Source organism: Devosia rhizoryzae (assembly GCF_016698665.1).
Classification (GTDB): Bacteria; Pseudomonadota; Alphaproteobacteria; order Rhizobiales; family Devosiaceae; genus Devosia; species Devosia rhizoryzae.
Genome location: NZ_CP068046.1, coordinates 2302926 through 2531815 on the forward strand (window position 1 = coordinate 2302926; position 228890 = coordinate 2531815).

Sequence of the window (228890 nt, forward strand, 5' to 3'; positions counted from 1 at the left end):
GAAACACTTCTTCATTCGCCCGCTTCATCTCTGCGATCGAGAGGCCGGAGGCGTCCGCCATATCGAGCATGCTCTTGCCGTGGTGAAAGGGGAACGGCACATTGGCGGGATCGGCCTTCGGCGCGGCTCCCATGGCGCGCATCTCGTCCTCGCTCAAGACAAAGCCGCCGCCGATCGAAAAATAGGTCTGCCGGTAGACAGCCTGCCCAGCATTGTCGAAGGCGGCAAACCGCATGCCGTTGGGATGCTGGCTGAGCGGCGTCTTGCGGTCAAAGACCAGATCGATCGATGGCCGGAACCGATAGGCGGGGTGACCCTCGGGCCGCACCATGCCCTCGCTTTCGACTTGGGCGATCGTCTTGTCCATGATGTCGGGGTCGATCGTATCGGGACGATAGCCACTCAGACCGAGAATGACCGCCCTGCCCGTGCCGTGCCCGACGCCGGTAAAGGCCAGCGAGCCATGAAGCGACGCGCTCAGTGCCACCGGCTTGGCGCCCGCCGCACGAGGCCGATCGAGGCGCAAGAGTTCATCGAGAAACCGCGCTGCCGCGCTCATTGGTCCCATCGTGTGCGAGCTCGATGGCCCGACGCCGATCTTGAAGATGTCGAAGATGGACAAGAACATGGTTGAGCGACCCGGTCTTCCTTTGCTCCGACGCTATTCTTTGCCGCTCAGTCTTGCGACAAGATTTGCAGCCAAGTGGCAACTTCGTCGAACAAGACCCATTCGCGCCTTATGCCATAGGGTCCGAGTTCTGCATGCGCCGCCCCCATGACATAGATCGGCTTGCCCGTCGGCGGCCCGAAATAGCCATGGCCCTCATGCGCTCCCTCCAGTGCGAAGAACAGCGCTGCACGAGGTGCCTGGCCCGGGTCGGCGCGGCCGATACATTGGTGGATGGTGAAGTGCGCCGAAGGAAAGCTCGAGCGCAACGCCAGCCAGAACTGCTCGGCAAAAGACCGGCCATGGCCTGAACTGCCGCCCGGATAATGCGCCTCCACCGCGCGATCATAGCGGCTGCCGATCACGTCGAAATGGGCGTCCATGATCTCGGTCAGGGTTTCGGCGTAGCGCTTGCCGAAAGCATCGTCATTGCCGCCGCGTGCCGCCGGGCCGGGTCGATCCATGGCCGAAACGAAAGGTTTTGGCTTTTCGCCGCGATCAAGTTTCGATTGGGCAAAGTCTCTCGGCGCCTGCCCCGTCTGGCGCACGATGGCGCCGGTGTCGCGGATCAGCCATTCGTCGTCGATCTTGTTGTCGATGGCGTGGCAATTGGCGATGGCGCGATAGGTAAGGCTCTTGCCGGAGGCTTTCCCAAAGACGCCGTCGCCGAGATGGGTCGCGGTGGACAGAATGCGGTGCGACGACAGCATTCCCGTTTCGGGCGTGCCGGACCAGATCACATCCTCGCCCAGCAGCACGCGGTCGGGGAATTCCGAAAGGGTCTGCATGGTCGCGGCGATCACGCCGGCATTGCCGGTGGAAATTCCCTGCGGCGTGCGAACGACGATGTCCTCGCTGTAATATTGCTGCAGGCTGCCGATGCGGCGCTGCTCCCAGATTTCCTCGGTGATCTTGAGGATGTAATCGGGAAAGTCTGCAAAGCGCGGCTCGAAGCCCTTCATGTGTCGGCCTTTTCGAAAGCGCCCGTCGACGATCGGGCAACAAGGGTGTTGGGCACAACGATGCTGGTCGTGACCTCGGTCTGCTCTTCGATCATTTCGAGCAGCATGGAGACTGCGCGGCTCACCATCTTGCCGGTCGCCTGGCGAACCGTGCTGAGGTCGTATGAAGGCCAGGCCGACATGGCGATGTCGCCAAAGCCGATGACCGAGACGTCGTGCGGCACGTGCAGGCCCAGCTTGTGGCGCAGCACATCCATGGCCGCAAAGGCCATGAAGTCATTGGCGACAAAGACGGCGCTAGGACGGTCGGGCGTGTCGAACATGGCGAGCGCGGCTTTTTCGGCATCTTCACGCATGAAGTTGCCGACGCCGCGCGCCGCAAGCTCGATGCCCTGCTTGCCCAGTTCTTCCCGAAAGCCGCTCTCGCGGTCGCGCTGGGTCGAGGCGTCTTCCCAGCCGGCGATATAGCCGATGCAGCGGTGACCAAGGGACAGGAGGTGCCGTGCCGCCAGCCGTCCACCGCGCAGGTTGTCCGAAGTGACCGAGGGAAAGGTGCCGTGGTCCTCGACACGGTTGAAAAGAAGGATCGGCACGCCCGCCTCGGTGCAACGTTCCGCAAGCTGCGACGACATCACGACCGAGGCGACGATCAGGCCGTCGACCCGGTAGCGCAAAAGATCCTCGACGACGGACTCGATGGCCGACGCCGTCTTGGGCAGGACGAAGACGAGGACGCGATAGTTCTCGGCCTGGAAGGCCAGGGAAATCTGTTCCAGCACCTCGGCATAGTACTGATTGTAGAGATAGGGCACGATCAGGCCGATCATCCGTGTCCTGCCAAGGCTTAGGGAGCGCGCCAGAAGATTGGGGCTGTAACCCAGTTCCTCGGCAGCGCGGGTGACCTTGTCCGCCAGCATGGGCGACACCGATCGGCCCGGATTGAACACCCGCGACACAGCCGCTTTACTGACGCCGGCATGGGCGGCGACCTGAGCTGCGGTCACCTTGTAATTTGCCATAGTGGCGCTCCTGACCGACTAAAATGCCGGCACTCCGCAATGAATGTCGCGTCCGCCCCGACTCTAGGGCGAACGCCGATGATCGAAGAATTATTGCAGATAACCGGCCTGTCGTGCAGCGGCTGTATAGGCGGCTTCCGCATCGGCCAGCGCTTCTTCCGCGCTTTTGCTGCCCTGGAAAAATTGCGGCAGTTCGGCACCGAGCGCGGTGTGCAAAAGGCTCATCTGCGGCAGCATGGGATAGGCGACGGCGCCGGCATTGGCTGAAGCCTTGGTGCCGATCGAGGCGTCTGTCTCCGTCGCGCCGGGAATGAGCCAGGTCGCCGCTTCCGCATTGGCATTGGCCATGTCGGCCGAGAGTGCGTGCATCATGGCGCGGAACGACGCCTCGGCATCTTCGTCCGAGACATTCTTGGCAATGGTGAAGCCGTCCCAGAACAGGGTCGTTGCCGGCGCCGTGCCGCCCGCCGTGGGTGCCGCCGCAAGGCGCGTGTTTTCGACCAGGCCCTCTGCTGCGCCAGTGTCATTGAGGATGCCCGCGGCGCGCGAGCCCCATAGCACCATCATCGCCGTCCTGCCCGCTTCCCAGTCCGCCTGCACCGTATTGGCATCGGTCGAAAGGTATTCGGGGATCATGAAGGGTGTCAGCGCCTTGAGCTGTTCGAGCGCCGCGACACCGGTCTCGTTGTTCACCGAGGCCGTTGCCGAGCCGCTGTCGAACAGGCCGCCGCCCATGCCCAGATACATGTTAATGAATTCCTGGCCCAGGTCGTAACCAGCGCCGAACGTGCCGGCCCACTGGATTTCGGATAGGCCGGCATCCTTGATCGCCTGCGCCGCTGCGACAACTTCCTCATAGGACGTCGGCGGCTCGACACCCGCTTCCTCGAGCAGATCGGCGCGGTAATAAAGGTGCTGGGCATTGGCCATGAAGGCCACGGCCATGATGTTTCCATCGATGGTGATCAGCTGGCTCGGATCGAGATCTTGCCCATATTGCTCGACCAGGTCATTGAGCGGGCGCACGAGCCCTTCGTTGAGCAGTGGCACGATTGAGCCATTGGCGACGATGGCTACGCTATATTCGGCCGGATTGGTGGTCAGCGCTGGCACTTGAAGGTTCTTGTGTTCGGTCGTCGCATTGGCGGTGACGGTGACGCTGTCACTGGCGCATTCGGCGGCTGCCGCTTCCACTGCCCGAAGCGCCGGAAAATCGTTCGAGAGGATGCGAACGAAACCGCTTTCGATCCCGCACTCCGCAAAGGCTTGGCCGGTGAGGCAAAGGCTAAACCCTACCAGAGCAAACATCTTCAGGCGCATTTTATCCCTCCAAGGATCACACGGCCCCAACCCATCTTGAAACCGGTTTCAAAAGGCTAGGCGAAACGACTTGCATCGCGCAAGCAAATTGTGAAACCGGTTACAAGGTCCGGGAAGGCCGCATGGACGTCTCGCGCCCGAGAATGTCGAGCCCCTGCATGTTGAGGAAATGTAGGATGTCGATGAAGATCCAGTTCTCCCGGAGCTTGTCGCCATCGCGCCGGTAAATATCGACCACGCGCATGTCGGCAGTCGAAAGGCCGTTGGCCGGCAGGCCGAGATAACCGCCGGTCGGCGTCAGCGTGAGATTGGGCCAGCCGAAAAAGCCGCCGTAATTGCCTTCGGCAAGTTTGGCAATGTGGCCGTTGAAGGTGCGGTTTGCCAAGTTCTGGCGGAACGGGCGCTGGTGCTGTTCGATATAGCGGTCGATCGTATAGGTGGCGCCGATCCCGTCCGGCCCCCACCAGATCATGTCGTCGTGCCAACAGCGCGCCAGCTCCTCTTGCGGCGTTGCATCCCGCGGCGCCGCTAGCTCAGGCGTATTGGAATTGGCCGCGATGTCGCCGATCATGCGGTTGATCAGCGCCAGCGTCGCTGCGCCTTCGGTCTCCGGAACCGAGCCGAACTGCAGGCCATCATGGGTCGCTGGACCCGGCTGCACCAGATGCGCGCCGGTTTGCGGCGGTAGCGGCCGCAGCCCTGCCTGGTGCATCAGGTGCAACAGATCGCAGAAGAATGCGGTCTCCTGTATCTGGCCATTCTCGACGCGGTTGAACTCCGCATAGCGCAGCATGACGATCTTGTTGGTCGGCGGAATGCCGAGGAACGGCTGGTCGAACAGCGCCATCAGGTGACCCATCGACACAGTCCAGACAGACTGAAAACCATCAATCTGGTTGCGCCCGGCAAAGAAGATGTCCTGTCGCCGCTGCACATGGGTCATCGCGGAGAGAAACGGAATCCAGAACGTCTCGGCGACCGCCGTGGCCCCGCTCTGCTCATGGAACGGGTGCATGCCGCGCCATGACCAGTCATCGCTGACATAGTCGCGCAGCACGCTTTCGATCGAAGAAGCCGTTGCCTTGCCTATTGCCGCATAGGCCGAAGTCACCAGTTTCTTTTCTGCCTGGAAGTCCATTTCGCGCTCCTGAAACCGGTTTCAATAGATTCGATTTTTAGGGAGCTGGCAAGCGCCTTCGCTCAACGCCATGGTGATGCAAAAGTCCGCTTACAACTATCAAGCCAATTAGCAGCCTCTTGGCCGAGCAAGCATGATGCTGAGGCTGAGCCTTGCATCGAGACCTTAGGTATCTGCCGGACCCTGGAGCCCCGGCGGCGGCACACCGTCCTTGTCCGGATTTCTTCCTTGGGCGCGGTCGAGCCAACGCATCACGGGGGTAACCGTTAGCCCATGCATGACCACCGACATGATCACGACAAGGGACAAGATCGTCCACAGTTGATCGGCATTGTCGAACTGACCGTGATTCAGGCCATAGGCGAGATAATAAAATGATCCGACGCCGCGGATGCCGAAAAAGGCGATGGTGAGCTTTTCGCTTCGTGTAGCCGGAGCGCCGATCATGCCAATAAGGCCGGTGATCGGTCGCACGACGAAGAGGATCAGCACAGCCGCCAGGATTTCCGCCCATCCAATCGGCGCGGGCAGACCGGTAATCAGGGAACCACCGAACGCGATAAGCAGAACCATCATGGCGATGCGTTCCACCTGTTCGGTGATGTCGTGCATGTCACGCTGGAACTCGTGATTGCGGTGGGCACTCCGCAAGGTGATGGCGGTGACGAAAACGGCGAAGAACCCGTAGCAGTGGACCAGCTCTGAAACGCCATAGGAGATGAAGGTCGCAGCTATGGCGATTAGACCATCACCGGTTTTCGCCAAAGTATCACCGGGCATCTTGAACGTCAGCCAACCAAACAACCGACCAATGAGCCAGCCGCAACCTATGCCGGCGACGATCTCCCAGATGACATTGTAAGTGATCCATTCAAGAAACCAGTCCTGCCCCGTGGTTGAAGCAAGGCTGATGGCAATTGCCAAGTGAACGAATGGAAAGGCAAAGCCATCGTTTAAGCCTGCTTCCGATGTCAGGGCAAAACGAACCGTGTCCTCACCACCCTCTGTTGGTCCACCCACCTGGACATCGGCAGCGAGCACGGGATCGGTCGGGGCGAGGCTGGCAGCAAGAAGCAGCGCCGCCACGGCACCAAAGCCAAGAACCCAGTGAGCCACACAAATGATGGCAACGATACTCAGCGGCATCGTCACCAGCAGTAGCCGCCACGCCATGCCCCAATACTTGAAGGAGAAGACGCGGTCGATCTTGAGGCCCGCACCCATCAGAGCGATGATGACGACGAATTCGGTTAGTCGCTCGGTGACATACGGATGAGCACTGGGTGACGGATCAATGCCGGTGTACCGCGTGCCGAAGAGGAGCCCGCCAATAGCGATGCAGACGATCGGCAAGGAGATGGGTAGTCGCCTGAGGGCAAGCGGCAACCAGGCAACCAAGGCAATGAGGACGCCTGCCCCGGTCAACAGAACGATGTAAGGATCCGGCGACCAGTCGATCATGTGCGGCCTTTCTCGGCTCAGCACTTAACGCGTTCCGTCGGTGACACGCTCCACGCGAAGGTTCGATTACCCGGTCGGACCAACGACTACGCTTGCGATGATGCAGCCCCAATTGAGCTAGGCTACCGCAAGGTTGGTCAGCCGCGGCTTAGTGACCTGCACTGCCATGGGTAACCTTAACTGCTGACCAATGGCGAAGTAACTGCAGTCGCACCTGTTTCAAACGTGAGCAGCGTGCGCCAGGAGACAATGGCATGAACATTCAGGCGCGGAAGATACGGCGACGGCAGATCATTTGGATGCTGATTATTATCGCTCTTCCGCAATCCTTATGCTGCCGAACGTGACCCATTCATTACCCTGACCATGTTAAGAAGTGATCAGCTCGATAACGAGATGGTAACCACAGCCGGGCACGGTTCAAGCACGAGAACCGCTCAACCATGACCAGCTTGCAGCTTCGAAACACGCAATCCACAATGTATCCGATCATCAAGGAACAGGCAGTCCATCCTATGTGGGCCGCCGACGAAGACGAACGTCGCGCCGCTTTTATCCGCAGAGCAGCAGAAGGCGCTCGAACGGCCTTGCTGGATAGGTAAATTCGCTCCTATGAGCTGCTGGGTCCTTCGTAGTAGTCAGAATTCATATGCCCACCAAAGACCACATGCTCCAGAGGCATGAAGCGCATGTTGATCGCCTCGAATACGAACTTGGTCTGTTTTCCAGCTCAACGTTCTTTACCGACCCACCACATCTGAGAGACGACTTGGCGAAGCATGTCCGCGACGCCCTTACAGGTGAGCGAGAGATCGTGAACTTGCTCAAGCGGTTGGAGAGCACATCGTCTAGCATTGGTGGACAGGACGAACTGGAATAGTCGACTGACCAACCGCCTATCGGTTTTCACGACCAAAGACATGATCTGGAAGATCGCACTAGCGCTTGTCGGCTGCATTGCCGTCGGTCTCATTTACGAAGAGGTCATCAGCGGCTTGCTTGGCTGGATGATCTGCGGCGCCGTTTTGGCCGGCACCTGCTACCCGTTGTTCAAGACGCTGTTTGAGCGCCGCGGAATGAAGTTGTGACGCTAAGCCACCAGCTCCATCAACTTGCACCAAGCTGGGTTCCAGAGCTCTTCGTCCGCGATGCGGATCACGATGCTTAGTTTGGCAGCTAAGCTGGACCCATGCCCTCAAGACCCTGATCGACACGTAGTTCAGCTATGCTGTCCCGACCTCTGCGGGTGACATCCGAGCTCAAAGAAGTCCGCTCTTAGGATGACTGCCTCTGTGCCGAAAGGTTTGAATCGGGTCGGCTGGTCTTGCAGCAGCCCCTTTCACGATACGCCCGCTTTGCCACCTCAGACCTGGACCATGCTCGACAGGGGGTCGCTCGAGTGTTCTGCGATCACCGCTTGCGACCACAGCGGAAGGCGAAGCAAATCCGGGCGTGGCAGAACATGGCTCGCCACCAGCTGGCGTAGGCGAACATCGGGCGGCATCCATCACCAGGCCTGCCTCTAATATGCAGCCGCGCTGCAATATAGCGCGAACGCAGGGCGTTAAATACGGCGATGCTCGACAAGGGTGGCAATCGCGACATGATCTCGGGCCGATGGAGACTGGGGCCCTTATAAGAAATCGGCAAGCTCACGACAAATCGTATCGAGATGGTGGAAACATCGGGCATGCTCCGCGAGCTTCCTGAGTGAGAAGTGTCAGCCGCCCCCCGACCAAAATTTTTGTTGCCGCAAAGTGGCAGTCAAAGTTGCGTTCATAAGCAATAGGGGCCTCCGGTGACGTGTGGTTGAGACATTCCCAAGAGCGAGGTCAGCTTCGTGTCAGCTGGACCGTGGTAACCCGTATGGCTGGCACGCAGAAACGTGGCCGATCTATGAGGTGCTGAATGTCGATTATCAAGAACATGCCACCTGAGGTCGCTCACGAGATGGCTGACGCGGAGCGGATGCTGATACGCACGTGGGACTTGCAGCGACGTGGCCGAACTGCGCCGGATGCTAAGCCGGTTACATATGACCAGGCTCACCAGGCAGCGGCTGTGCTCGAAGAAGTCGTTGAGCACCTCCCCCCGGAGGAGCGCGAGGACGTGGCCCATTTGAATAAGATCGTGAGGACCCGGCTTGAACTCCGGGCCGAGTCGGCCGTGACCTAACCTGAACTCATGTCCTTCGTGGGTAATTAACCTCGCGTTCAGTGGCTTTCGGCAAGTTAGTCAGGCGCGATAAGTACCGTGTGCGCGCACCGTAGTCAGAAAGCCTCAGCCATGCACAGGCTGGGGCTTTTTTAGAAGGACCAGCAAACGCCGAGCGCAGTGTCATTAGCTCCATCCCTCATGGAGCGGGAGCAAGGCAGTCAACGTCAGTACCGGTCGAACAGGGTGCAAACGCGTGCGATTCCGCCCTCCAGCCTTACGTGGCAGTTCGCGAAAAATGTTCGCTCAGGATCCTGTCGGCGACATCAGCGTGGCTGAGATTCGCTCAGCAGCGTTATCGATCATCCCGAGCTTCTGAGGTGTTTCCCGGTGCGCTATGCGCAGTTTCCAGGATCAAACGGGAAAGGCTTCAGGGTCCCGGCAGCAGCGTCAGCGCTCATCAAACAAGGCGAACAGGACCAGGGTAACGAGCAACGATGGCATCTGCCGTCATCAATTCGATGCCGGAAACCATGGCCTGTGCAATCAGCATACGGTCAAATGGATCCTTGTGGATCGGGGGAAGATCCATGACCGCGGCTGCATGTTCGCTGGCAATCCCCAACTCGACATAGCCGTTCTCCAGCAGCCCACGCCGCAACAATCGCGGCTCAACCCGGAAATCTTCACGGCCCAGGCCGCGCTTGATCGCAACCTCCCAGATGCTGGCGGCGCTGAAGACCGGGGTGATGCCGTCATCTTCGAGTACCATGCGCGTTGCAGCAGGCAAGCGATCCGGATCACCTGCCGCCCAGAGAAGAAGATGGGTGTCGAGCAGTATCTTCATTCCCGGGAGCCGAACAGCAGATCGATCTCCGCTGCTCCCATTTGATCGAAATCCTCAGGTACGCTGAACTTGTCCTTCATGAAGCCGATGCGCCGCTGCCTGTCAGCAGATGGGTGGTCAAGCGGAACAACCTTGACCATCGGCTTGCCTGCCTTCGCAATGACGAATGGCTCACCCTTGGCGGCCTGTTCGATCAAGCGGGATAAATGAGTTTTGGCCTCGTGGATATTGACGGTCCGCATCTAATACCTGTGTACTTAGTCCGGTGAACTTAGTTCATCGTCACGGCTTGGGCAAGTGCCTCATACTACCGCACCAAGGTGTGGCCGAAGCTTTGGCTGTGCATCATCGCCATTGATCACCGAACTTTGTCGCGCCCCATCCCGCCTCTGCAGCTTGGCGCGGTCTGTTGCTACAAATGGTTGCCTCTGGGACCCTATGAGCGAGATGAAAATGCCGTTTCGCTCACAGGCGTTATCGATCATTCCTTAACTCTTTCAGGCCGTTGCTGGGTCAATTTCCTTCAGCATCGTTTTGTTGTCCTTTCGGCACTTGGATGCTGGTATGATGCTTAAGCGTTATGGAGCGCAACAGCGGCACGCGCAGGCAACTAAGTTTCCTTTTGTTCTTACCTGCTACCGAAACCGCCGGTCCAGGAGACGCGCCGCTCTGCGGCGCAGCGGCGGCGGCCACTGGTTGGATACTGGTTCTAAACCTCCGTAAATGCCAGCAACTACCGGTAAGCCGCATTCTCGGCATCGATTTAACTAGACCATCGGGCGCACGCCGCGCATATGGAGCAATATTTTCCAAAGCGTCCTTGAAGGTATGGACAGATACTATTCCGCGAGCGGTTTTAGCCAGAAAGCGCTGCGAATGCGGTTCACCTTGGCAACTTGTGCAGGGTCGGCGCTCGCCTTCCGAAGGCCCTCCCGGAGGAATGCAAGGATCAGCAAGAAAAATCCAACGCCGAGAACCACTGCAAGTACCGGCAATAAAAGACCTCGCGAAGTGGCGACCGGTTCGGTCGGTGGTTGTACTACATCCTCAGGCTGCACAGTTCCATTGATTGCCAGCTCAAGACGGAAGAGTTCAGCGCGGCGATGCTCAATACTGGAAACGATCGCGACAATGGAAGCCCCGAGTTCCCCGTTACTGATCCCTATAACCTCATCTGTATTTGCTAGAATTGAATTAACCTTGGCAAGACCAGTCTCCAGCTCTTCCAGAGACGCCGAAGCTTGTTCGATCTCCCGATTGATACGATCGAGTTGAACCGAGTCGGGGACAGAGTTCGAAATCAAAGCGTCTATGATAGCACCGAGCAGCTCCTCGGCATTGAGCGGATCGTAGCCGCGCACACGAAGACGGTAGAACTCCGAATCGGCCTCTTTAGAGACTGTAAGGCTGTTCTGCAGCAACTCCCGACGCGCCTCGCTCAACGAACCAGTATAGCCAGCGAAGGAGGAGCTGTCAGCTATTGCCTTGTCGAGCACAGGAGCGGCCCGCACCAAGGCCGCTTCGCGTTCATCAATGGCAAGCAGCGCTTCGGTCTCATAAACTCTCGGGGTAGTTGTAGAGATGACCCCGAAGCTAATTACACCAGCGAGCAGTGGAACGAGGATTAACAGCAGCCAGTTTTCGGCAACTACAACAGCGATATCGAGGAGGCGAATCTCGCCGTCTACCTGGTTTTCCACAAGGGTCTCCGCAAATGCATGGTGAGAAGTCCTACGCTAACAATCGGCTAGCCTTAGCCTCTCTAGTCCTAATAAGGGCCACCACCCGCCTTTCGTTGGCATGGCACGTCGCGTGGGCGAAGCTGTGCTTCTTTCTATTCACTCGTGCACATGTTCGAGCAAAATGGCCGAAAGTGCGGCAGTCCGCGCACATCCCCGAGCGAGGGGCGGCAAGTTCGTTAGTCCCCCTCTTGCGCACGTTCCCAAGAAACGCCCGCCATGTTCCGGTCACCCTTCGCGTACCTTATTCAAGCTCGCGCGACACGCAAGCCCTTACCCGGGGTGCCCGCCACTCGAGGAGTATCGCCGATCGGCCCTCCACAAAGAACTACTTCCAGCGATCCGGGTGTCTACACACTGGCTGATCGGTTCTGAGGAAGTCCCGGCCAAAACGAGCACGATTGCCAACAGTGAGGCCGGAACGCTTAGACATATGGTACACCAGCGCCCGCAGCGTCCCGAACTCGTCGTCGGCGCCGCCCGCCCTCGATACCGCCACACCGTCACTCCCGACCGGCGGGGATTCTGACCAATGCTATAAGTCTGCCCGCCGCAGTGGGTTCGTAATTGATCCTAGCTGGCTGCGACCCCGACGGGTCCCGCTAGACCGGAACTTGCAAGAAGCGGGAGCAGATAGAGTCAGTTCAGGAACACGCTATGGTCAGATTCAAAATTGAATAGGAAAGCTGCCAATAAATAGGAAAGCTGCCAATTATGGCCCGGCTCATGAACCGTGTCATCGCCATGTTGCGTCTACCTGGCTATCTCACAGAGCCGACGTGGATCCAATCGTGTGACCCTAACACAGCATTTAACATAATGATGAGACTTATCACCAGCTTTTCGACATTCATTAAAGTCGGTTTGTACGCACAGGCAGCGGACGTAGGCCTTCCATATTCGGAACGGATTGATGCATAAGTTCACTTGACCATACTTGACCGTCAAAGCGTTTCGTGGAACGGCAACTGCACCGTTCCATCGCTGATTTCTGGCTGGTCCCTATGCTCTCTGCCTTACGCAAGCGTGTCCTGTCCCTGCCGCGCACGTGGAAACGAGTCATCCTCGTCGGTTTTGACTTCGCTGCCTTGGCGTTTGTTCTTTGGGCCGCCTTCTCGCTCAGGTATGATCGTTGGGAGCTGCCGAATTCCATCGATGAGTGGGCGATCGTCTTCTCGGCCCCACTAGTCGCTGTTCCAGTTTTCGTGCGCATGGGCCTCTACCGTGCCGTGGTGCGGTATCTCCCGGAGCGCGCGATCTGGACAATCGTGCAGGCAATGGCTTTAGCCGCTATTCTATGGGTGCTGCTGGCATTTCTCACGGCAATGACTGGCCGTGGATTTGTTCCACGGTCTGTTCCGATCGTCTATTGGGCTTTTGGAACGCTGGGCATTACGGGTAGTCGCCTTGCCGCCAAATGGCTCTTTTGGCCGTCCAGCCGAAAAGCTCTGCTCCAGCGTCCTGTGGTCGTTATTTATGGCGCGGGAGAGGCGGGAAGCCAGCTGGCAAGCTCCCTGAGGAACAGTCATTTTATCGCCGGGTTCCTTGATGATGATCAGACCTTGCATCGCCGCGAAGTGGTCGGAATCAAGGTGTTCGCGCCTTCACACCTACCAAGTCTCGTGCGCGATTTCGGCGTCAAGCAAGTGATCTTGTCAATTCCCTCCCTTTCCCTAACGCGTAGAAAAGAAATCGTTCACGAAGTCAGCCACCACGGCGTAAAAGTCGAGTCCTTGCCTGCCATAACGGATCTCGTCACCGGAAAATATCTCGTCAGCCAAATCCGTGAAATCGAGATAGACGAACTCCTGGGGAGATCTTCTATACCGCCCGATCCCGATCTCATCCGCGAGATGATCGTCGGGCGAATCATCATGGTGACGGGCGCAGGTGGTTCGATTGGATCCGAGTTGTGCAGAAAGATCGCACAGTGGCGACCGCAAAAGCTGGTGCTTTTCGAGGCGAACGAGTTCGCCCTCTACAATATCGAGATGGAGCTAGCGGCGGCAAAGGACGTCTCGGCAGTACCGGTGCTTGGCTCAGTCACCAATGCGCAGCGGGTTATTGGTGCTATCAAGGAGCATGGCGTTCAGGTCGTTTTTCACGCGGCGGCCCATAAGCATGTTCCCTTGGTGGAGGCCAACGCATTAGAGGGCATTTATAACAATGTGTTCGGCACCAAAATTGTCGCTGATGCGGCGTTCGAGCACGGGGTGAAGGACTTCGTGTTAATTTCAACCGATAAGGCTGTCCGCCCCACCAACGTGATGGGTGCGACTAAACGGTGGGCTGAGCTAATCGTGCGCGAAAAGGCTGCTCAGGCTGTGGAGCAGCAGTCGAAACAGCGCTTCTGCGCCGTACGGTTTGGTAATGTTCTTGGTTCGAATGGTTCTGTCGTTCCTCTGTTCAAGAAGCAGATCGCGATGGGTGGACCGCTTACCCTGACCGACCGAGCGATGACGCGCTATTTCATGTCGATTCAGGAGGCCGCTGAATTGATCGTCCAAGCTGGCGCATTGTCGGGAGGCGGAGATGTGTTCCTACTCGATATGGGTGAGCCGATCCTCATATCGGAATTAGCGGAGAATATGGTGAGGCTAGCTGGCCTGACCGTGCGGTCAGAAGACAACCCTAAGGGGGACATTGAAATCGTAGCCGTCGGCAAGCGGCCCGGAGAAAAGATGTTTGAGGAACTGTTCTATGACTCAAGCAGCGCGGTGCCCACCCGTCATTTGAAGATTCTGCGCGGTGTTGGACAGCTAGCACAACCTGTTAAGTTAGGGCCTCGCCTTGACGAACTCCGCATAGCGCTTTCAATCGAGGACGAGAAAGCAGCACGCGCTCTTCTTTTCAGCCTCATAGCGGATCGCGAAGCGGGCGAGATGTCGCACTAAATGGATTCATCGGATCGAAACGCAAAACCAGTAATAATGGTTACCGGAGCCACCGGCAGATTGGGACAACAGCTAGTGCCTCACCTTGAGTCACGGGGTGCGCTGGTCATTGTGGTAGGCCGAAACGTCGCGAAGTTGCGGAGCATTTTTCCGGGCCGTAGAGCTTGCACATACGAGGAATTGCAATCATCAGCTACAGGCGCCCACCTCGTTGTTCATCTCGCCGTTCTCAACAATGATGTGGATGCGCCCCTCTCCGAATTCGAACGCATAAATGTCGGTTTGGCGATGCAGGTGGCCGAAGCCGCTAAGAGCGCTCAGGTGGGCCGAATGATAAACGTCTCCAGCACACACGCGCTGGATGAGAAGAACCAATCCAAGTATGCTCGGACTAAGCGCGAAGCAGTCGAGAAACTCGGACGCATACCAAGCCTTGCAGTAACCAATTTCTTTTTACCCGCGGTGATCAGCAGCGAACTAAGCGGGAAACTCTCAGCGTTGAACAACCTCCCCCCTGGCCTGAGGTTGCATGCTCTCATGGCCGTCTCGGCCTTGAAGCCGACGGTTCGTGTGGCTACGATAGCAGACCAGGTACTAAGTATATTGTCGTTCGAGGACCCTGACGATCGCATCGTGAGCGAGGGGCAACAGCGAAACCCCTATTATCATCTCGGCAAACGAGTGATTGACTTAACATTTGCAGTCGGAGTTTTGGTTTGCTTGTGGTGGTTACTCGTCGCCTTGTGGGTAGCGATCGCCCTGCAGTCCAAGGGACCGGCAATCTTTGCTCAAGTGCGTGTCGGGCGAGGAGGCAGAATGTTCACCTGCTATAAGTTTCGGACAATGCATCAGGGCACGCCTAACGTAGGGACGCATGATGCCCCCCAAAACGCCGTTACCCCTATCGGCCGCTTCCTGAGGTCATCAAAGCTGGATGAGCTACCTCAGATCTTCAATATCCTATTGAATCAGGTGAGCCTGATTGGTCCACGGCCCTGCTTGCCGTCGCAAACCGTGCTTATAGCAGAGCGTGCGCGTCGTGGTGTTCTGGAGGTCAAGCCCGGCATCAGCGGATACTCGCAGGTTCAAGGAGTTGACATGAGCGAGCCAGAGCGGCTCGCCATTTGGGATGAAAAGTACCTCCGGCTTCAGTCTCTACTCCTGGACATCAACATCATCCTTTCCACGGCCCGCGGCGGCGGCCAAGGAGACCGGACGAAGAAGCATTCGTAATGGGAATGCTGACCACTCTGCATCTAGCTGGTGACGTTGCCCCCAACTTCTATCCAGCGTGATGAAGACTCTGGCGATTGTCATGGCCGATCTGGCCGGGGTGAGCGACGGGTGCTGCCGCGGAGCCTGCAATTGAGCGCAGCGGTAGGTCCCGGCGCGGGTTGAAGGTGTTGGTGTACTCGTTTGGGGTCATCCAACTGAGCCGCGAGTGAGGTCGGTTGAGGTTGTAGTCCGTGCGCCAGCCTGCAACCGCAGCCCTGGCATAGGAGAGCGAGGGGAAGAGCGTCTCGTTCAGGAGTTCGTCCCTGAGCCGACCATTGAAGCTTTCGATGAAGGCGTTCTGCATAGGCTTGCCGGGCGCGATATAGTGCCAGTCAATGTGGTTGCGATCCGCAAAGCCCAGGATCGCGTTGGAGGTGAACTCCGTCCCATTATCGCTGACGATCATCTTTGGCCGGCCACGGCTAGTGATGAGCGTCTCCAGTTCGCGGGCGACCCTGAGCCCCGACAGAGATGTGTCCACCACCAAGGCGAGGCACTCGCGGGTGCAGTCATCAACCACGGTCAGCACCCGGAAGCGCCGGCCGTCGGTAAGCTGATCGGAGACGAAGTCGAGGGACCAGCGCTCGTTTGGCGCCACCGATATCAGTATGGGCGATCTGGTGCCCATGGCACGTTTACGGCCACCGCGGCGACGAACTGTCAGCTTCTCCTCGCGATAAATGCGGAAGAGCCGCTTGTGGTTGACCTCATAGCCTTCCCGCCGGAGCAACACATGCAGCCGTCGATAGCCGAACCTGCGACGCTCATGAGCGATAGCCTTCATCCGCTCGCGCAACGCCACATCATCGGTGCGAAGCGCTTGGTAGCGCATCGTCATCCGGCAACACCCCAGCACTCGGCACGCCCGCCGTTCGCTCATTCCATACTTGCTCTGGAGATGAGCGACAGCCTCCCGCTCCACGGCGGGCGCTACCATTTTTTCCTAGAAGATCTTTCAAGGCGGGATTGTCGAGCATGCTGTCGGCCAGCAGCTTCTTGAGGCGCGTGTTCTCGTCCTCAAGGGCCTTCAGCCTTTTGGCCTCGCTGACGTCCATCCCGCCATACTTAGCCTTCCACTTGTAAATGCTGGCGCTGCTTACGCCATGCTTGCGGCACAGATTGAATAGCCCCGCGTTCTGTAGACACCTTCGGGTTAGGTTTGGTGTCGTCGTTCGAACTCGACGGGCGATAGCATTCCGTTGCGGACGTGCTTGCGGGTCGGGTTGTAGAACATCTCGATGTAATCGAACACATCCTGCCTGGCTTCGTCCCGAGTTCGATAGGTCCGTCGCCTGATCCGCTCGCGCTTGAGCAAGTTGAAGAAGCTTTCGACCACGGCGTTGTCGTGGCAGTTGCCGCGCCGGCTCATGGAGTGAACCAGATTGTGGTGCCGCAGGAAGCTGGCCCAGTCCATGCTGGTGAACTGGGAGCCCTGGTCAGAGTGGACCAGCACCGTGTTCTGCGGCTTGCGGCGCCAGACCGCCATGTGAAGAGCCTGCAGAACGACCTCGCTGGTCTGCCGGCTCTGCAGTGACCAACCGATGACACGACGCGAGAACAGGTCAATGACCACGGCAAGATAGGCAAAGCCCTCCATGGTTTTGATATAAGTGATATCGGTCACCCAGGCGGTGTCCGGCGCATCGACGTCGAACTGCCGGGCCAGGGTGTTGTCGACCACCACCGATGGCTTGCCGCCATAGCTGCCAGGCCGGCGCCGGTAGCCGATCTGGGCCTTGATCCCGGCCAGCCTAGTTAATCGGGCAATACGGTTGGCACAACTGGTCTCGCCCTGGTCCAGCAGATCGTCATGCAGCTTGCGGTAGCCATAGACCTTGCCGCTCTGCTTCCAGGCTTCCTCGATCAGCCGCGTCTGGCGGATGTCTTGCTGGGCCCGTTTGCTCAATGGGTTCTTGAGCCACGCATAAAAGCCGCTGGGATGGATGCGCAGGCACCGACACATGGTGCGCACCGAAAACTGCTCGCGATGCTCGGCGACAAACGCGTACCTCACTTTGCATCCTTGGCGAAGTACGCGGCCGCTTTTTTTGGGATGTCGCGCTCCTCGGTGACCCGCACCAGTTCGCGCTTGAGCCGCCGGATCTCCTCGGACTGTTCATCGCCCTTGTTGATCGCCCCGGCATACTTCTTCCGCCACCCGTGAAGCGAATGCGCACTCACGCCAAGACGCTGCGATACCTCCGCCACGGGATAGCCCCGCTCGGTGATCTGACGCACCGCGTCGCGCTTGAACTCATCTGTAAAACTGGCTTTGCCCATAAAGGCCTCCTTGCCTCAAAATTAGGAAGGAAGGCGTCTACAAATCTAGGGGCTAATCAGACTGACTGGCTTTCCCGGCGCAATGTAGCCTCCCAGGAACAATGGTGCACGCAACCGGATGCGACTTTCATGGCCAGAAACGGTCGAACGCCTCGCTTGCGTCGAGCACCCACCACAAGGACGTTGTTCACCAAGCGTTTGAGCAAAGATGCTAAGCTCTGCTTTCGTTGGCCATTTCTTCATCCATAAGGCCGATCACTCAGGCTTTGTTTGCCAGTCAACTGACTCCTTCAACACCCTGCTAATTCTCTCCTCCATAGCAGGGAGTAGGATAATGAGATCAGTTGTGTATTCCTCGAGTGCCCGCCAACGCTGACATCCCTAAAGTCTCTGATCTAGGTTCGCCGCGGCATCCTTATGCGTTGTCAAAAAGCCGGGTTCGACCAGCGCCAACAACGCCTTCAGTCTATCCTTGCTCAAGACACCTGCCGAAACGTCATTCACAAGCATTTCTGTCTCGCGCAGCATTGCCTCGATTGCCACACGGTCGGCTGCCAAATAGTCAACAACGCGAAGGTTTGGAAGTCCCATCTCGCGCGACCGCTCTCGGTCCGTCATGAATTCCTCGTACGGCTTTTCGCCTGATGTATCGAGCACCGTCAGAATCAATGGCCAGAAACCGCGTTGTGCCTCGATACGTGCGGCTGCGCAGGCTTCGCGCTCGTCCGCGTAGTGCGCCGGTTCATAGCCATGATGGCGCAGGAAACTTTCGGCGATCTCTTGTAACGTCACGAGGTGCTTTTCAGGATCGAGACGGGGAATGACGATGGTGTGGTCCGGCGCCAGCGCGGCCGCAAGCACGCACAATTCGCCGGACTCTTGCAGCGAGACGAAGTAGCGACGGGTGTCGCGCGGCGCGGCCAACGGCTCGATGCGGGCGAGACGGTTCTCAAACCCCTGAAGCAGCGACCCATTAGAAAATGCCACGTTTGCAAAGCGCGCTGAGGTCTTGATGCCCGGCAGCGCTGCCGCCGCGGAGGAATTGAATAGAACGTGCTCCATCGCGCGCTTCGACGCGCCCATCATCGAGGAGGGGTTGGCCGCCTTGTCGGTCGAAACGGTGAAGAAGCGCCCGGCAAAGCCGGTGCCAGCCAGCCAGCCCATAAAGCGTTCCTGCTTCAGAAGGTTCGTGTCGAACATCTGCAGCGTCGAAAAGGGGTCCTTTTCAGACCGCACATGCTTCAGCGCGGCGAAGTTCAGCACGAGGTCGTAGGGAGTCTGCGACGCCAGAAGATGGCGCATTGCCGCCGAGCCGTAGTCGAGCGGCAGGGTCTGGAAGTCGCGAACTGACCAGATGTCGGGCTGGGAGCGTAATCGCCGCACGAGCTCAGCAAGGCCGTTCTCGTTCTGGTCGACGACGTGGAGCGTGTCGGGCTGCCGCATCGCGATCTGCAACACTGTGGATGAACCGATCGAGCCCGCGCCGCCGATCGCCAGCACGCGCTTTCCCGTGATGGCTGCGCGCAGCGCGTCTTCTGATTGTGCAATATCGGACTCGAAAAGCGAGCCGGCGCGGCCGGTCGCGATCTGGTGGAGAGGTTGCTTCATTTCATCGGTCCAAGATTAGGAATGCTCTGCGCGATCCGCGCGGACTGAAATCGCAGCATTAGCGCCTCGGCCCAGACGAAATCCGTCTCGTCGTCGATGTCAACACTGCGGTGCGGTGGCATTACGTAGCCAAAAGCGTCCGGGGACATGACCGCGCGGCGCTCACGAAAGCTCTTTGGTCGGATCACGTAGACTGCGCCGTTGACATGGAAGAGCGGTTCCATGTCCTGCCCGCGGCGATAACCCCCGACAGGCGGTAGGAAATGGCGCGCGCTGCCGTCATCGGCAAGCCGGTACATGAGTTCTGGATGGATCGCGACTGGCGAGACGGAGAACGCACTGTCGCCGCCTCGGTCAGTGACCAGCGCTGCGGTGCCGTCGATGTCAGCGCCAGTACGTAACGGCGAGGTCGGCTGCAGCAGGCACAGAAAGTCCGGCAACGCACCCTCGTCAGCTTCGATCCAGTCGAGCGCATGGGCGACTACGTCATAATGCGAGGAGGTGTCGCCTGAAAGCTCAGCAGGCCGCATAAAGGGCACTTCTGCGCCAGCAACCCGGGCAGCGGCGGCAATTTCGGCGCTGTCGGTAGAAACGATTGTGCGGCGCACCGCGCTCGCGACGCCTGCGGCCTCGCAGCTCCAGTGAATGAGTGGGCGGCCGGCAAAGGGCATGACGTTCTTGCCCGGCAGGCGCTTGGAGCCACCGCGCGCGGTGATAAGGGCAATACATTTCAAGCGGGTCAGTCTCCAATCCAGCCGCTTCTAGAATTTTTCGGTTTCTTAAGGAAGCCATTCTTCGCAGCGAACACGCCGTGCGCACCTTGATTCTTCCCGCGCCCCCGCGTAGTAGCCACTAACAGCAAGAAGGTCGCTTCATGTTCTCAGGTAAAGTTTTGCTGATCACCGGTGGGACCGGCTCGTTCGGTCGCGCGACCGTGCGCCGGTTCCTCGACACGGACATCGCGGAAATCCGGGTATTCAGCCGTGACGAGAAGAAGCAGGACGACATGCGCAAGCATTTCGACAATGCGAAGCTCAAATTCTACCTCGGCGACGTGCGCGACCGCCACAGCGTCGAGCGCGCCATGCGCGGCGTCGACTATTGCTTCCATGCCGCCGCGCTCAAGCAGGTGCCGTCCTGCGAGTTCCATCCGATGGAGGCCGTGCGCACCAATGTGCTCGGCACGGAGAACGTGCTGGAAGCCGCGATCGCCTCGGGCCTGAAGCGCGTCGTGTGCCTGTCGACGGACAAGGCCGTCTACCCCATCAACGCCATGGGCATCTCCAAGGCTTTAATGGAGAAGGTCATGGTCGCCGCCTCGCGCAATCTCGATCCCGCCCGCACCGTCATCTGCGGCACGCGCTACGGCAACGTCATGGCCTCGCGCGGCTCGGTCATCCCGCTCTTCGTCGACCAGATCGCCGCCGGCGATCCGATTACGCTGACCGACCCGGCGATGACGCGTTTCATGATGACGCTGGAAGACGCAGTCGAACTGGTCCTCTACGCCTTCCAAAACGGGCGCAACGGCGACATCTTCGTTCAGAAGGCGCCGGCGGCGACCGTCGCCGTACTGGCCGAGGCGGTCAGGTTGGTGCTCGGAAAGAGCGACCATCCTGTCCGCGAGATCGGCACGCGCCACGGCGAAAAGCTGTTCGAGGCGCTGCTCAGCCGCGAGGAGCTGGCGACGGCCGTCGACGAGGGCGGCTATTTCCGCGTTCCCGCAGACGCGCGCGACCTCAACTACTCCAAGTTCGTCGAAGAGGGCGAAAAGCGGCTCAACCGCACGGAAGACTATAACTCCCACAACACCGAGCGCCTTGACGTCGAGGGCATGAAGGCGCTCCTGATGAAGGTCGACTATGTGCGCCGCGCCGTCAGCGGCGAGCCCGCCGGTCCGGAGGACTGACGCCATGACGATCGCGATCACCGGCGCGGACGGCTTTATCGGACGCAATCTGGCGGTCCGTCTCGCCGAGGCGAGCCATGCCGACATCGTACGGATCACACGCGACACACCGCGCAGCGGGCTCTCCGACCGGCTCGCCGGCGTTGACCTCGTTTTCCATCTCGCCGGCGTCAACCGGCCTAGCGACCCGGCCGAGTTCGCAACGGGCAATGCCGATTTCACCGAAGAGCTGTGCGACGCGCTTGCAGCCCTTCCGACGTCGCCGCGCCTCGTCCTCTCCTCTTCGACGCAGGCTGCGCTCGAAAATCCCTACGGGGCAAGCAAACGGCGCGCCGAGGAGATCGTCGAAGCCTATGGTGCGGGCACGGGCGCGAAGATCCATGTCTTCCGGCTCCCCAATGTTTTCGGCAAATGGTCGCGCCCGAACTACAATTCGGCCGTCGCCACCTTCTGCCACAACGTCGCGCGCGGTCTGCCGATCACCGTCAACGATCCCGCCGCACCGCTACGGCTCGTCTATGTCGACGACGTCGTCGAGACGTTCCTGGCTCTCGCCCGCGATCCCGAGGTCCCCGGCGGAATTGCAGAAGTCGAACCGGTCTACGACACGACGGTCGGCGCGATCGCCGACCTGATCCGGTCCTTTCCGGAGAGCCGGGAGAACCTGACGACGCCGCCCGTCGGCACCGGCCTCGTCCGCGCTCTCCATGCGACCTATCTGAGCTTCCTCGAACCTGCCGCCTTCACCTACACGGTGCCGGTCCACAGCGATCCGCGCGGCAGTTTCGTGGAGATGCTGAAGACGCGCGACAGCGGGCAGTTCTCCTATTTCACCGCGCATCCGGGGATCACGCGCGGCGAGCACTACCACCATTCGAAGACGGAGAAGTTTCTCGTCATCAAGGGAACGGCCAGCTTCGGATTCCGTCAGATCGTCACCGGCGAGACGTTCGAACTCGTCACCCGCGGCGGCGAGGCTACCATCGTCGAGACCATTCCGGGCTGGGCGCATAACGTGACCAATATCGGCGACGACGAACTCGTCGTCATACTGTGGGCGAACGAGATTTTCGATCGCGGGCGGCCCGATACGATCGCAGCTAAGGTGAAGCCGTGAAAAAGCTCAAGGTCATGACCGTCGTCGGCACGCGCCCTGAGATTATCCGGCTGTCGCGCGTGATGGCCGAACTCGACGCGCATTGCGACCACGTGCTGGTCCATACAGGGCAGAACTACGACTACGAGCTTAACCAGGTCTTCTTCGACGATCTAGGCGTCAAGAAGCCCGACCATTTCCTCAATGCCGCAGGCGCCGGCGCGGCCGAGACGATCGGCAACATCATCGGCGCCGCCGACAAGGTGCTGGCCGAGGAAAAGCCCGAGGCGATGCTAGTGCTCGGCGACACCAATTCGTGCCTCTCGGTCATTCCGGCCAAGCGGCGCAAGGTGCCCGTGTTCCACATGGAGGCGGGCAATCGCTGCTACGACCAGCGCGTGCCCGAAGAGATCAACCGGCGGATCGTCGACCACACGGCCGACATCAACCTGACCTACAGTTCGATCGCCCGCGAATATCTGCTGCGCGAGGGCTTGCCGCCGGACATGGTCATCAAGACCGGCAGCCCGATGTTCGAGGTGCTGACCCACTATGCGCAGCGCATCGACGCTTCCGACGCGCTCCAGCGGCTTGGGCTGGAGGAGAACGGCTATTTCGTCGTTAGCGCGCATCGCGAGGAGAACATCGACTCCGCTCGCAATTTCGGCCGACTCGTCGCCATCTTGAACCGCGTGGCTGAGGATCACGGCCTGCCCGTCATCGTCTCCACCCACCCGCGCACGATGAAGCGCGTGGAGGCGACCGGGTCGACGTTCCACGACCTCGTGCGGCTATTGAAGCCGCTCGGCTTCCACGATTATGTCCGGCTGCAGAAGTCGGCCCGTGCCGTGCTGTCGGACAGCGGGACGATCAACGAGGAATCCTCGATCCTCAACTTCCCCGCCCTCAACCTGCGCGAGGCGCACGAACGTCCGGAAGGCATGGAGGAAGCCGCCGTCATGATGGTCGGGCTGTCGGAAGACCGCGTGCGGCAGGGGCTCGAAATCCTCGCGACCCAGCCCCGCGGCGCCGAGCGCGGCCTGCGCCTCGTCGCAGACTATTCGATGCCAAACGTGTCGGAAAAGGTCGTACGGATCATCCATAGCTACACCGACTACGTGAACCGCGTCGTCTGGCGCCGCTACGACTGAGGCCGCGTTGCGCATACTGATCCTGTCGCAGTATTTCTGGCCCGAGAACTTCCGGGTCAACGATTTGGCGTCCGACCTCATCGCGCGCGGCCATCAGGTGACGATCCTCACCGGACTGCCGAACTATCCTTCGGGCAAGGTGTTCGAGGAATACCGCGCGGACCCGGAGAAATTCGCGCATTTCGAAGGCGCCGAGGTGATCCGCGTGCCCATGCTGCCGCGCGGCTCGGGCAGCCTGCGGCTGATGGCGAACTATGCCAGCTTTGTCCTCTCCGGTCTGACGGTCGGCGCCTGGAAGCTACGCGGGCGCCGGTTCGATTCCATCCTCGTCTTCATGATCTCGCCGATCACGGCCGTCCTCCCCGCGATCCTCCAGCGCCGGCTGAAGCGCGCGCCGCTCTTCGTGTGGATCCTCGATCTGTGGCCGGAGACGCTGGAGGCGGTGGGCGTCGTCAAGTCGCCGCGCCTGCTCGCTATCGTCGGCAATCTAGTCAGCTACATTTACAAACGCACCGACCACATCCTCGTCCAGTCGCGCGCCTTCATGGACAATGTGCGCACCTATGCCGGTCCGAATGCCACCGTCAGCTATTTTCCCGGCTGGGCCGAGCCGATCTTTCAACAGGGTCTCGAAGCCGCGCCGAAAGCGGCCGAAATTACCCGGTTTTCAGACAGTTTCAACGTGGCTTTCGCTGGAAATGTTGGTGAAGCACAGGATTTTCCGGCGATACTGGACGCCGCCGACGCGCTGCGAAAAGATATCCCCGTGCGAATGTTCGTCATCGGCGACGGCCGCATGTTCCCTTGGGTGGAGAAGGAAGTCGCGCTGCGCGGGTTGTCCGACCGGGTCATCCTGCTCGGCCGTTTCCCGCTCGAAAGAATGCCCTCCTTCTTCAAGGCCGCCGACGCGCTCCTCGTCTCGCTCAAGCGCGACAAGATTTTCGCGATGACTATTCCGGGCAAGGTGCAGAGCTATCTAGCCGCCGGCGTGCCGCTCCTCGGCATGCTCGACGGCGAAGGGGGCCGCATCATCCGGGAAGCTGGCGCCGGCCTCGTCAGCCCCTCGGGCGACGGCGCCGCGCTCGCCCGCAACATCGAAGCCCTCGCTGGCATGACACCCCAAGAACGCACCGCTATGGGCGCCAACGCCAAGGCCTACGGCCTCGCCGAATTCGACCGTACCCGCCTTCTAGGCGGGCTCGAGGCCAAGCTGCGCGATGCGGCGGAGCGGAATAGCTCATGAAGCCGTTGGAGTGGACCCCGGTTCACCGGACAGTCGGCTGTTGGGTTTAGGCACTGAGGCGCAGGAACTCGCGTGGTGAGCGGAACTTGAGCCCGGAGTGCGGGTGGACCTCACAGTAATCGTCGATCCATTCGGGCAGCAAGGCCATGATAGTCTCGGCTTCCGAAGGATGACGGTAGAGGCGTAAGCCCTTTTCAGGGTTTTGCCTAAGGCCTCGGACATGCCGCTGCTTTGCGGCTTCTGACCGGTGTAAAAGGTAGGTCAATCCCTAGTGCCGCGGCCACCTGCGCGGTCTCTCGGGCGATATAGGCGCTGCCGTTGTATGACAGCCATTTGAGCCGATGTGGGACCTTGAGTGTGCGGAAGCGGCGCTCGACCGCAGCGATCATCAGATCACAGACCATCTCGCCCGAGATGCCAGCATTGGCAACGGCTGACCAGGCGATGATCTCGCCATCACAGGCGTCGATGATGAAGACGATGCGGACTACTTCGCCATTGCGAGCATGGATCACCCGGTGATCGGAGCACCAGCGGATGTTGGAGCGCAAGGCAACGACGACGCCGTCGTGGGTGCGGATGGGCCGGAGGGCTGTATGCTTTTGAATGGTGAGCCAGTTGCTGCATAATCCTGAGGACCCGTTTGGTGTTGACGACGGGCTTGCCTTCCTTAACCCGCTGCCGGTTCAGCAATGCCGTCACGCGACGATAGCCATAGGTGGGGCGCTGGTCGATGATCGGGCGCAGTTCGGCAAGAAGGGTAACATCCTCGGCTTGCGATAGGAACCTCTGACCCTTGAGGGCTTGCTGCGCGCTCGATGAGGTTGGACCTAGAGACACCTAGAGTGCGAGCAATGGCGCTCATTGGGTATCGTCCTCGGGATTGCTCCACGACAGCAAGGGCGAGGTCCGTTTTTTTTGGGCAGGCGAGATCAAGGGCTTCCCTGAGGATCTCGGCCTCCATGGTCTTCCTGCCCCGCATGCGCTCGAGATCACGCACCCGCTTCTCCAGATCGCGGACCTGGGAGGCGCCAACAACATCTTCATCGGCCTGAACCGCCGCATGGCCGCCTTCTAGCATCCGACGCTTCCAAGCGAAGAGCTGGGAAGGAGAAATGCCAGCTTGGCGAGCCACATAGGGAACGCTCATACCCGGCTGCATGGCTTGCTCAATAAGTCGCACCTTCTCAGCGACAGACCAGCGCCGGCGGCGCTGCACAGAGGTGATGACTTCGGCCTGTCGAAACGGCTCGTCGGTACTCTTGGATATAGTCGGTACTCATAGGCGCATGCCTATGCCTTATCGGCTATGCAGACTGTCCGGTCAAAATTGGGTGCGCTCCAGCCGTGCCGAAGCGCCGTAGGTTTCTATGGCGATATCGTTGGGCTGCTAAGCGTGACCTCAAAACCGACCGCCGAGGTTGAAGGATGCGCGGAAATGTGTCTATAGGGTGGCGTTACGGTCCGGCCCTGACCTTGATCTGGAGAACTAACAGTTTGCTTCGTCAGAGGATCAGTCGGTTACAACTCGCGGCAATCTATCTGCGCGCGCTGCGCAATGAGATCGAGGTGGATATCGATGGCTATAAGGCCGTCGGCGCTCGTCCAGAGGATTTCGGGTTCCTTCCTCGCCTGTCTGGCATCTGGCCGCGACTGAAGGGGGCTCCTCGCCTATCATCATCGGGTGCGCGACTGCTGCGAGGCATCTGGAAGCTCGGGCTCTTCATCCCTTTCTTCATCCGGCAATATCTGTCGCTGGTACGCAATGCAGCGTCGTCCGAACCGGCCGCTGCCGGACCGTCTATTCATATCCTCCTTTCAGCGCTGGCACCGCAACTCATTGCAAATGCACAGGGGACGACCGCAACCGCCTTCACGGTGCCATGGCAGCGATATCCGAACGGCGTCCCCCATTCATACCGGATCACGATCGGGGACGTCCTCACGCGCCGTGACCTTCTCAACTGTCTCCTCGACGCGATCGCCATCGCGCGACGGATCGCCGACCGCAAGGGCATGTTCGCCGATTGGCACCTGCAAACCTACACTCTCTTTCGATGGATTTGCGTCGCCCGCGCGCTTGAGAAGATTCAGTGCAACCGCATGGTAATGGCGAACCATTACGACCGCTGGGCGATCCTGATCGACCGGCTTGCCCGACAAACAGGGCGTAGCGTAGCGATTGCGCAGCATGGAATCGAAGCTTGGCGGCGTCTGCCGACCAAGCTGCGCTCCGTCGATACGCTCCACGTTTACAATCGACAAGAAGCGGCATTATTCAAACAGTTCATTCTGTCACCAGAAGCTGTGGAGGCAGTCGAAGTCTTCTTTCTCGACAACTCTATCAGATTAGCCGGCGCGAAGGCTGGCAACGGTCCTACAAGGGTGGTCATCGTCGGCCATCCCGAACACGACGTCAACCAGCTGCGGTTCCTCCATGCCGCGCGAAAGGCGCGCCCCGACGTGCAGTTCATATACAAACCGCATCCAACCGCGCGCAGCGTGAACGCAGATATTGAGGCTGTAACGCTGGTGTGGGATGAACCCGGCGTCTTCCCGAGATGCGAGTTCGTATTTTCGTATCAATCAACCCTAGGCCTGCAGTATCGGGACGCCGGGATTCCAACGTTCATCCACGACAGGGACATGTCGGACAGTCAAGTCAATGTGGCTGTCGGTTCGATACCCGAAGCAGTTCAACCACTGCGACCGACCAACGCATGACACTCCTTACCTGACTCAAGGTCGCTATGACGAGCCAAAAGAGAGCTTCAAATTCGCGCTCACTGAAGCGCTGGTATTCGCGAAGGAGCGTCGGAGACGGGTTCTAGACGTTGGATGTGCGGCACGAGATTTTGCTCACTACCTAAGCCGCGAGGTGCTAGATACGGAGATCATCGGCCTCGACATCATGCCGGAGCTGCTCGAAAGGTAAGGGCCAACGTCCCAAGCGCGCGCTTCTGCACCGGTGCGAGCCGGGTGCGACGGTCGTTGTTTTCGGGATTATTAACACTCACTCGGTCGGTATGTTCGTCTTGGTGCGTCCGGTGGGAGCCACTTACAGCCGTCTGGAACCGGGATGGAATCAGATTAGCTGTGCGACTTTCCAGCGGCGCCTGTAGCAGATACCGCCAGTCGCCAAGTTCTCGTTTGATCGACATAGACATCGCTTCCATGCCGACGACGTGCTTCGCTCATGGACAGAACTGAGAGGGATGCCTCGCCCTATATCGTCAACGGGACCGGAATCGTTCTCGATTTCAAGGTCTTGTGTATCCTTAATTCAGCAATCGAACGGTAGTATCGCGTTCATCGAGCACATGCGTTCCGCGCGCTCAATCCTCCAGGGAGCGCCGTCTCAGCCTGCCGAGTAAGGGTGCCTACATGAAACCAGAACATGTAAGCCAGCGGAAACAGATACGGGATATTCGTCGTAAGGGATGCTAATGCAAAGATGGCCCATAGCGGACTTCTCAGGCGCTCTCGAAAGCTACAAAATGTCAAGGCGCCTGCATATACAGCAACGGCCGGCAGTCCGAGTTCTATCCAAATCTGGATGAATGCATTGTCGGCGTAATAGCCTCGTCCATCCAGAAACGGAAAGACGACATTATCTACGTTCGTCAGAAACTCGGTGTACTGGCGGATTCGATCCCATGTACTGGCTAGCGGTACGGCGACGATTCCAAGGGCAACCAAGCCCGCCGCAGCGGCAAGTATCGGCAGCCCGAAGACGACCATGCGCAACAGATTGTCTTTGGCCACAAGCAACACGACGAGCGCGACTAGGATGGCCATACCCGTCTTGGAGCCAGAATACATCACCAATGTCGCGCATAATGCCAACGACAGCCACCGCACAGGCCCGCGGTACACTGAAATGACGTAGGCGGTCAGCACGGTTGCCGCAATTCCCAGATTGTTCGGATTGATAAAGATCGAAACACCACGGTAAGACGTCGGATGAAAACGCGCGAAACCGCCCAAAATGAAATACTCGTACACTGCGCCAACAGCAGTCAACAGAAGTATCGGCAATGCTAAACGACCGGCTCGCGCCTGAAACGACGGCGGCGCGAGCAAAGCGGCGATAGGAATAAGATACAACAGCGCGCGCTCAAGTTCGGCGCCTGCCATCACTCCAATCAAGACGGCAACCACCCACGCCAAACCGATCAGGATCGACTTGATCGAAAAAATCCCGTTGGTCGCGATATAGATAGCCAGAAAGCCGAGCAGAACCAAATAGAGAACGTACTTGACCAGCACCCCCCATCCCGATGGATTGTAGTGTTGATCAGGAAAAAAAAGGTACAGGACGCCCGAAATCAGAAAAATAAATAATACCGACTGCGAAATCCAGGATATGTGTCGCTGCAATGACCTAAAGGACGCAAAGTTCATTCAGCCCCCCTGTCGAACAAATCTACTTGCTGGATACATCTAGTATACGGAAAACCATATCCAAGTGTCAGAATATCTCAACTAGCAACCATGCTGTCGACATATCTTTCCCTCGCTCATGAGACAACCGTAGCCCACAATACAATTGAAACGAGCAGACATGTCGCCGAGGCAACGAACACGACTGCGAACTCGCTGCGAAATTGGTTATCGCCGATGCCTTGCTCGCTGAGAAATGCAACAGCATGAACTCTGATCGCCATCATGTAGTATACCCAAACCAACATCGTTCCGATTGCTGCTCCCATCGCAGAGAGAAAATGGACCAAAGGGACGATCGCCAGCGCATACATGGCGCAGGCCTTCAAGGTCTGGGTCGTGACCAATCCCGTCCGGCCGGCTGCAAACAGAAACGGGACGTAGAAATGGTACGCGCCGGTAAATACGAAACCTGCGCCGACGATACCCAGAATAAGAAACATCTCGGGATTTTGGTAACGCAAAAAGTTGGTCACCGAGTAATCGAACGCGTAGGCCAACATCAGGACGGTAAATGACACGACATAAACGACCGCGTACCAACGCTGAAATCGAAGCCGAAACAAAGGATCACCCCAGCGTGACACGTTTTTCATGATCGCGTGCGGCAGGTAAAGTGCCATTCCGCTGATGATGACGAACATGATCGAGGCCAAAGAGTAGGCCAGACTGTAGAACGCCAGCGTTTCCCCGTCAGTCATTTGGCCGAGTATTATGCGGTCCGCGCTGCTCATCACCCATTGCGCGAGCGAATGAAATACCATCGGGACGGACAAGATCACGGCAGCGCGAAAATGGCCTGCCACGCCGGGCTGTCCACCCTCTCGTGTGCCGGATGCTATCAGGAACACGAAGCTGACCGCAGCGTAAACGGCAAGTTGGAACCAGAGAACCAACTCGATCGGTAGGTCGGCGCGGCCTTTTTGAACCGCAAAGACATAGGCGAGAAGCCCAATCGGCCAAGCAAACGCCTTTAGCGTCGAGGTCGCCAGAAAGAGGCTCTCGCGTTCCTGCGCACGAATGACAAGCTGATAAAGCTGCTGGTGGGCCTCCAAGGCCGAAATCAGTGCGATAAGCCCGGCCAGAAGCCCGAACCGGTGCTGACTTGTCACTCCGGCAACAAAAAACAGTCCAGCAAGCGCTGCCGCGACCAGCGAGAAGCGAACCGCAAGAGAGCGAGCATTATTGATGTCATCCGCGCCGGCCTTGGCAACTGCGACGGAACCGCCGAGCGAAAGCATTTGACACAGAAGCTGTATGAAGGCGACGCAGATCGCGTAATAGCCCAGTTCCTCCAGCGACAGCGCCTGAGCGGCGATAGGAACCGCGAGGATCCCCCCTGCGCGACTGACAGCGGCTGCTAACCCAAAAATCGCCGGTTGCCGGACCCGCTCCAGGCGCTCACGGATGAACATATTTCGTTTGGAGCCGCCCGTGGAGGTTTGCCCTCTCACGTCGGCACCCCCGTCTCGCCTTTGCCAAACTCGTCTATCGCGCGGTTTAGGTCGTCGGGTTTGCCGACGTCGAGCCAGTATTCGTGCAAGGGGAAGGCGACGCGGCGGTCAGGGTGAACCTGGTCGAAGAGCGAGGGCATGTCGAAGAAGCGGTCCGGCGGGATCAGGTCCAGCATTTCGGGACTGATGACGTAGATGCCAGCATTCACGAAGAAATCGAACACCGGCTTTTCCGAGAAGCCTGTGATGTGGTGGTTCCTGACGTCGACCACGCCGTAGGGCACTTGGTACTGGTAGCGGTTGAGGCCCATAGTAGCCAGCGCGGCGCTTTCATAGTGGAAGGCCAGCATCTGGCCGAAATTGATCGAGGTCAGGATGTCGCCGTTCATGACGATCAGCGGCTTTTCCGACCGCTCGCTGAGCAGCGACAGCGCGCCCGCCGTGCCCATGCGCTTGGTCTCGCGGACGTAGTCGATCTCAACGCCAAAGGCCGCGCCGTCGCCGAAATGCTTTTCGATAATCTCGGCCAGATGATTGACGCAGAGCGAGATCTTGCGGAAGCCCTGCTCACGAAAACGCTCCAAGATGCGTTCCAGGATCGGGCGGCCGCCGACCTCGATCATCGGCTTGGGCACCGTCTCGGTGATCGGGCGCAGGCGCGTGCCGAGCCCGCCCGCCATAATGACGACGCGGTGTGCTGCGGGATCGGCAAGCTCGATTTCGTCAGCCAGATGCAGGCCGACCACGACGCCCTCGGCGTCCACCACCGGCATCTGGAAGATCATCTCGCGTTTCAGGATCGCGGCGATCTCGGCCAGCGGCGTGCCGCGCGGTACGGAGCGTGGGTGGCGGTGCATGACGTCGCCGGCGGTCGAATCCAGCGTCGCGCCGCGCAGGATCGCGCGGCGGATGTCACCATCGGTGATCGTGCCGACCAGCCGGAACCCTTCGTCGACGACCAGTGCGATCTGGCCGCCGCTCGCCTCGATACAGGCGACCGCGTCGGCGAGCTTGTGCGTCTCGATAAGAGTGATCGATTTCAGCGTATTACTATCCATTTCATTCCCGGCTTGTAACGCCATCGCGCTCAGCGAGCCGGCGTTCCCATGACTGTAGCTCCGGCGCCCACGCTGCGAACAACCGTCGCACCGCCGGCGACAGTCGCGCCTTGCCCAACGCGCAGACTCTGCAGGACCACGGCGCCCGCGCCCACATGACAGCCATTCTCGAGCGAAACCCCGCCCGACAGCACAGCACCGGGAGCTACATGGACATGATCGCCAATCAGGCAATCGTGGTCGATGGACGCCCGCGTATTGACAATGACGTTGCGACCAATTTTCGTGCGCGGCTGAACTACTACGCCTGCCATGATGACGCTTCCGCCTCCGATTAGGGCTGAACCGGCCACGAGAGCAGAAGGGTGTATCGCCGTAAAAGGCTCGAGACCGGCGGCCTCTCCAGCAGCGAATAGTCGTGCACGCAGGACGCTGCCGCCGCTGATCGATCCGACCGCTACCATGAAGTGGGTGAGCCGCATGGCATGCACGAGGCGCGACAGGGCCGCGTCAGTGCCGATGCACGGTACGCCTAGAATGGGTTGCGCCGAGTACGTCGGGTCAGTAAAGCCGGCAATCTCGAAATCTGCGCCCGAGCTTTCTGCGATAGTTCGTAAAGTGTCGATCACAACTACCGCGTGCCCGCCTCCTCCGATGCAGATAATCCGCTGGCTCATAGGGCGAGGAACCGCTCGAGGATTTTTTGGCCCGCCCGGCTGCTGCGCTCTGGGTGGAACTGTAGGCCGGTAATATTGTCGCGCCGGATCGCGGCGGTGACTTCAAGCCCCTCATAGTCGATGTGGGCGATGCGCTCTTCGGCATTGGCGGGTCGGCAGTGATACGAGTGGACGAAGTACACCGAATCAGCGGGATAGTCCGCGCCGTCAAGCACTGTACCCTTCCAACGCTGCTCCGAGCCCTGAGACGGGGCAAGCGGAGCCCAGCCGATGTGGGGTACGCGCAAGGGCTGTCCAAACGGGCTCTCTGAAGCTATGCGCTCCACAGTACCACGCACAAAGCCGAGCCCCTCGGTGTCGCCGAACTCGCTCGATCGGTCCATGAGTACCTGCATGCCGATGCAGATGCCCAGAAACGGTCGCCCGGTTTGCACAAAATCGCGCAGCGCATCTGAGATGCCTTTGTCGTGCAGCGCTGCCATTGCGCGAGCGAAAGCGCCGACCCCAGGGAGGATGACACGGTCTGCCTTGCGAATGGCTGTAATGTCGTCCGTCAGTTCCGCCTCGCAACCGATGGCTCGAAGGGCGTTGCAAACTGAGAAGACGTTGCCGATCCCATAGTCGACGACTATGGTGCCGCTCATGCCCCTTGCTCCCCCTTAACGCGCCGCGTCATAATGCCGGCGTCATGGCAGGCGGTCCGGAAATCTGCCAATGTGTACTTGTCAAGATGTAGGTCGCGTGCGATCGCAATCGCGCTGACGTCAGGGTTCTTAAGCACGTCGACCACGTGGCGCGTGCTGCCGACCCCGCCTGATGCGATGACCGGAATATCAACCTCTCGCGCGACCGCGGAGATTAGGGCGACATCCATTCCGCGCCCGGTCCCGTCCTGATCGATCGAGGTAACCAGCAGTTCGCCCGCACCTAGCCTCTGCCCCTCCGCGGCCCATTCGATGGCGTTGCGGCCTGAATGATTGCGGCCATTGTCGGTCATGGCTTCCCAGCCGCCGGCGGCAAGCTTTTTAGCTTCAATGGACAGGACAGTGGCTTGTGAACCGTAGGTATCCGAAATGGCCCGAAGGATGTCAGGATCTTGCGTGGCGGCGGTGTTTATAGCCACCTTGTCAGCACCCGCCGAAAGCATCTCGCGCACTGCTTCTAGACTGCGGATGCCACCTCCAACTGTGATTGGAATGAAAACTTCTGAAGCGACCTCACGCACTATGCCAGACAGGTTGTTGCGACCATAAAGGCTCGCCACGACGTCCATGTAGAGAAGCTCATCGGCCCCCTGCTCGTAGTAGAGCTTGGCACGTCCTTTAGGATCGCCTACTTTGCGCCAGCCCTCGAGGTGGATGCCCTTGATCAGGTGTTCCATCTTCACGTCAAGCCGCGCGATAAGCCGCCTGTTCATATAATCATCTCAGTTTTCTTGAAAGACTGTACGGCGCAGTCGCCATTCACCGTTGTCATAACTCCAAAGATGCGGTGAGCGGAATCGGTTGGCGAGCGCGTCGAAGTAGTCACGATCCATGATCGGGTCCTCGAACTGGGCGGATGCTTCCGGAAATATCTCGGACGGCAGGCTGAGGTACTCTAACAATTCCTCGGCGAAACGCTCGGGGAACTCACCGTCATAGCGCTTGACCAACGCTACACCTTCGTCACGCTCGATGTCACCGGAGCGGATTTCCTGTGCCGCGTCGTAGCTGGCACGGCCAATGCCGAACTTCACGTATGTTGTGTAGTAGTGCAAATCATCAATGCGGTCATCGATAGAGTTGTACTTGGAATAGGTACCCGGCGTGCGCTCAGGGGAGGCTTCAAAGCCTCCATTCTCGACCGCGAAGTAGTAAGCCGCCTGCGGGTGCCATTTGAGATAGTACCCAAGATAGTGGACCTCGATGCCTTTTTCTTCAAGCAGCCGCGGGTCGGACGGCATGTAGGCCGAGAGGTCCGCCTTACGCACACCGTACCTCGACTGCAGATCGGCAACGGATACGCCCCCCAAATAGGTCTCCTCGTCAGACGCCATCGAGAAATACTCGAAGTCGCGCCTAGCACTCTGATTATCGGCAATGGGGTTGCCGTATTCCGCCTCGTTTTCACCGTAGAAGATCAACGGAATTCCCATCTTGGCGGCGAAGGCTGGGGCAAAGCCCTTTTGGCCGATGATGAACGGCTGGAAGGGATGGAATAGGTTTTCCACGGCCAGCCGTGTCATCAAGCGCTTTATACGGCCGTTGGGGGTTAGCAGATAGTTGTCGAACCCGGCATGAATCCAGCGGTTGAAGTTGCGCCAACCCCAGTCGGTGTAGATGTGGGGGGCCCATGTGCAGGTCAAAGGATTCATGCCGAATTCATATTTCAGCACCCAAGCCTGGTAGAACGAATCCTTGCCGCCGGAGCCAGGAACAAGGCAATCATAGGAGCCGTTGCGCGAGCGGTACTTGTCGCACAGAGCGACGAGTTCGGCACGACGGCGGTCCCAATCGATAGAGGCCTGCTTGCGCTCCGCATTGCGGCAGGCGTCGCATACCCCTTCTTCATCGAATGCAATAACGGTCTTCTTGCTTTGGGCCGTGTGCTTGTACTCAACCGCAGAATTGGGTCGCTGATTGGAGATGACGCATTTGCGGCAGAACTGAACGTGCTGTGGCAGACCGTATTTGGCCTGGCTGGGCGTGGCGTTCGGGCCGTAGAGCGACATGTCGATCGCTTCTTTGCGTGGATCGGCATTGATCATTCGAGGAGCTTTCGAATTCTTAAGATGGTAATTGCGCTACTTCGCTGAACGATCGATGTCAATCGAGCATTGTCCAATCGAGCGGGTCGCCGGCTTTAACTGAGCGCTTAAGGCGCTTGCCGGGCAGCAGCGTGAAGTCAGCAGGGGAAATGCCCGTGGCTGGCCGCAAGAGTACGCAGTCGTGCTCGCCCAGCACCGTACCGACATCCAGGTCCCGGGCAGCCTTGACCCCGCGTCGGACAAGTGAGCGGGCCTCCAACTCGGCAGGCCGGGGCTCCTTTCGGCCATCGCCGACTATCGCCTCCACCCTTGCAATGGACTCAATCATCGACTTCAGTTCGCCCGGCTCCAGCGAGGCACCATGATCCGGGCCGGCCATGGTTCGGTCCAGGGTAATGTGCTTCTCAATCACCAGAGCGCCGGAGGCAACGGCGATCGGCGGCACGATGATGCCCTGCGTATGATCGGAATAGCCCACCGCTACACCAAATTCGGCAGCCATCGTCTTCATGGCACCGAGGTTTACATCCTCAAGCGCAGTAGGGTAGGCACTAGTGCAGTGTAGGACCACGAGAGGTGGTAACCCGGCCGAGTCGTGGGAAAATGTTGTCGGCATCTCGGATTTCAGGATGTCGATAGCGACGCGCACTTCGCCGAGATCGGCCATACCTGTGGACAATATGATCGGCAGACCACGCCGCGCACAGTCCTTCAGGTAAGGTATATTGGTTACCTCGCCTGATGGCACTTTAATACGGCGGATACCGATAGCGCAAAGCAGATCGAGAGACTTTGCGTCGAAGGCTGTCGACATAAACTCCACACCGCGCGCCGCACAGTGTGCCGCGACTTTGCGATGGTCTTCGTCGCTCAATTCTAGCTTCTTTAGCATGGCATGCTGGTCGTCGCCGCCGGCGCTCTTCTGGTAGGTAACCGTCGCCGTGTTACGTGCAGTGATAGCATCGGCTTTGAAGGTTTGAAACTTGGCTGCTTGAGCGCCTGCCTGGGCGGCGGCATCCACGAGCTTGAGAGCAAGGTCAAGGCTCCCGTTGTGATTGACACCGATCTCAGCAATTGTGAATGTCTTCATTGCTATAATGCTGCTCCTCGCAGGCGCTGTTGTGCAGGAAAGGTGTTACAAGCAGCACCTGGAAGAGGCAAGGCGCTCCACACCACCTTGGAGGACATCAGTCTGATAGACTGCAAGCCGACAAGAGTCGCCTTCAAAATCAGACTTCGCGTTCAGATCAGCCACAACCAGACGCATTCTCGGACGGTGCTGTGCCTGCTTTCGGAGTAGAGCTAGGCAGCGGCAGTACCATGCGACGCAGTACATCGCCAACCTCTGGGAAAATCTAATCGTCGAGGGTGTCACCAATACCGGCATGATCCTCGCCCTGGTACAACCACTTCAATGGCGGCACCTCAGAGGCGAACGGCGGGTTCGGCGTCTACATGTCGGCCAGAGTCGAAGTCCAACAACTTCAGCTGTCGGAAACATCTTGATAGGGGTGGGTGTCATCACCGGCGCTGCGTCGTTAGTAGGCGGCGGGACGAACACCATCGTCGTTAGATGCGGCGACGCATCCACTGGTGCGGCTATCTCTGGAAGAATGACCTGCACGCCCTCGTTCGGGGGCACGGACGATGATGGCAATCTGATTTACTCGGCGCGGAGCGATTCCTGTTCCCTTTTCGGAAGGGCGGGTGAAGGCTTCAGCCGGACACAATTGCGGAAGCGCCGACAGGCGGGCTGGTCATTAAAGGGTTGCCCCAAGAAGCCGCCGCGATTTCTGCTGTTTCTGTGGGGCTCGTCCTCACCACCGCGCTGCTGGCGGGCAAGACTCAGTTCTCCGGCTACATCCTCGAGGGAACCAGCGAAATCTGGCTATACGGACTGAGGACGGGGCTGGCACAGGAATAGACCCGGCCACTTTGAGCGGTCTCTGCGTGATCAGTGGGCCTTACCAGTCGAAGGCTGGGCACTGGCGAAGTATCTTTCCCCCAGCAGTTCACCGAACCGAGCATTCCCCTGCGTGTTAAAATGGATGATATCGTAGAAGGAGCCCATTCCCAGTTGCCCCGACATGTTAAAGCATAGAACCTGCGGATCGGCGGCTTTGCACTCTTCGGTCAAGCCGGCGCTGTCTGCTGCATAGCGCGGGATATCGTAGCCGTAGGCATCGAATGCCTCCGAATTGTTAGGGGCTACAAACACCACCGAGCGACTGGCGGTATCCGCCACCGCCTGCACAACCGACCGGACCACAGGGCCATCAATGGTCAGGTCGTAGCGGTCGGCGGGCAGGTCGGCGGCTGAATATGTCTCAGGGATAGATCCCGCTCCTGGGATGCTTAGGGGCGTCATTGCCAAGAAACGCCGCATTTCGGAAACGCATCTCAGGAACTCAAATGGCGTCTCTTCAACAGAGGGCACGTTCCGATGCTGAGCGCCAACAAAGTGAGACTGATTGAGGCCATACACAGAAATCTCCACCTCCCCTGGTACCTGTCGCGCTATAAACTCTGCGTCCCCCGGCCTTCCGTCGATAACGGCAAGGTTAATCACCTGAAGCTCGGGTGCCACACGGTTTTTAAAATGTTCACTCCATGTGTTTTCCTTAGGCACCCCCATTGCGACGGACTGGCTGTCACCGAAAACGAGCATGGATGGTCGGTCCCAATCCTGAAGCGAGAGGAACTTCCGGATAAAAGGGCCTCGGCACTCCTCAGTCACTTCGCGGATGTTAGGCAAGCGCTGAACATCGTTGTCGAGCCAAGTCGTGGCCGACGAGTAGGCCGGGACGATGTATCTCGCGCTGCTCAAACCGAAGGCTGCTAGAAAAACCATAAGGACTGCGGCTGATCGCATCGACGTACCTTCAGAAATCGAAATAGATGAACTCAACGGCCGAACCTGCTTGCAGGAACATCCCATAGGCCATCAACAACGCGGCGAAGATCGCCATGATTGCCCTGGCGCCGAAATCGGCGCCCATGAGGGATGAGTACCATCCCATTAGTTCTTGGGTTCTCACCCCTAAGGCGAGAACGTAGGCGGCAACCAAGAATGTAATGCCTCCCGCGATGACGTCCAGCGAACTTGTAGTTGGGAGCATGAAATGGTCCCCGAACGCGGCCAAATAGACCGATGCAGCATCAACATCCCAGGTCGTGAGCAAGGACATTATCATGTTCGACGCTCCATCGAATGTCGGGGAGCGGAAGAATATCCAAGCGAAAGCGACAAGGATGTTGGTTGCCAGAACTCCAAGCCAATAGGGGAGTGAGATCACGTTTGCTTGGCGGAGCAAGTGGTTTGCCACCAGAAAGCACCCGTGCAGTCCGCCCCAGATTATAAAGTTCCAACTTGCCCCATGCCACAATCCGCCGATCAACATAGTGGCCATCAGATTGTAATGCCTTCGGAACGGTCCAACGCGGCTACCTCCAAGGGATATGTAAAGGTAGTCCCGAAGTAACGTGCTTAAAGTTATGTGCCAGCGCCTCCAAAAATCGATCAGGGAAGCTGCCGCATAGGGTGTAGCAAAGTTCCACGGAAGCTGGATGCCGACCATCAGCCCTAGACCCACCGCCATTTCGGAATAGCCGCTAAAATCGAAATATATCTGGAGCGTAAAGGCCACGACGCCGATGATGGCAGAAAGTCCATCCACGACACCGACCTCGGTTGCCGCGAAGATAGGGTTCGCCACTAGGGCAAGTGGGTCAGCTATAAAGACCTTTTTGAAAAAACCGACGAGGAAGACGGCTAAGCCGATTTCCATTGTGCCGGCGGAGATATGGTAAGCGCGTTGTTCGAGCGGCTTCAGCAACTCATTGGAGCGAGTGATTGGACCGGCAATCAGGTGGGGAAAGAATGAAACAAAGGCCGCGTAGTCGACCAGGCTGGGCGTTTTCTCATCGGCGTCTTCGTGGCGGTGAATGTCGACCAGATATGCAATCTGCTGAAACGTAAAAAACGAAATGGCCAGCGGCAGGTGCTGCGAAGCGGTCAAAGGATCGCAAAGGTTCACCCCTAAGATGGATGCGAAGAAGCATTGGTACTTAAACCAACCCAACAAGATTAGGTTGAACAGTACCCCGCCAGCGACGATGAGTGGGGTTCTACGTCTGCGCTTCAACGCCGCCACAAAGGCGAAATTTACTACAATGGACGCCACGATTATTGGCAGAAATGCCACGTCCCAGAAGCCGTAGAACGCAAGCGAGACAGCAAGTATTAGTAGGTTCGTCCACTTCTTGGCCCAGGCCGAGAAGGCCGAAAACAAAATCAGCCATATGGGCAGAAACAAAAAGATAAAGGCATCGGAGCTGAAAATCATTGCTGCGATACTTCGGAGCTCTTTCGCATATTTTCGCCGCCCTCAACAACCGCGGGAGTGACAAGCACGGAGATAACTTGCTGATTTGGTACTTGCTCGCGACCCACTCGGACGTGGCGCTTGCTGGACAAATATTGGAGACACCGTTGCGTCCCTTTGCATAGAGCACCGGCCATCCAGCGCCGGCCGGCGGGCGTTCGTTCCATTGAGTCCACTCTGAAATTCCCTACCGCGGAACGGTGCGTCATTTCGCATGTCAAAGGCTAGCGTGCAACTCTGACGCCCCAAGTAGGCACCCTCACCAACACCACCCAATCCAACACATAGAGGTATGACGATGAACCGCAAGTCCCGCGGGCGCTTCAGCTCGTGCTGTAATATGGGGTGGTTGTGTGGACGCCCGCTAGATCCTGGAGGCGCCACGAACCTTGGCATCACGATCGGCAGACCGTCTGACTGACTCGGGCGTTTGCCAAAAAGGCAGACATGAAAGCGATCAATGTCTCCGATGTCGCGCCGATCCACCGCCGTCGCTACTGGGATGTGATCAAGGGTGATGAACTGGCGAAAGGCCACACATGACGGCAATCTAACAACGTCGGGAGGGCAGAAGATCGAGCTCGGCGCCTGCAGTCTTCTTCAGCATGCTCCTAATGCTTAAGTTGAAAACGCCAGGCAGAGCGATGCGGGCGAAAACATGCAGGTGCGCGTGGGCTACGCTCTGACCCCCAGCGCGCCCTACATTCCAGCCGATGGTGTATCCATCAGGCCGCCACTTGGACAAATGAGCTTTTGCGCTCTCCAGCATATTGGGGAGTGCCAGCCATTCTTCAGAGTTCAGCTCGAAAGGAGTTTCAATGTGTCGATGCGTGATGATCATGACACCGTGCGGTGTTTCCGGATCGATGCTGGCCAGGAGGAAGAAGGACGCATTTTCGGCAAGAGCGCCGTCACTGAGCAGCCCGTTGCTCCGGCAAAATCGGCATTCAGGTTTTTGCATTGGCGATTAACCTAGTTGCAGAGGCGTTTGCGCGAGAGCGGCTATGTAATCTTCGTATTGGGTGTTCGACCAGCTTGATTGAAGCGTAAGCACGTCGGAAGTCAGGCACTTTGCTCGATGCTTGCGATAGCGCGCTCGAGTAGAGATGTCGGGTGTTATCTGGTACGAGTAGCCGCCAGCTTGGCGCAGCATAATGATAAAGCTGGCTGAGCAGAGCTCCGCAGATAGTGTGCAGTCGCGCTTATCGCTAGTCATGACCACTTGGCCGAAGTGAAGGGTGAATTTTGTAGCTGTACATGCTGATCTCGTTCGATCCGGCGCTATCACTCGCGGCTGAAAGCTTCGCTATCCTCTGTTGATAAGTGGCATGCTAACGACTTGCTTAACGCTCACCGCGAGATCGTCTGATCAAGGAAGTGAACACCGCGACTAGATTCCTAATCTATTTGTAACTGCAGCCTCACAACCTTACCTCAGGACACAAGGGCTGACCCGAGTTGATCCGCCCAAACCATGGGCACTTTGCCGCGTTGCGCCAACGATACCGTCTGCGACGTGAGGACGAGTCTAGACAGCAGTAGACGAAAGGCGCCGCTCAAACGCTTTACGATAAGGCGCATTTCCCCCGATGTATAAACTGCCTGCGGGTTAGCTGTTTTGTGGCGCTTGGTTTTCCGTCAGCGTAATGCTGTTCCCGTGCTAATTCCGCACACATCATGCGTGGCGCGTGCGATAAGTTACGGAGAGACGATATGCGCAGATTTGTGATCGCCACGGCCGGCCGTTCCGACTACGGGATTTACAGGCCAATTCTCGACAAAATCGAGGTTGAACCGGGGTTGGGCTATGAGCTGCTCGTCACCGGCCAGCATTTGTCAGCTGACGGTGGGGCAACCGTGCAGGAAATCGAAGCAGATGGTCGTCCTATCGCGACCCGAGTTGCGTTACCGGATGCAACGTCGAGCCGCGCTGCGGTAGCCGAGGCAATGGCGGCGGCGCTTTCCGGCACCGGTGCTTTGCTAGCCAAGGGAGGCTTCGACATGGTGGTGGTGCTTGGTGATCGGTTCGAAATGTTTGCGATTACCGCGGCGTGCGTACCGTTCAACATCCCCATCGTACATATTCACGGTGGTGAGGTTTCCTTGGGCGCGATCGACGAGAGGTTCCGCCATGCGATCACTAAGATGGCGCACCTACATTTCGCTGCAACAGAAGACTATGCGCGCCGCATCCGTCAGCTTGGTGAAGAGGATTGGCGCGTCACAGTCTCCGGAGCCCCGGCGCTCGATACTATCTTGAAGGCGCGATTGCCAGATCGCGCAACGCTTTCAGCGCGCTTCGGATTGCCACTTGACCAGCCACCGCTATTGGTCACCTTCCATCCCGTCACTAACCAATTTGGAGAAGCTGAACAGCAGACCCGCTCACTTCTTGCCGCGCTTGAAGCGCTGGACCTTCCGGTCGTTCTGACGGCACCCAATGCTGACGTCGAGAGCGACGTGATCCGCGACCTCTTCGCCGATTTTCTCTCACCGCGGACCGGACGGGCTTGGCTGGTAGAAAGTTTTGGCTCGCTCAATTACCTGGCCATGCTGCGCGAGGCGCGAGCGGTCATAGGGAACTCCTCTAGCGGGTTGATTGAAACGCCTGGATTTAGAGTGCCCGCAGTCAATATCGGCGATCGCCAGATGGGCCGCACTCGCGCTGCCAACGTTATCGACTGCCCGGCCAACGCAGCATCCATAGAGGCCGCAGTCAAGAAAGCAATTGATCCCGCATTCCGCGCATCACTCATCGGGATGACAAATCCCTATGGTGACGGGAACGCCGCCGAAAGGATCGTCACCAGGCTACGTGACGTTCCTATCGACTCGCGGCTCACCGTGAAGATGTTCGCAGACCGTTAATGCTTACCGTGGAACCAATTGAGGACGGTCTCAATGACCTTGTCCTGTTCGGCCTCTGCTAAATGCGTGGAACAAGGGAGCGTCACAACGCCCGGCCAGAGCCGGTCAGTTACGGGCATCGGACTGCGAGGCGCATCGAAATAGGGCTTCTGGTTGTGCATTGGCTTCCAGAAAGGTCGCGCGTCAATGCCTTCCTCACGCAGATGCGCCCTCAGCGCGTAGCTTCTTTCGCCCGCATCATCGTCATGGAAAGCGAAGCCTGAGAACCAGGCTGCACTTCCCGCCCAATCCGGTTCAGGAAAATTATTTATACCCTCAATGTTCCAAAAGGCATCCTCGTATCGTGCCGCAATGCGGCGCTTGGCAGCGACGAAATCATCCAACCGCTCCATCTGGGCGCAGCCGACCGCTGCCTGTAGGTTGGTCATACGGTAGTTGAAAGCGGCAACGTCATGGTCATAGTCGGCACCGACCCGGCCGGTGGTCGTCAGATGGCGGAAACGGGTAAGCAGTGCCTCGTCATCACCCGCCACCGCTCCGCCCCCACCGGCTGTAACCGTCTTGTTGCCGTTGAAGGAGTACATGGTCAGGTCTGCGCCGAGCGCGCCGGACATATTGCCCTTGTAGATCGCTCCGAGTGCCGCGGCGCCGTCCACCACGACCTTCAGTCCATAATCACGCGCGATCCCGATGATTGCATCCATGTCCGCGGGAATACCGAGCGTGAAAACGGGTAGAATAGCGGATATTCGCCGGCCAGTTTCAATATGGATAAGCTCGCCGCCGCGCCGTTCAGTGCCGTTTGCCAGCTCATGTGCTACGACTATCGGATCAATGGTCCAGCTCGACCAGTCGACGTCGAACAACCAGGGCGTCGCGCCTGCATGCGAGATCGCGTTGGCCGATGCGATGAACGTCAGAGCCGGGCAAATGACAATGTCGTCGCGTTTGACACCCACAGCAACAAGCGCCGCGTGGAGCGCAGTTGTTCCTGCCGACGTTGCGACGGCGCCGCGAGATCCAGCAGCTTCGGCAACCATTTTTTCGAAGCGTGTCACGAAGGGGCCAATCGTAGATACGAAGGTCGAAGTGACGCATTCGGCCAGATACTTCCCCTCGTTTCCGGAGATGTTGGGTACACAAAGTGGTATCATGTGGTGTTTTGAGACTCCAATAGCTGCCGCTTCACAGCATAAATTTGTCGAAGGTAGTCCATCTGATCTGAACGCCGCGGCAGACGCACTTTGCGCAGTGATGCAGAAAAAGACAGCGTTCCAATCCTCGAAACCAGCGTCTATATCACCTGCGTCAGCGCACGCAGACAGCACCACAAAGGTGAAGGCGAAAAAATTATAGCCAGACAAACAGATTTGTTTGCAGCGCCCAGGCCGGCCGTAGATTGTTGCTAAGCATATGGCTTCGGACAAAAGATGGCTGAGCGCGGACTGTGCATTGCGGCCCTCCCTATGCGCGCTAAGTTCCCCCGTTCAAATGGTACGCCTTTTTTGTTATATCAGTGAAGACGACGTGAACTTGGTATAGTCGCGACACCCAATAGACTAATGACCGTGCGGCTCACGTCAGAAACGCTGATTAGGTCGACGCTGAAGAGGCCGAAGCTGTCGGCGACCTTGGTATGCATACGGTCCTTCATTATTCCTTCCTGGTCGTTAACACGTCCAAACATACAGATCCTTGTTCTCGAGAGCTACAACGTTCATCGACCCCCAATACCCGCCCAGTAATTTGCAGGCTGCCTCTTCCATACAGTTGAGCTGACCATCAGCAAGAACCTACTGCCCAACAGCACCTCTCGAGCAAAAAGCACGAGAAGCTTCGTAGCCGCGCATACCCCCTAAAGCCAAATGTCACGCGTGATGCGTGAATACTCCCGTCATTCACCAGGAGCAGCCTTCTACCCACTCTCAGGGCAGAAGTTGAAATTCCGCTGCTTCAGAGGTTTAAAGATCTTTTCGCACCGAACCAGTTACTGAATTCCCCTGACGAGGCGCTCTTTGCTTAGCACAAAAGCGGTGTCAGTCGTCATGACTGCTAGATAACATTATCGATCATCGTCAAACTTGCCTTTGATAGTTTTTAAGAATACCAGATCAACAAACCTTGACCGCAAATCATCACTAAGGTGGATTAATTTGGCATCAATTCAGCGAAACTTGATCTCGGAGCAAAAATTCTTGTAACCGACGAAATACCATTAGTGAGGTCTAGCTCCAGACATCAAGGTCGACATGTTCTACATATCGGGCCACAACACTCATCGAGCGCCACCCGCCTGCCCTCATGACCTGCAAGATACCGCGGCCGTTCATCACCAGTTCTTGGGCCGCTCCCACGCGGAGCGAATGGCCGGACACCCTACATTGTCCTTCGGTTTGAATGTAAGCCTGCTTCGAAAGTTTCTTGAGTACGCGACCGACGGTAACAGGTTCGAGGTAGAGAGCTAACGCCCGGCTGCCGTATACCGGGCGCAGCAATGGCCCACTGGCCGCACCTGTGGCAGCCAGCCATTGGTCGACCAATTCGCTGCTGCGCGTCGAAAGTTGCGCGGTCCGGCCGGCACCCTCGGGATCATTTTTTGCTCTGCGGATGAGTACGCTGTAACGGCCATCATCTCGTTTAGTGAAGTCGGTGACTGCCAGCGCAACAATTTCGCCGCGGCGACATAGAGTGTCGAACCCCACTGCGACCAACACCATGTCACGCAGGCCGATAAGATCGTCACTGCATTGGGCCAGCAGGCGATCTCGCTTTTCTGCCGTGATGCCAAGCGCCTGCTGGGGACGTGACGGCTTGCTCCGGCAGGCCCGACGCATGGCGAGATCGACTTCGGCGTCGCTGGTGGGATCGGCCTCGTTTGCCAGAAAGTGCAACTTACGAATGGCGGCGAGACGCCGCTTCAGCGTGCCCGGCTTGAGGCGCGTTCGTTCAGCTTCGATATGGGCCGCAACCGTGTCGCTGCTAGCCGGAAGGAAAGGCACCCTATGTGAGCGACACCAGGCCGCAAACATTGCAAAATCGCTCTTGTAGGATCGGAGCGTGTGATCGGAGTAAGCTCCATCGAGCCGATCGATATGTTTGAACCAATGGGCTGTCATTTGGCAGCCCCCTGCATACTGCTCGAAGCCCTGGACGGTTTGCGGGTCGAAAGGCTGCCATTGGGTTTCGCAGCAGCCCCGCCGGTCATTTTCTGGTTTAAGATTTGCCTGACCGCCTCGCCCTTGAGGAAGCGCTGGGCCTGCAACTCGCTCGCGAGCACCAAAACCTGCTGGCGATTTTGCGTGACCAGTTTCAGCGCGCGATGCAGCAGCCGCTTGACGGCTTCGTCCGCGAAGTCGAAGGCCGCTTCGCTAGAGGGGTCGAGCTGTCCAAGCGTGTCATAGAGACCCCAGTCGCACAGGCCACGCATCAAAAGACTGCTAGCCTGCCGGATATCGAGCGCGGCGCCCGAATGAGCGCCATGTGCCCCAAGCAGAAGGTCGGCAGCTCGACCGGCCATGAGGACCGTGACGATATTCTCTAAATGCTCGCGATTGAGCATTTGCCCGTGTGGGACCGTGCGGGTTACGCCGCCGCTGTCCCCTCGGGCAATGATCGAGACATGCTTGACCTCGATGCCTAGCGTCGTGGCGACAAAGGCATGGCCGGCTTCGTGGATAGCGACTGCCCGGATTTCATCGGGTTGTCGGTCGTCCGGCGGGGCTACGGCGTCGATGACATCCTCGACCGTTAGATCACTTTGAAAATGGTGGGCAGAGGATCGCGCTTCTTTGCACCAGCTCTCGATCTGGGCCGGTGACGCGCCGTGGGCAAGGCTAGCAACAACACCCAGTTCGCTGGCCGGGATGTCTGGGGCCAAGTAATAGGCAAAGATCGCTCGGAGCTCGTCCTCGCTCTCGGGAACCGGTACATGAACGCGCTGCTCCATGCGCAAAGGCCGCAATAAAGCGCCATCGAGTCGTTCGACATAATTTGTTGCGCCGATGATCATGACCGACTTTCCCGAGCTACGCACCCGGTCGATCTGTTTGAGGAAAAGCGTAACGATCGGCACCCACCATTGCCGATCTCTGGCATCGAGTGATGCGCGGTCCGGCAAAGCGTCCAGTTCATCAATGAAGCCCACGGAATAATCGTGTTCCAACACGCGGTCAAAAAAGGCGACGATGGCCTTGCTTACACCGCCGAGATTCCCGTCGCTGTCGTTGAACCATCCGCCCATTGTTGCCGGAACTAAACGCCACCCCGCAGAGCGCGCGAGGCTTTCCCCGATCATTGTCTTGCCTGTTCCCGGCGGCCCTTCGAGTACCGCAAAACGTAGCTGCTGCGGGTCAAGCCTGCCTGCGCTGACCTGGCTGAGTTCATCAAGACAGCCCAAAGCCCAGCCACGAACTGCGGCGGGCAGCGGCAAGTCCTCGAGGCGCGGCCCCCTAGCCTTCATCCCCTCGATGTTTTGAGACCGCTGGTTTTCGGCAAGGGCCCTGATGCGTCTGACACAGTCGCGCGCCGTGCTGTTGGGACGCATGGCGAAAATCAAATCGAGGAAATCAAGCCGCTCGATATCCGCCGACACGAGACCACTCGCCCGCTGGCCGCAAAAGCCGCGAATGGCGCGGTTGACACCGGCGACATCGATCGGCGGCAGCTCGAGCCGCAGATCGATTGCACCATGAACCTTGGAGGGGAGAAGGCCGGGCGCTGCCGGGGTGGACAGGATGATGTGCAGGCCTTCGCTCAAGTCGGTCTGCACCTGGCTGACGATCCACTCGTTCCGGTCCTTACGCACGTCGGTCACGGTCAAGGTCCGCACCTGGGCGTTGCTGCGCTTGATCGCTCGGCTGATGGCATGGGCCCAGCCGGCGCTGGGGGAAACCAGGTGGATGACCTGAGGCGTGGTCGAGCGCAAGGCCGCACGGACCGCGGCGGTCCTGCCTTTCAGCAGCGCCTCGACGAGCAGACGTTCGGGCCGCAACGGCTTATCGTCCACCTCGGTTTCGACAGGGTCGGCGGTGTCGAAATCGTTGTCTTCGACGGCGAGCGAAATAGCTTCAAATTTGGGCATGACGGTTCCTTGGCGGTCGCGCCTGGCGCGCCGCAACATGATTGGAAAAGGAGGGATGCGGGTGGCCTGTGCCACCCGTCGGATCGAAGGCTTAGGGCCTTGGACCTATGCCAGCTGGATGCGCCAAGGGACGCCAGATCGTCGGTTTGACGCGGGAGCCAGCCACGAAATTTCCAGCCCCGGCTAACGTGTCGAACGCCAGATCAACGGTCAAAACCAGATGATCGTCTTCTGGGATGAGACCGCCGTCGTGAAGAAGATCTTGGCGATCCGTGAGCGCGGCTCTGCCAGCAGAAGGCACCGGATCGCGCCGCACCTGACTATCGGCCAGAACCCAGAACTTGCCATCCTCGATCCGGGCGTTGGCGGTAACGCCACAGCTTTCCATGGTGAAGAGTTGGCCCGCCCCGTGCCCCTCGGGCGCAGGTTCGATCTCGTCGGTTTCGATCAATGTGGTATTGCTTGTGGTTCGGAACCCCTGAACGGAACCAATAGTGAGCAGCCCTGCCCGCTCGATGCGCTGGAAGAAAGCCGTGACGAAGCGGTCCGTGGCCTCGTAGCGATCCGGTGCGAGCCGTTCCCCGGCCGGGAGGGCGTTGAGCAGCGTCAGGTCGGGGTGCTTGATGACCATGCGGGCCGCGAGCCGCTCGGCGGTGCGGGTCTGAGCCTCATCGAGCGCTTGGTGCTTGTCCACCGCAGCGATGATGCGATCAGGCAGGCCGTTACGGCGCAAATGCGCGCCCCAGGCAAGGCGACAGGCCGTATCGCCGGACCGGCCCACATAGACGGCATTGCCATAGAGCGCGAGGTAAATGCCGCGCTGCCGCAAGCGCGGCTCCCGGGCGAAATAGCCGCGGTCGATGCCCGTGGCAAAGAAGATATCGGGCTCGGGCGCGACTACTTTGAGGTGCTGCACACCCTTGTTTTGTGTCTGCGGTGAAGGCGCCGCGGCTTTCCGCGGAGGCGGAGTGACACGGCGCGCCACCTGGCTATGGGCGTCCAGAAGACCAGTGGTGGTGACGATCAGAGCGCCTTCGCGGATCAGCGCCTGGATAGCCTGGCCAGGGCTGGGATGATCTCCGAGCAGGGCCATGAGATCGCCGAGGTGGGCGGAGCCGGTCTCGTCGATGGCGGCGAGGATGGCGATCTGGCTGTCGAGATCGAGATGCGGGTCGGCCACGAGGCCATCAATGACCGGAACCGGTGTGACGGTGGGGAAATCGTTCGAAGCAAGGTTGTGGGCGGGACGATCCGCGCCCAGAATAGCGCAAGCCATTGGGTGTCTCCTGTGGAAGCAGTGAGTGCCCTTGGTTAGGCTGGCAAGGTGTTAGCGCACCTTGTCAGCCGCCTCTGGTTCGAGTGGTCGAACCAGCATCTCGTGAGGAGACGCGGCCTAGGGTGTGGCTCTTAATTGAGCCACGCTGATCATGAGAACGGAAAGCCTATGGGCTGTCAACGGCTATGTTTGCGCTTTGTTCTCATGGTTAACGCGCCTCGAGGATGGGCTTCGAGTTGCCGGAGACGGGCTGGATTTCGCGCGGTTTCGGCCTGGTGAGAGGCTCGAGTTTCCGGCGAATGTTCGATAACGCGGCTCTTCCTGCGGATGTCATTAACGCAGCAGTTCTGAGCGAAGTTTCCGCGCCAGCGGCCTGCGGAGAGGCGCGCCCTTCCGGCGAATGACCGATAACGGGCTGAACTCGACATCCTCCAGGGCTACCGAGCTGCAAATACATAAACCGTAAAAGATGGGCAAACCGCGTCAATGACGACCACAAATGCCCGAGGCGATCTGATTCTGATGGATTTTGGTCTCAATCTCCCGCGCCAATAGCAACAAACCTGCAGCAAGTGCCTAGTACAATTCAGCCGCTTCACGCTGAAAATCTGGATGATGATGCCCGTAGATTTCGACAAGCGTTTGTTCAGTCATGCCGAGGAAACCCGAGAGTTCCCACGTCTTGGCACCCGCTTGCATGCCCCAGGTTGCACGAGTATGGCGCAGAACATGCGGTGACACGTCGCTCAGACCCGCCAAATCACACGCCGCCGCAAAGCTTTTCTTTGGATCAAATATCGGACTGCCGTTCTCATGGATTACATAGGTCGCACTTGGAGCGCGCAAGCGGGCGCGACGAAGATGTCCGAGCAGCTTACGCGGAATTCGGATGCGCGGGCGACGCTTCTTGGTGCGCTTCCTACCTTGCGGCTGCCAGTCTATCAGGCCCGCGACTAGATCAATCTGGTCCCAACGCAGCGCTGTTATCGAGGATTTTCGTGCTCCGGTATGCAGCCCTATCAAGATGAAAAGCGGCAGATAACTACGCGCTCTGGGCGCCTGCCTGGCAGCAATCAGCAGACGAGCTGCTTCGTTCTTGCTGAGCCATCGCTCCTTGGGCTCCGGCCGAGCGGGCAAGTGAATGACAAGTTTGCGGGATAAGCGTCCTTCGGCATGTGCATGATTGATGGAAGCGCGAAGTACTCCAAGCTCACGCCTAACCGTACCATCGGCGCGGCTGCGCCACTTGCCATAAGCCTCACAGCTTTGGCGTGTAACAGCAGCCGCCGTCCGGCCTGCCCAAAACTTTACCAGAGGCACTAGGGCAAACCTTATCCGCTCACCGGCCATAACCTTGTCAGCTCGTTCACTATTACAAATCTCGAGCAGATCGGTGATTAGGACGTCGCCCAGATCAACGGGCGGCAGAAATTCCTTGCTTGAAACGGGCGCGAAAGCACGATCTGTGCTAACAGATGAACTAGCCATAGGGTTCTCCTGGAACGCTTTGGTCAGGGCCGGCAGGAGGTGCGAACTCTTGCACGGCCCGTTTTTTCAGGTATACGCGAAGCCACTGCGATAAGTCAATATCGTATATACGATATATTTTTTGGAGTTGTCGTTTGGGTAGGCCGCAGCAGTTCCCGAACAAAATCCTGATAGGTTTCACGGAAAGTCAGCTAAAATCCGTGGATGACTGGCGGCGCCAGCAGGACGATATTCCCAACCGGTCCGAGTCTATTCGGAGACTGGTCGAAATTGCGCTTGCCGACGCAAAGCGGGATGAAGGTTGAACGGCTGAACCGTGCGGGCATGCAGGCTCATAGCATTCGCCGCAGGCCTGGCGGTCCCGGCTGCAAACTCACTTCTTTCCACGAATAATAGTTGGACCGAATAGCCCCAGGTGCCGACACGCGCGGATGGTAAGGGCCAGGATGGTCAGGTTCGTGCCTGATACGCCTGCGCCGGCAAAGAAACGTTTATAGGGAATGGCCGAGACATGCCGACCGCGCTTATCGGCGCGGCACAACTGTGGCCAAGGCGTGCGGGGACCAACACTAACTACCCTAATGCACAACGAAGAGTACGGAATCGAACGAAGGTGCCGATCTCTGTGCCCTACTGAGGAGCTATTCTCGTCATCGGCACATTCCGATGCGCGGCTTATTAGGCATAATCGCCGTCGTGCCTACGGATGAAGGGCGCTGGACGTCTCGCGTGCCTGGCCCTTTTGGCGGCAATCTTTATGTCAAATATCTGATCGCCGGCTCGACGCCGTATTTGCCGACCTTTCACGAGGCGCACTGTTTTCGGTCGGCAATGGGCACTCAGGCCCAAGGTGACAGCGAAAATCAACATCGCCGCAGCCGAAACCTCTATGTCCGGCCGCCTTCGCCTTTCCGTCCAACGCGGCCGGAGCACCCTACGGGCCACATCACCATCGGAATGCACGAAGACCTGCGTGAAGCCACTTCCCGGCGTTCGCGACGGAGCGGACACCGGCAGCCTTTTGGCTGTAGTGCGCCCCATCCCGGCCGTTCAAGCTCGTTACGCAAATTCCCGAAAGCCGTCACTCGCGCTTTGTATCAACCAGGCCGGCTTGAGAGGTCCAATATGGACTGACCAAAACCGCTCGGGTGTTCGAAAAACAGCTACCGAACTCCTAAACCTTATCTAAGCCTTTTTAGTGACCAGGCCTCGAAAATACGCACTGATGACGCGGCCCGGGTCTGCGGCGGCCCTGCTGTTTGTCAGTCTGTCAAAGATCAGGTCATCGACTAAAGCAACCAGATCCTGGGCATGGAGCTGCGGCTCCGGCACACCGACGCCCCTTAAGGTCGCGGTGCCGGCGGCAAGCAAACGTTGTCGGATCGGCGACTCGTCGGTGATGAGCTTGTGCAGATCGGGCTCTTTGACGAGATCGATCCGCAGGGCATAGCGCGCCAGATGATCGAGGGGCCGGCTTTCCGTCATGGAGACGACGAGCGCGGCAATCGCCTTTGCCGCCACGTCCGCATCACGGGGCGCCGGTGCCGACGCTTCTTGCCCGAGTTCATCGAAGGTCCTCGTGCTCAGCCGGCTGACGACCGCCTCGATCAGGGCTTGCCGTGTGCGCAGATAATAGGAGGTCGAGCCGGCCGGATAGCCGAGCCGCCCATCGATCGCACGGTGTGTCAGCGCCCGCAGGCCTTCTGTCGCAATAATTTCAATGGCTGCATCAGCAATGGCGTCACGGCGGTTGTCGGTCATTGAGAGCTCCTTCTCGCCACCTTCATAACCCCACTTGCCAAAATCCTCAACAAGTGTAGAGTATCTACAGATGTAGAGGATTGGATATGCGGATCGCAGTCATCGGCGCAGGTATCGGCGGGCTCAGCGCCGCCATCGGATTGAGACGTGTGGGCGCTGGCGTCACCCTGTTCGAGCGCGCAGCAGACCTGCGTGCCGCCGGATCTGGACTGTCGATTTTCGGAAACGGCGCCCGAGCCTTGGAAGCCCTGGGCCTCGGCGAGCAATTTCGCGCCGAGGCGAATTCGGCCGGAATTTTCGTTGGCGGCCAGCGGCGCCCCGATGGGCGCTGGCTGAGCCGGACACCCCAGGCAGCGCTGTCACAGCTGCGGGTGATCGACCGCCAGCACCTGCACGACATGCTCCAGGCGGCAACGGCAGGGATTGCGGTACAAACCGGCGTTCTCGCCAGCGCCGACACTGGCGGCACCGTGTGCTGGACAAGCGACGGAATCGACACTGCCGAACAGTTCGACCTCGTCGTTGCGGCCGATGGCATTCACAGCAGGATCAGGCAGGACGTCTGGGGTGATGTCACCCCATTGCGCTATGCGGGCTACTCCGCCTGGCGCGGCATTACCGCCGAACCGGTAGACCTGCGCGGGGAGGCCGGCGAGACCTGGGGACATGGGGAACGCTTCGGCATAGCGCCCCTTGCCGACGGCCGGATATACTGGTTCGCCGTGGCGAGTATGCCCGCAGGCACCTCATTCGCGGACGAATTTGCCGAGGTCAGGCGCCGTTTTGTCCATTGGCACGATCCGATCGGCAGCATCATCGAGAGGACCCGCCCCGCGGACGTTTTCCGGCGGGACATCTACGATCTGTCTCAACCTCTGCGCAGCTTCGTCAACGATAAGGTCGTGCTGCTTGGCGACGCCGCCCATGCCATGACGCCAGATCTCGGACAAGGCGGCAATCAGGCCATGGAGGATGCGGCGACACTCGCAGCGCTCCTCGCCCCGCTCGCGGCCAGGCCCGCACCACAACCCGACGCGCTGCGGCACGCACTGGCCCGATATGACCAGTTGCGGCGCTCCCGGACACAGGCCATTGCGCGAGACGCGCGCCGGCTTGGGGCCTTCGCTCATGTCAAAGGCACACTCGGCGTCTGGGGTCGCGACCTCATGATGCGGCTGATCCCGCCGCGCGTCATGGCCGGCCGTTTGGTGGCCCTGCAGGATTGGCAGCCGCCGGCCGCCACGCCCTGGAGCGGCTGAAGCCCAACCCTGAAGCTCCGACCCGTCGCAAGCTTCCTTCGAACACGGCTCCCTGCGGGCCGCGCACCCTGCCGACCCGCCTCCGGGTCGGGAGCAATACCGCCCGTCTCCATGAAAGGTACTCAAAATGACAGACACCCAAGCCTATCACCTCCTCGGCAACATCATCCGCTTCCAGGCCGATGGCGCTCGGACCAACGGAGCCTACTCTCTAGCCGAAATCACCACTGCGCCGGGCGCCGGCACGCCGCCGCACCGGCAGAAGGACGACGACGAGGCCTTCTACGTTCTCGAAGGAACCTACGAGTTCATGCACAATGGCAAGAACGTGACCGCCGGACCGGGCCAGTTCCTGTTCGTCGCCAAGGGCGAGACGCATGCCTTCCGCAATGCCGGCTCTGCCGCCGCCAGGATGCTGGTCATCAATTCGCCCGCCGGATTGCACGAAAACTTCTTCCGCGAGGCCGGCGATCCAATTGGCGCCGATCAGCCCATGCCCGCCCCCTCGGCTCCCGATATGCCGCGGCTCGGCGCTGCCGCCGCCCGCTATGGCATCGAGTTCCTGCCGCCCCGCTAAGGCTTGGGGCCGGGCACCCGAGCCCGGCCCAACTCCCCTCAGATAAAAAAGAGATTGAGATGGAAGACACACTTACGGTTCCGCCCATCAGCGCCGCCATGGTCCTCGAAGATTTCGGCGGCGCGGACAAACTGCATATGGCAGAGGTGCCAACACCCCTTCCCGCACACTCCGGCGAAATGCTGGTGCGCGTCCATGCCACCAGCATCAACCCGATCGAGTGGAAGATGCGCGAGGGTTTTGGCCTGCCCCGCTTCGCCTGGCGCCGCGCGCTAGGCGCAAAGCCGATCCTCGGCCTCGATTTTGCCGGCACTGTTGTCGATGCTCGAGGCACAAGCTTTGCCCGTGGCGATGCCGTCATGGGGGCATTGCCGCTCCACGGCGCCTATGCGGAATATGTCGTGGTGCAGCCGGCCGATCCTCGAACAGGTGTAGCGCGAAAGCCGGCCGAGATTTCCTTCGAAGAGGCCGCGCTTATGCCATTTGCCGGCCTCGTCGCCTATGCTGGGCTTGTCACCCACGGCCGTATGAGTGCCAGCGCCCCAGGGGCGCGGGTCCTGATCGTCGGCGCATCGGGCGGCGTTGGCCATCTCGCCGTTCAAATGGCGCGCCATGCCCTCGGCGCCGCCCTGGTCGTCGGCGTCTGCAGCAGCCGCAATGCCGAATTTGCCAAAGCCTGTGGCGCCCATGAGGTCATTGCGCATGACACAGAGAGCGTCGCCGACATTGCTGAACGCTATCCGCAATGGGCCAATTCATTCGATCTGATCTTCGACACCATCGGCATCGACACCTATTATTCAAAACTGGCGCGGCGCCTGCTCAGGCCCGATGGCCGCTTCGTCACCGCCGCCCTGCCTCAGTCCGTCGATGGCCGGCCGGGCGAAGATGTCAACCTGCTGGGCGGACTTGTCATGGGAGCGAAGCTGCTTTGGCGCCATGCCACCGGACGCTATCGCCTCATCACTGGCCTGTTGGGCGGCCTGCCTAGTCACGAAGGCGTTCCGGCCATGGCGCAATGGCTAAAGGCGGGAAAACTGCGTCCGCATCAATCCGCCTCTTTCCCTCTTTCCCAGATTGCCGAGGCCCATCGGCTCAGCGAAACTGGCAAGACGGTCGGCAAGATCTCCATCCGTATCCAATAGCCCTGCCACCTTGACACACGCAATGAGACCGCCATGCCCTCTTCTCCATCGCCGAGCCTGCTGTCGGCTGCGGAAGCGGGCGCGGCGGCCTACGTGCACCGACTCTCTTTCGACACCCGTTTTCCGTGACTCGCCGGCCTCCACACGCCGGATGAGGATGCCCGGTTCTACATGGACCACGTGTTCGGCACCTGCGCCGTCTGGGGCATCCACCATGGAACCGAGCTGGCCGGCTTCATCGCCTACCTCCCTATGTACGGCTCTATGCTCAGATGACCGGGCGCCCTCCTGCTTTATGCGGCCAATTGACAGGAAGCAGAAATACTCCGGTTGCTGGTCGCACGAGCGGGTGATCGACTAAATATCCAACAAAACGAGGAGCCGGGTGCCGGGTCAAACAGGCAGCCGATATTTCAATTCATCCGTGAAGTAGCGCCCCAAGTACAAGCGGCAGCCATCTGGACGCTGGGATGAGATCTTGACCGACAATGTCGGGCGGCACGCCGATATCTTCAAGGCCACGCTGGTCTAGCCGCCGCAGGGCACGAAGGTCCGCTTTCGTGAACCGTTGAGTCGATGAGCGTTTGCTTTCCATTTCTTCCTCCATTTTCTCACGCAATGCGCGACAAGGAGAGGACATCACAGGCAGCGGCTCCCGGTCCTTAAGGCGGCGCTAAAAGAGATTAATAAAGGCTAAGACAAGTGCGCGCTAGGCAGGCCAGCTTGTCGCAATCCATCCAAGATGAGCTTCTGCCGTTCGGGAAAACGCATGGCAGCAACGCTGATTCGAGCATTCAGGTTGGGGCTAAGGGCAAGAGCAATACGCCCATGCTCCCTTGCCTTCTCAAATTTGTCCAACTTGACGCAGATCGCCGCCATCCAAGTGTGCGCAAAAACAAAGCCGGAATTAGCGTCAACAGCCCTCTGGGCCCATGTGAAAGCTTCCTCGCAGCGCCCATTGAGGCAGAGAGCCCCAGATAAGTTGGTATAGGCGATGTAGTTGTCCGGTGCCCCCGGGCTCAGCTGCACAACTGCCGTGTAGCAGTTTATTGCCTCATCGAGATCGCCGGCGAACATGTGAGCCACTCCCGCAAATTCCAGCACTATCCTGCTGTTGGGATTCAGGACGACCGCGTGTGAGCACAAGGCCAGCCCCGAATAGTCACGGAGGAACAGGATCTGCAGCCAACCCAGCAGCGATAACGCCATCGCGTCATCAGTATCGGCAGCAACAGCCATTTCCGAAAGTCGTAGGCTTTGCTGGACGTCGTCCTTGTACAGGGACGTGTCAAAACTGTATGTCTTACGCTTCTCGTGTGCCCATGCGGCAAGAGCGAGCGCCGGAGCATAGTTGGGGCTGAGAGTTATGGCCCGATCAAGGAGTTCGAGAGCCTGATCATAAGAAGAAAGATGAGCTGAATAAACGAAGGGGAGAGCCCGGATATACAGCTCCCAGGAGTCGAAATGCTCGGGGCGTTTGCTATGAGACCTTTCAATCTCGGCTTTCCGGATCTGAGGCTCAATGTGCCCTATAACTGAGCGGGTGATGATATCCTGAACATCAAAAATATCGCTGACTGCTCTGTCAAATCGCTCGCCCCAAAGCTGTTGTCCGGTTTCGCCCTCGATCAGTCTTGTGGAGACGCGGATCCGATCACCGCTCTGACGGACACTCCCTTCCAGCAAATACCGCACCCCAAGGTTACGAGCGACCTCCCGGGCATCGATGTCACGGTGTTTATAGACGAAGACCGAATTTCGGGCGACCACGGCGAAGGTCTTGAACCTGCTAAAGGCTGTGATGAGGTCTTCTACGACACCATCTGCAAAATGTTCCTGCTCCAAGCTGCCGTCGAGGTTAACAAAAGGCAGCACCGCAATGGTCGGCCTGCGCTCAGCCAAGGCCGCTGCTGGCCTTGGCTGATCCAAGATCATTCGATAACCAACCCGGGCAACGGTGGCGATCCAATCACGCCCATCTGGCTCGGATCGCAGTATTTTGCGCAGGGCTGTGACTTGAACCGCGAGGTTACCCTCTTCCACGAAGGTATTTGGCCATGCCGCTTCGATTAGGGCGCTTTTGGTGACGATCGCACCTTCAGCATCGATTAGGGCCCGGAGAATTTTCATGCCGCGACCGCCGATCGGCAGCAGTTCTCCGTCCCGGCTCAAGGTGGATGTGGCGGGATCAAAAACGAATGGACCAAATGCTCGACGCGTGTCGTTCATGAGAGAAGATAACGCGACCTCTTGGAATGAGGAAGTGCAAGTAGTGCCTTCGCAACCTGTAGAAAGAGGCCGACCTGCAATGCGCCCAATTTCGGTCGTTCACGCCCTAGCACTGCGTCACCGGATGCGGACATGCACATTGTGACAATTACCAGGTCGCTGTGAGTTGAGGTTATGTGCCAAATGGGATGCCATACCGGCTCAATACCCTATCAGCGCTTAGGCTCTTCCAAGAACCCACAATCGCCAAGAATATGAGCGATGCACGATGGCGGCGATCACAGGGAGGCAACAATGTTCGTGAAAACCGTGGAGCCGGCCGCGGCCGAAGGGGAAATCGCCTCAATCTATGCCAGTGAGATAGCATCGATGGGACGCGTGATGCAGGCAACCCAGTGCTGGTCGGCCAGGCCCGACATCCTTCCACCAGTCGAGCATCTCTTGCATCAGATCAGGGATGGGTTCTCCCTCGGCCTGATCAACTTCCGGCTCATCACCTTGATCGCGGCCAGATCCGTACCCTCGAGTTACTGCTCCCACGTGTATTTCAAGACACTATCGGAAATGATCGGGCGCGAACAAACGCTGGCGGTGTATCGTGACTATCGCAATGCTAGCCTGACGGAACAGCAGGTGGCCATGTTGGCTTACGCCGAGCAGATAACGATCGACGCCTCGCGCATAAAACAGGTCGATATTGACCGTCTGCGAACCGTCGGACTAACCGACGTCAACATTGCCGATATAGCTTTGGCGGCTTCATTCCGAAACTTTCTAAGCCGCTACTTCGATGCTGTCGGCGCCGAGGTCGAAGCCGACTTTCTGGACAGTGATCGCAGCGTTCGTGACGAACTTTCCGTTGGCAGCCGCTAAGCGCAGCACGTCTGTGTTGCGCCCCGTTCCAGCCATTCAGATTGCTAAATCGATCTCCCTAAAGCTGCCATTTTTATTGCTGCCTAGCTTCCTCGACATTGAGGTGAGGCGTGGGAAGTCTGCGTCTCAACTTGCGAAGTTGGAAGCAGAAATCTCCCTTCTGCCCCGACGCAAATTGCTAAGTTGAAGACGTCGCCATTCGCCGCTGTATTTCCGGGTCGCGGACATCAATCTCTTTTCCCGAGAGGTCTTCTGGGCGCTCGCTGAAAAGCCACGCGACCGCTGCCGCCGGAACATCGGGATGCAGCAGCGTTTCGCGCTTGAGCTGGCTGACGGGATTGAGGCCCGAGGCGCGGATCTGGCCCTGCATACCGGTATCGACCACACCTGGACGCAGCCCATAGGACAGTATGCCCTGTTGCCCATATTCATGGGAGACGGACTGGGTCAGCATCGCCAGCGCGGCCTTGGAGGCGCAATAGGCGCTCCAGCCTTCCATCGGGTGGCTCGCGGCCCCACTGCTGATGTTGACGATGGCGCCGCCCGCTGCGAGGCGGGGCACGACGGCGCGGATGCCATGATAGGCGCCGGTGAGGTTGACCGCAACGAGCCTTGCCCAGTCGGCGGGATCGGTTTCGCCAAGCCGGGCAATCGGGTCGATTACCCCGGCATTGTTCACGAGGCCTGCAATCGTGCCGCGCCAGTCCACCATCGCGCCCACCGCCTGTTCGACCTGCGCGAAGTTGGTGACGTCAATCGCCAGCGGAAGCGCGACGCCGCCCTCCCCGGCAATGTTCGCGGCGACGGCTTGGGCATCGTCCAGGCTGCGGCAGCCGACGCCGACAGCAAAGCCGGCCCGGCTGAGCGCGTGAGCGATGGCGTGGCCGAGGCCTCGGCTGGCGCCCAGCACGAGGATGGCGCGATTTTCGATGCTCATAAAACTATCCTCAGGTGATGCCGGCGAGAACGCCACCGGTGGCAAACAAGGTCGAACCAGTCACGTAGCCGGACTGGCGGCTGAGCAGGTAGAGACAGGCATCTGCGACCTCCTGGCTGGTGCCGGCCCGACCGAGGGGAATGGGGGCCGCGCGCTCTGCCTCTATCGCTGCGATGCTGATATTGCGGCGCTGCGCAAGTTCGGCATTGAGGCCTGCGGTCAGCGGCGTATCGATCAATCCGGGCGCGACGACGTTGACGCGAATATCGTTTGGCTGGAGCAGCAGTGCCATCGATGCGGCCAGATTGCGCAGGCCCGCTTTGCTGGCAGCATAGAGAGGCGTCGCCGGAGATCCGCGCAATCCCGCGATGGAGCCTACGATCACAATTGAGGCGCCGGCCAAAAGCGGCAACAGGGCTCGGGTCAGGAACAATGGCGCGGTCAGATTGACCGCGAGCAACTCAGCCGCGGCATCCTCGTCAATGGTCTGCCAATCGGCGGTATCGAGAATGCCGGCGGCAAACACCAGCCCGCCGATAGGGTGGTTGAGCCTGGCGACGATGGCATCGCGACCACTCTTGCTGCCGATATCGGCTGTCAACCAGTGCTGGCCTCGCCAATGCGGCGGAGCTGGATGCCGATCGGTGCCGATGACCTCGCTACCGGATGCAACGAGTTTGTCGACCAACGCGCCGCCGATGCCGCCTGCAGCGCCTGAAACGAGAACGGAGCGCGGCAGGTCGAGAGTGAAGCCGCCCATCAGTGCTCCGCCTTCTTGGCAACGATGATCGCGAGGTCCGAACCAGCAAGTTGGATGTGGCGGCGAGCGGCGAGACGCGCTGCGTCAGCATCGCCGTCGCGGATAGCAGCGATGATTGCATCATGCTCGATGATGGTCTGCTGGGCGCGCCCGGGGATCAGCTGATAGCCCGAGCGATAGCGGGCGGAGCTGGTCCAGTGATCCTCGAGGACGCGTGTCAACTGAGCGCTCCCGGCAGCCTGCAGCATCCGGCGGTGCAGCATCCAGTTCGCCGAGCCCATGGCGGTAAAATCGTGCCGCCCATAGGCGTCGGCAAAATCGCCATTGATGGACAGCAGGTCATCCACAAGTTCTGTATCGCCCGAGGTCGCTGCGCGGAAAGCCGAAAGGCCTTCAAGTTCGCAACGGATCTCGAACAGCTCTTCTGCATCCTTGAGCGACAGCGAGACGACCCGCATGCCTTTGTGCGGTTCGCTGGCCAGCAGCCCTTCGCGTTCCAGCCGCAGTAGGGCCTCACGCACCGGCATATGCGAAAGTCCCAGTTCCTGCGAGAGATCGGCCAGCGTCATGCGCTGCCCTGGCGCATAGGTGCCGTTGATGATCTGTTCGCGCAGATATTCATAGACCAGGTCGGCCTTCTTACGATGTAGGATCGGCGTTGGCTGCTTTAGGGTTTCCTCGGTCATACTGCCTCAAAACTGCTGTGCCAGAGATCGCGCCGCAGGGGCGTCGGATCGGGATCGTGAATCGGGATGATAGAATCGGCGCAACTAGCCAGCCGACGCATCATTCCATGCCAGCCGGCCGCATGTTCCGCAGCCCCCAGGGCAGTGCCATCTATCACATTGCGCCGGATAAACACCGGGTCAGCAATAGCAACGCGGCCAGCCTCTGTTTCGACCACTATGGCTGCGGATGCGGGGTGGTGGACGCCGGTCTCGATAAGCTTCAGTCCAGGGAATGGGGCGCTTTCGCCATTAAAGGGCACGGCCTCTGCCAAGACATGTCTTGCCGCTGCGGGAATGGGGTGCAGGAGAGCGGGTTCCTCTGGCATCGCAAGATCGGCCAATCCGCGCGCCGAGGCGTGGACGGGAACACGCGGAAACTCCGCCAGACCCCCGACCGCATAGGGCCCAAAGCTCGTCAGCACGATGGCATGTGGCGCAATGGCACGCTCAACCAGCCGGCTACCCGACTGGTGGAAACCGGCGCGTGGTCCCTTGCGACTGCGAATGGCGGCATTGAGTGCGGTGTAGTCGGCTGGCAAACCGGTATCGACCAGCACCGTCACGCCCTCGCGACGGAGGACGAAAGCGTAGATGACCATGTCGATCATTTCGCCAAAGCCACGCTGGAACAGCACTTCTGGCCCTGGCGCCACGAAGCTGTGGAGCGGCAGTGGTTCGATGGTCCAATGGGTCATGAGTGAGCCAAGACGCGCTCCCGCCAATCTGCCAGCCCCGTTTCCAGCGTGAAGCGGGGCGTCCAGCCGAAATCGGCGTGGGCCCGATCGAGCCGCGCGGCACCACGCAGGTGGCGCGCCGGGTCTATCCCACTCGCCTGCGTGATCTCTGCACCCGGCACCAGTGCCCGAACCGCTGCCGCCAATTCATCGCGCCGGCGCAGGACGCCGCCGGTGACATTGTAGACGGTGTTGGGCAAGGTGGGCGCAAGCGCGGCCGCCAGCAGGGCTTCGGCAAGGTCGACGACATAGGTGAAATCGCACGGATGGCCTCCGCCCGCCGGCTCGTGCACTGCTTCTCCAGCCATGGCCCGGGGCAGCAGATATTCGCCGATCTGGTTGCCCCTCCCATAGACGAACCCGGTGCGGAACGAGGCCACATCACTGCCATAAGTCCGCCGGTGGGCAGCACACCAAGTCTCCCCCATCAACTTGGTGCCATCGTATACGGTCAGGGGATCGGCGGGATCGGTCTCATCGAGCGGCGCCAGGTCGGGCCGGTTACCATAAAGCGTTGCCGTACTCACATTGACCAGCCGGGCGCCGGTGGCGAAAGCGGCCTCAAGCAGATTCGCGGTACCGGTGACATTGACATCGAGCGTGAACAGCGGATCGACCTTGGAGCGAACCGGTCCGACGACTGCTGCACAATGGACGATGGCCGCGCAGTCGCGGCTGCTGTCAATGCAGGCGGTTTTGTCGCGGATGTCGAAACTGGCGCGATCGGCGAGCCGCACCCACATCCGATCTTCGGGCCAACTGACGTCGGCAAGGCAGACGTCGTGGCCTTGGCCAATGGCCGCCTCGGCGACATGTTGGGCCACCATGCCGCTGCCGCCGGTGATCAGTAGGCGGACCATCAGCTGTCGAGCTCCACCGAGGTGATCGGCTCGTCGCCGGTGGGGTGCACGATATTGAGGAAGATCAGCGGGATATCTCCGGTATTGGTCAGGCCGTGGGGAACAGTGGGGGGCGTCAAAACGATGTCCCCTTCAACGACCGGGATGGATTCCTCGCCGATGCGGACCACGCCCGACCCGGCGATGATAACCCAGTTTTCCGCCTTGCCGGTATGGACATGCAGCGAGACGGACTTGCCTGGGGCAACGCGATAGCGCGAAATCACCGTGGGCGGGATCGGCGCATTCACCCAGCGGATCGGCAGACGTTCGGCGCCGCCATGCATGATGGGAGACTGGCTGGGCTTGGTCATAGCAGAGATGGTCCATAGACGAGGTCGGGCAGCCACAGCACCAGCTGGGGCATGAGGGTGATCACCAGCAGGATGACAAGGAAGCCGACGATGAAGGGAATGCATTCGCGCGCCACGTCCATCACCGGCGTCTTGGCGATGTTGGCGACGATATAAAGAGCCATGCCAACGGGCGGCGTGATCATGCCGACCATCATGTTGACGATCATGACCATGCCGAAATGCACGGGGTCGACACCGACGGCGACCAAAGCCGGCACCATCACCGGCGTCACAAGGATGAGGATGGCCGAGGCATCGAGGATCATCCCTAGCAGCAGCAGGATGAGGTTCACCATCAGCAGCAGAAAGATGGGCGAGAGATTCATCTCGACCACTGCGGCGGTGATGTCCTGCGGGATCTGTTCGCGCGCTAGAATCCAGGCAAAGACATTGGCACTGGCGACGATCAGCATAATGCCACCGGTCGATAGGGCCGTCTCGCGAAAGGCGGCCAGCATCTCGTTGCCCTTGGTGTCCTTGTAGTAGATCGCGGCGAGAAACAGCGCATAGAGCACGCCGACCGCCGCCACTTCGGTGGCCGTGAAGATGCCCGTGCGCATGCCGCCGATAAGGCCGATCGGCACCAACAAAGCCGGGAAGGCCTTCCAGGTCGCCTTGCCGCGCTCGGCCCAGGTGGATTTGACGTGGACCGGCAGGTCGAGCGACTTACCGCGCCAGTAGACCGTGACCATAAGGGTGAACACCATCATCAGCCCCGGGACCACGCCGGCCAGGAACATGCGACCGATCGAAACATCGGCGATGAAGGCGTAGAGCACCGCGATGGTAGACGGCGGGATCACCGGGCCGATCGTCGCCGAGGCGGCAGTGATGGCCGCCGAGAACTGGGGCGAGTAGCCCTTAAGGGTCATGGCCCGGATTTCGACGGTTCCGAGGCCGGCCGCGTCGGCCAGGGCCGAGCCGGACATGCCCGAGAAAATCAGCGAGCCGATGATGTTCACCTGCGCCAGCCCGGCCCGCCAGTGTCCGACCATGGCCACCGAGAAATCAAAGATGCGCTGGGTGACCCCGCTGGCATTCATCAGGTTGCCCATCAGCAGGAACATGGGAATGGCGATCAGCGTAAAACTGTCGATGCCGAAGGCGAGGCGTTGTCCGATGATCGAGACCGGCACACCGGCGACGAGGACGCCGCCGATGCCCACGATCATAAGGCTTGCGGCAACCGGAATGCCGGCCGCCAGAAGCAGCAGCAGGACGACAATATAGAGAAGGCTCATGTCAGGGTCTTTGGAACGAGGTGTTGGTCGACCGACACGGGCACGGCGATGTGCATCACCAGCCGCAGCGCGCAATGAAACACGGTGAGAACGCCGCCCAGCACGACAGGCCATGCCAGTAGGGCCGTGGGCAGGCCGGTCGCCACCAGCGGCATTCCGGCGACGGCGTTGGCCAGCGCAAAACCCTGCAGGGCTACGAAACCGAACAGCACGATCATCACCGTGTCGCGCAGGATCAGGAAGGCCCGCCTGGGACCGTACGGCATCATCTCGATGAAGGTATCGACGGCAAGGTCCCCGGCGCGACGGGTCAGGGCCGCCGCGCCGATAAAGGTTGTCCAGACCAGCAGAAGGCGCGATATCTCTTCGGGCCAGATGAAGGGCGCGTGAAACAGGTACCGCGAGAAGATCTGCAGGTTGACGACGATCGCCAGCGCCGCGACGGCGGCCATACCCAGCCACTCTTCGGCATGTCCGATGCCGGCTTCGATGGATTTGAGGACACGCAGGGCGTTGGGCATGACCGCTCCGTTTACTTAACGTCGCGAATGCGCTCGTAGAGCGCGGCGTCACCACCCCAGCTTTCGGCAAGGGTCGGAATGGCCTTGGCTGCAGCGTCCTTCCACAGCTCGATATCGGTCGGCTCGACTAGCGTCATCCCAAGGCCCGTAAGCTGGGTCTTGACGTCGGACTCGCCGCTGGTGAACGCGTCGGTGACGAAGGTGGAGCCTTGGCGGATACCGGCAACCAGCGCTGCCTGATCCTCCGCCGAAAGCTGGGACCAGGCGGTGTCTGAAATCAGGATCGGCCCGGGCGCAGCAAACGACCACGCGATCAGGTTGACGAACTTCGAGACCTCGAACAGCTTCTGGCTGAGGATGGTGTCGAGCGGCACGTCGGCGCCATCGACGATGCCGGATTCAAGCGCCTGGTACATTTCGGCGAAGGCGATCGGGGTCGGCACGGCGCCAAAGCCTTGGAAGACCTGGGGGTAGGGCGGCAGATCGGCCACGCGGATCTTTTCCCCCTGAATGGCGGCCAGGATGTCATAAGGCTTGCTGCGCGAGATGACGTGGCGAGTGCCGCGATGGAACCAGCCAACGATGCGGACGCCAGCCGTGTCCAGAATGCGCTTGTTCCAGTCCTCGCCGATCTCGCCATAGACCACGGCTTCCCAGTGGGCATTGTCGCGGAACAGGTAAGGCGCATCGAGAATCGCCAGTTCTTTGAGGTGGACACTCGCGCCACCTGGCGAAGCAAGCAGCATGTCGATGCCGCCGGTGCGGATGGCGACATTCATGTCGCGCTCGGTGCCGAGCTGGGACGACGGGAAAATTTCCAGCTTCACCCGATCGCCGGTCGCCTCCGCGATGGATTTGGCCGCCAACTCGAAGCCGAGATGGAACTGGTGCGTGGGCGCCAGCACATGGCCGACGCGGAGTGTCGTCGCCTGGGCAAAAGCACGCGTGGACATCATCAGGCTCGAGGTCGCGAGCGCGGATGCGCCCAGAACCATGGCCTGTCGGCGGGTCAGTCTCGTCATCGATTTCCTCCGGGCTAGTTCATCGACAAGTCGTTGATTATTGATATTTGATCAAATCATGAGAAACGGGCGCTGACAAGCCCCTTAATGCCGGGAGGGTCGCATGACGAGACGCGTCGTGGTGACAGACTACAACTTTGCCGATCTCCAGTTCGAACGGGCAGCCGCCGCCGCGGAAGGCGCAGATTTTGTGGTTGCACAGTGCCGGGACGCCGGAGCCGTAGGTACCCAGCTTGCCGGAGCCGATGTCGCGGTCGTGCAGTTCGCTCCTGTCGATGCGGAGGCAGTTGCCGGGATGGCGCCGGGCGGTAGGCTGATCCGCTATGGCGTCGGCTACAACAATATCGACGTGGCTGCGGCGCGTGCATCGGGCCGCGAGGTTGCCTATGTCCCCGACTACTGCACCGATGAAGTTGCCGATCACACCGCGACACTGGCGCTGATGCTGCTCCGCCGCATCGGCCAACTCGATGAGAGTTTGCGGGCCGGCCGCTGGAACGTGCTTGAAACCGCCCCTAGCATTCGCGCACCACGCGACCTGCTGATTGGCCTTCTGGGCCTCGGTCGGATCGGGCGGGCAACCCTGGCCCGGCTGGCGCCATTCGGCTTTAGCTTTGCCGTGTGTGACCCGATGCTGTCGCCATCAGACGCTGAGGCGCTGGGTGTGACACTACTGGATCGCGCCGAACTGATCGGCAGTGCCGACCTCATCAGCCTGCACCTGCCGCTTACGGCTGAAACGAGACACGTGCTCGACGCCACCGCGCTGGCGGGGATGAAGCCGGGCAGCATGGTGGTCAACACGGCACGCGGTGGCCTGATTGATGAAGCCGCCCTGGCTGCCGCGCTCGCATCGGGTCATCTGGGCGGCGCTGCCCTCGACGTATTCGAGACTGAACCCCTGCCCGATAATTCGCCACTGCGCCAGGCGCCGGGGATTATCCTGACACCACATGCCGCCTGGTATTCTGCGACGGCCCTGAGCCGTCTCCAGTCTCTGGTCGCCGACGAAATCAGCCGAGCGCTCACCGGCCAGGCGGCGCGTCGCCCAGTCCCTCATTCAACGGAGCCATCATGACGAAGATCAACTCGGCCGCCACTGGCGCCTTCGTGCTCAAGGTCAAGCCCGGCATGGCCGATGAATATCGGCGGCGCCATGATTCGCTCTGGCCGGAAATGCGCCAGGCGCTGCTCGACCAGGGGATTATCTACTATGAAATATACTTCCACGGGGATTCGGGACTGTTGTTTGCCCATACGATCCGCTCGGGCCCCTATGACGCCAAAGAGTCCGAAGCGCCGGCCATAACGCGCTGGCGAGCACATATGCGGGATATCATGGAACTGGAAGACGACGGCCCGGCATATCGGCGCGTCCTCGAGCGCATATTCCTGCTCGATGCCCAAGAATAGAGGTCCTGTGCGCCAAATTTACAAGGCAGCAACTCCTTCGAATAGGGCTGACATGCCTTCGCCTCCCGCAGAGCGGCAGCCTTTCTGTGACAGCATCAAAACTAGGATGGTATTGTAGCTTGAGGCCACAGTGCGCCCCATTCCAGCCGTCTGGTCCACCTTACGACTTCCCCAAAAGCAGACGTTAAAGAAGTCGAAGTTCCCTCAACGGCAAGCCGGTATTTCGCGCCTGCAGGGAAAGCTCTCACGAGCTCCCGCCGCGCACTGACGGTTCCGTCTCCAGTTCGCGGCTCAAGCATTCTTCCTGATTGCTCAAACCTGCTCCGCGAGACCTTCCAGCAGCCTCGACAGATCGACAGGCAGATCGTTCTCGCTGTCGAAATCTCTGCCATAGAGAGCCGAAAGAAGTGCAAGGCCTGCCCGGTGCAGCGCCATGTCCACGCCCGCGGCATCGCCCAGCCGGATCAGCGATGCGAGACCGAAGGGAGCGTCTTCGAGGACATAGCGGCTCTGTTCGGTCGTCGGCCCCAATTGCCCGGCCCCCTCGGTGCGGATTTCCGCAGCCATGGCTTCGAGGGACGCAATCGTAAAGCCATAGGTGCGGTGGTAATGATCGGCCATGGAGCGCACCGAAACACCCAGTTTCCGCGCCAGGGCAAGGCGTTCGCCATCGAGGGATTCAAGGAAGCGCGCCACGCCCGAGGTGAGGTTTTCGCTCTGGCCCCAGGTTTCGCCGCGCTCCATTCGGGTGAAGTTGGTGAGGGCCAAGGCAAGGTGCGCCTGCGGGTTGATATTGGAGAGCGAGATCGCCAGCATGTCGGGGCGAACGTCGAACTTGTCACCAAAGGCCGTTCGGCAGACGGCGACCGCTGCATCTGCCTTGCTGGGCAGGGAAGCAATATCGACCGACTTGCGGATCGTGTTGATGCGAACGCCTGACGCCCCGACCTGCCGCGATCGCAGCAGTGTGGTACCCCAGGCAAGAATGGCATTGTCCTTGCCGGCCGCGTACAGGCGATTCTGAAGCGCGAAGGCGCCAAGGACAGGCTGGGCGCTGATGACTATGATCTGACCCGGAGACGCGTGCTGGGCGATCTGTTCGTAGACCATGCGATGGCCATTGGCCGGCATGGCCACCATGATGAGCTCGGCGCCCTCCATGGCCGCTTCAGCGCTGTCAGCAATGGCTAGCTTGAACGCGCCGGCGATCTGGCCTTCGACGGCCAGTGACCCATCGCGGAACGCCGCAGCGCTCTTGCCCGACGGCGACCAGATGACCGGCTCATGGCCGCGGGTAAGAAGATAGGCCGCGCTCGCGCGTGCGACGGCGCCGGCACCCAGAATGGCAATCCGCATCGATCTTTCCTCTAGAAGAAGCGCGAGAGCCGGAACTCGGCAAATTCCGGCACACTGCGGCCATGGACCAGTTCTGCCGTGACCCCCTCGCCGATGAAGGCGGCCAGGGTCACGCCGCTATGGGTGACGGTGACATAGTAATTCGAGAGCGCCGGATGCGGGCCGATGGCGGAATAACCATCCTTCGGAATGGGACGAATGGCCGTGCGCACCGCCTCAACATGGACGCGTTCGAGCGTGGGCATCAGCTTTTTGACGCGCTGGAGCAATTGCTGCGCCGCAGGATGCGAAGGCACGGGATCCGAGTCAGCGGGCACGGTCTTATCGATATCATTGGCGCGCAGCAGGATGCGCCCTGCCCCGTCTGGGCGGCAATTGACGAGAGGCGTGCGCAGACCGTGCCGCAGGCTGGTGTCGCAACTGACCGTATAGGCGATGAGCCCCACGGTCGGCGCCAGCGGCAGTTCATAATCGTCATTGCCGACTGCCTCGTTGGCCCAGCGACCGGAACTGTTGACGACGACATCGGCTTCAATGGTTTCGCCGCTTGCAAGCTGCACGCCCACGGCAGCGCCATTGCGGGTGAGAAGCTCGGTTACCTTACCTTGAACAAGTTTAAGGCCGAACCGGCGGCGGGCGGCAAGCACCATGGCGCCAGCATAGACCGGGCCATCGAGCCAGCCATCCTCGGGGTAATAGAGTGCGCCCTCTTCGCTGAAGGTGTCGAGATCGACATCGGGTTCGAGTTCGCCCAGGGTCTGGCGGTCGATACGCTCGGCCGGGTATCCCCATTCGGTCAGGCGTTCGAACTTGTCGAAGTCGCCCTCGTCGAAGCCGGCGGCCTCGGCCCCGGCGTCCTGCCACTGCACGACGCCCGGCCGATGCAGCCAATTGGCGCCCTCGAATTCCTCGGCGAGGCGCCGGTGGCTTCTGACGCCGGCCCAGTTGAGCTCGAAATAGGCGCGCGAGGTCAGCTTTTCGCAGGCATTGACCCAGGCATAGCTGGTGGACGACGTCCCGCCGCCGACGCGGCCGGCTTCGACGAGGGTAACATCCGCGCCCGCTTCCGACATGCGATAGGCGATCGATGCGCCAATGACACCGCCTCCGATAACGATGGCTTTCATCACTTCGATCCTTCTACTTGCTCTCGTCACAGACACGGCCCAATTCAGTCAGCATCAGCGGCCAGCAGACCACACCTTCCTTGATACTGTTGATGGCGTAGGATTCATTGGGCGCATGCACGCCATCGGCCGGCAGGCTGAAGCCGAACATCAGCGTATCGATGCCCAGCAATTCGCGAATGGTGGAGGTGATGGGCGAGGTGCCGCCGCTGCGCACGCGCACCGGCGTCTGGCCGGTGATATCACGCAGGATACGATCGGCAGCGACCACCAGCGGGCTCTCTTCGCTCAGGCTATAGGCCGGGGCGCCGCCACGATCGGACTGGATGGAGATGCTGGTGCCCTTGGGTGCGTTCGCCTCGAGATGGCGGATGACCGCCGCGGCCGTTTCCTTGGGGTCCTGCCCGGCCACGAGGCGGATGGTGATCTTGGCATGGGCTTCGTTGGGAATGACGGTTTTCGATCCCGGCCCGGTATAGCCGCCCCACATGCCGTTGATTTCGAGCGTCGGCATCAGCGTCAGGCGCTCGATGGCGGAATATTCGGGATAGCCATGGGCAATCCCGCCAAAGCTCGCAAAGAAGGTCGGCTCGTCCATATTGAGTTCGGCAGCATGCTGACGCTGCTGCGGCGTCGGCCTGGCAGCCTCGGGCAGGAAACCAGCAACGCTGACCCGGCCCTCTTCGTCATGCAGCGTCGTCAGGAGCCTCGCCATGTCATGGAGGGCATTGCGCGTCGTGCCGCCATAGCGGCCGGAGTGGAGGTCGCGAACGGAAGAGGTTCTCAGCGTCACTTCCAGCGCGTTGACGCCGCGGCAGCCGACATTGATCGCCGGCCAGAAGCCGTTGCGCCCACCATCGGCCGACAGCACCAGGTCAGCTTTCAGCAGATCGGCGTAACGCTCGAAGATCGCCGGCAGCGAGACGGCGCCCACCTCTTCCTCACCTTCGAAGAGGCAACGGATATTGAACGGAAAACCACCTTCGATGGCGAGATAGGCGGCAAGGCTTTCGATGGCTATTGTCGATGAGCCTTTATTGTCGGAAGCGCCACGGCCATAGAGGCGGTCGCCCTTGCGCGTCAGCACGAAGGGTTCGGTGTCCCAGGCTTTCAGCGGATCGGGTGGCTGAACATCGTAGTGGCCATAGACCAATAGGGTCGGCTTGCCCGGCGCATGCAGCCAGTCGGCATAGACGGCCTTGTGTCCGCCGCCATCGAGCAGTTGCACGTTGTCGAGGCCGATTTCGGTGAACCGCCGGATCAGAAAGTCACGCGCTGCCTGCATGCCTGGCTCGAATTTCGGATCGGCGCTGACGCTTGCGCAGGCAACATACTGCCCGAGCCGGTCGATGATGGCGTCCAACTGCCCGCCGAGATGGTCGGCTACACGCTGTGACATAGGAAACTCCTCAATAAATCAGTTGTCGCGCGGATCGAGTGCGTCGCGCAGGCCGTCGCCAAGCAGATTGAAGCCCATCACGACCAGGAAAATGGCGCCGCCCGGAAAAATCGACAGCCAGGGCGCCTGCGTCATGAAATTCTTGGCGGTGTTCAGCATCGAGCCCCAGGAGGGGTTTGGCGGCTGCTGGCCAAGGCCAAGGAAGGACAGACTCGCCTCGGCAATGATGGCCGTCGCAATGGTGATAGTGGCCTGGACCACGACCGGCGAAAGCACATTGGGCAGGATATAGCGCAGGATGATCAGCACATGCGGCAGGCCGATCGCCCGCGCGCCCTCGACATAGTCCTCTGTCTTGATCGCCAGCACCTGTCCGCGCGTCAGGCGCACGAAGATCGGCGTTGCCGCAACACCAATGGCCAACGTCGCATTCATCAGGCTCGGCCCCAGGGTCGCAGCGAGGGCAATGGCCAGGATCAGCGAGGGAATAGCCAGTAGCGCCTCGATAAAGCGGGAAATGGTGCCGTCGATCAGGTGACCGAAATAGCCGGCGACCAGTCCGAGCGGCACGCCAATGAGGAGTGCAATGGCGACCGAAACGACACCGGCCATGAGCGAGGCGCGCGCGCCATAGAGCAGCCGGCTGAAGATATCTCGGCCGATTTCATCGGTGCCGAGCCAGAACTCTGCCGATGGCGGCTTTCGAACATTGGTGAACGAGGAAGCGAAAGGATCGTGCGTGGCAATCAGTGGAGCGAACACCGCCAGCACCACGAAGAACAGCACGATGGCGCCACCGAACAGGGCGCCGCGATTGCGGGCCAGTTTTCTGAGGCCGCGGAAGCGGCGGCGGGGAGCGACGATCTCGGTCTGCGAGGCAAGGGTCATTGCGGATGCCTCAAGCGCGGATTGATGACGATGTAGAGTACGTCGGCGAGGATGTTCATGGCGATGAAGCCGATGGCGGTGAACAGCACGACGCCCTGCACCACCGCATAGTCACGGGTGAAGACGGCATCGACGATCAGCTTCCCGAAACCGGGAATGACGAAAATCTGTTCGGTCAGCACGGCACCGGCCAGAAGGTCGCCGAACAGCAATGTGGCCAGCGTGACGATCGGCATAAGCGCATTGCGCAAGGCGTGGCGAATGATGACCGCATTGCTGAGCAGCCCCTTGGCGCGCGCAGTGCGGATGTAGTCGGAACTCAGGACGCTGAGCATGGCGCTCCGCGTATGGCGCATCAGATAGGCGGCCACCGCCGTGGACAGCACGAAGGCAGGCATTAGCATTGACTTGATGGAGAGCCAGAAATCCTGAGTGATCGGCACATAGCCCGAGGCTGGCAGGATCTTCCAGCTGACCGCAAAGACCATGATGAGGATGATGCCGAGCCAGAAATTGGGCACCGACATGCCCGACAGGGCAACCGCATTGGCGGTGTAGTCGATGGCGCTGTTCTTGTGCACGGCGGCCAGGATACCGGCCGGAATGCCGATGAGCAGGGCCATGATCATGGCCATGGTCGCCAGCTGCACCGTGATGGGCAGCTTTTGCAGGATCATCTCGGTGACGGGAATGCCGGTGCGCAGGGAACTTCCGAAATCACCCTGGAGAACATTGCCCACCCAGGCGAGATATTGCATCGGCAAAGGATCATTGAGTCGATATTTTTCGCGCAGAAACTCCACGACCTGCGGATCGGATTCCTCTGCCATCATCGTCTGGATGGGATCGCCGGGCAGCATGCGCTGCAGACCGAAGATGATCATCGACAGGATGATCAGAGTCGGCAGGGCGACGATGATGCGTCGGAGGATAAGTTTGAGCACTTCGTCGGGGCCTTTGCAAAGCGGCAGGCGGCGGAGAGATCCGTCGCCTGCCAGAGTTCACTTACTGCTTGGGCTTGAGGCCGGCGAGGCGCAGCACGCCATCGGCATAGGCCACGAAGCCGTCGAGTTTGGCGCTATAGGCCCAGGTGCGCGGGGTGTAGTAGAAATACAGCGCCGGCAGGTCCTCGGCTGCAATCTGCTGGGCCTGGTCGTAGAGGGCCTTGCGCTCTTCGACATCGTTGATCACGCGCGCCTTGTTAAGCAGGTCGGTGAGTTCGTCATTGCAGTAATTGCCAACATTGCCGGCGCTGCCGCAGGCGAGATAGCGATGGAAATTGCCATCAGGATCGATGCGGCCCGAGGCGCCGAACTGGCTCACTTCAAAATTGCCGGCTTCGCGTTCGTCGACATAGGCGGCGAACTCGGTCGGGCGCAGCGTGATGTTGAAGCCCGCCTCGCTGGCCATAGCCTGCACCAGCTCGAACAGCGACTGCATGGCGCTGTTGTTGGCATAGAGTATTTCGAACGACACTGTTTCGTGCCCCGCTTCGGCCATCAGGGCCTTGGCGCGTTCGATGTCGCGCTCACCGCCATCGAATTCGGGATTGTAGGCCCAGGACGCGGTCGAGAACGGCTGGTAGGCGGGCGGATAGGTGCCCATCCCCAGTACGTCGTTGAGCACATCACGATCGATGGTCAGGTTGAGCGCCTCGCGCAGGCGCTTGTCCTGGTTGATGGGCGACTGCGAGCGTTCGCCGTTGCCGAGGTTGAAGTTGACACCATAGAAGCCGAGGCCGGTGACGATGTCGAAGACCAGGTTGCTGTCACCCTGGATGGTCGCCATGTCATTCGGAGCCGGACGCTCGATGATGTCGAGATCGCCAGACTGCAGGTTGGCGAGGCGCACCGTGGTGTCCGGGATCGGACGATAGATCACCTGATCGAAGTGGTAGTTGTCGGCGTCCCAGTGGTCGGCAAACTTTTCCATAACGATGCGGTCGTTCTGGATACGCTCGACAAACTTGTAGGGGCCGGCGCAGACGAGGCCGCCTTCACCGGCGGTTTCGAAGCTCGCCGGGGACACCATCATGCCGGCGCGATCGGTAAGATTGGCCAGGAAGGCCGCGTCGGGTGCCTTGAGGGTGATGGCGACCTGGGTGTCGCTAAGCACTTCTATGGACTCGATCGAGGCGAGTTCGGCCTTGCGATTGCTTTCCGGCAAATTGAGTGCGCGCTCGAGATTGGCCTTGACCGCTTCGCCATTCACCGGCGTGCCGTCGTGGAACAGCGCGTCGGGACGAAGGTTCATGGTCAGGACCGTGTCGCCCTCGGACCAGGCCCAGTCGGCCACGAGGCGCGGCACGATGTTGAGCGAGGTGTCGATGTCGAACAGCGCATCGCACAGCGGGCCGAACACCATGCGGCCGACAAAAGTATTGCCGCGATGGGGATCGAGAATATCGGGATCGTCCTGCAGGGCAACGTTGAGGTCAGCCGCCGAAACAGCGGTCGCCCCCATCAAGCCTGCGAGCATGGCGCTCAGTACCAGTTTCTTCATCGTCGTTCTCTCCAGTTTCTCTGTTTCTCCGGCCGGCTCTGCGGCCTCCCCTTCGAAGTCATCTGGGCGAACCGGCCCCTACCGGTCCACCTGTCTTCTTTCCTCTTGCCTCGTGCGATATAGCCCGAGACGCATTTCCAGCGCCGAACGTCGCGCCGTCGCGGCAGGCACGCTGACGCCGGCCGATTGGATTTCGCGCCAGAAATGGCATGCGACGAAACGGCCGTCGCCCACGGGCTCGAGCGCGAGATGATCCTGGCTGCAACGAGGCCTCGCATGCGGGCAACGGGTGTGGAACCGGCAGCCGGAAGGCGGGGCCGTCGGGCTCGGCAGGTCGCCCTGGAGCAACTGCCGCTGGCCGCGTGCCGTCGGATCAGACACCGGGATCGCCTGCAGCAGTGCCGAGGTATAGGGGTGAAGCGGCGCCTCATAGATGTCGTCGGCCGCGGCCAGCTCGACCACTTGGCCCAGATACATGACCGCGACACGATCGCTCATGTGCCGGATGACGGCGAGATCATGGGCGACGATGACCAGTGTCAGGCCGAAATCCCGCTTCAGCTCGCCCAGGAGATTGACCACCTGCGCCTGGATCGACACATCGAGCGCCGAGACCGGCTCGTCGCCGATCACCAGCTTGGGGTCGACCGCCAGGGCCCGCGCGATACCGATACGCTGGCGTTGACCGCCAGAAAATTCATGCACATAGCGATCGCTCCAATCGGCCCGCAGTCCAACCGTGCGCATCAACTGGTCGACCCTGTCATCGACGTCCTTGCCGGAGGCTAGGCGATGAAGGCGGATGGGTTCGCCCAGGATCTGCCGCACCGTCATCCGCGGGTTGAGGGAGGCGAACGGATCCTGGAAGATGATCTGCAGTTCCCTGCGCAGCCGGCGCATGTCTCGCTGCCTCAACGCGGTGATCTCCTGCCCCTCATAGACCACGCTGCCCGAGGTCGGCTCGATCAGCCGCAGCAGCAGGCGACCCAGGGTCGACTTGCCGCAACCCGATTCGCCGACAATGGCCAGGGTCTCGCCACGCCGCACCGACAGCGACACCGCCGTGACGGCATGGACCAGGCTCGACTGGCGCATGAAATTGGCGGGATGGCCGAAACGCTTGGTGACCTCGCGGGCTTCGAGGATGATATCCTGGCGCGCGCTCATGCTGCCCTCACGTGATTTTCGAGGGGCGCATACCAGCAGGCCACGCGATGCCCGTCCTTGGGTTCGTAATTCGGCGGCGCCCGTTCAAAACAGCGCTGGTCGGCAAAGGGACAGCGGGTCGCGAAGCGACAGCCCGGCGGCATGCGCTCAAGCAGCGGCACCGAACCTTCGATGGTCGCGAGGGTGCCGCTGCGCCGCCCAATGGACGGCACCGAGCCGAAAAGCCCGAGCGTGTAGGGATGCTGGGGATCGGAAAAAATATCGTCGACCGAACCAACCTCGACGATGCGGCCGGCATACATGACCGCGACATGGTCGGCCACTTCCGCCACGACGCTGAGATCGTGGGTGATGAGGATCATGGCCGTGCCGGTCTCTGCCTGCAGCCGGCTGACCAGCGCCAGGATCTGAGCCTGAATAGTCACGTCGAGAGCCGTGGTCGGCTCGTCGGCAATCAGCAGCTTGGGCGAATTGGCGAGAGCCATGGCGATCATGGCGCGCTGCCGCATGCCGCCGGAGAGCTGGTGCGGATAGGCATGGAAGCGCTTTTCCGGCGCGGGAATACGCACCAGGCTTAGCATTTCGAGCGCGCGCGCCTCGGCCGCTTCCTTCGACACGGCTTTGTGGCGGCGGACACCCTCGACGATCTGGTGACCAATGGTCATCGAGGGATTGAGTGAGGTCATCGGCTCCTGAAAGATCATCGCTATGTCATTGCCGCGCAGGTCGGCGCGACGGCGCTCCGGCAGCGCGAAAAGATCCTCTCCGGCGAACCTGGCCTTGCCGCCGGTGATCCGCGCCGCCCCTTTGGCTAAAAGACCCATCAGCGCCAGCGAGGTGACACTCTTGCCGCAGCCGGATTCACCCACGAGACACAGGGTCTTGCCCGGCTCGACGGAGAAGGAGATGTCATCGATGAGATTGGTGCTGCTGGCTCCAAAGCTGAGCGAAAAATGCTCGACGCTGAGGAGCGGTTCTGGCTTGGTCATGCAGCCGCCTTGAAGAAACGGTCGGGACGATAGGGCGCATATTCCGGCGCCGGGCGGCCTTCGAGGATCTCGTCCCGGAGTGCGATACCGATGAGGGCGCTGGTATTGATGCCGCCATGGGTGACGGCAACCCAGTAGTTGTCTAGCCCGGGAAGCGTGCCGACGCAGGGCAGCCCGCCCTGTGGAATGGGTCGCGTTGCAATCCGCGCGGCTTCGGCATGGATACCGACAAGCGCGGGAACCAGCTCGCCCAGCCGGCGAGCGAGTTCGATCGCCGCAGGATGATCCGGCCTTGCCACATCATCGGCGGCAAGGGTCTCGTCGAGGTCGTTGGCGCGCAGGAGCAGTCGCCCACCGCCATCGGCGCGGACATTGAGATAAGGCGTGCGCAATACCTTGCGAATGGCAGTGCCCACAGAAGACGTATAGGCAATGAGGCCCAGGGTAGGCGTCAGCGGAATGGTGAGATCCGGGCTGCCGACAACCTCATTGGCCCAGCGGCCGGCGCAATTGATTACAACGTCGGCAGAGAGCGTTTCCCCGCTCGCGGTTTCGACGCCCGTCGCGCGACCATTGTCGGTGATCAACCGGCGCACCGCGGTCTGCGTACGCAGTTCCATACCGAAACGCACGATGGCAGCCTCGATCAGCGCGCCAATCATCACCGGCGCCTCGACGTATCCGTCTTCGGGGTAGTGAATAGCCTCTTCACCGATACCGAGCGCTGCAGGGCACAGGCGCGGCTCGAGCCGCGCAAGATCGCCGGCACCGATGCGTTCGGCCGGATAACCGAGCGCCGCGAGCCTGTCGAGCTTCTGGAAAAGCGGACTTTCGGCAAGCGCCATGCCTTCGTAGCCGGCGCCCAGCCACTGAATGACACCGGGACGATGATACCAGTTGCCTGCAGCACCGAACTCGGCAACGAGATCGAGATGCGCCGCCACGGCTGCCAGGCTTAGGCGGTAATAGCTGTCGGAATTGATCTTCTCGCAGGCACTAACCCAGGCAAAGCTGGTCATGGACGTGCCCTCGGCGATGCGACCGGCCTCAATCAGGGTGACGCTCGTTCCGGCTTCGGCAAGGCGAAAAGCCACAGCCGCACCGATCACCCCTCCCCCTATTACGATCGCCTTCATCATCCTCACCCGAATGCATTAATTAACACAGAATGCCTGATTATGAATTCAACTCAAGGGGAAATCAGGAAACTGAATGCAATTTCTGACGCATGACTGGGCAATTGGCCGCTATAGTCCATTTTTCAGGCAGGTCTATCTCTGATCGCCGGCGTCGGACGGATGGTCATCAAGGTAGCGCAGGGCCGCCGCGCGCTTGTTCTGAAGATGACGGAATAGAATATCGCTCAATTCGAGGCCGGCACGACGCTGCAGCGCATCCAGAATTTGCTCATGCTCGCGCATGGCCTCGCCCCACCGATCCTTGTGGTTTTCGCGATTGGCATTGTAGCGCACGCGCTGCAGGCGACTGGCAAAATTTGAGTAAGTTGTTGTCAGAACGGAATTTCTGGCAGCAGCCACAATCGCCAAGTGGATTTTCTGGTTGAGCGCGAAATAGGTTGGCAGGTCGCGGCGCATATAGCTGGCATACATGTCGTAGTGTAGCTGCTCGACGCCTGCGACCTCGACGTCGGTAATATGCTCGCAGGCAAGGCGCCCCGCCAAGGCCTCAAGACCGCCCATCACCTCGAACAGCTCGCGGATGTCATTTTTCGTGAAGGCCCGTACACGCGCACCGCGATTGGGAAGCAGCTCAACAAGCCCTTCTGAAGCAAGGACTTTCAAAGCCTCGCGCAGGGGCGTGCGTGAGACACCCATCGTTGCGCACAGCAGGCGCTCTGGAATTCGCGCCCCGTCTGGAAGACTGCCCTCGATCAGGTAACGGCGCAGCCCTGCAAGAATCTCATCGTGCAGAGATCCACTTGCGCCCAACACTGGCGCAAGAAGCAACACTCCACCACCCTCTTCTACCTCATCCGCAATGGCCATTCAATCCTCGTGATTTGCCCTATCTAGTCATAGCAGTGGACATATCGAATTCAAAATTCTTGTTGTGCGAGAAAAATGAATGCAAAATGGCAGCAAGATCGAAACCAGACCGCAAGGCGTATGATGACTCAGATGTTCGGCCAGCACTTTCTGCAAATCCCAGGCCCCAGCGCCGTTCCTGATCGGGTTCTGCGCGCGATCAGCATGCCGGTCATTGATCACCGCGGCCCGGAATTTGCCGAGCTGGCAAAGACCGTCCTCGGCGGCATCAAGCGCATTTTTCGCACCGTGCACCCAGTGCTGATCTTTCCGGGCTCAGGCACCGGCGCCTGGGAATCGGCTGTCGTCAACCTGCTTGCCCCGGGCGACAGAGTATTGATGGTCGAGACCGGCCATTTCGCGACCCAGTGGCGCAAGCTAACGGAAAAGTGGGGGATCGAAATCGACTTTATCCCCGGCAACTGGCGCGACTGGGCCGATCCGCAGGTCATAAGCGAGCGCCTTGCAGCCGACACCGAGCACAAGATCAAGGCCGTGATGGTCGTCCACAACGAAACCTCGACCGGCGTCGTCAGCCCGATCAAGGCCATTCGCGACGCCATTGACGCCTTGGGGCACCCTGCCCTGCTGCTGGTCGACGCGATTTCCTCGCTCGGCTCGCTCCGCTACGAGCACGACGCCTGGGGCGCCGACGTGACCGTGACCTGCTCCCAGAAGGGCCTGATGCTGCCGCCGGGCCTCGCTTTCGTCGCGCTGTCGCCGCGGGCCATCGAAGCCGCGCGCACCGGAGGCTCCCGGCGCTCCTATTGGGACTGGTCGGAAATGATGGCCCTCAACCAGACCGGATTTTTTCCCTATACGCCTGCGACCAACCTCCTTTATGGCCTCAAGGAAGCCATTGCTCTGCTCGAAGAAGAAGGTCTCGACAATGTATTCGCGAGGCACGATCGCCTGGCGGCGGCAGCCCGCGCCGCGGTCGAGGGCTGGGGGCTGGAAGTCCTCTGCGAGAACGCAGAGGCGCATTCGTCGGTTCTGACCGCTGTGGTTATGCCAGAAGGACACGACTCCGACACCTTCCGCCACCACGTCCTTGAGAAATACAACCTGTCGCTTGGCCAGGGCCTCACCCGTCTCAAGGGCAAGATCTTCCGCATCGGCCATCTCGGCCAGTGCAATGAACTGACCCTCATGGGGACACTGTCGGGGATCGAAATGGGCCTGAGAGACCTGCAGGTCCCCTTCTCCGCCAGAGGCGTCCAGGCGGCGATGCAGTGCCTGTAAGGGAACCCAGTAGCACTAGGCGTGCCGAACTCAAAGGGCTGTTGTCCTCATCTACCGCAGTAGTCGGCGAGGCCCAACTGTGGCCATTGATCGCTCAAAGCATTGAAGGCCATTGTAGGTCCATGCGGGAGCGAGAGCGGTATCCTGAAAATCGTGATTGGACGCAAACCGAATAGGCTAAAATCTACGGCAAGCAAACATGATCTAAAACGTCTGGGGATCTAGTGAGATCGCACGAGCGCTATTAGGATCACCATCGCTGGCTGCCATAAATGGGTTCGACAGCGGTTTGGCAGCGACGCGCCCCATTCCGGCCATTAAACTAGCCCTCCCAAAAGCCTAAAAGCAGACATGGGCATCGCGTAGACGTCCACCGGCACTACACCGAACGTCGCCGGCCGGCGGTCTATCTATTCGCGTCGCACGGAAAATCCTTTGCTGCCATTGGCCGTCATGGCCAGCAGGGGCGCGACCAAGCACACCAGACCACAGATGAGCAGAACCGCCTGGATGCCGATCCATTCGACAGCGGAGTAAGGCCGGCGTGATCGCGGTTTATGACAGTTCCGGATACATCGTTGACGAAGACGGCATAGACCTGGCGCTTTTGAATGTGACCAGGCCATACCCTCCGCCACACAGCTAAAGCCCCTAACAATCATACAAGGAGCACTTCAGCGAAGTGCTTTGAGTAGCGTTGAGCCTTGCGGATGTAGGTTTCTGCCGAGCGCGACAAGCCGGCAATCGCGTCATTATCGAGCATTCGGATGACCCGGGCCGGGGAGCCAACGACCAAAGATCCGTCGGGGATTTTTTTGCCCTCGGTGACAAGGGCGCCAGCCCCGATCAGGCAATTCCGGCCAACTCGTGCGCCATTGAGGATTATGGCGCCCATGCCAACCAAGGTATTTTCGCCAATTGTACAGCCGTGCAAGATAGCGCCGTGGCCTATGGTACAGCCTTGTCCTATGTCCAACGGGAAGCCGATGTCAGTATGGAGGACGACGTTTTCCTGAACGTTGCTTCGTGCGGCAATGGTGATCTGCTCGTTGTCACCGCGCGCGACAACGCCAAACCAAACACTGCACTGAGCACGCACGATGACATCACCGATTAGCGTTGCCGTGGGCGCGATCCAGGCAATGGCGGGGTCGATAGCGGGCGCGGCGTTTTCTAAAGAATAAAGCATCGACACAGTCGGATTTTCAGGAGACAGTAAGAAGGGAAGGTGACCGCTAGCTCAGACCCGCTCAAGGCCGATCGCGATACCCTGGCCGACGCCGATGCACATCGTGGCCAAGGCCCGGCGTTTGCCAGTCAGGGCCAGTTCAAGCGCAGCCGAACCGGTGATGCGGGTGCCACTCGTGCCGAGGGGATGGCCCAGCGCAATGGCGCCGCCATTGGGGTTCACGGGCCCATCGTCCTCGGCAATGCCAAGATCGCGCAACACGGCAATGCCCTGGCTGGCAAAAGCCTCGTTCAGTTCGATAACATCGAAATCGGCGGCACCCAGGCCAAGCCGCGCGAACAGCTTCTTGGCGGCCGGGGCCGGCCCCATGCCCATGATGCGCGGGGGCACACCTGCTGTCGCGCCGCCCAGAATGCGCGCGATGGGCTCGAGGCCATGCTTTTTCGCGGCGGCCTCGGAAGCGATAATCAGCGCCGCCGCGCCATCATTGACGCCAGAGGCATTGCCGGCAGTCACAGTACCATTGGGGAAAAGCGGGCGGAGCTTTGCGAGGGCTTCGGCGGTCGTACCGGCGCGCGGATGCTCGTCGGTATCGACGACAACAGGATCGCCCTTCTTCTGCGGGATGGTGACCGGGACGAGTTCCTTGCCGAGACGGCCATTTTTCTGGGCGGCGACGGCCTTGTCTTGGCTGCGCACGGCAAAGGCGTCCTGCGCATCGCGGCTGACGCCGAATTCCTGGGCAACGTTCTCGCCGGTCTCGGGCATGGAATCGACGCCATATTGCGCCTTCATGGCCGGGTTGACGAAGCGCCAGCCTATGGTCGTGTCATAAATCTCGGCATTGCGCGAAAAAGCCGTGTCGGCCTTGGGCAGTACGAAGGGGGCGCGGCTCATGCTTTCGGTGCCGCCGGCTATGACCAGTTCCGCCTCGCCCGACTTGATGGCGCGTGCGGCAGCGATGACCGCATCCATGCCTGAGCCGCAGAGGCGGTTGATCGTCGTGCCGGTGACGCCGACCGGCAGGCCGGCCAGCAACAGGCTCATGCGCGCCACGTTGCGGTTGTCCTCGCCAGCCTGGTTGGCATTGCCGAAGATGACGTCATCGACGGCGTCCCAATCGACGCCGGCCTGTTCTGCCATCAGCGCCTTGAGCGGAATGGCGCCCAGATCGTCGGGTCGCACCGATGACAGCGATCCGCCGAAGCGACCGATGGGGGTGCGCCTATAGGCGCAGATGAAGGCCTCGGTCATCTCAAAGCTCCGGGGCGACGAGGTCGCCGATGGTCTCGGGCAGTACCATTTCGGCGCCGGTCACCGCCTGCAACTCATCCACACTCATCGAAGGCAGCTTTTCGCGTAGCACGAAGCGGCCGCCTTCGATGTCGAGTACGGCAAGGCTGGTATAAACGCGCGTCACGCAGCCGACGCCGGTCAGCGGCAATGCGCCTTTCTTCACCAGCTTGGGCTTGCCGCCCTTGGTCACGTGGTCGGTGATGACGGCGACGCGCTTGGCGCCATGGACCAGGTCCATGGCTCCGCCCACCGCCGGCACGCCCTTGGGGCCGGTCGACCAATTGGCGAGGTCGCCGTTTTCCGCCACTTCATAGGTCCCGAGGATCGCCACATCGAGATGGCCGCCGCGCACCATGCCGAAACTGTCGGCGTGGTGGAAGAAGGCCGCGCCGGGCTTCAAGGTGATCGCCTTCTTGCCGGCATTGATGAGGTCCCAGTCCTCCTCGCCTTCGGCCGGCGCCTCGCCAAAGTTTAGCACGCCATTCTCAGTGTGGGAAATGGCCTGTTTTCCGGGCGGCTGAAACTTGGCGACCATCTCTGGAAAGCCGATGCCAAGATTGACATAGGCGCCATCCTCGATGTCCTGCGCGGCGCGCCAGGCAATCTGGGCGTTGGAAAGCTTGCTGATCATGCGTATGCCACTCCGTCGCGCATCAGGGCTTCCTCCTGTTTCGGATCGGAAACCTCGACCACGCGATTGACGAAAATACCTGCTGTGACGACCTGCTCGGGGTCGATCTCGCCGGGCTGAACGATGCGCGTCGCCTGAACGATGGTGACCTTGGCGGCGGCGGCCATTAGGGGCGAGAAATTGCGCGCCGCCTTGCGATAGGTGAGATTGCCCAGGGTGTCGGCCAGTTCGGCCTTGATCAGCGCCGCATCGGCTTTCAGCCAGCGCTCCTGCACATAATGCTTGCCGTCGAACTCAGCCACCGGCTTACCCTTGGCAACATCGGTGCCATAGCTGGCAGGCGTGTAAAAGGCCGGAATGCCGGCGCCAGCGGCCCGGATACGCTCAGCCAAAGTGCCCTGCGGAACCAGTTCGAGCGCGATTTCGCCGGCCAGGTATTTTTCGGTGAAGGCGCGCGGATCGGCCGAGCGCGGGAACGAGCAGATCATTTTGGCGACCATGCCCGCGTCGATCATCGCGGCAATGCCGATGCGGCCATTGCCGGCATTGTTGTTGACCACGGTGAGGTTCTTCGGGCTGCCGGTCGCCTTGAACCGGTCGATCAGCGCATGGATCAGCTCGATCGGCGCGCCAGAGCCGCCAAAGCCGCCCACCATCAGCACCATGCCATTCTCGATGCGTGCCAATGCCGTGGCCAGGTCCGGAACCGTCTTGTCCATGGTATTCCTTCGATTTTTGCCCGTCCGGCCAAGCGACCTGTTGCGACGGGGAAGCCCCTACGCCAGATTTCTCTGATCAAACGCAATGCCTGTTCATCAGAGAGATACCGCCCCATCGAAGGGGCGTTATCGACCAACTGGCAGAGCGAAACGGGTCAGGTGGGCAGGACGAGGCCGGCCTCGACCAACGGCCGTATGGCCTCGATCTCGTAGTGCACGGTCTCGGCCATGGCTTCGGGCGAATTCAGCACTGCGACAACGCCAAGCGACGTCAGCAAGGCCTGCGATTCAGGCAGCAGTGCCCAGGCGCGCAGGGTGTCGTTGATTTTGGCGACGATGTCGGCAGGCATGCCCTTGGGGCCGACAATGCCGAACCACAGGGTCTGATTGTAGCCGGGAAGCCCCTGCTCGGCGACCGTCGGCACGTCAGGCAACTCCGGGATGCGGGATGCCGACGTCACCGCCAGGGCGACGATGTTGCCATCCTTGATGTGCTGGATGTAATTGGCAGGCGCGTCGGCCGAGAAGTCGATATGGCCGCCCAAAATGTCGGCTGCCAGCGGCGGCGAGCCCTTGTACGGGACGTGATTGAACTCGATCCCCATCTGCTGTCCGATGAGGGCTGCACAGATATGTCCCTTGGTGCCGGCTCCCGGATTGCCGATATTGACCATACCCGGGTTGGCCTTGGCATAGTCGAACAGTTCAGTCAGCGTCTTGGCCGGCGCGTTCTTGCTGGCGGTGATCAGCGCGCCGCTTTCGGCAAACACGGTGATCGGCTCGAAATCGGCTTGCGGATCGTAGGCCAGGTTGGACTGCACCACCTTGTTGGCCGCCAGCGGCGCGCTGCCGCTGACCAGGATCGTGTAGCCATCCGGCGCCGAACGGGCGAGTTGACCACCGGCCAAGGCCCCAGCGGCGCCCGCCACGTTTTCGAGCACGAACTGCTGCCCGAATTCCTTGGTGAGAATGTCAGCGACAAGTCGCGCCAGGATGTCGCTGGTGCCGCCCGGCGGGTAGGCCGAGATGACGGTTACGGGCTTGGTGGGCCAGGCATCCTGACCAAACGACATTCCAGTGGACGCCAGCAATCCTGCTGTGCTCCCAAGAACGATGAATTCGCGTCTTTTCATGTTTTCCTCCTGCCACCCGTTCCCTGCCGGGTCTTGGCTGTAGTGACATCTAGCGCACTGGTGCCTACCTCGATATTCAACACCGATGGCATTTCACCTCACGAAACGCCACCCTCGCCGCCGAGCCAGCGCTCCTCCCTGGCATGGAACTGGGCGAGTTCGTCAGGACGATCGTCACCGAGCAGATCCTGGTTGACCATCACGCCGCGGCTGCGCTGGATATAGGTCAGGAACTTATAGGACGGGCGCATCGTATCGAGCAGCGCAGGGTCGACCGGCAGCGCGTCGGATGCGAGTGTCGGCATCATGATGTCGCGTTCGAAGAACACGTGGAAGCTCGCGAGTTTCCAGTCGCCGGCCACCCGCACGGCGCGTGAGAAGAACCGGCAGTATACCTGGAAGTCGATCTCAATGCCTTCGAGCCTGGCCCGGTTGAAAATCATGGCCGGGCTCTCGACTGTTGCCCGATCCCCGCGGATCTGTGCAAAGGCGGGAAAAACCCAGTGCTTGGAATTGCCGGTATTGCTCATCCATTTCCGGGTGGCCGCCACATAGGCATCGCCGCCGGTGCCGTCGTACCAGCTGGTGCGGACGTAGGCTTCAGGGTGAAAGCACGCTGCCATGACGTCGAACCGCCGCTGGTCGCGCGCGAAGCGTTCGCGGCGCACCAGGTCGAAGAGTTCGGTGCGATCGAATTGGTCCTGCAGCCGTGCGTCGCTACTGGTTTGCATAGCTCGTCCTCATCTTGGCAAAAAGGGTCAGTCGACTTCCTGGAGGCCTTCCTGGCGCAGCTTGCGAAAGCCCGGGAGCAGGATGGAAACCAGCAGCACAGCGGCAATCAGCAGCGTGCCCATGCTGACCGGGCTACTGAAGAACACGCCGGCATTTCCGTGGGAGATCAGCATCGAGCGGCGCAGGTATTCCTCGGCCATCGGCCCCAGGATCAGGGCCAGGATGAGCGGGGCGGGCTCGGCGCCGGCTTTGCGGAACACGTATCCCAGCACGCCGAACAGCGCCATGAGATAGACGTCGAAGGCGCTGTTGCGAATGCTGTACACACCGATGGCAGTGAAGACGCAGATCAGCGGGAAGAGATATTTGTAGGGCACGGAAATCAGCTTGGCCCACATGCCCACCAGGGGCAGGTTGAGGATAAGCAACATCAGATTGCCCATCCACATCGAAACCACCAGGCCCCAGAACAGGGCCGGCTGTTCGCTCAGAATATTAGGCCCGGGCTGGACGCCCTGGACAACGAGTGCACCGATCATCAGGGCCATTGTGGCAGTGCCCGGCAGACCAAGTGTCAGCATGGGAATGAAGGCCGTCTGTGCGGCGGCGTTATTGGCGGCCTCCGGCGCCGCAACACCCTCGATAGCGCCCTTGCCGAACATTTCGGGATGCTTCGATATCTTCTTTTCGAGCGCATAGGCGGAGAAGGAGGAGAGCAGCAGGCCCGCACCGGGGAGCACGCCGAGCAGGACGCCGATGCCGGTGCCGCGCGCGATCGGCGCCGACATGCGTTTCCAGTCCTCGCGAGTGGGAAACAGCGAGCTGACCTTGGCGACAGTAGCAGAGCGGGAGCGCTCGTTTTCGAGGTTGGCAAGGACGTCGCCCAAGCCAAAGATGCCGGTGGCGATGACCACGAAGTTGAGACCGTCGAGAAGATCCGGAGAGCCGAATGTGTAGCGCGCGGCACCAGAATTGACGTCGGTGCCGATCATGCCAAGGAGCATGCCGAGCAGGACCATGCCGAAGCCGGTGAGCAGCGAGCCGGACGTCAGTACCATGGAGGTAACAAGGCCAAGCACGATCAGCGAAAAATATTCGGTGGGACCGAAGCTCAGGGCCATGCTGGAGAGAACCGGCGCGGCAATGACGATAAACAGCGTGCCGATGGTCCCGGCAAAGAAACTGCCGATCGCGGCGGCGGCCAAAGCCCTCCCGGCCTTGCCCTGCTTGGCCATTTCGTGGCCGTCGAGCGTGGTCACGACCGAAGAAGCTTCGCCGGGAAGGTTCATCAGGATGGCAGTGGTCGAGCCGCCATATTGGGAGCCGTAGAAAATACCCGCCAGCATGATCAATGCCGTGTCGACCGGCAGCCCGAACGTGAACGGCAGAAGCATCGAGATGGTGGCAATTGGACCGAGGCCCGGCAACACGCCCACCGCGGTGCCCAGCAGCACGCCCGCAAAGCAGTAGGCGAAGTTGGTGAGGGTACTCGCGGTCTGAAAGCCGAGCAGGAGCCCGCTGAAAATGTCCATGTCGACCTCGATGCCTTAGCGGACGGCCAGGACCTGCAGCCAAGACCCAACGAGGGGAATGGGCAGGCCGAGCAGTGTTACGAACAAGAGCCCGCATGCGGCCGAGAAGGCCACGGCGCCGGCAACGGCTTTCCAGTTGAGCGCAAAGGTGATGCTGGCCGTGCCCGCCCCGATGCACAGCAGCAGCACGGAGACAGGCAGTCCCAGCTTGTCGAGCAGGAAGCCAAAGACGATGATTGCGACGGTAACGATCGCGATGGGCCACCAGCGAGACATGGCGATCACTTCGGATTTGCCGAGCCGCCCCCGCATCAGGATGGCAATGCCGGTCAGCAGCAGCAGCGCCGAGATGACGACCGGGAAAAATCCCGGTCCCATGCGGTTGGGCGTGCCCAGGGGAAATTGCAGCGCCATCACAAGAGCAACCAGGCCGATGATGGAAAAGAGCGCGCCCTGCACCAAATCCTGCGTAATCTTCACCTGCATTCTCCTCCTCTGAAGCGCCTCAACCCGGATAGCCGAGCACGGCCTTGACCTCGAGATATTCGCGAAAGCCGTAGATGCCGAACTCTCGCCCATTGCCCGACTGTTTGTAGCCGCCAAAGGGCAGGCTGCGGTCGAATGGCGCGCCGTTGAGATAGACCCGCCCTGCCCTGATGCGCTTGGCGAGCTTGAGTGCGTGATCGGGATCGCCGGACTGGATGAAACCGGCAAGGCCGAAGGGTGTGTCGTTGGCGATGTCGATGGCCTCGTCCTCGGTGTCGTAAGCGAGGATGGAAAGGACAGGCCCGAATATCTCTTCGCGCGCGATCGTCATCTGCCGCGTGACGTCACCGAACACCGTGGGGTGGACATAGTAGCCGCGGTTGATCTCGGCCGGACGGCCCAAACCACCTGCGACCAGGGTCGCACCTTCGTCGATCCCGGACTGGATGAGCTTTTGCACCTTGTCAAACTGGCCCTGGCTGACCAGCGGCCCAAGCGTGGTTTCAGGCTGCATCGGGTCACCCAGCCGGATCGTCGCCACGGCGGCGCGCGCGGCATCGAAAGCGGCTTCGCGCTGCGACACATGCACTAGCATGCGGGTCGGCGACTGGCAGTTCTGGCCAGCATTGGTGTAGCACGCATGTACTCCCGCCATCACCGAAGCGCGGATATCGGCATCTTGCAGGATGATGTTGGCGGACTTGCCGCCGAGTTCCTGCGCCACCCGCTTGACGGTCGGCGCTGCAAGCGTTGCAACGCGGATGCCGGCGCCGGTCGAACCGGTGAAGGAAACGAGGTCTATTTCGGGGTGCGAGGCCAGTGCTTCGCCTACCGTGGGGCCGTCGCCATTGACGAGGTTGAACACACCAGCCGGCAGGCCGGAGTCATGGATGATCTCGGCCAGGATCATGGCGCTTAGCGGCGCGATTTCGCTGGGCTTGAGAACCACGGTGCAGCCGGTCGACATTGCCGGCGCGACTTTCGAGGCGACCTGATTAAGTGGCCAATTCCAGGGCGTAATCAGGCCACAGACGCCAATCGGTTCGTGCCGGACAATGCCGGGCCCCATCCGTTCCTCGAACGGAAAACCGGCCAGCACACGCGCCGCCTCCTCGAAGTGAAACAGCGCAACCGTTGCCTGACGTTCCGTCGAGAAGGTGATCGGGGCGCCCATTTCCAGCGTCATTGTGCGCGCCAGTTCCGGCAGGCGCGCACGGAAGCCATCAATGATGCCACGCAGCCAGCCCAGCCGCTGTTCGACGCTCGTCGCGGAATAGCTCGCAAAGGCGCGGCGGGCAGCCCTGGCGGCCCGATCGACATCGGCGGCGGACCCCAAACTGATGCGGCCCACGGTTTCTTCGGTCGCCGGGTTGGTGACGCCGGCGGTCGCAGCACCGGCCGGTTCGACCCATGCGCCGTCGATATAGAACTTCAACTTGTCCATTGCTGCCTGCTTGAGCGCCCTGAGGGGAGATATTGCGCGATACTAGATCATAGCCTTGCGCGAGCAACCTGCGAGACGATGCGTTCCGTCAGGTGATCGCGACACGGCTTCACAGGTGGCGCCCTTCGTCCACCGGTACGACGATGCCGGTCGAACTGGTGAGATTGACAATGCAGGCGACCACCGCGCGCGCCACGTCGTCGGGCGTCGTGACATGGGCCAGCGGCAGACGCTCGGCGGTCTTTTCCAACTGTTCACGCGAGCGCCCCGGCACAAACCCGGTGTCAACGCCAGCCGGCGAAATCGAGAAAACCCGCACTTTGGGGGCCAGCACCTTGGCCAGTGCGATGGTCAGCGCGTCGACCCCGGCTTTGGCGGCAAGATAGGCCAGGCTGCTGCCGATGCCGGTGCGGGCGGCAATGGACGATACATTGACGATGGAGGCGCTCTGCCCTTTTTCGAGCAGGGGACGGAAGGCCCGCATCACCGCAAAGGGACCGCGCAGGTTGACCATCACGGTGCGATCGAAGATGTCGTCGGTGAGGGCATCGAGGTCTGCGGCGGGAACCGGCGTCGTTGCGCCACCGGAATTGATCAGTGCATCGAGACTGCCGAAGCGGCGTTCGATGAAGGCCGCGGCTTCGGTCATGGAGGCCGAATCCTCCATCGAGATGCGCATGGCCGTGTGGCCACTGCCCGCGAGACCCGCAATCACCGCGTCGGCGGCTTCGGCCCGGCTATTATAGCCCACGATCACCGTCGTGCCCAAGGCGGCCAGCCGCGCAGCGGTGGCCATGCCGATCCCGCTGCTGCCGCCTGTCACCAAGGCCCTACGTGGCGCATTCAGCGCCGGAATTTCTAGTCCGGCCATTTTCGACCTCCCCAAGTTCTGGCGCCTTAGTGGCTGAATTCCTTCAGTGCAGCACTGGCAGCGTTACGGATAAAGCCATGGTCGCTGGAAATCACCATCGCCGTTGCGCCCAGCGATTCAACAAAGGCCAGATCGGCCTTCGTGCTGGGCAGCATCATCAGCGGCTTGTCGGCGTCCCTGGTGGACGCTGCAACGCGCCGGCTGATCTCGGCCACTTTTGTGGCCGCATCGGGGTCATCGCGAAACGAAGCCGTGAGATCGCCACGCCCGATAAACAGGGCATCGATACCGTCGACGCGGGCAATATCACCCGCAACGTCAATGGCCTGCTGATCCTCGATCATGGGGATCACCGCAATCTGGCTGTCCTGCAACTGCATGTGATGCACCGGGCCGGCACTGCCCCAGTTGCTGGCGCGCGAAAGGCCGACAAAGCCACGGCTGCCGCCAGTATAGTGGGCAGCGCGGGCAATTGCGGCGGCTCTCTCGGCCGAAGCAACATGGGGCACCATGATGCCCATCGCGCCGGAGTCGAGCACGGTCAGCACGTTGGACTCTGTGAACTCCGGAATGCGTACGATCGGCGCCATGTTGGACGCGCGCGCCGCAAGGATCATCAGATCGGTGGTGGTTCGGTCGAGGGGCGCATGCTCCTGGTCGATAATGATGAAATCATAGCCAATCTGGCCCAGCATTTCGATGACCTGCGTCGTGGGCAATTTGACAAAGGTGCCGAACATGCGCTGCCGCGCATGAAGGCGATCGCGAAAGGTCGAAAAATGCGGCCGCTGTTCGGTCATGGTCATCTCCTCGATGGCGCACCTTCTACACGCCGAAGTCTGCCCTATTCGATGCGGAACGATCTGCGTTTCTCTCAGCGAAACGCTGCGGGGTCGTTTCTGTAAGCGAAACGCGTGCCAAATGCCGTTGCGGACCAAAGGAGGTGAATGGGACTTAGCCACGAGATCAAGCTGCGACGCGGCATTTCCAAGGACCAGAACTGTGGCCAATCCTACCATTCTTACCTGCGCGGTGACGGGCAACATTACCACGTTGGAGCAGACGCCCTACCTACCCATAACGCCCGAGCAGATCGCCAATGCCGGGCTTGAGGCCGTGCGGGCCGGCGCGGCAATCATCCACGTGCACGTGCGCCACGACAATGGCCGGCCCAGTATGGAACTGCACCACTATCGCGAGGTGGTCGAGCGGCTGCGGGCCGCCGACGAAGATGTGGTGATCAATCTTACCACCGGCCCCGGTCAGCGGTTCATACCCAGCGACGACAATCCCAGCGTTGCGGCGCCAGGAACCACGCTGATGCGGCCCGAGCCGCGCGTGACCCATATCGAGGCCCTGCGGCCCGAACTCTGCAGCCTCGATTTCAACACCATGTATTCGGGCACGTCGGTGGTGATCAACACGCCGACCAATCTCGGTATCATGGCTGAGCGGATTCGGGCGGCCGGTGTGCGGCCCGAGGTCGAGGTCTTTGACAGCGGCGACATCCAACTGCTCAACGACATGGTGCGGCAGGGCACGATCGAGGCTCCAGTGTTCTGCCAGATCGTGCTGGGGGTCCGCTATGGCGCCATCGCCACGCCGGAGACGCTGGCCTATCTCAAGAGCATCCTGCCGCCCGGTTGCAACTGGGGCGGCGCCGGGGTCGGCCGCTTCGAATATCCCATTCTGGCGCAAGCCTGGCTCCTGGGCGGACACATCCGCGTCGGGCTCGAGGACAACATCTACATCGAAAAGGGCGTGCTGGCCCAAAGCAATGCACAAATGGTCGAGAAGGCCGGCCGCATCGTTCGCGAACTGGGTGGCCGGCTCGCGACCCCCGGTGAAGCGCGCGAAATCCTGGGACTGAAAAAGCAGGCGCCGCTGGCCGCCTGACCCGAGCCGCAGACATCTTGAAAGGAATCGACATGTATAATGCGAGCGATCCGCGATCCGCTTTGGCTGGAGGACAGAAGGGGTCAGATACCCGGGTACACAAGAGCTTCTTCGGTTCGCAACTGGCCCTGTTCTACGACACGGCGCCGCAGCTCAGCGACGCCAATGGCCAAACCTGGATCGGCCGCGGCCAGAACTTCGTCATCGTATACCGCAAGGCCCACAAGGACGGCACCTTCGAGCGCGTCGACCAGCCGGACGAATATGCGATGATCATCCCGGATGCAGAGACGCGCGTCGAGATCACCACCGATGCCGGTACCGAGGAGGTGCCCGGCTATTCGGTCGTGTTCGTGCCGCCCGGCAGGAGCACGGTGCGCATGCTGACGGCCGGGACCATCGTGCAGCTCTTCACGCCCAGATCGACCGATCTTGCCGGGGCGGCATCCAATGCAGCCGCCTTTTCCGGGACGCATCCCAACGTGCCACCGTTCGAGGCATGGCCGGAGCCCCCCGGCGGCCTCAAGCTCAAATGGTACACGCTGGACGTGCCCGACGATCCCGCGCGCTTCGGGCGCATCTATCGCTGCACCACGTTCATGGTGAACTTCCTGTCCCCCCGTGTCGGGCCGCGGGCGCGCGACAATGTCTCGCCCCATCACCATGACGATTTCGAACAGTGTTCACTGGCCCTGACCGGCGCCTTCACGCATCACCTGCGCTGGCCCTGGACCACCGACATGAATGAGTGGCGCGAGGACGAGCATCTTTATTGCAAGTCGCCATCGATCTGCGTGATCCCGCCGCCATCCATCCACACCACAACTGCCGAGGGGCCGGAGGTCAACCAGTTGGTCGACATCTTCTCGCCGCCGCGCATGGACTTTTCGAGCAAGCCCGGCTGGGTCCTCAATGCCGATGACTATCCCCTGCGCGAAGCCTGAACGCTTGCCGAATGCATGAAAAAGCCGGGGTGGCGAGACCACCCCGGCTTCTTGCTGCCTGCCAGCGTCTGGCTCAGTTGGCCAGACCGACCAGCCGAGCCGGGTTGTCGACGACCATGGTGCGCACTTCAGCTTCGCTGTAGCCCAGTGCCAGGCACAGCTTTACGGCCTGCCGCATGCCTTCGACCGGGGTGGGATTGTCGACCTGACCCAAATCCGAGCCGATGGAAGAATTGGCAACGCCCGCCGCATCGATATGCTCCTTGAGCTCCTTCGGCGAATAGACGTTGAAACGGGAGTCGACATACATGGCGGCCGACTGCTCGACGATGACGCCCAGCTTGGCGAATTCGGCGATGTCTTCATAGGTAAAGTGCAGGCCATACATCGGGTGATTGATCAGCAGGCGCTTGACGCCGCGGCTGCGCGCTTCGTCGAACAGCTTCCAGATTTCCCAGACATGCAAATGCCCCGACGACAGGATCACTTCCGCCTCGGCAATCTGATCGAGGATCTGCTTGACCACGTCGAGGACGTTGCCGAGTTCATCGACTACGCTGAGCAGCGGCGAGTCCAGCAGCTTCACGTTGGAAACGAGCCGCGACTTGCGATGCGAGCTGCGGATATGGTTGGCCGACTGCGCGGTGGGCATCCAGATCAGCTTGGCGCCCATCTTGATCTGCGCATCGACCACGTAGGGATTGAACCCGCCGGTGGAATTGTTGAGCACCAGGCCCGAATACATCGCGAAGTCAGGCTTATCGATCAGCCGCTCCATCATGGGGATGATGGGCGCCGATGAATAGTGATGGTCCTTGAACAGGACGCCGCGCATGCCGGCCGCGATAGCCTCTTCCGCGGCTTGCATGTGGTCGAGTTGCCGGGGCATGGTGGATGGACCGGAATGGACATGGAGGTCGAGGGCACCCTTCAGGACGCGAGCCGCTGCTGCCTCGTCCACGCCTGCCATCAAGCCGCGCGCCTGTTCCCGATTTTCCTGACTTGTGCCCATGATAACTCTCCGCATGATCCAGTGTCGGCATAGTGGTTGACGCGCGCGATCCTCAACTTATAGTCCTCCCTGTTTCGCGCAGCGAAACGAAAGTCGTAGTTCGGAGGAGGACAAGCGATGTCGATTCGATCCATCGAGCGGTGTCTCAACGTGTTGCTGGAGCTCAACCAGCAGCCCATCAACACCATCGCCCAGCTCCATGCCCGCACCCGCCTGCCCAAGCCGACGCTGGTCCGCATCCTCAAGACGCTCGAAGAAGCCGGCTATGTCGAAAACGACTCCCGGCAGGGCGGATATCAGGTCAGCGCCCTGGTGACCTCGCTCAGTTCGGGCTACCACAAGAGCCCGCTGGTCGTTGAAGCAGGCCGCGCCTGGGCTCTCGCCATTACCCGCAAGCACAAATGGCCCATCGCCATAGCCCTCCCCGACTATACCAGCATGGTGGTACGGTTCAGCACGGTGCCGGATAGTCCGGTCTCGCCATTTCACAGCACCGTCAACCGGCGCCTGCAGATGCTGACGCGTGGCATGGGCCTGGCCTATCTGGCCTTTATCGAAAGCGAGGAGCGCGACCTGATCCTCGAAGCGCTGGCCAAGTCGGAGGACCCCGAGGACGGCCTCAGCCACCATCCGCAGGAGGTCAAACGCCTGCTGGCCCAGGTGCACAAGGCAGGCTATGCAACGCGCGCTTCCTTTGTCGAGCCGCGCAATTCCAACACCATTGCCGTGCCGATCATCAGCCAGGAGGGCCGTGTGCTGGCAAGCCTGGGGCTGACCTACTTCAAGTCGGCCTTTGCCTCGGAACAGGAAGCCTGCGAGCGCTTCGTTCCCGTGCTTCAGTCAGCGGCAGTGGCCATCTCGGACGACCTTGGCCGCCTGTCCAGGAACATGTCGGTAGACGTGTCGGAACTGGGAGCGATCTAGGGTCGCTCGGCAGCCTGTGCTTGGTCCATGACCAGCACGACCTTCCCAAGCTGTTCATTGGCATCGAGCAAAGCGTGGGCCTCGCGGACTTCATCGAGCGCGAAGACGGCGTGGACGCGCGTGACTATTTTTCCGGACTCCAGTAATGGCCAGACCTCCTCCACCAGGGCTGTTGCGATACTGCCCTTGTAGGCGGAGCTGCGTGGTCGCAGCGTCGATCCGGTCAACGTCAGTCGGCGGCGAACAAGATCGCGGATGTTGACTTCTGCAGTCTCGCCCTGATGGCTGGCGATGAAGACAATACGGCCATCCATTGCCATGAGATCAAGCTGCTGCTGGACATAAGGCCCAGCCTGGGCGTCAAGCGCGACGTCGAGGCAGTGTTCGCCGGCATGCGCCCGGATGGCGCTTGCCCAATCCTCGCGATAGTCGAATACCGCATCGGCACCCAATTCGAGACACGCTGCGCGTTTCTCGGCACTGCTGGCGGTAGCGAAGACGCGGGCGTTGCGGAGCAGCTTCGCCATCTGAATGCCCGCCATGCCGACGCCGCTTGTGCCGCCCTGCACCAGCAGCGTTTCGCCCTCGCCCAGTCGCCCCAGCCAGATGATGTTGTTCCAGGCGGTGAAGAACGCTTCGGGCAGGGACGCCGCTTCAATAAAACTCAAGCCGGCCGGGACCGGCATGCATTGGATCGCGGGGACGACGAGAAAATCTGCGTAGGCACCGCCATTGGCGAGGGCGCAGACCGCGTCCCCGACCCTAGGCCTCGCGACACCTTCGCCGACCGCAACAACTCTTCCCGCAGCATCTAGGCCTGGAACATCGGTTACGCCTGGCGGCGGTGGATAAAGCCCACGCCGCTGCTGGATATCAGGACGATTGACGCTTGCCGCGAGCACCTGCACCAGCACCTCTCCTGGTCCCGGCTGAGGCAGCAGACGTTCTACAATCTCGAGAACCTCAGGGCCACCTGCCCTCATTATCTCGACGACACGCATTGCCATATCCTCTGCTGCTGCGGCCGTCCGGTTCCATCTTTTGCACCCAGGCAAATCCGCTTTTGATCTACCTGCGCCATAGGATGCAGCGTTTCAACAGACGAAACTTGAACCCTTGCGGGTGTGAATTGGCACTGCCCCTAAGCGGCGTAGATCCGTACATTAGCGAGCACCTGTTCTGTCCTGATCGCCCGACTGGCTCAGCCAACATTTTTTAAGCCAAGCCGCCGGCTGAAGTCATCGGCAACGATACGCTCGACCTATCGCCCATCTCCGGCAGTATAGGAACCACGTAATTATAAGATTGACCGGGATTCCTAGGAAAATGGAGGTTCTCTTGAAGACATCGCCATCAAAACAGACAATATTGTAGCTGCCCATACTTGAAGTTTTTCACGCATAATGGCTACCTGACCTGATTGATGTTCTGCCTACCAAATTAGACGACGGATCGCCACTGTTGTCGGCGCTCTCTTTTGATGTGTTTCGTAAAGCGGAATGTTGGTCGATGCCCCCATCAACTGGCGCGAGCACAGTTTTTGTGACTAAGACCGGTTCGCACCATTAATCCATACTCGGCAAGTTCACAAAAGGTGATCGTGGTTCCAACCACTGTGAAGTCTGCAACGCGCCCCATTCCGGCCGTTCGCAGCCGACTTCTAGCGTTCCAAAGGCGGACATCGTACAAATTCAAACGGAAGGCTAGCTCACCGACTGCAGGCTGTCAGTCCGCCTTTCACAGAAACAACTTACGACGAAGTCGCAGGAGCGCTTCAACAAAGTGCTCTTTCCTCTAGATCCTGATTTCTTTGCCGCTGCCTGTCAGGCGCATCAACAGGAAAAGTGAGGCCATAGTCAGAACAAGCAAGATGGTTGAGAGCGCTGCGGCCGTCCCCAATTGTCCGCGGATAACCTGGGCATAGATGCCGAGGGACAGGGTCTGGGTGGACGTATTGTAGAGAAACAGCGTGGTGCTGAGTTCGGTGATGATGGTGACCCAACTGAGCACGGCACCCGAGACGATGCCTGGCAGGAGCGCTGGAACGATGACCTGCCGCAGGGTGCGGAACTTGGATGCACCAAGGCTTACCGCCGCTTCCTCGATACTGGGACTGAACTGATACATCAGCGCTGTGGTAGAGCGCACCGAATAGGGCAACCGGCGAATGGCAAATGCCAGTACCATGACAGCAAATGTTCCGGTCAGCACCATTGGAGGTTGGCTAAATGCTGTGATCAGCGCGATGCCGATGATTAGTCCGGGCACGACATAGGGCACCATGGTCATGGTATCGAGTGCGCCAGTCAGCACGCCCTTGCGGCGAACCGTCAGGTAGGACACCAGAACGGCAATGATCACCAACAGAACCAGCGCCGTCAGTCCGATGCTGAAGGTGTTGGTGATGTAGCGGAAGATGTCGCGCTGGGCCGTGACATAGTTGCGGGTGGAAAAGCCTTCCACAAACTGCCCGTAAAGGGTGTTGCGGAACGAGCTGATGACCACCACCACGAGCGGGGCCAGTGCCAAGATTAGGAAGCCATAAACATAAGCGTAGACGCCCCACCCCTTCCAGCCGGAAAGCCGCGTGGATTCGATCGAGCGAATGGCGGTCATGGAAAAGGTGCGGCGATCGACAATGAACTTCTGGATCAAGAATACCGCGAGGGTCACGGCAATGACGATCACGGCAACGGCAGCAGCAAAGCTCCGGTCGACGCTGACCTCACCGACAAAAGAGCTATAGATCAGCACCGGTATGGTACGGAAACCTTGCCCGATCAACATCGGGGTGCCGAAATCGGCAAAGGCGCGAACGAAGACGAGGAGACTTCCGCCCAAAATGGTGGGCAGCAGCAGGGGCGTGATGACCATGATGGCGCGGCGCCAGCCAGTCATGCCCATGCTTTCGGCAGCTTCAAGCAAGGACACGTCAATCGTGCGCCAGGCACCCATGAGATAGGTAAAGATCAGCGGCACGAGCTGCAGGGTCAACACCAGAACGATGCCGGTGAAGCCGTAGATGCTGGGGACTTCAAGGCCCATATCCTTGAACCAGCGGGTGATGAGGCCATTGTTGCCGAGCAGCAGGATCCAGGAATAGGCACCGATAAAGGGCGGGGACATCATCGAGGCCAGGATCAGCACCTGAATGGCGCGATTGCCCGGAATGCGGAACATGGTCATGAAATAGGCGAGAGGAAAGGCGATCAGGATAGCGAGGACCGTTACACAAACCGTGACCATCAGGCTGTTGAGCAGCGTGCCGTAATAAAGGCGCGAGGAGAAAAACGTCGCAAACCCATCGAGCGAAAAACCATCGCCATTGGTGATGCTGGCAAAGAGCACGGTGAGAAGCGGCCATACGACCATAAAAAGATAGCCGCCGGTTAGCAGTAGTGCGACCGAGGTCCAGCCATCCAGTGTTTTGCCCCCGACCTTCAAACCGCTGCTCCCTTCATGATCGAGGCGCCGCTGGTGCCGTCGAAGAAAGTCAGCAGATCAGTATCTACGTCGAGGAAGACGTGTTCGCCAGGTTGCCACAAGGCAGCGCGGTGGGAAAATTCGAGAAATTCGATGATTTCGCCGGTTTCGATCCTGGCTCGCACCTGCGAATGGGAACCAAGGAAGGTCTCGTCGACGACTTCGGCGGCAAGGCCGGCATCGGCAGCCTTGACGGCTTCTGGACGCACTGAAATTTGCACGCGGCCCTTGGTTGCGGCTTCCACGAGGCTTGTGACATCAGTGATCACGTTGGTGCCCAACTCGACCAAGACTCTGCCGTCTTGGTGGATCAGGTCGCGTTCCAGAAGGTTGGTCTTGCCGATGAACTCGGCGACGAAGCGATTGGCCGGGTGGCGGTAGATTTCTGCCGGTGTGCCCACCTGCTGGACGACGCCCAAGTTCATCACCGCTATCCGGTCGGAGACGGCCATGGCCTCTTCCTGGTCGTGGGTGACGTAGACCGTTGTTATCCCCGCATCGCGCTGTGCCTGGCGGATGGTGTCGCGCATTTCGACGCGCAGCTTGGCGTCAAGGTTGGACAGTGGTTCGTCCATCAGCAGCAAGGCCGGCTGAATCACCAGCGCCCTTGCCAGGGCAACGCGCTGCTGCTGTCCACCAGACATCTGGCCCGGCAAACGGTCTCCCAGATGCGCCATACGCACCGACTCGAGGGCCGCTGCGACACGACGGTCGATTTCGGCGCGCCCCACTTTTCGGGTTTGAAGGCCGAAGGCGACGTTCTTTGCGGCGGTCATCTGCGGGAACAGCGCATAGTTCTGGAAAACCATGCCGATATTTCGCTCCGATGCCGGGCGATCATTAATTACCGTGCCGTCGAACGAGATTGTCCCCGCTTCGATCGAGTTGAATCCGGCGATCATGCGGAGCAACGTAGTCTTGCCGCAGCCCGAAGGCCCGAGCAGGGTAAAAAACTCACCATCGGCAATCTCGAGATTGAGATCGGGAATGGCGACCTGCCCGGCGTATTCCTTGCGGAGCGCCTGAAGCGCTATAAGGGTCATAGCGCTTCTCCAGTTCGAAACATCATCACGATCAGGAACGGGCCTCAAGAATCGAGCGGTACTTGCCGACGATTTCTTCGCGGTGTTCGGCAACATAGGGACCGTCTTCCTGAACGGTCGGAATGTCGGCCAAGGCCGGCAGGCCAGGCTTTTCGACGCCTTCGCGCAGCGGACGTCCGGCTGTTTCTTGGGCGATGATGGTCTGGCCCTCTTCGGAAATAACGAAGTCGATGAAAGCCTCTGCTGCCGGCTGGTTGGGTCCACCCTTGATGATCTCGACCGTGGCAGGCAGGAAGGCTGCGCCCTCGGATGGGTAGACGATCTCAACCGGCGCGCCGCTCAGCACAAAATTCAGCGACAGCGGCTCATAGGTCAGGCCAACGATATATTCGCCATTGGCTACGTCGGCGGCAACCTGGCTCGACGATCCGATTGAAATGCCATCGAGTTGATCGATCAGCGCGGTTACGTATTCCCAGCCAGCTTGAGCTTCATAATCGCCGCCAACGGCCTTGAGCATGTTGGTCAGTTGGGCAAAAGCCGAAGACGACGCGGTGGGGTCGCCATAAGCGATCTTGCCCTTCAGTTCGGGCTGCAGTAGGTCGGCATAGCTGGTGATTTCGACACCGGCTGCCGCAGCAGCCTCGGTATTGACCAAAAGGTTGGAGCCGTCTGCCTGATAGGGCGTGAAGGCGCCGGTGGCATTTTTGCCGGCTTCAACCATCGCCGTGTCTTCGGGCGATACATAGTCCTGCCAGAGCTCGGAATTGACCGCAGCCTGCGCAGCGCCGCCACCAAACATCACGTCGCCCTGCGGATTACCAGCTTCGCTGCGAATGCGGGAGTAAAGTTCACCAGTGCCTGCGGTGATCAGCTGCACGGTGACGCCGGTATTTTGCTCAAATACGGGAATCAGGCTTTGCAGCATGCCTTCTTCGTTTGGAGTGTAGACAACCAGCGTCGTGCCGGAGATCTCCTGACCCTGTGCGCTGGCCAAGGCAAACAGAGATACGGTGGTGGCAAAGAATGCGGTGGCGGCAATCTTAGTCAGGCTTGGCATTTTGTTTCTCCAGAATAGATTTGCGATTTGGTTGTTGGGGTGGGGCTAGAGCAGTGCCTGCTCGTTGCGCCCCATGAAGCGGAAGGCGATGTAGACGGCGCAGCCGCTGAGCAGCAGCAGAATGGTCGACAGCGCGGCAGCGACCCCGAAATCCCCGTCAAGGATCAGAAGATAAATGCGTACCGGCATGGTCATGGTGCTGCCGACATAGAGCACCAGGGAGGAGGAAAGCTCGTTGATGGCGGTGACAAAACTAAGCATGCCGCCAGCAATGATCCCCGGCACGATCAGTGGGACAGTGATCCGCAGAAAGGCTTGGAATGGGCTATATCCCAGGGAGATCGCGGCTTCCTCCATGCTGGGAGAGATTTGCCGCAGCGAGGACGCCGTGGTGCGCACCGTATAGGGCAAGCGCCGGATGAAGATGGAAAGGATGATAATGGCCGCCGTGCCGGTCAGCACGATTGGCCCGGTGTTGAAGGCTGCAATGAAAGCGATGCCGATGACGATGCCCGGCATGACATAGGGCACCATGAAGGCGCCATCGAGCAGGGCCGTGTTGAAGCTGGTGCGCCGCGCCACAAGCACCCCTACCACCGTGCCGACGACCACGATCAAGGCCACAGCGACGAAAGAGAAAGTCAGCGAGTTGCGCACCACATCGCCAAGACCGAACAGGATGCGTTCATAGCTCTGCAGCGCAAACCCTTCCTGGAACACAGGTCCGCTGGTTTTGCGGAAGGAGTAAATGACCGAAATGATTACCGGCAGCGCACCGCAAAGACCGATAAAATAAACGGCGATATGGGCGAGCACATTACGCCAGCCCTTGAGCTGGATGCGGATGGGCTTGTTGATCATGTTGCCGTGGTAGACGTTGCGCCGCGACATGTAGCGCTGCAGCATAACGAAAATCATCGAGACGACGATCAGCACCACGCTGATGGTCGTGGCCATCGACATGTTGGAGCCGACTTCCGCCGCGTAGAGCGTAAAGGCTTCGGTCGCCAAAACATTATAGCCGCGGCCAAGAAGGCGCGGCGTGCCGAAATCGGCAATGGCATGGATGAGTGCCAGGAGCCCACCGGCGGTGAGAGCCGGAAAAACCATGGGGAACGAAATCTTCATCGTGCGCTGCCACGGCGTGAGCCCCAGACCCTCAGCGGCTTCTTCAAGCGACCGGTTGACGTTGCTGAGCGCCCCGGAGACCATGAGGTAGCCGTAGGGGTAGAACTTAAGCGAAAAGACAATGAGGATGCCGCCAACTCCATAGATGGGCGGCATGTTGATGCCGTAGTCGCGCAAAAAGCCGCGAACCACGCCGCCGGCACCGAACAGCACGATCCAGGAGTAGGCGCCGATAAAGGGCGGAGATACCAAAGCCAGGATAGCAAGAAGCGACACGAACTTGCCGCCGCGGATCACGAAGCGCGACACGCAGAAGGCCATGATGGAGCCGAGCAACAAGGCGCCCAGGAGCCCGCCAAATCCAACCACGAGCGTATTGAAGAACGCCTGGCGGAACCTCGGTTCACCCATGAACCTGAGGTAATTGGCAAGCGTGGCATTGCCCTGCTGGTCGTAAAAGCTCGATACCAGGACGGAGCCGACCGGAATGAACAGCAAGACGAACAGCATGACCCAAGTCAGGATCATCACCACGGTCCAGAAATTGAAGCGTGGCATGGCCATCACCATTCAATCCGGGCATTGTCGGCACCGAAGGCCATCAATGCCTCGCGTGGCACTGCGACCTTGACCGGTTCGCCCGGCTCACGCGTCCGCGTCATGCCCGGATTAGCAATCTGCACCACAATCATGCCGGCTGCGGTTTCGACCTGAACATGGGCTTCCCGCCCGAGATAGATGAACTTGGCGATCGTGCCATCAAGGGTTGCGGCACCGGACAACTGTTCGTCGCGCGACGCGAGGCCCAGCCGTTCTGGACGGGCCGTCCATGCCGCGACGCTCATGACTTTGATTCCCATCTGCTGGAGAAGGGCCTCGAGCGCTGCGCCTTGCGTAAAGGTATTGAGGGTGCCGACGAACTCGGCCACGAAGCGGGTCTGCGGATTGCCGTAGATTTCGGGTGGCGTGCCTACCTGTTCGATACGCCCGGCATTCATCACGCAGATGCGGTCGGAAATGGCTAATGCCTCTTCCTGGTCGTGCGTCACATAGATGGTGGCGATGTCGACCTGCTTCTGGATATCGCGGATTTCCTCGCGCAACTCGATCCGCAACTTGGCATCGAGGTTAGAAAGCGGCTCATCCATCAACAACAGGCGCGGATTAATGACCATGGCGCGCGCCAGGCCAATACGCTGCTGCTGACCACCCGACATGGCAGCCGGCAAGCGCTCGGCCATCGCACCCAGACGCACTGCTTCCAATGCTTGGGTCACCCGCGTCTTGATTTCAGCTGCCGGCACTTTTCTGGGCTTAAGGCCGAAGGCAACATTGTCGAAGACGCTAAGATGCGGAAAGACCGCATAGTCCTGGAACACCATGCCGATATCGCGCTGGTGCGGCGGCACAATACGCAGATTGGCGCCATCGAGCGTAATGTCGCCTGATGTCAGGTCGTTGAAACCAGCGATCGAGCGCAACAAGGTTGTCTTGCCACAACCGCTCGGGCCTAAAAGGGTGAAAAACTCTCCGCGCTCGACCGCAAGCGAAACGCCGTCCAGTGCCGTGAAGCTTGTGCCAAAGCGCTTGGTTGCATTGCTGACGGTTAGGTAGCTCACGCAGTTCCCCCTGACTGGCTTGTCACAAAACAATCACATATGACACCAACGAACTTTCGTATTGCAACATTTATTCGCGTGGTACACGATCATTTCGGACTAAATTGATCATCTTCGAACGGGAGGATTCTAGTGATCATTCGCAAACGTACATTTTTGGCAGTTGCTGCTGCCACACTGATCGCGTCTACAAGCATGACGCTCGCCACCCTCGCGCAGGAAGGGTCGGTTGTGGTTTATACCGCCCACAAGTCGTCGATCGTCGACACGCTGCTGCCCATTTTCGAGCAGGAAACTGGGCTCAAGGCGGAAGTGGTGAAGTTGGGTTCAGGTGACATCGCCAAGCGCGTGCAGGCCGAGGTTGGCGCACCGGCGGCAGACGTCATCTGGTCAATTTCCGGAAGCCAGCTTACCGAGCTTGAAGACCTGCTCGAGCCCTACACTCCGCCGGAGGCCGACCAGATCGACCCACAATTCGTCAAGGACGATTCCTGGACCCCCTACACAGCCGTCGTTTACGTTCTGGCCGTCAACACCGACCTGCAGCCGCTCGACACCGCGCCAAAGACCTGGGCCGAACTGGCTGATCCGAAGTGGGCGGGCCAGATTGCCAGTGCTCGTGCTGATGGTTCGGGCTCGGCCATGCAGCAGTTGCAGACCGTGCTCACCGTTTTTGGTGACGAGGGTTGGGATGAATATGCCAAAATCGCCAAGAACTTCGTGTTCGCCGACTCCTCTGGCGCCGTGCCGCGCTTTGTGGCGGATGGCGAAACCGCGATGGGCCTGACGCTTGAAGACAATGCTCTTGAATATGTCCAGGGCGGCGCACCCATCTCGATAGTGCATCTTGCTGACGGCACCGCGGCAACGCCGGACGGGGTGGCGCTGGTCAAGGGAAGCCCCAATCCGGATGGCGGCAAGGCCTTTATCGATTGGGCTTTGTCCAAGTCCACCCAGGAAAAGCTCGCCATGGATATCGGCCGTCGCTCGGTTCGTCTTGACGTCGCCGGCCCTGCCGGAACACCGGACCTTGCCGACCTGACGCTGGTCAACGTCAAGCCACTAAGCGATTTTGGTGGTGCTGAGGAAGTGCTTGCCAAGTGGCGGACTGCGATTGGCGAATAAGCCACTCGATCAATAATAAGAAGACCGAAGTAGGACCACATGCGGCAGCTTGAAGCCTTTTCGCTTGGCAAGAAGTTCGGCCATCCGGAGACCAACGAAGACAGCCTCGTGGTCATGCCAAACCTTGGTTACGCCGTTATCGACGGCGTAACCGACCGCAATGGCACGCGCTATGACGGCATGTTGTCGGGGCAATTTGCCTCGCGCACCGCTCAGCGCGCCATTGAGACCTTTCTCCTCGCCCAGGGTCGGGAGGGTCTTGATGAACAGCAATTCCAGGGCGGCGAGCACTTCATTGAGTATCTGGGCAAGGCGATCCACGCTGGCTACGTCGCCAATGGTGCGCTGGACGCAGTTGAAAAGGACTGGAAGCTGCGAGGTGGCTGCACGGTCATGGCCGCCCTGATCATCGGCGACCGTCTGGAAGTGGTCGCCGTGGGCGATAGCGGCATCCGCATAAACGGCCATGACACACTGCAGGTGCTCAAGCCTCTGGACGACGTTACGGCGATCCTGCGCCGGGAGACCTGGCGCTTCTTTGAAGTGCAGGGGAAGCCTACCGACGAATGCGATCGCCTTGCCGCGTCCATGACCTGGCAGGGTACGCGCAACCAACCCGCAAACAGCATCACGGCTGAGGATGCGGTCGTATCGGCCATTGAGGATCGGGCCATGGCTGCATGCCGGCAGCACTTGCCGCAGGTGCCGGACGCTGAACTGCTGCTGCTGGTTCAGCACGGCATTGCTCACGGTCAGGGCAAGTTCCAGAACGTTACCGATCCAGTGCTAGGCTATGGCGGCATCGACGGCTTCGATGTCCCTGCCCGCTATGTTGAAATTCGCAGCTATGCACTAGAGGATATCGAGACAATCGAGCTATTCTCCGACGGCTATTTTAAGCCGGGAGACGGCTTCGGCGTTGCCTCGTGGGAAGCCGCGTTCCGGGAGGTGGAGGCCGAAGACTTCCACAAGATCGGACGTTATATGAGCACTAAGGGTACGACCCCCACGCAATTGACCGACGACCGCACTTACCTTGGCGTCCGTTTGAAATGAGCGGCGAAATCGCGCCGCGCCTGGGCACTGGCGCGGAACCGGCCGCTCTCGATACCAGGCGCGCGGCCGATCGCCGCCAGGCCATTTTGCATGCGGTGCGCACCAATGGCGCCGCGTCGGTCGCCGAACTTGCGGCGCGCTTCGACGTCACCTACCAGACGATCAGGCGCGATCTTCGCACGCTCGAAGACCAAGGCCTCTTGCAAAAGGGGTTTGGCGGCGCCTTCGCCTCGCCCGGCGTGGCCCATCACAGCCATGACGAGCGTCACGGAATCCAGATGACGGTCAAGCGTCAGCTGGTGCTGGCGCTAGAAGAGTTCCTTGTCCCCGGCGCGACCATATTCGTCGGTTTGGGGACCACGTTCGACAGCCTCCACGAAGTGCTGGCTCGCCATCCCGGCGTGCTGATTGCAACGCCCAATCTGGAAGTGGCCCATTCCTGCGCGCTAAAGACCGACGCCACAGTCTATGTTTATGGCGGTTATGTCCGCAACAAGGACTCCTCGGTTCTGACCCTTGCCGATGAAAGTCGACAGCGTTTCAAATTTGACCTTGCCGTCATCGGCGCCAGCGCCATCGATCGCGATGGGACGGTTCAGGAGTTCGACCCGATGGAAGTCGACCTCGTCCGGTCCATCCTGCCCCAGGCGCGTCAGGTCATCCTTGTCGCTCATGACGAAAAGTTCGAAAAACGCGCTCCCCATGTGGTTATGCAGATGGCCGAGGTGGACGTGCTGATCACTAATGGCGACCCCATCAGCCGCTTTGAAACGGCATCTGCCCTGGCCTCGACGCGGGTGATCGCAGTCCCTTAGAGCGCTGGCAGCCGTTCGATCGTGGGGGTCATGTCGGAAGCCCACCGCACACGGCCGCTTTCCATGTCGATCCTGTACTTCCGCATGCTGTGTGCGAGCGCGCGCCGCGGCATCCTCGAAGCCATTGCGAGCGCAGTCTCCGCCCCCAAGCCCGTCCATCTCATTGCATTGCGCACGGCTTCATCAAGGCGCAGGGTCGATCCTGCTAACACGGTCCTTCTCGGCTGCACCATCGCGCCCGTGGCTGTGCGCTCCACCGCCATACCCGCGAACGTGTAGACGCCAGGGGCCGCGGCCGCACCGAGGACGGCGTCGGTGACGAGGATACACTTGTCCGCGCCCTTGAGCCGGATCATGGCAGTTAAGGCATCGGGCGACATGTGATGACCATCGGCGATGAGACACGCGGCGAGACGCGGCTCCGACAGTTGCGCGAGAAGGGTGTTCTCGAGCTTGGGCAATGTGTGGGGCAGGCCGTTGCCGAGATGGGTCGAAATAGTCAGTCCCGCATCCGCGGCAGCGCGGACCTGAGCAAAACCCGCCGCCGAATGGGCCATGGCCAGAGTTTTGCCCTGGCGCCGCATGGCGGCGATGAAGTCCATCGCCCCATCGCGTTCCGGCGCCAGCGTCACGAGGAGGATCGGACGCGTGAGACCTTCCTCGATGCGAGCGACAAGCGCAGCATCAGGATCTGCCATCGCGGCTTGCGGGTGGCACCCGGAATAGCCATCGCCTGCATTGAGAAACGGCCCTTCGAGATGATAACCGGGTACCATGACCGAACCCAGCCTGCTCGAACGCACGGCACGGTCGAGCGCTGCGAAGCGCGCGGCGAGCTCATTTGGGAACGCGGTGATGATGGTAGGAAGGCATTGTGTTACGCCTGACGCGAGCATGGCTTCGAGTGCCAGGTCGAACTGTGCCGGCGTCATGGAAGGATTATTAAAATCCACTCCGGCATAGCCGTTCACCTGCAGATCGAAGAGGCCGTCACTGATCATTCGAGCATGCTCGCCGAGGAACGGTCGAGATGCAGCGTCGCGTCAGGGTGCTGCTGCAGGATCGATGCAGGATAGAGTGGCGATATCGGCTGCTGCACCGCCTGGCGAACGGCGAGAGCCTTGCGCTTATCGGGCACGCTGAGCACGATCTTTCGGGACTTCATGATCTGCCTGATGCTCATCGAAATGGCGCGGGCGGGAACGGCTTCGATACTGTCGAACCACCCTTCCCCAAACTGCTGCTGCCGGCATGCCGCGTCGAGGTTGACCACGATATAGGGCTCCTCGACCGCAAAGTCTGCCGGCGGATCGTTGAAGGCGAGATGGCAGTTCTCGCCAATACCGGCAAAACACACGTCGACCGTCTCGCCCGCCAGCCGGGCGTTAAGCCGCGCCACCTCCCCTCTGAGGTCGTCTGCATCGCCTCCCACCTCCACGAACTCTTGCAAGGTCCCTACGCGCTCGACAAGCCGGTTTCGCAAATAACCTCGGAAGCTCGCCTCATGCGTTGCCGACAGGCCGACATATTCATCGAGATGGAAAGCCGTGACGCGGCTCCAGTCAACGTCATGGGCGACAAGCGCGTCGAGCATGGTGAACTGGCTGGCGCCTGTTGCAACGATGATGGTGGCTCGGCCAGACGTTTTGATGGCTTCGTTGATCTCGGCAGCCCCCTCTTGAGCTGCGCGCCGGCCAAGCTCCTCGCTACTGTCGTGTATTTTTAATCTCATCCCACCTCCTCGCGATTTGCCTTTACCTGTGTAGTCGAAGCTTGGCACCTAAGCGACCGGCGCCTTATTTTCTCGTAAGAGTACGTAATGAGGTGTTTTCTGCCAGCCTGCGGTAGTCATTCTGAAGCACAAACTTACAAAAATCGCTTCTAAAGTTACGCTCCATTCAAAGCGGTCGGAGCTACGCCTACCTCAGCGCCTAGACTACTTGTATGTTGGAGCGGCGATAGCCTACAGACCCCATCACCTTCTACGATGCACATGCCGTGGCTTACGCAGCCGATGGCAGCGTCAACTCGCGACTATTGCCCTTTCTGTCCAAGGTACCTCGCGGAGGCTCTATCTTGGAGTTGGGCACAGGAAGTGGAAAAGACGCGAAGGTCATGATTGAGGAAGGTTTTGTGGTGGATGCCACAGACGGCTCAACCGAGCTTGCAGCCATCGCATCGAATTATATTGGCCAGACTGTTCGAACTATGCGCTTCGAGGAATTGGCAGTTGAGGAAGCTTATGACGGCATCTATGCCTCTGCATCACTGCTTCACGTTCCCAGAACAGACCTCCAATCAGTGTTACGGAAGATACATGCGGCCTTGCGACCAAACGGCGTGGTTTGGGCAAGCTTCAAGATGGGATCAGAAGAAGGTGTCGACAGCCTAGGACGGTACTATAATTATCTTCATTCGGAGGAGTTGATGGCACTCTGGGAAGCTGCTGGACTCTGGGCGAATAAAAAATTGGAACAGTGGCTTGGCTCGGGGTTTGATGATCAGCCTACAAACTGGGCAGCAATAACTGCGATCCGCTAACGGCCGAAACTCATCCGCTACTGTACGCGTCGAAGCGCAAGCAGAAGGTATTTTGGTCGCGAGCGGTTTGACAGCGACGCGCCCCATTTTGGTCGTTCAGCGCCAGCGAGAAGAATACAAAAAGCGGACCAATTGATGCAGGGCATTATCCGGCGTTGGGCACTAGGTAACGGTGACCGTGTAGAGTCACCTCGTGAGCGAGCTTGGACCAACACTCGATGATCTTCACGCCGAGATAGGCAGGACCCTCGTCGTATGGGGCTGGCTTGAAGGTGAAATGATCGCAGCCGGAATAAATTGGCGCCGCGCCTCATCCGATGCCGGAGCAGCCCCTCTGAAAACGTTCTTGCACGAGTTGGTCGAGCCCCGAGGTGTACGCAACGCGATCGCGCACGGACTCGCATCTGCTTATGGTGACCCGTGGACCCCACACGTCGAGCCCTATGTGGTCTGTAGGACCCTCGATGCCGGGCTAAGAAAAATAACCTTAGGTGACCTGCGTCGAACACAACTTCAGCTTCAGAGCCTTCGGAATATGTTGCGAGGATTCGCGACATCGGTGCCTCTGCCCACCGCAGCTCAAAGATCCTAGTCGACTGCTGAGCGCCCCTTCCGGTTATCTAAGCGACCGTTTTCATTTCCCAGTAGCGAACAAGCGCGGTAAAACATCCTGCCCCGGTTTGGTTCGGTTTCGACGGTTGGTTCGGGACCCCGACGTCAAGGTTTTCCTCATGCGTCCTCAACTAATTGCGCTGCCGCTATGGTTCGCTATCACCATCGCTAGCGTCGCACAGCAGTACCCAACCATTGTTGGGGAGTGGTACGACATACAGCATGGGAAGGCTGACTGCGGTACCCCTTGGTCCTTACACATCATGCCTAAGGCGATGAGCGGCTCTGAAACCTACTGTGAGTTCAGAGACGTCCGTCGAGACGAATGGATGGTGACTTGGAACGGCGTTTGCGGCTCTGCGAACGATGAATGGCCCGTTCGGGTTGTCGCGACCGAAAACCCGAACAACGGTGAACTCGCTGTCTCCTACAGCACCGGAGTGACAACCACACACAGGAGCTGTGAGCAAAGATGATGTCCGAGCTCTGAAAAATGGTTCGGCGGGTGCATGCACAGGCCCAATACTTCCATTGTTCTTTGAATCTGACGGCTGCGAAGCCGTCACGACCCGCTCCTGTTGAGGTGGATTAGCGCGCAGATAGCCTGGCGGTAAAGCGCCCCATTGCGGTCGTTAGACGAACGTTTGCGTCCGCCCAAAAGCGGACGGCCCGCAGCCAGCGTCAGGGCGAACGGCGGCACGGTCAGCTGGATTCCACGACCAAATTTTCTCGTGCGCTGGGGTTTGCGATAACCCTAGGCACCCCATACGATATGTTGCCGTTGGCCGTCACTGAGCGGAATACCCAAAGGAAGCCGAGCATAAGCAATACCGGCAACACGATCAGCTTGACGAGGTACGCGACGCCGATCTTGACCGAGGCTTCTAGAATGTCGGCTGCCGCCGCAACGCCGTTGCCGATGACGGTTGCGCCGGCCATTACCTGCCTGCGCGCCACTTCCGCGAAACCGACGGTGGACTGAAGCGTGCGCTGAATGGCATCTTGGGACGAGCTGGCGACACCGCCCACCGCATCTCCCACACTGTCGAGCGCCTGTGTGAAGATATTGCCTTCCTCGACCGAGGATGCCGCGACAGGAGCTTCCAGAACCTCTTCCTCGGTTGGAAGGTCAACCTCCGACAGGTCGACGCCTGCCAAATCGTTCGCTTCGGCAGCCGCCGCCTGCTCGTCGAACACGCCAGTGGCCTCTTCCCATGCTTCGGCGGTGACACGGTCGCCGATAAAAAATGCGATTGCGTAGGATCCCGGGATGCCCAGCGCCGCGAGGATGCCGAGAGTTACTAGGCCGCGCGCTGCGCGATCGATGGATCCTGCAAGAGGGTGGCCGATCTTGGACATCACGGCTCGGACACCGGCGCCGACAAGAAGAACGCCACCGCCAAGGGTTGCGACGACCGGCAGAACTATGGCCAGAACACCGGAGGTCACGATCAGGGCGAACAGCAGGTTCGAAAAGCGCTCTATCGTGGAAATGACGGGCTGCAGGACCTGGCCGGGGCTCGTTTCGACCGATGCGGCGATGACCGATGCCGTGATGTTAGTGTCCTTCGCGAGGTTCATTACGGCGGTTAACGTGCGCAAACCGCCATATACGCCGGCACCGGCTACAGCAATGTCCCGATTGTAGTTCGTAGCGATCTGGGTGAACGGATTATAGAAGGTCAGGATAAAACCAATAAGGGCCAGTGCGGCATAGCGGGCGGTAGAGGTATTGAGGAAGGTCATGCTGCCGTATCCATGTCGCGGGCAGCGCCGAGCGCGACCACCCCTGTGTAACTCTGCATCTCGCCTTGTGGTGACAGACCAATGTAGGCGCGCTTGTTACGCTTCCCGACCGCCATGAAGACGATCGAGTTTGCGGTCCGCTCCATCAGGCGCAGGGCGTTGCCTTCGCCGTCGATGTGGGTGATCTCGCTTTCGCCGGTCTCTCGAATGCCGAGCCCGTCGAGAAAGACTTCATTGGTCACGGCGATTCTATTGCGACGTTGGGCTGACGGACGCTGCCCCAGCCCGACGATGGCACCGACCACCGCAGCGACAAGGCCCGAACCGACGATCGTTATGATAGCCAGGGCGAAGGGCTCTTCGCCAAGCATGAGACCGCCGAAGACCGAGACGCCTACCCCGATGGCGATACCTGCCGGTACCATCAGAATGTCGCCGATGGCTTTCCATCCTTCTCCGGGCGCGTGGCCGCGCATCAGGTTCCTGATACCGAGGAAAGGCAAACTGACCGATGCGGCGATGGCGATGAGCAGTATCAGAAATCCGGAAGCCTTCTTGGTGCCTCTCCAGATGTCGCGTCCTGCCGCAGCGCCGAAGCCTGCAACTGCAGAGCCGCCCACTCCAAGCGCGATGGCCCCCAACAATGACTTCTTCATTATTTGATTCCCCAAATATCAGAGAAAAGATAGCGTCAAGATATTCACCCGGCAAAGTGCGCTAAGTCGAACTTCCCGACATTAACGTCGCGTTGTTTCGAGAAATGCGACCTGGTTGTTCCGTTCGGATAACATACTTTGAGGCTTGTCATCTGAACGGAGCAGGTCACGCGGTCTCGTCGCCGTCGTCAACGCGCCCCATTTCAGACATGGCGAAGCGTTTTTGACTTCCCGAAAGCGGACATGCTGATGAGTGAGTCTACGGCGACAGCAGTGTGGGGAGAAGAGTGGCAGCTTTTGAGTTAGCAGGTTGGAGGAGCAGACGGCGCCTTCCCGAGGCACTCATGCGAGTGTCTCGGAGTCAACGGCCGCCAAAACTGCTCGCGCCAGACCCACCGCTAGCCGAATTCAGCTACTCGCTGCCGGTCCACAAAATAGTTTCCCAAAAAGAAGACCCCCTCCGTCCTCTATGAGGAGAGTTGGTACGAAGTGGCATCAGTTCCACTTTGGCGGCAATAAGCAGCCACGCCAATAAACTACAAAGACGCTAAGCAAAAGCGCGGCCGGGCATTTGGGTTGATAGGCCAGCGTCGACCAGGAGTTGTACGCCGTTTATGGCCCGCGCCAGATCGCAGGCCAGAAAGGCTACGGCGCCAGCTACGTCGTTGGGCTTGATGATCATGCCACCGGGGTTGCGCGTGGAGAATGCCGCAATGGCGGCTTCGCGATTGCCGTGCTTTTTCATTTCGTCCGCAAGCGCCGACTCCGTCAAGACATATCCCGGATGCACCGCGTTGACACGAACCGGAATGCCTGCTGATACGCAACTGGCCGCAGCCTGCATGGTGAGGCCGCATATGGCTGCTTTGCTACTGCCATAGGCGACGCCGCTGCGTGCGCCGAAATAGCCCACGATCGAGCCAATGTTGACGATGGCCCCGCCCGCCTCGCGCATAGCACGCACTCCGGCTCTCGTCCCGAGGAAGGCGCCGTCGACGTTGACGGCATGGAGCCTTTGCCACTCCGCCAGTTCCATCGTGTCGATGCTCGCGCTTCCGGCGGCAAAAAGGCCTGCGCAATTGACCATCACGTCGAGCCGGCCATGGCGCGCCAGAATGTCGGCCACAACGTCGTCCCATCGCCCTTCATCCGTGACGTCGAGGGCTAGGCCATGGCACTGTTTTGCAAGATCGGGATATTCCCCTAGCCGCGTTGCGACCCGGCCTTCATCGAGGTCGGCCGCCTCCACCAAGGCTCCGAATCGCGCCAGAGTGGCGACAATGGCGCTGCCGATTTCGCCTCCGGCGCCGGTCACAAAACAAACGCGGTTCTGAAGGTTCATTTGAGACGTCCCGATTGCATTCAGAACAGACGGCGCAAGGCTTCGGGTGCAGCTGGCTCGCTAGCATAGGCAAGCAAGTCCCGTGCGACGCTGTCATCGACAAGCGCCTCGACCTTTGCTGCAAATACCGCATGAGCCTCGCTATCGCTCATCCCGTCGAAAGGCCCATCATAGCTTTTCTCGCCCAGTAGCCCCTCAGCCCCCCAGGCAAACACCCGCGCCGGGAAAATCCCCAGGTCCAAATGGCGCGCTTCGAGGGCAGCATCGCCCTCAACCGTGACGCGATCCATGAAAGACAGGACCGAGGCATCTTCAACGGCGCTGCCTTCAAAATCGGCGAGGACCGACCTTTCCCGCACACAGGCGCTTGCTACGGCAAAGGGCAGGCTGAAGCGAGCCGCCAGGTGATTGCCGATGGCCCGGGTGGAAAGCGACTGCGAGCTCGAGGTCTTGACCTTGACCTCAAGGCGCTCGATCCGTTCGGCCCCAATCTCTTTACCCAGCTCCATGGCCGAGCGAATGGCCGCTTGGCAGCCGAAATTGGCCGGAAATAGCTTGACCGAATAGGCAGAAAGCTCACGGCTTTCGGGGGCGATCTCGAGATAGGTGCGATCAGCAGAGCCCGAGGCGAAGCTTGCGAGCCACCCCTTGTCGCCGGTGATCGGCGCGGACGGACCCTTGGCGCCGCCTTCTGCCAGTAGTGCTGCATGGAGGGTGTGGCGCGCGGAAAAGCCGACGGACAGGTCCTTGTCAACACTGTAGCTGCCCTCGGAGGGCGACATGGCCGTCAGCAAACCGGCAGGAATGGTGCAGGCCGCAATGCCTGTGGCGGCCAATGCGATATCGACATCACGGCTGATCAGCACCGCGCAAGCGAGGGCCGCGGCCGGCGTTGCCGTCAGTGATGTGGTGCGGAAGCCGCGACCGTCTGTGCGGTGGGCCCGCCCCAAAGCTTCGCCAAGGCCGATATTGGCGGCAAAGCCGACTCGAAGCGCCTGCAGGACCTCTTCTGAGGTGGCGCCGCGTTGTTGGGCCAGCGCGAAGACGGCCGGGACGATAACAACGGCGGCGTGGCCATTGTTGCGGCCATTAAGCAGCACTTCCTGAAAATCCAGCGCCTCGGCAGCCGAACCGTTGAGAAAGGCGGCATCAAGCGGCGATGCGGTCAAGGCGGAGCCCCAGACCGCGCTATCATGCGACCCCATCGCGAGGCCAGTCTCGTCAAAGGCCGTGCCGCCGAGGCGATGCCTGCGTGCATAGGTGGCAATGGCGATCGTGTCGGCAACCAGCCGTCCGATAACCTCGACGTCCGCCCTGGAAATGGCAGATGATGCCAGGGCAACATGCCGACTGACCCACTCACGATCTGAAATCGCCATTGAACTCATACCTCGTATTTTGTTCGCTTCCTCGATTGGAGCCTTTGGCTAGTCCGCAGCCTGGTTTCCCACCATGTGGCAGGCGACGCGTGCGCCGTTGGCCTGTGTAAGCAGCGGCGGCATGGTGACCCGGCAGACCGGCTGCACAAGAGGGCACCGCGTGCTGAATGGGCATCCAGGTGGCGGATCGATTGGAGAGGGCAGGTCTGCCCCGATTTGTGGGCCCTGGTGATGTCGCTCTATCAAGGGATTTTTGGAGAGGACGGAGCCGATCAGGGCCTTCGTATAGGGATGCTTGGGGTTGGCGAACAACACCTCGCGCGACGCATATTCGACCACCCGGCCGAGATAGAGCACCATTACCTCATTGGCGATGTAGCGTACCACAGCCAGATCATGGCTGATGAAGAGAATGGCGATCCCCAAAGTCTTCTGCAGGTCCTCAAGCAGAACTAAAACCTGCGCGCGGATGGAGACATCGAGAGCCGAAACCGCTTCGTCGCAGATCAACAGCCCCGGCTCGAGCACAATGGCCCGGGCGATGCCGATGCGCTGGGCTTGGCCACCGGAAAACTCGTGCGGATAGCGCTCGGCCATTTCGGGGCGCAGCCCGACGCGTTCCATGGTCTTGAGTACCTGAGCCTTACGGTCTGCCGCTGAAAGCTGGGGGCGATGGGTCAGCAGCGGTTCGGCAATGATGTCGGCCACCCGCATGCGCGGGTTGAGCGACGCCAGAGGGTCCTGGAAAACCATCTGCATCTGCGGGCGAACCTTCCGGAACCCCGCCTCCGACAACTGCGAGACCACCTGGCCGTTCCACTGCACAGTGCCCGAGGTCGGGTCCTGCAGCCTAAGGATGCCCCGCGCCAGGGTGGACTTGCCGCAACCGGACTCGCCTACGACACCAAGCGTCCTGCCACGGTCGAGCGTAAAGCTGACGTCTCGGACCGCTTTCAGCTCGGCTGGCGCCCTGAAAGGTCCGCGTGCAATTGGATAGCTAATGGAGAGGTCGGTAACCTCGAGCGAAGCGTCGGGACTCATGCCTGAGCTCCTGCGAGCAGGGTGCTGTCGTCAAGCACAGGATGGTGACATGCCGCCCATTGACCGTTGGGCAAAGCGCGCAAGACGGGAACCACCGTCCTGCACATGCCGTCCGCACTGCTGCAGCGTGGCTCGAACATGCAGCCCTGGCGGGCCTGGCGCCCATCGGGTGGATAGCCGGGAATGGGGCTGATGGCACGCGTGGGAGCGGCCAGATCAGGCATGCTGCTCAACAGGCCCACCGTATAGGGATGGCTCGGATGCATAAGCACCTCATCCACCTTACCCTGCTCGACGATGGTGCCGGCATAGACAACCATGACGCGATGAGCGAGCCTGGCGACCACGCCCATGTCGTGGGTGATCAGAACGACGGCGAGATTCTCGTCGCGGCGCAGTTCATCCAAAATGTCGAGCACCTGGATTTGCACTGTAACGTCCAGCGCCGTGGTGGGCTCGTCGGCGATCAGCAGTTTCGGGCGGTTGGACAAGGCCATGGCGATCATGACGCGTTGCCGCATGCCACCGGACAGCTCGTGCGGATACATGTCGAGCCGTCGCCTTGCTTCGGGAATGCGTACACGCTCCAGCAACTGCAGCGCCCCACTGCGCGCCGCCGCCATGTCCAGGCCGCGATGCAGCTCCAGCAATTCACACAACTGCGCCGCGACGGTCCGAAACGGATTGAGTGCCGTCATCGGGTCCTGGAAGATATAGGAGATCTGTTGGCCGCGAATGCGGTTGAGCTGGCGCTCATCGAGGGAAAGCAGGTTCTGTCCGTTGAACAAAGCTTCCCCGGTCGCGTCGCCATTGGCTGCCAACAGGCCGCCCAGCGCCATGAATGTCTGGCTCTTGCCCGAGCCCGACTCCCCGACAACGCCCAGAACTTCACCAGCAGAGATGGAAAAGCTGACATTATCGACGGCCAGAATGGGTGCAGATTGAGTCTGGAAGCGTATCGACAGGTTGCGGACGTCCAGCAATGGCTCACTCACGGGTATTTCCTCCGTGTCCGTCTTGCGCGGACTTCCATCCGATGAGAAGGCTAGCTTTGCAGGCCGTCGAATGTCAATCGCTCATGGTTAGATTTTGCTAAAATAGCGAATTCCAAAGAAAATAGCTTGCGACATAAGAATGATTTATGGTTGTTTTGTCTAACAAATGGCGTTTCGGTAGCAAATCGAACGCCGCTGGAGGCTCCTGGTGTCGCTGTCCTTTTTCCTGGGAAAGCTGCTGCGTTTTATCCTGACCGTCTGGGCGGCGGCCACGCTGGTTTTCATTCTGCTGCGCATGACGGGTGATCCCGTGGCGGCGATGGTGCCGTCCGACGCGCCGCAGATCGTCATTGACCAGTACCGCGAACGCTTCGGCCTAGGCCAGCCTCTGCCCATACAATATATGGCATACCTGCGGGGGGTGCTGAGCGGCGATTTCGGCATTTCCTTCCGGACGGGCGGCAGTGCGTGGGAACTTGTTGCCCCGCGAATCGTCCCTACCCTGATCCTTACCGGCCTTTCGCTGCTTATGGCCCTGATCATTGGTATACCCGCCGGTATGGTCGCAGCCATGCGGCGCGGCGAGTTCGTCGACCGCTTCGTCATGGGCTTTTCGGTCTTCGGCTTCGCCATGCCCAACTTCTTCCTCGGCATCCTGCTGATCCTGCTCTTTACGCTCACCCTACGCGTGTTGCCGGCGGGCGGTTTTGAAAGTGCGCTCAGCCTGATCATGCCCGCGGTGACGCTCGGCCTGGCCACGGCAGGGTCGTACGCCCGCATGACACGCTCGGCGGTGCTTGAAGTTCTGTCGGCGCCCTTTATTCGCACCGCCAAGGCCAATGGCGTGCCACCCTTGCGGCGCATGACGCATCATGTCGCGCGCTCCATTCTCGTGCCGCTAGTCACACTGGCTGGCTTCAGTGTCGGATCGATGATCGCCGGGGCGGTGGTGATCGAGACGGTGTTCGCCTGGCCCGGCATCGGGCGGCTGCTGGTGACTTCGGTGACCGACCGCGATCTGGCGGTGGTGCAGCTGATCGTTATTCTGGCGGCTTCGACCATGGCGCTGTCGAATATGATCGTCGATCTGCTCTATGGCTGGCTTGATCCCCGGATCGGCACCAAGCGTCGTTCGGGAGCAATGTGATGCGTCGATGGAACCTGGGTGTCGTCGTGCCGGCTGTGATGCTTGGCCTGGTCGTGGCGTTTGCGGCCTTCGGCAATTTTCTCACGCCGTATCACTATGATGCCTCCAGCCTGCTGGACCGCAACATGCCGCCCATCTTTGCCGGTGGTGAGTGGGACCATCCCCTGGGCACGGACGGGCTGGGCCGGGACCTGCTGGCGCGTCTCGTCTTTGGCGCCCGCATCAGTATCGGCCTCGCTTTGGTCGGCACGATCATCAGCGCGGTTATGGGCACGATGCTCGGCCTGCTGTCAGCACGCAGCGGCAAGGTGGTTGGCGGGTTTATCCTGGCGGTGATCGATCTTCAGGCAGCCGTGCCGTTCATCATCATCGCGCTTGCCATCGTGGCCATCTTCGGCAATTCGCTCGCGCTCTTCGTCGTCGTTCTGGGCATCTATGGCTGGGAAAGCTATGCCCGCCTGGTGCGCGGCGGAGCGCTGTCGGCCCATACGCTGACCTTTGTGGAAGCCGCGCGGACCGTTGGTGTGTCGCCGCTCAATATCGACAGGCGCCACATTTTGCCCGCCGTCTTCAACATCGTCATCGTGCAGGCAACGCTCAATTTTCCGCAGACCATCCTGCTCGAAACCGGCCTCAGCTTTCTCGGCCTGGGCATTCAGCCGCCCTATACCAGCCTTGGCCAGCTGCTGGGCGAAGGCCGCAACAGCCTGGCTCGCGCCTGGTGGCTGGCCGTCGTGCCGGGATCATTGATCTTTTTCACCACGTTGGCGGTGAGCCTGCTCGGTGACGCATTGCGCGACCGGCTGGATCCGACCCTGCGCCGAACCTAGCCGATCAACACGATTTCGCATGCAAGCAGATTGCAATTTAGGAGGAGGAAAGTACTGAAATGCGTAAGTTAATCTCCACATTGGCGATCGCCGCCATGACGATGCTGGCCACCAGCGTCGTCGCGCAGGAGGCCGAGCGCCCCGACCTGACAGTCGCGGTCAATGGTCTCTATCGCAGCCTCGAGCCGATCGATGGCAATTCCACCAATTCGTTGCGCATCATGAGCAGCATCTATGATGCGATCATCACGCGGAACTGGGCGGAAGACCCCGAGGGCGCCACCCTTGCTCCGTCGGTAGTGACCGAATGGAAGCAGGTCGATGACCTGACCTGGCAGTTCACCATCCGCGACGGCGTCAAGTTCCACAATGGCGAGACGATGACGGCCGAAGACGTGGCCTTCACGCTTTCCGAAGAACGCATCTGGGGCGAAGGTGCACTGGTCCCGGCCGGTACGCGCTACACGACTTCGTTCGCCTCGGTCGAGGCGATCGACGACAAGACCGTCGAGGTCAAGACCACGGTCGCCGACCCAGACCTGCCCTACCGTTTCGTGACGCCGCTCGGCTATGTCGTGCCCAAGGATTATTACCTGAGCGTCGGCCCGGAAGTATTCGGCCAGAAGCCAATCGGCACCGGCCCGTACAAGGTGGTCGAGTTCGATCAGGCCAGCCACGTCAAGCTTGAGGCGTTCGATGACTACTGGGGTGGCAAGCCGCCGCTGAAGTCCATCGAATTCCGCATCGTGCCGGAGTTTTCCGCCCGCATCGCCGGCATGGTTGCCGGGCAGTTCGACATCATGGTCAACACCCCATTTGACGAGATCGAAACCGTCGAGGGTTATGAAGGCCTGAACTATGTCAGCCGCCCTGCCGATGGCTACATCATGCTGGCCTACAATACGCTCGACCTGCCCGAATTCGGGCCGAACCCGGTCGCCAACGTCAACCTGCGCTATGCCATGACCGCCGCGATCGACCGCGACGCACTGGTCGAGGCGCTGTGGGGCGATTCCAGCTACAGCCCGGCGCCATTCAACTTCCCGGATACGCCGGAATTCTACGACCCTGAAGCCCGCCCGCTGATCGAGTATGATCTCGACGCGGCGCGCGACTACCTCTCCAAGGCCAACTACAACGGCGAAGAAGTCGTCATCAACGTCGTGCGCGGCGCCTATCCGAACTTTGACCTGGCGGTCGAGTTCATGGCCGAGCAGTGGCGGAACCTCGGCATCAACGTCAAGCTCAACATCGTTGACAGCTGGCCACTGGCCCTCAAGCACCCGTTCGGTCTGTTGAACATGTCTATGTCGGTCGTGTTTGACGGCACCCCAACCCGCGCCATCTGGGGCTTCTGGGGCCCGGATTCTGCCCGCGCCACCCGCGCCGATGACCGCAGCTGGACGCCGCCTGCCGACTTCGTGGCGCTCGGCGAAAAGTATCTGGCCGAAAGTGATCGCGCCGAAAAGGTCAAGATCTTCCGCCAGATGGTTGCCATCTGGGAGCGCGAACAGCCTGCCCTGATGCTGTGGCGGAACGTGGTGAACTGGGTTATTTCCGACAAGTACACCTGGACCACCATCAACAACGACGCCATGCTCTTCGGACCTGGCTTCATCTCGGTCAACTGACCGCACATTGGCGCGGCGGCGATAATCGCCGCGCCAATCGCCCGGCGCCAAATGGCGCCCCCACTTCCAGCTTCAGCATCGGTAGCAGCAACATGTCTGAGCATGTCACGAACCGTCATTGCCAGGCGAAGGCCTGGTCGCAGAACGCGATCCACATTCTGGAGGCGGAGGGGCGCCGGACGGCGGACTCGCACCTGTGTTCCGTGCACCTTGCCGGCTTTTCGGGCATCGATGTCTATTTCAAGGATGAATCCATCCATCCAACCGGTAGCCTGAAGCACCGCCTTGCCCGCTCGCTGCTGCTCTATGGCATCTGCAACGGTCAGATCCGCAGCGATACCGTGCTGGTGGAGGCCTCTTCCGGCTCAACGGCCGTCAGCGAAGCTTACTACGCGCGTTTGCTCGGGCTTAAATTTTACGCCGTGCTCCCCCGCAACACCAGCAAGAGCAAGGTCGAGGCGATACGCCAGCATGGCGGCCTCTGCCACTTCGTTGACGAGCCCGCCACCATCTATGATGAGGCGGCGCGGCTGGCAGATCGGGAATGCGGCTATTTTCTCGACCAGTTCGCTTATGCCGAGCGCGCCACCGATTGGCGCGGCAACAACAACATCGCCGAATCCATCCTGAACCAGCTGTCGCTCGAGCCCCACCCGGTTCCGCAATGGATCGTCATGGGTGCCGGCACGGGCGGCACGTCGGCAACTCTGGGGCGCTACATCCTGTATCGGGGCCTTGCGACCCGCCTTTGCGTCCCCGACCCGGAATATTCCGCCTTCTACGAGGGCTGGCGCGACTGCGATCCGAATTCCGTCTCGCTGCGCGCGTCGCGGATCGAGGGCATCGGCCGGCCCCGAGTTGAGCCATCGTTTATCGGCAATGTTGTGGACGCCATGCTCAAGGTCCCCGATGCCGCCTCCATCGCGGCATGCCGCGTCCTCTCAGGCCTGCTGTCGCGGCGCGTCGGCGGATCGACCGGTACCAACTTCATTGGCGTCCTGTGGGCGGCTGCCGAAATGAAGCAGCGCGGCGAGACCGGCTCGATCGCCAGTGTGATCTGCGATTCTGGTGAGCGCTATGCCGACAGCTATTTCGACGACGACTGGCTGTCGGCACAGGGCATCGACATCACCCATCCCACTGAACTGATCGAACGGGCGGTCTCGACCGGCGAGCTGTCACCCGACCTGTTTCTGGCGCAGCGGCAGCGCGGCGACACCGATACGCCAAAACTGCATCGGCAGCACGCATGAGCTCCAACGTCTCTGGCACGACAACCGTCATCCCCATGGTTGGGCATCCTGTACAGCAGGTCCACATGCCTGGCGTGATCAATGACCGCTTTCGGGACAAGCGCATCGATGCGGTCATGGTGCCGATGGATATTCTGCCCGAAGCCTTGCCGCATTTTGCCGGGCTTCTGCGCTCGGCGGGCAATATTCCGGGCGCTGTCATTACCCTCCCGCACAAGGTGGCAATGGCGGGTCTTGCCGACAGGCTGACACCACGAGCACACCTGCTAGGCGCCGCCAACGTGGTCAGTCGGCAGGACGACGGCACACTGCTGGCCGATATGCTGGACGGCTCTGGCATGATCGGCGCGCTGTCGGCCGACAACGTGCCGATCAACGGTCAGCAATGCTGGGTGATCGGAGCAGGCGCTGCGGGCAGTGCGATAGCGCTGGCTCTCGCCGAAGCGGGCGCCGCCGAGGTCTGGATTTCGGATCTCGATGCCGCGAAGGCCAGCGCCATCGCCGCACGTTTTGCGACTGCGGGCCACAACATCATTGCCGGCGAGCCAGGCGGACTCGAGGTGATCAGCCTCGTCGTCAATGCCACGACGGCCGGCATGGGCGGCGTTGGATCGGCATTGCCCTCACAATCCCTGGCTGTGCTGCCAGCACGGTGCTGCATTGCCGATGTCGTCACCAAGCCGAATGACACACCGCTTTTGCGGGCCGCGCGAGACAGAGGCCTGCGCACCATTTCCGGCGACGCGATGGCCGAGGCCCAAACCAACGACGTGGCACGCTTCATGGGGTACCAAATTGACTGAGCAGCACTACGATGTGATCGTTGTTGGTGGAGGGTCAGCCGGCATAGCCGCCGCCGTTGGCGCCAGCCGGTCGGGTGCAAGGACGCTCCTGGTCGAACGCTACGGATTTCTCGGCGGCGCGGCGACGTCTTCCAATGTGCTGGCCTACTGCGGCTTCTGGACCAGTGCCACCAAGCCCATCATGGGTGTCAGGGGCGTGGGCGCGAGCGTGCTCGAAGCGCTCGATGCGCTTGGTGCCAATGCCGAACCGCAGCGTAACCGCACCGGAAACTGGATCGTGATGATCGACCCCGAAGCCGTCAAGCATGCACTCGATAAGGTGGTCGCTGACGCTGGCGTGGACGTTCTAACCCACACCCGGCTTGTTCAGGCCGCAAACTCGAACGGCGTCCTTCAGGCGGTCACCTTGCAGGATCACGCCGGGCCGAGACAATACAGCGCCAATGCGTTTGTCGATGCGAGTGGGGATGCTGACCTTGTGCGCCTCGCCGGGGGCAGCGTGGCTGATCGGGACAAGTCCATCGATGAGCGATCCCCCGGCTCGTTTCCCGTACGGATCGGGGGCGTTGGAGAAGGCACCTGGGACCGCCAAGAGGTCGCCAACTGTCTCGACGGCATCAATGTCGAATATGCTGACGCCCGCATCCGTGCGGGCGGCGGCGGCCTCTTCAAGCTGCACGAATCCGGCGACCTTTGGTGGTTGGGCATCGACATGCTCACAGATGGGCTGACCGGCGAATCCCTGACCCGCGCCGAAACCGTCGGGCGGGACCTCGCTTGGCGCTCGGTGGCCCGGCTGAAAGATGCCGTACCTGCATTCGAGCATGCCTATATCGTGGCAACCGGGCCTCAGGCGGGCATCCGAGAATCGGGTCCGGCCAAGCCACTGGCAGCCATAAGCGGGGACGATGTGCTGAACGGCAGGCTGCGGGACGACGGCATTGCCTGTGGCTGCTGGCCGTCCGAAGTCCATAAAGGTCTTTCGGGCGCAACCTACCGGCAGATTGGCGGCGACGGCTATTACCATATTCCGCTCGACAGCCTGCGCCAGCGCGAGCTTGAGAATGTCTGGCTGGGCGGCCGGGTTATTGGGTGTGCAGACGACATTGCCTATGGGTCGCTGCGTGTCATGGGAACGGCCTTCGCCACTGGCCATGCCGCCGGCGTCGCGGCCGCCTTTAGTGCGGAACTCAGGGGGAAGGTGCAGTTTGCTCAAGTGCGTCAGCGATTAGTCGACCAAGGCGCCTTTCTTTAGGGTTGCTTGCCCACCTCACCACTACCCCGCCAGACCTACGAACGGCAGCCTTCAAGACCACCTCCTAAAAGCTAAAAACGTCTCAATCGGGGTCGGGAGCCACCCCTAGTTCATCGCCCGTTGAGCGGCAGCTAATCGAGCGTCATTTTCCAAAACCTGCCATTCCGCTTCCGGCCCCAAAGACGACGCGCCGGTCGTCAGTTCACACTTATATTCTGAACGGTTTGCAGTTTGGCGCACCCGGCGAGATTCGAACTCACGACCTCTGCCTTCGGAGGGCAGCGCTCTATCCAGCTGAGCTACGGGTGCATCTGAGCAGGCGGTGTTTGTCTGCCTCTTCTCTCTAGCCAAGGCTTTCGCAGCGCGCAACATGCAAACTTTTGCGAATGAGCTAAGCGCCTATCTAGACCAATGTGACCGCCCAACGACTCCGCACAGTTTGCCATGGCTGCCAGCCCCATGGACAAGATGAGCGGACGGAGATGATCTTTTGGGAAGATGGTGCCCAGAGCCGGAATCGAACCAGCGACACGCGGATTTTCAATCCGCTGCTCTACCAACTGAGCTATCTGGGCATCGGGCGTTTGCAGCGGAGTGCTGCAAGCCACGGGCCTTATAGGGGAAGGGTTTTTGCCGTGCAAGCGGGAAAAGGTGGTGTGGATAAGGTCATCCTTCACTCCGCGTGTGTGGCCCCATCCCACCCTCGGTTCTTCTCCCAAGGGGACAGAGGCGACAAGGTCAAAACTGATCTTCGTCCTTGTCATCGCCGGGTTCGTCTTCCTTGGCGGGGATGACATAGGTGCCGCTTAGCCAGCGGTTAAGGTCCACGTCGGCGCAACGTTTGGAGCAGAAGGGCTTGAACTTCTCAACCGTCGGCTTGCCGCAGATGGGGCACTTTTTTTCGGCCATCAGACGCCCGAAAGGGTGGACTGGTTGAGCCAGTTGAAGTGGACGGGGTAGCCCTCGCCGGCAAGAAGCTGGGTCACTTCGTTGAGCGGCAGGCCGACCACGGCGGAATAGGAGCCGGACATCTTGACGGCGAAAGAACCGGCAATGCCCTGGATGGCGTAGCCACCGGCCTTGTCGCGCCATTCGGCACTAGCGAGATAGGCTTCCATTTCCTTGTTGGAGAGGCGCTTGAAGCGGATACGGGTCTCGACCAGGCGATGGCGGCGGGCGCCGGAGGGGGTGATCAGGGTGACGCCGGTGAAGACGCGGTGCGAACGTCCGGAAAGCATGCGGAGGCAGTCGGATGCCTCTTCCATGGTCTCGGCCTTGGGCAGGATTCGCCGGCCGACGGCAACGACGGTATCGGCAGCAAGCACGAGCGCATTGGAGCCAAAGCCAGCAACGCGGGCCTTGTGCTGCGCCGTCAGAGCCTTGAGGTCGGCCAGGCGCTGCGCCAGCTTGCGCGGCAGTTCGCCCTTTTCTGGCGTTTCGTCGACATGAGCCGGCACCAGATGCTCGGGCTCAACGCCAATCTGGTTCAGCAAGGCGAGCCGACGCGGCGAGGCGGAGGCCAGGATCAGTTCGGGACGTCCGGCCATCAGCTCAGATCACTTGAAACGATAGGTGATGCGACCCTTGGTAAGGTCGTAGGGGGTCATTTCGCACAGGACCTTGTCGCCGGCGAGAACGCGGATGCGGTTCTTGCGCATGCGGCCAGCGGTGTGTGCGATGATCTCGTGTTCGTTTTCCAACTTGACGCGGAACGTCGCATTGGGGAGCAATTCAGTCACCACGCCCGGGAATTCGAGCACTTCTTCCTTCGCCATTCTATCTCCTGATCAAACCCATAGGGGCATCGCTCGCCGGCCACGGGTCGGAAAGTGGCCCCTACCTACTTCAATTCAATGGTTTTGTGAACCACCGGAAACCAGTGGCTCGAGCCGGCTCCTGACGCGCTTGCGTAGCCCATCGCGCAGATCCCGATACGCCCCCAGGACCAGCTCGCGATTGCCCTCGACGAGGGAGGGATCAGGAACGTCCCATACTTCGACCGCACCGGCTTCGAGGCCCTTGCGGGCGACGGCGTCGGGGGCATCGGCGGAAAGGGTGATGACGAGATCGAAGTGGTTGGCAACCAGCTCGTCCAGGATATGGGGCGTGTGAACGCTCATATCAATGCCGACCTCTTCCATGACCTCGTGCACGAACTGATCGGCCTTGCCGCCATGGACGCCGACGGAGCGAGCGATGACGCGGCCGGGAAAGGCCTGGCGGGCAAGGGCTGCGGCAATGGGCGAGCGCACCGAATTCATGGAACAGACAAAGAGGACGGTGGGCAGTTGGCTCGTCGCCTCGTCGATGCGCGAGGCATAGGGCTGGACGGCGCAGATGAGGGTGAAGAGGCGCCGCGCCGTGTTGAGGTCGATGATCAGCTTATTGGTGAGGCGGGTACGCAAGAGCTCTGCGGCTTCGTTGTGCATGCCGCGCCGCGCCATGTCGACGGTTTCGATCTGGAAGGGCTGGGCCGAGCGGATGGCCTCGTAATAGGCGTCGCGGATGCGGAAGTAATCGCGGATCAGGCGGCGGAACGGGGTCAGCGACAGGTAATGCGCGGCGATCGGCTGGAAGGTTTCGGGGTCGCGGACATCGAGAACGATGGAATTGCCTATGATCGAGACGTGAAGGGCATAGGGCCCAACGGCGGAGACGCGGGCTGGCTTGAATCTATTGTCCTCAAGCAGGTCATAGATGGCGCTGCGCCATTCATGCACCTCGTCGGGATTGATCGAGATGATGGTGTTGGGATCGAGCGTGACGGTGACCAGCCGGTCCTTGTCCGTGGTCGCCACCGCCTCTTTGCCCATCGAGATGCTCAATGGTTGAGCCGGATGGAAATGGAACGCCCATGGCCGTCGAGATCTTCGACGCCGGCAATGGTCACGGCCGGTTCGGCGAGTGCCGAAAGCGAGGACGGGGTGCAGCCCAGGATCGAGGTGCGCTTCATGAAATCGAGGACGCCAAGGCCCGAGGCGAAACGGGCGGAGCGGGCCGTGGGCAGGACGTGATTGGAGCCGCCGACGTAATCGCCGATGGCTTCGGGCGTGTGGTGGCCAAGAAAGATCGCGCCGGCATGGCGGATGGCGGGGAGCAGCGCCTGGGGGTCGTCGAGCGCCAGTTCGACATGTTCGGACGCGATACGGTTGGCAATGCCGGCGGCCTCGTCGAGCGAGGCGACGGTGATGATGGCGCCAAGTTCGTCCCAGCCCTCGCGGGCCATGTCGCCCTTGGGCAGGAGGGTGAGCTGGCGATCGACTTCCCTTTCCACCGCGTCGGCGAGGCGGGCGTCGGTGGTGACAAGAATGGACTGGGCCCCTGCCCCATGCTCGGCCTGGGCGATGAGATCGGCGGCAACCCAGGCGGGGTTGGCCGAGCCATCGGCGATGACCAAGACTTCGGAGGGCCCGGCGATCATATCGATGCCGACCTGGCCGAAGACCTGGCGCTTGGCGGTGGCGACATAGGCATTGCCGGGGCCGGTGACCTTATCGACGCGCGGAATGGTGGCGGTGCCATAGGCAAGAGCCGCGACGGCCTGGGCGCCGCCGATGCGGTAGATTTCGGTGATGCCGGCGATCTGCGCCGCGGCGAGGATGGCCGGGTTGATCTCGCCATTGGGCGTGGGCACGACCATGGCGATGCGGCTGACGCCGGCGACATGGGCGGGCACAGCGTTCATGAGCACCGAGGAAGGATAGGAGGCAAGGCCGCCGGGGACGTAGATGCCGACCGCATCGACGGCGGTCCAGCGAGAGCCGAGGGTGACGCCGAGAGCGTCGGTATAGACGTGGTCTTCGGGCTTTTGCTTTTGGTGATGCGAGCGGATGCGGTCATGCGCCGTTTGCAGCGCCGCGCGAACATTTGCAGGAACCTGGGCGGCGGCACTGGCGATTTCGCCGGCGGTGAAGCGTAGGGTTTGGGCCGTGACATCGGCGCGGTCGAAGCGGTTGGTCAGCTCGACTACCGCCTCGTCGCCGCGGCGGCGCACATCGGCAATGATCGTGGCCACGGTGTCGTTGACGTCCTGGCTCGATTCTCGCTTGGCGCCGAGCAGGTCGGTGAAGCGGGTTTCGAAATCGGGCTCTATGCTATCGAGACGAAGGGGCATGGATCTAGTCGTGCTTGGGCTTGGCGGCGGCAGCCCAGGCGGCGCCGAGATCGGCGAGGCGGGCTTCGAGATATTCGACATCGAGACGAACGGTGCCGCCGCCGGCAAGGCGAAGCTCGACAATGCCGGAAGGCGCGTCGGTGGGTTCGAAATGGATGGCGAGGAGTTCGAGGACACCCTCGGGCGCCGATGGGTCGAAGCCGGCATATTTGACATCGGTGACGCCATCGAAGTGCAGCGCGGCGCGTTTGCGCAGGCCCTTGCCGCGACCCTCGTCGGAGGTCCAATCGAAGCGGTTCATGAGAAGGGCAAAGCGGCGGTCGGCCTTGGCATAGCCCATGTCAGTGGTGCGGATCACGGCGTCCTGCACATGGGCGGACACGACTTCGAGGTCTTCGGCATCAAGCGCGATCAGCTTGAGATCAGTCATGGGAAGGCCTTGTTGGACTAAAGATGTGCTTATGTCGGCGTCGACGTTTGCATCTACAAGGTTGTAGGGGTGGGGGCAATGCGGGGTGTGCAGGGACATGCGGAAGCGCCGCCCGGCCGGAGGCATCGCGGTTGCACGGTGAGAAGCGGCTTTCGCCTCGAAGTAAGGTTTAGTGAAGAGGCGAAAGCCGCTTCGCACGATCGGGATTTTTGCGCACGCCTCGGGTGGACCACTCAAGAACGGTGGCCAGCGTCGGCATCCACGCACTCGCCCAGGCGACCCCGGGCGACCCCGGGCGACCCGTCTCCCCACCCGGCGCTTCGTCGGCACCGCGTGTGTGGCGGGGATGAGGGTGAGAATGGCACAGGGGATTGGGGGTGGGGATAAGGGGGATAGATCGAGGATGTGGAAGCATTAGGCACCCCCTCCCTACCGCCGCTACGGCCGTGCCGGCCTAGCTCTGGTACCCTCCCCTCTGAGGGGGAGGGTATGTGCAGTGGGCTTGGCGGGGGAGTGCACAACGCTCGGTGTCACCTTCCCCCTCAGAGGGGAAGGCAAGCAGAGCTTGGCGAGGGACGAGCCTAGCGGCGCTCGGAAGGGGGTGACTGTTTCTCCCGCTTACGGGAGAGGGGCCACTTCCGAGAGAGGGGAACACCTTGGCTTGACGATGATTAAGCCGGCATGATCACAAACCTGATCGGAACAGCAGGCTGGAGCGTGGAGCGGGCGCTGCCGAGTTTTGCGCAGGAGGGCAGCGCGCTGGAGCGCTATGCCTCGGTGCTTTCGGTCGTGGAGGTCAATTCAAGCTTTTACCGGCAGCACCGGCGCAGCACATGGCAGCGGTGGCACGATACGGTGCCGGAGGGGTTTCGGTTTTCGGTGAAGCTGATCCGGACCGTGACGCATGAAAAGGCGTTGGTCGGGGCGGAAGACGACATTGCCCTGTTCTTTGAGGATGTCGCGCCTCTAGGAGAAAAGCTCGGTGCGGTTTTGGTGCAGTTGCCGCCAAAGCTGGAGTTCGACCCGTTGGTCGCGCGTCCCTTCCTTGAGGCCGTTAGGCGACAGACGAGCGTGCCGGTATATCTCGAACCGCGGCATGTGAGCTGGGTGGGGGCGGAGGTCGATGCGTTGTTGGCCGATGTCGGTGTCGGGCGCGTGCTGGCGGATCCGCAAAAGGAGGAGCTGGCTGCGGCGGCAAAGCATGCGCGCTATCTGCGGCTGCATGGATCGCCGAAGATCTACTATTCGGCCTATTCGGATGAGGCGCTGCGGCATTATGCCGGGCTGATCACGGCAGCGCCGGAACCGGTCTGGTGCATCTTCGACAATACCGCATCGGGTGCTGCGCTTCGCGACGCCGTGCGGTTGCGCGAGATGGTCGGTGCGCCGCGCTAGCGACGCACAAAACTCCCGCCATTCGAGCATAGCTCTCATGGCCTGCTCGCCTCCGATCACGCCACCGGCGTGATCGGCCCCCATGGGACGGCTCTCAGCCCGCTAGCCGTTCGATCTCGGCGCCGCAGCGGCTGAGCTTTTCCTCAAGGCGTTCGAAGCCGCGATCGAGGTGATAGATGCGGTTGACCACGGTTTCGCCCTTGGCGGCGAGACCGGCGATGACCAGCGAGACCGAAGCGCGCAGGTCGGTGGCCATGACCTGGGCGCCTTTGAGCTGGGAGCGGCCATGGACCGTGGCGAGCTGGCCATGAACGGCGATGTCGGCGCCGAAACGGGCGAGTTCGGCCACATGCATGTAGCGGTTCTCGAAAATGGTCTCGCGGATGTTGCTGGTGCCCTGGCTCATGGTCATCAGCGCCATGAACTGGGCCTGAAGATCGGTCGGAAAGCCCGGGAACGGGTCGGTATCGACGTCGACCGGCTTGATGCCGGAGCCGTTGCGGCGAACGCGCAGGCCATTGGCTTCGGTTGTGAGCTCGGCGCCGGTCTGGGCCAGGATATCGAGCGCAGCCTGGAGGTGTTCGGGCCGCGCACCCTTGAGCAGCACGTCGCCGCCGGTCATGGCCGCGGCCATGGCGAAAGTGCCGGTTTCGATGCGGTCGGGGATGACGTCGACGGTCGCGCCATGCAGACGCTCGACGCCCTCGATGGTCAGCGTCCTGGTGCCGATACCCGAAATCTTGGCGCCCATGGCGACAAGACATTCGGCGACATTGGTAATTTCGGGTTCCTGGGCAGCATTCTCGATGACGGTCGTGCCCTTGGCGAGGGTCGCGGCCATCAGAATAGTGTGCGTGGCGCCGACCGAGACCTTGGGGAAGTTGACGGTCGCGCCGACAAGGCCGCCCTGGGGCGCGCGGGCGACCACATAGCCGTCGTCGATGTCGATTTCGGCGCCGAGTTCCTTGAGGCCGTAAAGGAAAAGATCGACCGGGCGGGTGCCGATGGCGCAGCCGCCGGGCAGCGACACGCGGGCCTCGTGGCAACGGGCCAGGAGCGGCCCGATGACCCAGAAGCTGGCGCGCATCTTGGATACGAGCTCATAGGGCGCGGTGGTGTCGACGATGTCGGCGGCATGAAAGGTCATGCGCTGGCCGACCACATCGTCCTCGCCGCGGCGGCGGCCCTGGACGGAGATGTCGACACCGTGGTTTTCGAGGATGCGCTCGAGCTGCTTGACGTCGGCAAGGCGCGGCACGTTTTGCAGCACCAGCGGCTCTTCGGTCAGAAGCGAAGCGATCATCAGCGGCAGAGCGGCATTCTTGGCGCCCGAGATCGGGATTTCGCCCACGAGCTCATTGCCACCGACCAAACGAATACGATCCATAAAGTGAAGTCCTCATAATGGGCCCTTGGGGCCCGTTCCCTGGGGAGGCAAGGCGAGGTCTTCGTTGCCGCGTAGGCCAGACCAGCCGTTCTCATGACGGTGAAACGCGATGTTCGCCGGAAATGGTTTATGGTTTATTGTCCGTGTCCGTTCCGGGGTCCGGCTCGGGACCACCGGCATCGTCCCCGAGGGCACGTGCCTTGGCCTGATCCTTGCGGCGCCTCAAGTTCTCACGCAGCTTTGCGGCCAATCTTTGCTCGCGCAGCTCCGCCTGTTCCGATTTGCCCATGGTTTGCCGGTGATCGAGTCGATGGCTGGGTAATATGCCCTTTTTGCGCTTGCGTCGAGCCGGACCCTATGGCAAAGGAGCCCCCGTCGCCGCAGGGCCCTGCCCGCATCAGCCGACACGATGCTGCCGTAGCTCAGTGGTAGAGCACTCCCTTGGTAAGGGAGAGGCCGACAGTTCAATCCTGTCCGGCAGCACCAGTTTCTCTGATAGAAAACAACTTCCTGATCTTGTTGACCAACGACGCTGAGACTGAGTTCTGCGGTGAGACGTTAGATCCGTTGGTCTCTGTAGTTTCAGCGGTGCCACGACGTCCTCGTCCGAACCCGAGCCCCTGGCTGCAGTCAAGCAAGGCAGAAGGCGGCGGCTAGGCAGGTTTGTCTGATGTAGACTATCGATGCTGCCGCTTCACCGGGCTAATAGGTCCTGCACCCGTTGAGCCAGGGTGTGCATCTGGAAGGGCTTGGGCAAGACCTGCATGCCCGGCTCCAGGTTATCGTGATTGAGAACGGCGTTCTCGGCATAACCGGTGATGAACAGGACCTTGAGAACCGGCCAGACCTGCCTGGCGGCGGCAGCGAGCTGGCGGCCATTCATGCCGCCGGGCAGGCCGATATCGGTCACCAGGAGATCGATCACAGCATCGGACTCGAGCACCTTGAGGGCCGAGGCGCCATCCCCAGCTTCGAGGATCGAATAGCCGAGGTCTTCCAGCGCTTCGACGACGACCATGCGGACCAGCGGCTCGTCATCGACGACTAGGACCGTTTCCTTGCCCTTGGGTAAGATGGCCTCGGACGCAGCATTTTCTGCATCGTCCGCGAGCGACTGACCCTGATGGCGCGGCAGGTAAAGGCAGATTACCGTGCCTTCGCCAACCTTGGACCGGATGTTGACGGCGCCGCCCGATTGCCCGGCAAAGCCGTAGACCATGGAAAGGCCTAGCCCGGTACCCTGCCCCATGGACTTGGTGGTATAAAATGGCTCGAAGGCCCGCTGTACCACCTCTGGCGGCATGCCGACGCCGGTGTCTTCGACGCACAGGGATACATAGTCTCCGGCGCCCAGGCCATGCTGTCGAGCCTCAGAAGCATCGAAACGCGTATTGGCTGACCGGATGGTGATGGTGCCGCCATCGGGCATGGCGTCACGCGCATTGATGCAGAGGTTGAGCAGGGCGTTTTCGAGTTGTCCAATATCGAGGAAGGTCGTCCAGAGATCGTCCTCCTCGACTGTCTTGACCTCAATCTCCGGCCCTACGCTGCGCTGGATCAGTTCCAGCATGCCCGCGATCAGGGCGGACAGGCGGGTCGGCTTGGGTTCGAGCGTTTGGCGGCGGGAGAAGGCCAGTAGCCGCTGCGTGAGATTGGCCGCGCGGTTGGCGGCACCGGTGGCACCGATGATGTGGCGCTCGATCTCCGCAACGCGTCCCTGCGCCAGGCGCTTGGACATCAGTTCGAGGCTGCCCGTGATGCCCGCGATGATGTTGTTGAAATCGTGGGCGATGCCGCCCGTGAGCTGGCCCACGGCCTCCATCTTCTGCGCCTGGCGAAGCGCCTCTTCCGTCTGGCGCAGCGCTTGCCCAGCTTCCCGCTCGGCCGTCACGTCGCGGCCCACGGCGTGGATGTGATTTTCGAAGGGAACGGCCGTCCAGTTGAGGACACGATAAGTGCCGTCTTCATGCCGGTAGCGATTCTCGAAGGCCAGGGTGCTGAGGCCCTCCGAAAGGCGCCGAATTTCCTGCTCGGTAGAAGCAAGATCATCGGGGTGGATGAAATCGGTCAGCAATCGCCCGGTCAGGTGCTCGGGATCGTATCCCAGGATGCGCGTTGCCGAAGGATTGACCGAGGTGATGCGGCCTTCGTGATCGGCCACAAGCATCAGTTCCTGGGAAATCTTCCACAACCGATCGTGGTCACGCGTCTTGGTCTCGACCCGCTGCTCGAGCTCCCGATTGGCGCGTTCGAGCGCATTTTGTGCGTGAGCGCGCTCCAGCGCTGACCAGGTGCGCTCGGCGACATCTTGGATGAGCTTGGTCTCGGCCTGCGTCCATTTCCGCACATCGCGGCAATGGATGTAGAAGGCTGCGATCATGCGGCCATTCTTGACGAGGCTTGCGGTCAAGGCGGAGGATGTCTGCAGATAGGCAAAGGCGGCTTTGCTGGCGTCATCCGCGATACGAGGATCGTTATAAACATCATCGACCACGAGCGGCTCGCCCCGCTTGAGCGCGCCGTGGATTTCGGGACCGAAGCCAGCCAGGTCATGGGTACCGTTGAAGCTTTCGATCAGCCCGTCGGTCCAGTTGTTCTCCGTGGTAAAGAAGCGTTCGGTCACATCAACCGACCCGTAGCCAACCCTGTTGGCCTCAAGGTGCTGGCCAAGCGAGCGCTGCGAGACCTGGATGATCTCGGCCGGATCTGCCAGCGTGCGCAGGTCTTCTTCGAGGCGGCTCAGGAATTGCTCGGAACGCCTAGTCAGCGCCTGCTCGGTGGTTTCGGTCACGAGGCAGATGAGGCCCGCGACCTTTTCTCGGTCGCGCAGCGGCGTATACGAAAAGCTGAACCATGCATCTTCAAGGCCGTGGCCGCGGTCGACGCGGAGACCGGCATTGTCGACCACGACGCCACGGCCGGACAGCGTCTGGTCAATCAGCGGGCCGACGGTGTCCCAGACCTCTCCCCAAACCTCCCTGAGCGGCCGGCCCAAGGCAGGCGGCTTGTCGCCGAGCAGGGGGCGATAGGCGTCATTATAGAGCAGCGTCAGCTCCGGGCCCCAGGCAAGCCAAACCGGTGTGTCTGCGTCGAGCATGAACGAGACCATCGTGCGAAGCGACGTTGGCCAAGTTTCGAAAGGACCAAACGCTGTTGCCGACCAGTCTCTTTCGAGGATTTCGGTCGCAATGGTTCGTGTGGCGTTGTGGGTTTTGTTCAAGGGTTGTACCCGTCGCCCGGTGCTGTTCTTTGTGATTGGGCTGGGTTTTGTCAGTAGCGCGAAATGGAGCAGGTGCTCAAGCTGCTACCAGTGGCCTTGCGACAAGATCCCCGTTGCTAAGGTGGCAGCCTGCACCCGTATGTCAGGGATGGCTTCGATCTCGAAAAAGCGGCCCCGGGTCAGCGGCCCAACTACCAAAAGGCGGTCCGTGGATTTGCCGTCCTTGTCGACGATGGCGCAGTGCTCGTCGACATCAAGGCCGATATGGAGCGCATCGGCTCTGGCGCGGCCGTTTGCAACAAGGTCGCGGATCACCGGATTGGAACTGGACATCACATCGACGCTCACCCCGCCACAATCATAAACGCGGGCCACCTCAAGCGTTTCGCGCGTGCTTGATCCGCGACGGCGGATCTGAGCGCGGACCTGACCTTCAACCCGATCGACCCCGACGAATTCAGCGGCAACCAGATGCACCTGTCCCTTTGCAACGGCGCGAACCAGCCGATCGTGCAGTTCGGGCGGCAACCGGTGACGGTGAATGTTCCACCAAGGGCGCAGATGCCGAAGGAACTGCCGCTTGGTGTGGGCAGGCCAGTTCTGCCAGATACGCTGATTATAGGGGCGCAAGCCATCGACCACGCTGCGCCAATCGCCGCCATGCGCCTCGGTTTCGCGCACCAGATCACGAAACCACCGCATGAAGTACGGCAGGCTGGTGCCGAAGGGCACGTCGGCGGAATCGATGCTGATCGGGGGCACGTCGCGATGACCCTTGGGCAAGAGACCGTTGCGCGACACCACCGTGATCGGACCTCGGTGCTCGGCATCCGCCAGCGAGAGCCAGGCGTCCACCATGCTGAGGCCTGATCCGAGGATCATAACCGCCGCATCTGACTGCAGCGGCGTATCGCGCTCCGAGCCGACGCGGACGGCAATACCCCGGCTGCGCGCCGGCTGCGTTTCGTGACCGACGGCAAGCACGGCATGACGGCTGACGATGCTGGTGCCATTGGCGAGCATGGTTTCGATGCCGGCCTTGCTTTCCCTCACCGCCATGACTTCTTCGGAAAGGACGCGCAAGCGACCCAGCCTGGACTTGCCGGCTTCGCTCAGCACATGAGCGAGGTAAGCGCCATAGAGCCGACGCGGCACGAAGACCCAGGAGCCGTGCGCTGAAGGATAGCCCCGCTGCTGCAACCAGCGCCAGAAATGCTCCGGATCATCGGCAAAGGCACTCATACCGCGGGCCGGCACATTGACCTTGTGATCGCGCTGGCTGGCAGAATAGGCAAGGCCCTGCCCGAACTCGCCGCGCCGCTCGATCAGCGTCACGCGGATGTCGGTCTCGGGATCACGTAACAAGTGAGCGGCCAGCAGCACGCCGCTGGCGCCCCCACCGATGATCGTAACCGAGGGTTTCGCGTGCACGCTGTTCATGGGTGTCACCGGCTGCAGTTGCTGGTCAAAACGGACGCGGCAGCCAATACCGGTTCCTTGCCGTTGCGAGAGCAGGCGTCCTGTTCGGCACGCGACATTGGCACCGCCCCAAAGGAATAACTAGGCAGCCTGCTAGCGAGATGGGTCGTTCCTTGTTCGCTCGCTGCTGCGCTGCGCGTACCAATTCTGGAGGTCAGAATGCCAAAGAAATGTAACATGGTCTCATCTCCCGTGTCGGTTTAGCCTAACTCTATCACCTTGATCGTGATTGGCGCGCCAGCCTGTCCTGTTCTCGCGGGCCGGTAGAGAAAATTGTTTTAGCACCGGCGCCAAAAGCTCGAGAAAAGCCCTGAGCACGCTTCCATCTTGCACCCAGAATGGCAAATCCTTGCAAAGGACGTGCGGCAGCCTCTTTCTTTCACCTGTTCGAAAAACCGGAGAAGTTGCACATCGCGCCGGCGCTTCGGCGGGAAATAGCATTGCCATTTTGGGGTTCGGAAGCTCCCGAGCTGTTTATCTACTAAGTTTGTAGACTTATGGTGGTGACCTGTTTTGACGGGAGCCGCCATGTCTTATCGCCTCAGCCTGCTCGACAAGAGCCCCATCGGAAAAGGTGAGACCGCATACACGGCCCTGCGCCGCACCATCGCTTATGCGCAGCAGGCCGAGGCGCTGGGCTATACTCGTTTTTGGGTGGCCGAACACCATAACACAGCCGAACTTGCGAGTTCTTCGCCCGAGATCCTGATCGCGGCGCTCGCCACCGCGACCAGCACCATCCGCCTCGGCTCCGGTGGCGTCATGCTGCAGCATTACAGCCCCTATAAGATCGCCGAGAACTTCAATCTACTGGAAAGCCTAGCCCCTGGGCGGATCGATGTGGGCATCGGCAAGGCACCGGGTGGATTGCCGCTCTCGACCAGGGCGCTGCAGGCAGGGCGCGATCCTGATCGCCACCCGGACTTTGCCCAGCAGCTGCGCGAGTTCGACGCCTATCTCGGCGCCGGTTCGGCCGAGCGGGTTGAAGGGCTGGCCGCTACCCCTGCCCCGCACACGCAGAGCGAGCGGTTCCTGCTGGGCGCCAGCGTTGAAAGCGCGCAGCTAGCCGCTGAACTTGGCTGGCAATTTGTTTTCGCACGGCACCTCAATGGCGACGATGTCGTGCTCGCCTCTGCGATCTCGACTTATCGAAACCTCGTTCACCGCACCCCGATTGTTGCCCTGGCAGCCATCGTCGATCCGGACGGCGGCAAAGCGCGCGAGACTGCCTCTGGCTTTACCCCGTTCCGCGTCACCATCCCCGGCGGCCAGAGCGTTACGGTGGGCAGCGAGGCGCAAGCGGCCGAATATGCCCGCCAAGCGGGCGCCGTCGATTACACCATCGAAAAGCGCAAGGCCAATGTGCTTGCCGGCGACGGCCACGACATCATCGCCGCCACGGACAGGCTGGCCCGCCAGTTCGGCATCGAGGAATTCATCCTCGATCTGTTCAATCCCGGCGACAGCCGCCTCGTTGCCATCGGCCTGATCGCATCGGCGCGCGACGCCGCTGCCGCACCCCAAGCTCTTTCCGCCTGATTTCTGGAGACATGCCATGACCAAGTCCCGTATCCCGTTCGGCCTTATGCTGCATGGCCCCGGTGGCCACATGAACGCCTGGAAGCATCCAAGCGGCCCGGCCGACGCCTCGGTCAACTTCCAATTTCTGCTCGAGCAGACCAGGAAGGCAGAAGCCGCCGGCATTGCCTTCGCCTTTGTGGCGGACGGGCTCTACATCAATGAGCAGTCGATCCCGCACTTCCTCAACCGCTTCGAGCCCATCGCGCTGCTGTCAGCCCTGGCCGCAACCACCAGCACGATCGGCCTCGTGGGGACTCTCTCCACGTCTTATAGCGACCCTTTCACCGTGGCGCGCCAGTTCGGCTCCATCGACCTGTTGAGCAATGGTCGCGCTGGCTGGAACGCCGTCACCTCACCGCTCGAAGGCTCTGCCAAGAACTATGGCCGCATCCAGCACCCTGATCACGCCCTGCGTTATGAGATCGCCGGCGAGCACATCGAGATCGTCAAGGGTCTGTGGGACAGCTGGGACGATGATGCCTTTGTGCGCGACCGCACCAGCGGACGTTTCGCTGATTTTGAAAAGCTGCATCGGCTCAACTTCAAGGGCAAGTTCCACTCGGCCGAGGGTCCGCTAAATATCCAGCGTTCGCCGCAAGGGCAGACCGTGTTGTTCCAGGCGGGCGGATCCCCGGCAGGCGTCGAACTTGCGGGACGCCATGCTGATGCGGTGTTCGCCGCCTCGACAAGCATCGCGGAAAATCGCGAGCTGACGCAAAAGCTCAAGCAAAGCGCCATCGCTCATGGCCGCGGCGCCGATGCAATCAAGGTGCTGCCCGGCGTCGGCATCATCGTGGGGTCCACGGAAGAGGAAGCGGAACGCAAGTATCTGGAGATCGCCGGCCTCGTGAACGTCACCGAGGCGCTTCATTATCTAGGCCGGTTCTTTGATCACCACGATTTCAGCCAGTACGATCTGGATGCGCCGTTCCCTGAACTCGGAGATATCGGCTGCAATAATTTCCAGTCCGGCACCGACAAGATCAAGGCAAGAGCCAAACAACTCGGCCAGTCCTTGCGGGAAGTGGCCCTGGAGCAGACCACCCCGCGCAGCGAATTCCACGGCACCCCGGAAAAGATCGCGGACAAGCTCGAGGAGTGGGTAGACACCGGCGCCGCCGACGGCTTCGTGCTCGGCTTCCCAGTCTCGGCGCAAGGCTGGGAGGACTTCGACCAGCACGTCTTGCCCATTCTTGAACGGCGCGGACGCCACAACCGCGATCAGATCGGCACCACCCTGCGCGATCACCTTGGTCTGCCGTTTCGCGAAAGCCGCTATGCGCTGGCCGAGGAAAAGGCAGCCGGCTGATGAGCGACCGTTTCCTTTATACGCTTCCGACCGACCCAGTCGCCGTGCCGCTGGTCGAGCAACTGACCGATGAGTATCACACACGATACGGCGACTACTTCGAGAAAGGTGGCGCCAGCCAGGAAATGAATCGCTATCCGCCAGAGCGCTTCAGCGCGCCTGATGGCGCCTTCGTGCTCCTTCTGCGCGGTGAGCGGCCGATCGCTGGCGGCGCCTTCATGCGCTACGACGAACATACCGCAGAGCTCAAGCGGATGTGGACCGATCGCGATCATCGCCGCCAGGGTCTGGCGCGAAGGGTGCTGGCCGAGCTCGAGGCCCAAGCGCTCCGTCAGAACTACCGAAAGGTCTATCTCACCACCGGCTTCCGTCAGCCAGAGGCGCGCGAGCTTTACTTGCGCGCGGGTTACTCGCCGCTGTTCGACCTCGATGCCGAGCCCGAAACGGTACAGATTCTGGCGTTCGAAAAGCGTCTGCTTCCTGTCGGAGCGCTGTTTGCCAACGAAAATGGTGATGCGCCACGATCCGCCGCCGCGGGCAAATAGTTTCCGGCGACCCTTAAACTTGCAACGGCGTCACTTCTCTCCGGCGCCTTCGTCCTACTAATATCTACAAATATAGTAGATTAAAGGTGCAACATGGCTTCGGTTACCGATATCGGTCTCGAGACGGCTCCGCGAACCAGCTCGCGAGACTTGCAGCGTCTGCGCATTGTGCCAGCGCGCCACCCCTGGCGCGTGGCGGGGACCGTCCTCGCCGCCGCGATCATTCTCATCTCGCTTCATTCGGTTTTCACCAATGAGCGCTGGGGATGGTCGGTCTTTGCGGAATACTTCTTTTCCGAGCCGGTGCTCGCTGGTCTTGGTCGGACGCTGCAGCTAACCGCGGTTTCGGCAGTGATCGGCTTTATCCTTGGCGGCCTCCTGGCCTTTGCCCGCGTCTCCAAGTCGCCCCTGCTCTCGACGCTGTCCTGGGGCTACATCTGGCTCTTGCGATCGATCCCACTGATCGTGCTGCTGCTGGTACTCAACAACCTCGGGTATCTTTACGCCACGATCAATCTTGGCGTGCCGTTCACCGAGATTATGTGGGCGCAGTTCGACACAGTCCAGACGCTGAGCCCTTTTGCCGTCGCCGTTATCGGCCTCAGCCTCAACCAGGCGGCGTTCTCCTCCGAGATCATCCGTGGCGGCATCCTGTCCGTCGACCAGGGCCAGCATGAGGCAGCCGCCGCGCTTGGCCTCAGCCGCTGGCGCCAGGCGGTCCACATCGTCCTGCCGCAGGCCATGCGCGCCATCCTGCCTTCGGGCTTCAACGAGATCATCGGTCTCGCCAAGGCGACGTCCATTGTCTACGTCCTGGCGCTGCCCGAGCTCTTCTACACCGTGCAGGTGATTTATCGGCGAAACCTCGAAGTCATTCCGCTGCTGATGGTGGCGACCGTTTGGTACCTCATCATCATGGTCGTGCTGTCAGCCTTCCAATACCTCATCGAGCAGTATTATTCCCGCGGCGCTCGTCGCGAAGCCCTACCGCCGCTGGTGGACAAGCTGTTCCGGATCATCAGCCGCAAGGCACCGGAAGTCGCATCCGCAGCGCCGGTCTCTGTCGTTGCCGACCGCAAGCCCCTGGCGGGCTTCGAAAGCGGCCGCATCGGCGGCGAAGTGGCGATCCACGGCGTCAACAAGAGCTTCGGCACCCTCAAGGTGCTGGACGATATCGACCTCACTGTCGGGTCGGGCGAAGTGGTTGCCATTATCGGCCCGTCTGGCGCCGGCAAGTCGACGCTGCTGCGCACGATCAATCACCTCGAGCGCGTGAACACCGGCCTCGTTGCCATCGACAGCGAACTGATCGGCTACGAACGGCGCGGCGATGCACTGTATGAGCTGAAAGAACCGGCCATCCGCCGCCGCCGTGCGGGTGTCGGCATGGTGTTCCAGAACTTCAACCTCTTCCCGCACCTTACGGCGCTGGAAAACGTGGTCGAGGCGCCGATCTCGGTGGCCGGCGTCCCACGCGAACAAGCCCTTGCTTCCGGTCGTGACCTGCTTGCCCGCGTCGGCCTGGCCGACAAGGCCGATGTTTATCCGCGTCATCTGTCTGGTGGCCAGCAGCAGCGCGTTGCCATCGCCCGCGCCCTGGCGCTCCGTCCCAAGGTGCTGCTGTTCGATGAGCCGACCTCGGCGCTCGATCCCGAACTCGTCGGCGAAGTCCTCGACGTGATCAAGGAACTGGCGAAATCCGGCACAACGCTGGTGATCGTCACGCACGAAATCGGCTTTGCCCGCGAAGTCGCCGACCGGATCGTCTTCATGGAAGCCGGCCGCATTCTAGAAATCGCGGCGCCGGAGCGATTGTTTAGCGCGCCGACGCATCACCGCACCAGAGAGTTCCTAGCCAAGGTTCTCTAGACCTCCCTACTCGCGCCATTCTCCTCAAGACCATGCCGGTCAGCGGCAGGATGGCGCACGTCCCTTCACCCTCCGCAAACTGGTCGCAACAATGTCCGATAGACGCACTCTCCTTCTCACCTCCACTACCGCGCTGCTGCTCACTGCAGTGCCAGCTTCGGTCCTGGCCCAGGCGTTCGATCTCAGCCCCGAACCAGCCAATCGGCTGCATGCCGAAAAGGTCGAAGCGCTCGCGGCGCTGCTGCCGGGCGATTACGACTACGCCAAGGACGGCGTTCTCAGCGTCGCCATCGCCCCTGGTGCCCCGCCGGTCGCGACCTATGCCACCGATAGCAAGACAGTGGTCGGCTTCGATGCCGATATCGGGCGGCTGGTAGGCGAAGTGCTCGGCGTGCCGGTGGAGATCGTGCCTATCGCCTGGATCGACTGGCCACTGGGCCTCACCGCCGGCAAGTATGACGCGGTGATCTCCAATGTCGGCGTCACCGAGGAGCGCAAGGAGAAGTACGACTTCTCGACCTATCGCAAGGGCGTTCACGGCTGGTACGTCAAGGCGGACAGCGCCATCGAGGCGATTGACGAGCCGGCCGACATCGCGGGCCTCCGTGTCATTACCGCTTCGGGCACCAACCAGGAGCGCATCACGCTCGAATGGGATCGCCTCAACCAGGAAGCCGGGCTCGCTCCGGTCGAGATCCAGTATTACGACGACGACGCCGCAGCCTCGCTCGCCATCCAGTCCGGCCGCGCCGACGTGCAGTTCAACCCCAATGCGCCGCAGGCCTACCACGCGCTGCTGACCGGCGACACCAAGCTTGTCGGAACGCTAAGTTCGGGCTGGCCCAATCCAGCCGAGGTAGGCGTCACCACCCGCAAGGATAGCGGGCTGGCCGAGCCGATTACTGCTGCCATCAACAACCTGATCGAAACCGGCACCTATGCCGAACTGCTCGAACAGTGGAACCTCGTGCCCGAAGGTGTCGAGCAGTCGCAAACCAATCCGCCGGGCTTGCCCAAGCCGAAGGCCTGAGCCGCCAACATATCCTGGTGCGGGCGCGGCACCGGGCTGTCCTCCCAGCATGCGCAAAGGAACGATCATGACCCTTCATCTCAAGACCCTTCTGGCGGGCATTGCCGTGGCGACACTTGCCAGTGCCAGCTTTGCCGTTGAGTTCGACCTCTCGCCCGAGCAGCCAGGGCGGCTCAAGGCAGAACCTAACCAGGAGGCAATCGACGCTATCGGCGCAGATTACCAGTTCGTCGAAGACGGCAAGTTCACCGTTGCGGTGACGCCGTTCGATCCGCCGATTGCCACCTACGCCTCGGACTCGCAGACCGTCATTGGCGTTGATCCGGACATCGCCTCCTTGATCGCCGACTCGCTGGGGCTCAAGGTCAACCTCGTGCCCACCGCGTGGCCGGATTGGCCGCTGGGTGTCTCGTCGGGCAAATACGATGCGGTAATTTCCAACGTCACGGTCACCGAGGAGCGCAAAGAAAAGTTCGATTTCTCGAGCTACCGTCAGGACGTTGTCGGGTTTTACGTTCGCAGCGACAGCGAGATCCAGGCAATCAACGAGCCCGAGGATGTTGCAGGGCTCAGGGTCATCACCGGCGCTGGCACCAACCAGGAAAAGATCATCCTCGAATGGGATCGCCAGAATATCGCAGCCGGGCTCGCACCGATCGAAGTGCAGTATTACGACGATCCGGCTGCCGCGCAGCTGGCAATCCAGTCCGGCCGCGCCGACGTACAGTTCAATCCTAATCCGACGCTCGCCTACGCTGCGGCAACGACCGGGCAAACGCGCCTTGTGGGCGTACAGAGTGGCGGCTGGCCGGTCACGGCTGAGATCGCGGTGACAACACGCAAGGACGCCGGCCTGGCCGAAGCCGTGACCATCGCCCTCAACGGGCTGATCGAAAGCGGGCTCTATGCCCAAACGCTTGAGCGCTGGAATGTGTCAGCTGAAGCCGTCGAACAATCCCGCACCAATCCACCGGGTCTGCCCAAGAGCTGATCGAACGAGGCCGGTTCGACCATGAACCGGCCTCCCCTACCAGCATGCAGAGACGAAAAGGCCCGCACATCTTTGGGAGGTGCGGGCCTCTTGCTGTTAGATGATAAACTTAGTTGATGAACGGGTCCCGGTTGGGCAGCAACTGCTGATACTGCCCGCGCCAATAAAGCAGCGGCTCCTGACCTGCCGTGAGTTCCACCGACCGTACGCGGCCGAGCACGATGGCATGGCTATGCCGCTCGATCGCTTCATCGAGTTCACACTCAATTACCGCCACAGCCGACTTCAATCCCAGCGTGCCGCTATCGAGGCGGTTCCACTCCGAGCCCACATATCGGTCATTTCCCTTGATGCCGCCGCGACCGGCGAAGCGGTCGGCAACGGCAGACTGGCTGTCGGCCAGGATGTTGACCGCGAAGGATTTGGCATCGCGCAAGGCAGGCCAGGATGATGAATCGCGATTAAGGCTTACCAGGATCGTAGGTGGTTCGACGGAGAAGGACGAAACTGACGTGGCCGTGAAGCCGGTACGATTTTCACCAGTGCCCACGGTGATGACGCTGACCGCACCTGCCAGGTTTCGCATGGCGTCCTTGAACTCGGCCACGTCCACTTGAGGCTCCAGAACCGGAAGATAGCTGGCAAAATCGACAATCGACACGGGGGTACTCCGCAAAGAGAAAGCAGCTTATAGCGCAAGGCTAGCGCCCCTTGCCCCAGCGCGGGAGATCACCGAAGAGTACAGTTTCTCACGACCGCCGAACGAAATGAAATTTACGTCTATCATCTTTGTAGACTAATGATGAACATGGTTTACTCTCTCCCCCATGAGGAGACGCACAAGGCGTCCAGGCGAGCGGAGCAGATGATGGCCAAGGATAGGCTTTTCCTGATTGAACCAGGCTTTAATGCCGCTGACCGCGAGGACGGCCCCTTTGTTTGTCCGTTCTGCAACCAGGTCGAGGGCCTTTTGGCCAGCTTCCCCGATCGCGCTCGCAATCTCGAAATTACCCGCGCGCCCTTCGCCCGTCCCCGCCAGCAAGTGGTGGCGCTGGTCGGCGAGCACAATCAGGCGCTGCCCCTGCTCATCTTCGGAGAAGACGCGCCGGCCGACGCCAAGCACTTCGCCGAACTTAGTTTTGTAGCGGACACTGGCCGCATCCTCGAACTGCTCGCCGAGCGGCACGGCTTTCCAAACCTTTTCCGCCCGGCTCCGCCGGCGGCAGCCAAAGTTGCCTAGCTCAGGCCGACAAAGCCTGCGCGAGCTGCTCTTCGCTACCCATGGCGGCCATCTGCGTCAGGCTGGTCTTGTCGAGCACGTCGGCAATGGCATTTCGCACCTCGAGCATAAGGTGGCGAACCTGACAGGTTTCGACATCGCAATCGTGGCAGGGATGATAGCGCGTGCGGCTAGCGCAAGGGATCGGCGCCAGCGGGCCATCAAGGACGCGGACCACATGCCCAATCATGATCTCCTCGGCAGGTTTTGCCAGGCCATAACCGCCCAGCTTGCCTTTGCGGCTGCGCACGAAACCGGCATTGCGCAGCTCCGCAAGAATGGCATCGAGAAATTTTTTGGGTATGTTGTTTGCCTCGGCCAGCTGCGCGATACCCATCAGTTGCCCATGCGGCGCCCGCGACAAAGCCGACAAGGCTTTCAATCCATATTTGCCTTTTTTGGTGAGCACTGCTGACGATCCGGTAGACGACCGGACAAGCCGGCGGGCGCGCCCAGTTATAATGTTTCCCAAAAATCCCGACAAGACCCCCAGACCGACAACGCCATGATCGCTCCACTGCTCACGTCCTTTTCAATCGGCGCCCTCAACTTCCCGAACCGCGTGGTGATGGCCCCCATGACCCGTCGCCGCGCTGCGTATGGGAAGCTGCCGACGGCGTTGATGGCGCAGTATTATGCGCAGCGCGCCAGTGCCGGGCTCATCATCAGCGAGTCCATCGAGGTCGACCCCTTAAGCGGTCTTCAAGGTCCCACCCGGCCCGGGCTGTTCAATGAGAAGCAGCGCGATGCCTGGCTCCTGGTGACGCGGGCAGTGCATGAGGCCGGTGGCCGCATTTTTGCGCAGCTTTCCCATATGGGTCGGGCGGCTCATGCAAGCCAACTGGAACCCGGTGGCAGGGTTATCGCGCCATCGGCGATCGCCGCTTCGGGGCAGATCTATACGGCAAAAGGCCCAGTGCCGTACGAGACGCCGGCCGAACTTGATACCACCGACATCGCAACCCTGGTGCAACAGTACGCTCTGGCCGCCGCGCTGGCGCAGGAGGCAGAGTTTGACGGGGTCGAACTCCATGGGGCCAATGGCTATCTGATCGACCAATTTCTTCGCGATGCGAGCAACCAACGGATTGACCATTATGGCGGGTCCGCCGCCAACCGCGCTCGGTTCCTGCTCGAAATCTTCGATGCTGTCAGTCAGGTCTGGCCACGCTCGCAGATCGGCGTGCGAGTGTCCCCGACCAACACATTTCAAGGCATGGGCGACAGCGATCCAGTGGCCCATTTCACTGCCATTGCCCAACTGCTAAGTGCCAGGGCACCAGCCTATCTGCATGTGGTGGAGCCGCCCGTGCAACCCGAGGGCGTACCTTACGTCGCCGGAGCGATCCGCGCCAACTTCACCGGGCCTCTGATCCTCGCCGGGAAATTCGGTTTAGCGACCGGCAACGCCGCTATCGAGACCGGCCGTGCCGATCTCGTCGCTTTCGGAGAAAGCTTTCTCGCCAATCCGGACCTGCCGCAGCGCTTCCTCAGCGGGGCCGCGCTCAACGAACCCGACAAAGCGACATTTTACACTTCGGGCGAGGCGGGCTACACCGACTATCCCTTCGCGCAAGGCTAAACCCGGATTTGCTCCTTGCCGTGGAAGCCGACGGAGAACTCGTTGCTGACGGTTTCGACAAGGGTCTGCTTCTTGTTGCCCAGACCCAGCGCCGGGAACAACAGTTCGGCGACGCGATAGCTTTCCTCGAGATGCGGATAGCCGGAGCCGATGACGAGATCGATGCCGGCCTCTTGGTATTCGCGCAGGCGCTCGGCGACTTGGTCTGGCGTTCCCACCAGCGCCGTGCCGGCGCCATTGCGAACGAGGCCGACACCGGCCCAAAGGTTGGGTGCGACGAGGAGCTTGTTGCGATCGCCGCCATGGAGGTCGGCCATGCGACGCTGGCCGACGCTGTCCATCTGCTGGGTGAAGCGGGCTTGCGCTGCCGCGATTTGGCTATCGGACACCTTGCTGATCAGCCGATCGGCTTCGCGCCACGCTTCTTCCTCGGTCTCGCGCACGATGAAGTGGAGCCGAATGCCGAAGCGCAGCTTGCGGCCCCGTGCTGTCGCCTTGGCCTGCGCGGCAGCGACCTTTTCGGCAACCTGGGCCACCGGCTCACCCCAGGTGAGATAGGTGTCGATCTGTTCGGCCGCGAGCTCCTGCCCGGCATCGGAAGAGCCGCCGAGATAGATCGGCGGGTGGGATTGCTGGACTGCGCGCTGGTCGAGGCGACCGCCTTCGACACGATAATGCTTGCCGTGAAAATCAACAGTTTCGCCGGACAGGAGGCGGCGGAAGATGGTGAGGAATTCGGCCGCCTGTTCATAGCGTTCGCCGTGGGGCAGGAACACGCCGTCCCCGGCAAGCTCCACCGGATTGCCACCAACCACGACGTTGAGCAGCAGGCGACCATTGCTCAGCCGGTCGAGCGCGGCGGCCTGACGGGCGGCAAAGGTCGGCAGGGTGACGCCGGGACGCAGGGCAACGAGGTATTTAAGCCGCTCGGTGACAGTGGCGAGACCCGTGGCGGTAATCCAGGACTCTTCGCAGTTCTGGCCGGTCGGCAGTAGCACGCCTTCGTAGCCCAACTGGTCGGCTGCCTGGGCGATCTGCTTGAAATAGCGGAAATCGGGCTGCCGCTCGCCATCGCCCGAGCCAAGGTAGCGGCCATCGCCATGGGTGGGGATGAACCAGAAGAAGTCGAGTGGTTTGCTCATGGCGCTCACTGATTGCGGGACCAGGGCACATAGCGGCGCTCGATGAAGCGCAGCAACGCTTCGAAGGCAAAGGCTATGGCCGAAATAACGAGGATGCCGGCGATGACGACATCGGTGACGAGGAACTGCGCGGCCGACTGGATCATGTAGCCAAGCCCCCGGCCTGCGGCGACGAGTTCGGCCGCCACCAAAGTGGTCCACCCGGCGCCAAGGGCAATGCGAATGCCGGTCAGGATTGAGGGAACTGCCGCGGGCAAAAGCACATGGGTCAAAAGCTGGAGCGGTGTCGCGCCAAAGGCCCGCGCGGCATTGACCTGGCTTTTGGAGGCAGAGCGCACGCCGGCGGCCGTGGAAATGATGATGGCTGGTGCCATTGAAAGAGCAATGACCAGCACCTTGCTGGTTTCGCCGATGCCGAACCAGATGATGACCAGCGGCAGGTAGGCGAGCGGCGGAAGCGGGCGCAGGAACTCTACGATCGGGTCGAGTACGCCGCGACCGGTGGGACTTGTGGCGATCAGGAGGCCAGCCGGAACGCCAACAAGCACCGAGAAGAACAGGGCCGAAAAAACGCGCCAAAGGCTCGCGCCGATATGCTGGAGCAGCGTGCTGTCGACATAGCCGGTGTGAAATAGGCGGAGGAAGGCGGAAAGGATCGATGCCGGCGGCGGTAGAAAGACCGGCGAGACCCAACCGGACGTGCTGGCCACATGCCAAAGCGCGATCACGAAGGCGGTGACGCCCAGGCCTGCGAGGGCCGGCAGCGCCTTGCGCCACCGGCGGGTCTTGGCCCGGTCGCGTTCTGCCTGAGAGAGGGGAGCCGCTTCAGTCGCCACGGTCATGCTGCCACCTCGTAGTCCGGGCGATGGATGGCCGCGATCAGCTCTTCGCGCGCCGCAACGAAGGCGGGTTCGGATTTCAGGGCACGGGCGTTCTCGCCCGCAAGGAAGCGGCGACCGAATTCGAAATCTTGCGTCAAGGCGATGCGGCCGGGATTGGCAGCCAGAACCACGACGCGCGTCGCGAGGAACAAGGCTTCTTCCACCGAGTGGGTGATCAGCAGCGCGCCGGTGCCCGAGCGGCTCCAAACCGTCAGCAGGAGCTCCTGCATCTGGTCGCGGGTCATGGCGTCGAGTGCGCCCAAGGGCTCGTCCATCAGCAGGAATTCGGGCTCAGCCGCAAGCGCCCGCGCGATGCCCACACGCTGCCGCATGCCGCCGGACAGCTCCCAGATTTTTTTGTCGCCCTGACCGCCGAGGCCGACATCGGCGAGCAGCGCATCGGCGCTGGCATTGCGTTCGTCGCGCGAAACGCCGCGAAGTTTGAGCGGAAATGCGACGTTGTCGCGCGCGTTGGACCAGGCAAATAGCGCATCATCCTGGAAGACCACGGCGCGCTCCGCCGAGGGGCCGGTGACATCCTTGCCATCAAGGATGATGCGGCCATGGTTCGGCTCGAGGAAACCCGCCGCGAGGTTGAGTAGACTGGTCTTGCCCGATCCCGATTGGCCAAGCACGACGACAAAATCACCCTTGCCGATGCCAAGGGTGACGCGATCGAGCACGTTGGTTCGAGCGCCTTCATAGACAAAGGAAACGGCGTTGAGGCGAAGTTCGGACATTGGACGCTCCGAAAAACATAGGAACGCTGCCGCCCAAGGGAAGGCGGCAGCGCACGGGTCGGGCGACAGGAGGGCACCCGATCTCGGTGTTTATTGGCCGATGGCGGCTTCGACGAACTTGGTGGTCACGGCACCGGAATAATCCGGCAAAGCTGCCGAGATACGGCCCTGCTCCACAAGAAAGGCAGCGGTTGCGGCGATGGCTTCGGTGGTGCCACCGCCCAGGAAGTCAGCACTGGCCTGCTGTTCGAGCGAGGGGAACACATAGCCCTTGAGCAGCAACGGAACGTCGGCGGCATTGGCGCCGGAAAGCTCGGCGATCTTGCCGGCCTCAGCGGACTCGGCGTTCCAGGCTTCGGGATCTGCGAGATAGGCGGCATAGGCGTCGCCCGTCACCTTGACGAAGGCTTCGACCACGTCCGGGTTTGCTTCGGCATATTCCTTGCGGACGATCCAGGCGTCAAAGGTCGGGCCGCCCCATTCTGCGACATCGGCGCTGTCGGCCAGGACGGTGCCGCCGGTTGACTTGATCTGGGTCAGGACGGGATCCCAGACATAGGCGCCGTCGATGTCACCGCGCTCCCAGGCAGCAGCGATTTCTGGCGGACGAAGGTTGAGGATTTCGACGCTGCCGGCATCCACGCCCCAGTGCTTGAGCGCGGTGAGCAGGCTGTAATGGGCGGTGGACACAAACGGCGTGGCGATCTTCTTGCCGGCGAGTTCTTCAGGCGTCGTGACGCCCTTGACCGCCAGCGCTTCGGCTTCGGCGATGTTGCCGACGACGAAAATGGTCTCGATCGGCAGCTGCTGGCTGACAGCAACGGTGAGCGGGCTCGAGCCGACATAACCGATGTCGATGGAGCCCGAAGCAATGGCGGCGACAACGTCGGCGCCACCTTCGAAGCGGTTCCAGGTCACGGTCGCGCCGGTGGCTTGCTCATAGGTGCCATCGGCCTGCGGCACGCGGCTCGGCTCCACGATCGGCTGCCAGCCGATCCGCAGATCGACGGCAGAGGCGGCGACGGTGCCCAGCGATGTGAGGGCGACGCTAGCCAGCATGACTTTAAGGAGATTACGCGCAATGTTCATTCAGCTATCCGGCAAGCCCTTTCCGAGCTGCCGCCCCATTTGATGACGCCGCGTGATCATCACCGGCCCATGCAAATGTGGATTAGACTACTGAGTTTATCGAGTAAGTTGCATCGCTTGCTTCTCTTGCTTAGGGAAATGCTTTTTGGCTCCTTATCAGCGCCGCGATAAAATCGTTCGCCTCGGTAGAAGGTGTCGTCGCCGTTCCACAGCAGCAACGAGATGTGCACTGCAGCGATGAAACCGAACGCTAGCCCTACGGTCACGCCTTCTTAGCGTCTGCAGGATGCTCTTGCGCAACCACGCTGTGTCACGGGCCTGTGGGGCTTTATGCGTTTGAAAACGGCACCCGAAAACGGCTCCTCGGCGTTCCTTGAGTTTAGCGCAGTGCGTCCAAGCAGCAGAGCTATCGCCAGTCGCGATCTTGGGTGCAAGGCCGGGCACTCGAATAGCCAACTGACCTGGCCCCTTGGCTCGCTCCGCGGAAAAGGCTGGCATGCTCCCGACCTTCCATTTAAGGGAAGCCTTAGGGGGAACGGCATGGCTCAGATAAAGCCATATTTTGAAGAGGTGATGCGAGCACTGCTTGTGCTTGCGCTGGTCCTTCTCAACCTCGCCAACGCTCCAGCTCCAGCCGTTGCGCATGATGGCTTCGCCTTCACAAGTGCCGCAATCGTCTTCTGCGGGGATGACGGTTCCGACGGAAGGTTCTCCCACGCCCCGTGCCACGCTTGCCGCGTCGGTGCTGATGTCGCTTTGCCACCTCCGCCTTGCGATGCCGTGACGGTCATCCTCAGGGCTGTTCCTGTTATCTACTCACCCGCCGAACCGGCTCCTCAAGACAACCTCGACCTGGTCGTCAATCGCAACCGCGGACCGCCTCCGCCAGCCTGAGCTCTACTGCACCCACGTTTCCTTCATGTCGCTTCGGCGCGTGAACGCTCAGGATCTATCATGACTATCAGCTCCGCAGAGGGCGCCCGGCAGGACAGCCGCGCCAGCTCTCGTCTCTATCGCGCCGTCTGGCGCTGGCATTTTTATGCCGGCCTCGTCGTCGTTCCCTTCTTCATTCTCCTGGCCAGCACCGGCATGATCATGCTCTACGGGAATTCCGTCGAGACCATGCTTGGACCGCGCCATCTGGTGGGCAATGCCGCCGCGCCTGTGCCGATAGTCGAGCAAGCTGCAGCTGCGGCAGCCGCGCTTCCGGGCGGCAACCTCACCATGTATGTCGAGGCGCCGGCGCCCAACTTGGCCAACAAGTTCATGGTAGCCGCCGAGGACGGCACCCACATCGTGGCCGTCGACCCGAACGACGCAACGGTGGTCGCGGACTACCGCCAGGACAGCGTCCTGTTCAACTGGGCATCCAAAATCCATGGCACGCTGCTGCTCGGTGACTTCGGTGACCGGGTGCTTGAGATCGCTGCCGGCCTCGGTATCGTCCTGCTGCTCACCGGTCTCTACATGTGGTGGCCACGTGGCGCGAGATCCTGGGGCAAGGCGTTGCTGCCCCGTCTGACCAAGAGCCGTGCTCTGTGGCGGGACCTGCACATGAGCACAGGCTTCTACTTTGCCATTGTGCTCTTGTTCTTCCTTTTTACCGGGCTGGCTTGGACCGGCATCTGGGGCACTCAGATCGTGCAAGCCTGGAACACGTTTCCTGCCGAAAAACTTGGGGCACCCGTGTCGGACGTGACCCATGCCAGCCTGAACCACGGCGACGAGCACGACGTGCCATGGACGCTTGAGCAGACGCCGATGCCAGTGTCGGCAGCTCACGACCACAGTGCGATGGGGATGGATCATTCCGGCATGAACATGGACATGGCTGCTGCCGGGCCGGTCACTCTCGACACGGTCGCTGCGACAGCCCGAGAGATAGGTTTTGAAGGCCAGTTCAGGGTCAACCTGCCCGCCGATGAAACCGGTGTCTTCACCATTTCCACCGACAGCAACAGCGGGGACAGCTCCAATCCCTTCGGCGACCGCACCGTCCACATAGACCAATATTCCGGTGAGGTCATAAGCGAGGTGGCGTTCGCAGACTATGGGCTCGGCGGCAAGGCCATGGCCGCGGGTATCGCACTGCACCAAGGCAATCTGGGCTGGTGGAACATCGCCCTCAACTTGCTTTTTTGCTCTGCGATTATCCTGATGGCTGTTTCCGGCGTCGTCATGTGGTGGAAGCGCCGCCCCAAGGGTAAGGTGGCTGCGCCACTCTACCCAAAGCAGTATCGAGCACCTTTAGGCGTCATCATCATAGCGCTTTCAGTTTGTGTAGCGTTTCCACTCACCGGCGCAGCAATCGTGGTGTTCGCGCTTATCGACTTGCTTCTGCCGCGCCGCTTGAAGGAAACTGGAGCAGGCTAGTCAGTCGGGATAAGGGTGGCCGGTTCGGACCGGTCACCAATCCTTTCCGCATATGGCACCTGCTCAAATCAGACCGCTCGCTTGCTACTGAGGTCATTGGCCTGCGCTAGCTAAGGACTACGGTTGCACTGCCGGGCAAGGAGGGGCACACGTGGCTATCGATCCGCCTGGAACAAGGCGTCCCCGCCCTTCCATGGGTCCTCGCACGACAGGAACGTGGCGCCCCTTCCGTTCAAGGATGCAAGCTAAAGCTGCTCGGCCGCGGGACGGTTGGCGTTGAGACGTTCTGTCCGCCTCCCCATTGCCTGCCGGGCGGTGCCGAACAGGGCGAGGCCCCAGATGATGAGCGTTGCTGCACCCAGGACACCTGCGATGGGCCGGCCGAAGAAGCCGGCGAAATTGCCGCTGGTGATGATCATTGAGGTGGTAAAATTGGTTTCCACCAAAGGGCCAAGCACAATGCCCAAGATGATGGGCGCAATGGCGAACTGCCGCTTCTCCAGAACATAGGCGATGATGCCAAGCACCAGCATGATGCCGACGCCGAACAAGGTGTTGTTGATCGAGAACGATCCGACGATGCAGAACAGCAAGATGGCGGCATTGAGCAGCGCGCGGGGCACTTCGAAGATCCAGCGGGCAGTGCGGGCGGCGACGTAGCCAAGCGGCAGCATCAGGATGTTGGCGATCACGAAGACCAGCATCACGGCGTAGAAGTTTTCCGGATGCACCGTCAGCAGTTGCGGCCCGGGATCGAGACCCTTCATGACGAGAACGCCGACGGCAATGGCCGTCACTGCGTCACCGGGAATGCCGAAGACCATAGCCGGGATCCAGGATGCGCTCAGTGCGGCATTGTTCGTGGCGCCGGCTTCGACCAGGCCTTCGGGATGACCCTTGCCGAACAGCTCGGGGGTCTTTGAGGTCTTTTTGGCCAGCGTATAGGTCACCCAGGCGGCAAGGTCGCCGCCCACGCCGGGCAAGGCGCCGATCAGGCTGCCGATCACCGAGCCGCGAATCTGGTTCTTGCGATACTTCCAGAGGACGGCCATCGTTCCCTTGAATGGGTTTTTCCCGGCCTCCTGAACGACACGTGGAGCGCCCGAGCGGCCGGCGCGCATGATTTCGGCCAAGGCAAACATGCCGATCATTGCCGGAATGAAGCTGATGCCGCCTGCAAGCTCTGTAACTCCAAAGGTGAAACGGGCCGAGCCCATCAGCGGATCGAGGCCGACCTGGGCGATCAAGAGCCCCAGAAGCAGGGACAAGGCGCCCTTAGCCATGCCCCCGGAAGAAATGAGTGCTGCACAGCTGAGGCCGAGCACGGCCAGCCAGAAGTACTCAAAGCTTGAGAAGCCCAGGGCAAATTTGGCAAGTGCCGGGGCAGTCAGCATCAAGAAGACGAAGCCGAAAAGCCCTCCCAGGACCGAGCCGATAACGCCGATGCCGATGGCAAGGCCCGCCTGGCCCTTTTGCGCCATGCGATAGCTGTCTTCCACATAGGCGGCTGAAGCGGGGGTGCCGGGGATGCGCAGCAGGGTGCCGGGAAGGTCACCTGCGGTGATGGCCATGGCGGTGCAGGAAATAATGGCGGCGATGGCCGGGATCGGGGCCATGTAGAAGGTGACGGGCACCAATAGCGCCGTGGCCATGGTGGCGGTCAGGCCAGGCAGAGCACCGACAAAGAGACCGAAGATGGCGGACGCCGTGATGACCAGCAGCGTTTCGAGATTGAAGACCAGCCCGAGGGCGACAAGCAGTGCGTCCATGGTTTACCCCAAAATTCCGCGGGGCAGAGGCACCCGAAAGCCATAAGCGAAGATGGCGTAGATGGCGAAGGCGGCAATCGGACTGAAGATCACGGCGGTCAGGAGCTTGCCGCCACTGAGCAGCACCACCGCGAAAACAAACAACACGCCGGTCACAAGGAAGCCGAGTACGGGCATAACCAGGATGCTGGCCAGAACGCTGCCAAGAATGCCCAGCACGAAGGGGCTGAAGAAGCTCGGCGCGGCGAAGAGCACAGCGTCTTCGCCGGACGCTTCTTCGGGAAGGAGCGAGACTTCCTCATCAGGCGCCATGAGCCAGCCCTGAACCACGAGCACAAGGCCGAAAAACGCCATGGCTCCACCGGTGATCGTAGGGAAGAGGCCGGGTCCGACCGGCAGGCCAGGCATGGAATGGATGGCCAGCGCCTGACTTAGGACAAGCAGCCCACCTAGAGCAAAGACACCGCCAATGGCTATGTCGGGATAGTTTCTTGCTTTCAACTGACCCTCCTCCACGAGGTGTCCCCGGCCCGAAGGCCGGGGATCGTCATTATTGTGCTTGTGCCGTGATGCCAGCAGTCGAGATGGCCGCGTCGAACGCTTCGCCACGCGTGCGAAGGTATTCCTCGAATTCCGCGCCGCCAGCCCAGACGACGCCATAGTTGCGGCCATCCATGAAGGTAGCGAATTCATCGCTGTTGACGATTTCGTCGAGGGCGGCAGAGAGGGTAGCAACGACATCCTCGGGCATGCCCTTGGGCCCGCCGAGGCCGCGCCAGCCGGCGATCGAAAACTCAAGGCCGAGCGCTTCGGTGATCGGGGGAACATCAGGCTGCTTGGGATTGGCTTCGTTGCCGAGGAAACCAAGCGGGCGGATTTCACCAGCATCGACCAGGGACTGCGCTTCGGGGAACTGCGACACGGCGACGTCGATGGCGCCGGCAGCCAGAAGCTGAAGCGACGGGGTTGCGCCATCGGTCGGCACCCAGAAGGCCTGATCAGCGGGGGCGCCGATCAGCTGCACGAGGCTGACCCAGCTCAGGTGATTGAGCCCGCCGAAATTGGCGCCGCTTGCCTTGACGGCCTGCGGGTTGGCTTTCACTGCGTCTGCCAGTTCCTGCATCGTCGTATAGGGCGAGTCAGTCCGTACGAACACCGCGGACGGATCGGCATTGAAGAGGCCGATCAGGGTGAAGTCGTCATAGGTCATGTCGGCAGAGCCGACGGCCTTGTACATCGACAGCTCGGTGGTGATGATCCCCAGCGTATAGCCATCGGGATTGGCAGCCTTGATGGCCTCGTGGCCAACAATACCGCCGCCGCCAGTGCGGTTGTTGACGGTGATCGGCTGGCCGAGCTTCTCCTCGAGCATGGTGGCGATGATTCGTCCGGTCGCATCGGTACCGCCGCCGGCAGCCCATGGAATGATGAGCTCGATCGGGCGATCCGGATACTGCGCCATGGCCGAGCTGGCGGCCATGACCGTTGCCGCAAATGCGAATGCAAGCGTCTTGATTGTCTTCACTGACTTCCTCCCTTTGCGCCGGCACCTTCACCGGCAAATTGCGCGATTCTAACCGTATCGCGAAAGTTCGTACCACAATGTGGAATAGCACCTGTTTTCCGCCGAGGCAACTGTCTGCCCGCATCAACATCAATTTGCTTTCGATAAGCTTCAGCATTGACATTCGCTCTGCACTGCCGATAGAAGCGAAAAGGGATCGTATTCCACAATACGGAATTCCTCTTGGTGTGACAGGTTGATACTCTGCAACCAAGGACAGTTGAACAGTTTTCCGGGCTCCCGCGCTTGCAGGCGACGCCCGTCACCGGAGGAAAGACATGACCAACCCAATCGCCCAGCAATTGCGCCAGACGCTGACGGGTATTTTGCCGCCGCTGTCCATGCCGTTCGATGAAAACGGCAACCTGGTGAAAGGCGCGCTCAAGGCGCAGGTCGACTTCATGATCGAGTCGGGCGTGCGCGCCGTGGTGGTTGGTGGTTCGACCGGCGAGGGCCACACGCTTTCGTCGACGGAATTCGTCGACGCCATGACCGAAGCCTATGAAGCGACCGCCGGCCGCGTGCCGTTCGTTGCCGGGCTCATCGTGCAGTCGACGCGCGAAGCCATCGACCGCGTCAAGGCGCTGGGCGACATGAAGATCGCAGCGCTCCAGGTCACCCCCGTGCATTATCTTTTCAAGCCCGGCCTCGAAGCCACGATCGAGCATTTCCGCGCCATCTATGAAGAGACCAAGGTTCCGGTCCTGATCTACAACGTCATTCCCTGGAACTATTTGAGCGTCGACGACATGCTGGCGATCATGGAAGCTGTGCCGGGCGTTGTCGGCATGAAGCAGTCCTCCGGCGACGTGAAGTCGGTGTCGGACCTGGTGCTGCGCTCCAAGCCGGAAAACATCATCCTGACCGGTATCGACGCCCTGCTCTATCCAAGCTTCGCGCTCGGCGCGCATGGCGCCATCAGCGCCCTCACCTGCGCCGTTCCGGGCGTCACTGTTAAGCTCTACAATGCCGTGCAGGCTAAGGACTTCGAGACCGCCAAGGACATCCACTTCCGACTCAACGCGCTGTGGAACTCCATGCGCCACGACAACCTGCCGGCCTGCGTCAAGTACATCCAGCACCGCCAGGGCTTGCCGATGTTCCACCCGCGTGCGCCGATGGAACGCGTCACCGAGGAGCAGAAGCGCAAGATCGACGCTGCCTTGGTGTCCGTTCTGGAACTGGTGGACGTGCGCGCTCGCGCTGCTGCCTGAACCTGATCGCGCCGGCCGCGGAGCCAACCGCGGCCGGTTCCGGCCCAAACAAAGTCCACGGAGGACGCGTTGAAGAAGCTGATCAACCACCCCGCCAACTATGTCGACGAAATGCTGGACGGGCTCTGCCTTGCTCATCCCGGCCTCGTGCGCGTCGGCAATGATCGCCGTGCCATTGCACGCGCCCAATCCATGCGGCAGGGCAAGGTTGGCGTGGTTTCGGGCGGCGGCTCGGGTCACCTTCCGCTGTTCACTGGTTATGTCGGTCACGGCCTGCTCGACAGTTGCGCCATCGGCAATGTCTTCGAGGGTCCGACCATCAATTCCTGCCAGGACGCGATCGCTGCTGCCAATGGCGGCGCGGGCGTGCTTTGCCTTTTCGGCAATTACGGCGGCGACAAGATGAATTTTGAAATGGCCAGCGAGTTCGCGGCCATGGACGGGGTCGAAACGCGCACCGTGCTCGGCACCGACGATATCGCGAGTGCCAGCCCGGCTGAGGCGCACAAGCGCCGGGGCGTGGCCGGACTGATCTTTGCTTACAAGACCGCCGGCGCGCTGGCCGACCAAGGAGCCGACCTCGATACCGTTGCCGCCATCGCGCAGAAGACTGTCGATCGGACGCGCACCATCGGCGTGGCGCTGTCGTCCTGTCAGATCCCGGGTGCTGCCGGCCCCAACTTCACCATTGCTGACGACGAGATCGAAATGGGCATGGGCATCCATGGCGAGCCCGGCATCTGGCGCAAGAAGATCCGGCCCGCCGACGCGCTGGTCGACGAAATGATCGCCATGCTTCTCGCCGAGCGCCCTGCTGATGCCAGTCGCGTTGCGATTCTGGTCAACAGCCTTGGCTCGACGCCCTTCGAAGAGCTCTTCATCCTTTACCGCCGCGCAGCGCAGCAGCTCGACGCGGCAGGCCTGACCATCGTCCGGCCGCTTGTCGGACCCTATGTCACGTCCATGGAGATGGGCGGCGCCTCTATCAGCCTCTGCTTCCTCGATGATGACATCGAGGCGCTCCTGGCCGCTCCGGCCGATTGTCCCTTCTGGCGGGTGAACTAGACCATGAGAATCAACCAGGACACTCTCGCCACCGCTCTCGAGCGCGCGCATGCCGCCATGCCGCGGCTGACCGACGTGCTCAACGCGGCCGACGCAAAGCTGGGCGATGGCGATACCGGCACCATGCTGGCGCGTTTGATCGCCACCTTTGCTGCTGTTGATGTGCGAGCCACGCCCGATCTTGGTACTGCGTTCATGGCGCTGGCCAAAGCTGGTGCGGCTTCGACGGGATCGAGCCTTGGCACTTTGGTGATCACCGCCATGATGACGGCAGGAAAAGCCAGTGCCAGCCAGTCCTCGCTGGGTTGGGATCGTCTGGGTCCGCTGATCGCTGCCATTCGCGATGCCGCCATGGCACGGGGCAAGGCGGAGCTCGGCGCCAAGACGATTATCGATGGTCTTGACGCCTTGGCCCAAGCCCTCGCCGGCCAGGATGATCCGGCGGTGATGGCGAAGGCTGCGGCCGAAGCGATGCAGGCAGTGCTCGACGATTTCCGCCCGCGCCCCTGCACCATGGGCCGAGCCCGCATGTTCGCGGATAGAAGCATTGGCCTCGATGACCCAGGCATGTTGGCATTGGCCGAACTGGTCTGGGCCATTGTTGGAAGCCAAGAGGCGCGTCATGGTGAGACCGCGCTTGCTTGAGGCAAGACTGCAAGTGCCTTATGGAATGCGCCTGCCCCTAAAGGCTGTGCCGTCGGACGAAGAAGTGTGTTGAGGCCCAAGCAATGACCGATTTCGACGCCGCCGCTCCGGTCAAACCCGCACGCAGCGACGAAAGCCTCAAATCGCTGACCAAGGTTTCGCGGGTCCTCGATTGCTTCACCACGAGCCGCCGTTCGCTCAGCCTGGCAGAAATTTGCGCGAAGACGGGCTATCCGCGCTCCACCACGCACCGGCTCCTGGCGGCCATGCGCGAAGTCGGTTTCATCGAGCAGGACCGGGAACGCGATTACTATCGGCTCGGGTTGCGGCTGTTCGAACTCGGCAACGTGGTCTTGGCCAATCTCGACCTGCATCGCGAAGGCCGCTCGATCGTCGATGCCCTGCATAGGCTGACCGGCAAGCCGGTGCACTTGGCCGTGTTCGATGGTCTGAGCGCCGTTGTCATCCAGCGCACCGAAGCCGAGCCGATGCTCTCCAACACCATGGTTGAAAACTCGCCGGCCTATTGCACCAGCGTCGGCAAGGCGATCCTCGCCTTCCAGCCGTCCGAGATCGTGCAACGGGTGATCGACGCTGGGCTCGAGCGCTTCACCGAAACCACAATCACCGATCCGGTTGTGCTGGAGGCGGAACTGGAAACCGTGCGCCAGCGCGGCTTTGCTATCGACAATGGCGAACACCAGCCGGGCTTGCGCTGCGTCGGAGCGCCGATCCGCAACCAGCTGGGCATCACCTTTGCCGGCATCAGCGTCAGCGCACCGGCCTGGCAGATGCCGGTGACCGAGGTGGACGAGCTCAACAAGGTGGTGATCTACCACGCCAACCTGATCTCGCAGAGGCTGGGCTATCAGCGCTGACTGTCGCATCGACCCCTCCTCCCGAGTGGCGCCAACTTGATGGGCTTGGTGTTTGCTAGATTGGTCCGCCAGCCTTGCCGACCGGCCAGATGCTCTGCAGATCTTCGCCGGCAAGGATGCGTTGGCGGCAGCTGACTTCGTTCTTGCCGAGCTCGTCCGCCGCATCGGCAATGACGGCAACAAGGCCAGCCGGAATAACGACAACACCGGTCACATCGGCAAAGATGACGTCTCCCGGGCGAACCTTCACGCCGTCGATATCGAGCTCGACCTGATAGTGCGTGGCTTCCATGCGGCCCGACACGCCGACCGGGCTCATGCCTTTGGCGAATAGCGGATAGTCGAGCTTCCTGACCTCAGCGAGATCACGCACCGTGCCGTTGACGACGGTGGCCGCAGCGCCCTTGGTCTTGGCGCCGCTCGACATCAATTCGCCCGTGCCGGAGCCTTCCGCACACGATGAATCGACCAGGAGAATGCCGCCCTTGACCACAGCATCGATGGCGCCGTGATAAACGTCCTGCGGCTGGCCTGTGCGGGTGCTGGGTTCGTAGAGCACCGTCGACACGGGCCCGCAAATGACCTGGCCTGGCTTGAGCACGCCAAACTGGGAAATGCCCTTAAGGAAACCATAGGGTCCGCGGCCATCGAGCACGTCGTGGATGTCGCCCGAGTACCAATTCGACAGGCGCTTGATCGCTGCCCAGTCGGTCTGGTTGTAGTCATAGGCCGTCATTGGAGGCTCCGTCTTGCGGTTTTGCGGCGCTGATCGCCTGCTGGAGATAAAGGGTGGAATTGTCGATATGCTCGCGCATCAGCGCGCGGCTGGCCTCGGCATCGCCGCGAACGATGGCATCATGGATCGCCACATGTTCGGCCACGCCCTCAGCTTGAGTCTTGCTCGCCTGGCGGCTGGTTAGCCGAATGACATCGGTGATCAGCGCGTAGAGATTGCCATAGACGGTCGATAGAATTTCATTGCCGAGCGACTGCACGAGCGCTCGGTGAAAGTCGGCGTCGGACTGCGCGTATTGGGCAAAATCCTTGGCTGCAGCCATCTCATCCAGGGCCTTGGTGACTTCGTCCGAAACCCTGCCTTCGGCCGCTGCCAGCCGCCCCACCACTTCCAGCTCGAACATGCGGCGCACGTCCATCAGCTGCACAAGATAGCCAGGGTCTTGCGCAAAGAGGCTGCGCACGGTTGAAGCCAGCGAACCCAGAAATTGCCCGACATCGTCGCGAACCACTTCGGTACGCTCACCGTGACGACGCCGCACCAGGCCTTTGGTTTCAAGGATCTGCATGCCTTCGCGAACCGATCGGGTCGATATGCCGAATTGCCGGGCGATCTCCGCTTCCGAAGGCAGACGCTCGCCAACCTTGAGCGCGCCGGACAGGATCTGCGCTTCAATGGCCGAGACCACCGAAACATAGAGCCGGTCGCGATCGGGAGCGGTTGGCGTCACCACGCGGTAAAGCCCCCGTCGACCACGACATTAGAGCCCGTCATGTAAGAGGAGGCATCGGAAGCGAGGAACTGGATGACGCCGTTATACTCGCTCTTTTCGGCCTGCCTGCGCATCGGCACGCGTTCGAGGAAGTTGTCGACGAACTCCTTATCGAAGCTGCCGGTCTTGACGCCGCCAAAGGAGATCAGATTGCAACGGACGTTCTTTTCGGCCCAGTAGGTGGCGACATAGCGCGTCAGGTTGACGAGTCCGGATTTCGACGCGGCATAAGACACCGCCTTGATGAAGGGCACGCCGTCGCGTTCCTGACGATAGGCGTAAAGCGCCTGGTTCGGGGAAACGATCCCATAGATCGAGCCGACATTGATGATGCTGCCGCGGCCGGCTTCCGCCATCTTGGTGCCGATCACCTGGCTGCACAGCATCACGCCAGTGAGGTTGACGTCGATAATGTCATCCCAGAATTTTTGAGGATAAACCTCGAACGGCGCGTTCTGCTCGGCGCCGCCATCCGGCTTGCTGTCGATGCCGGCATTGTTGACGAGGATGTGCGGAACGCCCCAGTCCGAAATCAACTGATCCGTAGCGGCTTCGAGGGCTGCCTTGTCGGTGACGCTGGCTTCATAAACGCGAATATTGTCTTGCAGACCTGGGTAGAGTTCATCGAGCTTGTCCTGCGCAACCGGCCGGCGGCTGTAGATGGCCACCTTGGCACCAGCTTCGGCCAGAGAGGCGGCGAACTCACGACCGAGCTGGCCCAGGCCTCCGGTTACGACGGCGATCTTTCCTTCGACACTAAACAAACCCGACATCAGCAGCACGGCCTCAACATGTGACATATGACTTATGACTTATGTCATATGTTTGGTGTTGATTTGTCGCAAGGGTTTTTTTGCGAGCCGGTTCAATAGTTAATCGCCTGATCGGGTTTAGCGTGTGAGCTTCAACGCTCGTACTTGGCGGAGGACGCCAAAGCGGTGCAGGCAGGCTTGCATTTAATCGCTGAAGCCGACTCTACCGCTCAATGAGCAAGGACGACGTGACCTCCAGCGTGCGGTCGTCGCGCGCCGTCTTATGGTCATCACCCCCGGCGTGGCGCTTCAACACCGCATCGCGCTCCCGGATCAGTTGCTCGATCTCCGGCTCATACTGCCGGATAATCGCCGTGAGCCACCGGTTTACCAGATAGGAGGGCTTTGCCAGCTCCATGTTGAACCGGGGCAACAGCGCGATGGTGGGTTCGGCGTCGAGCCAGGCGTCGCCGACGACCCACTGGTTGACCGTAAACAACCGGTGCAGCTTGCCATAGGCATCGACGCCGACGGCAACCAGGTGGTGCACGGGACCTTGCGCGCCGTCCGGGCGAACAAAGCAGTGGAAGTGGCCGTGTTCGACATCATCGGCCGGTGGCAGGTGGCAATGGTAATACCATTGCCCGCCGCTTTCGGGATCGAACACGTCGCCCGGCGGATAATGCGACCAGGCGGTGACCGGCGCATCCCGAAGCGTTTCGCGCAGGACGTTTTCGCCCGACTTGGCGAGGAGCCGCTCGCAATAAGCGGCTTCCTGCGCTGCGCGCTCGCGCCCTTCGGTCATTCGCCTCTCCTATTGCGCTCCGGCGGCACAGGGGTTGAGTGCAGCACAAGGCGCGCCCGCGGCGCAAGGGTTTGCCGCAGGAGCGGCAGCCGCACACGGGGCTGCAGCTGCACAGGGGGCAGCTGCCGCGCATGGTGCGGCAACGGGCGCCGGAGCGCCGGCTGCGCAGGGATTGCCGACGGCAGCTGGTGCACCTGCCGCGCAGGGATTGCCTGCGGCACACGGATTGGCAACAGGCGCTGCCGCCGCACAGGGATTTGCGGCCGCACAGGGGCCCGCCGCAGCGCAGGGATTGTCTGCGGCGCAGGGGTTTGCGGCCGCAGCGGCAGCTGCAACAGGCGCCGGTGCACGCGCCGGGCTCGTGACGTGGTCAGCAGCCACGGCCGCAGTGGCGACCAGGGCAGCAGCGCCGAAAAGAAGGGTGTTGCGTGCGCTCATTTCCGTTTGAACCCATCAAGTCCGAATACCGGACGAAGCAAGATGCCGCCAAGGCTTCCGACGAAAGCGGCAGCAAACCAAAGCCAGCCATGAACACTGCCCGATGCAATGCCCGAGAATAGCGCCCCGATATTGCAGCCAAAGGAGAGCCGGGCGCCATAGCCCATCAGCACGCCGCCGATGGCCGCGGCGATCAGTGACAGCAATGGCAGTGCGGCCTTGGGGGCAAACTTGCCGGCAAGACCCGCCGCGAGGGCTGCGCCCAAGATCAGGCCGAAGTCCATCACGGAGGTCGAGTCTTGGAGCACGCTGGCCTCAAGCGCCTGCGCCTGTGCGGGCCAGGTCCAGAATTCCCAGCTGGACACCGGAACACCGACAGCCTGCGCGATCTTGGCGCCCCACAGACCAAAGCCATAGGTGATGGACCAGGGGTGGCCGGCGACCAGCAGCGTCAGGACGTTCAGTCCGGCCAGCGCCAAGCCCGCGCCGACCAGCGGCCAGGGCCCACGCAGAAGACGGGCCCAGCCATGGACCGAGGGTGCGGCAAATGTTTCCAATGAGCCATGGCGCCGGCGCTCGACAAACACCGTGAGCAGTGCCACGGAGGCAAGGCCTGCCAGAGTGACCATCAGTGCCACTGGCACGCCGAGGCTCGCGCCAAGGCTAATGGCGGGAAGCGAAGGTTGGGTCAGCCAGAACGGCAGGTGTGCGGTTCCAAGGAGCGCGCCGGCGATGAAGAATGCCAGCGTGACCAGCATGCGCGAGCTGCCACCGCCAACGGTAAACAGCGTCCCTGAGCCGCAACCACCGCCCAGTTGCATGCCGAGGCCGAACATTGCGGCCCCCAGCAACACCGAGACGCCAACCGGAGCGGTGGCCCCTGCAAGCGGCTGCCCAAAAGGGTTGCCGAGCGTGAGGAGCGGGATAAACGCCAGTGCCGCGACGCCGATCATCAGCATCTGCGCTCGCATGGCATGACCACGGCCATCCACCACCATGCGGCGCCAGCCACCGGTGAAACCAAACGAGGCGTGATAAAGCGTCAGCCCCATAAGGCTGCCGATAAAGAACAGCGCTGCCTGCCGCAGATCGACAAGCTGCCAAATGACGATTGTGCCAAACGCCAGAGCAAGACTGGCAAACCACACCGGGCCACGATCAAAGGAAATGGGCGCGGGTCGCAATTGGCCCGCAGTCGTATCAGTCATCACATGCCTCAACAAAAACAAGCTTGCCCGGACGCGTCACCTGGGCAAGCAAACACGCTTATTCGGTATCAATCAGTTCGTGACAACCGGGCGGCTCGGGTCCGAGGTCCAGTCCGACATCGACCCATCATAGAGCCGAACATTGGGCAGGCCTTCGACTTCGGAGAGACCAAACCAGGCGATGGAAGCCAGGTGACCGGTATTGCAGAAGGAGATGAACCCTTCGCTGTCATTGACACCTGCATCGCGGGCCAGCTGGGCAATGGTATCGGCGCTGGCAAAAGCCGGCTTTTCAGCGTCGTAGAACTTGTCGAAGTTGATGTTGACGGCCGACGGGATGTGACCCAGCGCCTGCACGGTATTGGTCTTTTCCTGGCCGATGAACTGAGCGACCGACCGGGCGTCGACAAGGTTCACGTCATTGGCGATGGCTTCGTTGACTTCGGCGACTTCAGCGCGCAGCTCCGGGCGGAACTCAGCGTCGAACGTGGCGGCGACCGGGGTCACGGCTTCGGGCGAAAGTTCGCCGTTTGCCTTGGCCCATGCGGCGTAACCGCCATCCAGGATGGAAACGTTGTCGTGGCCGTAGACCTTGAAGGTCCAGTAGACACGCGTGGCGCCGCCGAAATCGGAAGCGTTGGCGCCACCGGTGAGGATTACGACATGGTCGTCATTGCTGACCCCAAGGCCGGAAACCAGCTTTTCGATAGCTTCTTCGGTGGGCAGGAGGCCCGGAACATCGCCGACCTTTGCACGCCAACCAGCAGCGGCATAGGGAGCAGCCACGGCGCCGGGCACGTGACCGGCAGCATAAAGATCGCCCGCATCGGTTGCATCGCGGATATCGAGCACGACGAGGCTATCATCGCCCAGGTGCTGGGCAAGCCAGGCGGCGTCAACCAGAGGCTGATCGGTGAGGCGCTCGGCCTGGGCAGCGCCCGTCATCAGCAGAGCTGCGGCCAGGGCCGCGCCAGCAAGATTGCGATGCATGAAATTCTCCTTCAAAGACGGTGTTCGACGTGACCTCCACTATCGCACGCCCGGTCCCGGAACGCTTCCGAAGCAGTTCCAAAGCTGCAAAGGGCGGAAAAAAATCTATCTACTCAGTCGTCTTTAGTTCGAAGGATTGTTCCTCCCTCGCGCTGGGCAGCCGGCAGGGGAGAGGTGATACTTTCCCCGTCCTCCTCTGCCATTTCATGAGCCCGTTTATGTTCACCCTCCAGCGCCTCGCCTTTGCCGCCCTCCTTGCTCTAGCGCCTGCGCAAAGTTGGGCCCAGGAGCCAGCTGCCGCGGACGCAGCGCAAGAAGCACCGCGCGCAACAGTGCTGAGCTTTGAGGGCGAGCCGCAACTCAATACGCTCGCGGCCCAGGGAACCACCGTGGTCTTCTTTTATGCGGCGTGGTGCCCCAATTGCCGGGCGACGATTGCCGAACTGAATGCCCGCTGGGCCGAGGTCAATCCGGACCTCACCATCGTTATTGCAGACTACGACAAGGAAGCTGCGCTCAAGGGCAAGTTCGGGGTGACCTATCAGGACACTTTCGTGCTGCTCGATGCCGAGGGCAATTCGGTGAAATCCTGGAACGCCGGTGGCGTGGACGGCCTTAACGCCAACAGCGCCAGCTAGACGCAGCAAATGCTCGTTACGGTAGGCTTTGCCTTTCTTGCCGGTGTTATCACCGTCCTGTCTCCCTGCGTCTTGCCGCTCTTGCCGATCATCCTGAGCTCGGGTGCCCAGGAGGGCCGGGCGCGTCCGATCGGCTTGATCGTCGGCTTCGTCGGCGCCTTCACCGCCGCCACGTTGGCACTGAGCTATCTGGTACGCTCGCTCGGCGTGCCGCCTGATCTTAATCGTATCCTGGCCGGCGCCGTGCTGATCCTGCTGGGCCTTGTGCTTGCCGTGCCGTTTCTCCACCGAAGCTTCGAGCGCTTCGCCGGGGTGATCGCCAGCCGCACCCCGGTGCCGCAGAACGGCTCGGGCTTTGGCGGCGGACTGGCCATTGGTGCCGGGCTCGGCCTTGCCTGGAGCCCGTGCGTCGGGCCGATCATGGCCTCGGTCATTACCCTGGCGCTCAATCAGCAAGTCGACGCTGGTGCCCTTGCGGTAACCCTGGCCTTTTCGCTGGGCACGGCGCTCCCCATGGCAGCCATCATGCTTGGTGGTCGGCAGATCACCCGGCGCCTCGCCTGGTTCCAGGCAAATGCCGGACGCATCCAGCAGGTGCTCGGCGCGCTTCTTGTGCTCACCGGACTTGCGATCTTTTTGGGCTGGGACCGGCAGATCCAGATTTTGCTGCTTACCTGGTTCCCTGATTGGGAACTGGCCCTCACCGGCTGGGAACCTCGTCCCACATTGTAGGCATTTTATCGCGTGTTGGCGGGACAAAAAATCCTGCCGCACGCGCCAAAAACAAAGCAATTCCGTTCGTTGCTAATGTCTACCAAGTTAGTAGAGGATCGTCTGGTCATCAGATCGGAAGGATCGCCAACATGGCCCAACTCAACGCACGCTCACTGCTCACTGCCGCTCTTGCCGCCGTTTCGCTCCACGCTCTTGCGCTCGGCGCCGCCCCGCTTACTCTTGCTTTGACGACCGCGCCAAGCCAGGCGCAATCGGAAAAAGCAAGCATCATTACAGGTCAGCCTGAATTCGAGCGCTTGATCAAGGATGGGGCCAAGCTCATCGATGTGCGCTCTCCCGCTGCCTATGCCAAGGGGCATGTCGCGGGCGCCATCAACCTGCCCTGGCAGGCGCTCAACGTTTCGGAAGCCGATGGCATCCGCAATGAGTTCGCCACTGACGCGACCTTCGAAGAGCTGCTTGGCCAGGCAGGTCTCAGCTACGACGACACGATCCTGATCTATGATACCACCGCGCTGCCGGGTCGCGCCTATGTCGCCTTTGTTTATGCCGGCTTTGATAATGTCCATGTGCTCGATGGCGGCATTGGTGCCTGGCAGGGCGACCTGACTACCGACCCGGTCCAGGTTGCCGCCACGACGTTCTCGCTTAGTCGCAAGAACGACATCCGCGTGTCCAAGGACTATGTGGCGGGCAAGGTCGGCGACGACAATGCCGTAATTATTGATGGCCGCAATGGCGACGCCTATGCGGACGGCCACATTCCCGGCGCCCAGACCCTCCCCGCCTCCAGCCTTTTGACACCAGCGGCAACGCTGCAGTCCGAACCTGTCCTATTGGCGCTGCTCAATACGGCTGGCGTCAGCCCTGACAGGGAAGTCGTGTCCTATTGCGGCAGTGGTGTCGCTGCGGCCAACAACTATCTGGCGCTGCGTAACCTCGGCTATCAGAACGTCGTTCTTTACGACGCCAGCTGGGACGAGTGGAGCCGCGATCCGCGCTCGGGCCAGCAATTGGCACTTGCCAACTACACGTTCGAAGGCACTGCCACGGCGCCCGCCAGCGGTCCGCAATTTCTGGACGAAGCGGCAGTGAAGGCTTTGGCTAGCGACCCCAATGTGGTTGTGCTCGATGTGCGCTCGCCGTCAGATTACTCGGCCGGCCACATTCCGGGCTCCGTAAGCCTCTTCTGGGACCAGACGCTGGATGCCGACCGCGTGCTCCTGCCTGTCGAGCAGTTGCAGAAGCTTTATGCCGATGCGGGCGTAACCCCCGACAAGCGCGTCGTGCTGTTCACCCGAGGCGGTCAGCAGCTGTCGCATAGTTACACGGTGCTGAGCCTCCTTGGCTTTACCGATGTCGATTTCTTTACCGGCAAGTTCGAGGGGTGGGACAACGGCGCCTTCAAGCGCACCTGATTTGTTCAAGCAGGGGTGGAGACACCCCTGCTTTTCGCTTTTGCTGTTGAGCGGCAGAGGGAACGTCAGTCAGCAGGTCGCGGTGTAGAGCCATGATGGCTTAACCCCGGCCGCCACTGGAAAAGTACGCGCGGGCGATGGCCTGAGTGGGCAGCGCGATCGCCACAAGGGCACCGATCACCAAGGGGACCCTATTATGCATGGCCGCACAGTGGCCTTTTCAGACACCCATGATCACAGGCTGAGAAGCCAGTATTTCTAGCGGTTTTCGCAGCAACTTAGGCATAGCCTTGAGGAGTCGATAATCTCCTCATGCGGAACGGCAATGCACATTTTGTCCTTTTTGCGGTTGAAATGTCATTCCTGCTGCCATACCCTAAGCTCAACACGATACACACTGTGGATATTGCCTCCGGTTCGAACTGCGAACCTGGAGTGCTGCTCCATTCCTTTTACTTGGCTTTCGAATATTGAGACTCGAGCGTCTTTATTCGTCTGCCGACAACTTATGAGGTTCCATGATAGTCAAGTTGAAGGTCAAGGAGGTCTTCAAGATCTTCGGTGATCGTCCTGCAGAGGCGCTCAAGTTGCTTGAGAGCGGCGAAAGCAAAGAAAGCATTTTCGAGACAACAGGACAGACGATCGGCGTACAGAGTGCCGGCTTTGAGGTCGAAGAAGGCCAGATTTTCGTTGTCATGGGCCTTTCGGGTTCAGGCAAATCGACGTTGGTCCGCATGCTCAACGGTCTGATCCGCCCTACCAGCGGCCAGATACTGATCGATGAGGACGATGTCGCCAGCTGTTCTAGCGGCAAGCTGCGCGATATCCGGCGGCAGAAGATCGCCATGGTATTTCAGCATTTTGCGCTGTTTCCGCATCGCACGATCCTCGAAAACGCTGCCTATGGTCTCAAGGTCAAGGGCGTCCCGGCCGACGAACGACGGGCCCGGGCGCTGAAAGCCCTCGATCAGGTCGGGCTTTCGGCCTGGGCGGAGAGCAAGCCCGCAGACCTTTCCGGCGGCATGCAGCAGCGCGTCGGCCTTGCCCGCGGCCTGGCCACCGACCCGCAGATCCTTTTGATGGACGAGCCCTTTGGCGCACTGGATCCGCTGATCCGCCGCGAAATGCAGGACGAGTTGCTGGCGCTGCAAGCGACGCTGAAAAAGACCATTATCTTCATCACGCATGACCTCAACGAGGCGCTGCTGCTGGGTGACAAGATCGCCATCATGAAGGATGGCCGCATCGTTCAGGTGGGTACCGCGCAGGATATCGTGTCCCATCCGGCCGACGATTATGTTGCCGCCTTTGTCGCCGACATCGATCGAGGCCGGGTGTTCACCGCCGAGACGGTCGCCAGCGAACCGCAGGTGGTGCAGCTCAATTCCGACACCGCGTCTGACGCCGTCAAGACCATGGAAGATCAGAACCTCAACGCCGTCTATGTCATGGATGGGGAAGAGATTGCCGGGGTGGTGACCTACCAGACCGCGGCAACGGCCGACCGCGACAGTGGCGCCGCTGAGGTGCATCTGTCCGACGTGATGCTCACCGATTATCCCACGGCGGACGCCGATACGCAGCTGGCCGATCTTTACGGCGCAGCGAGTGGCGGCTTGCCGATCGCCATTACCGATGCGGACAATAAACTCGTCGGGGTGGTCGAGCCTGAGGCTGTGTTCGCCCAGCTCTCGTCCGACACGCCACCGGTTGATGCCGGCCAGGCAACCGAAGCTGCCCGCTAAGGCGCTCCGCAAATCATTAGACAAGGAGACGTGCGATGAGCCCGTCCAATTTTCTCGTCATCCCGTTTGACGACTGGATCAATGCTTTCGTTCGCGGCTGGCTGGTGCCCACTTTCCGGCCATTCTTCCGCGCTGTGCAGGTGCCGATTACACAGGTGCTGAACGGGCTCGACGCGTTCTTCGCTTTCGTACCCATGCTCGCCACCACGATCGTCTTCGCACTGCTTGCGCTTAAATTCGCCGGTCGCGGGATGGCGGTCTTCACCATTGCCGGCTTCTTCTTCATCGACATGATCGGACTATGGCCTGAGACCATGACCACGCTGGCCATGATCGTCACTGCGGTGTTGTTTTGTGCGGTGATCGGCATTCCACTCGGCATCCTCGCAGCACGCAACGATGTTACTTGGAAGATCGTGCGTCCCACGCTTGACGTGATGCAGACTATCCCGAGTTTTGTTTATCTCGTGCCGATCGTGATGCTGTTCGGCGTCGGCATGGCCCCTGGCATCATCGCAACGGTGATTTTCGCGCTTCCCCCTATCGTGCGGCTCACCAATCTGGGCATCCGCAATGTGCGTGGTGACCTGATCGAAGCCTCCGAAGCGTTCGGCTCGACGCCGTTGCAAATGCTTTTCGAGGTGCAGTTGCCGCTTGCCATGCGCACCATCATGGCGGGGCTCAACCAGACGCTGATGTTGGCGCTTTCCATGGTGGTGATCGCCGCGCTGATCGGTGCTGGGGGGCTGGGTCTTGTGGTCAATACCGGCTTGGGCCGGCTCGATGTCGGCCAGGCGACCGCTGGTGGCGTCGGCATCGTCATCCTCGCCATCGTGCTCGACCGCATCACTCAGGGTCTTGGTGCTCAAGGCCAGAAGATTTCTCTACGACAAACACTGATTTCCATGTTCCGGCCCGGTGTTACCGCGCCAGCCGCAACCGGAAAGACGGCCTGAACGCGGGCCGTACGCTGGGGACCTCCCCGTTCGCCTTCCGCGAAATCGCGGATCCACGAAAAGCAAAACAAAGGAGACAAAAACAGCAATGTTCCGTCTCAACACTATCTCGACCTTCGCCACACTGTTGCTCGTCACCACCGCTGTCAGTGCACCCGCAATCGCCCAGGAGCAGCCGGGCGAAGGCAAGACCATCAACATGGCGCAGGCCACTTGGGACACCGGCTGGTTCCACGCGGAAATCTACCGCCAGCTGTTTCAGGAACTCGGCTATTCAGTCGACAAGCCGACGACCCTCGATAACCCGCCCTTCTATCAGACAGTGTCGCAGGGCGACATGGACCTTTGGGTCAATGGCTGGTTCCCGCTGCACAACACTTATGAGCCTACCTTTGCCGGGACTGCCGAGATCGTCGGCGCCGTGGCCAAGGGTGGCGCACTCGAGGGATACCTCGTCAACGCTTCCGCGGTAGAGGAATTCGGCATCACCTCGCTTGAAGACTTCAAGCGTGACGAAGTGAAGGCTGCATTCGACCGCAATGGCGACGGCAAGGCAGACCTGGTCGCCTGCCCGCCTGGTTGGGGCTGCGAGATCAATATCGAGCATCACATGGACGCCTATGGCCTGCGTGACCACATCAACCCCATCAAGGCCGGATATGCTGCCTCGATGGCAGACGCCGTGGCAGCCTACGAAGCTGGCGAAAATATCCTGTTCTACACCTGGACCCCAAACTGGACGGTGAATGAACTGGTCCCGGGCGAAGACGTAAACTGGATCGAAGTTCCCAAGATCGACCTGCCGGATATGAGCCTTGCCGATGCGGCGACGCTCGATGGCGTCGAGGGCTGCGTCAATGATCCGTGCATGCTTGGCTTTCCGGCCAATGACATCGTGCCGGTTGTCAATACGACGTTCCTCGAGGGCAATCCTTCTGTCCGCACGTTGTTGCAGTCCGTGGAAATTCCGCTGGCCGACATATTTGCACAGAACGCCGCTATGAACGCTGGCGATGACGACATCCAAGCCCAAGCCACCGCCTGGATCGCTGATAATCGCGAACGGGTCGACGAGTGGTTGGAAGCTGCTCGTTCAGCTCAGTAGAACGCATCAAGGCCGGGGCTTTCGCTCCGGCCTTTTGATTACGGCCGACAGCGGCCAATTAAACATCGCCGCACTTGGAGGTCTGCCGAGCAGGCATTCTAGGCCAAATGATGCGTACAAATTCATGCAAGATCCGCATTGATATCGTAAGTAGACATATTATATGTGCACTTATGAAAACAGACGCACCCAGCGGACAATTCCGTCGGCAAGTTCCGCTCGGTTATCTCGTGCACGAACTGGCACGCTTGATGAAGCGCCGGCTCGATGACGAAGCCAGAATGCACAAGATCACCTTGCCGCAGTGGCGAACACTGGCGCAGGTCGGCCAGAAAGCATCAATCACCCAGTCTGCTCTGGCCAACGCTCTCGATATCGATCCGATGACGATTTCGGGTGTTCTGGACCGGCTCGAAAAGAACGGGTTGATCAGCCGTGAGCCTGATCCCGCTGATAGCCGTGCCAAGCTGACGCAACTGACACCGGAAGGGGCCGAGCGGCTCGAAGTCGCTCGTCGCCTGGGCGCTGAAATGTATGAAGCCGCGCTGAGCGGAATTTCTAAAGACGATATCGCGACTGCCGAAAAAGTGCTGCGGCAGATGCAGAACAACCTGCTCGGCCTGACGGCCACGCCCAAGGATCAATAGATAAATGACTGCACGCGCAGAAACCTCTGAGCTAGAAACGAACCAGCCGGTGAGTGAGGCTGCCCTACCGGCTACGACCGCTGGCCCGGCGAAGAAGAAGCGCAATCCGCTGCGCTTTCTTCTGATGTTCGGTGTTCCGGTTCTGCTGATTGGTGGTGGAGCCTATTTTTATCTCACCGGCGGCCGCTATATCGACACCGATAACGCCTATGTGCAGCAGTCCAAAACCTCGATCTCCTCGGACGTGGCCGGGCGCATCGTTTCTGTAGCGGTTGCCAACAACCAGTCCGTCCATGCTGGCGACGCCTTGTTCACCGTCGATCCTGAGCCCTATCGCATTGCGCTTAGCCAGGCCGATGCTGCTCTTGCCAGTGCACGCGTCAATGTCGAACAGTTGCGCGTGGGCTTTGCCGTCGCTCAAGCAAAGCTCACTGCCGCACAAGCTACGCTCGAAATCCGCCAGAAGGACTGGGACCGCAAGGTGGCTCTACGGGATCAGGGTGTGACGGCAGAGTCGAGCCTCGACGATGCCCGTCTCGCCCTTCAAACCGCGCAGAGTACCGTTGCGCTTGAGGAGCAAGATGTCGCCAGCGCAACTGCCGCTCTCGGTGGAAACCCCGAGATCGTCACCGACGAGCATCCGGCGGTGCTTGCTGCCATAGCGGCACGCGACAATGCGGCTCGAAATCTGGACAAGACAACGATCTTGGCACCCGCCGACGGCATCATCAGCCAGGTGGCAAGTCTCAATGTCGGGCAGTTCGTCTCCATGGGTTCGACCATCGCCACGCTGGTGGAAACCGAGCGCACCTGGGTGGAAGCCAATTTCAAGGAGACCCAGTTGACCGGCCTCTCCACGGGCATGCCGGTCGAAGTCACTGTAGATGCGTATCCAGGCCTTGCTCTTAGCGGCCATGTCGACTCCATCGGGGCCGCCACGGGGTCAGAATTTGCGCTGATCCCGGCTCAGAACGCCACTGGCAACTGGGTCAAGGTCGTGCAGCGCGTGCCCGTGCGCATCGTGCTCGACAGCGGTGACAGTGACACTTTGCGTGCTGGCATGAGCGCAGCGGTCAAGGTGGATACCCAGCCGGAAGGGACGGCTTCTTAGCATGGCAGAAAGTGCCGCGGTGTCGGCGCCCGCCGTCACCGTGAAGAACAAGGGATTGCTCACCGCCGCCATCATGGTGGCGGTGGTGATGCAGGTGCTCGACACCACGATCGCCAATGTCGCGCTGCCGCATATGCGCGCAAGCCTTGGCGCTTCGCAGGACGAGATCAACTGGGTGCTGACCTCCTATATCGTGGCCTCGGCCATCGCTACCCCGCTGACAGGCTGGGTGGCGGACCGGCTTGGCCGGCGGCGGCTGTTGCTGGGCGCGGTGGTGGGCTTCACGGTCGCCTCCCTCCTTTGCGGCGTGGCGGCAAACCTCACGCAGATGGTTTTGTTCCGCATCGTCCAGGGCGTGTGCGGCGCCATGCTGGTGCCCTTGGCCCAAGCCACGATGATGGACATCAACCCGCGTGAAAAGCTGGGCCAGGCCATGGCCATCTTCGGCGCCGGCATCATGTTCGGCCCCATTATCGGGCCCACCTTGGGCGGCTGGCTGACCGAGACCTTCAACTGGCGCGCCGTGTTCCTGGTCAACCTGCCAGTGGGCATCCTGGCCTTTGTGATGTTGTTCGCGCTGATGCCGGACACGATCATCAAGATCCGCAAGTTCGACTTCTTCGGTTTCGGCATGCTGGCACTGGCAGTGGCCTCGTTGCAGATGCTGCTCGATCGCGGCCAGGGCCTCGATTGGTTCGAGGCACCGGAAATCTGGCTCTACCTGCTGTTGACCCTTTCCGGGCTCTGGGTATTCACCATCCACTGCCTGACCGCGGAAAACCCGTTCATCGACGTGAGAATGTTCCGCGACCGAAATTTCGTCACCGGTCTTGTGCTGATCCTGGCTACCGGCATCACGCTGTTTTCGGGCTTCGCGCTCCTGCCCCCGATGCTGCAGAACCTGATGGGCTTTCCGGTGGTGGAAACCGGCATCTTGATGGGGCCACGGGGCATCGGCACCATGGTGTCGATGATCGTGGTGGGCCGATTGGTATCCAAATACGATCCGCGCATTCTCATTGTCGGCGGGACGCTGCTGATGGGGTATTCGCTCTACATGATGACGCAGTTCGACATCGTCATGAGCACCGGCCCCATCCTGCTGTCGGGCTTTCTGCAGGGCGTGGGGATGGGCTTCGTGTTCGTGCCACTCAACTCCCTGGCCTTTGCCACCATCGATCAGAAATACCGGGTTGATGCCACTTCGATGTTCAGCCTTGTCCGCAATGTCGGCCAGGGTGTCGGCATTTCGCTGGTGACCACGGTCCTGGCGCAGATGCAGGTGGTCAACTACGGCGAACTGGCATCGCGCCTCACGCTCGATGCCGGCCCGCTGCGCGACTTCGCCGCCTCGCATGGCGGATTTGCCAATGTCGCCAGCTGGCTGAGCGGCCTGATTACCCAGCAGGCGGCCATGCTCGCCTTTCTGGACGACTTCTGGATGATGATGGTCGTGACTTTCGCCTCGCTACCTATCGTCTTCCTGCTGCGCAGACCGTCCCGCAGTGAAAAGCCCGATCCAGCCCATATGATGTCGGAATAGCGCTGGCAAGCAGCACTCAGCGAAGCACCCGCAGGCGGGCCGATCAAAGATCGATGGGGGTGTCTATCGCGAGGAACGGCGGGGTTTCGAGAAGGCCGGGTATGGTGTGGCGTGCGGCTACGGCCTGGAGCGTTTCGATCAGCCCTTGGTAGGGTTCGGTGCGGCGGTATTGGGAGGGCACAAGGGCCACGATGCGGCGGGGCGGAGCCTTGACGCGGTAGAGCCGGACGTTGGTTGCGGTCGGGTTCTGCTGCACGGTTGTGAGGCCTGGCGCGAGACACACGCCGGCTCCTGCGGCGACGAGGCCGATGGCGGTGTCGAAGGTGCGGCATTTGGCAACCACGCGGTGCTCGGGGAGCAGCTTGTCATACCATTCGGCGACACGCTGGGCCTGCTGGCTGCCGAAGATGAACTGGATCGAGCGGTTGAGCATGGCCCACTGCTTGGGAGGAAGTTCTCTCTGCGGATCGGCGATGCCGTCGAGTACCAGGTTTTCAGGCACGACCAGAACGTGGGGGTCTTCAAGGAGCGGCACCTGGACGAAGCCGACGATGGCTTGAGCGACCGAATTGGTGGCGAGAAGGCCCACATTGACGCGGCGGCTATAAAGCAGATCGAGGATTTCGGTGGGAGAGCTTTCCTGCAGGTCGAAATCGAGACCAGGATAGCGCTCCTGCATGTGACTGACGGCCAGGGGCACAAGCACACGCAGCACCGAATTGATGCCGGCAATGCGCAGCGTCAACCGCTCGCCGCCGCTGAACTGGGCCAAGCCATCCTCGAGTTCGCTGATAAGGCGCAGCACCTGTTCCACCTTGGGAAGCAGGAATTGGCCCGCTTCGGTCAATTCCATTTCATTGGAGCGGCGATGAAACAGGAGCGTCCCGATATTGGCTTCGAGCTTGCTCAGTTGCTGGGACAAGGAGGGCTGGGCAAGGCCCAACTGCTTGGCGGCTTTGGTGAGCGTTTCTGAATGGGCGACGGCCCAGAAAATTCGAAGCTGATGAAGGGTCAGGTCGCTGGGTTTAGGCTCCACGCGCGCCGGTCGTTTCTCGCGCTGCTTGCCGTCCATCGCCATGCGTGACCCTCCGACGCCATTGAGCGGCGTTTCTCTTCGAATTGAGCTTAGAGCAAAGCTTCTGCCGATGCAGTCAATTCTCTCCACAGCGGGAAACCTGGCGGGTGATGCAGAGTTGCCTATCGCGACGATAGGTTCTGCTGCGCTTGTGGAGCCCTTGCGGTTGCACCATTATACCGAGCCATGGCGAAAGAGTTGAGTGCATGATCAAAGAGCGGGCGGACCAGCCAGCCGTCCCCAATCACTCGCCGGTCATCAAGCCGATCGCAGCTCCAATGATCCTCCCGTCATCCGACCGGGCACGGCGGCGGCGGACGCTTGAAAGCGGCGCCGTGTTCGGCGCGCAGCTCCTTATTGCCCTGCTGATCCTTGCGGGCATGTATGTGCTCAACGCGGTGGGCGGCAATCTGGTGATGCCCAACCCCAACGATATCGTCCAGGAAAGCCTCGTCATGTGGTCGGACGGGACGATGCTGCGGGGCTTGGGCGAGTCGCTGACGGTGATCACGCTGGGCTTTTTGTTGTCGGCGACGACCGGAATCGTTCTGGGCGTTCTGCTGGGCGGGTTCCGGGTGCTGGGGCGCGTCTTGGACCCCTTTGTCAACGCAATGAACTCGACGCCTGGCGCGGCGTTCATTCCGCTTATCATCGTCTGGTTCGGGCTTTATACCGAGGCCAAGGTGGTGGTGGTTTGGAATGCGGCGTTTTTTCCGATCCTGATCAATACAACTGCCGGCATCGCCAGTGCGAACAAGGATCTCGTTGAGATGGCTCGCGCCTTCGGGGCGAAGCGGGCGACGCTGTTCTGGAAGGTGATGGTGCCTGACGCCCTGCCCTCGATCCTCAGCGGACTGCGGATCGGGGCGGCGATCTGCACGGTGGGAACCGTGATCGCGGAACTGACCATGGCGCAGTCCGGGCTGGGCGGGTTGCTGGCTGCGGCGGGCAACCGGTTCCAGATGGACCGCTATTTTGCGGTCGTAATCGTGTTGATGGCGCTGGGCACGCTGATCACGGCAATGCTGCGCCTTGCAGAGCGTCGCATCGGGCGCTGGCGGGTCAGCCTTGCGGATGGACGCTGAAATGAGCGGGCCCGTCATTTCGCTGCGCAATGTCGGCAAGTCGTTCAAGGACGGGCAGGTCCGGGCGCTCCAGGACATCAGCTTCGATGTGCAGCCGGGCGAATTCGTCAGCCTTGTGGGACCCAGCGGCTGCGGCAAGACCACGTTGCTGCGCATCATCAATGGATTGATCGCGCCCGAAGAGGGCGAGGTCCGGGTGATGGGCGCAACACCGGAACCGGGGCCGGACCTTGCCATGGTCTTCCAGTCGGCGCGTTTGCTGCCGTGGCTGACGGTAGCAGGCAATATCGAATTCGTGCTGCAGCTCAAGGGACTGCCGGGTGGCGAGCGGCCGTCGCGGGCACGGGCGCTGCTGGGCGCAGTGGGGTTGCGGGATTTCGCCGACGCCTTCCCCCATGAGCTTTCGGGCGGCATGCAGCAAAGGGTCGGCCTAGCGCGAGCGCTCGCTGTCGAGCCCAAAGTCCTGTTGATGGACGAGCCGTTTGCGGCGCTCGACGCCATGACGCGCGAAGTGCTGCGCAAGGAATTGCTGCAGCTTTGGTCGCGGCGCGGCATCGCCGTGGTGTTTGTAACCCACGATATCGACGAGGCGATCCTCTTGTCGCAACGCGTGGTGCTGTTGCGGCCGCGACCAGGCCGGATCGACGAGATCGTGGATGTGAGCTTTCCCGAGCCACGCTGGCAAAACGACCCGCGCACCTCCCCGGCCTTCGTGTCGATGCGGGAGCACCTTTGGGGCCGCATCCACGACATGGTGCGTGATGGTGCGGAACTTGAGGAATTGGCCGGTGCCTTTGGCAGCGCCGGAGCCCCCGAAGCGGTATAGGTCTTTCCTATTGCGACCATAGAGCGTTACCCGCCCTTCGGCGCTGTTGCTCACCATTCCCCTCACCTAACATGTCAGCTCAAGATTGAAGGGGAAGCCGGTGCTGACCGGAACCAGCGCGAACGAAAATCTATCGCCGATCAGCGCCGATGACTGGAGCTATGACCGGGCGGCGCATCTGCTGGAGCGGGCGGGTTTCGGCGGGACTCCGGCCCAGATCGAACAGCTTGCGCGCATGTCGCCGCAGGAAGCGGTGGCGTCGCTGGTGGACTATGCCGCGATCGACAATTCGTTTCTGCGGGAATTCGAAGAGTCCGGCTTTTGGGAGCCCTCATTCAAGGATTTTCCGGTGAGCCGGCCGGCGGCGACGGAGCTGGCCGAGCAAACGGGTATGGCGATGGGCGTTGCGGTCAAGCCGGGTGGCGACCGGCCGCTGCAGCCGGTGACCAATCGCTTTTTCTATTGGCTGCGCGCGACAGTGCTGGAGACCCGGCGGCTGGCCTTCTGGTGGCTGGACCGGATGGTCACCACCAACCGGCCGCTCGAAGAGAAGATGACGCTGTTCTGGCACGGGCACTTTGCCACGAGCGAAGAAAAGCTGCGCGACTATCGCAAGATCAAGCTGCAGCTCGACACGCTGCGCAGGGGCGCGATCGGCAATTTTGGCGATCTCCTGGTCGCAATCGCCAAAGACCCGGCGATGCTGGTGTTTCTCGATGCGGCGCAGAATGTCAAAGCCGCGCCCAACGAGAATTTTGGCCGCGAGGTCATGGAACTCTTCACCATGGGTGTCGGCAATTATACCGAGGACGACATCCGCGAGGCAGCGCGCGCTTTTACCGGCTGGGGCAATGATGACCTCCAATTCGTCATCGATCCGGAAAAGCATGATGGCGGCACGAAGCGCTTCCTCGGTCGCGAGGGCAATTTCACCGGCGAAGACATCCTCCGCATCATCTTGGAGCAGCGCCAGACGGCCATCTATATCGCGTCCAAGCTTTACCGCTTCCTGGTGCGGGACGAGATCTCGCCTGCTTTTGCCGAGAAGCTGGGCAACCTGCTGCGCGATAACCGCTATGAAATCGCGCCGTTTCTTACCACGATCTTCCTTTCGCAAGATTTCTATAGCGAAGCGTCGGTCGCGACCCATATCAAGTCGCCGACCGAACTGCTGGTTTCGACCTATCGCAAGCTCGGGCTGAGCGCGCTGCCGGGCATTCCTGACCCGTATACCGTCTCTAAGACCCTGGGGCAGGTGCTGCTTTATCCGCCTACGGTTGCTGGATGGAGCGAGGGCCGCGCCTGGATCACGCCGGGGCTTTTGTTTGAGCGGGCCAATTTTGCGCGCGAAGTGATGTTCCCCAACATCATCGAGTTTCGCGACCCCAACCACAATCCGGGCGGGGAAGTGCGGCGTGTCAATCGCAACATCATCGCGGGCATGGAGATCACCGCAGCGACAATGGAAGAAGGCGCGGCGCCCAGCAAGGTCGCCGGCATGCAAGAGGCGTTCAACACGCGCTATGCCAGCCTCATGGGCTATTCCGAAGCGCTGCGGAAGCTCAAGCCCCTGCCGCGCATGGCGGCGCAGTTCTCACTTTCGGACATCGTGACCGATGCCGGTGCGACCGCCGCTGCAGATGCCGTCGACGTGCTGATCCGGCAATTGTTGCGGGTGCCGCTGACGCCCCCTGCCCGTGCTGCGCTGATCGACACGCTGAGCGCCGAGCTGGGCACAACGGCGCTCGCGGACGCGCAGACCTATATGGAGCATCCGCTGCGGCTTGTGGCGCATCTGATCATGAGCTCACCCCAGTTCCAGCTCGCCTGAAGCGGAGGAGAAAGACAAATGGCCAAAACGCCCAAGCTTACCAGCCGCGAACGCGAAGTGCTGATCCAGTCCGGCTTTGGCTCGATGGTGCTTGAAGGCGCGGGCGGAGTAGCGACCTCGCCGGTCTGGTCCAAAGTCGCCGATGCGCAGGCCGATCGGAACGAGCGAATTCTCGTGATCGTCGAGCTGTCCGGAGGCAATGACGGGCTCAATACGGTCGTGCCCTATGGCGACGATGCCTATTACAAGGCGCGGCCGAACCTGGGCCTCAAGCAGGACAAGCTGCTCCGGATTGACGATCATTTCGGTTTCCAGAAGACCATGGGCGGCTTCGAGCGGCTCTATAAGGACGGGCTGATGGGGGTGGTGCATGGCGTCGGCTATGACCAGCCATCCTTCTCGCATTTTTCCTCGATGGCCTTTTGGCAGACCGGCGCACCAAACAGCGGCGAAGCCTATGGCTGGCTGGGGCGCATGGCCGATGCCATCGACCCACTGGGGCACACCACCAATTTCCTGGTCAATATCGATGACAGCCAATCGCTCGCTATCCGCGCGATGAACCATGTGCCGCTGGTGTTCAACGACCCGGACAATTTCACCCGTCACATGTTCCATGAACAGCGCGAAGCAATCGCCGCCATTGACGCGCGCGGCAATGGCAGCGCCAACCCGTCGCAGGATTTTCTGTTTGACATTGCCGCCAGCGCCAACAGTTCAGAGCATCTGGTGCGCGAGGCCTGGAATTCCTACGAGACGCCGATCGACTATGGCCTCGTGCCTTTTGGCCTCGAGCGTGTCGCGGCGCTGATCGCTGCCGACTTCCCGACCAAGGTTTATTACGTCCCTTATCGCAACAATGCCTTCGATACGCATGTGTACCAGGGGGACCTCCATGCCCGGCTTTGGTCCTACACGTCGGACCATATCTCCGCCTTCGTGCGCGACATGGAGCGGCTGGGCCGGGGCGACGACGTGGTCGTCATGGTGTTCAGTGAATTTGGACGCCGCGTGGCGGAGAATACCAGCCTTGGCACCGACCATGGCACGGCTGGCCCGGCCTTCATCATCGGCAAGCCGGTGGCCGGCGGCCAATATGGTGCGCCGCCGAGCCTCACCGATCTTGATGAGGGAAACCTCCGGTTCACCACCGACTACCGGCGCATCTATTCGACGCTGATCGAGGGCTGGATGGGGCACCGGGAGACCTCGGCCATTCTGCGCGACGATTTCCAACCACTTCCGATTTTCGGCCGGGCCGCCTGAGTGCCCGGTCTCAACGTGAGAATGCTTCTTTGGAGAAGATAACATGCAAAAGACGATGACGGGGCTGCTGCGCGGCACGGCGACCATGCTGACAGCGGCAGCGATTGGGCTTGCGAGCGCCGGCAATGCCTTGGCTCAGCCTGCCGATGTGCTCGAGCTCAAGCTCGCCCTGGCCGTGGCGGATACGCAGTTCAACACGACGACGTCCTCCATTTTCCAGCTGGCCGAACAGTTCGGTTTCTATGAAAAGCATGGGGTGAAAGTCACGATTGTACCGCTCGAAGGCACGCCGCAGGCCGTGGCGGCCCTCAATGCCGGGGCTGTCGATATCGCCGATATCAGCATCGACTCTGCGTTGCGGCTGCGCGCAGAGAACGACTTGCCGATCCGCGGCTTCGTGGCCGTCGCGCGGGGGACGCCTTTCCTGATCGCAGCGAAGTCGGAGATTGCAACCGTCGAGGACCTGGCCGGCAGGTCCTATGCCATTGCCGACAATGGCAGCCTCGATCACACGCTGACCCAGGCGGTGCTGCGCAGCTATGGCGTTGAGGCGACTGGACCAGATTTCGTGGCCATCGGCGCACCCGATGTTCGCATCCAGGCACTGGCCGCAGGACGGATCGATGCGACGACCGTGTCCTATGGCACGTTCCTCTCGATCGACAACCCGCCCGGCATCCATGTCCTGGTCGACCCGGATGATTTTTCGTCCCGCGCCCCGGCTCTGTCGAAGTTCGTCGCCGCGCTCGACAGCACGATTGAGACCAAGAACGAGGCCCTTCAGCGTTTCACCACGGCGCTGATCGATGCCTCCCGATCGATGGCAACCGAACCGGAACGCTGGGTTGCGGCGATTACCGAGGGTCGCCCTGATCTATCGCCAGAGAACATCAAGTTGACCAGCGACCTGGTGCAGACCCGCTGGTGCGTCAATGGCTGCGTCAACCCTGCTGAACTCAGCAAAGCCGTGGACTTCACCTATGAGGGCCCCGATTTTGCAGATGTAAAGGTGATTTCGGCCCAGGACATCTCCGACCAAAGCTTTGCCACCAAGGCGATCGAGGAGCTTGGCGCCTTCGAGGGCGAGACCATCGACATTCGCTGACAACTGTTCGCGGCTGGCGGGCCCATGCTCGCCAGCCCTGCTTTTACCGGCCCATGGCCTTTAGGTCGTTGACGAGGCCTGACGATAGGCCCTGGTCCGAAGCCATCACGAACTTATAGCCCTGGTCGCGACGCGCTTCCCAATCGGAAGCGTTGCCCAAAATGCCGAGGTAAGCGCCGATGCGTTCGGCCGTGGCGCCAGCCTCCTGGATCTTTGCTTCCACTTCTTCGACCCCAGCGAAGCTGCCGGGATAGCCCATATCGGCGTGAAGATCGGCTGGTCCGAGGAACGCCGCACCGACACCGGGGACAGCCATAATCTCTTCCAGATCATCCACGGCCTGGGCTGTTTCGATCTGCACGATCAGCAACAGTTCGCCTTCGGGATCGAGCGGGTATAGATCAGCTGCCTTGGCATAGTCAGGTGCCGGGAGACCCCAGGCCGCCGGGGCGCCACCGAAGCCGCGCTGACCGCGGGGTTCGGGTGCCGCGTCGTCCTTAAATGGGGGATAGCGCATGGCGACCACCGCAGCCTGGGCGTCCTCGACGCTGTTGACCTGGGGCACCATGATGCCCATCGCGCCGGCATCGAGGATTTGCTTGAACAGCCACTGGTTCTGCCCGGCTTCGCGTCCGTTGATGGGAATGCGTACGATCGGGGCAACGGGGAAGCTGCCGTCGGTCGAACGCATGTTCCAGATGAAATTGCGCAGAGTCTCGGCGTCGAAGGCGTTGTGCTCCATGTCGATCACGATGAAATCGAGCTTAGAGGCGGCGAGGGTGCGGGCATTGAGTTGATCTCGCACGGCCGAGAAAGGGCCGATACCAAACTCACCCGCTTCCACCATTTCGATCAGGTGGTTCATGCGGTGTCCCGTCATCTCAGTTGCAGCCACGTCCTGGTAGACACCGGTGACAGGTTTGGCAGGTGCGGGTGTTGCTGCGGTTTGTGCGAAGGCGCTGGCCGTGCCGAGCAGCACGATTGCGACGCCCGCCATGATGACGTTGTGCATTGGTTATCCTCCTCCTGGTTGCGCGGCGCCACTGCCGGAATCCAGAAATGGACTCCAGGTATGGCGAGAGCGCATGTTTGTGGTTTTGGCGATCCTCCGCAGCCGACAGCCGGGCCGATTTATCGGTCTTGCGGCTGCGGTGAAAATCAGACTGCGCTAAGTCTTTAGCCCCGGCAAGCAAACTTAAGTTCTAAGACGGTTGGTGAGGTTAGGGACTTTTGTCGGGGGAACTTTGGGAACTGTGGCGGGCTTGCGGCGTTCGGCTTTCATCATGCCAAGGAGGGACTCGATGGCCGCGCAGCTTTCGCCGCACGCAGAACGCAAAGGTTTTGGTTTCTGGTGGACGATGCTGGTGGCTGTGATCCTGGTGCTTTTCGGGCTGCCGATTGCGGCAGGCGGACTGTGGCTGGTGACGCTCGGTGGGTCCTTTTACTATTTGCCAGCCGGGATCGGCATGCTGCTGACCGCTTTTTTCCTGTTCCGCCGGGAAATGGGTGCGGTCTGGATTTATCTCATCACCTATGTCGCGACCGTCATCTGGGCGCTGTGGGAGCGAGGCATGGAGCCTTGGGCACAGGTGCCGCGGCTTTTGGCGCCGACCGTGGTGCTCGTTCTGGTGCTGACCACACTGCCGGTTCTGCGCGGGCCGGCACGGCGTCTCGGGACCGGAATGGCAGCAGCCATGGTGACGCTTGCGGGTGCGCTCGGCGCAATCACCGTTGCCAACCACGGGGTCGAGACAACCATCGCCCAGGAGGCGGAAGCTCCCCTTGCAACGCCTGCGCCTCAAGCTCCAACAACAACCGTTCCTCCCGCCGCACCCTTGGCTCCAGAGGCGGATTCAATTGCGCTTGCGCCGCCGGAGCCGACCTATGTCGCGCTTGAAACCGGTGCCGACTGGCCGGCCTATGGCGGCACCCATAAGGCCGCGCGCTATTCGCCGCTGACGCAAATCACACCCGACAATGTCGGTGAGCTGGAGCAGATCTGGGAGTTTCGCACCGGCGACCTGCCGGAGAATGACGAACCCTTCGGCAATCAGAACACCCCGGTCAAAGTCGGCAATCGGCTTTATCTATGTTCGGCGCTGAACAAGATTTCGGCGCTGGATGCTGCGACGGGTGCAGAGTTCTGGACCTATGATCCGCAAACGCCGATCGACGCCATCGGCTACAACGCCTCCTGCCGCGGTCTGGTCTATTTCGAGGACCCTACCGCCGACGCGGATAGCCTTTGCGCGACTCGCGTTGTCAACCTCACGCATGACGCGCGCATGATTGCGCTCGATACGCAGACCGGGCAGCTTTGCCCCGACTTTGGCGACGGTGGCATCGTCAATCTTCTGGTCGGCATCGGCGACACGGCGCCCGGCTTTTATGCCCCGACTTCGCCGCCAACGCTGGTGCGCGACGTGCTGGTGGTCGGATCGCAGGTCAGCGACGGGCAGACGCGCGAAGCGCCGTCAGGTGTCATTCGCGGGTTCAGCGCCGTTACCGGCGAACTCAACTGGGCCTGGGACATGGGCCGTCCGGGCGAGACCGGACTGCCGCCGGAGGGCGAAATCTATACGCCGGGAACGCCGAACATGTGGACCATCGCTTCGGGCGACGATGAACTTGGGCTCGTCTATATGCCGATGGGCAATTCCGCCGTCGACTATTGGGGTGGCGATCGTTCGGACGCGGAAAACGAGTTCTCGACTGCGATCGTGGCGCTCGATGTCGAGACCGGCGAAGTGGCTTGGAGCTACCAGACCGTTCATTACGACGTCTGGGACTATGACTTGGGCGGGCAAGGCACGCTGGTGGACTTCCCGACCGCCGATGGTCCGGTTCCTGCTATCATCATGCCGTCAAAACAGGCGCAGTTTTACATCCTCAATCGCGAAACCGGCGAGCCGCTGGTGACGATCGAGGAGCGCCCAGCTCCGACTGGTGGCGTCGAGCCAGAGCGGCTGTCGCCAACCCAGCCGTATGTTACCGATTTCCCGAACCTTTTGAAGCCAGACCTGACGGAAGCCGACATGTGGGGCGCGACGCCGCTCGATCAGCTCTGGTGCCGCATCCAGTTCCGCCAGGCAACCTATGATGGCGTCTATACGCCGCCGACGGTCGATACGCCCTGGATCCAGTTCCCTGGCTATAATGGCGGCTCGGACTGGGGTGGCGTGGCGATCGACCCGGAAAAGGGCATCATGATCGCCAACTACAACAACATGCCAAACTTTAACCAGCTGGTGCCGCGCGAAGAGGTCGACGCCGCTGGCGTGTTGCCGATCACCGATCCCAACTATGACGCGGAAGCCGGCGGCGGCTCGCATGGCAGCCTCAGCCCGCAGGCGCTGACGCCCTATGGCATTCGCGTCAATGCCGGCTGGCGCGTGCCTTATACGGGTCTTCTCTGCAAGGAACCGCCCTATGGCGGGATCGCGGCGATCGATCTCAACACCCGCGAAGTGTTGTGGGACCGCCCGTTCGGTTCGGCACGCAAAAACGGGCCCTTCGGCATTCCGTCCATGCTGCCCATCGATATCGGTACGCCCAACAATGGCGGTGGCGTTGTGACTGCCTCAGGCCTGTTCTTTATCGCTGCCGCAACCGACGACATCCTGCGCGCCGTCGATATCTCGACGGGCGAGGAAGTGTGGCAGGTGACGCTGCCGGCGGGTGGGCAGGCGACACCGATGACCTATGAGGCGGAAGGCCGGCAGATCCTCGTGATCAATGCCGGGGGCCATGACTTCATGGAAACGCCGATAGGGGATTATTTTATCGCCTATGCGCTGCCTAGCGACGTGGCTGCTGCGGAAGCAGACCAACCGTAAGGATATGCCGGAATAGACCTCATCCTGAGCCTGTCGAAGGGCGAGGTCGTGGCAGAAAGGTGGGCCCGACCTCGTGGTTCGACAAGCTCACCATGAGGTCTCATTGGTTAAGGACAGAATGGAACAAGCCTCAGCCTTTTCCTTCGACATGAGCTATTGCGGTGCGCCGCCAACCCTTGGTCAGCTCTGGGGGCGGTGGAACCTCGATCCAGCTTTGCTGATAGTGTTGCTGCTTGTTGCCTTGGTGGGCGGTTACGTGCTGCGCTACGCATCCTGGCAGCGGCAGGCGAGCTTTGCGGGCGCCTCGGGTTCGGCGGCCGTGCTGTTCGTGTCGCCGCTTTGTGCACTGACCGTGGCGCTGTTCTCGGCGCGCGTCGGGCACCACATCTTGCTGACAATGGTCGTGGCGCCGCTTCTGGCCTTGGCGCTACCGGCTGCCTGGGGGAAACGCTCCGGGCTTGGTCCGGCGCTTGCCGTTTCCACCATTGCGCTCTGGCTCTGGCATAGCCCCGACCTTTATGCCGCGGCCTTTTCGCATCCGGCGATCTATTGGGCGATGCAGCTCAGCCTCCTGGGAAGCTTTACTTGGTTGTGGCTGGGTCTTTGGCGCAGCGATTCAGTGCTGGGGGCCGGTGTCGCGGCACTGTCGAGTGCGATCCAGATGGGTCTGCTCGGGGCGCTGCTGGTGTTCGCACCGCAGCCGCTTTACCTGCCGCATTTTGCCAGTTCTGCAGCCTTCGGGCTGGGGCCGCTTGAGGATCAGCAGCTGGCGGGCATCTTCATGTGGGTGCCAGCCAATCTGCCGCTGATGGCCATCCTGCTCTGGAGATTGGTGGCCATCATTTCTACGGCGCGCGAAACGCCTGCGCAATGACGGTTGTCTGGCTTAAATTCATCCACGTCATCGGCATTGGATTGTGGTCGGCAGGCCTTCTAGCCCTGCCCTTTCTTTACCGGCAGCGCGGTGGGTTGAAGGGCAAGGAGCTCTATCGGCTGCACAATTTTACCCGCACCTTTTATGTCGGCATCGTTTCGCCCTCCGCCTTCGTGGCCATCGCGAGCGGTACGGCGCTGATCCTGCTGATCGGCACCTATGAGAACTGGTTTTCGGCCAAGCTCGTGGGTGTCGCGGCGATGACCGGCGTGCATATCTTTTCGGGGCTGATGATCCTCAAGCTCTTCGAGCCCGACCGCAGCTATCCCGCCTGGAGGCTGGCGCTGACGGTGACGGTGACGCTTGTCGCCATCAGCGCGGTACTCACTCTGGTGTTGGGGAAGCCACAGATCGAGTGGCCGGGGGTGCTGGATGAGTTCTTTTCGCCCGGGGCGCTGTCCAAGTTTGTCGGGGGCATCATTGGCGGGACGATATGATGAGGCCGACGCCGTGATCGAAGACCAGCTTGCCGCCATGCCAGCCGGCGAAGGCAACGGCCATGGTGCTAAGTGCCGAGAGCATAAGGCCGTTTGGCAAGATATCCTCGGTGCCGTAAATGCGGAGGCCGGCATTGGCGCCGGTGATGGCGAGCATGACCATGGCGGCGATGGCGTGGTTCCAGCTCGCGACGCGCACCCGGATACCGGGTACGGCCAGCAATTCGGCGGTGCCGGCAAGGGAGGCCAGGACACCGAGTATGAACGCCGCGCCGGCGGACCAGAGGCCGACCTGAACCCAGAAGGGATCGGCCGTCCACCAGTACAAAATATCGACGCCAAGCGTGGCGACCACGAAGGCGATCGGGAAGTGCACCAGCATGGCGTGGATCGGGTGCCCGGCTACGGCGATGGCGGAGCTGATGTCCTGCTCGGCCATCGCGCTGATAACCGGATTGGGATGATCGGCGCGCGCTTCGATGCCGTTTTCGCTGCTGCCCTTTTCCGCATTGGGGTCTTCCTCGGCGGCAATTTCCTGTTCCTGCGCGTCGCCCGTCTTGTCCGTCATCCCGCATCCTTGCCCAAAGCTCTGGTTTTAGCCGGAACGTGCGTGCTGCTGGCCGGTTGCAGCGGCGAGTTGTCGGCCCTCGACCCGGCCGGGCCACGGGCCGCAAATCTAGCGACGCTGTGGTGGATCATGCTGGGCGGCGCGGCCTTGCTGTTCGCGCTGGTCATGGTGCTGTTCGGGATTGCTTATCTTCGTCCGGGCTGTCTGTCGCGGATCACGCCGATGCAGTGGATCGTGGGAGGCGGGCTTGTGCTGCCGATCCCGATCCTGGTGCTGTTGACCGGTGCCGCGCTGGTGTTGGGAGAGCAGTTGCTGCCCAAGGGCGATGCGCCGCTGCGCATCGAGGGGCAGGCGCGGCAATGGGCTTGGAGCTTCGGCTATCCGGGCGGCGCGGGACCGGACGATGGCACGCTCCATATGCCGACGGGGGAACCGGTGGATATCGCGGTGACCTCGGAGGACGTGATCCATTCGTTCTGGGTGCCGCGGCTAGGCGGCAAGATCGATGCGATCCCCGGGCATGTGAATGTCATCCGTCTCGAAGCGGACGAGCCGGGCATCTATTGGGGGCAATGCGCGGAATATTGCGGGCAAGGACATGACGGTATGCAGTTTCGGGTCGAGGCGCATGCGCCGGAAGATTTTGCGGCCTTGATGGCGGGGGCGGCGCAATGACCGATCCTATCCGTCTTCATAAGGAACTGAGCGCTATCTGGGGTACGCCCGGGCGCTGGGGGCGCCTTTCGAGCGTCAACCATACGGTGCTGGGCAAGCGCTTCATGGTCGTGGCGCTGACCTTCTTTGCGATCGGCGGCTTTCTTTCCATGCTGATCCGGGCGCAGCTGGCGACGCCCAACAGCGCCTTTATCGGGCCGGAAATCTACAACCAGATTTTCACCATGCATGGCACGGTGATGATGTTCCTTTTCGCCATCCCGATGTTCGAGGGCTTCGTCATCTACATGCTGCCCAAGATGCTGGGGGCGCGGGACATGGCGTTTCCGCGGCTCACGGCCTACGGGTTCTGGTGCTATCTTTTCGGTGGGTCGATCCTGATCATCGCGCTTCTGGTGGGCGCGGCGCCCGATAGCGGCTGGTTCATGTATACGCCGCTGTCCTCGCGGCCCTACACGCCGGGGATCAATGCCGATGTGTGGCTCCTGGGGCTGACCTTCGTCGAAATTTCGGCGGTCACGGCAGCGATCGAGATCTTTATTTCGATCCTCAAGATGCGGGCGCCGGGCATGTCGCTGGCGCGCATGCCGCTGATCGGCTGGTATATGCTGGTGACCTCGGGGATGATGATCGTCGGCTTTCCGCCGCTGATCCTGGGGGCGATCCTGCTCGAACTCGAGCGCGCCTTCGACCTGCCCTTCTTCGACCCGACGCGCGGCGGCGATCCGCTGCTTTGGCAGCATCTCTTCTGGCTGTTTGGGCATCCGGAGGTCTACATTATCTTCCTGCCGGCGGCGGGCGCGCTGTCGACGATCATTCCTGTCTTCGCGCAGCGGACGATCCTCGGCTATCGCTCGATCATCGCGGCGATCGTCGCCATGGGCTTTCTGAGCTTCGGGCTTTGGGTCCACCATATGTTTACGGTAGGGATTCCCCACCTGGCGCTGGCCTTTTTCTCGGCGGCGAGCGCCTTGGTGGCCGTTCCTACGGCAATCCAGATCTTTGCCTGGATCGGCACCTTGGCCTCGGGCCGGCCGCGCTGGGATATCCCGATGCTTTATGTGGCCGGGTTCTTCTGTGTCTTCGTCATCGGCGGGCTGACCGGGGTAATGCTTGCCATGGTGCCGTTCAACACGCAGGCGCATGACAGCTACTTCGTCGTGGCGCATCTTCACTATGTGCTGGTCGGCGGCTTCGTTTTCCCAATGCTGGCGGGCATCTACCACTGGATGCCGCATATCTCGGGCCGGCAGAGCCTTTACCGGCTCTCGGTGCCAGCCTTCTGGCTGATCTTTGTCGGCTTCAATCTCACCTTTTTCCTGATGCACCTGACGGGCCTCATGGGCATGCCAAGGCGCATCTCGACCTACCCTTCGAACTGGGGCTGGGACTGGCTAAATCTCCTAAGCTCGATCGGCGGCTTTATCCTCACCATGGGCTTTTGCCTCGTCCTCGCCGATCTCGTCCTGCAATGGCGTTTTGGGCGGCGATATCGCCGCGATCCGTGGAAGGCGCAAACGCTGGAATGGGCAACGGCGACGCCACCGGCACCCTATAACTTTGCAGCGCTCCCCCGTGTCGATAGGCGCGCCGACATGCTCGAGCCAGCTGAAATCGGGCCGGTGCTGGCGGGGGGTACGGGGTATCTGGGCTTCGTGCGCGATGGCGAGCAGGAAACACTGGGCGTCGACATGTTTACCGGGGAGCCGGAGCATGTGATCGTCCTGCCGCGACGCACGTTCCTGCCGCTTTGGACGGCGCTTGCAACAGCCAGCGTCTTTCTGGCGCTGTTGTTCCGACAGTATTGGCTGGTGCCGTTCGGCGCGCTGCTGACGCTGGGCATGTTCCTCCTGTGGCCGCGCACGCTGGGGCGGAGAGAGGACACCGGGCCCGTCGATATCGGCATGGGCGAACAGGTGCCCTTCGATGTCGAGAGCAAAAGCAATGCCAGTGTCCTGGCCAATCTTGCCGCGCTGATCATGAATGGGACGCTGTTCACCTCGCTTCTATTCGGCGCGCTGTTCCTTCTGGTGATTGCGCCGAACTGGGATGGCGTGGCGCCGATGTCGTTGCCGCTTTGGGCGGGAGTTGTCGCAATCGTTCTGGCAATAGCCGGTGCCGCGTTGTCCTGGTTGGCTCGAAGCCGCAATGCTGCGGGTGGAGAGGCGATGCCGTGGCTGATCGGGTCCGCGGTGGCGATGGCTGCGGCAACTGTTCTGCTGGTCCTGCTGATGACGCTTGTGCCGGATCCGACGGGCCATGCCCGGAATGCCGTTGTGTTTACGCTCCTCGGATATGGCGCGCTCCATACGGCGTTGGGCGCATTGATGTCGGCGCACGGTGGCTGGCGGATCATGCAGGGCTATGTTTCGACGCGTCGGAGCACGGAGATGACCCTAGCCTGGCTCTGGTGTTTTTATGCGGCAGCGGCGAGCCTTCTGAGTGTCGCCATGGCAACTCTCTTGAGTGCCGCCGCATGAGTGGGGTCAATCAAAGAGCGCTGGTCCTGCTGGTGGCAGGGTTCACCGTCTGGTCGGTCGGGTTCGTCGCGCTCTATGCGCTGCAGGCACTGGGCTGCGCCTATGAGTGGCCGCAGCATCGCGCCATCCTGATCGGCGCCGATGTGGTTTCGCTGCTGCCGTTGATCTGGCTGGCGATGATGAAGCCCGTGCGGGAGGGTGAGCCGGCGACAAGCTTGTCGGTTACAGCGCTTTGGGCCAATCGGGCGGCGCTGGCGTCCGGAGTGCTGGTGTTCCTGCCCGTCACCTTTGTCAGCGCCTGCATTTAGAAAAATGGCGTCCCGGTGACCGGGACGCCATTGCTTGCGGTTAGATCCAGTATGGCGTGACGCCATAATAGTCGTAGATGCGGCGGCCGTTTTCCTCGCCCCAGAAATCGTCGCCTTCGGTTTCGTAGCGGGGCGCGCCTTCCACCTGCTCCTTGCTGATGTCGACGCGATAGCCGCCCAGCTGCTGATCATAATTCAGCTTGCCCCATGGGAGCGGGTAATGCTCGTCGCCGATGCCCAGAAAGCCGCCGAAGCTCAGGACGGCATAGGAAACCTTGCCGCTGCGCTTTTCGATCAGGATGCGCTCGATCGCGCCGATATGCTCGCCCGAAAGATCGTAGACCTTGGTGCCCTCGACCTTGTCGGAGGCGATCAGATCGTGAGTTTCCTTGAGATCGGCCGATGTCCGGTTGACGTCATCATAAGCCATTCGAGTACTCCTTTTTCGATGGATGTGAGGGGTAAACGCATTGCGGGAGTGCGGGTTCATTCGCAGGACCAAGTGGTGGCGGAACCGTGGTCAGCCCGGCGCATTCATCTTCCAAGCGGCCTTGTGCCGATGGAACAGAGGAGAAAGACCATGGTCTTCGACACTCTCAAGGATCGGATCGGTGGCCGCGACCACCTGACGCCGATGGAAATTGCCAGCCACACGCTGTTTACAGCGCGCGAGAAGATCGACCTGCTCAACGAGCTCAAGGCCGAAGCAACCGGTGCGCGGACGGAGGGCGACCCGGTGGCCTTCGAGCCGGAAGAAATCGATGAAGCCCTGGCGCATGTGCATGAAGGCGTTGCCAACGGCGTCGGATCGGAAACGGTTTTAAGGGGAGATTACTGATGGCTGAGCCGCGCAACGTGAATTCGCCGCAGGTGGCAAATGTCGACTATCTGGTCGACGAGAACGGGTCGCGCATCGACGTGCCCGATGGTTCGGGCATCAAGGTAGCCGGCGAGCATGAGCCTTCGGTCGGAGCGACAGGACCCACCAATTGGTGGCTTTATGGCCTCGTAGCTCTCGCCATCATCATCGCGCTGTTGTTCGTGATGCAGATGTTCTCGGGTGCGCCGAGCACCGACATGCAGCCCGGCTCGCCCACATCGGCGCCGGTGGTCGAGACGCCGGCTTCGGCGGCTGACCCGGCTGTGGATGCGCAGGCAACCACAACGGCACAATAAAAAACGCGGCCTCAAGAGCCGCGTTTTCGTTTTTCGATGCTGGGGCGCTTAGCCGCGGATCGGCGAAAGCTGAATTTCGACGCGGCGGTTCTGCGCGCGACCGGTTTCGTTGGCGTTGGAGGCGATGGGGCTCGAAGAGCCCTTGCCCTCGATATAGAAACGGCGCTGATCGATGCCCTGGCTCGACAGGACGGTCGCGACGGAAACGGCGCGGCGCTGGCTGAGCGACAGGTTGTGCTCGGCAGAGCCGGTGGAGTCGGTGTGGCCGTAGACGTCGACGATCGTCTTATCGAACTTCTTGAGCACGAGACCGACCGAGACCAGGGTCTGGTTGAACTGCGGCTGCACCGTCGACTGGTCGGTCGCGAAGGTGATGTTGGACGGCATGTTGAGGATGATCTGGTCGCCCACGCGAGTGACCGAAACGCCGGTACCCTGGAGCTGGGCGCGCAGTTCGGCTTCCTGCTGATCCATGTAGCTGCCGATGGCCGCGCCGGTGAGGCCACCAACGCCTGCGCCGATCAGCGCGCCGACGCGCGGGTCACCGCCGACAGCGGCACCGACGATGGCACCGGCAATGGCGCCGCCACCGGCACCCAGGAGGCCGCCACCAGCCGTATTGGAGAGCTGGCTCTGGCCGGTATAGGGATTGGTGGTGGTGCAGGCGCTCAGCGCCAAGGTCGCGGCAAGCGCCACGAGAACTTTCGATTTCATGGATTCCCCCTAAGGATTCGCGAAAAGTGGCCCTGTCTTGCCCTTGAATGCGGCAGGAGCGTGATAAAACAAAGATGCTGAACAGGCGGTGAATGCCTTAGGTGTTGGCCCAGCCGCCATCGACCAGGAAGTGTTGCCCGGACACCATACGGCTGTCGTCGGCCGCAAGGAAAAGGGCGAGGCTGGCGCAATCTTGCGGCAGGAGCTGGCCGGGCAGAGCCTGGTGGGCGGCGATGTCGGCCAGCGAGTCGGGCGTCAGCCAGAGATCGAGCTGACGCTGGGTGATGACGGCGCCGGGCACCAGCGAATTGACGCGGATATTGGAGTGCCCCAGTTCGCGCGCCATGGAACGGGTGAGCCCGTGAACCGCGGCCTTGGCGGTTTCATAGAGCGGCAGCGACGGGGTCATCACCATCCAGCTGATCGAGCCGAAATTGATGATGGAGCCGGAGCCGGCGCGGATCATGCCGGGCGCGACGGCCTGGGCGGCGAAGAAGAAGTGTTTCAGGTTCACCGCCATGGCCGCGTCCCAATAGTTGGGCGTGACCTCGGCCCAATCGTGGCGCTGGTCGTGGGCGGCGTTGTTGACGAGGACGGTGGCGTCGCCATGGGCCATGGCAAAGGTGCCGATGGCGTCCTGGTAGGCGGCGATATCGGTGACGTCGCAGGCGATGAAGCGTGCGGTTTGTCCGCTGGCGGTGAGTTCGGCAGCAAGGGCTTCGCCGGCGTCCCGCGCGATGTCGACGAAGCCGACGCGTGCGCCCTGCCCGGCGAAGCTGCGGACCAGCGCCTCGCCGATACCGGTGGCGCCGCCGGAGATCACCACCGCACTGTCGCGCAGGCTTGGATAGGTGGCGAACACCACCCTAGCGCAGCCGCTCGACCGACGGCGTCATGGTGTGCGGACCGACATCGCGGGCTTCCACCTCGTCGAGGAGGGCCACGATCTTGTCGACATTGACCAGATGCCGCTGCTCCATCGAGAAGTTGAGCGTCACGTATTCGCGGCCGGGGCAGAAGGTGCAGATATTGGCGGCCGAATGCCAGGCGCCGCAATAGATCGGCTCGATCATGCCATGGGTCATCGGCCCATAGGTGCGGTGCGGCGGAACCAGGGTCAGAACAATGTGGGTGCCGCCGTTAAAGCGCCAGAAGCGCTTGCCGGGGAGGAACGGCGCGATGCGGTTGAGCTTGCGCAGCGAGGTGAACATCGAGTTGATCATCATCTGGAAGGAGGTGATGTCCTTCTGCTCGATGCCGGCAACCGTGTCGTCGACCATGCGGACATAGTCGACGAAATCGTCCATCACCGCGAATTTGGCGGCGAGCGCGCGGACGCGGAAGAAGTCGTCGTCGGAGCTGTTCCGCTTGGTGTCGAGCATGGTGTAGGCGGCGCCGATCACCGTCTTGCTCATCAGCTTCTCCTCGCCCTTGCCGTTTAGGGCATGGGTGACGAGCGCGAACATCAGCGAGCGCTGGCGGACGCCGAGCTTGTTGGCGAGCTGGCGCAGGCGGTGGCGCTCGATGGCGAGGGTCTTGAAGCCCCAGGGCTGTTCCTTGGGCGCAAGGATGGTGCCGAAGAGGATCGACATGAAGGCAAAGCTATAGCCGCGCAGCGCGCCCTTGAGCCGGTCGCCGAGCGGCAAACGGTTCTTTTTGTCGGACTGGACGCCGTGACCGGCCGTAGCGGAGCGGGTGAGGAGCGCGGAATCGGAGCCTTCGAGCAGTGCGTGGCTCGAGCGCACCTGGATCACCGAGGCGCGGCCCTGTTCATCCGGTCCGCCGCGGCGGACAGCGGCCATGACGCGGAAAAGGGGCAGGTCCTTGCGCTCGAAAATGTCCTCGGACTTGCTCAGCCACTTGTCGGGGTAGCCATCAAGATCGTCGACCATTTCGACCGAGGTGATGGCATCAAGGAGATGCTTGGGAAAGGGCTGGCCGGGCTGGGCGCCGACAAAGCCATGGGTCAGTTGAGGGGCCAGCGCCACCATCTCGGCGACCATGTTGCCCAGGCCGTCCTTGTCGTAGTGGTTGGTCGAAAAGGCGGTGAAGAAGACGGTGTCCCGGCCCTCATACAAGAACCACTGGAAATCGGTGAACAGCGCCTGCGGATTGCGCGCTACGGCCGCGCGGGCGAGCACCATTGCATCGCTATGCTGACCAGCGAAACTCGACGATGAAAAACTCTTCAACTCAGTGTTCCCTCAACACACGGGCCGCACTTGATCTTGGCCCAGACCGATGTGCGTATCAACACATTGTCGCCACGCAGGTTAACCCCCGTTTGGGTGGGGACAAGAAAAGCGCAGGAAAGTGATGGCCACGTTTGGATTTGCACCCGAGCGCTTTTTCTTTAGAATGTTTCTCATGTTCGCTGACTGACGCAAGGCTCCACAAGACGTTGGCAGCGAACCGCGCGTCGAATTGACCTATGTCAATGACGGCATGCGGGGATTAGTTGAGGAACACGTTGCCGGTCGGCGTCTGCCTCGCCGCGCGGACGGAAAAGGATCGGCCCCATGGACTATCGCGGTATTTTCGAGGATGCAGTGGACACGCTGCGGGCGGAAAAGCGCTATCGCGTGTTTGCCGATCTCGAACGCATCGCCGGCCGTTTTCCCAAGGCCGTATATCGCGACGACAGCGACAATGCCCGCGAAATAACCATCTGGTGCTCCAACGATTACCTCGGGATGGGGCAGCACGAAAAAGTCGTCGCCGCCATGCAGGAAACCGCAGGCGCTATGGGTGTCGGCGCCGGCGGCACGCGCAATATTTCGGGCACCAACCGGCCGCTGGTCGAGCTCGAGCGCTCGCTCGCCGACCTCCATCGCAAGGAAGCGGCGCTGGTTTTTACCTCCGGCTTTGTTTCCAACGAAGCTGCGATCTCGACGATTGCCCGGCTCCTGCCCGATTGCATCATTTTTTCCGATCAGCTCAACCACGCCTCGATGATCCAGGGCGTGCGCCAGTCCGGCATGGAAAAGAAGATCTTCAGGCACAATGACGTGGCGCACCTGCGCGAACTCTTGAGCCAGGTCGATCGCAAGCGGCCAAAGTTGATCGCCTTCGAGTCGGTTTATTCGATGGACGGCGATATCGCCCCCATCAAGGAAATCTGCGATCTGGCCGAGGAATTCGGCGCGCTCACCTATATCGACGAAGTCCATGCCGTGGGCATGTATGGTCCGCGCGGCGGCGGCATCGCCGAGCGCGACGGCTTGATGGAGCGCATCGACATCATCGAGGGCACGCTGGCTAAGGGCTTTGGCGTGATGGGTGGCTATATCGCGGCGAACCGCTCGATCGTCGACGCCGTGCGCTCCTATGCCCCCGAATTCATCTTTACCACTGCCCTGCCCCCGGCGCTTTGCGCGGCGGCCCGAGCCTCGATCGAGCACCTCAAGGGCAATGGCCAGGAACGGCTGATGCATCAGCGCCAGGCGCGGTTGACCAAGGCCATCCTCGCCGATGCCGGCCTGCCCGTGATGGCCACCCACACCCATATCGTGCCGCTGATCGTGGGCGACGCCCGTGCGGTGAAGGCGGCCAGCGACATGCTGCTCGACAAGCACAATATCTATATTCAGCCGATCAATTATCCGACCGTGCCCAAGGGCACGGAGCGTCTGCGCATCACACCGACGCCGCTTCATACCGACGAGATGGTGTTCGAGCTGCGCCATGCGCTGGTGAGCGTTTGGACGGCGCTGGAACTGCCGCGCGAGAGGGCCGATGCGGCGATCACCGCCAGCAAGCTAACCAGCGGAGATTTGACGCTGCCGAGTCTGGGCGGCTAAGGCGGACCTATCAGGGCCGACATCGGCGCCTCGATCGCACCGATGACTTGATCAGGCAGGCGGAACCGCCGACACCCCCTTCCGAGCTGCGCTAAGCCTAGCGGCTAAGCTCCGCTTGCCTTCCCCTCAAGGGGGAAGGTCGATTCGGTGGGTGTGGCACTATCGAGCCAAAGTCACGAGACCCACCTTCCCCCTCAGAGGGGAAGGCAAGCAGAGCTTGGCGAGGAACGAGCCTAGCGGCGCTCGGAAGGGGGTGACTGCTCCGTGCCAAGGAGCCTTAAGTCGCCTTGGTCCCAAGGCAAGGCCGCGGGACAAATGCTCACCAGCAGCGCTTAAGGCAGTGCAATTTCGCGGACCATGTGGGGCTCGCTTGCGGCGTTGCCCGCCTGCATATCGGCGAAATGCGCCTCGACCACAAAGGCCTTATCGCCGATCTGGGCAACGCCTGCAGGGCCATCAAGGCCGGCTGCGATTTCGGTGATTTCCGCAGTGTCGCCATCAATCGTCGCGCGCACGAGGCGATTGCCATATTGCTCGACGATCAGGAGAGCAGAACCGTCTTCGGTGGTGCGCATGCCGTCGGGGCCGGACATGGGTTGGGACAAGGTCAGAGCTTCAAAGCTTGCCGGTTCGGCAGCAGTGTCGATGCGGTAGAGCGCGCCGGTGAAGAGGTCGTTGCCGATCAGTTCGCCATCAAGGAACGCGATGCCATCGATGCCGCGGATTGCAGGATCGGCCAGCACCACTTCGAGTTGGTCGCCGTTCAAGCGCAGGATGCGCCCGGGATCGCCTTCGGTGAAGCGAAGATCCGAGACGTAGACGGTGCCATCCGGGCTGACGGCGATATCGGAGCAAAAGCCACCATCGGGGAAGGCGTAGGAGGCGGTTTCCTCGGCGGTGGCGAGGTCGAAGACCTTGAGCGTCGGCTGGGGCGCGGAGAACTCACCATTGGAGCAGACATAGGCGCTGTCCTCGTGAGCGAAGACGCCAACAACGACAGGACCAATGCCGGTAATCCAGGGCTCTGCCGTGGTTGCGCCCTTGGCAACGCGGTAGACGGTACCGCCGGTAAAGCTGCCGATCAGCAGATCACCGTCTTTGGTCGAGGAAATGCTTTCCGGAAATACCGCTTCGCCGACCGTGATCGTTTCTTCCTGCGCCCAAGCGGGCGTGCTTGCCAGAAGGACCAGCGTCAGGGCGGCTAGCCGCATATTGCCAAAGTTCATTATAGTCTCCTCAATCGCCAAAGTGCTGACTGTTGCAGCATAAGGGCGACGGCGCCAGCCCTGTAGCGTGATCTAGGCGAAGAGTTGGCGGGGCTGCGACGCCAGCACGACCGCTCCTATGCGGGCTCCGTGGAACTCATACGCGCTTAGCGACAGAGGGTTGAACCCACTGTCGCTAAGCGCTTTTCGCCAAGTCTGACCTGCGATTAGCTGGTCAGCACTATGCGCATCAGGTCCGCCGTGTTCTTGGCGCCGAGCTTTTCCATGACGCGGGCGCGATGGACTTCGATGGTGCGGGGGGAGATGCCCAGTTCGCGGCCGGCTTCCTTGTTGGATTGGCCATTGGTGATGAGCTGGAGCACTTCGCGTTCGCGCGGGGTGAGCTGGGCGAAGCCGCGCACTTCGACGGGGCGGCGGCCGGACTGCATGGCGCCCAGGTGAACGTCCTTGCGCAGGGCATCGCGAATAATGGTCAGCAGATGTTCGCTGTCGATGGGCTTGCTGAGGACGTCCGTCGCCCCCAGCTTCATGGCGGTAACAGCAGCCTCAAGCTGTGGCGCGTTGGAGAGCATGACCACAACGGCGCCATTGCCAAGCGCTTTCGTCCGCCGCAGTAGGCTGAGACCGCTTTCCTCGCCGATGGCGAGATTTATTACAGCTACGTCAGGTTGGCGGCGATCCAGAGCCGTGAGGAAGTGACCGGTATCGAGGGAAAATACTGTCTGAAATCCTTCGAGCCGAAATAATACGCTCAGGGATTCGCAAGTGTGCGGATCGGGATCGACGATATGAACGAGGCGGTCGCGATTCAAAAATGCGTGGTAATAATTGTTTGTAGTCATGCCTAAGGCCCTTCAGCAAGTACTGACGAGGTCCCGGACGTAATCGTGGCCGCTACTTCCGAGATGCGTGCCATGATTGACCGCAACACCCGAGCCTATACTTGTATTTTGCTCTAGGTGAAGACGCCCTCCGACAGGGACTCTCCGTACTGAACACTACTTACGGGTTAGGAATAAAAGTAAGAAGCAGGAGTGTCAACGACATTATTCCTATTCTAGGAATAATCGGCTAGGATGGCGATACGGGAATAAGGCACCCCCTTCCGAGCGCCGCTAGGCTCGTTCCTCGCCAAGCTCTGCTTGCCTTCCCCTCTGAGGGGGAAGGTGGGAATCGAGTCCGTCGCGGGCCCGGAGATCCCTTTCCCCTTGAGGGGCACTATTCAGAAATGACGCTCGCAATGTGATTGTTCATCGCATCCCTCCCCTTGAGGGGAGGGCCGGAACTGATGGGTTCGATCAAGAGAAGCGTCCAAACTGAACAGCCCCCCCCTCCGACAGGCGGGTACCTAAGCTTAGCCGCGCGGCTTAGCGAAGGTAGGGTGGGGGTGTGCGATCTCGCCAGAAACCAACAAATTAGCGTGGCATTCCGCGCAGCGTGTCGCGAATTTCGGTGAGCAAGACTTCTTCCCGCGTTGGTGCAGGCGTCGTCTGGACCGGCTCCTTGGCGGCTTCGCGCTTGAGAGCGTTGATGCCCTTGACCACCATGAAGAGCACGAAGGCGATAATGGTGAACTTGACCACGGCGTTGATGAAGAGCCCGATATTGAGCGTCGCGACACCGGCGGCCTTGGCGGCGGCGACGGAAGGCACTGGCACGTTGCTGGGATTGGAGAGGACAACGAAAAGGTTGGAGAAATCGATGCCGCCGATGATGAGCCCAATCAGGGGCATGAAGATGTCGTCGACGATAGAGGACACAATGGCGCCGAAGGCCGCGCCGATGATGACGCCGATGGCCAGATCGATCATGTTGCCTTTGACGGCGAAGTCACGAAATTCCTTGAACACGCTCATGATGTTGTCCCCGCTGGATTAACCCAGAGCAGGTTTGCCAGAGTTTTGCGCAAAAGCAATGACCTTTTGGTCGGCTTGCATGCGCGCGGACGGGGGCAGATAAAGCGGGGGAACAGTTTGGCTGGAGCCGATGGTTTTTACCCAGAGCGATACGGCGAACAGCCTTCTGGCGGCGATGGATTTCATCCCGCAAGGCTTTGCGATCTTTGACGCGGGTCTGCGGCTTTCGGTTTCCAACCAGCGCTATAACGAGCTGCTGCTGCTGCCGGCGGACCTGACGCGGCCGGGATCGGCGCTGTTCGACATTGCACTGTTTCTAGCGGAACGGGGCGATTTCGGCGGGGGTGATGCGGCGCGGCTGGCGATCGAGCGGATCAACACATTGACCGCCTCGCCGACCACGGTGACGCAGCGCATGACCAGCGCTGGACAGACGCTGGAGTTTCATTCGAGCCGGTTGCCCGACGGTGGCCTTGCCATCAGCTTTTCCGACGTCACGGCGCGCGTAAAGGCCGAGCAACAGCTCGAGCAGGTGAACCAGACGCTGGAACGGCGGGTGGGCGAGCGGACGGCGCTGTTGACGCAGGTCAACCGGGAGCTCGAACTTGCGCGCGCCAAGGCGGATGCCGCCAATCACGACAAGACGCGGTTTCTGGCGGCGGCGAGCCACGACCTCTTGCAGCCGCTCAACGCCGCGCGGCTTTACACTTCGACGCTGATCGAGCGAGCGAAATCGACGGGCTTTGCGGAACTTGCCAATTCCATAGAGGCGTCGCTGACGGCAGTAGAAGACATCATGTCGGCGCTGCTCGACATTTCGCGGATCGATTCCGGGGCGCTGAAACCCCAGCCTGCGGCCATGCAGGCGCAGGACCTGCTCAAGAAAACCGAGGTGGAGTTCGCGCCGCTCGCGCGGGAGCGCTCGATTTCGCTGCGCATCGTGCCGACCCGGGCCAATGTGCTGGCGGACCGCTCGCTGGTCGGGCGCATCGTCCAGAACCTTGTTTCCAACGCGATCAAGTATACCCCAATTGGCGGCAAGGTCTTGGTTGGCCTACGGCGGCGGGGCAATCGCTGGCGGCTGGATGTCATCGACGCTGGGATCGGGTTCAACAAGGATCAGCAGCGGCTGGTCTTCGCGGAGTTTTCGCGGCTGGAGCGCGGGGCCCGCATGGCGCAAGGGCTGGGACTGGGGCTCTCGATCGTGCAGCGGCTGGTGACGGCGCTTGGCCTCACCCTTGAAGTCGATAGCGTCGAGGGGCGCGGCTCGCGATTTTCGCTCTACCTGCCCGCAGCGCGCAATGCGCGAGTGGAGGGCCAAAAGGAGGCGCCGCTTGCGGAAGCGGGGTTCGGGACGCTTGATCTTAAGGTGCTATGCGTCGACAACGAGATCGCAATCCTCGAAGCCATGGAGGGATTGCTCAGCCATTGGGGCTGCGACGTGCGGACGGCGCTGTCACTCAAACAGATCGACCGGGAGCGGCTGCTGGAGGGCTGGTATCCGGACCTCGTGCTGATGGATTATCACCTCGACCAGACGTCGGGGCTCGATGCGATCGAATGGCTGCGGCACAACTTGGGCGGGCATCTGCCGGCAGCGCTGGTGACGGCGGATCGAAGTGCCGCGGTACGGAGCCTGGCCGAGGATCGCGGCATTGCGGTGGTAACCAAGCCCGTCAAACCCGCGGCGCTGCGGGCGACGATCAGCGGACTAGCCAATCAAAGCGGCCGCTCGGTGCGGGTGGGCTAGGTAATTGGCGCCGGCGTTTCGGGGCTCATGTCGGGCGTGGCCGTTGCCTTGTCCATCACGGGCGCGACTGGGGTGACGCGCGGCATGCGGTTCCAGGCGTCGAGGGCGGCGATCTTGTAGGCTTCGGCGAGTGTTGGGTAGTTGAAGGTGTTTTCGACGAAATAGTCGAGCGTAGCGCCGAGGTTCAGCACGGCCTGTCCGATATGGATCAGCTCGGTCGCGCCCTCCCCCACGATGTGGACGCCGAGGAGCTTGCGCGTTTCCAGTGAGACGATCATCTTCATCATGCCGGACTGGAGGCCCATGATGTGGCCGCGCGAGGTTTCGCGGAAGCGGGCAACGCCGCATTCATAGGGGATCTTCTGCTCGCGCACCTGTGCCTCGGTGAGGCCGATGGTCGAGATTTCCGGCACGGCATAGATGCCATAGGGGAAGAAATCGGGCGCCGGCGGCATCTTGGCGTCAAAGGCATGCAGCGCAGCGATGCGGCCCTGCTCCATCGAAGTGGAGGCAAGGGCGGGGAAACCGATGACATCGCCGGCGGCATAGATATGCGGAATCTGGGTCTGGAAGGTGGCGGGATCGACCTTGAGGCGGCCTCGCTCGTCAGGCACGACGCCGCAGCTCTCGAGGCCAAGACCTGCCGTGGCGCCGACGCGGCCGGCGGCATAGAGCAGCATGTCGGAGCGCACCTGGCGGCCATCGCTGAGATAGGCGACGGCCCAGCCCTGCGCGTCCTTTTCGACACGCTCGACCTTGCCGCCGAGGCGCAGGGTCACGCCGCGCTGGCGCAGGTCGTGGGTGAATTCCTCGATGATTTCGCGATCGATGAAATCGAGGAAATTGTCTCGCGGTTCGATGATGGTGACCGGCACGTCGAGCGCGGAAAAGATGGTCGCGTATTCGATACCAATGACGCCAGCGCCGACCACGGTGAGGCTGCGCGGCACGCGCAATTCGGAGACCAGCGTGTCGCTATCGAGCACGGTGTGATTGTCAAACGCGATCGTGGGCGGACGGTAGGGGCTGGTGCCGACGGCGATCACTGCGAAGTCGAAGGCGAAGACATGCGGCTCACCATCGTGACCGGTGACGGTGACGTGGTACTCGTCTTTGAAGCGGGCCAGACCGCCAAAGGTGCGGACGCCGTTTCGGGCGAACTGGTGTTCGAGGACCTCGATCTCGTAATCGAGCGTTTTGCGCAGGCGCGCGCCGAGATCCTTGCCCTCGATCTCTTTCTTGACGCGATAGGCCATGCCGTAGAAGCCGCGTTCACGCCAACCGGACAGGTTGAGTACGGTTTCGCGCAGAGTCTTGGAGGGGATGGTGCCGGTGTGGACGGACACGCCGCCGAGGCGCAGGCGGTTTTCGACGACCAGGACCGACTTGCCCAACTTTGCCGCCTGGATGGCAGCGCGGCGGCCGGCGGGGCCAGAGCCGATGACGACGAGATCGAAGCGTTCCACGAGCTATCCCCCAGATGCGGCGAAGCTAAGCGGGCAGTGTGACATTGCCGTTAAGTTTTGCCCAAGGCAGCCGATGCAGGTCAGGCCTGCACCATGGGCTCACCAAGGTCGGGCAGGCCATAGAAGTCGCGCACGATGGCCCAGCCTTCTTCCGCCGTATCGACCACGGTGAAAAGATCGGGATCCGTGGGGGCGATGGTCCCCGCTTCGGCCAAGGCTTCGAGGTTGATGACCTTTGTCCAGAAGTCGCGGCCGAAGAGCAGGAGCGGCACCTTGTCCATGCGACCGGTCTGGATCAGCGTCAGCGTTTCGAAGAACTCGTCGAGCGTGCCGAAGCCACCCGGGAAGACGGCGACGACCTTGGCGCGCAGCAGGAAGTGGATCTTGCGGGTGGCGAAATAGTGGAAGTTGAAGGACAGGTCGGGCGTCACGAAAAGGTTGGGCGCCTGTTCGTGCGGCAGAACGATGTTGAGGCCGATCGATGGCGCGCCCATGTCGGTGGCGCCGCGATTGCCGGCCTCCATGACGCCGGGGCCACCGCCGGTGACGACGACGAAGTCCTTGGACTGGAGGCTCAGCGAAGTTTGCGACGCCAACTGTGCGAAGCGGCGCGCCTCGTCATAGTAGCGGGAGGCTGCTTCGAGATTTTGCTTTTGCGTCTCGTTCTTGGCCGCCCAGGCCGGCTTCCCGGGCTCGGGGATACGGGCGCCGCCGAAGAGGACAACGGTGGAAATGATGCCGCGTTCGCGCAGGCGGCTTTCAGTCTTGAGGTATTCGAGCTGGAAGCGAATGCCGCGCGTATCCTCGGAGGTGAGGAACTCGTCGTCGGCGAAAGCCAGCCGATAGGTCGGGCTGCGGGTCTGGGGGGTATCGGGGACCTTGTTGGCGGCCGCGACGTCCTCGCTCGACGTGCGCAATGATGTGGGATGGCGACGCTTGGCCAAGGCTTGCTCCTTGCTCGATGCCGCAAATCGCAGCCGGATTGGTTCTTGAAGGGCTTAACCAGCGCTTGCGGATCGGGCAAGGCGCTGACGTGGTTTTCAGATCGGCAAAGCTCTAGCGCAGCAGGCCTTCGCGCTCGAACTCGTCCCAACCGCGCAGTTTGACGCCGGCCTCGTCGCGTCCGGCGTCGGGAGAAAGCGGCGTTTTGACCAAGCGTGCTTCTTCGCGTCGAATCCGGGCCTTGAGCACGGCGAGGCGCCGGTTTTCCGCGGCGGTGAGGACGTCGTCTTCCCGCCAGACATCGACGAGGTCGCGATTTAGAATGTCTTCGACGTGGCGCGGATCAAAGACGTGAAAGGTGATCTGCCGGGCTCGTCCGCGAAGTTTTACCGTCCTTGTGCCGGCGCTCACCAGCCGGCCGTCCTTGAGCCAGCGATGGCGTTCGGAGGTCTTGATGGCGAGGATGTCCTCGATCTCGCGCGGGATGATGGGCAGGTTCTCGATGCCATCGAGCGTCTGCTCGACGATGCGGATGGTGGCGTCAAACGGTCCCTGCGCATCCTCGGCCATGCGTAATGCCAAAATCGCGCCCTTGATGTCGAGGGAGCGGCGAACCGTGACCGGCAGCTTGGCGCGGATTTCGAGCAGGATGCCCTTGGCGCGGACCGAGGAGCCGAGCGTTGCGGCCGGCGTCAGGGTCCACTCGCGCATAAGGGGCAGGTCGACAACGATTTTGGGAGCGCGCGGCATGGCTGTCACATAGGCGACGGCCCGCCGGGGTCAAGCCGCGATCGAGAGGTTGACGAAAACGTTTGCCCGATCAGCTGGTTTCCGGCGTGTAAATGACCTTGCCACGGCGCTGCAACAAAGTGGCGATGGCGCTGCAAAGGAGCGCCCAGGCGGCGCCGAGGCACCAGCCGGCGAGCACGTCGGTTGGGTAATGCACGCCCATATAGATGCGGCTGATGCCCACGATCAGCGTCAGAAAGATCGCCGTGGAGAAGGCATAGATGCGCAGGGGACGAGTTGGCGCAAGTTTGGCCAGCAGCACGCCGATGGTGAGGAAGGTCACCGCCGAGAGCATGGAGTGGCCGCTGGGGAAGCTGGCGGTGAACTGGTGTGACATGTTCACGAGGTCCGGGCGGGGACGGTTATAAGTCATCTTGAGCACGGTGCTGAGCAGCGTGCCGCCGAGAACAGAGAACAGGACCAGCATGGCTTCGGTGCGCAGCCGCTGCATGAGGAGGTAGATGCAGACGCCGGCAACGACCAGTCCCAGTATCACGAAACTGCCGAGCGAGGTCAGGTCGCGCACCATTTCGTGGACCCAGACCGGGCCGATGACCTGGTCGATATTGGTGGGATCGCGGAACCACATGAGGATGGTCTGGTCGAAGTGTTCCAGTTCGTCGTCTTCGACCCAGTCGGCGATCTGAAGGAAAAATAGAATGAGGCCGCTCACAATGGCGATCGAGGCGAGAAGGCTCGCTTCCGCGGTGACGAACTTTTGCAGGCGGCGAACTTGGCTGTGCTGGACCAGTCTGTTGAGCATCGCGTTTTTCCGTTGATCGGCTACGCAACGCGGAGAGCGGGCGATGCGTTGCTGGCAGAGCTTTTTCACCCAAGGATCGAGTCGGCATGTCTGCGAAGCGCTACTATGTCCTTCTCAACGAGAACTCCGGCACAGCCCATGCACTGGGCCTGACCGAGGAAAAACTGGCTGATTTGTTCGAGGCCAATGGGCTCGATGCGACGATCGATGCCGACAGTTCGCGGCCGATGAGCGAGCGGATCGAAGGCGCCCTGTCGAGCGATGCCGAGATTGTGGTTGCGGCGGGCGGTGATGGCACCATTACTGCGCTGGCCGGGGCACTGGTGGGTTCGGAAAAGGATCTCGCCATCCTGCCTCTTGGCACCTTCAATGCAGTGGCCAAGGACCTGCATCTGCCTCTGGAGCTTGCCGCTGCGGTGGCGGCGCTGGGCACCGGCACCAGCCAGCGTATCGACGCTGCCGAGGTCAACGGACGGATTTTTCTCCAGAAAGTGGTGATTGGCCTGATCCCCGGCCTGGCTGCCGGGCGCGAGCATCTGCGCGGGCGCGAGACGATGGCGGCAAAGCTGGCATTCATGCGGTACTTCTTCCGCCGGCTGGCGCGCGCCAAGCGCATGGCGGTTGTCATCGAGCCCAGCAATGGGGCGCGGCGCGTCGAGCGGGTGCAGGCCATGGCCGTGGCGTGCAACGCCTATGACGAGGGCCTGGGCAAGTTCTTCTCGCGCGCGAGCCTCGATCGCGGGACGCTGACGCTTTATGTGCTCAAGCACTTTACCGCCGGCGACTTCGTTCGCCTGGTGACGGGCATGTTTATCGGTCGCTGGCGCGATGACGCGGCGCTCAGCATGGAAAGCGTCAAGGAGGTCACCATCGACACCCGCAACACGCTGATCAAGGTCATGTTCGACGGCGAGGTCGAGACATTCCAGACCCCGCTCAAATTCACGATCCGTCCGAAGGCTCTTTCGGTCATCGTGCCGGCTGAGGCCGAGGCTACGGCGGTGGCCGCATGAAAATACTGCACATTTCGGACCTCCATTTCGGCCACCATGACGACGCAGTGGCGGCGGGCTTTGCCGACGACATCAATGCGCAAAACCCCGATCTTGTGGTGGCGAGCGGCGATTTCACCCAGGTCGGCACCAAGGAAGAATTCGAGCAGGCGCGCGAGTTTTTGGACAAGTTGACGGCGCCGGTCTTTGCTGTGCCCGGCAATCACGACGTGCCGGCGGTCAACATTTTCCGGCGATTTCTTGATCCCTACGGGCTCTACAAGAAGTATATCTCGCCCGATCTCGAGCCATTTCTCGAGATGGACGGCGTGGTGCTGGTCGGCATGCGCACATCACGCCGCATGCGGCTGGAGTGGAATTGGGGTCATGGCACGATTTCACGCGGGCAGTTGGATGACCTCGCCGAACGCTTCGACAAGGCGTCGCCCGATGCGGTTCGCATCATCGTTGCGCATCACCCCCTGCTGTTTCCAACCGAGCCGATGGTGCAAAAGACCAAGCGCGTGAAGCGCGCCGACGATGCGCTGGAATGCTTTGCGAGCCTTGGCGTGCGGCTTGTGCTGTCGGGGCACTTCCACCTTTCTTACGTGCGCAAGCACGAGAGCAAGGACAAGGCGCGCGAGGGTCAACCGATGGGCGTCAGCAAGTCGGTGGTGGCGCCGATCATGGTGGCGCAGGCGTCGTCGGCGATTTCGACGCGGCTTCGGGGCGAGGCCAACGCCTACAATCTCATCGACATCGGCGAGCAGATCACCGTCACCGTGCGCGAGTGGAAAGACGGAGCCTGGCGAACGCGGGACAAGGCGACAGAGCCGGTCTGAACTAGCCGCCGCTTTGTCCAATGGCGAAGGCCACGAGAAGGCCGAGCACGACGAGCAGGCCCGTCCCCCCGCGCTCGCCTTCCACCGCTTCGGGGATCATCGTATCGGCGATCATGGTCAGCAGAGCACCGGCGGCGAGGGCATTGACCATGGCAATGAGCCAGGGCAAGGCATCGCCGAGAAGAGCAGCGCCGAGCATGGCGGCGAAGGCCGAAAGCACGGCAATTCCGGCCCAGAGGCCCAGCACATAGGCCTTGCTGCGCCCGGCCTTTTTCATGCCCACGGCGCTGGATAGTCCCTCCGGCAAGTTGGAAAGGAAGATGGCGACCAGCACGGCAAAGCTGACACCATTGCCATCGAGGAGGCTGACGCCGAGGACGATGGATTCGGGTATGCCGTCGAGCATCGACCCGATTGCGATGGCGAGGCCGCTATTGGATGCCTTGTCCGGAGCCGGTCTTCGCCGGAGCGCTTGCGGTGCTTGCCGCCGTTACGGGTGACAAGCCAATTGGCGACCGTTTAGGCCGCCGATCCGGCAAGGGCGCCGCCGATGATGGGGTAGAGCCCGCCCTGCTCGTAGCCATCCATGATGAGGTCATAGGCGACGGCAGAAATGAGAATGCCGCAGCCGAAAGCCATGATCCCAGCGATGAGCCGCTTCGGCAACTCGATCAAAAAGGCGATTGCGGCGCCGATGACCAGGGCAGAGGAGCCCAACAGTCCCCATAGTCCTGCTTGAACCCAGATCGGCATCGGCATCTCCAAGCGGCCAAGCTGGCGGCCTTGAGACAAGTGTCCGCGACATGGCTTTGTTCCGCGCGTGATTTCCGCACGGCACTTGCATCTCCGCCCATAAATTTGCATATAGCGGATCGGGAGGTTGGCGCGGACGTGTTCCTCGCCAACCGGGTCAGGTCCGGAAGGAAGCAGCCCCAACGAGATCCTCACGGGTCGATGCCAGCCTCCTACTCATCTGTTCACACTCGTGCAAATCGACGCGAAAACGCCTATCGGCTTTTGCGGATGGGACCCCTTTGCCTTATGGTCCCGCGCATGAGACTTACGCCTCACAGCAAGGAGGGCGCATATGGCTGAAAAGCAGACGACGCCCTATCTGGTGCTGGCCCGTAAATACCGGCCGCGCGACTTCTCGACCCTAGTCGGGCAGGACGCGATGGTGCAGACGCTGGGCAATGCCTTTGCGCAGAACCGTATCCACCACGCCTTTATCCTCACCGGCGTGCGCGGCGTGGGCAAGACCACGACGGCCCGTATTCTGGCGCGCGCCTTCAACTACGAAGACGAGACGGGCCGCCATCCGACGCTCGACCTGAGCAAGGAAGGCGTGCATTGCCGCGCCATTATCGAGGGGCGCCACGTCGACGTGGTCGAGATGGACGCTGCCAGCAATACCGGCATCGGCGATATTCGCGAGATCATCGACTCGGTCAAATACGGGCCGGTCTCGGCGCCGTACAAAGTCTATGTCATCGACGAAGTGCACATGCTTTCGACGGCGGCCTTCAACGGGCTGCTGAAGACGCTCGAAGAGCCGCCGCCCTATGTGAAGTTCATCTTTGCGACCACTGAAATCCGCAAGGTGCCGATCACCATCCTGTCCCGCTGCCAGCGCTTTGATCTTCGGCGCATTCCGGCGGACATAATGTCGGCCTATCTCGAGCAGATCCTCCATCAGGAAAATATCGGCTTCGAGCCCGATGCCCTGGCGATGATCGTGCGGGCCGGCGAAGGATCGGCGCGAGACTCGCTGTCGCTGCTCGACCAGGCGATCGCCCATGGCAATGGCGCGGTCACAGCCGCAACGGTCAAGGCTATGTTGGGCCTCGGCGACCGGGCGCGCATCATCGACCTCTTCGAAGACCTGATGGGCGGGCAGATCGCGACGGCACTGACCTCGCTGCGCGAGCTTTACGATCTTGGAGCCGATCCGCAGACGTTGCTGGCGGACTTGGCCGAATTCACCCATCTCGTTACCCGCATCAAGGTCGTGCCGGCCGCTGCTGACGATGCGTCGCTGACGCCGGACGAACGCAATCGTGGGCGCGATCTGGCTAGCCGCCTGCCCATGCGGGCGCTGACCCGCGCTTGGCAGATCCTGTTCAAGGGCAATGAAGAAACGGCGCGGGCGGGCAATGCGCTGCAAGCGGCGGAAATGACGCTGATCCGGCTCGCCTATGCCGCGGACCTGCCGAGCCCCGACGAGGTGATCGGCAAGCTGACGCAACAAGGGCAGCTGCCGAGCGCTCCAGCCATGGCGCCATTGCCGCCGCGGGCACCGAGCGGTGGCGGCGCGGCTTCGGCGATGCGGATGGAAACGGTTCAGGTTTCGGCCGCACTGATGATGTCGGTGCCGCAGGCACAGGCCGTCGTATCGCCTGTCGCCATTGCCCAAACGCAGGCAGCCCCGCCGCAACCGGCCCTGGCGACGATTTCGAGCTACAAGGATATTATCGCCCTGGCCGTAGCCAAGCGCGACATGCTGCTCAAGATCGCGCTCGAGTCCCAAATGATGCCCGTGGCTTTCGAGCAGGGGCGGATTGAGGTGGCGCTGGTCGAGGGCGCCAATTCGAAGGTGGTCACCGATCTTTCGGCGCGTCTGCAGTTGTGGACCGGCGACCGCTGGCTCGTGACCGTGTCGACCAAGCCTGCCGAAGGCGTGACCATCCGCCAGGAAAAAGAGCAAAAGCAGCAGGCAGCAACTGCAGCGGCGCATGACGACCCTTTGGTCAAAGCCATTTTTGAGACATTTCCCGGGGCCAAGCTGGTCAATGTGACGGTGCGCGACGACGATGCCGCCGTGCCCGACCTGCCGATGGTGCCACCAGAAGAGGACGACGAATGAAAGACATCATGGGCATGATGAAAGCTGCCAGCGAAATGAAAGGCAAGATGGAGGCCATGCAGGCCGAACTTGCCGAGCTGGTGGTGGAAGGCCGTTCCGGCGGCGGCATGGTGACCGTTTCGCTGACCGGCAAGGGCGACGTGCGCGGCATCAAGATCGATCCGACGCTGCTCAAGCCCGAGGACGCCGAAGTGATCGAGGACCTGATCGTTGCCGCCTTCACCGATGCCAAGGGCAAGAGCGAAGCCGAAATGCAGCGCAAGATGGCCGAAGTCACCGCCGGGCTGCCGATCCCGCCGGGCATGAAGCTGCCGTTCTAGGGTTCGGTGGCACGACCTCGTCCTTCGACAGGCTCAGGATGAGGTCTATTGAGGCGTCGGACTTTGGTTCGACCCCAAGGTGAGCTTGTCGAACAACCAGGTCGAATACACACCATGCCATCCGGCGGACCCGAGATCGAACAGCTGATCCAGCTCCTGGCGCGCCTGCCAGGGCTTGGGCCGCGTTCGGCCCGGCGAGCGGTGCTGCACCTCATCAAGCGCAAGGACCAGTTGATGGTGCCGCTTTCGGCAGCGCTGGACCGGGCGGTGGTCGCCGTAAAGTCCTGCGAAGTCTGCGGCAATGTCGATACGATCAGCCCCTGTTCGATCTGCGCCGATCCGCGGCGGGGCGAGAGCGGTATTCTGATCGTCGTCGAAGACGTTGCCGATCTTTGGGCGCTGGAGCGGGCTGGCGTCGGCCAGGTACGCTACCATGTGCTTGGGGGTGTCTTGTCGCCACTCGATGGCGTGGGACCCGATGACCTCAACCTCGAGGGGCTGATCGGGCGAGCGGGCGACTATGGCGAGGTGGTTCTAGCCATGAATGCCACGGTCGAGGGCCAGACCACGGCCCATTACATCACCGACCGGCTGGGGGGCACGAACCTGCGCGTGACGCGCCTTGCTCATGGCGTGCCGGTGGGCGGGGAGCTTGACTACCTCGACGAGGGAACCCTCAGCCAAGCGTTGCGGGCCCGCACGGAAATCTGATCCCGCGCGGGCGTAAAGCTTTAACGGAGCGTGTCGGCGTCGACCGCTTCTTCGTCCTCGATCAGGGCGCCGTCCTCGATATCGTCTTCATCTTCGCCGGTCAGGGCTTCGCGCGCATCGACATCGTCGGGCGCCAGAGCGTCGAGGTGGTCTTCCGGGTCGATGGCAAGGGCCGGATCGAAGTCGCCATTTTCATCGGCATAGTCGTTGTCGGCCTGAAGCTCATCGAGGGCGCGATCGATCTCGGCCATCATGTCCTTTGGATCCTGATCGCCAAAATCGCCGCTTTCGCGCGTGGCCATTTCGGCGCGCATTTCCTTGAGGCGTTCGACGCGTTCGGCGACCGGTCGATCGGAGCCATAGAGGAGGTCTTCGATCTCGTCCTGGCTATAAGGAATGGACAGGCCTGGCTGTTCGTTGGCGTCAAAAGGTTCGTCGATCGGGGTCAGCGGATCGGAATTGTCGCGTTGCTGGACCATCTGGGCCTCCGTTGAATGTTGGCTTGTCAACGTTCGGCGACGAAAGCGGTTCGGAACGAATGTTGAAGCCACCTCATTTTTCCCGCGCACAGGAGAATGAGAATGGCATTTCGCAAGGGTTCAAAGGTCACGTGGAAATGGGGCTCCAGCACCGCCGAGGGCAAGATCGTCGAGCGGTTCACCGAAAAGGTGACGCGTACGATCAAGGGCTCGGAGGTGACGCGCGATGCCAGCACAAAGGAGCCGGCCTTTCTGATCGAGCAGGAAGACGGCGACAAGGTGCTCAAGAGCAAGAGTGAGCTGACCGCCAAGGGGAAGTAACCAAGTAGCACCCCCTCCCTAGCTCTGCTACGGCCCCTGAGCCTAGCGGCGCTACCCTTCCCTCTCACGAGGGGGAGGGTAAGAAGGTGTTCAGGCCAGGTCGCCCGGGTCGTTGACGAGGCGAAGGGTGGGTTGGGGGTCTTCGTGGCCCCCGTCCCAGCCTGCGGGGAGGGGCTTAGAGGATTTGGCGCCAAGTTCGCGCAGCATTTCGACCTGGCGCACGACATTGCCGCGGCCGCTCGAGAGTTGGTCCTTGGCCTTTACGAAGCTTTGCTGGGCCTTGTCGATGTTTTCGCCGACCCGGTCCATGGTCGACAAAAAGCCGACGACCTTTTCGTAGAGCGCGCCAGCGCGTTCGGCGATTTCCTCGGCGTTGCGGTGGCGCTTTTCGATGTCCCAGACGTTGCGGACGGTGCGCAGAACGGTCATCAGCGTCGTTGGCGTCGTTAGCATCACGCCCTTGCTCATGCCGAATTCGACCAGCTTGCTGTCATGCTGGATGGCCGTGGCCAAAGCAGACTCGATGGGCACGAACATCATCACGTAGTCGAGGCTCGACTTGGCGGCGCCGGCATAATTCTTGGCGCCGAGGGTGGTGATATGGCCTCGGACAGAGGCGATGTGGGCCTTGAGGTGCCCGTCGCGTAACAGTTCCTCGGCATTGACGAAGGCCTCGAAGGCGGTGAGCGAAACCTTGGAGTCGATCACCAGCCGATCATTGTTGGGCATGATGATTTCGACATCGGTGCGCAGGCGCGATCCGTCCTCGCCGGTATGCGATTGCTGGATGAAATACTGCTCGCCTTCGCGCAGGCCCGACTGCTCGAGGATCGTGGCGAGGATCATTTCGCCCCAGGCGCCCTGCGTCTGCGACGAGCCCTTGAGCGCGCGGGTGAGGTTGTTGGCCTCGGTGGTGATCTGCACATTGCTTTCGAGCAGCGCGCGGATCTGCTCGCCCATGGTGGCGCGATCCTTGATGAGCCCGGTTTGAAATTCGCCGATCTTTTCCTGCAGCGGCTTTAAGAGCGTATTGACCTGTTCGCGGTTTTGCTTGGTGAAGGTCTCGCTGTGCGAGCGCAGAACGTCGCCGGCAATGGACTTGAACTCGTCGGTCATCTGCTGGCGCGCATCGGTGAAGCGCTTCAAATTGGCTTCGTTCTGGCGCTGCTGCTCGTCGAGGCGCGTGCGCATGGCGGCCAATTCGGCGCCCAGATCGGCGCTGCGGTCGCGTTCGCTCGCCAGCTGATCGGCGGCGCGCTCGCGTTCGCGGCTGAGCGTCAGCTCCAGATCGCGGATGCGGCTGTCGCGGCTGGCGACTTGCTCGGTGAAGGTGGCGCGCAGGCCATCGGCGGCTTCCCTTGCGGACTTTTCGAGCCGCTCGGCATTGGCGCGGCTGCTGACGATGACGAAGATCACCGCGGCGAGCAGCAGGAGCGCCACAAAGCCGAGCAGCGCCATGCCGGTGAAAATGGGCACGGAGCCGAGGGTGAAGAGCGTGCGGTCGAGTTCGGTCATGCCCTAAGACTAGAGTGATTCTTTTGTTCGCAAAATGTTCTTGGGCTTTCCGCCCCGGAGTTGACCCACGGGCCGGAAATGGCCATATCGGGGTCAATCCTCTTTTTGCCGGTGTTTTGTCATGGCTATCCGCCCGATCCTCGTCATTCCCGATGCCCGCCTGCGTGCCGTTGCCGATCCGATCGGCGAGGTCGACGACGAGATCAAGACGCTGGCCAAGGACATGCTGGACACGATGTATGACGCGCCCGGCATCGGCCTTGCAGCGCCGCAGATCGGCGTCCTCAAGCGTATCGTGGTCATGGACCTGGCCGGCGAGGGCGAGCCTCCTGCCCCACTGGTGATGATCAATCCGGAAATCACGAGCTTTGGCGACCAGATGCAGGTGACCGAGGAAGGGTGCCTGTCGATCCCCGAACTTTATTACGAGGTCGAGCGGCCCAACGACGTGACCGTCAAATATACCGATCTCGATGGCCAGGAAGTGATTAAGGAAGCCGAGGGCAAGCTGGCCGTCTGCATCCAGCACGAACTCGATCACCTCGATGGCGTGCTTTACATCGACTATTTGAGCCGGCTGAAGCGCGACCGGGTGATCAAGAAGTTTGACAAGCAGGCCAAGCGCGCAGCTGGGTAAGCCTCTGGTGGCTGCGACCTCGTCCTTCGACAGGCTCAGGATGAGGTCTAGGAAGGTCGCTGCGCAAGCGGAGACCTTCTGGTGAGCTTGTCGAACACGAGGTCGGGTAGATGCGCGTCGTTTTCATGGGTACGCCCGACTTTTCCGTGCCGACGCTGACGGAGATCGTCTCCTCGGGGCACGAGGTGGTGGCGGTTTATACGCGAGCGCCGAAGCCGGCCGGCCGTGGGCAGGCGGAGCGCAAGAGCCCGGTGCATGAAACGGCCGAGGCCTTCGGCATTCCGGTTTTTACGCCGCGCTCGCTCAAGGGCGAGGTCGAGCAGCTGCAGTTTTCCTCGCTCGGGGCGGAGGTGGCGGTGGTGGTGGCCTATGGGCTGATCCTGCCCCAGCCGGTGCTTGATGCGCCCGAATTCGGCTGCCTCAACCTTCATGGTTCGCTGTTGCCGCGCTGGCGCGGTGCGGCGCCGATCCAGCGGGCGGTGATGGCGGGCGACAAGCAGACCGGCATCGTCGTGATGCAGATGGACGAGGGGCTGGACACCGGCGCCATGGGGCCGACCGAGATCATTCCCATCGGACCAGACATGACGGCTGGCGAGTTGCACGACCAGATGATGCGCGTCGGCGCCGATCTCATGGGCCGGGCCCTGGCGGCGCTGGAGCGCGGCAGTTTGCAGTTCACACCGCAGCCGGAAGCGGGCACGACCTATGCAGCCAAGATCGACAAGGCCGAGGCGCGCATCGATTTTACGCAAAGCGCCGAAGCAGTGCACAACCAGATCCGCGGGCTGTCGCCGTTTCCGGGGGCCTGGTTCGAGCTCGAATTGGGCGGCAAGCCCGTGCGGATCAAGGCGCTGCGGTCGACACTGGCGAGCGGGTCGGGCGCACCCGGTACGGTGCTGGATGACTTCACCATTGCCTGCGGGATCGGTGCCGTGCGGCTGACGCAGGTGCAGCGCGAGGGCAAAGGCGCGATGGACGCGGCGACCTTCTTGCGCGGGGCCGGGGCGCTGCCCGCAACTGTCGCCTGATGCGGTTCAAGCTTACGATCGAATATGACGGGACGCCTTTCTCCGGCTGGCAGCGGCAGTCGGAGCGGATGAGCGTGCAGCAGGCGCTGGAGGAGGCGATCGAGCGCTTTTCCGGCGAGGCGGTAACGACGCAGGCGGCGGGACGGACCGATGCCGGTGTGCATGCCCTGGGCCAGGTGGCGCATTTCGACCTGTCGAAGGACTGGGACCCGTTTCGGGTGCGCGAAGCGCTGAACTATCATTTGCGACCGCAGCCGGTGGCGATCGTCGAGTGCGAAGCGGTCAGCGGGGCGTTTGAGGCGCGATTTTCGGCGAAGGCGCGGCATTACGAATACCGCATCCTCAACCGGCGAGCGCCGCCGGCGATCGAGCGAAACCAAGTCTGGCATGTGCCGATGCCACTCGATGCAGAGCGCATGCACGAGGCGGCGCAGCTGATCCTCGGGCTGCACGATTTCACCACCTTCCGCTCGTCAGAATGCCAGGCGAAATCGCCGATGCGGACGCTGGACGCGTTCGCGGTCAGCGGAGATAGCGAGGTGATTGCGATCACCGCCAGCGCCCGCAGCTTTCTCCATCATCAGGTCCGCTCGATGGTGGGGTCGCTGAAGCTTGTCGGCGAGGGCAAGTGGAGCCCGGCTGATTTCCGTGCCGCGCTCGATGCTGCCGATCGTAGGCGTTGCGGGGCCATGGCGCCGTCGAGCGGGCTTTATTTGACCGGGGTCGACTACTAGGCTGCAGGCACCGCGGGCATTGACTGCAACATGACGCCGCCCAGGATCAGGACGCCGATCAGCTGCGCGACGATCTGCACGACGATAAAGGTCGCCACCTGCATCGGCGACAGGGTCAGGATGCGGCGCGCAATATTGACTTCGACGATGATGCTTATGAGGCCGACGGTAAAGAGCATTACCTCGCTGCCGCCGACCAGGACCAGGATGACGGTGCCGAACAGGGAAACGATGAAGTTGACCCAGTTGTCGGCGACCATGAAGGGCACAAGGCCGTCGAGCCGTCCCATCTGCCGAAGGACGATGTAGGCGGCGGCGATCTGGAGCGCGAAGAGGAGCGCCGCGAGCATGACGGCGCCGGTGGCAGCACCCGATTGAGCGGGCACGCCGAGCAGCATGGGACCAAAGACGCTGATGCCGGTGCCGAGCACCAGGGCGATGAAGCTGCCGATAAGGCCACGCTGGGTGAAATCAAAGTAGCGGGCTGCGTCGGCGCGGCCGATGATCAGCGCCCAGCAGCCGCGCGCCGCGTTGACGGCTTCTTCGATAAAGGTCTGGTTTTGATAGGCCAAGGCTTTTACGACTCGTCTCAGGCGGCGGGAATGGCTGCTGCGCTAAGCATGTAGAGGGTCATCGGCAGGCCGACAAGCAGCACGGTGGTCAAGACGGCAAAGGCGACCGATACGCCGCGCGTCCACTGGCCCGCAGCGCGTCCCAAACGAAAGAGCAGGACGGCAAGACCAAGCCAGAGCAGCGGCAATAGCGCGCCGAGGATCAGCGACACCAGCGTGCCGAGCACTAGATAGGCGATCAGCGCGAAGATTGCGGGGATCAAGAGCGGCAGGACCGTCATCCGGGCGCGCAAAAAGTTGCGGGTGACGAAGATGCCGATCAAGAGCGCCACGAGCCAGAGCGACTGCACCAGCATGATGTTGATGAAGCCGGGAAGCGTCGGGACGCCGACCTGAAGCGAGGCCAGCATGACGGCAAGGAAGGCAAAAAGGTAGAACAGCGCGAGAGCGGTAACGAGGCCGGCGCGGGAGAGGCGAAAGTGCGCTTCCCAGCCTGGCTCGTCGCGCAGCAGTTTCAGCCAGCCGGTCAGCGCGTCACGAAGGGTTAGCCACAGTGTCATGTGGCGGCACCGAAGAAGCGGCGCATAAAGCTTGCGTAGATTGCGGTGAGGCCATGGAGATCGGCGACGGCGATGTGTTCATCGGCCTTGTGCATGGAGGACCCGACAAGACCGCATTCGACCACCGGCCCATATTGGGCGATGAAGCGGGCATCGGAGGTGCCACCGGCGGTGGAATAGTCGGGGCGTTTGCCGGTTTGCTCGGCGATGACGGATGAAAGGGTTTCGACATCGTCGCTGAGCGGCGACAGGAAGGACCGCGAGGGCGTGCCGAGGATGTCGAAAACGATCGTCGTTCCGTTGTGATCGATCGCGTCGATTTGGATGCGGATCCAATCGGCGAGCGTGTCGGACGTCCAAAGATCGTTGTAGCGAATGTTGAAACGCAGCGTGCCCGACATTGGGATGACATTGCCGGTCGGGTTGCCGACATCGATGGTCGTGAGTTCGAGAATGGAGGCCGGGAAGTGCTCGGTGCCGGTATCGAGGGGTTCGCTCGAGAGTGCGGTGGCAATAGCGGCGAGGACCGGCAGCGGATTGTTGGCCTTGTGCGGATAGGCGACGTGGCCTTGCGTGCCGGTGACACTCACCTGGCCGGAAAAGGAACCGCGCCGGCCGATCTTGATGCTGTCGCCGAGGGTTTCGGCGGAACTCGGTTCGCCGACGATGGCGAAATCGAAGTCTTGGCCGTTCTCCTTCATCCAGCGCACCAGCTTTTCGGTGCCGTTGATTGCGTCGGCTTCCTCGTCATTGGTGATGGCGAGCTGGATCGTGCCAGCGTCAGCTGGGATGGCGGCGCAAGCGGCGACGAAAGCGGCGATGCCCGATTTCATGTCGGCAGTGCCGCGGCCATAGAGCTTGCCGTCGGCGAGGCGCGGGACGAAGGGGTCGGAGGTCCAATGGGCGCGATCGCCGGGCGGAACGACATCGGTGTGACCGGCAAAGAGAAGGCGCCTGCCGCCCGTGCCGCGCGTCGCAAAGAGATTTCCCACTGGGTAGGAACCGTCGCCTTCGAACTTAAGGAGGGTGGTGGAAAAGCCGAGCGCCTGGAGTTCGGCTTCCAGCAGGTCGAGGGCGCCGGCCTCTTCGGGGGTGATCGAGGGGCAGGCGACGAGGCGGGAGAGAAGGTCGAGGGGGTCGGTCATGGTTTGCTCCGCTCCCGGGCGCCCACCCCCACCCGGCCTCCCCCATCAAGGGGGAGGAGATGGATCGTGCATGCGGAAGGTCCCTGCCCCATATCAGTCGCGGAGGAGGTCGTTGATGCCGGTCTTGCTACGGGTCTGGGCGTCGACGGTTTTGACGATGACGGCGCAGTAGAGATTGGGGCCGGGCTGACCATTGGGGAGCGGCTTGCCGGGGAGCGAGCCGGAGACGACCACCGAATAGGGGGGCACCTTGCCGATGTGGATTTCGCCGGTGTGGCGATCGACGATCTTGGTGGAGGCGCCGATGAAGACGCCCATGGAGATCACCGAGCCTTCGCCGACGACGACGCCTTCGACGACTTCCGAGCGCGCGCCGATGAAGCAATTGTCTTCGATGATGACCGGACCGGCCTGCAGCGGCTCGAGCACGCCGCCGATGCCGACGCCGCCCGAAATATGGACGTTCTTGCCGATCTGGGCGCAGGAGCCGACGGTGACCCAGGTGTCGACCATGGTGCCTTCATCGACATAGGCGCCGACATTGACGAAGCTGGGCATGAGGACGACGTTGCGGCCGATAAAGGCAGGACGGCGGACGACGGCACCGGGCACGGCGCGGAAACCGGCCTCGCGGAAGGTGTTCTCGCTCCAGCCCTCGAACTTGGTCTCGACCTTGTCCCAATAGTTGGAGCCGCCCGGCGCGCCTTCGATCAGGCGATTGTCGTTGAGGCGGAAGTTAAGGAGCACCGCCTTCTTGAGCCACTGGTGCACCTGCCAATTGCCGTCGATCTTTTCGGCAACGCGCAACTCGCCACGATCAAGCAGGGCCAGAGCGCTGTCGACCGCGTCGCGCACTTCGCCCTTGGTCCCGAAATTGACTTCGGCGCGGTTTTCAAACGCGGTGTCAATGACCTGGGCGAGTTGGGCGTGCGACATGGGGGCTCCTTGAAACTGTGGGGCGGACCATAGCCGGGGCGGATGGCGTGTCAACGGTTGGACATCGTCTTATCCTCTCCCGCCAGCGGGAGAGGATAAGACAAGGGCTGCGCTTACTGCCGGGTCAGCTCAATCACCGGGATGCTGTCGCGGGTGGTCTTCTTTTCGTATTCGGCGAATTGGGGGAAGCGGCTGGCCATTTCGGCATAGGTGGTGGCGCGTTCCCCATCTTCGAGCACGCGCGCCTTGACGGGAACGCGCTCGATGGTCGTGCCGTCGCCAACGGAAATTGCAGCGTCCGGGTTGGCCAGAAGATTGTGGAACCAGTCGGGGTTCTTGGGGCCGCCGGCGAAAGACGCAAAGATGTACCAGGGTCCTTCGCCGTCGCGCAGATACATCAGCGGCTGCGTGCGTTCCTGGCCGGACTTGGCGCCCAGAGCATGGAGCAGGAGGACGGGCGCGTTGGCAAAATAGCCGCCGGGCTTGCCGCCATTGGCGTTGAAATCTTCAATAACCTGCTTGTTGAAATCGTTCATGGCTCAGCCTTCCTTCGGAGATGCCGGGTAAACGCCCAGAATGCGGAAATGGTCGGTGAAGAACTTGAGTTCATCGAAAGCGTGCTGCACGCCAATATCGCCGGGGTGGCCCTCGATATCGGCATAGAACTGGGTGGCGGTAAAGGCGCCGCCGACCATGTAGCTTTCGAGCTTGGTCATATTGACGCCGTTGGTGGCAAAGCCGCCCATGGCTTTATAAAGAGCGGCCGGCACGTTGCGGACCCGGAAGACGAAGGTGGTCTTGAGCTTGCCTGTGCCTTGCGGGGCTTCGTCGCGATCGCGCGACATGACGAGGAAGCGGGTGGTGTTGTGGCCTTCGTCCTCGATATTGGCCTGCAAGAGATCGAGGCCATAGATTTCGCCGGCGAGGCGCGAGCCGATGGCGCCAACGCTGCGGTCGGCGCGGGCGGCGACTTCGCGGGCGGAGCCGGCGGTGTCGGAGCCGTTGATGGTGCGCAGGTTATGGCTGGCGATGAACTTGCGGCACTGGCCCAGTGCGGGCGGCTGCGACTGGACGGCTTTCAAGTCTTCGATGCGGCTGCCGGGGACGCCCAGCAGGTTCATCTCGATGCGGAGATAGGTTTCGCCGACAATGAAGAGGCCGCTTTCGGGCAGGAGGTGATGAATGTCGGTAATGCGGCCATAGAGCGAGTTTTCCACCGGCAGCACGGCGCGGTCGGCGGCGCCCGATTGCACCGCGGCCATGGCTTCCTCGAAGGTCACATTGGGCAGGAAGGTTCCGTCGGGAAAAACATTGAGCGCTGCAGCATGGCTGAAGGCGCCGGGTTCGCCCTGGAAAGCGATGGTCTGGGTCATGGCCGAGGATCCTTGGGAAGCTGGACCGGGTTTTGGCGCGACCATGGTTCCAAGTCAATGTGAGCAGAAGCGAGGGAACAGAGCGCGATGGGGAGAATTGACGCACCAAGGTTTGCCCTGTTGCGCCATGGGGGGCTTGATACTATCTTCCGCGCGCGTCGAGCAGGCCAGTTGAGGCCGATTTCCGTTTAGGAGATCGGAAGTTGGGCTGGCTAGGCTAGAGGTCCACGGGGTTGGACGGGCAGAGAGTTTGCAATGGATTCGTTCGAGCTAAACAAGATTTTGGGCGCGGTGCTCGGCACCCTTTTGTTCGTGATGGGGGCAGGCTTTTTGGCCGAAGCCATCTATCACCCGATCGAAAACCGCGGGCCGGGCTATGCTTTGCCGGAGCCGGAGCCTGCTGAAGGCGAAGCCGTTGCCGAAGCGGAAGTCGAGCAGCCGATCGGTCTGCTTCTGGCCAGCGCCAGCGCCGATCGCGGCGCAACCGCTACCCGCAAGTGCCAGTCCTGCCACAACTTCGGCGAAGGCGAGCCCAACAAGCAGGGCCCGAACCTTTATGGCATCGTGGGCAATACCAAGGCGCATGCCGAAGGCTTTGCCTATTCGGACATCCTGCTGCAGCAGAAGGCCGAGGGCCAGACCTGGACCTATGAAAACCTCAATGCCTTTCTGACCAACCCGAAGGCTTATGCTCCGGGCACCAAGATGAGCTTTGCCGGTGTGCGTGCGCCTGAAGAACGCGCCGACATCCTGGCCTACCTCCAGACCCTTTCGGCAAGCCCCGTGCCGTTCCCCGAGGCAGATGCTGCTCCCGCTGCCGAAGAAGGCGCCGAACCGGCCGAGGGCGAAGCACCAGCCGCGACCCCTGGCGAAACCTCTCCGGACGACCAGGTTCCCGACGCGCTGACAACCCCGGCCCAAGGCGGCGACGAAGAAACCGTCACCACCGCGCCTCCGGCGGCCGTGGATACACCGACCGAAACGCAGGGCGAGACCCCCGTTGTCGGCACCCCGGTGCAGTCCACCACGCCAACGGCACCGCTCTCGACAGGTGAAGGCACTGCCACTCCGGCCACCAATGAGACCGGTGCGCAGCCAGCCATTCCGCCGCGCAATACCAATACGACCGGCCCTACGACGACGAATTCGCCGGCCGCTCAGCAGAATACGACGACCGCTCAGTAATCCAGTGGGTCGATCAGGCGATCAGCAAGCCGCGCCCCCAAGGCGCGGCTTTTTTCTTGGGGGTTTCCGATGCTGTTTCTGCACCTTACCGATGTCGACGAGGCGAGCTGGGCCCGGGCATTCGCCGAAGCGCTGGGCCCCTACCCCGTGGTACGGCGCGACGACGATTTCGATCCGGCGGATGTGCGGTACATCTTTGTCTGGAAGCCCAAAGCCGGCGCGTTCAAGGGTCTCAGCCAGCTCAAGGCCGTGTTGTCGCTGGGGGCCGGGGTCGATGCGCTGATGAAGCATCCGGATTTGCCCGATGCTCCGATCGTGCGCTTCGTGGATGCCGATCTCAGCCAGCGGATGAGTGATTACGTGGTGGCGCACGTCACCATGCACCATCGCCAGTTCAGCCGCTTTCAGGCCGACCAGAAGGCCCGGCGCTGGAGCCAGTTCTATCCGCCGGCAGCCAGCGAAACCACAGTCGGCATCATGGGCATGGGGGTACTCGGGCAAGACGCGGTGAAGCGCCTCCGCCCGCTCGGCTTTGCGCTCCGGAGCTGGAGCCGCACTGCCAAGCAGATCGAGGGCGTGGAGGGCTTTGCGGGTGCGGAGGAGTTCGATGCCTTTCTCCAGGGTACCGATATTTTGGTCAATCTCCTGCCGCTAACGCGCGACACAGCAGGCATTCTCAATACCGAGACCTTCCGCAAGCTCCGGCGGGACGGCTTGGCCAGCGGTCCGGTGATCATCAATGCGGCGCGGGGCGGCCATCAGCGGGAGGCCGATATCGTCGAGGCGCTGGCCGATGGAACGCTTGGCGCGGCAAGCCTTGATGTGTTCGAAACCGAGCCATTGCCGAAGACGAGCCCGCTTTGGGAAATCCCCAATTGCTATATCACCCCGCACATTGCCGCCATTTCCAATGAGGCGAGTGGTGTGCGGTACTTCGCGCGGGTGATCCAGGATCATGAAGCCGGTAAGCCACTGGTCAACGTGGTCGACCGTACGCTTGGCTACTGACGAAAAAGTCAGTGGCGCCGCCCCCGCTAAGCTTACACCCTCCGTTCGACATTCTCAGAGAGGTTCGATGACCGAAACCGCAGCGCCGACCAAGCTTAAGCTTTACGACCGGCTGAAGCTTGCCACCAAGAACCGCTGGGCAGAACCGATCCTGGCGGCGCTGTGTTTTCTGGAAGCGATGATCCTGCCGATCTTTCCCGAGATCATGCTGGCGCCGATGATCATTGCCGACCGGCTGCGAGCCTGGCGGCTGGCGGCGATCTGCACGGTGTCCTCCGTCGCAGGCGGACTTGCCGGTTATGCCATCGGCTATTTCCTGTTCGACAGCATCGGCCGTGGCATCATCGATTTTTATGGTGCGGGTGCCGGCTTTGACGCGCTGCGCCAGAGTTTTAACGACAATGGTCCGCTGATGATCCTGATCGGCGCCGTGTCTCCGATCCCCTATAAGGTCATTACCATCACCTCCGGCGTCGCCGGGCTCGATATCTGGACTTTCGTTATCTATGGGCTGATCGGACGCGGCATCCGCTACTTTTTGCCCTGTGGGCTGTTCTTTTTCTTTGGGCCAGTGGCGGGCCAGTTCATCGAAAAGAACAAGAAATGGGCGACCATCGGCATGATCGTGCTCGCAATCGCCGGCTTTGCCATGGCGCCGCTCCTTTTCCCCAAGAGCCACGGACCGGCGACGGAGACGGCGGTCGAACAGATGAACGCCGTCGACGAGGTCGTGCCGAACGAATTGATCCCGGGCGCGCCGGCCGAGCAGTAGCTACTTGCCGTAGCGCTGGCGCAGCATGGTGTAGACGGCGCGGATGCCTTGGTCGGTGGCACCGACCGGGCGACCCGGCCGGGCTTCATTGACCCAGCCGAAGATGTCCGTATGGAGCCAGGCCTTGGCGTTCTTGACGAAGCGGCGCAGGAACAGGGCCGCAATGACCGAGCCGGCATAGCCGCCGGTGCCGACATTGTTGAGGTCGGCGATCTTGGAGTTGAGCTGGCTGTCGTAATTGGACCAGAGTGGCATGTGCCAGAGCGGGTCTTCGACGGTCGCGCCGGCGGCGACGACCTGAGCGGCTACCGCATCGTCGCTGGAATAGATGGCCGGGAGGTCAGGCCCGAGGGCCACGCGGGCGGCGCCGGTGAGCGTCGCCATATCGACCACGAGATCGGGGGATTCCTCGTCGGCCAAGGCCAGGGCATCGGCGAGGATCAGGCGGCCCTCGGCATCGGTATTGCCGATCTCGACGGTAAGACCGGCGCGGGAGCGCAGGATGTCGCCGGGGCGGAAGGCGGCGCCGGAGATCGAGTTTTCAACCACCGGCAGCAGCACGCGGAGGCGGACTGGCAGGTTGGCGGAAACGATGGTGTGGGCGAGGCCCATTATGTTGGCGGCGCCGCCCATGTCCTTTTTCATCATCAGCATGCCGGCGGCGGGCTTGATGTCGAGACCGCCGGTATCAAAAGTCACGCCTTTGCCGACGAGGGTCACCTTGGGGAGGCTAGGATCGCCCCAGGTCATGTCGATGAGGCGCGGCGCCTGCGCGCTGGCGCGACCGACGGCGTGGATCATCGGGAAGTTGGCACTGAGGAGGTCGTCACCGACGGTGACATGGACAACCATGCCATTGCGGCGGGCGAAGTCGCGAGCGGCTTTTTCGAGCGCCTCGGGACCAAGGTCGTTGGCGGGAGTGTTGATGAGGTCGCGGGCAAGGGTCGCAGCCTCGACCTGCCGGTCAACTTCATCCTCGTCGGCGCCTTCGGGCAGGATCAGCACCGGGCTGGGCTTGGCCTGACGGTAGCGGTCGAAGCGGTAGGCGCCGAGGCGAAAGGCAATGGCGGCAAGGGTCGCATCCTCGATCTCGCCAGCGAGCGAGTAGGTGCCCTCCGGCAGATTGGCGGCGGCCTGACCAGCAAGGAAAGGCGAGCGGCCGGTGCTGTTGCCCAAGCCAAAAAGCCAGCCGGAAATGCCGCTGTCGCTGTCCGGCAAAGCGAGCAGACAGCCACGCTGGCCGGAGAAAGAGTTAGCCTTCGCCCAGGCAAGTTGTGGCGCCGAGAGCCCAGCGCCATCGAGCGCCCCTTCTGCAACGAAGTGGATGGGGGTGGCTTCTGGCTTGGTCATGGCGAACTCCGAAATTGCGCCCGTTCTACCCCTCGCCGTCCTGCGCCGCAACGGCCCGAAAACTCACCTTAACCCTGCGTTAGGGTTAATGATCTATTGCTGGCGCAAGACTTTTGAGTGGCGTATTTCGCCCGGAGGCTCGCCATGTCCCACCCGTTCCGGATCGCGCGTACCCTGCTTTTGGCCGGTGTTGCCGCAATTGCCCTGTCCGCCTGTGCCTCCAATCGCGGGCAGCTGGGCAATACCGATTATGCCGGCATGCCGGCATCTCAGGCGCAGTCCAATCTTGGCCAACTAACCGAGCGCTATCGCCGCAATCCGAAAGATCGTGCAGTGGCCATCCAGTATTCGGCAGCGCTCCGGGCAGCCGGACAGCCGGAGCAGGCGGCTGCGGCGCTCGAAACGGCGATGATGACCTATCCCAAGGACGTTGCGGTGAGCGTTGCCTATGGCAAGGCGCTGACGGCCGCAGGGCGGTTCGACCAGTCTCTGACGGTCCTCGACAACGTCATCCGCCCCGATGCGCCGGACTGGAACGCACTGCTGGTCAAGGGCGCAACGCTCGACCAGATGGGCCGCAATGACGAGGCGCGGCGTCTTTACGCGCAAGCCGCAACGATCGCTCCAGGTGAAGCGTCCATCGAGACCAATCTTGGTCTTTCCTATGCGATGACCAACGAACTGCCGCGCGCCGAGCAGCATCTGCGCCGGGCAGTGGCGATGCGCGGCGCCAACACGCAGACGCGGCAGAACCTGGCTCTGGTGGTGGGCCTACAAGGCCGTTTCGACGAGTGCCGGCAGATCTACGCCGCAGAACTGCCGCCCGAGCAGGTCGAGAGCAATATGGCCTATGTGCGGGCGCTTCTAACCCAGCAGAACCGCTGGGACCTGATCGAACAGGGCTGATGCCGATGCCATGAAATGCGAAAGCCCCGGACTTGCTCCGGGGCTTTTTCGTTTGAACTCAGCCGCCGCCAACCGTGCTGGCGACGGAGCCTGAGAATACCTTGATCATGGCTGGCGACAGGATGACGATAAACAGCACCGGCAGGAAGAACAGGATCAGCGGCACGGTGAGCTTGGGGGGCAGCGCTGCAGCCTTCTTTTCGGCTTCCATCATGCGCGCCTCGCGGCCTTCCTCGGCCATGACGCGCAGCGCCTGACCAACCGAGGTGCCGTAGCGATCGGCCTGGATCAGGGCGGTCATTACGGCACGAACGCCGTCGAGCCCGGTGCGGCGGCCGAGATTTTCATAGGCACGGGTGCGGTCTTCAAGAAAGCTGAGTTCGGCCATGGTGAGGGTCAGTTCCTCGGCCAGCTCGGCGCTTTGGCTGCCGATCTCCTTTGCCACGCGTTTGAAGGCGTGTTCCATCGACATGCCGGATTCAACGCAAAGCAGCAAAAGATCGAGCACGTCGGGCCAGGCGCGGCGCACCGATGCCTGACGCTTCTGGGTCTTGTTCCTGAGCATAAGGATCGGCAGATACGCCCCGACAAGGCCCGCGCCGATGGCATAGACCAGGTTGATATAGGCTGGCCGGTCGCCGGGCGCGAGGATCAAGAGGTAAAAGGCTGCAAGGACGAAGACGACGATCGGGGTTGCAAAGCGCTGGAACAGGAACTTGGTGAGTTCCCCCTGCCCGCGCAGCCCGGCCATGGCTAATTTGTCGACCGTGTTCTCGTCCTGAAAGGCCTTCTTGAGGTCGAAGCGTTCAACCGCATTCTTCATATAGGACTTGGCTTCGGTGCCGCGACGGATCGAGCGTGCGTCCTGAACCGTGCCGCCGCGCAACCGGGCCATTTCCTCGGCCCGCATCTTGTCGCGCTCGATAGCGACGCGTTTGATGCGGCCCTTAAGCTCGCGCTTGCCGATCAGCGAGGAGCCAAAGGTAAAGACCACAGCCGCGGCGGAGATGGCAGCGAGCACAGCGATCAGGAATTCGCGCGAGGTGAGCGTCTCGATCATGGTTCAGATCTCGAACTTGACCATGCGGCTCATCACGAAGATGCCGGTCGCCAGCATCAGCACACCAATGCCGAGGCAGACATTGCCGATGGGCGTCACGAAAAGCGGCAGGAGATAGGAAGGCGACACCAACGACACCAGCGCCGCAACGACAATGGGAAGGGAGCCGATAATGCCCGCCGAGGCCTTGGCTTCGGAGGACATGGCCTTGACCTTCTGCTTCATCTTCTTGCGATTGCGCAGCACGCGGGCGAGGTTGCCCAGGGCTTCGCTGAGATTGCCGCCCGATTGCTGTTGCACCGAGATGACGACCACGAAGAAGTTGACTTCCGGCAGCGGCACGCGCTCAAGCAGCACCTGCACGGCCTCGGTCATGGACATGCCGAAGCTTTGCTGGTCGAGCACACGGCCGAACTCGGATTTCACCGGTTCCTTGGTGTCCTTGGCAACCACGCGCATCGAGTCATTGAGCGGCAGGCCCGTCTTGACGCCGCGCACGATGGCTTCGATGGCGTTGGGCAATTCGTCAAGGAAACGGTCCTGGTACTTGCGGCGGCGGCGCTGCACATACATGCGCGGCAGCAGGTAGCCGCCCGCCACGGCAAAGATCAGGGCGTAGAGCAACGGCACCTGCGCAATGACCAGCACCACGAAGAGCACGGCACCAAAGATCACGCTGTTGCGGATAAAGGTTGCCGGCCGGACGGTCATGCCGGCCTGAAAGATCAGGTCCGGCAGGGTGACGCGCTTTTTGGCATTGAGCTCTTCGGTCTGGGCCTTGAGCACCTGCTGCACCGACTTGCGGCGGTTGTCGCGGGTGCGCGACACGTCCGCCTCACGGCGGTTGGCGCGAATATCACCCTGGAACGCCTTGCGCCTCTCGCTGGCCCGCTTGTTGGGCAGTGCGGTGGGCACAAGAGCGAACCCCGCGGCACCGATGGTAACCATGGCCAGAATTGCGAGCAGGAGCGTCTGCATGCGCTAGTTCCCCAAAATGGCGTGCTCGTCGGTATTAGCCTGTTCCAGGGCCTCGACGAGGTTTGCTTCTTCGTTGAAGTAGCGGGCGCGTTCGGTAAATTGGGGCTTGGTGATGCCGGTGGAGCGGTGCTTGCCGATCAGCATGCCGTTGGAATCTTCGCCCATGATGTCGTAGACGAAGACGTCCTGCGTGACGATCACATCGCCTTCCATGCCCAGCACTTCGGTGATGTGGGTGATGCGGCGCGAACCGTCGCGCAGGCGTGCGGCCTGGACAATGACGTCTATGGATGACACCACCATTTCACGGATCGTGCGGCTGGGAAGCGAATAGCCGCCCATTGTGATCATGGATTCAAGACGGCTGAGCGCTTCACGCGGCGAGTTGGCGTGGAGCGTGCCCATGGAGCCGTCGTGGCCCGTGTTCATGGCCTGCAAGAGGTCAAAACTCTCCGGGCCACGGACTTCGCCGACGATAATGCGTTCGGGGCGCATACGGAGGCAGTTCTTGATGAGATCGCGCATGGTGATCTCGCCTTCGCCCTCAAGGTTGGGCGGGCGGGTTTCGAGGCGCACCACATGGGGCTGCTGGAGCTGAAGTTCGGCGGAGTCTTCGCAGGTGATGACCCGCTCGTCCTTTTCGATAAAGGCGGTGAGGCAGTTGAGGAGCGTCGTCTTGCCCGAACCCGTACCACCGGAAATAAGCACATTGGCGCGGACGCGGCCGAGGATGCGCAGCACTTCCGCGCCTTCGGGCGAGATCGAGCCGTATTTAACCAGCTGCGGGAGGGTCAGCTTATCCTTCTTGAACTTACGAATGGTGAGCGCGGCGCCGTCGATGGCGAGCGGCGGGGCGATGACGTTGACGCGCGAACCATCGGGGAGACGGGCGTCGCAGATGGGTGAGCCTTCATCAACGCGGCGGCCAACCTGGCTGACGATGCGCTGGCAGACATTCATCAGGTGCGCATCGTCGCGGAAGCGCACATTGGTCAGCCGGACCTTGCCGCCGACTTCTATGTAGCAGCGCTGCGAACCATTGACCATGATATCGGAGATGTCGTCCCGCGCCAGGAGCGGCTCGAGCGGGCCATAGCCGAGCACGTCGTTGCAGATGTCCTCGAGCAGGTCTTCCTGCTCGGAAATCGACATGACGATCGATTTGAGGGCGATGATTTCCGAGACGATGTCGCGGATTTCCTCGCGCGCCGCCTGTCCGTCCATGGTGGCGAGCTGGCTGAGATCGATGGAGTCGATCAGCGCGTTGAAGATGGCCGACTTGGTCTGGAAATAGGCTTGCGCGCGCTGCGCATCGGCGGGGGCGCGGACGTCGAGCACCTCGTCGGTGGTGCGCATGCGCGCGGCCATCGCATCATTGTCGCTGGCGCGCCGCTGCACCGGGGCCGGCGGAGGCGGCATGGCGGGGCTGGCGACCGGCCGCGGCATTTCGCCGACGCCGGGTGTATTGCCGCCAAAAGTGGTGCGCTTGCCAAACATATGCTTTGCCTTTCGCGCCTAGACCGCGCTCAAGCCCGCTTCCGGAACAGGGAGGGGAGCTTGAGCAGGCTTGCCGCTTTACCCGCGCCATGGGCAGGGGACCGTCCGGTCACCTGCATGCCGATGGCGTTGAAGATGTCGTTGACCTTGTTGTTCGCTGAGACCTCGGCGATCATCTGGCCGTTATTGGCCGCGGTGCCGAAGAGCGCTGCGTCGAAGCCGATCTGACCGATGAGGCTGCATTC

The 228890-nt window shown here is 61.2% G+C and carries 210 protein-coding genes, 3 tRNA genes, 1 other RNA gene and 1 pseudogene (2 of these 215 cut by a window edge); 83 read left to right on the top strand and 132 right to left on the bottom strand.

The window, feature by feature from the left end:
• The 6 genes from JI748_RS11365 to JI748_RS11390 form a co-directional block, all read right to left on the bottom strand.
• Positions 1–628 carry the beginning of an L-serine ammonia-lyase gene (locus JI748_RS11365; RefSeq protein WP_201630646.1) on the bottom strand. 770 nt of this gene lie to the left of the window's left edge, so the window shows 628 of its 1398 coding nt (coding positions 1–628); the start codon lies at positions 626–628; the stop codon falls past the left edge of the window.
• 47 nt (positions 629–675) lie between these two features.
• Positions 676–1629 (bottom strand): nuclear transport factor 2 family protein, encoded by a 954-nt coding sequence (locus JI748_RS11370; protein WP_201630648.1) that lies wholly within the window; start codon positions 1627–1629, stop codon positions 676–678.
• The gene (locus JI748_RS11375; protein ID WP_201630650.1) at positions 1626–2648 is read right to left on the bottom strand and encodes a LacI family DNA-binding transcriptional regulator; all 1023 of its coding nucleotides are present in this window, start codon (positions 2646–2648) and stop codon (positions 1626–1628) included. The genes JI748_RS11370 and JI748_RS11375 overlap by 4 nt, the downstream gene beginning before the upstream one ends.
• Before the next feature lie 90 nt (positions 2649–2738).
• Positions 2739–3968, bottom strand: coding sequence for an ABC transporter substrate-binding protein (locus JI748_RS11380; RefSeq protein ID WP_201630659.1), 1230 nt, complete (start codon positions 3966–3968; stop codon positions 2739–2741).
• Positions 3969–4068: 100 nt separating this feature from the next.
• Entirely contained in the window at positions 4069–5106 is a 1038-nt protein-coding gene (locus tag JI748_RS11385) for a nuclear transport factor 2 family protein (RefSeq protein WP_201630661.1), read from the bottom strand.
• 165 nt (positions 5107–5271) lie between these two features.
• Positions 5272–6567, bottom strand: coding sequence for a cation:proton antiporter (locus tag JI748_RS11390; protein WP_201630663.1), 1296 nt, complete (start codon positions 6565–6567; stop codon positions 5272–5274).
• Between the two features lie 920 nt (positions 6568–7487).
• Between JI748_RS11390 and JI748_RS11395 the strand changes: the two genes are divergently transcribed.
• Complete coding sequence (locus JI748_RS11395) at positions 7488–7655, top strand: hypothetical protein (RefSeq protein WP_201630665.1); 168 nt, start codon at positions 7488–7490, stop codon at positions 7653–7655.
• Positions 7656–9181: 1526 nt separating this feature from the next.
• On the opposite strand, the gene JI748_RS11400 is transcribed toward JI748_RS11395, so the two are convergent.
• The 3 genes from JI748_RS11400 to JI748_RS11410 all read right to left on the bottom strand — a co-directional run bounded on the left by JI748_RS11400 (position 9182) and on the right by JI748_RS11410 (position 11268).
• Positions 9182–9568: a type II toxin-antitoxin system VapC family toxin gene (locus tag JI748_RS11400; protein ID WP_201630667.1), complete on the bottom strand. Its 387-nt coding sequence runs from the start codon at positions 9566–9568 to the stop codon at positions 9182–9184.
• Positions 9565–9810 carry a type II toxin-antitoxin system Phd/YefM family antitoxin gene (locus tag JI748_RS11405; RefSeq protein WP_201630669.1) on the bottom strand — a complete coding sequence of 82 codons (246 nt, stop codon included), beginning with the start codon at positions 9808–9810 and terminating at the stop codon, positions 9565–9567. The genes JI748_RS11400 and JI748_RS11405 overlap by 4 nt, the downstream gene beginning before the upstream one ends.
• A gap of 597 nt (positions 9811–10407) precedes the next feature.
• Positions 10408–11268, bottom strand: a complete 861-nt coding sequence (locus JI748_RS11410) for a GumC domain-containing protein (protein WP_201630671.1) — start codon at positions 11266–11268, stop codon at positions 10408–10410.
• Positions 11269–12263: 995 nt separating this feature from the next.
• Here JI748_RS11410 and JI748_RS11415 point away from each other — a divergent pair.
• Together JI748_RS11415 and JI748_RS11420 are read left to right on the top strand one after the other, a co-directional pair.
• Positions 12264–14201, top strand: a complete 1938-nt coding sequence (locus tag JI748_RS11415) for a polysaccharide biosynthesis protein (RefSeq protein ID WP_325166871.1) — start codon at positions 12264–12266, stop codon at positions 14199–14201.
• Positions 14202–14237: 36 nt separating this feature from the next.
• Positions 14238–15434 (top strand): hybrid nucleoside-diphosphate sugar epimerase/sugar transferase, encoded by a 1197-nt coding sequence (locus JI748_RS11420; RefSeq protein WP_201630673.1) that lies wholly within the window; start codon positions 14238–14240, stop codon positions 15432–15434.
• A 49-nt stretch (positions 15435–15483) separates the two neighbouring features.
• Here the strand turns inward: JI748_RS11420 and JI748_RS11425 are convergent.
• The 4 genes from JI748_RS11425 to JI748_RS11440 all read right to left on the bottom strand — a co-directional run bounded on the left by JI748_RS11425 (position 15484) and on the right by JI748_RS11440 (position 20098).
• Positions 15484–16666 (bottom strand): IS3 family transposase gene (locus JI748_RS11425; RefSeq protein WP_407644952.1). Its coding sequence is split into 2 segments (ribosomal slippage): positions 15484–16420 and positions 16419–16666, totalling 1185 coding nucleotides; the frame shifts between segments, so codons are not numbered across the junction.
• Positions 16630–17756, bottom strand: a protein-coding gene (locus JI748_RS11430; protein ID WP_201630675.1) for an IS3 family transposase whose coding sequence is annotated in 2 segments (ribosomal slippage) — positions 16630–17528 and positions 17528–17756 — 1128 coding nt in all. Because the reading frame shifts where the segments join, the coding sequence is not laid out codon by codon here. The genes JI748_RS11425 and JI748_RS11430 overlap by 37 nt, the downstream gene beginning before the upstream one ends.
• Positions 17757–18137: 381 nt before the next feature.
• Positions 18138–19364, bottom strand: coding sequence for a polysaccharide biosynthesis protein (locus JI748_RS11435; protein ID WP_201630677.1), 1227 nt, complete (start codon positions 19362–19364; stop codon positions 18138–18140).
• A complete protein-coding gene (locus tag JI748_RS11440) occupies positions 19361–20098 on the bottom strand; it encodes an acylneuraminate cytidylyltransferase family protein (protein WP_201630679.1) in 738 nt (245 codons plus the stop codon). The genes JI748_RS11435 and JI748_RS11440 overlap by 4 nt, the downstream gene beginning before the upstream one ends.
• 140 nt (positions 20099–20238) lie before the next feature.
• Between JI748_RS11440 and JI748_RS11445 the strand changes: the two genes are divergently transcribed.
• The 4 genes from JI748_RS11445 to JI748_RS11460 all read left to right on the top strand — a co-directional run bounded on the left by JI748_RS11445 (position 20239) and on the right by JI748_RS11460 (position 24763).
• Positions 20239–21273, top strand: coding sequence for an SDR family NAD(P)-dependent oxidoreductase (locus JI748_RS11445; protein ID WP_201630688.1), 1035 nt, complete (start codon positions 20239–20241; stop codon positions 21271–21273).
• Between the two features lie 4 nt (positions 21274–21277).
• Positions 21278–22390 (top strand): UDP-2-acetamido-2,6-beta-L-arabino-hexul-4-ose reductase, encoded by a 1113-nt coding sequence (wbjC, locus tag JI748_RS11450; RefSeq protein ID WP_201630690.1) that lies wholly within the window; start codon positions 21278–21280, stop codon positions 22388–22390.
• The gene (gene wecB / locus JI748_RS11455; RefSeq protein ID WP_201630692.1) at positions 22387–23520 is read left to right on the top strand and encodes a non-hydrolyzing UDP-N-acetylglucosamine 2-epimerase; all 1134 of its coding nucleotides are present in this window, start codon (positions 22387–22389) and stop codon (positions 23518–23520) included. The genes wbjC and wecB overlap by 4 nt, the downstream gene beginning before the upstream one ends.
• Before the next feature lie 64 nt (positions 23521–23584).
• The gene (locus JI748_RS11460) at positions 23585–24763 is read left to right on the top strand and encodes a glycosyltransferase family 4 protein (RefSeq protein WP_201630694.1); all 1179 of its coding nucleotides are present in this window, start codon (positions 23585–23587) and stop codon (positions 24761–24763) included.
• A gap of 46 nt (positions 24764–24809) precedes the next feature.
• Here the strand turns inward: JI748_RS11460 and JI748_RS11465 are convergent.
• Positions 24810–26033, bottom strand: a pseudogene (locus JI748_RS11465) (IS3 family transposase).
• 227 nt (positions 26034–26260) lie between these two features.
• Between JI748_RS11465 and JI748_RS11470 the strand changes: the two are divergent.
• Positions 26261–27487 (top strand): hypothetical protein, encoded by a 1227-nt coding sequence (locus tag JI748_RS11470; protein ID WP_201630696.1) that lies wholly within the window; start codon positions 26261–26263, stop codon positions 27485–27487.
• A gap of 585 nt (positions 27488–28072) precedes the next feature.
• On the opposite strand, the gene JI748_RS11475 is transcribed toward JI748_RS11470, so the two are convergent.
• From JI748_RS11475 to JI748_RS11520, 10 genes are all read right to left on the bottom strand, one after another.
• A complete protein-coding gene (locus JI748_RS11475; RefSeq protein WP_201630698.1) occupies positions 28073–29167 on the bottom strand; it encodes a hypothetical protein in 1095 nt (364 codons plus the stop codon).
• A gap of 116 nt (positions 29168–29283) precedes the next feature.
• A complete protein-coding gene (locus tag JI748_RS11480) occupies positions 29284–30621 on the bottom strand; it encodes a lipopolysaccharide biosynthesis protein (protein WP_201630708.1) in 1338 nt (445 codons plus the stop codon).
• 35 nt (positions 30622–30656) lie between these two features.
• Entirely contained in the window at positions 30657–31718 is a 1062-nt protein-coding gene (locus tag JI748_RS11485) for a nucleotidyltransferase family protein (RefSeq protein ID WP_201630710.1), read from the bottom strand.
• Positions 31719–31747: 29 nt separating this feature from the next.
• Positions 31748–32395 (bottom strand): acetyltransferase, encoded by a 648-nt coding sequence (locus JI748_RS11490; RefSeq protein WP_267911590.1) that lies wholly within the window; start codon positions 32393–32395, stop codon positions 31748–31750.
• A complete protein-coding gene (gene hisH, locus JI748_RS11495; RefSeq protein WP_201630714.1) occupies positions 32392–33039 on the bottom strand; it encodes an imidazole glycerol phosphate synthase subunit HisH in 648 nt (215 codons plus the stop codon). Before hisH ends, JI748_RS11490 begins: the two co-directional genes overlap by 4 nt.
• Positions 33036–33812, bottom strand: coding sequence for an imidazole glycerol phosphate synthase subunit HisF (gene hisF, locus JI748_RS11500; protein ID WP_201630716.1), 777 nt, complete (start codon positions 33810–33812; stop codon positions 33036–33038). The genes hisH and hisF overlap by 4 nt, the downstream gene beginning before the upstream one ends.
• 9 nt (positions 33813–33821) lie before the next feature.
• Entirely contained in the window at positions 33822–35144 is a 1323-nt protein-coding gene (locus tag JI748_RS11505; RefSeq protein ID WP_201630724.1) for an N-acetyl sugar amidotransferase, read from the bottom strand.
• A gap of 58 nt (positions 35145–35202) precedes the next feature.
• On the bottom strand, positions 35203–36234 hold the full coding sequence (gene neuB / locus JI748_RS11510; protein WP_201630726.1) for an N-acetylneuraminate synthase: 1032 nt from the start codon (positions 36232–36234) through the stop codon (positions 35203–35205).
• Positions 36235–37098: 864 nt separating this feature from the next.
• Positions 37099–37995, bottom strand: coding sequence for a hypothetical protein (locus tag JI748_RS11515; protein WP_210338805.1), 897 nt, complete (start codon positions 37993–37995; stop codon positions 37099–37101).
• Positions 37996–38026: 31 nt separating this feature from the next.
• Entirely contained in the window at positions 38027–39490 is a 1464-nt protein-coding gene (locus tag JI748_RS11520; protein ID WP_201630730.1) for an MBOAT family O-acyltransferase, read from the bottom strand.
• A 486-nt stretch (positions 39491–39976) separates the two neighbouring features.
• Between JI748_RS11520 and JI748_RS17545 the strand changes: the two genes are divergently transcribed.
• Positions 39977–40072 (top strand): hypothetical protein, encoded by a 96-nt coding sequence (locus JI748_RS17545; RefSeq protein ID WP_325166872.1) that lies wholly within the window; start codon positions 39977–39979, stop codon positions 40070–40072.
• A gap of 7 nt (positions 40073–40079) precedes the next feature.
• Here JI748_RS17545 and JI748_RS11525 read toward each other — a convergent pair whose 3' ends face one another.
• Positions 40080–40490 (bottom strand): HIT family protein, encoded by a 411-nt coding sequence (locus tag JI748_RS11525; RefSeq protein ID WP_201630732.1) that lies wholly within the window; start codon positions 40488–40490, stop codon positions 40080–40082.
• Positions 40491–41242: 752 nt separating this feature from the next.
• On the opposite strand from JI748_RS11525, the gene neuC reads away from it, so the two are divergent.
• Entirely contained in the window at positions 41243–42397 is a 1155-nt protein-coding gene (gene neuC / locus JI748_RS11530; RefSeq protein WP_201630734.1) for a UDP-N-acetylglucosamine 2-epimerase, read from the top strand.
• Here the strand turns inward: neuC and JI748_RS11535 are convergent.
• The 6 genes from JI748_RS11535 to JI748_RS11560 form a co-directional block, all read right to left on the bottom strand.
• Positions 42394–43761: a DegT/DnrJ/EryC1/StrS family aminotransferase gene (locus JI748_RS11535; protein WP_233280507.1), complete on the bottom strand. Its 1368-nt coding sequence runs from the start codon at positions 43759–43761 to the stop codon at positions 42394–42396. The genes neuC and JI748_RS11535 overlap by 4 nt on opposite strands.
• Positions 43762–44622: 861 nt before the next feature.
• Complete coding sequence (locus tag JI748_RS11540) at positions 44623–45513, bottom strand: tyrosine-type recombinase/integrase (RefSeq protein WP_201630736.1); 891 nt, start codon at positions 45511–45513, stop codon at positions 44623–44625.
• Positions 45510–47477, bottom strand: coding sequence for an AAA family ATPase (locus tag JI748_RS11545; RefSeq protein WP_201630738.1), 1968 nt, complete (start codon positions 47475–47477; stop codon positions 45510–45512). The genes JI748_RS11540 and JI748_RS11545 overlap by 4 nt, the downstream gene beginning before the upstream one ends.
• A 91-nt stretch (positions 47478–47568) precedes the next feature.
• On the bottom strand, positions 47569–48753 hold the full coding sequence (locus tag JI748_RS11550) for a DUF4357 domain-containing protein (protein ID WP_201630740.1): 1185 nt from the start codon (positions 48751–48753) through the stop codon (positions 47569–47571).
• Between the two features lie 576 nt (positions 48754–49329).
• Positions 49330–50241 (bottom strand): site-specific integrase, encoded by a 912-nt coding sequence (locus JI748_RS11555; protein WP_201630742.1) that lies wholly within the window; start codon positions 50239–50241, stop codon positions 49330–49332.
• 1185 nt (positions 50242–51426) lie between these two features.
• Positions 51427–52002: a TetR/AcrR family transcriptional regulator gene (locus JI748_RS11560; protein ID WP_201630744.1), complete on the bottom strand. Its 576-nt coding sequence runs from the start codon at positions 52000–52002 to the stop codon at positions 51427–51429.
• Positions 52003–52088: 86 nt separating this feature from the next.
• Here JI748_RS11560 and JI748_RS11565 point away from each other — a divergent pair, with 86 nt between their 5' ends.
• The 3 genes from JI748_RS11565 (at position 52089) to JI748_RS11575 (ending at position 54983) form a co-directional block, all read left to right on the top strand.
• A complete protein-coding gene (locus tag JI748_RS11565) occupies positions 52089–53261 on the top strand; it encodes an FAD-dependent monooxygenase (protein WP_201630746.1) in 1173 nt (390 codons plus the stop codon).
• Between the two features lie 127 nt (positions 53262–53388).
• Positions 53389–53838, top strand: coding sequence for a cupin domain-containing protein (locus tag JI748_RS11570; protein WP_201630748.1), 450 nt, complete (start codon positions 53389–53391; stop codon positions 53836–53838).
• A 59-nt stretch (positions 53839–53897) separates the two neighbouring features.
• Positions 53898–54983, top strand: a complete 1086-nt coding sequence (locus JI748_RS11575; RefSeq protein ID WP_201630750.1) for an NAD(P)-dependent alcohol dehydrogenase — start codon at positions 53898–53900, stop codon at positions 54981–54983.
• Between the two features lie 693 nt (positions 54984–55676).
• On the opposite strand, the gene JI748_RS11580 is transcribed toward JI748_RS11575, so the two are convergent.
• A complete protein-coding gene (locus JI748_RS11580) occupies positions 55677–57212 on the bottom strand; it encodes a winged helix-turn-helix domain-containing protein (protein WP_201630752.1) in 1536 nt (511 codons plus the stop codon).
• Positions 57213–57506: 294 nt separating this feature from the next.
• Between JI748_RS11580 and JI748_RS11585 the strand changes: the two genes are divergently transcribed.
• Complete coding sequence (locus tag JI748_RS11585; RefSeq protein WP_201630754.1) at positions 57507–58085, top strand: carboxymuconolactone decarboxylase family protein; 579 nt, start codon at positions 57507–57509, stop codon at positions 58083–58085.
• A gap of 178 nt (positions 58086–58263) precedes the next feature.
• Here JI748_RS11585 and JI748_RS11590 read toward each other — a convergent pair whose 3' ends face one another.
• From JI748_RS11590 to JI748_RS11630, 9 genes are read right to left on the bottom strand one after another with little or no spacing between them, the layout of a single operon-like run.
• Entirely contained in the window at positions 58264–59022 is a 759-nt protein-coding gene (locus tag JI748_RS11590; RefSeq protein ID WP_201630756.1) for an SDR family oxidoreductase, read from the bottom strand.
• Between the two features lie 10 nt (positions 59023–59032).
• Entirely contained in the window at positions 59033–59782 is a 750-nt protein-coding gene (locus JI748_RS11595; RefSeq protein ID WP_201630758.1) for an SDR family NAD(P)-dependent oxidoreductase, read from the bottom strand.
• The gene (locus JI748_RS11600) at positions 59782–60468 is read right to left on the bottom strand and encodes a GntR family transcriptional regulator (RefSeq protein ID WP_201630760.1); all 687 of its coding nucleotides are present in this window, start codon (positions 60466–60468) and stop codon (positions 59782–59784) included. The genes JI748_RS11595 and JI748_RS11600 overlap by 1 nt, the downstream gene beginning before the upstream one ends.
• A complete protein-coding gene (locus JI748_RS11605; protein WP_201630762.1) occupies positions 60465–61205 on the bottom strand; it encodes an MBL fold metallo-hydrolase in 741 nt (246 codons plus the stop codon). The genes JI748_RS11600 and JI748_RS11605 overlap by 4 nt, the downstream gene beginning before the upstream one ends.
• A complete protein-coding gene (locus tag JI748_RS11610) occupies positions 61202–62104 on the bottom strand; it encodes an NAD-dependent epimerase/dehydratase family protein (protein ID WP_201630764.1) in 903 nt (300 codons plus the stop codon). The genes JI748_RS11605 and JI748_RS11610 overlap by 4 nt, the downstream gene beginning before the upstream one ends.
• The gene (locus JI748_RS11615) at positions 62104–62457 is read right to left on the bottom strand and encodes a cupin domain-containing protein (RefSeq protein ID WP_201630766.1); all 354 of its coding nucleotides are present in this window, start codon (positions 62455–62457) and stop codon (positions 62104–62106) included. Before JI748_RS11615 ends, JI748_RS11610 begins: the two co-directional genes overlap by 1 nt.
• Positions 62454–63740, bottom strand: coding sequence for a TRAP transporter large permease (locus JI748_RS11620; RefSeq protein WP_201630768.1), 1287 nt, complete (start codon positions 63738–63740; stop codon positions 62454–62456). Before JI748_RS11620 ends, JI748_RS11615 begins: the two co-directional genes overlap by 4 nt.
• Positions 63737–64261 (bottom strand): TRAP transporter small permease, encoded by a 525-nt coding sequence (locus tag JI748_RS11625; RefSeq protein ID WP_201630770.1) that lies wholly within the window; start codon positions 64259–64261, stop codon positions 63737–63739. Before JI748_RS11625 ends, JI748_RS11620 begins: the two co-directional genes overlap by 4 nt.
• Before the next feature lie 11 nt (positions 64262–64272).
• Positions 64273–65283: a TRAP transporter substrate-binding protein gene (locus tag JI748_RS11630; protein WP_201630772.1), complete on the bottom strand. Its 1011-nt coding sequence runs from the start codon at positions 65281–65283 to the stop codon at positions 64273–64275.
• 103 nt (positions 65284–65386) lie between these two features.
• On the opposite strand from JI748_RS11630, the gene JI748_RS11635 reads away from it, so the two are divergent.
• Both JI748_RS11635 and JI748_RS11640 read left to right on the top strand, forming a co-directional pair.
• Complete coding sequence (locus JI748_RS11635) at positions 65387–66361, top strand: C-terminal binding protein (RefSeq protein ID WP_201630774.1); 975 nt, start codon at positions 65387–65389, stop codon at positions 66359–66361.
• Entirely contained in the window at positions 66358–66696 is a 339-nt protein-coding gene (locus tag JI748_RS11640) for an L-rhamnose mutarotase (RefSeq protein WP_201630776.1), read from the top strand. Before JI748_RS11635 ends, JI748_RS11640 begins: the two co-directional genes overlap by 4 nt.
• Before the next feature lie 312 nt (positions 66697–67008).
• Here the strand turns inward: JI748_RS11640 and JI748_RS11645 are convergent, their stop codons facing one another.
• The 10 genes from JI748_RS11645 to JI748_RS11690 form a co-directional block, all read right to left on the bottom strand.
• Entirely contained in the window at positions 67009–68052 is a 1044-nt protein-coding gene (locus JI748_RS11645; RefSeq protein WP_201630778.1) for an NAD/NADP octopine/nopaline dehydrogenase family protein, read from the bottom strand.
• 11 nt (positions 68053–68063) lie between these two features.
• Positions 68064–69179, bottom strand: coding sequence for an NAD(P)/FAD-dependent oxidoreductase (locus JI748_RS11650; protein WP_201630780.1), 1116 nt, complete (start codon positions 69177–69179; stop codon positions 68064–68066).
• A gap of 13 nt (positions 69180–69192) precedes the next feature.
• A complete protein-coding gene (locus tag JI748_RS11655; protein ID WP_201630794.1) occupies positions 69193–70578 on the bottom strand; it encodes a M20/M25/M40 family metallo-hydrolase in 1386 nt (461 codons plus the stop codon).
• A gap of 18 nt (positions 70579–70596) precedes the next feature.
• Positions 70597–71466, bottom strand: a complete 870-nt coding sequence (locus JI748_RS11660; RefSeq protein WP_201630796.1) for an ABC transporter permease — start codon at positions 71464–71466, stop codon at positions 70597–70599.
• Positions 71463–72410, bottom strand: a complete 948-nt coding sequence (locus JI748_RS11665) for an ABC transporter permease (protein ID WP_201630798.1) — start codon at positions 72408–72410, stop codon at positions 71463–71465. The genes JI748_RS11660 and JI748_RS11665 overlap by 4 nt, the downstream gene beginning before the upstream one ends.
• A gap of 61 nt (positions 72411–72471) precedes the next feature.
• Positions 72472–73968, bottom strand: a complete 1497-nt coding sequence (locus JI748_RS11670; protein ID WP_201630800.1) for an ABC transporter substrate-binding protein — start codon at positions 73966–73968, stop codon at positions 72472–72474.
• A 78-nt stretch (positions 73969–74046) separates the two neighbouring features.
• Positions 74047–75135 (bottom strand): ABC transporter ATP-binding protein, encoded by a 1089-nt coding sequence (locus tag JI748_RS11675; RefSeq protein ID WP_201630809.1) that lies wholly within the window; start codon positions 75133–75135, stop codon positions 74047–74049.
• Positions 75132–76124, bottom strand: coding sequence for an ABC transporter ATP-binding protein (locus tag JI748_RS11680; RefSeq protein WP_201630811.1), 993 nt, complete (start codon positions 76122–76124; stop codon positions 75132–75134). Before JI748_RS11680 ends, JI748_RS11675 begins: the two co-directional genes overlap by 4 nt.
• On the bottom strand, positions 76121–77263 hold the full coding sequence (locus tag JI748_RS11685; RefSeq protein WP_325166873.1) for an NAD(P)/FAD-dependent oxidoreductase: 1143 nt from the start codon (positions 77261–77263) through the stop codon (positions 76121–76123). Before JI748_RS11685 ends, JI748_RS11680 begins: the two co-directional genes overlap by 4 nt.
• A 132-nt stretch (positions 77264–77395) precedes the next feature.
• Entirely contained in the window at positions 77396–78130 is a 735-nt protein-coding gene (locus tag JI748_RS11690; protein ID WP_201630815.1) for a GntR family transcriptional regulator, read from the bottom strand.
• 123 nt (positions 78131–78253) lie between these two features.
• On the opposite strand from JI748_RS11690, the gene JI748_RS11695 reads away from it, so the two are divergent.
• A complete protein-coding gene (locus JI748_RS11695; protein WP_201637273.1) occupies positions 78254–79411 on the top strand; it encodes a pyridoxal-phosphate-dependent aminotransferase family protein in 1158 nt (385 codons plus the stop codon).
• A 658-nt stretch (positions 79412–80069) separates the two neighbouring features.
• Here the strand turns inward: JI748_RS11695 and JI748_RS11700 are convergent.
• The 11 genes from JI748_RS11700 to JI748_RS11750 form a co-directional block, all read right to left on the bottom strand.
• Positions 80070–80600 carry a gamma carbonic anhydrase family protein gene (locus JI748_RS11700; protein WP_201637275.1) on the bottom strand — a complete coding sequence of 177 codons (531 nt, stop codon included), beginning with the start codon at positions 80598–80600 and terminating at the stop codon, positions 80070–80072.
• Positions 80601–80651: 51 nt separating this feature from the next.
• On the bottom strand, positions 80652–81854 hold the full coding sequence (gene pcaF / locus JI748_RS11705; RefSeq protein WP_201630817.1) for a 3-oxoadipyl-CoA thiolase: 1203 nt from the start codon (positions 81852–81854) through the stop codon (positions 80652–80654).
• A 1-nt stretch (position 81855) separates the two neighbouring features.
• Complete coding sequence (locus tag JI748_RS11710; RefSeq protein WP_201630819.1) at positions 81856–82527, bottom strand: 3-oxoacid CoA-transferase subunit B; 672 nt, start codon at positions 82525–82527, stop codon at positions 81856–81858.
• Positions 82524–83246: a 3-oxoacid CoA-transferase subunit A gene (locus tag JI748_RS11715; protein WP_201630821.1), complete on the bottom strand. Its 723-nt coding sequence runs from the start codon at positions 83244–83246 to the stop codon at positions 82524–82526. The genes JI748_RS11710 and JI748_RS11715 overlap by 4 nt, the downstream gene beginning before the upstream one ends.
• A 155-nt stretch (positions 83247–83401) precedes the next feature.
• Positions 83402–84379 (bottom strand): Bug family tripartite tricarboxylate transporter substrate binding protein, encoded by a 978-nt coding sequence (locus JI748_RS11720; RefSeq protein ID WP_201630823.1) that lies wholly within the window; start codon positions 84377–84379, stop codon positions 83402–83404.
• Between the two features lie 98 nt (positions 84380–84477).
• Positions 84478–85110, bottom strand: coding sequence for a nuclear transport factor 2 family protein (locus tag JI748_RS11725; protein ID WP_201630825.1), 633 nt, complete (start codon positions 85108–85110; stop codon positions 84478–84480).
• Between the two features lie 27 nt (positions 85111–85137).
• The gene (locus JI748_RS11730; protein WP_201630834.1) at positions 85138–86643 is read right to left on the bottom strand and encodes a tripartite tricarboxylate transporter permease; all 1506 of its coding nucleotides are present in this window, start codon (positions 86641–86643) and stop codon (positions 85138–85140) included.
• 15 nt (positions 86644–86658) lie between these two features.
• Positions 86659–87123 (bottom strand): tripartite tricarboxylate transporter TctB family protein, encoded by a 465-nt coding sequence (locus JI748_RS11735; RefSeq protein WP_201630836.1) that lies wholly within the window; start codon positions 87121–87123, stop codon positions 86659–86661.
• Between the two features lie 25 nt (positions 87124–87148).
• Positions 87149–88573, bottom strand: a complete 1425-nt coding sequence (locus tag JI748_RS11740; RefSeq protein WP_201630837.1) for an aldehyde dehydrogenase family protein — start codon at positions 88571–88573, stop codon at positions 87149–87151.
• Positions 88574–88682: 109 nt separating this feature from the next.
• Complete coding sequence (locus JI748_RS11745) at positions 88683–89444, bottom strand: SDR family NAD(P)-dependent oxidoreductase (protein WP_201630838.1); 762 nt, start codon at positions 89442–89444, stop codon at positions 88683–88685.
• Positions 89445–89470: 26 nt separating this feature from the next.
• Positions 89471–90244, bottom strand: coding sequence for an HpcH/HpaI aldolase family protein (locus JI748_RS11750; RefSeq protein ID WP_201630839.1), 774 nt, complete (start codon positions 90242–90244; stop codon positions 89471–89473).
• Positions 90245–90446: 202 nt separating this feature from the next.
• Between JI748_RS11750 and JI748_RS11755 the strand changes: the two genes are divergently transcribed.
• Positions 90447–91340, top strand: a complete 894-nt coding sequence (locus JI748_RS11755; RefSeq protein WP_201630840.1) for a BKACE family enzyme — start codon at positions 90447–90449, stop codon at positions 91338–91340.
• Positions 91341–91372: 32 nt separating this feature from the next.
• Entirely contained in the window at positions 91373–92284 is a 912-nt protein-coding gene (locus tag JI748_RS11760; RefSeq protein WP_201630841.1) for a cupin domain-containing protein, read from the top strand.
• Positions 92285–92357: 73 nt separating this feature from the next.
• Here JI748_RS11760 and JI748_RS11765 read toward each other — a convergent pair whose 3' ends face one another.
• Entirely contained in the window at positions 92358–93296 is a 939-nt protein-coding gene (locus JI748_RS11765) for a DUF6282 family protein (protein WP_201630842.1), read from the bottom strand.
• 117 nt (positions 93297–93413) lie between these two features.
• On the opposite strand from JI748_RS11765, the gene JI748_RS11770 reads away from it, so the two are divergent.
• Positions 93414–94220 carry a helix-turn-helix domain-containing protein gene (locus tag JI748_RS11770; protein ID WP_201630844.1) on the top strand — a complete coding sequence of 269 codons (807 nt, stop codon included), beginning with the start codon at positions 93414–93416 and terminating at the stop codon, positions 94218–94220.
• Here the strand turns inward: JI748_RS11770 and JI748_RS11775 are convergent.
• The 6 genes from JI748_RS11775 to JI748_RS11800 all read right to left on the bottom strand — a co-directional run bounded on the left by JI748_RS11775 (position 94217) and on the right by JI748_RS11800 (position 102553).
• Positions 94217–95221: an NAD(P)H-quinone oxidoreductase gene (locus JI748_RS11775; protein ID WP_201630846.1), complete on the bottom strand. Its 1005-nt coding sequence runs from the start codon at positions 95219–95221 to the stop codon at positions 94217–94219. The genes JI748_RS11770 and JI748_RS11775 overlap by 4 nt on opposite strands.
• 793 nt (positions 95222–96014) lie before the next feature.
• Complete coding sequence (locus tag JI748_RS11780) at positions 96015–97592, bottom strand: ABC transporter permease (RefSeq protein WP_201630848.1); 1578 nt, start codon at positions 97590–97592, stop codon at positions 96015–96017.
• 68 nt (positions 97593–97660) lie between these two features.
• A complete protein-coding gene (locus tag JI748_RS11785) occupies positions 97661–98746 on the bottom strand; it encodes an ABC transporter ATP-binding protein (RefSeq protein WP_201630850.1) in 1086 nt (361 codons plus the stop codon).
• 31 nt (positions 98747–98777) lie between these two features.
• Positions 98778–99806 (bottom strand): extracellular solute-binding protein, encoded by a 1029-nt coding sequence (locus tag JI748_RS11790; RefSeq protein WP_201630852.1) that lies wholly within the window; start codon positions 99804–99806, stop codon positions 98778–98780.
• Positions 99807–99851: 45 nt separating this feature from the next.
• Positions 99852–101492, bottom strand: a complete 1641-nt coding sequence (locus tag JI748_RS11795) for an ABC transporter permease (protein ID WP_201630854.1) — start codon at positions 101490–101492, stop codon at positions 99852–99854.
• 5 nt (positions 101493–101497) lie between these two features.
• Positions 101498–102553: an ABC transporter ATP-binding protein gene (locus JI748_RS11800; protein WP_201630855.1), complete on the bottom strand. Its 1056-nt coding sequence runs from the start codon at positions 102551–102553 to the stop codon at positions 101498–101500.
• A 132-nt stretch (positions 102554–102685) separates the two neighbouring features.
• Between JI748_RS11800 and JI748_RS11805 the strand changes: the two genes are divergently transcribed.
• From JI748_RS11805 to JI748_RS11815, 3 genes are read left to right on the top strand one after another with little or no spacing between them, the layout of a single operon-like run.
• Positions 102686–103678, top strand: coding sequence for an extracellular solute-binding protein (locus JI748_RS11805; RefSeq protein WP_201630857.1), 993 nt, complete (start codon positions 102686–102688; stop codon positions 103676–103678).
• Between the two features lie 39 nt (positions 103679–103717).
• On the top strand, positions 103718–104734 hold the full coding sequence (locus tag JI748_RS11810; protein WP_201630859.1) for a hypothetical protein: 1017 nt from the start codon (positions 103718–103720) through the stop codon (positions 104732–104734).
• Positions 104731–105549 (top strand): DeoR/GlpR family DNA-binding transcription regulator, encoded by an 819-nt coding sequence (locus JI748_RS11815; RefSeq protein ID WP_201630861.1) that lies wholly within the window; start codon positions 104731–104733, stop codon positions 105547–105549. Before JI748_RS11810 ends, JI748_RS11815 begins: the two co-directional genes overlap by 4 nt.
• Here JI748_RS11815 and JI748_RS11820 read toward each other — a convergent pair.
• Positions 105546–106550 (bottom strand): N-acetylglucosamine-6-phosphate deacetylase, encoded by a 1005-nt coding sequence (locus JI748_RS11820; RefSeq protein WP_201630863.1) that lies wholly within the window; start codon positions 106548–106550, stop codon positions 105546–105548. The two genes, JI748_RS11815 and JI748_RS11820, sit on opposite strands and share 4 nt — an antisense overlap.
• On the bottom strand, positions 106547–107281 hold the full coding sequence (locus JI748_RS11825) for a glucosamine-6-phosphate deaminase (protein ID WP_201630865.1): 735 nt from the start codon (positions 107279–107281) through the stop codon (positions 106547–106549). The genes JI748_RS11820 and JI748_RS11825 overlap by 4 nt, the downstream gene beginning before the upstream one ends.
• A 242-nt stretch (positions 107282–107523) precedes the next feature.
• Between JI748_RS11825 and JI748_RS11830 the strand changes: the two genes are divergently transcribed.
• Complete coding sequence (locus JI748_RS11830) at positions 107524–108090, top strand: class I SAM-dependent methyltransferase (RefSeq protein WP_233280680.1); 567 nt, start codon at positions 107524–107526, stop codon at positions 108088–108090.
• Between the two features lie 1314 nt (positions 108091–109404).
• Here the strand turns inward: JI748_RS11830 and JI748_RS11835 are convergent.
• The 6 genes from JI748_RS11835 to JI748_RS11860 all read right to left on the bottom strand — a co-directional run bounded on the left by JI748_RS11835 (position 109405) and on the right by JI748_RS11860 (position 115861).
• On the bottom strand, positions 109405–110448 hold the full coding sequence (locus tag JI748_RS11835; RefSeq protein ID WP_201630868.1) for a hypothetical protein: 1044 nt from the start codon (positions 110446–110448) through the stop codon (positions 109405–109407).
• Positions 110445–111104, bottom strand: coding sequence for a hypothetical protein (locus JI748_RS11840; protein ID WP_201630870.1), 660 nt, complete (start codon positions 111102–111104; stop codon positions 110445–110447). The genes JI748_RS11835 and JI748_RS11840 overlap by 4 nt, the downstream gene beginning before the upstream one ends.
• 547 nt (positions 111105–111651) lie before the next feature.
• On the bottom strand, positions 111652–112446 hold the full coding sequence (locus JI748_RS11845) for an SDR family NAD(P)-dependent oxidoreductase (RefSeq protein WP_201630872.1): 795 nt from the start codon (positions 112444–112446) through the stop codon (positions 111652–111654).
• A gap of 20 nt (positions 112447–112466) precedes the next feature.
• On the bottom strand, positions 112467–113825 hold the full coding sequence (locus JI748_RS11850) for an MmgE/PrpD family protein (RefSeq protein ID WP_201630874.1): 1359 nt from the start codon (positions 113823–113825) through the stop codon (positions 112467–112469).
• 48 nt (positions 113826–113873) lie between these two features.
• Positions 113874–114866: an ABC transporter ATP-binding protein gene (locus tag JI748_RS11855; RefSeq protein WP_201630883.1), complete on the bottom strand. Its 993-nt coding sequence runs from the start codon at positions 114864–114866 to the stop codon at positions 113874–113876.
• Positions 114863–115861, bottom strand: coding sequence for an ABC transporter ATP-binding protein (locus tag JI748_RS11860; RefSeq protein ID WP_201630885.1), 999 nt, complete (start codon positions 115859–115861; stop codon positions 114863–114865). The genes JI748_RS11855 and JI748_RS11860 overlap by 4 nt, the downstream gene beginning before the upstream one ends.
• A gap of 208 nt (positions 115862–116069) precedes the next feature.
• Between JI748_RS11860 and JI748_RS11865 the strand changes: the two genes are divergently transcribed.
• The 6 genes from JI748_RS11865 (at position 116070) to JI748_RS11890 (ending at position 122780) form a co-directional block, all read left to right on the top strand.
• A complete protein-coding gene (locus tag JI748_RS11865) occupies positions 116070–117008 on the top strand; it encodes an ABC transporter permease (RefSeq protein WP_233280508.1) in 939 nt (312 codons plus the stop codon).
• On the top strand, positions 117008–117838 hold the full coding sequence (locus JI748_RS11870; protein WP_201630887.1) for an ABC transporter permease: 831 nt from the start codon (positions 117008–117010) through the stop codon (positions 117836–117838). Before JI748_RS11865 ends, JI748_RS11870 begins: the two co-directional genes overlap by 1 nt.
• A 59-nt stretch (positions 117839–117897) precedes the next feature.
• Entirely contained in the window at positions 117898–119469 is a 1572-nt protein-coding gene (locus tag JI748_RS11875; RefSeq protein WP_201630889.1) for an ABC transporter substrate-binding protein, read from the top strand.
• A gap of 92 nt (positions 119470–119561) precedes the next feature.
• Positions 119562–120722 (top strand): PLP-dependent cysteine synthase family protein, encoded by a 1161-nt coding sequence (locus JI748_RS11880; RefSeq protein ID WP_201630891.1) that lies wholly within the window; start codon positions 119562–119564, stop codon positions 120720–120722.
• Positions 120719–121525, top strand: a complete 807-nt coding sequence (locus JI748_RS11885) for a shikimate dehydrogenase family protein (RefSeq protein WP_201630893.1) — start codon at positions 120719–120721, stop codon at positions 121523–121525. Before JI748_RS11880 ends, JI748_RS11885 begins: the two co-directional genes overlap by 4 nt.
• Positions 121518–122780 (top strand): FAD-dependent oxidoreductase, encoded by a 1263-nt coding sequence (locus tag JI748_RS11890; RefSeq protein WP_201630895.1) that lies wholly within the window; start codon positions 121518–121520, stop codon positions 122778–122780. Before JI748_RS11885 ends, JI748_RS11890 begins: the two co-directional genes overlap by 8 nt.
• A 232-nt stretch (positions 122781–123012) precedes the next feature.
• On the opposite strand, the gene JI748_RS11895 is transcribed toward JI748_RS11890, so the two are convergent.
• From JI748_RS11895 to JI748_RS11930, 8 genes are all read right to left on the bottom strand, one after another.
• Positions 123013–123089 (bottom strand) — tRNA-Arg (locus JI748_RS11895).
• 190 nt (positions 123090–123279) lie between these two features.
• A tRNA-Phe gene (locus tag JI748_RS11900) sits at positions 123280–123355 on the bottom strand.
• Between the two features lie 163 nt (positions 123356–123518).
• On the bottom strand, positions 123519–123689 hold the full coding sequence (gene yacG / locus JI748_RS11905; RefSeq protein ID WP_201630897.1) for a DNA gyrase inhibitor YacG: 171 nt from the start codon (positions 123687–123689) through the stop codon (positions 123519–123521).
• Entirely contained in the window at positions 123689–124327 is a 639-nt protein-coding gene (locus JI748_RS11910; protein WP_201630899.1) for a Maf family nucleotide pyrophosphatase, read from the bottom strand. Before JI748_RS11910 ends, yacG begins: the two co-directional genes overlap by 1 nt.
• 9 nt (positions 124328–124336) lie before the next feature.
• Positions 124337–124555: a translation initiation factor IF-1 gene (gene infA / locus JI748_RS11915; RefSeq protein WP_035082742.1), complete on the bottom strand. Its 219-nt coding sequence runs from the start codon at positions 124553–124555 to the stop codon at positions 124337–124339.
• 75 nt (positions 124556–124630) lie between these two features.
• Positions 124631–125593 (bottom strand): UPF0262 family protein, encoded by a 963-nt coding sequence (locus tag JI748_RS17550; protein WP_201630901.1) that lies wholly within the window; start codon positions 125591–125593, stop codon positions 124631–124633.
• A gap of 8 nt (positions 125594–125601) precedes the next feature.
• Positions 125602–126894: a histidinol dehydrogenase gene (gene hisD, locus JI748_RS11925; RefSeq protein ID WP_201630903.1), complete on the bottom strand. Its 1293-nt coding sequence runs from the start codon at positions 126892–126894 to the stop codon at positions 125602–125604.
• 4 nt (positions 126895–126898) lie between these two features.
• Positions 126899–127324 carry a DUF2948 family protein gene (locus tag JI748_RS11930; protein WP_201630905.1) on the bottom strand — a complete coding sequence of 142 codons (426 nt, stop codon included), beginning with the start codon at positions 127322–127324 and terminating at the stop codon, positions 126899–126901.
• Between the two features lie 681 nt (positions 127325–128005).
• On the opposite strand from JI748_RS11930, the gene JI748_RS11935 reads away from it, so the two are divergent.
• On the top strand, positions 128006–128719 hold the full coding sequence (locus JI748_RS11935; RefSeq protein ID WP_201630907.1) for a DUF72 domain-containing protein: 714 nt from the start codon (positions 128006–128008) through the stop codon (positions 128717–128719).
• A 94-nt stretch (positions 128720–128813) separates the two neighbouring features.
• Here the strand turns inward: JI748_RS11935 and murA are convergent, their stop codons facing one another.
• Positions 128814–130106 carry a UDP-N-acetylglucosamine 1-carboxyvinyltransferase gene (gene murA / locus JI748_RS11940; RefSeq protein ID WP_201630914.1) on the bottom strand — a complete coding sequence of 431 codons (1293 nt, stop codon included), beginning with the start codon at positions 130104–130106 and terminating at the stop codon, positions 128814–128816.
• A gap of 411 nt (positions 130107–130517) precedes the next feature.
• Between murA and JI748_RS11945 the strand changes: the two genes are divergently transcribed.
• Positions 130518–130592 (top strand) — tRNA-Thr (locus JI748_RS11945).
• A 208-nt stretch (positions 130593–130800) separates the two neighbouring features.
• Here JI748_RS11945 and JI748_RS11950 read toward each other — a convergent pair.
• Complete coding sequence (locus tag JI748_RS11950) at positions 130801–133203, bottom strand: ATP-binding protein (RefSeq protein WP_201630918.1); 2403 nt, start codon at positions 133201–133203, stop codon at positions 130801–130803.
• A 207-nt stretch (positions 133204–133410) separates the two neighbouring features.
• On the bottom strand, positions 133411–134766 hold the full coding sequence (locus JI748_RS11955) for an FAD/NAD(P)-binding protein (protein ID WP_201630920.1): 1356 nt from the start codon (positions 134764–134766) through the stop codon (positions 133411–133413).
• Positions 134767–135333: 567 nt separating this feature from the next.
• On the opposite strand from JI748_RS11955, the gene JI748_RS11960 reads away from it, so the two are divergent.
• The 6 genes from JI748_RS11960 (at position 135334) to JI748_RS11985 (ending at position 142130) form a co-directional block, all read left to right on the top strand.
• Positions 135334–136344, top strand: a complete 1011-nt coding sequence (locus JI748_RS11960) for an MsnO8 family LLM class oxidoreductase (protein ID WP_201630922.1) — start codon at positions 135334–135336, stop codon at positions 136342–136344.
• Between the two features lie 16 nt (positions 136345–136360).
• On the top strand, positions 136361–137695 hold the full coding sequence (locus JI748_RS11965) for an LLM class flavin-dependent oxidoreductase (protein ID WP_201630924.1): 1335 nt from the start codon (positions 136361–136363) through the stop codon (positions 137693–137695).
• The gene (locus tag JI748_RS11970; protein WP_201630926.1) at positions 137695–138240 is read left to right on the top strand and encodes a GNAT family N-acetyltransferase; all 546 of its coding nucleotides are present in this window, start codon (positions 137695–137697) and stop codon (positions 138238–138240) included. The genes JI748_RS11965 and JI748_RS11970 overlap by 1 nt, the downstream gene beginning before the upstream one ends.
• Before the next feature lie 93 nt (positions 138241–138333).
• Positions 138334–140109, top strand: coding sequence for an amino acid ABC transporter permease/ATP-binding protein (locus JI748_RS17555; protein ID WP_201630928.1), 1776 nt, complete (start codon positions 138334–138336; stop codon positions 140107–140109).
• Between the two features lie 91 nt (positions 140110–140200).
• Entirely contained in the window at positions 140201–141139 is a 939-nt protein-coding gene (locus tag JI748_RS11980; RefSeq protein ID WP_201630930.1) for an ABC transporter substrate-binding protein, read from the top strand.
• A 67-nt stretch (positions 141140–141206) separates the two neighbouring features.
• The gene (locus JI748_RS11985) at positions 141207–142130 is read left to right on the top strand and encodes an ABC transporter substrate-binding protein (RefSeq protein ID WP_201630932.1); all 924 of its coding nucleotides are present in this window, start codon (positions 141207–141209) and stop codon (positions 142128–142130) included.
• 109 nt (positions 142131–142239) lie between these two features.
• On the opposite strand, the gene JI748_RS11990 is transcribed toward JI748_RS11985, so the two are convergent.
• Positions 142240–142791, bottom strand: a complete 552-nt coding sequence (locus tag JI748_RS11990) for a flavin reductase family protein (protein ID WP_233280509.1) — start codon at positions 142789–142791, stop codon at positions 142240–142242.
• 207 nt (positions 142792–142998) lie between these two features.
• Here JI748_RS11990 and JI748_RS11995 point away from each other — a divergent pair, with 207 nt between their 5' ends.
• The gene (locus tag JI748_RS11995; RefSeq protein WP_201637281.1) at positions 142999–143370 is read left to right on the top strand and encodes a DUF3088 domain-containing protein; all 372 of its coding nucleotides are present in this window, start codon (positions 142999–143001) and stop codon (positions 143368–143370) included.
• Position 143371: 1 nt separating this feature from the next.
• On the opposite strand, the gene JI748_RS12000 is transcribed toward JI748_RS11995, so the two are convergent.
• Entirely contained in the window at positions 143372–143818 is a 447-nt protein-coding gene (locus JI748_RS12000) for an RrF2 family transcriptional regulator (RefSeq protein WP_201630934.1), read from the bottom strand.
• A 96-nt stretch (positions 143819–143914) separates the two neighbouring features.
• Between JI748_RS12000 and JI748_RS12005 the strand changes: the two genes are divergently transcribed.
• Complete coding sequence (locus JI748_RS12005; RefSeq protein ID WP_201630936.1) at positions 143915–144991, top strand: alkene reductase; 1077 nt, start codon at positions 143915–143917, stop codon at positions 144989–144991.
• On the opposite strand, the gene ssuD is transcribed toward JI748_RS12005, so the two are convergent.
• The 4 genes from ssuD to tauA form a co-directional block, all read right to left on the bottom strand.
• On the bottom strand, positions 144988–146133 hold the full coding sequence (gene ssuD / locus JI748_RS12010) for an FMNH2-dependent alkanesulfonate monooxygenase (RefSeq protein ID WP_201630944.1): 1146 nt from the start codon (positions 146131–146133) through the stop codon (positions 144988–144990). The two genes, JI748_RS12005 and ssuD, sit on opposite strands and share 4 nt — an antisense overlap.
• A gap of 5 nt (positions 146134–146138) precedes the next feature.
• Entirely contained in the window at positions 146139–146975 is an 837-nt protein-coding gene (locus tag JI748_RS12015) for an ABC transporter permease subunit (RefSeq protein WP_201630946.1), read from the bottom strand.
• Positions 146972–147754: a taurine ABC transporter ATP-binding protein gene (locus JI748_RS12020; protein WP_201630953.1), complete on the bottom strand. Its 783-nt coding sequence runs from the start codon at positions 147752–147754 to the stop codon at positions 146972–146974. The genes JI748_RS12015 and JI748_RS12020 overlap by 4 nt, the downstream gene beginning before the upstream one ends.
• 90 nt (positions 147755–147844) lie before the next feature.
• The gene (gene tauA, locus JI748_RS12025) at positions 147845–148843 is read right to left on the bottom strand and encodes a taurine ABC transporter substrate-binding protein (protein WP_201630961.1); all 999 of its coding nucleotides are present in this window, start codon (positions 148841–148843) and stop codon (positions 147845–147847) included.
• 954 nt (positions 148844–149797) lie between these two features.
• Here tauA and JI748_RS12030 point away from each other — a divergent pair.
• A complete protein-coding gene (locus JI748_RS12030) occupies positions 149798–151216 on the top strand; it encodes a PepSY-associated TM helix domain-containing protein (RefSeq protein WP_201630963.1) in 1419 nt (472 codons plus the stop codon).
• 245 nt (positions 151217–151461) lie between these two features.
• Here JI748_RS12030 and JI748_RS12035 read toward each other — a convergent pair whose 3' ends face one another.
• From JI748_RS12035 to JI748_RS12045, 3 genes are read right to left on the bottom strand one after another with little or no spacing between them, the layout of a single operon-like run.
• Positions 151462–152985, bottom strand: coding sequence for a tripartite tricarboxylate transporter permease (locus JI748_RS12035; protein WP_201630965.1), 1524 nt, complete (start codon positions 152983–152985; stop codon positions 151462–151464).
• Positions 152986–152988: 3 nt separating this feature from the next.
• Positions 152989–153486 carry a tripartite tricarboxylate transporter TctB family protein gene (locus JI748_RS12040; RefSeq protein ID WP_201630967.1) on the bottom strand — a complete coding sequence of 166 codons (498 nt, stop codon included), beginning with the start codon at positions 153484–153486 and terminating at the stop codon, positions 152989–152991.
• Between the two features lie 49 nt (positions 153487–153535).
• Positions 153536–154510: a Bug family tripartite tricarboxylate transporter substrate binding protein gene (locus JI748_RS12045; RefSeq protein ID WP_201630969.1), complete on the bottom strand. Its 975-nt coding sequence runs from the start codon at positions 154508–154510 to the stop codon at positions 153536–153538.
• A 317-nt stretch (positions 154511–154827) separates the two neighbouring features.
• On the opposite strand from JI748_RS12045, the gene JI748_RS12050 reads away from it, so the two are divergent.
• The 4 genes from JI748_RS12050 to JI748_RS12065 all read left to right on the top strand — a co-directional run bounded on the left by JI748_RS12050 (position 154828) and on the right by JI748_RS12065 (position 158351).
• Positions 154828–155763 carry a dihydrodipicolinate synthase family protein gene (locus tag JI748_RS12050; protein ID WP_201630971.1) on the top strand — a complete coding sequence of 312 codons (936 nt, stop codon included), beginning with the start codon at positions 154828–154830 and terminating at the stop codon, positions 155761–155763.
• A gap of 69 nt (positions 155764–155832) precedes the next feature.
• Complete coding sequence (locus JI748_RS12055) at positions 155833–156828, top strand: dihydroxyacetone kinase subunit DhaK (RefSeq protein WP_201630973.1); 996 nt, start codon at positions 155833–155835, stop codon at positions 156826–156828.
• A 3-nt stretch (positions 156829–156831) separates the two neighbouring features.
• Complete coding sequence (locus tag JI748_RS12060) at positions 156832–157473, top strand: DAK2 domain-containing protein (protein ID WP_201630975.1); 642 nt, start codon at positions 156832–156834, stop codon at positions 157471–157473.
• 83 nt (positions 157474–157556) lie between these two features.
• On the top strand, positions 157557–158351 hold the full coding sequence (locus JI748_RS12065; protein WP_201630977.1) for an IclR family transcriptional regulator: 795 nt from the start codon (positions 157557–157559) through the stop codon (positions 158349–158351).
• 55 nt (positions 158352–158406) lie between these two features.
• On the opposite strand, the gene JI748_RS12070 is transcribed toward JI748_RS12065, so the two are convergent.
• From JI748_RS12070 to JI748_RS12095, 6 genes are all read right to left on the bottom strand, one after another.
• Positions 158407–159087, bottom strand: a complete 681-nt coding sequence (locus JI748_RS12070) for an RraA family protein (RefSeq protein ID WP_201630979.1) — start codon at positions 159085–159087, stop codon at positions 158407–158409.
• Positions 159074–159820, bottom strand: coding sequence for a FadR/GntR family transcriptional regulator (locus JI748_RS12075; protein WP_201630981.1), 747 nt, complete (start codon positions 159818–159820; stop codon positions 159074–159076). Before JI748_RS12075 ends, JI748_RS12070 begins: the two co-directional genes overlap by 14 nt.
• A complete protein-coding gene (locus tag JI748_RS12080) occupies positions 159814–160632 on the bottom strand; it encodes an SDR family oxidoreductase (protein WP_233280510.1) in 819 nt (272 codons plus the stop codon). The genes JI748_RS12075 and JI748_RS12080 overlap by 7 nt, the downstream gene beginning before the upstream one ends.
• 202 nt (positions 160633–160834) lie before the next feature.
• Positions 160835–161416: a DUF6969 family protein gene (locus tag JI748_RS12085; RefSeq protein WP_201630983.1), complete on the bottom strand. Its 582-nt coding sequence runs from the start codon at positions 161414–161416 to the stop codon at positions 160835–160837.
• Between the two features lie 434 nt (positions 161417–161850).
• Positions 161851–163062: a YeeE/YedE family protein gene (locus JI748_RS12090; RefSeq protein ID WP_201630985.1), complete on the bottom strand. Its 1212-nt coding sequence runs from the start codon at positions 163060–163062 to the stop codon at positions 161851–161853.
• 72 nt (positions 163063–163134) lie between these two features.
• Positions 163135–164052, bottom strand: a complete 918-nt coding sequence (locus tag JI748_RS12095; protein WP_201630987.1) for a sulfurtransferase — start codon at positions 164050–164052, stop codon at positions 163135–163137.
• Between the two features lie 218 nt (positions 164053–164270).
• Between JI748_RS12095 and JI748_RS12100 the strand changes: the two genes are divergently transcribed.
• From JI748_RS12100 to JI748_RS12140, 9 genes are all read left to right on the top strand, one after another.
• The gene (locus JI748_RS12100; RefSeq protein WP_201630989.1) at positions 164271–164690 is read left to right on the top strand and encodes a TlpA family protein disulfide reductase; all 420 of its coding nucleotides are present in this window, start codon (positions 164271–164273) and stop codon (positions 164688–164690) included.
• A 9-nt stretch (positions 164691–164699) separates the two neighbouring features.
• Complete coding sequence (locus JI748_RS12105; RefSeq protein ID WP_201630991.1) at positions 164700–165422, top strand: cytochrome c biogenesis CcdA family protein; 723 nt, start codon at positions 164700–164702, stop codon at positions 165420–165422.
• Between the two features lie 131 nt (positions 165423–165553).
• On the top strand, positions 165554–166843 hold the full coding sequence (locus JI748_RS12110; protein WP_201630993.1) for a rhodanese-like domain-containing protein: 1290 nt from the start codon (positions 165554–165556) through the stop codon (positions 166841–166843).
• A gap of 518 nt (positions 166844–167361) precedes the next feature.
• Positions 167362–168588 carry a quaternary amine ABC transporter ATP-binding protein gene (locus JI748_RS12115; protein WP_325166874.1) on the top strand — a complete coding sequence of 409 codons (1227 nt, stop codon included), beginning with the start codon at positions 167362–167364 and terminating at the stop codon, positions 168586–168588.
• Positions 168589–168623: 35 nt separating this feature from the next.
• A complete protein-coding gene (locus JI748_RS12120; RefSeq protein ID WP_201630995.1) occupies positions 168624–169544 on the top strand; it encodes an ABC transporter permease in 921 nt (306 codons plus the stop codon).
• An 88-nt stretch (positions 169545–169632) separates the two neighbouring features.
• Positions 169633–170649: a glycine betaine/L-proline ABC transporter substrate-binding protein ProX gene (gene proX / locus JI748_RS12125; RefSeq protein ID WP_201630997.1), complete on the top strand. Its 1017-nt coding sequence runs from the start codon at positions 169633–169635 to the stop codon at positions 170647–170649.
• A gap of 173 nt (positions 170650–170822) precedes the next feature.
• Positions 170823–171296 carry a MarR family winged helix-turn-helix transcriptional regulator gene (locus JI748_RS12130; protein ID WP_201630999.1) on the top strand — a complete coding sequence of 158 codons (474 nt, stop codon included), beginning with the start codon at positions 170823–170825 and terminating at the stop codon, positions 171294–171296.
• A 4-nt stretch (positions 171297–171300) separates the two neighbouring features.
• Positions 171301–172407, top strand: coding sequence for an HlyD family secretion protein (locus tag JI748_RS12135; protein WP_201631001.1), 1107 nt, complete (start codon positions 171301–171303; stop codon positions 172405–172407).
• A 1-nt stretch (position 172408) separates the two neighbouring features.
• On the top strand, positions 172409–173950 hold the full coding sequence (locus JI748_RS12140; RefSeq protein ID WP_201631011.1) for a DHA2 family efflux MFS transporter permease subunit: 1542 nt from the start codon (positions 172409–172411) through the stop codon (positions 173948–173950).
• Between the two features lie 43 nt (positions 173951–173993).
• Here JI748_RS12140 and JI748_RS12145 read toward each other — a convergent pair whose 3' ends face one another.
• Positions 173994–175028 (bottom strand): LysR family transcriptional regulator, encoded by a 1035-nt coding sequence (locus JI748_RS12145; protein ID WP_201631013.1) that lies wholly within the window; start codon positions 175026–175028, stop codon positions 173994–173996.
• A gap of 203 nt (positions 175029–175231) precedes the next feature.
• Here JI748_RS12145 and JI748_RS12150 point away from each other — a divergent pair, with 203 nt between their 5' ends.
• From JI748_RS12150 to JI748_RS12170, 5 genes are all read left to right on the top strand, one after another.
• Entirely contained in the window at positions 175232–176110 is an 879-nt protein-coding gene (locus JI748_RS12150) for an ABC transporter permease (protein WP_201631015.1), read from the top strand.
• Between the two features lies 1 nt (position 176111).
• Positions 176112–176936, top strand: a complete 825-nt coding sequence (locus tag JI748_RS12155) for an ABC transporter ATP-binding protein (RefSeq protein ID WP_201631017.1) — start codon at positions 176112–176114, stop codon at positions 176934–176936.
• Positions 176937–177036: 100 nt separating this feature from the next.
• Positions 177037–178767, top strand: a complete 1731-nt coding sequence (locus JI748_RS12160; RefSeq protein WP_201631020.1) for a DUF1800 domain-containing protein — start codon at positions 177037–177039, stop codon at positions 178765–178767.
• 18 nt (positions 178768–178785) lie between these two features.
• The gene (locus tag JI748_RS12165; protein ID WP_201631022.1) at positions 178786–180033 is read left to right on the top strand and encodes a DUF1501 domain-containing protein; all 1248 of its coding nucleotides are present in this window, start codon (positions 178786–178788) and stop codon (positions 180031–180033) included.
• Positions 180034–180076: 43 nt separating this feature from the next.
• The gene (locus JI748_RS12170; RefSeq protein WP_201631024.1) at positions 180077–181138 is read left to right on the top strand and encodes an ABC transporter substrate-binding protein; all 1062 of its coding nucleotides are present in this window, start codon (positions 180077–180079) and stop codon (positions 181136–181138) included.
• Between the two features lie 43 nt (positions 181139–181181).
• On the opposite strand, the gene JI748_RS12175 is transcribed toward JI748_RS12170, so the two are convergent.
• Positions 181182–182150 carry an HpcH/HpaI aldolase family protein gene (locus JI748_RS12175; RefSeq protein ID WP_201631026.1) on the bottom strand — a complete coding sequence of 323 codons (969 nt, stop codon included), beginning with the start codon at positions 182148–182150 and terminating at the stop codon, positions 181182–181184.
• Positions 182151–182439: 289 nt separating this feature from the next.
• Here JI748_RS12175 and JI748_RS12180 point away from each other — a divergent pair, with 289 nt between their 5' ends.
• The 3 genes from JI748_RS12180 to JI748_RS12190 all read left to right on the top strand — a co-directional run bounded on the left by JI748_RS12180 (position 182440) and on the right by JI748_RS12190 (position 186345).
• Positions 182440–184974, top strand: a complete 2535-nt coding sequence (locus tag JI748_RS12180) for a membrane-bound PQQ-dependent dehydrogenase, glucose/quinate/shikimate family (protein WP_201631028.1) — start codon at positions 182440–182442, stop codon at positions 184972–184974.
• 118 nt (positions 184975–185092) lie between these two features.
• On the top strand, positions 185093–185848 hold the full coding sequence (locus JI748_RS12185) for a cytochrome c oxidase assembly protein (RefSeq protein WP_201631030.1): 756 nt from the start codon (positions 185093–185095) through the stop codon (positions 185846–185848).
• Positions 185845–186345 carry a CopD family protein gene (locus JI748_RS12190; RefSeq protein WP_201631032.1) on the top strand — a complete coding sequence of 167 codons (501 nt, stop codon included), beginning with the start codon at positions 185845–185847 and terminating at the stop codon, positions 186343–186345. Before JI748_RS12185 ends, JI748_RS12190 begins: the two co-directional genes overlap by 4 nt.
• On the opposite strand, the gene JI748_RS12195 is transcribed toward JI748_RS12190, so the two are convergent.
• Entirely contained in the window at positions 186326–186784 is a 459-nt protein-coding gene (locus JI748_RS12195; protein WP_201631034.1) for a DUF2231 domain-containing protein, read from the bottom strand. The genes JI748_RS12190 and JI748_RS12195 overlap by 20 nt on opposite strands.
• Positions 186785–186955: 171 nt before the next feature.
• Between JI748_RS12195 and coxB the strand changes: the two genes are divergently transcribed.
• From coxB to JI748_RS12210, 3 genes are read left to right on the top strand one after another with little or no spacing between them, the layout of a single operon-like run.
• Positions 186956–187588, top strand: a complete 633-nt coding sequence (gene coxB, locus JI748_RS12200; protein ID WP_233280511.1) for a cytochrome c oxidase subunit II — start codon at positions 186956–186958, stop codon at positions 187586–187588.
• Positions 187585–190068: a cytochrome c oxidase subunit I gene (gene ctaD, locus JI748_RS12205; protein ID WP_201631038.1), complete on the top strand. Its 2484-nt coding sequence runs from the start codon at positions 187585–187587 to the stop codon at positions 190066–190068. The genes coxB and ctaD overlap by 4 nt, the downstream gene beginning before the upstream one ends.
• Positions 190065–190376: a hypothetical protein gene (locus tag JI748_RS12210; RefSeq protein WP_201631040.1), complete on the top strand. Its 312-nt coding sequence runs from the start codon at positions 190065–190067 to the stop codon at positions 190374–190376. Before ctaD ends, JI748_RS12210 begins: the two co-directional genes overlap by 4 nt.
• 40 nt (positions 190377–190416) lie before the next feature.
• Here the strand turns inward: JI748_RS12210 and JI748_RS12215 are convergent, their stop codons facing one another.
• Positions 190417–190806, bottom strand: a complete 390-nt coding sequence (locus tag JI748_RS12215) for a PRC-barrel domain-containing protein (protein WP_201631042.1) — start codon at positions 190804–190806, stop codon at positions 190417–190419.
• A gap of 150 nt (positions 190807–190956) precedes the next feature.
• On the opposite strand from JI748_RS12215, the gene JI748_RS12220 reads away from it, so the two are divergent.
• Together JI748_RS12220 and JI748_RS12225 are read left to right on the top strand one after the other, a co-directional pair.
• On the top strand, positions 190957–191214 hold the full coding sequence (locus tag JI748_RS12220) for a hypothetical protein (protein ID WP_201631044.1): 258 nt from the start codon (positions 190957–190959) through the stop codon (positions 191212–191214).
• Entirely contained in the window at positions 191214–191552 is a 339-nt protein-coding gene (locus tag JI748_RS12225; protein WP_201631046.1) for a hypothetical protein, read from the top strand. Before JI748_RS12220 ends, JI748_RS12225 begins: the two co-directional genes overlap by 1 nt.
• A gap of 48 nt (positions 191553–191600) precedes the next feature.
• On the opposite strand, the gene JI748_RS12230 is transcribed toward JI748_RS12225, so the two are convergent.
• The 3 genes from JI748_RS12230 to JI748_RS12240 all read right to left on the bottom strand — a co-directional run bounded on the left by JI748_RS12230 (position 191601) and on the right by JI748_RS12240 (position 194458).
• Positions 191601–192266: an OmpA family protein gene (locus JI748_RS12230; protein ID WP_201631054.1), complete on the bottom strand. Its 666-nt coding sequence runs from the start codon at positions 192264–192266 to the stop codon at positions 191601–191603.
• 97 nt (positions 192267–192363) lie between these two features.
• Positions 192364–193131: an SDR family NAD(P)-dependent oxidoreductase gene (locus JI748_RS12235; RefSeq protein WP_201631056.1), complete on the bottom strand. Its 768-nt coding sequence runs from the start codon at positions 193129–193131 to the stop codon at positions 192364–192366.
• Between the two features lies 1 nt (position 193132).
• A complete protein-coding gene (locus JI748_RS12240) occupies positions 193133–194458 on the bottom strand; it encodes a hypothetical protein (RefSeq protein WP_201631058.1) in 1326 nt (441 codons plus the stop codon).
• Positions 194459–194785: 327 nt separating this feature from the next.
• On the opposite strand from JI748_RS12240, the gene hemA reads away from it, so the two are divergent.
• On the top strand, positions 194786–196066 hold the full coding sequence (gene hemA, locus JI748_RS12245; RefSeq protein WP_201631059.1) for a 5-aminolevulinate synthase: 1281 nt from the start codon (positions 194786–194788) through the stop codon (positions 196064–196066).
• Between the two features lie 332 nt (positions 196067–196398).
• Here the strand turns inward: hemA and JI748_RS12250 are convergent, their stop codons facing one another.
• The 3 genes from JI748_RS12250 to mscL all read right to left on the bottom strand — a co-directional run bounded on the left by JI748_RS12250 (position 196399) and on the right by mscL (position 199148).
• On the bottom strand, positions 196399–197292 hold the full coding sequence (locus tag JI748_RS12250) for an SMP-30/gluconolactonase/LRE family protein (RefSeq protein WP_201631060.1): 894 nt from the start codon (positions 197290–197292) through the stop codon (positions 196399–196401).
• Positions 197293–197498: 206 nt separating this feature from the next.
• Positions 197499–198134: a response regulator transcription factor gene (locus JI748_RS12255; RefSeq protein WP_201631061.1), complete on the bottom strand. Its 636-nt coding sequence runs from the start codon at positions 198132–198134 to the stop codon at positions 197499–197501.
• A gap of 573 nt (positions 198135–198707) precedes the next feature.
• A complete protein-coding gene (gene mscL / locus JI748_RS12260; RefSeq protein ID WP_325166875.1) occupies positions 198708–199148 on the bottom strand; it encodes a large conductance mechanosensitive channel protein MscL in 441 nt (146 codons plus the stop codon).
• A gap of 130 nt (positions 199149–199278) precedes the next feature.
• Here mscL and JI748_RS12265 point away from each other — a divergent pair, with 130 nt between their 5' ends.
• Positions 199279–200898, top strand: a complete 1620-nt coding sequence (locus JI748_RS12265; protein ID WP_201631062.1) for an ATP-binding response regulator — start codon at positions 199279–199281, stop codon at positions 200896–200898.
• Here JI748_RS12265 and sthA read toward each other — a convergent pair.
• From sthA to JI748_RS12285, 4 genes are all read right to left on the bottom strand, one after another.
• A complete protein-coding gene (gene sthA / locus JI748_RS12270; protein ID WP_201631063.1) occupies positions 200895–202364 on the bottom strand; it encodes a Si-specific NAD(P)(+) transhydrogenase in 1470 nt (489 codons plus the stop codon). The two genes, JI748_RS12265 and sthA, sit on opposite strands and share 4 nt — an antisense overlap.
• 80 nt (positions 202365–202444) lie before the next feature.
• On the bottom strand, positions 202445–203308 hold the full coding sequence (locus JI748_RS12275; RefSeq protein WP_201631064.1) for an LOG family protein: 864 nt from the start codon (positions 203306–203308) through the stop codon (positions 202445–202447).
• A gap of 112 nt (positions 203309–203420) precedes the next feature.
• Positions 203421–204056, bottom strand: a complete 636-nt coding sequence (locus JI748_RS12280; RefSeq protein ID WP_201631065.1) for a hypothetical protein — start codon at positions 204054–204056, stop codon at positions 203421–203423.
• Positions 204057–204126: 70 nt separating this feature from the next.
• The gene (locus JI748_RS12285) at positions 204127–204858 is read right to left on the bottom strand and encodes a phosphatase PAP2 family protein (RefSeq protein WP_201631066.1); all 732 of its coding nucleotides are present in this window, start codon (positions 204856–204858) and stop codon (positions 204127–204129) included.
• 86 nt (positions 204859–204944) lie between these two features.
• Here JI748_RS12285 and JI748_RS12290 point away from each other — a divergent pair, with 86 nt between their 5' ends.
• Entirely contained in the window at positions 204945–205871 is a 927-nt protein-coding gene (locus JI748_RS12290) for a diacylglycerol/lipid kinase family protein (RefSeq protein WP_201631067.1), read from the top strand.
• Positions 205868–206692 carry a metallophosphoesterase family protein gene (locus JI748_RS12295; protein WP_201631068.1) on the top strand — a complete coding sequence of 275 codons (825 nt, stop codon included), beginning with the start codon at positions 205868–205870 and terminating at the stop codon, positions 206690–206692. Before JI748_RS12290 ends, JI748_RS12295 begins: the two co-directional genes overlap by 4 nt.
• A gap of 1 nt (position 206693) precedes the next feature.
• On the opposite strand, the gene JI748_RS17430 is transcribed toward JI748_RS12295, so the two are convergent.
• The gene (locus JI748_RS17430; RefSeq protein WP_233280512.1) at positions 206694–207098 is read right to left on the bottom strand and encodes a ZIP family metal transporter; all 405 of its coding nucleotides are present in this window, start codon (positions 207096–207098) and stop codon (positions 206694–206696) included.
• Positions 207099–207211: 113 nt separating this feature from the next.
• On the bottom strand, positions 207212–207445 hold the full coding sequence (locus JI748_RS17435; protein WP_233280513.1) for a ZIP family metal transporter: 234 nt from the start codon (positions 207443–207445) through the stop codon (positions 207212–207214).
• Between the two features lie 121 nt (positions 207446–207566).
• Here JI748_RS17435 and ffs point away from each other — a divergent pair.
• The 4 genes from ffs to recR all read left to right on the top strand — a co-directional run bounded on the left by ffs (position 207567) and on the right by recR (position 210586).
• Positions 207567–207662: signal recognition particle sRNA small type (gene ffs / locus JI748_RS12305), an RNA gene on the top strand.
• 117 nt (positions 207663–207779) lie between these two features.
• Positions 207780–209555 carry a DNA polymerase III subunit gamma/tau gene (locus tag JI748_RS12310; RefSeq protein ID WP_201631070.1) on the top strand — a complete coding sequence of 592 codons (1776 nt, stop codon included), beginning with the start codon at positions 207780–207782 and terminating at the stop codon, positions 209553–209555.
• Positions 209552–209875, top strand: a complete 324-nt coding sequence (locus JI748_RS12315) for a YbaB/EbfC family nucleoid-associated protein (RefSeq protein WP_164533475.1) — start codon at positions 209552–209554, stop codon at positions 209873–209875. The genes JI748_RS12310 and JI748_RS12315 overlap by 4 nt, the downstream gene beginning before the upstream one ends.
• 114 nt (positions 209876–209989) lie before the next feature.
• Complete coding sequence (gene recR, locus JI748_RS12320) at positions 209990–210586, top strand: recombination mediator RecR (protein WP_201631072.1); 597 nt, start codon at positions 209990–209992, stop codon at positions 210584–210586.
• Between the two features lie 20 nt (positions 210587–210606).
• Here recR and JI748_RS12325 read toward each other — a convergent pair whose 3' ends face one another.
• Positions 210607–211065, bottom strand: coding sequence for a hypothetical protein (locus JI748_RS12325; protein ID WP_201631074.1), 459 nt, complete (start codon positions 211063–211065; stop codon positions 210607–210609).
• A gap of 102 nt (positions 211066–211167) precedes the next feature.
• Here JI748_RS12325 and JI748_RS12330 point away from each other — a divergent pair, with 102 nt between their 5' ends.
• The gene (locus tag JI748_RS12330) at positions 211168–211386 is read left to right on the top strand and encodes a hypervirulence associated TUDOR domain-containing protein (RefSeq protein ID WP_325166876.1); all 219 of its coding nucleotides are present in this window, start codon (positions 211168–211170) and stop codon (positions 211384–211386) included.
• A gap of 90 nt (positions 211387–211476) precedes the next feature.
• Here JI748_RS12330 and rmuC read toward each other — a convergent pair whose 3' ends face one another.
• Positions 211477–212901 (bottom strand): DNA recombination protein RmuC, encoded by a 1425-nt coding sequence (gene rmuC / locus JI748_RS12335; protein WP_201631078.1) that lies wholly within the window; start codon positions 212899–212901, stop codon positions 211477–211479.
• 121 nt (positions 212902–213022) lie between these two features.
• Here rmuC and def point away from each other — a divergent pair, with 121 nt between their 5' ends.
• The 3 genes from def (at position 213023) to truA (ending at position 215303) form a co-directional block, all read left to right on the top strand.
• Positions 213023–213538 (top strand): peptide deformylase, encoded by a 516-nt coding sequence (gene def / locus JI748_RS12340; protein WP_201631080.1) that lies wholly within the window; start codon positions 213023–213025, stop codon positions 213536–213538.
• A 110-nt stretch (positions 213539–213648) separates the two neighbouring features.
• A complete protein-coding gene (fmt, locus tag JI748_RS12345) occupies positions 213649–214569 on the top strand; it encodes a methionyl-tRNA formyltransferase (RefSeq protein ID WP_201631082.1) in 921 nt (306 codons plus the stop codon).
• Complete coding sequence (gene truA, locus JI748_RS12350) at positions 214566–215303, top strand: tRNA pseudouridine(38-40) synthase TruA (RefSeq protein ID WP_201637289.1); 738 nt, start codon at positions 214566–214568, stop codon at positions 215301–215303. The genes fmt and truA overlap by 4 nt, the downstream gene beginning before the upstream one ends.
• Here truA and JI748_RS12355 read toward each other — a convergent pair.
• The 6 genes from JI748_RS12355 to JI748_RS12380 form a co-directional block, all read right to left on the bottom strand.
• Positions 215300–215875, bottom strand: coding sequence for a hypothetical protein (locus tag JI748_RS12355; RefSeq protein WP_201631084.1), 576 nt, complete (start codon positions 215873–215875; stop codon positions 215300–215302). The genes truA and JI748_RS12355 overlap by 4 nt on opposite strands.
• Positions 215876–215892: 17 nt before the next feature.
• Complete coding sequence (locus tag JI748_RS12360) at positions 215893–216435, bottom strand: hypothetical protein (protein ID WP_201631086.1); 543 nt, start codon at positions 216433–216435, stop codon at positions 215893–215895.
• Entirely contained in the window at positions 216432–217580 is a 1149-nt protein-coding gene (gene dapE / locus JI748_RS12365; protein WP_201631089.1) for a succinyl-diaminopimelate desuccinylase, read from the bottom strand. Before dapE ends, JI748_RS12360 begins: the two co-directional genes overlap by 4 nt.
• A 93-nt stretch (positions 217581–217673) precedes the next feature.
• Positions 217674–218516, bottom strand: coding sequence for a 2,3,4,5-tetrahydropyridine-2,6-dicarboxylate N-succinyltransferase (gene dapD / locus JI748_RS12370; RefSeq protein ID WP_201631090.1), 843 nt, complete (start codon positions 218514–218516; stop codon positions 217674–217676).
• A gap of 113 nt (positions 218517–218629) precedes the next feature.
• On the bottom strand, positions 218630–219052 hold the full coding sequence (locus JI748_RS12375; protein ID WP_201631098.1) for a nitroreductase/quinone reductase family protein: 423 nt from the start codon (positions 219050–219052) through the stop codon (positions 218630–218632).
• Positions 219053–219055: 3 nt separating this feature from the next.
• Positions 219056–219889, bottom strand: a complete 834-nt coding sequence (locus tag JI748_RS12380; protein ID WP_201631100.1) for a prephenate dehydratase — start codon at positions 219887–219889, stop codon at positions 219056–219058.
• A 255-nt stretch (positions 219890–220144) separates the two neighbouring features.
• On the opposite strand from JI748_RS12380, the gene JI748_RS12385 reads away from it, so the two are divergent.
• The 3 genes from JI748_RS12385 to JI748_RS12395 all read left to right on the top strand — a co-directional run bounded on the left by JI748_RS12385 (position 220145) and on the right by JI748_RS12395 (position 222854).
• Positions 220145–221074 carry a c-type cytochrome gene (locus tag JI748_RS12385; protein ID WP_201631102.1) on the top strand — a complete coding sequence of 310 codons (930 nt, stop codon included), beginning with the start codon at positions 220145–220147 and terminating at the stop codon, positions 221072–221074.
• A gap of 69 nt (positions 221075–221143) precedes the next feature.
• Positions 221144–222082 (top strand): 2-hydroxyacid dehydrogenase, encoded by a 939-nt coding sequence (locus JI748_RS12390; RefSeq protein WP_201631104.1) that lies wholly within the window; start codon positions 221144–221146, stop codon positions 222080–222082.
• 67 nt (positions 222083–222149) lie between these two features.
• Positions 222150–222854 (top strand): YqaA family protein, encoded by a 705-nt coding sequence (locus JI748_RS12395; RefSeq protein ID WP_201631106.1) that lies wholly within the window; start codon positions 222150–222152, stop codon positions 222852–222854.
• On the opposite strand, the gene JI748_RS12400 is transcribed toward JI748_RS12395, so the two are convergent.
• The gene (locus JI748_RS12400; RefSeq protein WP_201631108.1) at positions 222855–224204 is read right to left on the bottom strand and encodes a leucyl aminopeptidase family protein; all 1350 of its coding nucleotides are present in this window, start codon (positions 224202–224204) and stop codon (positions 222855–222857) included.
• Between the two features lie 144 nt (positions 224205–224348).
• Between JI748_RS12400 and JI748_RS12405 the strand changes: the two genes are divergently transcribed.
• A complete protein-coding gene (locus tag JI748_RS12405) occupies positions 224349–225110 on the top strand; it encodes a tetratricopeptide repeat protein (RefSeq protein ID WP_201631110.1) in 762 nt (253 codons plus the stop codon).
• Positions 225111–225168: 58 nt separating this feature from the next.
• Here the strand turns inward: JI748_RS12405 and JI748_RS12410 are convergent, their stop codons facing one another.
• The 4 genes in view from JI748_RS12410 to JI748_RS12425 are tightly spaced (at most 29 nt apart) and all read right to left on the bottom strand, a layout consistent with a single transcriptional unit that may run on beyond the window.
• Positions 225169–226170 carry a type II secretion system F family protein gene (locus tag JI748_RS12410; protein WP_201631112.1) on the bottom strand — a complete coding sequence of 334 codons (1002 nt, stop codon included), beginning with the start codon at positions 226168–226170 and terminating at the stop codon, positions 225169–225171.
• Between the two features lie 3 nt (positions 226171–226173).
• Entirely contained in the window at positions 226174–227148 is a 975-nt protein-coding gene (locus JI748_RS12415) for a type II secretion system F family protein (RefSeq protein ID WP_201631114.1), read from the bottom strand.
• A gap of 3 nt (positions 227149–227151) precedes the next feature.
• Entirely contained in the window at positions 227152–228645 is a 1494-nt protein-coding gene (locus tag JI748_RS12420) for a CpaF family protein (RefSeq protein ID WP_233280514.1), read from the bottom strand.
• 29 nt (positions 228646–228674) lie between these two features.
• Positions 228675–228890 carry the final stretch of an AAA family ATPase gene (locus tag JI748_RS12425; protein WP_201631116.1) on the bottom strand. 1059 nt of this gene lie beyond the right edge of the window, so 216 of the gene's 1275 nt are visible here — the last part of the coding sequence; its start codon lies beyond the right edge, outside the window; the stop codon is at positions 228675–228677.

Bases quoted from the DNA above. Each gene is read 5' to 3' on its own strand.
- JI748_RS12325 (WP_201631074.1), bottom strand. From the start codon at position 211,065: ATGGTCCAGCAACGCGACAATTCCGATCCGCTGACCCCGATCGACGAA.
- JI748_RS11745 (WP_201630838.1), bottom strand. From the start codon at position 89,444: ATGGCCGGACTAGAAATTCCGGCGCTGAATGCGCCACGTAGGGCCTTG.
- JI748_RS12095 (WP_201630987.1), bottom strand. From the start codon at position 164,052: ATGCATCGCAATCTTGCTGGCGCGGCCCTGGCCGCAGCTCTGCTGATG.
- JI748_RS11505 (WP_201630724.1), bottom strand. From the start codon at position 35,144: ATGATCAATGCCGATCCACGCAAAGAAGCGATCGACATGTCGCTCTAC.
- JI748_RS11955 (WP_201630920.1), bottom strand. From the start codon at position 134,766: ATGAACAGCGTGCACGCGAAACCCTCGGTTACGATCATCGGTGGGGGC.
- JI748_RS12385 (WP_201631102.1), top strand. From the start codon at position 220,145: ATGGATTCGTTCGAGCTAAACAAGATTTTGGGCGCGGTGCTCGGCACC.
- JI748_RS11950 (WP_201630918.1), bottom strand. From the start codon at position 133,203: ATGCTCGACGCAGACACACCGGTTTGGCTTGCCTGGGGCCCGGAGCTG.
- JI748_RS11675 (WP_201630809.1), bottom strand. From the start codon at position 75,135: ATGAGCGCGCGCCAGGATATCATCCTCGAAGCCCGCGAGGTCACCAAG.
- JI748_RS11650 (WP_201630780.1), bottom strand. From the start codon at position 69,179: ATGAAAGCCATCGTTATCGGAGGCGGTGTCATTGGCGCATCGATCGCC.
- JI748_RS12255 (WP_201631061.1), bottom strand. From the start codon at position 198,134: ATGACTACAAACAATTATTACCACGCATTTTTGAATCGCGACCGCCTC.
- JI748_RS11605 (WP_201630762.1), bottom strand. From the start codon at position 61,205: ATGACCCATTGGACCATCGAACCACTGCCGCTCCACAGCTTCGTGGCG.
- rmuC (WP_201631078.1), bottom strand. From the start codon at position 212,901: ATGACCGAACTCGACCGCACGCTCTTCACCCTCGGCTCCGTGCCCATT.
- JI748_RS12390 (WP_201631104.1), top strand. From the start codon at position 221,144: ATGCTGTTTCTGCACCTTACCGATGTCGACGAGGCGAGCTGGGCCCGG.
- JI748_RS11780 (WP_201630848.1), bottom strand. From the start codon at position 97,592: ATGGTCGTATGGCCGCTTCTCACCGTGCTCTTTGCCAGCATCACCAAT.
- JI748_RS12265 (WP_201631062.1), top strand. From the start codon at position 199,279: ATGGTTTTTACCCAGAGCGATACGGCGAACAGCCTTCTGGCGGCGATG.
- JI748_RS12230 (WP_201631054.1), bottom strand. From the start codon at position 192,266: ATGAAATCGAAAGTTCTCGTGGCGCTTGCCGCGACCTTGGCGCTGAGC.
- JI748_RS11870 (WP_201630887.1), top strand. From the start codon at position 117,008: ATGCGTCGATGGAACCTGGGTGTCGTCGTGCCGGCTGTGATGCTTGGC.
- ssuD (WP_201630944.1), bottom strand. From the start codon at position 146,133: ATGAGCAAACCACTCGACTTCTTCTGGTTCATCCCCACCCATGGCGAT.
- JI748_RS12120 (WP_201630995.1), top strand. From the start codon at position 168,624: ATGAGCCCGTCCAATTTTCTCGTCATCCCGTTTGACGACTGGATCAAT.
- JI748_RS11435 (WP_201630677.1), bottom strand. From the start codon at position 19,364: ATGAAGCAACCTCTCCACCAGATCGCGACCGGCCGCGCCGGCTCGCTT.
- JI748_RS12020 (WP_201630953.1), bottom strand. From the start codon at position 147,754: ATGTCCGAACTTCGCCTCAACGCCGTTTCCTTTGTCTATGAAGGCGCT.
- JI748_RS12030 (WP_201630963.1), top strand. From the start codon at position 149,798: ATGACTATCAGCTCCGCAGAGGGCGCCCGGCAGGACAGCCGCGCCAGC.
- infA (WP_035082742.1), bottom strand. From the start codon at position 124,555: ATGGCGAAGGAAGAAGTGCTCGAATTCCCGGGCGTGGTGACTGAATTG.
- JI748_RS17430 (WP_233280512.1), bottom strand. From the start codon at position 207,098: ATGCTCGACGGCATACCCGAATCCATCGTCCTCGGCGTCAGCCTCCTC.
- JI748_RS12065 (WP_201630977.1), top strand. From the start codon at position 157,557: ATGACCGATTTCGACGCCGCCGCTCCGGTCAAACCCGCACGCAGCGAC.
- JI748_RS11580 (WP_201630752.1), bottom strand. From the start codon at position 57,212: ATGAACGACACGCGTCGAGCATTTGGTCCATTCGTTTTTGATCCCGCC.
- JI748_RS11785 (WP_201630850.1), bottom strand. From the start codon at position 98,746: ATGACCCTTATAGCGCTTCAGGCGCTCCGCAAGGAATACGCCGGGCAG.
- JI748_RS12135 (WP_201631001.1), top strand. From the start codon at position 171,301: ATGACTGCACGCGCAGAAACCTCTGAGCTAGAAACGAACCAGCCGGTG.
- JI748_RS11690 (WP_201630815.1), bottom strand. From the start codon at position 78,130: ATGGCCATTGCGGATGAGGTAGAAGAGGGTGGTGGAGTGTTGCTTCTT.
- JI748_RS12215 (WP_201631042.1), bottom strand. From the start codon at position 190,806: ATGGCTTATGATGACGTCAACCGGACATCGGCCGATCTCAAGGAAACT.
- dapD (WP_201631090.1), bottom strand. From the start codon at position 218,516: ATGTCGCACGCCCAACTCGCCCAGGTCATTGACACCGCGTTTGAAAAC.
- JI748_RS11485 (WP_201630710.1), bottom strand. From the start codon at position 31,718: ATGGATAGTAATACGCTGAAATCGATCACTCTTATCGAGACGCACAAG.
- JI748_RS12060 (WP_201630975.1), top strand. From the start codon at position 156,832: ATGAGAATCAACCAGGACACTCTCGCCACCGCTCTCGAGCGCGCGCAT.
- JI748_RS11560 (WP_201630744.1), bottom strand. From the start codon at position 52,002: ATGACCGACAACCGCCGTGACGCCATTGCTGATGCAGCCATTGAAATT.
- JI748_RS12155 (WP_201631017.1), top strand. From the start codon at position 176,112: ATGAGCGGGCCCGTCATTTCGCTGCGCAATGTCGGCAAGTCGTTCAAG.
- pcaF (WP_201630817.1), bottom strand. From the start codon at position 81,854: ATGACCGAGGCCTTCATCTGCGCCTATAGGCGCACCCCCATCGGTCGC.
- JI748_RS11545 (WP_201630738.1), bottom strand. From the start codon at position 47,477: ATGCCCAAATTTGAAGCTATTTCGCTCGCCGTCGAAGACAACGATTTC.
- proX (WP_201630997.1), top strand. From the start codon at position 169,633: ATGTTCCGTCTCAACACTATCTCGACCTTCGCCACACTGTTGCTCGTC.
- JI748_RS12035 (WP_201630965.1), bottom strand. From the start codon at position 152,985: ATGGACGCACTGCTTGTCGCCCTCGGGCTGGTCTTCAATCTCGAAACG.
- JI748_RS11710 (WP_201630819.1), bottom strand. From the start codon at position 82,527: ATGATCAGCAAGCTTTCCAACGCCCAGATTGCCTGGCGCGCCGCGCAG.
- JI748_RS12225 (WP_201631046.1), top strand. From the start codon at position 191,214: ATGGCTGAGCCGCGCAACGTGAATTCGCCGCAGGTGGCAAATGTCGAC.
- hisF (WP_201630716.1), bottom strand. From the start codon at position 33,812: ATGAACAGGCGGCTTATCGCGCGGCTTGACGTGAAGATGGAACACCTG.
- JI748_RS12185 (WP_201631030.1), top strand. From the start codon at position 185,093: ATGGAACAAGCCTCAGCCTTTTCCTTCGACATGAGCTATTGCGGTGCG.
- JI748_RS11620 (WP_201630768.1), bottom strand. From the start codon at position 63,740: ATGAGCCTTCTCTATATTGTCGTCCTGCTGCTGCTTCTGGCGGCCGGC.
- JI748_RS12220 (WP_201631044.1), top strand. From the start codon at position 190,957: ATGGTCTTCGACACTCTCAAGGATCGGATCGGTGGCCGCGACCACCTG.
- JI748_RS11840 (WP_201630870.1), bottom strand. From the start codon at position 111,104: ATGAAGAAGTCATTGTTGGGGGCCATCGCGCTTGGAGTGGGCGGCTCT.
- JI748_RS17550 (WP_201630901.1), bottom strand. From the start codon at position 125,593: ATGGGCAAAGAGGCGGTGGCGACCACGGACAAGGACCGGCTGGTCACC.
- JI748_RS12145 (WP_201631013.1), bottom strand. From the start codon at position 175,028: ATGGCGATGGACGGCAAGCAGCGCGAGAAACGACCGGCGCGCGTGGAG.
- murA (WP_201630914.1), bottom strand. From the start codon at position 130,106: ATGGATCGTATTCGTTTGGTCGGTGGCAATGAGCTCGTGGGCGAAATC.
- JI748_RS11525 (WP_201630732.1), bottom strand. From the start codon at position 40,490: ATGCAAAAACCTGAATGCCGATTTTGCCGGAGCAACGGGCTGCTCAGT.
- JI748_RS11635 (WP_201630774.1), top strand. From the start codon at position 65,387: ATGACGAGACGCGTCGTGGTGACAGACTACAACTTTGCCGATCTCCAG.
- JI748_RS12175 (WP_201631026.1), bottom strand. From the start codon at position 182,150: ATGCACAACGTCATCATGGCGGGCGTCGCAATCGTGCTGCTCGGCACG.
- JI748_RS12375 (WP_201631098.1), bottom strand. From the start codon at position 219,052: ATGAACGATTTCAACAAGCAGGTTATTGAAGATTTCAACGCCAATGGC.
- neuB (WP_201630726.1), bottom strand. From the start codon at position 36,234: ATGAAGACATTCACAATTGCTGAGATCGGTGTCAATCACAACGGGAGC.
- JI748_RS12210 (WP_201631040.1), top strand. From the start codon at position 190,065: ATGAGTGGGGTCAATCAAAGAGCGCTGGTCCTGCTGGTGGCAGGGTTC.
- JI748_RS12250 (WP_201631060.1), bottom strand. From the start codon at position 197,292: ATGAACTTTGGCAATATGCGGCTAGCCGCCCTGACGCTGGTCCTTCTG.
- JI748_RS11590 (WP_201630756.1), bottom strand. From the start codon at position 59,022: ATGAGCATCGAAAATCGCGCCATCCTCGTGCTGGGCGCCAGCCGAGGC.
- JI748_RS12140 (WP_201631011.1), top strand. From the start codon at position 172,409: ATGGCAGAAAGTGCCGCGGTGTCGGCGCCCGCCGTCACCGTGAAGAAC.
- JI748_RS11960 (WP_201630922.1), top strand. From the start codon at position 135,334: ATGTCTTATCGCCTCAGCCTGCTCGACAAGAGCCCCATCGGAAAAGGT.
- JI748_RS11640 (WP_201630776.1), top strand. From the start codon at position 66,358: ATGACGAAGATCAACTCGGCCGCCACTGGCGCCTTCGTGCTCAAGGTC.
- wbjC (WP_201630690.1), top strand. From the start codon at position 21,278: ATGACGATCGCGATCACCGGCGCGGACGGCTTTATCGGACGCAATCTG.
- JI748_RS11395 (WP_201630665.1), top strand. From the start codon at position 7,488: ATGATCTGGAAGATCGCACTAGCGCTTGTCGGCTGCATTGCCGTCGGT.
- JI748_RS11475 (WP_201630698.1), bottom strand. From the start codon at position 29,167: ATGAACTTTGCGTCCTTTAGGTCATTGCAGCGACACATATCCTGGATT.
- JI748_RS11995 (WP_201637281.1), top strand. From the start codon at position 142,999: ATGGCCAAGGATAGGCTTTTCCTGATTGAACCAGGCTTTAATGCCGCT.
- ctaD (WP_201631038.1), top strand. From the start codon at position 187,585: ATGACCGATCCTATCCGTCTTCATAAGGAACTGAGCGCTATCTGGGGT.
- JI748_RS12170 (WP_201631024.1), top strand. From the start codon at position 180,077: ATGCAAAAGACGATGACGGGGCTGCTGCGCGGCACGGCGACCATGCTG.
- JI748_RS11700 (WP_201637275.1), bottom strand. From the start codon at position 80,600: ATGCTTTATTCTTTAGAAAACGCCGCGCCCGCTATCGACCCCGCCATT.
- JI748_RS11570 (WP_201630748.1), top strand. From the start codon at position 53,389: ATGACAGACACCCAAGCCTATCACCTCCTCGGCAACATCATCCGCTTC.
- JI748_RS11760 (WP_201630841.1), top strand. From the start codon at position 91,373: ATGTATAATGCGAGCGATCCGCGATCCGCTTTGGCTGGAGGACAGAAG.
- JI748_RS11795 (WP_201630854.1), bottom strand. From the start codon at position 101,492: ATGCCACGCTTCAATTTCTGGACCGTGGTGATGATCCTGACTTGGGTC.
- JI748_RS12410 (WP_201631112.1), bottom strand. From the start codon at position 226,170: ATGATCGAGACGCTCACCTCGCGCGAATTCCTGATCGCTGTGCTCGCT.
- JI748_RS11980 (WP_201630930.1), top strand. From the start codon at position 140,201: ATGTCCGATAGACGCACTCTCCTTCTCACCTCCACTACCGCGCTGCTG.
- JI748_RS11655 (WP_201630794.1), bottom strand. From the start codon at position 70,578: ATGTCACAGCGTGTAGCCGACCATCTCGGCGGGCAGTTGGACGCCATC.
- neuC (WP_201630734.1), top strand. From the start codon at position 41,243: ATGCGCAGATTTGTGATCGCCACGGCCGGCCGTTCCGACTACGGGATT.
- JI748_RS12195 (WP_201631034.1), bottom strand. From the start codon at position 186,784: ATGGCCGAGCAGGACATCAGCTCCGCCATCGCCGTAGCCGGGCACCCG.
- JI748_RS11645 (WP_201630778.1), bottom strand. From the start codon at position 68,052: ATGCGGATTGCCATTCTGGGTGCCGGCGCCGTCGCACGCGCGAGCGCG.
- JI748_RS12315 (WP_164533475.1), top strand. From the start codon at position 209,552: ATGAAAGACATCATGGGCATGATGAAAGCTGCCAGCGAAATGAAAGGC.
- JI748_RS12105 (WP_201630991.1), top strand. From the start codon at position 164,700: ATGCTCGTTACGGTAGGCTTTGCCTTTCTTGCCGGTGTTATCACCGTC.
- JI748_RS12115 (WP_325166874.1), top strand. From the start codon at position 167,362: ATGATAGTCAAGTTGAAGGTCAAGGAGGTCTTCAAGATCTTCGGTGAT.
- JI748_RS12380 (WP_201631100.1), bottom strand. From the start codon at position 219,889: ATGACCCAGACCATCGCTTTCCAGGGCGAACCCGGCGCCTTCAGCCAT.
- JI748_RS11810 (WP_201630859.1), top strand. From the start codon at position 103,718: ATGCGGCAGCTTGAAGCCTTTTCGCTTGGCAAGAAGTTCGGCCATCCG.
- JI748_RS11820 (WP_201630863.1), bottom strand. From the start codon at position 106,550: ATGATCAGTGACGGCCTCTTCGATCTGCAGGTGAACGGCTATGCCGGA.
- JI748_RS11555 (WP_201630742.1), bottom strand. From the start codon at position 50,241: ATGGCTAGTTCATCTGTTAGCACAGATCGTGCTTTCGCGCCCGTTTCA.
- JI748_RS11850 (WP_201630874.1), bottom strand. From the start codon at position 113,825: ATGGCGATTTCAGATCGTGAGTGGGTCAGTCGGCATGTTGCCCTGGCA.
- JI748_RS11965 (WP_201630924.1), top strand. From the start codon at position 136,361: ATGACCAAGTCCCGTATCCCGTTCGGCCTTATGCTGCATGGCCCCGGT.
- fmt (WP_201631082.1), top strand. From the start codon at position 213,649: ATGCGCGTCGTTTTCATGGGTACGCCCGACTTTTCCGTGCCGACGCTG.
- JI748_RS12085 (WP_201630983.1), bottom strand. From the start codon at position 161,416: ATGACCGAAGGGCGCGAGCGCGCAGCGCAGGAAGCCGCTTATTGCGAG.
- JI748_RS12100 (WP_201630989.1), top strand. From the start codon at position 164,271: ATGTTCACCCTCCAGCGCCTCGCCTTTGCCGCCCTCCTTGCTCTAGCG.
- JI748_RS11770 (WP_201630844.1), top strand. From the start codon at position 93,414: ATGTCGATTCGATCCATCGAGCGGTGTCTCAACGTGTTGCTGGAGCTC.
- JI748_RS12415 (WP_201631114.1), bottom strand. From the start codon at position 227,148: ATGCAGACGCTCCTGCTCGCAATTCTGGCCATGGTTACCATCGGTGCC.
- JI748_RS11390 (WP_201630663.1), bottom strand. From the start codon at position 6,567: ATGATCGACTGGTCGCCGGATCCTTACATCGTTCTGTTGACCGGGGCA.
- JI748_RS12005 (WP_201630936.1), top strand. From the start codon at position 143,915: ATGATCGCTCCACTGCTCACGTCCTTTTCAATCGGCGCCCTCAACTTC.
- JI748_RS11585 (WP_201630754.1), top strand. From the start codon at position 57,507: ATGTTCGTGAAAACCGTGGAGCCGGCCGCGGCCGAAGGGGAAATCGCC.
- JI748_RS11565 (WP_201630746.1), top strand. From the start codon at position 52,089: ATGCGGATCGCAGTCATCGGCGCAGGTATCGGCGGGCTCAGCGCCGCC.
- JI748_RS12295 (WP_201631068.1), top strand. From the start codon at position 205,868: ATGAAAATACTGCACATTTCGGACCTCCATTTCGGCCACCATGACGAC.
- JI748_RS11490 (WP_267911590.1), bottom strand. From the start codon at position 32,395: ATGAGCCAGCGGATTATCTGCATCGGAGGAGGCGGGCACGCGGTAGTT.
- JI748_RS12330 (WP_325166876.1), top strand. From the start codon at position 211,168: ATGGCATTTCGCAAGGGTTCAAAGGTCACGTGGAAATGGGGCTCCAGC.
- JI748_RS12015 (WP_201630946.1), bottom strand. From the start codon at position 146,975: ATGACCGTGGCGACTGAAGCGGCTCCCCTCTCTCAGGCAGAACGCGAC.
- JI748_RS12360 (WP_201631086.1), bottom strand. From the start codon at position 216,435: ATGACACTGTGGCTAACCCTTCGTGACGCGCTGACCGGCTGGCTGAAA.
- JI748_RS12405 (WP_201631110.1), top strand. From the start codon at position 224,349: ATGTCCCACCCGTTCCGGATCGCGCGTACCCTGCTTTTGGCCGGTGTT.
- JI748_RS12395 (WP_201631106.1), top strand. From the start codon at position 222,150: ATGACCGAAACCGCAGCGCCGACCAAGCTTAAGCTTTACGACCGGCTG.
- JI748_RS11480 (WP_201630708.1), bottom strand. From the start codon at position 30,621: ATGTTCATCCGTGAGCGCCTGGAGCGGGTCCGGCAACCGGCGATTTTT.
- JI748_RS11970 (WP_201630926.1), top strand. From the start codon at position 137,695: ATGAGCGACCGTTTCCTTTATACGCTTCCGACCGACCCAGTCGCCGTG.
- JI748_RS11600 (WP_201630760.1), bottom strand. From the start codon at position 60,468: ATGACCGAGGAAACCCTAAAGCAGCCAACGCCGATCCTACATCGTAAG.
- JI748_RS12080 (WP_233280510.1), bottom strand. From the start codon at position 160,632: ATGTCGGGTTTGTTTAGTGTCGAAGGAAAGATCGCCGTCGTAACCGGA.
- JI748_RS17435 (WP_233280513.1), bottom strand. From the start codon at position 207,445: ATGCCGATCTGGGTTCAAGCAGGACTATGGGGACTGTTGGGCTCCTCT.
- JI748_RS11985 (WP_201630932.1), top strand. From the start codon at position 141,207: ATGACCCTTCATCTCAAGACCCTTCTGGCGGGCATTGCCGTGGCGACA.
- JI748_RS11720 (WP_201630823.1), bottom strand. From the start codon at position 84,379: ATGAAAAGACGCGAATTCATCGTTCTTGGGAGCACAGCAGGATTGCTG.
- JI748_RS11825 (WP_201630865.1), bottom strand. From the start codon at position 107,281: ATGAGATTAAAAATACACGACAGTAGCGAGGAGCTTGGCCGGCGCGCA.
- JI748_RS12070 (WP_201630979.1), bottom strand. From the start codon at position 159,087: ATGACGGCCTATGACTACAACCAGACCGACTGGGCAGCGATCAAGCGC.
- dapE (WP_201631089.1), bottom strand. From the start codon at position 217,580: ATGACCGACCCCCTCGACCTTCTCTCCCGCCTCGTCGCCTGCCCCTCG.
- JI748_RS11750 (WP_201630839.1), bottom strand. From the start codon at position 90,244: ATGACCGAACAGCGGCCGCATTTTTCGACCTTTCGCGATCGCCTTCAT.
- JI748_RS11405 (WP_201630669.1), bottom strand. From the start codon at position 9,810: ATGCGGACCGTCAATATCCACGAGGCCAAAACTCATTTATCCCGCTTG.
- JI748_RS11740 (WP_201630837.1), bottom strand. From the start codon at position 88,573: ATGGACAAGTTGAAGTTCTATATCGACGGCGCATGGGTCGAACCGGCC.
- JI748_RS11595 (WP_201630758.1), bottom strand. From the start codon at position 59,782: ATGGGCGGCTTCACTCTCGACCTGCCGCGCTCCGTTCTCGTTTCAGGC.
- JI748_RS12310 (WP_201631070.1), top strand. From the start codon at position 207,780: ATGGCTGAAAAGCAGACGACGCCCTATCTGGTGCTGGCCCGTAAATAC.
- JI748_RS11380 (WP_201630659.1), bottom strand. From the start codon at position 3,968: ATGCGCCTGAAGATGTTTGCTCTGGTAGGGTTTAGCCTTTGCCTCACC.
- JI748_RS11855 (WP_201630883.1), bottom strand. From the start codon at position 114,866: ATGAGTCCCGACGCTTCGCTCGAGGTTACCGACCTCTCCATTAGCTAT.
- yacG (WP_201630897.1), bottom strand. From the start codon at position 123,689: ATGGCCGAAAAAAAGTGCCCCATCTGCGGCAAGCCGACGGTTGAGAAG.
- JI748_RS12190 (WP_201631032.1), top strand. From the start codon at position 185,845: ATGACGGTTGTCTGGCTTAAATTCATCCACGTCATCGGCATTGGATTG.
- JI748_RS11540 (WP_201630736.1), bottom strand. From the start codon at position 45,513: ATGACAGCCCATTGGTTCAAACATATCGATCGGCTCGATGGAGCTTAC.
- JI748_RS11375 (WP_201630650.1), bottom strand. From the start codon at position 2,648: ATGGCAAATTACAAGGTGACCGCAGCTCAGGTCGCCGCCCATGCCGGC.
- JI748_RS12130 (WP_201630999.1), top strand. From the start codon at position 170,823: ATGAAAACAGACGCACCCAGCGGACAATTCCGTCGGCAAGTTCCGCTC.
- JI748_RS11550 (WP_201630740.1), bottom strand. From the start codon at position 48,753: ATGGCTTGCGCTATTCTGGGCGCGGATCGTCCCGCCCACAACCTTGCT.
- JI748_RS11725 (WP_201630825.1), bottom strand. From the start codon at position 85,110: ATGCAAACCAGTAGCGACGCACGGCTGCAGGACCAATTCGATCGCACC.
- JI748_RS17555 (WP_201630928.1), top strand. From the start codon at position 138,334: ATGGCTTCGGTTACCGATATCGGTCTCGAGACGGCTCCGCGAACCAGC.
- JI748_RS11615 (WP_201630766.1), bottom strand. From the start codon at position 62,457: ATGACCAAGCCCAGCCAGTCTCCCATCATGCATGGCGGCGCCGAACGT.
- JI748_RS11400 (WP_201630667.1), bottom strand. From the start codon at position 9,568: ATGAAGATACTGCTCGACACCCATCTTCTTCTCTGGGCGGCAGGTGAT.
- JI748_RS11445 (WP_201630688.1), top strand. From the start codon at position 20,239: ATGTTCTCAGGTAAAGTTTTGCTGATCACCGGTGGGACCGGCTCGTTC.
- JI748_RS11515 (WP_210338805.1), bottom strand. From the start codon at position 37,995: ATGGTTTTTCTAGCAGCCTTCGGTTTGAGCAGCGCGAGATACATCGTC.
- JI748_RS11935 (WP_201630907.1), top strand. From the start codon at position 128,006: ATGATCACAAACCTGATCGGAACAGCAGGCTGGAGCGTGGAGCGGGCG.
- JI748_RS11575 (WP_201630750.1), top strand. From the start codon at position 53,898: ATGGAAGACACACTTACGGTTCCGCCCATCAGCGCCGCCATGGTCCTC.
- JI748_RS12110 (WP_201630993.1), top strand. From the start codon at position 165,554: ATGGCCCAACTCAACGCACGCTCACTGCTCACTGCCGCTCTTGCCGCC.
- JI748_RS11930 (WP_201630905.1), bottom strand. From the start codon at position 127,324: ATGACTGATCTCAAGCTGATCGCGCTTGATGCCGAAGACCTCGAAGTC.
- JI748_RS11715 (WP_201630821.1), bottom strand. From the start codon at position 83,246: ATGGACAAGACGGTTCCGGACCTGGCCACGGCATTGGCACGCATCGAG.
- JI748_RS11790 (WP_201630852.1), bottom strand. From the start codon at position 99,806: ATGCCAAGCCTGACTAAGATTGCCGCCACCGCATTCTTTGCCACCACC.
- hisH (WP_201630714.1), bottom strand. From the start codon at position 33,039: ATGAGCGGCACCATAGTCGTCGACTATGGGATCGGCAACGTCTTCTCA.
- JI748_RS11695 (WP_201637273.1), top strand. From the start codon at position 78,254: ATGACTCAGATGTTCGGCCAGCACTTTCTGCAAATCCCAGGCCCCAGC.
- JI748_RS12420 (WP_233280514.1), bottom strand. From the start codon at position 228,645: ATGTTTGGCAAGCGCACCACTTTTGGCGGCAATACACCCGGCGTCGGC.
- hemA (WP_201631059.1), top strand. From the start codon at position 194,786: ATGGACTATCGCGGTATTTTCGAGGATGCAGTGGACACGCTGCGGGCG.
- JI748_RS11910 (WP_201630899.1), bottom strand. From the start codon at position 124,327: ATGGCCGGACGTCCCGAACTGATCCTGGCCTCCGCCTCGCCGCGTCGG.
- JI748_RS11670 (WP_201630800.1), bottom strand. From the start codon at position 73,968: ATGAAGAAACTGGTACTGAGCGCCATGCTCGCAGGCTTGATGGGGGCG.
- JI748_RS12050 (WP_201630971.1), top strand. From the start codon at position 154,828: ATGACCAACCCAATCGCCCAGCAATTGCGCCAGACGCTGACGGGTATT.
- JI748_RS12090 (WP_201630985.1), bottom strand. From the start codon at position 163,062: ATGACTGATACGACTGCGGGCCAATTGCGACCCGCGCCCATTTCCTTT.
- JI748_RS11730 (WP_201630834.1), bottom strand. From the start codon at position 86,643: ATGGACATTTTCAGCGGGCTCCTGCTCGGCTTTCAGACCGCGAGTACC.
- recR (WP_201631072.1), top strand. From the start codon at position 209,990: ATGCCATCCGGCGGACCCGAGATCGAACAGCTGATCCAGCTCCTGGCG.
- JI748_RS12285 (WP_201631066.1), bottom strand. From the start codon at position 204,858: ATGCTCAACAGACTGGTCCAGCACAGCCAAGTTCGCCGCCTGCAAAAG.
- JI748_RS11520 (WP_201630730.1), bottom strand. From the start codon at position 39,490: ATGATTTTCAGCTCCGATGCCTTTATCTTTTTGTTTCTGCCCATATGG.
- JI748_RS11845 (WP_201630872.1), bottom strand. From the start codon at position 112,446: ATGAACCTTCAGAACCGCGTTTGTTTTGTGACCGGCGCCGGAGGCGAA.
- JI748_RS11610 (WP_201630764.1), bottom strand. From the start codon at position 62,104: ATGGTCCGCCTACTGATCACCGGCGGCAGCGGCATGGTGGCCCAACAT.
- JI748_RS11680 (WP_201630811.1), bottom strand. From the start codon at position 76,124: ATGACCAAGCCAGAACCGCTCCTCAGCGTCGAGCATTTTTCGCTCAGC.
- JI748_RS12150 (WP_201631015.1), top strand. From the start codon at position 175,232: ATGATCAAAGAGCGGGCGGACCAGCCAGCCGTCCCCAATCACTCGCCG.
- JI748_RS12290 (WP_201631067.1), top strand. From the start codon at position 204,945: ATGTCTGCGAAGCGCTACTATGTCCTTCTCAACGAGAACTCCGGCACA.
- def (WP_201631080.1), top strand. From the start codon at position 213,023: ATGGCTATCCGCCCGATCCTCGTCATTCCCGATGCCCGCCTGCGTGCC.
- JI748_RS12280 (WP_201631065.1), bottom strand. From the start codon at position 204,056: ATGCCGCGCGCTCCCAAAATCGTTGTCGACCTGCCCCTTATGCGCGAG.
- JI748_RS11625 (WP_201630770.1), bottom strand. From the start codon at position 64,261: ATGCCCAACGCCCTGCGTGTCCTCAAATCCATCGAAGCCGGCATCGGA.
- JI748_RS11685 (WP_325166873.1), bottom strand. From the start codon at position 77,263: ATGATGAAGGCGATCGTAATAGGGGGAGGGGTGATCGGTGCGGCTGTG.
- JI748_RS11765 (WP_201630842.1), bottom strand. From the start codon at position 93,296: ATGGGCACAAGTCAGGAAAATCGGGAACAGGCGCGCGGCTTGATGGCA.
- JI748_RS11660 (WP_201630796.1), bottom strand. From the start codon at position 71,466: ATGACCCTTGCCTCGCAGACCGAGATCGTCGCTCCCCGCCGCCGCTTC.
- JI748_RS17545 (WP_325166872.1), top strand. From the start codon at position 39,977: ATGAAAGCGATCAATGTCTCCGATGTCGCGCCGATCCACCGCCGTCGC.
- JI748_RS12180 (WP_201631028.1), top strand. From the start codon at position 182,440: ATGGCCGCGCAGCTTTCGCCGCACGCAGAACGCAAAGGTTTTGGTTTC.
- JI748_RS11775 (WP_201630846.1), bottom strand. From the start codon at position 95,221: ATGCGTGTCGTCGAGATAATGAGGGCAGGTGGCCCTGAGGTTCTCGAG.
- JI748_RS11370 (WP_201630648.1), bottom strand. From the start codon at position 1,629: ATGAAGGGCTTCGAGCCGCGCTTTGCAGACTTTCCCGATTACATCCTC.
- JI748_RS11420 (WP_201630673.1), top strand. From the start codon at position 14,238: ATGGTTACCGGAGCCACCGGCAGATTGGGACAACAGCTAGTGCCTCAC.
- hisD (WP_201630903.1), bottom strand. From the start codon at position 126,894: ATGCCCCTTCGTCTCGATAGCATAGAGCCCGATTTCGAAACCCGCTTC.
- JI748_RS11875 (WP_201630889.1), top strand. From the start codon at position 117,898: ATGCGTAAGTTAATCTCCACATTGGCGATCGCCGCCATGACGATGCTG.
- JI748_RS12400 (WP_201631108.1), bottom strand. From the start codon at position 224,204: ATGACCAAGCCAGAAGCCACCCCCATCCACTTCGTTGCAGAAGGGGCG.
- JI748_RS12165 (WP_201631022.1), top strand. From the start codon at position 178,786: ATGGCCAAAACGCCCAAGCTTACCAGCCGCGAACGCGAAGTGCTGATC.
- tauA (WP_201630961.1), bottom strand. From the start codon at position 148,843: ATGAACATTGCGCGTAATCTCCTTAAAGTCATGCTGGCTAGCGTCGCC.
- JI748_RS11385 (WP_201630661.1), bottom strand. From the start codon at position 5,106: ATGGACTTCCAGGCAGAAAAGAAACTGGTGACTTCGGCCTATGCGGCA.
- JI748_RS11630 (WP_201630772.1), bottom strand. From the start codon at position 65,283: ATGACGAGACTGACCCGCCGACAGGCCATGGTTCTGGGCGCATCCGCG.
- JI748_RS11835 (WP_201630868.1), bottom strand. From the start codon at position 110,448: ATGACCTTCCTCAATACCTCTACCGCCCGCTATGCCGCACTGGCCCTT.
- JI748_RS11815 (WP_201630861.1), top strand. From the start codon at position 104,731: ATGAGCGGCGAAATCGCGCCGCGCCTGGGCACTGGCGCGGAACCGGCC.
- JI748_RS11885 (WP_201630893.1), top strand. From the start codon at position 120,719: ATGAGCTCCAACGTCTCTGGCACGACAACCGTCATCCCCATGGTTGGG.
- mscL (WP_325166875.1), bottom strand. From the start codon at position 199,148: ATGAGCGTGTTCAAGGAATTTCGTGACTTCGCCGTCAAAGGCAACATG.
- JI748_RS11880 (WP_201630891.1), top strand. From the start codon at position 119,562: ATGTCTGAGCATGTCACGAACCGTCATTGCCAGGCGAAGGCCTGGTCG.